We start from the raw sequence: 162363 nt of genomic DNA, 5'->3' as shown, positions 1-162363 counted from the left end.
TGGCGCACCAACCCCGCCACCCAGATCCGCTGGGCCCTGGACTACATGAACTCCCGCTACGGCAGCCCCAACGCCGCCTGGGCCTTCTGGCAGACCCACCACTGGTACTGAGCCACCAGCACCAGCAGCAGGACAGCGGCGCAGCAGCACCAGCAGCCGAACCCGGCTCCGAGGGCCCCGGACACCGTCCGGGGCCCTCGGGGCCGTCCCGCACCCCCGGCTCCGCCCCCGGCCCCAGGCGCGTCCCCGACGGGACGCCGGTGGGGACCGCGCCGCACCGGACCCCGGTACCAGACGGGCCGCCCGTGCCCGCCCCGCGGACCCGGCCGCAGGCCGGTCCGCGCGACCGTCCGGGGCGGAGTGTCGTACCGGTGTGCTCTGCTGTGGGGGCGGCCGGTCACCGTGACGGTGCCGTCGGGCGGACGAGGGGGCGCGGAGATGGACCACGGCGGGTGGCGGCCGTTCCTGGAGCGCTGGAGCGCGGAGTGGATCGCAGGGCACGACCCCGAGCGGGACGGGCCCCTCGACGAGGACGTCCGGGCGGGCGGCTGGCTCGGGTCCGCCCCGGCGACCCCCGGGGCAGTCGCGGCCGCCGAGGCCCGGCTGGGGCGCGGCCTGCCGCCGTCCCTCCGTGCGTTCCTGCTGGTCACGGACGGCTGGCGCGAGGCCGGGCCGTTCATCCACCGGCTTGCGGGGGCCGACGGGCTCGCCTGGCTGGCCGATACGGACGAGAGCCACTGGATCGGGTGCTCCGGCGGCGAAGCCGACGAGGACGGGACCTCCGAGGCCGAGGTCCTCGGCCGGTCGCTGCGGCTCTCGCTCGAGGGTGACGCCGCCGTCATGCTCCTCGACCCGGAGCACGTGGACGACCGGGGCGAGTGGGCCGCGTACTGGCTCTCGTCCTGGTCGGGGCAGGGGCCCGAGCGCCATGTCTCCTTCCGCGACCTGCTGGCCGCCGCGTACGCCTCCTTCCGGAGTCTCCGCGAGCCGTCCGCGGATGCGGAGGACGCCCGGCACGGATCCGCTGCCGTCCCGGACCGACCCGGCCCGGCGCCCTGTCCGCGGGGCGGCCGTCCCCCGTGCCCGGCAGTGGGGGCCCTGCCCGTGTGCCCGTCGTCCGGCACCCCCCGGTGCGCACGACGACGGAGGCCCCGGCCGCTTCCGCGACCGGGGCCTCCGCCTGCTGTGTCCGAGGGGGGACTTGAACCCCCACGCCCGATAAAGGGCACTAGCACCTCAAGCTAGCGCGTCTGCCATTCCGCCACCCGGACAGGGTGTCCGCGGTTCCGTTTCCGTTGCCCGCGGCGACACGGGTAACCATAGCAAAGATCAGGAGGCCCACCCAAAACCGCGCCGGGCCGCGGGGCGTCCGCCCCCGGCCGTGCCCACCGGTTCCACCTGGGACGATCCGCCGGTCCTGCGCGGTCCGCCCTTGGGCGGGAGCGCGCCGGGAGGCAGGATGGTCGGCAGTGTGCCTCCACCCACAGCCCCGGCCCCCGGGGCGGACCCCGGCCCTTCCGGGAGAGCAGGAGAGACCGTGAGCGCGTCGAAGCCCGAGCCGGTGACCGCGGAGTCCGAGGTCACCGGCATCTGCCGCGACCTGATCCGGATCGACACCAGCAACTACGGCGACCACTCGGGGCCGGGCGAGCGCGCCGCCGCCGAGTACGTGGCGGAGCAGCTCGCCGAGTTCGGCCTGGAGCCGAAGATCATCGAGTCTGCTCCGGGCCGGGCCAGCACCGTGGTCCGCATCGAGGGCGAGGACCGCTCCCGCCCCGGGCTGCTGATCCACGGCCACACCGACGTGGTGCCCGCCAACGCCGAGGACTGGACCCACCACCCCTTCTCCGGCGAGATCGCCGACGGCTGCGTCTGGGGCCGCGGCGCGGTCGACATGAAGGACATGGACGCGATGACCCTGGCCGTCGTCCGCGACCGCCTGCGCACGGGCCGCAAGCCCCCGCGCGACCTCGTCCTCGCCTTCGTCGCCGACGAGGAGGCCGGCGGCGTGTACGGGGCCCGGTACCTGGTCGACAAGCACCCCGACCTCTTCGAGGGCGTCACCGAGGGGATCGGCGAGGTCGGCGGCTTCTCCTTCACCGTCAACGAGCAGCTGCGCCTGTACCTGGTCGAGACGGCCGAGAAGGGCATGCACTGGATGCGGCTGACCGTGGACGGCACCGCCGGCCACGGGTCGATGACCAACACCGACAACGCCATCACCGAGCTGTGCGAGGCCGTGGCCCGGCTCGGCCGGCACACCTTCCCGGTGCGGGTCACCAAGACGGTGCGGGCCTTCCTGGACGAGCTGTCCGACGCGCTGGGCGTCGAGCTCGACCCGGAGAACATGGACGAGACGCTGAAGACCCTCGGCGGCATCGCCAAGATGATCGGCACCACCCTGCGCAACACCGCCCAGCCGACCATGCTCGGCGCCGGCTACAAGGTGAACGTCATCCCCGGGCAGGCGACGGCGCACGTCGACGGCCGCTTCCTGCCCGGCTTCGAGGAGGAGTTCCTGGCCGACCTGGACCGGGTGCTGGGCCCGCGCGTCAGGCGGGAGACCGTCCACTCCGACCGGGCGGTGGAGACGAGCTTCGACGGCGCCCTGGTGGAGGCGATGCAGTCCGCGCTGCGGGCGGAGGACCCGATCGCCCGCGCCGTGCCGTACTGCCTCTCGGGCGGCACCGACGCCAAGTCCTTCCAGGACCTCGGCATCCGCTGCTTCGGGTTCGCCCCGCTGCGGCTCCCCCCGGAGCTGGACTTCGCCGGGATGTTCCACGGCGTGGACGAGCGGGTGCCCGTCGAGGGCCTGCAGTTCGGCGTGCGGGTGCTGGACCGGTTCCTCGACGCCTGCTGACCCGTCCGCCTGACGCCTGACGCCTGACACCGGCGGCGCCGCCGCAGGCCCTGCGGGAGGCCCGTTCCCCCGGCTCGGAAGAGCCGGGGGAACGGGCCTCCGCATTTTCGCTCACCGATTCGGAGAATCACCTCCGAGGGTGAACGGCCGCACCGCGGCGTACCCCGTTTGCCGCAGTCTCGTTCACTCATATGCAGCCCACCGAGAGGGTTGTGCTGACAACTAGGAGGAAATCCCATGAAGGTCAACCGGAAGATCGCCGCCGTTGTCGCCGCCACCGGCGGTCTGGTCATGGCCGGTGCCGGTGCCGCGAGTGCCACCACGGGCGGCGGCGCCCTCGCCCAGGGCACCGCGGTGGGCTCGCCCGGTGTGCTGTCCGGCAACGTGATCCAGGTTCCGGTGCACGTGCCCGTCAACGTCTGCGGCAACACCATCAACGTGATCGGCCTGCTCAACCCGGCGTTCGGCAACAGCTGCGCCAACGTCTGAGCGAGGCCGGGCGCGCCCACCGGGAGACGGCCGTCTCCCGGAGGGCGCGCCCCCTTCCGGCCGTTGCTCCGCGGGTGGGGCCTTTCGGCCCGATCCTCACCCGGCCGGGTGAAAAAACTGTGTATGGCCCAACCTGATTGCCGTTCCCTCGTTGACCAGGGGGCGGGTAAAGATTGAGTACACGCCATCACCTACACGAATTGAATGAGGTCAGGGGAACCAATGCGACAGGCAGCCAAGAGGGGTCTCCTCACGGCCATGGCCACCGGCAGCGTGCTGGCGTCGACGGCCGGCTACGCCTTTGCCTCCGCCGACGCGCACGGTGCTGCCGTCGGCTCGCCCGGCGTCGGGTCGGGCAACACGGTGCAGATCCCGGTCGACGTCCCGGTGAACGTCTGCGGCAACACCATCAACGTCATCGGGCTGCTCAACCCTGCCCTCGGCAACACCTGCGCCAACGTCTCTCCCGGGCGCGGTGACCACGACGGCGTCCACGGCGGCGGACGGGGCGAGCACGGCGGCCGCGACGGCCACGGCACCACCCGGGGCGGCGGCGCCGACGCCGAGGGCACCGCCCAGGGCTCGCCCGGCGTGCTCAGCGGCAACACCGTCCAGGTGCCGGTCGACATCCCGGTCAACGCGTGCGGCAACACGGTCACCGGTGTCGGCCTCGGCAACGCGGCCGCCGGCAACTCGTGCTTCAACATCGAGCAGCCGCCGCGCCACGAGTGGCACCCGGGCAAGCCTCCTGTGCACCACCACCCGGGCAAGCCTCCTGTGCACCACCACCCGGGCAAGCCTCCTGTGCACCACCACCCGGGCAAGCCTCCTGTGCACCACCACCCGGGCAAGCCCCCCGTGCACCACGCCGCACCCAGCGGCGGCTCCACGACCGTCGGCCACCACGCCCACGAGGCGCTGGCGTCCACCGGTGCGGGCGGCACGGCGCTCGCCGGCACCCTCGCCGCCGGGATGATCCTGGGCGGTGCCGTGCTCTACCGCCGCGGCCGCGTCGGCGGCCGCTGAGCGCTCGCAGGCCGGACCAGGGCGGCCGGGGCCGACGGCCCCGGCCGCCGCGACGACGACGCGAGCGGGAACCCGGTCCGGGGTTCCCGCTCGCGTCGTCGTGTCCTGCTCCATGCCCCCCGCTCCGGCAGGGGGACCGGCTCACCAGGCGCGGACCTGGCGGATGATCTTCCGCTTCAGCACCACGCTGCGGCTCCCGTCCGGGAACAGCCGCAGCCGGTCCAGCTCCCAGTGGCCGTACTCGGCGTGCTCGGTGAGCAGCCGGCGTGCGGCGTTGCGGGTCGTCCCCCGCGGGAGCCGCAGCGACTGGTACTCGTACTCCGGCTGGCGGACCGTCTTCGATGGGATCAAGCTGTCCTCCCGCTGGTCGTCTCCGGCAAGCCTACTGACGCCCGCCGACAGTCGCCGGACTCCATGGTCCCACGCCGCGCCCGGGGGCGACAGGCGCCCGCATGCCCGGCATGCCCGGTCACTTCTGCCGAAAACACACCCCGACCGGGTAAGGGCGGTGCGACGCACCACCCGGTACGGATAGCGTCTGAGCCATGTCTGATGCAGCGCAGCCCACCGTTGCCGAGGTACGCGCCGCCGCCGAGGCGGTCAAGGAGGCACTCGACCGCCACCTGGAGGCGGTCGAGCGCCGCTCGGGGGAGAACGACCCGGCGGTCTTCGCCGCCTACGAAGCGCTGGCTGCGGCGGCCGACGCCTATGACGAGATCCTGTACGACGCCTACGACGAGGTGACGCCCTTCGAGGTGCCCGGCGACGAGAGCGCCGCCGCCTACCTGGGGCCGGACGAGCCGGAGGCGATCAGCGTGCTGATCCGCCGCGACTACGTCGTCGCCGATCCGGAGCGGCTGCGCGCCCAGGCCGTCCGCCTGGACGGCGGCCCGGACGGCGGCCTGGCCGCGCCGCCCCCGGTGCCCGGCGCCGCACGGCCCGCCGCGGGGAGCCTGAACGCCGCCATCGGCGTGCTCTTCGGCGAGTACGAGCCCGACGAGATCGCCTCGCGCTGCGAGGAGTTCGGCCTGGAGGAGGGCGACTCCACGCTGTGGGTGTCGGCGGCGGAGCCCGCCGAGCCGGGGGAGTGGCTGCCGGAGCCCTTCGACGACGCGGACCCGCAGCTGCTGATCTGCCGCTTCGACGTCAGCGAGGTCTACGACGACGAGCTGGAGGCGCTCGACCCGGAGCACTGACCGGGTACGCCGGCCGGCCAGGGCGGCCCCTCCGCGGTACGCGGGGGAGCCGCCCCGGTGCGTCGTCGGGCGGGGGCGGCCGATCCGTGCCGGACACCGCCGGGCCGGGTGCGACCAGGTCGGACGCGGCCGGGTCGGGAACGGCCGGGTCGGGAACGGGCGGAGTCCGGTCCGGGCGCCGTCAGCGCTGCCTCTCCGTACCGCCCGCCCGCCGTCGGCGGACCTCCGGCCAGCCCGCACCTCCCGCCTGCCCCGGCCTCCGGCCCGGACCGCCTCCGGCCGGCCCCTGCCGCCCGGCCCCTACTGCCCGGCCAGGATGCCGCGCAGCCGGGTCGTGCGGGGCCGGGCCGGCACCGACGCCACGGCCTGCGGCAGCGCCTGTCCCGCCGCGTGCACCACGGACAGGTGGCGCTCCGCACGGCCGAAGGCCGTGTAGACGAGCTGCCGGGTGAGCGCCCCCGCGGCGTCGTCCGGCAGGACCGCGACCACGGCCGGCCAGCGCCGCCCCACGGCCTGGTGGACGGAGAGCACCCACCCGTGCCGCAGCTCGGCGACCCGCTCGCGCGGGACCGTGGTGCGCCGCCCGTCCAGGTCGAGGTGGAGGCCCGCGGCGTCGGCGGAGACCACGGTGCCCGGGACGGAGCTGCCCGGCGCGGGTGAGTGGACGACCCGGTCGCCCGGGTCGAACCCGCCGAACCGGCCGGGGCCCGGGTTCAGCCGCGCCTTGAGGGCGGCGTTCAGCGCCCGGGTGCCCGCGCCGCCGCCGTGCCCGGGGGTCAGCACCGCGACCTCCCCGGCGGGGATGCCGAGCGCGCGGGGGATGGAGTCCACCACCAGCTGCACCGCCCGGTGGGCCGCCTCCCCGCCGTCCTTGGCGGGGACGATCACGACCTCCCGGCCGGGTGCCTCGACCGGCTGGAGCTCGCCGAAGCCGATGCCGGAGACCAGTTCGCCGATCGGTCCGAAGTCGGGCGTCCGGGAGGCCACCGCCGGGCACGCCTTCGCGGCCAGCAGGTCGGCGAAGACCCGCCCGGGCCCGGCCGACCAGAGCTGGCCGGGGTCGCCGCTGAGCACCAGCCTGGTCCCGTCGGCCAGCGACTCCGCGAGGGTCGCGGCCGTCTCCACGTCGAGCAGGGGGGCGTCGCACACCACCAGCAGGTCCAGCGCCAGCGAGCCGTCGGCCTCCCGGCCGGGCCCCTCCGTGCCGGACAGCAGGCCGGCCAGGGTGACGGCCGCCGCGGGGGAGGAGGGCCGCTCCCGGCCCCCGGCCTCCTCGCCGGGCCGACCCTCCCCGGGGTCCGGGGCGCCGACCGGGGCCGCGTCGGCGGCGCCCTCCGCGCTGCCGGCGTCCTGCGCGGCGCCGGGGGCCTCCGCACCGGACCGGCCGCCGCCGGCCCGGTCCGCGAGGGCGCCCAGGGCCGCGGCGCCCTCCGCGGTCCAGGCCGCGGCCCAGGCCCGCAGGCCAAGCCCGCGGGCGGCGGCCACCAGGGCGGCGGGTTCGGCGCGGGCCGCCTCACCGCCGGTGTGCAGGACCAGGCCCGACTCCGCGGCCGCCCGGACCAGCGCCGCCGCGGACGGGGAGGGGGCGGCCGCAGCCGCCGCCTCCCAGGCTCGGGGGCCCGGCCGCGGACCGGCCGGGCCGCCGGCCTCGGCGCCCTCCTCCGCGCCCGGCCCGTCGGCCGTGCCCGCGTCCGCCGTGCCCGCGTCCGCCGTGTCCGCGTCCGCCGTGTCCGCGTCCGCCGTGTCCGTACCGGCCGCGTCCGCGTCCTCCTCCGGGGCCTCCCCGTACGGGTCGAAGGTGGACATCAGCCGCACCAGGCCGTCCGCGAGGCTCTCCTCGGCGAGGGCGAGGCGGTCGAGGGCGAGGAGCATCCGCACGGGAGGGCCCTCGTCCTCCTCGTCGTCCGCCGCCGGGCGCCCGCCGGGGGAGGCCGAGAGGTCCTCGTCCTGGAAGGCCATCACCCGGCCGTCGGTGACGACCGCGCCCAGCGCGGCCTCCGGGTCCGGCACGCCGAGCTTCTCCAGCTCCGCGCGGACCTCGGCCACCTCCAGCGCCGTGTGCCCGTGCAGGGCGGCCCGCTCCAGCAGCCACACGGCCAGCGCCTGGGCGCGCCGCGGGTCGCCCGGACCGGCGGCGGGTCCGAGCAGGCCGCGGGCGAACCCGTCCGCCTGCTCGGGCCGCACGCCGGGCAGCGCCAGCACCGTCCACGGGTCCTCACGGAGCGCCTCGGCGGCGCCGTCGCCCAGTGCGGCCACGGCGGCCGCGGCCAGCTCCGCCGGGGCGCCGCCCGCCGCCAGGACCTCCGAGGCGGCGCGCAGCGCCTCCTCCCGCTGCTCGTCGGCGGGCGCCGCGCGCCCGCCCGCCCCGGCACCGCCCACGGCCGCCGGGCCGGCCCCGGCCTCCGCGCCGGCGCCGGGCCCGGCCGGCCGCTCCCCGGCGGCGGCCGGGGCCTGCCCGCCGCGCCCCATGGCGCGGATGGCCTCGGCGAGCCTCGCCGTGTCCGGCCGCGCCGCGGCCGCCTCCGGAGCCCCGGCGCCGTGCGCCTCCGCCGGGGCTCCGGCCCGCTCCGGCTGCCCGGCCCGCTCCGGCCGCCCCTCCGGGGCGGAGGTCTCCTCGTCGCTCACGGCCCACGCTCCCGTCGTGCTGCTCGGTCCGCGGAGGAGCCGCGGCCGCCCGGCGGCTACAGCTCGCTCCAGTCCTGGTCGGGGTAGCGGTGGACCGGCGCCGAGACGTCGTCCAGCGCACCCCTGATCTCCTCGGGAAGCGTAAGGGCCTCCACCGACAGCGCCGCACGCAGCTGTGCGGACGTGCGGGCGCCGACCAGCGCCGCGGCCACCCCGGGGCGGTCCCGGACCCACGCCAGGGCGACCTTCAGCGGGCTGCTGGCCAGGCCGTCGGCGGCGGTCGCGACCGCGTCGACGATCCGCCGCCCCCGCTCGTCGAGGTAGGGCTGGACGAAGCCGGAGAGGTACGGGGAGGCGCCCCGCGAGTCCTGCGGCACCCCGTGCCGGTACTTGCCGGTGAGCACGCCCCGGCCCAGCGGCGACGAGGCCAGCAGCCCGACCCCGAGGTCGAGGGCGGCGGGCAGCACCTCGCGCTCTATGTTGCGCTGCAGCAGCGAGTACTCCATCTGCGTGGCGGCCACGGGGGTGCGGCCGGGCACGGCCCGCTGCAGGGTGGCGGCCTTGGCGAGCTGCCAGCCGCTGAAGTTGGAGACGCCGACGTAGCGGGCCCGGCCCGAGGAGACGGCCAGGTCGAGGGCGTGCAGGGTCTCCTCGGTGGGCGTGGCGGGGTCGTACGCGTGCACCTGCCACAGGTCGACGTAGTCGGTGCCCAGCCGCTGGAGGGAGGCGTCGAGGGCGGCCAGCAGGTGGCCCCGGGAGGCGTCGAACCGGCGGTCGGCGTGCGGCACGCTGCCCGCCTTGGTGGCGATGACCAGCTCCGACCGGGGGACCAGGTCCTCGACGAGCCGGGAGAGCAGGTACTCGGCGCCGCCGTCGGCGTACACGTCGGCGGTGTCGACCAGGGTGCCGCCGGCGTCCAGGAATTCCTTGAGCTGCTCGGCGGCCTCGTGCTCGTCGGTGTCGCGGCCCCAGGTCATGGTGCCGAGGCCGATCCGGGAGACGCGCAGCCCGGTCCGGCCGAGGTGTCGCTGTTCCATGGCGCGAGCGTAGTGGCCGACCCGCCGCGGGACGTGGAGATCCGCAGGTGGGGTCGTGTCCGTGGCGGCCCCGCGCGGGCCGCCGGTCCGCCTTGCGCCCGTGTGGCGCAGCCCACAGCTACCCGTCGGTAGCATCGTCCGGGGCGCCCGGCTACGCTCGCAGGCGGCGGGGCCGCCCGGCCCGCCGGTGCGTCCGCATCCCGGCACGCGCACCCGCCGCACCACGGAGGCTGGCAGCACATGCGACTCGGCATCAACCTCGGCTACTGGGGCCTCGGCAACGACGCCGACAACATCGCGGTGGCCCAGGAGGCCGACCGCCTCGGCTACGCGGTGTGCTGGGCGGCGGAGGCGTACGGATCGGACGCCGCCACCGTGCTCGCCTACGTGGCCGCGAAGACCGAGCGGATCGACGTCGGCTCGGCGATCTTCCAGATCCCGGCCCGCACCCCCACCATGACCGCGATGACCGCCGCCACCCTGGACACCCTCTCCGGCGGCCGCTTCCGCCTCGGGCTCGGCGTCTCCGGCCCGCAGGTCTCCGAGGGCTGGTACGGCGTCAAGTTCGACAAGCCGCTGGCCCGCACCCGCGAGTACGTGGAGATCATCCGCAAGGCGATGCTGCGCGAGCGCGTCGTCCACGAGGGCGCGAACTGGACGCTGCCGCTGCCCGGCGGACCCGGCAAGCCCCTCAAGCTGACCGTGCACCCCGTCCGCGAGCACATCCCGCTGTACATCGCCGCCATCGGCCCGAAGAACCTGGAGCAGACCGGCGAGATCGCCGACGGCTGGCTCGGCATCTTCTTCGCCCCCGAGCAGGCGGAGGTCTCCCTGGAGCCGCTGCGGGCCGGCCGCGCCAAGGCCGGGAAGACCCTGGAGGGCTTCGACCTCGCCCCGACGCTGCCCGTCGCCGTCTCCGACGACGTCAAGGCCGCCGCCGACGCCTTCCGCCCCTACACCGCGCTGTACGTCGGCGGCATGGGCAGCAAGGAGCAGAACTTCTACAACCGGCTCGCCCGCCGCATGGGCTACGAGCAGGCCGCGGACGAGATCCAGGAGCGCTACCTCGCCAAGGACTACGCCGGCGCCGCCGCGGCCGTCCCGCACGAGCTGATCGACTCCACCGCGCTGATCGGCCCCAAGGAGCGCATCGCCGACCGCATGCAGGCCTACGCGGACGCGGGCGTCACCACGCTCAACCTCTCCCCGGGCGGCCTCACCCTGGACGAGCGGATCTCCACCCTGCGTACCGCCGTGGAGGCCCTGGAGCTGGCCGGCCTCGCCTGACGGCCCCGCACCCCGACGGCCCGGGTCCGGCACCCGGACCCGGCACCCGGACCCTGCACCCCGGGCCGCGCCCCCGCGGGGGCGCGGCCCGAGGCCCGGGGGAGGCCCCCTACCGGCGGCCCGCGGGCACCAGCCGGCCCAGCAGCCGGCCGAAGTCGATCAGCCGGGCGATCTGGCCCGGCCCGCCGTCGTCCAGCGACTTGGAGAACCGGAACGCCTCCGGCCGGAACCGCGCGGTCGCCACGCCCCCGTCCTCGCCCGGCGCCGCCGACAGCTCCTGCAGCGTGCCGGTGGCCACCACGAGGTAGACGCCGCGGTTCGTCCGCACGCCGTTCTCGTCGCGGCCCACCATGGTCCGCATCCCCACGTGGCCGACCGCGCCCAGCGGCAGCACCTGGACCGAGGAGTCCAGCACGGTGCCGCCGGGCGCCTCACCGTCCGTCACCTCCTCGCTGTGCCAGAGGATCAGCCGCCTGCCGTCGCAGACGGCGGCCTCCTGCCACACCGAGGCCCCGTTCTCGGTCAGGTCCACCACCCGCTCCAGGGTGAAGCCGCGCACCCTGCGCCGCCCCAGCACGCCGGAGACCGCGTCGAGCGCCACGTCCGCGTGGAGGAAGTAGGAGCGGGCCGCGTCCTGGAAGCGCCCGTAGGGCGACCAGTCGCTGCCGGCCCGCCCGCCGTGCGGCCCCTCCTCCGGCCTCGGGTCCGTCGTACGCCAGGCACCGCTGATCCGGAACATGCGCACCGCCTCACCGCCCGTCCCCCGCCGGGATCGCCGTCTGGTGGCAGCTACCTACCCAGTCACCCGGCGATCTTCACATATCCGGCGGTGCGCCGCCGCCCGGACGCGGTCACAGCCAGCCGCTGCGCTTGAACACGCGGTACAGGCCCGCGCAGACACCTGCCATGAGCAGCAGCACCGCCGGGTACCCCCACACCTGCCGCAGCTCCGGCATATGGGTGAAGTTCATCCCGTAGATCCCGGCGATCATGGTGGGGACGGCGGCCAGCGCCGCCCAGGCCGAGATCTTGCGCATGTCGTTGTTCTGCTGGACGCTCACCTGCGCCAGGTTGGCGCTCAGGATGTCCGACAGCAGCCGGTCCAGCGCCTCGACCTGCTCGTTGGCCCGGGCCAGGTGGTCGCCCACGTCCCGGAAGAAGGGGCGGGTCCCCTCCGGCACGAACGGCACCCCGCCGCCGGTGAGGCGCGCCACCGGGTCCTGCAGCGGCGCCGTGGCCCGGCGGAACTCCACGATCTGCCGCTTGAAGCCGTAGATCCGCTCGGCGACGGACCCGCTGCCGCGGGCCGAGCGCGACGTCTGCGGGGCGAAGACCGACGCCTCCAGCTCCTCCAGGTCGACCTGGAGCTCCGCCGAGATGTCGAGGTAGGTGTCGACTACCTCGTCGCAGACCGCGTACATCACCGCGCCCGGGCCGTGCCGCATCACGTCGGGCTGCTCCTCCAGGCGTTTGCGCACCTGCGCCAGCGGGCTGCCGGGACCGTGCCGCACGGTCACCACGAAGGCGTCGCCGACGAACATCATCAGCTCACCGGTGTGCACGGTGTCGTGCTCGTCGTCGTAGCCGACGGTCTTCAGCACCAGGAACAGCGAGTCGTCGTACGACTCCAGCTTGGGCCGCTGGTGGGCCCGGACCGCGTCCTCCACGGCCAGCGGGTGCAGGCCGAACTCGTCCGTCACCAGGGCGAACTCGTCCTCCGTGGGCTCGTGCAGCCCGATCCAGACGAAGGTGTCCCCGGCCTTGCGGGCGGCCTCCACGGCGTCGGAGAAGTCCTCCGGGCCCTTGGTCCGGCTGCCGTTGCGGTAGATGGCGCAGTCCACGATCACGTGAGGATTCTCGCCCCCCGGGCGCCCGCGAAACAGCCCGGGGTGCCGCGGACCTCCGAGGGGCGGCTTAGGCTGGGCCGCATGCCGACCCTGCTGCTCGTCCGCCACGGCCGCTCCACCGCGAACTCCTCCGGCGTCCTCGCCGGCTGGAGCCCCGGGGTCGACCTCGACGACGAGGGCCGGGCCCAGGCCGCGGCCCTGGCCGCCCGCCTCGCCGGGGTGCCGCTGGCCCGGGTGGTCTCCAGCCCCCTGGACCGCTGCCGCCAGACCGTGCAGCCGCTGCTCGCCGCCCGCCCCGAGCTGGGCACGGCCGACCTCGACGAGCGCGTCGGGGAGTGCCGGTACGGCGACTGGACGGGCCGCCCGCTCGCGGAGCTGGCGAAGGAGCCCCTGTGGCGCACCGTGCAGGACCACCCCTCCGCCGCGGTCTTCCCCGGACCCGAGGGCGAGTCGCTCGCCGCCATGAGCCGACGGGCGGTGGAGGCCGTGCGCGAGTGGGACGCGCGGGTGGCCGAGGAGCACGGGCCCGACGCGGTCTGGCTCGCCTGCACCCACGGCGACATCATCAAGGCGGTGGTGGCCGACGCGCTCGGCCTGCACCTGGACCTCTTCCAGCGGATCTCCGCCGACCCGGCGTCGGTCACCGCGGTCCGCTACACCCCGCTGCGGCCCTTCCTGCTGCGGCTCGGCGACACCGGCGACCTGTCCTCGCTCGTCCCGCGGACGCCGGCCCCCGGCGGGGACGCCGCGGAGCGGTCGGACGCCGTGGTCGGCGGCGCCACCGGCGCCTGACCGCCGGCCCGCGGGGCCCGCGCCGGGCCTCCGGCGGCCGCCGCCCGGCCGGGCCCGGACCTCCGCTGCGCCCGCCCCCTCGCAGGTGGGTAGGGTGAGAGGCGGACCACGACGTCAGCAGAGGCAGAAGTATCGGAGCAGCGCGTGCCCCGTCAGGTGTTCTTCTACGACCAGCCAGAACGGTTCGTCGCCGGCACGGTCGGCGAGCCCGGCGACCGCACCTTCTTCCTCCAGGCCACGGGGGGCGGCCGCACCACCAGCGTCCTCCTGGAGAAGACGCAGGTCGCGGCCCTGGCCGAGCGCGTCGACGAACTGCTCGACGAGGTGCTGCGGCGCAGCGGCGGCACCGCCCCGGTGCCGGCGGTCGCCCCCTCCGAGCTGGTCGACGTGGCCCCGCTGGACCTGCCGCTGGTCGAGGAGTTCCGGGTCGGCACCATGGCGCTCGCCTGGGACGGCAGCGAGGAGTGCGTGGTCGTCGAGGCCCAGGCGCTGGTGGAGGCGGGCGAGGACGACGAGGACGCGGACGACGACGAGCTGATCGAGGACGAGGAGAACGGCCCGCCGCTGCTGCGGGTCCGGATCAGCGGCGCGATGGCCCGGGTCTTCGCCAAGCGCGCCCTCGACCTGGTCGCCGCCGGGCGCCCGCCGTGCCCGTTCTGCAGCCTGCCGCTGGACCCCGAGGGCCACATCTGCCCGCGCGCGAACGGGTACCGGCGCTGAACCCCGCCGACCCCGCCCCCCGCACGGCCGGCGACGCCGCCCCGGCCGCGGGGCCCGACGCGCCCCGGCCCGCCGGAACCGCCGCGCCCGCCGGGGCCCCGGACGCCCGCGAGGCGGCCCCCGGACCCGGCCACGGGGCCGCGGGGGAGCCCGACGCGGCCCCGGAGGTGCCGGAGGTGCCGGAGGCCGACCCCGCCGCCTCCGCCGCGCTCGCCGCCGACCCGGAGCGCGCCCTGGCGCTGCTCCGCTCCGGCGCCCTCACGGTCCACGGGCAGCTCGGCGACGCCTCCAACACCGTGCTGTACTGCACCGTCGCCCTGGACGGCCTGGAGGCCGTCTGCGTGTACAAGCCGGTGGACGGCGAGCGGCCGCTGTGGGACTTCCCCGACGGCACCCTGGCCGGCCGCGAGGTCGCCGCCCACGAGGTCGCCGCGGCCGCCGGCTGGGCGATGGTCCCGCCGACGGTGCTGCGCGACGGCCCGTTCGGCGAGGGCATGGTCCAGCTGTGGGTGGAGCCCGACCCGCAGGCCCGGCTGCTGGCCCTCCAGGACGCCGAGGAGGCCGAGCCCGGCTGGCTGCCCGTCGGCCGCGCCGACGTCGGCGGCGGCCGCACCGCGCTGCTGGTGCACGCCGACGACCCGCGCCTGCGGCGCCTCGCCGTCCTGGACGCGGTGCTCAACAACGCCGACCGCAAGGGCGGCCACCTGCTGCCCGCCGCCGACGGGCGGCTGTACGGCATCGACCACGGCGTGACCTTCGCCGTCCCCGGCAAGCTGCGCACCCTGCTGTGGGGCTGGGCCGGGGAGCCGCTGCCGGAGGAGGCGCTGGAGGTGCTGCGCAAGCTCGCCGCGGACCTGGCGGGCGCGCTGGGCGAGCGGCTGCGGCCGCTGCTGACCGCCGCCGAGATCGCCGCGGCCCGGCGGCGGACGGCCGCGCTGCTGGACTCCGGCCGCCACCCCGGGCCCTCGGGGGACTGGCCCCCGGTGCCCTGGCCGCCGATCTGACCTGCCGGGCCGTCCCGGACCGGCCGCCCCCCCGGTCCGCCGGGGGCGGGCCGGGGACGACCCGAAGCCCGTTGGCCGCCGAAAAGATGGTCCGGTTAAAGTTTTGGGCATGCATGCCTGGCCCGCCACAGACGTCCCCGCCCTCCCCGGCCGCGGGAACCCCCTGCGCATCCACGACACCGCCGCAGGGCGCACCCGGGAGGTCGTTCCCGAGGGCCCCACGGCCCGCCTCTACGTGTGCGGCATCACCCCCTACGACGCCACCCACCTGGGCCACGCGGCCACCTACACCGCGTTCGACCTGGTCCAGCGGGTGTGGCGGGACGCGGGGCACGACGTGCTCTACGTCCAGAACGTAACCGACGTCGACGACCCGCTGCTGGTGCGGGCCGCCGAGACCGGCGTCGACTGGACCGAGCTCGCCGAGCGCGAGACCGCCCTCTTCCGCGAGGACATGACCGCCCTGCGGATGCTGCCGCCGGCCCACTACGTCGGCGCGGTGGAGTCCATCCCGTGGATCGTGCCGCTGGTGCAGCGGATGCTGGACAGCGGCGCCGCCTACGAGCTCGACGGCGACGTCTACTTCTCCGTCGAGTCCGACCCGCACTTCGGGGAGGTCTCCCGCCTCACCCCCGAGGAGATGCTGCCGCTCTTCGGCGAGCGCGGCGGCGACCCGGACCGCCCCGGCAAGAAGCACCGCCTGGACCCGCTGCTGTGGATGGCCGCCCGCCCGGGCGAGCCCTCCTGGGAGACGGAGCTGGGCCGCGGCCGGCCCGGCTGGCACATCGAGTGCGTGGCCATCGCCCTGCGCCACCTGGGCATGTCCTTCGACGTCCAGGGCGGCGGCAGCGACCTGGCCTTCCCGCACCACGAGATGGGCGCCGCGCACGCCGACGCGGTGACGGGCGAGCACCCCTACGCCCGGGCGTACGTCCACGCCGGGATGGTGGCGCTGGACGGCGAGAAGATGTCCAAGTCCCGCGGGAACCTGGTCTTCGTCTCCCGGCTGCGCGCCGCGGGCGTCGACCCCGCGGCGATCCGCCTCGCGCTCCTCGCCCACCACTACCGCTCGGACTGGGAGTGGACCGACGCGGTGCTGGACGAGGCCGTGCGCCGGCTCGGCCGCTGGCGGGCGGCGGTCTCCCGCCCGGACGGCCCCCCGGCCGAGCGGCTGCTGGCGGAGGTCCGCGCGGCGCTCGCCGAGGACCTGGACGCCCCGCGGGCGCTGGCCGCGGTCGACCGCTGGGCCGCGCTGCAGGAGGCGGAGGGCGGCGAGGACACCGGCGCCCCCGGGCTGGTCTCCCGCACCGTCGACGCGCTGCTCGGCGTGGCGCTCTGACCCCGAAGAGGCCCTCCCCGCACCGTCCGTGACGCGCCGTCAGTCCTGGTGACGCACCGTCGGGCCGCCCTCCGGGGCGGCCCGACGGCTTTCCGGACGCCCTTCCCGGGCGCCCCTCCCGCTGCGCCCCGGCCGGAATCCGGCGGAGGGCGGCCGGGCGGCGACGCCCGGCCTTGACAGGATCATGCTTGGTCTAGTCCACTGGGGGCGGCGGACGACCGGCGGCTGCCCGACGCCGGTCGCCCGCCACCGGGCCGCCGCACGGCCGCTACCGGCCGTCGCCGTCCCGGTCGGCCGGCCCGCCGGGGCCGGACGCGCCGCCGTCCTCCTCCGCGGGGCCGGCGGGGCCGCTCTCCGCGTCCGTACCCGGGGCCGCCTCCCGCTCCCCGGGAGCCCGCCCGCCGTCCGGCAGCTCCGGGCCCGGCCGCCCGCCCGCCGGACCGTCCGGCGGCGCCGGCCTCGCCGGCGAGGGCCGCTCCGGCGCCCGCTGCTCCTGGCCCCGGTGCTCGGGCCCCCTGCGCTCCGGACCCCGGGACTCCTCCCGCCGGAAGGACCCCGCCCGGCCGCCCTCGGCGCCCTCGCCCGGCTCCGCCGGCCCCTGGTCGCCCCGCCGCCGCAGGTACCGCTCGAACTCGCGGGCGATGGCGTCGCCGGACGCCTCCGGCAGCTCCGCGGTGTCCCGCGCCTCCTCCAGCTGCTGCACGTACTCGGCCACCTCGCTGTCCTCGGCGGCCAGCTGGTCCACGCCGATCTGCCAGGCGCGGGAGTCCTCCGGCAGCTCGCCCAGCGGGATCCGCAGGTCCAGCAGGTCCTCGACCTTGTTGAGCAGCGCCAGGGTCGCCTTGGGGTTCGGGGGCTGCGCCACGTAGTGCGGCACCGCCGCCCAGAACGTCACCGCCGGCACCCCGGCGTGCGCGCACGCCTCCTGGAGGACGCCCACGATGCCCGTCGGCCCCTCGTACCGGCTCTCCTCCAGCTCCAGGCTCCGGGCCAGCCCCGGGTCGGAGGTCACGCCGCTGACCGGCACCGGGCGGGTGTGGGGGGTGTCCCCGAGCAGCGCGCCCAGCACCACCACCATCTCCACGCCCAGCTCGTGGGCGAAGCCCAGCAGCTCGTTGCAGAACGACCGCCAGCGCATGCTCGGCTCGATGCCCCGCACCAGCACCAGGTCCCGCGGGCGGGGCTCGGTCACCCGGACCACCGACAGCCGGGTCGTCGGCCAGGTGATGCGGCGCACCGCGCCGTCCATCCACACCGTCGGCCGGTTGACCTGGAAGTCGTAGTAGTCCTCGGCGTCCAGGGCGGCGAACACCTTGCCGCCCCACACCTGGTCCAGGTGCCCCACCGCCGCGGAGGCGGCGTCCCCGGCGTCGTTCCAGCCCTCGAACGCGGCCACCATGACCGGGTCGATCAGCTCGGGCACGTCCTCGAGCTCGATCACCCAGCGCCTCCCTCCGGCCGCTCCGGCGGCCCCGGCCGGTCCCCGCGCGGGGCCCTCCCGGAGCCGGCCCGGACCGGCTGCCGACTTCCGACGCCCGCGCGGCGGCTCGCCCCGCGGACCGTACGTGACCAGCCTACGGGCAAAGGCGGGGCCTGCTCCCTCATCCGGCCGGGCGCCGCACCGCCCAGCCCGCACGGTAGTCCGACCAGTCCCGCGGGGTCGCGGTGAAGTCGACGTACAGCGCCACGCCGAACCGCTCCCGACCGGGCTCGGTGCGCCCCAGCCCCAGCCGCACCCCGCGGACCGCCGCCGCCACCGTCTCGGCGTGCCCCCAGTGCCCGAACTTCTCCTCCCGGTACGCGGGCAGGCCCATGAGCAGGTCCACCCGGCCGGGCACGGCCTCCAGCGCGAGGGCGGTCTGCTGCGCCACGTACCCGCTGTACAGCGACTCCAGGGGGGTCCCGGTGTCGTACGACATCACCGCCACCTGGTCGACCCGCCGCGCGACCTGCCCGAAATATGCCTGCGACCACCACTTGGGGTGGTCGGCCAGCGCCGCGGCCGCGCGGTGCAGGCCGGGCAGCGGGTCGATCTGCGGGGTCGCCGCCGAGAGCACCGCGCCGCGGCGGGCCGTCACCGCGCGGGTGCGGTCCAGGACGTCCAGGAAGCCGGGGTCCCCGGAGCGGACCGGCTCCAGGTCCAGGTGCACCCCGGCGAAGTCCGCGTCCAGGACCTGCCCGGCGGAGGCGGCGACGGCCGCCCGCACCGCGGGCCGGTCCAGGTGCAGCCCCTCCGGGTGCTCGGGCGCCACCACGTCGCCCAGCCAGGCGTGCACCCGCAGCCCCGGCGCGGCCCGGTGCAGCTCGCCGACCAGCCGGCGCGCCCGCGGGTACAGCCGGGGGTCCAGCGTGCCGTCGTGCCCCAGCGGGCCGGCGTGGACGTACAGGTCGCGGATGCCCGTGGTGCGCAGGTCCGCGGCGAGGGCGGCCGTGTCCGCCGGACCCCTGCGGCCGTCCACCCAGGCGTGGCCGAGCCACAGCGCGTCCCGGCCGCGGGTGCGGGCGTCCGCCCGCGGCTCCCCGGCCCCCTCCAGCCGCAGCGCCGCCGCGGCCGCCGCCACCGGCGCCGCCAGGACCGCGAGCACCACCGCCAGCGCCACCGCGGCCCGCCGCGGCCGCGACAGCCCCCGCCACCACCGCCGGGACCGGCCCGGCAGCCCGGCCACCGCCGCGGCACCCGTTCGCAGTACCCCCACCGAAGACCCCGCCCCTCCCCGTCGTCCCCGGTCCGCGCCCGCACCCGGGCCGCCGGGGCCGCCCAGGATACGGAACGCCGCCGACGCTTCCGCGGCCGCCGGATACGCTGGCCGGGTGCGGTCCCGAACCGACGGGGCGCGCATAGCCGACAGCCGTCGCACCCAGGGAGCATCACCATGGCCGTTGCCGTCCCGTCCGCAGCCCACCAGCGCAGGGCCGACGCCCTGCGCGAGGCCCTCGCCACCCGCGTCGTGGTGGCCGACGGGGCGATGGGCACGATGCTCCAGGCGCACGACCCCACGCTGGACGACTTCGAGGGCCACGAGGGCTGCAACGAGATCCTCAACACCTCCCGTCCCGACATCGTCCGCTCCGTCCACGAGGCGTACTTCGAGGTCGGCGTCGACTGCGTGGAGACCAACACCTTCGGGGCCAACCTCGGGGCCCTGGGCGAGTACGGCATCGCGGACCGCATTTTCGAGCTCTCCCGGGCCGGCGCCGCCGTCGCCCGCGAGGCCGCCGACCGCTTCGCCACCGAGGACCGGCCCCGCTGGGTGCTCGGGTCCATCGGCCCGGGCACCAAGCTGCCGACCCTCGGCCACGCCCCGTACGCGGCGCTCCGCGACGCCTTCCAGGAGAACGCCGCCGGACTGGTCGCGGGCGGCGCCGACGCCCTGCTCGTGGAGACCAGCCAGGACCTGCTGCAGACCAAGGCCGCGGTGCTCGGCGCCAAGCGGGCGCTGGCCGAGGCCGGCCTGGACCTGCCGGTCTTCGTCCAGGTCACCGTCGAGACCACCGGCACCATGCTGCTGGGCTCGGAGATCGGCGCGGCGCTCACCGCCCTGGAGCCGCTCGGCGTCGACCTCATCGGCCTGAACTGCGCCACCGGCCCCGCCGAGATGAGCGAGCACCTGCGCCACCTGGCGAAGAACGCCCGCGTCGGCCTGTCCTGCATGCCCAACGCCGGACTGCCCGTCCTCGGCAGGGACGGCGCCCACTACCCGCTCACCCCGGCCGAGCTGGCCGACGCCCACGACGTCTTCACCCGCGAGTACGGGCTCTCCCTGGTCGGCGGCTGCTGCGGCACCACCCCCGAGCACCTGCGGCAGGTCGTCGAGCGGGTGCGCGGCCGCGAGGTGGCCGCCCGCGACCCGCGCCCGGAGCCGGGCGCCTCCTCGCTGTACCAGGCGGTGCCGTTCCGGCAGGACACCTCCTACCTGGCCATCGGCGAGCGCACCAACGCCAACGGGTCCAAGAAGTTCCGCGAGGCCATGCTGGCGGGGGACTGGCAGGCCTGCGTGGAGATCGCCCGCGAGCAGATCCGCGACGGCTCCCACCTGCTGGACCTCTGCGTCGACTACGTCGGCCGCGACGGCACCGCCGACATGCGGGAGATCGCCGGACGCCTGGCCACCGCCTCCACGCTGCCGATCGTGCTCGACTCCACCGAGGTCGACGTGCTGCGGGCCGGCCTGGAGGCGCTGGGCGGCCGCGCGGTGCTCAACTCCGTCAACTACGAGGACGGCGACGGTCCGGACTCCCGCTTCGCCCGCATCGCCTCGCTGGCCCGCGAGCACGGCGCCGGCCTGATCGCGCTGACCATCGACGAGGAGGGCCAGGCCCGCACCGCGGAGCACAAGGTGGCCGTCGCCGAGCGGCTGATCGCCCAGCTCACCGGCGAGTACGGCATCGAGGAGTCCTCGATCCTCGTCGACTGCCTGACCTTCACCCTGGGCACCGGGCAGGAGGAGTCCCGCCGGGACGGCGTCGAGACCATCGAGGCGATCCGCGAGCTCAAGCGCCGCCACCCGGCCGTGCAGACCACCCTCGGCCTGTCCAACATCTCCTTCGGCCTGAGCCCGGCCGCGCGCGTGGTGCTGAACTCGGTCTTCCTGCACGAGTGCGTCGAGGCCGGCCTGGACTCCGCGATCGTGCACGCCTCCAAGATCCTGCCGATGGCGCGGATCCCCGAGGAGCAGCGCGAGGTGGCCCTGGACCTGGTGTACGACCGCCGGCGTGAGGGCTACGACCCGCTGCAGCGGCTGCTCCGGCTCTTTGAGGGCGTCTCCTCGGCGTCGGTGCGGGCGTCCAAGGCCGAGGAGCTGGCCGCGCTGCCGCTGGAGGAGCGCCTGCAGCGCCGCATCGTCGACGGCGAGCGCACCGGCCTGGAGGCCGACCTGGACGAGGCCCTGGCGGCCCGGCCCGCGCTGGAGATCATCAACGAGACGCTGCTGGAGGGCATGAAGACGGTCGGCGAGCTCTTCGGCTCCGGCCAGATGCAGCTGCCGTTCGTGCTCCAGTCGGCCGAGGTGATGAAGACCGCGGTGGCCCACCTGGAGCCGCACATGGAGAGGAGCGGCAGCCAGGGCAAGGGCACCATCGTGCTGGCCACCGTCAAGGGCGACGTCCACGACATCGGCAAGAACCTCGTCGACATCATCCTGTCCAACAACGGCTACAACGTCGTCAACCTGGGCATCAAGCAGCCGGTCTCGGCGATCCTGGACGCCGCGCAGGAGCACGGCGCCGACGTCATCGGCATGTCGGGCCTGCTGGTCAAGTCCACGGTGATCATGAAGGAGAACCTGGAGGAGCTCAACCAGCGCGGCCTGGCCGCCGACTACCCGGTCATCCTCGGCGGGGCCGCCCTCACCCGCGCCTACGTCGAGCAGGACCTCCACGAGGTCTACGACGGCGAGGTCCGCTACGCCCGCGACGCCTTCGAGGGCCTGCGGCTGATGGACGCCCTGATCGCGGTCAAGCGCGGGGTCCCCGGCGCCGCGCTGCCCGAGCTGCGGCAGCGCCGGGTCGCGGCCCGCCCGCGGGCCGAGGAGGCGGAGGAGAACCGGGGCGCCGTCCGCTCCGACGTGGCGGTCGACAACCCCGTCCCCGCCCCGCCCTTCCTGGGCGACCGCATCGTCAAGGGCATCCCGCTCGCCGACTACGCGTCCTGGCTGGACGAGGACGCCCTCTTCAAGGGCCAGTGGGGCCTCAAGGCGTCCCGGTCCGGCGACGGCCCCACCTACGAGGAGCTGGTGGAGACCGAGGGCCGTCCCCGGCTGCGGATGTGGCTGGACCGCCTCCAGACCGACGGCCTGCTGGAGGCCGCCGTGGTGTACGGGTACTACCCGGCCGTCTCCAAGGGCGACGACCTGGTCGTCCTCCACGAGGACGGCACCGAGCGGACCCGGTTCACCTTCCCCCGCCAGCGCCGCGGCCGGCGGCTCTGCCTGGCCGACTTCTTCCGCCCGGAGGAGTCGGGGGAGCGCGACGTGGTGGGCTTCCAGGTCGTCACCATGGGCGGCCGCATCTCCGAGGCGGCCAACGAGCTCTTCGCCGCCGACGCCTACCGCGACTACCTGGAGCTGCACGGCCTCTCCGTGCAGCTCGCCGAGGCGCTGGCGGAGTACTGGCACGCCCGGGTCCGCTCCGAGCTGGGCTTCGCCGGGGAGGACCCGGACGACGTCCGCGACATGTTCGCCCTGAAGTACCGCGGCGCCCGCTTCTCGCTCGGCTACGGCGCCTGCCCCGACCTGGAGGACCGGGCCAAGATCGCGGACCTGCTGCGGCCGGAGCGGATCGGGGTCGAGCTGTCGGAGGAGTTCCAGCTCCACCCCGAGCAGTCCACCGACGCCATCGTGATCCACCACCCGGAGGCGAAGTACTTCAACGCCCGGTGACCCGCCGGCCCCGGCGCGGGGGCCGCGTCCCCGACGTGCCGACGCGGCGCCGCCGGGGCGCCGCGGCCCGGGCGGCCCGCGCGGCCCGGACGTGCGTATCATGGACGGCCCTTCCGGCACCGCCGGAGGGGCCGTCCGCACCCGGACCGGATCCGGCACCGCAACCGCACCGCACCGCACCCGTATCCGCACCGCAGAACCGACCCGAGGGGCCCCGCCCGTGACCACCACCTCCGCCGCCGCCTCCCGAGCCGACTCCGGCAGCTCCGGGCTCCAGGCCGTCCTCCTCGACATGGACGGCACCCTGGTGGACACCGAGGACTTCTGGTGGCAGGCGGAGAGCACCCTGCTGGCCGAGCTCGGCCACCGGCTCGACGAGTCGCACCGCTCCAAGGTCGTCGGCGGCCCCATGTCCCGGGTGGTGGACTACCTCATCGACACCACCGGCGTGCCGCTCACCGCCGCCGAGCTCTCCATGATGATCAACCAGCGGTTCACCGAGCTGCTGGCCGGAGGGGTGCCGCTGATGCCGGGCGCCGACCGGCTGCTCGACGAGCTCGCCGAGCACGGCGTGCCCACCGCCCTGGTCTCCGCCTCCCACCGGCACGACATCGACCTGGTGATGCGCACCCTGGGGGCCCACCGGTTCGCCTTCTCGGTCGCCGGCGACGAGGTCACCCGCACCAAGCCCCACCCCGACCCGTACCTGGTCGCCGCCGCCCGGCTGGGCGCCGAGCCCGCCCGCTGCGTCGTCGTCGAGGACTCTCCCACCGGGGTGCGGTCCGCCGAGGCCGCCGGGTGCACGCTGGTCGCGGTCCCGTCCGTGGCCCGCATCGAGGAGGCGCCGGGGCGCACCGTGGTGCCCTCCCTGGAGCACGTCGACCTGGCGCTGCTGCGCCGCCTGGTGCCCGCCCCGGTGTGACCCTCGTTACCCGCCCCCGTCCCGGCGGCCCGTACAAGGCGGACAATCATCCCCAAGTCGGCCCGCCCCCGGCGGCCCCGCACCGGTGGCCGCTTCCCGGTGCGCACGGACGTTGTGGCACGCTACACACGATCGACACCCCGTGGCGGTCCCGTCGGCCCCCCTCCCCGCAGCCTGACGGACCGCCACCCCAGGCCCGCACACCGCTCCGTGGCGTCCACCCGCGCCCGCCGGCCGGTCCGCGGGCCGCACGGCATGGCCGCTGCGTCGCACCACGCCGCAGCGGGCGCGGCCCGTCCCCACACCCCGGGGGCGGGCGCGGCAACGAGCGGCGCCCTGACCGCCGGTCTGGAGAAGAAGAGAAGAGATGTCAGCAGTCACACGACTGGCGGTGCTCGGCTGCGCCGGCCTGGTCGCCTCGACGGTCGCCGCGTGCGGCTCCTCCACGCCCGGCGGCGCCGGCGGGGGCTCGAAGGCGATAACCATGGGCACCACCGCGGTGACCAGCACCTTCGACCCGGCCGGCGCCTACGACGCCGGCTCCTGGATGGTGCTCGCCAACACCCACCAGACGCTGCTGAGCTTCCCGGCGGGCGCCACCACGCCGCAGCCCGACGCGGCCCAGTCCTGCTCCTTCGCCGGCGGCAGCGCGACCGAGTACACCTGCACCCTGCGCAGCGGGCTGAAGTTCGCCAACGGCCACCCGCTCACGGCCCAGGACGTCGTCTTCTCCTTCACCCGGATGAAGAAGATCCACGACCCGTCCGGCCCGGCGGACGCCCTCTTCAGCACCCTGGCGTCGACCGAGGCCAAGGGCGACGACCAGGTGGTCTTCCACCTCAACGCCCCCGACGCGATCTTCCCCTCCAAGATCGCCACCGCGGCGGGCTCCATCGTCGACCACCAGGTCTACCCGGCGGCCTCCCTGCTGCCCAACAGCCGCATGGTCGGCTCCGGCCCCTACAAGGTCGACGGCATCGACGAGATGTCCGCCGCCGACGGCGGGGCCAAGGTGCCCGGCACCGTGCACATGAGCGCCAACCCGGACTACAAGGGCAGCATCACCAAGCTGGAGAACAGCGCCTTCAACCTGCGCTACTTCAACGAGGCCGCCGAGATGAAGTCCGCGCTGGACAGCGGCGACATCGACCTCACCGACAGCGGGCTCGACCCCAAGGACGCCCTGGCCTACAAGGATGCGTCCCTCAAGGGGACCGGCGGCGTCAAGGTCGTCGAGGGCACCGGGGCCGAGAGCCGCTACATGGTCTTCAACACCAAGGACCCGGTCGTCGGCCGCACCGCCGTGCGCCGCGCCATCGCCCAGCTGCTGGACCGCAAGGCCATCGCCCGCGACTCCCACCAGCGCACCGTGCAGGCCCTCTACTCGGTCGTCCCCGCGGGCATCCTCGGCAGCGACACGGCCTTCTACAGCGAGTACGGCGACCCCAGCGTCGCCGCCGCCCGCCGGATCCTGCGCACCGCCGGCATCAAGGCCCCGGTGGACTTCTCGCTCACCTGGTCCCGCTCCTCGGTCAACCGCGTCGAGGCGGAGCAGATCAAGCAGCAGCTGGAGGCCAGCGGCCTGTTCAGCGTCGAGGTGAAGCAGGAGGCCGACTGGACCACCTTCACCAAGAACTGGCAGCGCGGCGTCTACCAGGCCTACACCGTCTCCTGGGTGCCCGACTACCCCGACGCGGACAACTACATCGTCCCGCTGGTGGTCCACGGCGGCGCGTTCGGCAACAGCTGGGACAGCCCGGAGATCAGCGACCGCCTGGTCCCGCAGACCCGCAAGGTCGCCGACCGCAGCGCCACCCTGGACCAGTTCGCCGCGATGCAGCGGATCGTCGCCCACGGCTCCCCGCTGATCCCCCTCTGGCAGAGCAAGTCGTTCTACGCCTGCAAGGACGACATCAGCGGCCTGGAGTCCACCGTGGACGTCACCGGCATCTTCCGCTTCTGGCAGATCGGCCGCATCGACGGCTGACCGCGCACCGCGGACCGCCGAGGTCCGCGGCCGGACCCGAGGGGCCGGCCGGAGCACCCGCTCCGGCCGGCCCCCGTGCGTGCGGCCCCCGTGCGTGCGGCCCCCGTGCGTGCGGCCCCCCGCGGGGGGCCGCACGGCCGCGCCTACAGGGCGCCCGGGCGGACCAGGCCGCTCTCGTAGGCGTACACGGCCGCCTGCACCCGGTCGCGCAGGCCCAGCTTGGTCAGCACGTGGCCCACGTGGGTCTTCACCGTCGTCTCGCTGACGAACAGCTCGGCGGCGATCTCCGCGTTGGACAGCCCCCGCGCCACCAGCCGCAGCACCTCCACCTCGCGCTCGGTGAGCGTGCCCAGCGAAGCGGGCGGCGCCTCGTCGCCCGAGGGCAGCCGGGTGGCGTACATGTCCAGCAGCCGGCGCGTCACGCTGGGCGCCAGCATCGCGGCGCCGTCCGCCACCACCCGGATCGCCTGCACCAGCTCCTCCGCCGGCACGTCCTTGAGCAGGAAGCCGCTCGCCCCCGCCCGCAGCGCCTCCACGACGTACTCGTCCAGGTCGAAGGTGGTGAGCACCAGCACCTTCGCCGGCCCGTCCCGGCCCGGTCCGGCGATCCGCCGGGTGGCCTCCACGCCGTCCATCCGGGGCATCCGGATGTCCATCAGCACCACGTCCGGCTGCAGTGCCCGCACCTGGTCCAGGGCCTGCTGGCCGTCGCCGGCCTCGCCCACCACGGCCAGGTCGGGCTCGGCCTCCAGGATCATCCGGAAACCGGTGCGCAGCAGCGGCTGGTCGTCGACCAGCAGCACTCGGATCGTCACCACGACTCCTCGGTCGTCCTCGGCTCGGGCAGCACGTCGAGCGGGTAGGGCGGCGGCGTACCGCCGAAACTCGGGCACAGGGCGCGGTGGTCGCACCAGTCGCACAGGCGGCTCGGGCGGGGGAGCCACTCGCCGGTCGCCACGGCCCTCCCGATCGCCTCCCACAGGGCCAGCAGCTTGCGCTCCACGGCCCGCAGGTCCTCCGGCTCCGGGTCGTACGCCACCACGTCTCCGCTGCCCAGGTAGACCAGCTGCAGCCGCTTCGGCACCACGCCCCGCAGCCGCCACAGCACCAGCGCGTAGAACTTCATCTGGAACATGGCCTTGCCCTCGAAGTCCCGCGAGGGAGCCCGGCCGGTCTTGTAGTCGACCAGCCGGACCTCGCCGGTGGGCGCCACGTCGACCCGGTCGACGTAGCCGCGCAGCACCAGGCCCGACTCCAGGGCGGTCTCCACGTACAGCTCCCGCTCGGCGGGCTCCAGCCGGTTCGGGTCCTCCAGCCGGAAGTACCCGTCCAGCAGCCGCTCGGCGTCGGCGAGCCAGCCGGCCAGCACCGAGCCGTCCGCGTCGTCGGGGAAGAGGTCCGCCAGCTCGGGGCGCTCGCCCAGCAGCCGCTCCCACTGGGGGCGCAGCAGCTCCCGGGCCCGCTCGGGGGTGCGCTCGCCCGCGGGGCTGTCGAAGAGCCGCTCCAGGACGGCGTGGACCACCGTGCCCCGGGTCGCGGCGGGGCTCGGCGGCTCGGGGAGCCGGTCGATCACCCGGAACCGGTACAGCAGCGGGCAGTTCATGAAGTCGGCCGCCCGCGACGGGGAGAGGCCGGTGGGCGCGGCGGCCGGGCGCCCCGCGGCGGGGGTGCCCACCGCAGGACGGGCCGAGGTCGGCGGTGCGCCGGGCTCCCCGGGCGTGCCGCTGCTGTCGGTCTGGTGCATGCCCCGACCCTATGCCCCGGCGGTGACACCGCGCCGGGCTCCTCCCGGCACCGGCGGCCCCGCGCCCCTCCGCCCGTCCACCGCCTCCCGCCCGTGCCCCGCCCGCGTCCCGTCCGTGTCCCGCCCGCGTCCCGTCCGCGGTCCTCCGGTCTCCCGGGCCGGATGCGGCTGACCCGCCGCCGGAGCGGGTACCAGACCAGGGGTGCCACACCCGCACCGGCCGCCGCACGGGAGCACGCCCGCGATCGTCCGGCACCCGGCCATCACGTAGCGTGGGCGTACGCGTGCGTCCCGGGCCCGCCCCCGGACGCCGCGCCGGACGCGATCTGAAGGGGCCACGGTGAGCGAGACCAGGGGGCAGTCGACGTCGGACGGGGCCCGCCCCGGACCGGCCGGCCCCGACCGCCCCGACCCCTCCGGCCCGGCCCCCCGTGACCCCGGGCGGCCCGGTCCTGGGCCGTCCGGCCCTGGACGGCCCGACGACCCCGAGCGGCCGCGCGGCGGGATCCTCATGGGGCGCCCCTTCGGCGTCCCGGTCTACGTCACCCCCACCTGGTTCGTCATCGCCGCGCTCATCACCTGGGTCTTCGGCAGCCGGCTCGGGACGGTGCTGCCCGGACTGGGCCGCGAGCGCTACCTGCTGGCGCTCTTCTTCGCCGTCGCCTTCTACGCCTCGGTCCTCGTCCACGAACTCGCCCACACCCTGGTCGCGCTCCGCTACCGCCTCCCCGTGCGCCGCATCCAGCTGCAGTTCCTCGGCGGCGTCTCCGAGATCGAGAAGGAGGCGGAGACCCCCGGCCGGGAGTTCTGGCTCGCCTTCTCCGGCCCGCTGCTCTCCCTCGTGACGGGCGGCGTCTTCTACCTGGGCCTCCGCCTCGTGCGGCCCGACACGGTGCCCGGGGTGCTGCTGGCCGGCCTGATGGCCTCGAACGTCGTCGTGGCCGCCTTCAACCTGCTGCCCGGCCTGCCGCTGGACGGCGGCCGCATGCTCCGCGCCGCCGTGTGGCGCGCCACCGGCCGGCCGCTGGCGGGCACCGCGGCCGCCGCCTGGGCGGGCCGCTGCCTCGCGGTGGCCGTCCTGGTCGGGCTGCCCCTGCTGACCGCCCGGCGCACGGCGCCGGCCGCCTCCGGGGCCGACACCCTCACCGACGCCGTCCTCGCCGCCGTCCTGGCGGCGGTCATCTGGAACGGCGCCGGGCAGAGCCTGCGCACCGCCCGCCTCAAGGAGGCGCTGCCGCGGCTGCGGGTGCGCGCCCTCACCCGCCCGGCCGTGCAGGTCGCCGCGGACACCCCGCTCGCCGAGGCCCTGCGGCAGGCCCGCGAGGCGGGGGCCCGCGGCATCGTGGTGGTCGACGGCCGCGGCGAGCCGCGCGCCCTGGTCCGGGAGGCCGCCGTCCTCGCCGTGCCGGAGCGCCGCCGCCCCTGGACCGCCACCGGCGCCCTCGCCCGCGACCTGCTCCCGGGCATGCGGCTGTCCGCCGACGGCGACGGCGAGGAGCTGCTGGCGGCGCTGCGGCGGGCGCCCGCCAGCGAGTACCTGGTCGTCGAGGCGGACGGCACGGTCCACGGGGTGCTCTCCCTCGCCGACGTGGAGCGGGTCCTCGCCGCCGCGATGGCGGGCCGCTGACCGCCGCGTCCCCGCCCGGCTGCGGCCGCGTCCCCGCTCCCGCCCGCCGGCCGCCGCGTCCCGCCTCCCGGCCGGTGCCCGGCGGGGCCCCGCCCCTCCCGGCCTCCGTCGGGCGGGCGGCCGCCGCGTGGTCGGGGGAGCCCCCGGACTGGCACTAGAATGAACCGCATGTCCGAACCGACCGGTGCCGCCCGCCGTCGCGGGCCCTTCCAGGTCGGGGACCAGGTCCAGCTCACCGACCCCAAGGGACGCCACTACACGTTCACGCTCGAGGCCGGGAAGAACTTCCACACCCACAAGGGTTCCTTCCCCCACGACGAGCTGATCGGTGCCCCCGAGGGCACTGTCGTGCGTACCACGGGGAACGTCGCCTACCTCGCGCTGCGGCCCCTGCTCCCCGACTACGTCCTCTCCATGCCGCGCGGCGCCGCGGTGGTCTACCCCAAGGACGCGGGGCAGATCATCTCGATGGCCGACATCTTCCCCGGCGCCCGCGTCGTCGAGGCCGGTGTCGGGTCCGGGTCGCTCTCCACCTACCTGCTGCGCGCGGTCGGCGACCAGGGCATGCTCTCCTCGTACGAGCGCCGGGCCGACTTCGCGGACATCGCCCGCAAGAACGTCGAGCGGTACTTCGGCGGTCCGCACCCCGCGTGGAGGCTGACCGTCGGCGACCTCCAGGACCACCTGGCCGAGACCGAGGTCGATCGGGTCATCCTGGACATGCTCGCCCCCTGGGAGTGCCTGGACGCCGTCTCCAAGGCGCTGGTCCCCGGCGGCCTGGTCTGCTGCTACGTGGCGACCACCACCCAGATGTCGCGCACCGTCGAGGCGCTGCGCGAGCACGGGACGTTCACCGAGCCGCAGGCCTGGGAGACCATGGTCCGCACCTGGCACCTGGAGGGCCTGGCGGTCCGCCCGGACCACCGGATGATCGGCCACACCGGCTTCCTGCTCACCGCCCGCCGGCTCGCCGACGGCGTGGAGCCCCCGCTGCGCCGCCGCCGCCCCTCCAAGGGCGCCTACGGCGAGGACTACGAGGCGGCGGGCGGCGGCGCGGCCTGACGCGCCCCCGCACCGCCCCCGCACGACGGCGGGGCGGGGCGGACCGGTCCTCCGGCCCGCCCCGCCCCGCCGTCCGTGCTCCCCGGGCCGTCCGCGCCCCTCGCCGCACCCCGGCCGCGCCCCGCCTCCGGACCCCCTCCCGCAGCCGCCTCCCGGGGCCTCCGGCAGCCACCCCGGCGGTCCGCACGGCCGCACCGCCCCGGGGGACGCGATCGCGCCACGGTGTGGCAGGATCTGGGCCACATGACATGCCCACCGTTCCGGCGGCCGGGCACACCCGCGCCGGTGGAGGGGATCACCAGGTGGACGCAGCAGCCGAGGCAGCGGACGCGGAGCCGCGTGCGGACGGGGGACGCGGACGGGACGGCGGTCCCGCGCACGCCCGCTCCGGGCCGTTCCACTGGGCGGCCACGGCGGCCGCGGTCGGCGCGGTGATCACCACGGCCGTCGTCACGGCCCCGGCCGAGGGCGCCGCCCGGACGGCCCGCCCGGCCCCCTCCGGGGCCCCCACCGCGCCCGTGGGCCCCGCCGCGCATCCGGTGCCCTCCGCGGCCCCGGCCGCCGCCCCCGACCCGGCCCGTGTCCGGCTGCCGCTGGACTGCGGCCCGTTCCCCGTGAAGGCGGCGCGCTCCTCCTCCGCCGACCTCGACCGCGACGGCCGCCCCGAGACGGTGGTCGCCGCCCACTGCGACGGCGCGAACGGCACACCGCCCGACGGCGTGTACCTCCTCGCGGCAGGGCCCGCGGGCCCGCGGATCGCGGCCACCCTGGTGCGGCCGGAGGAGAACCTCGACGTGCTGGCGCTGGAGGCGGACCGGGACGGCACCGTCACGGCCCGGGTCCAGGGCTACTCCACCCTGGACGTGCCGCGCTGCTGCCCGGACGTCCACCTGATCCTGAGCTGGGCGCGGGCGGGCACCTCGTGGGTCCGCGCGCAGGTCCCGGACCCGCAGTAGGGCGGCCCCGCCCGCACCGCACCGCCCGCACCACCCTGCCCCCGCCGGCCGCCCGCGGGCGGCCGGCGGGGAAGCGGACCGGCCTCGCGGACCGGTCCCGCGGTCCTACTCGGCGTCCGGCCCGTACACCTCCACGCGGTCGCGGGCGCGGCGGACGTGGATGCAGTCGCCCGGGCACTCCTTCGCCGAGTCCACCACGTCCTGAAGCACCGTCAGCGGCACCGGGACCGACGCGCCCGGCTCCTGCCGCAGCTCGTCGTCCTCGCCCTTCACGTAGGCCAGTCCGTCGATGTCGAGCTCGAAGACCTCGGGCGCGTACTGCGCGCAGATCCCGTCGCCGGTGCAGAGATCCTGGTCGATCCACACCTCGAGGGGCTCTGCTTCCGAAGGCCTGTCGGTCGGGGACATCTCGCCTGCCGTTTCTGTCCTGAGTCGCCCCGTCCGGGGCATTCCCGCCATTCGTACAACGATCGGTCCGGTTGCGGCGGCAGCGATCGCTCATTGACCTGATCGACGATACATCTGGTCGCTTTCCGCAGGTGCCGGGTGGGTATCTCCCTGGCGAGGGGAAGCGCGCAAGGGTGAAGATCGGACACGCCCCTTCCGTCTTTCTGATCTAGGGGTTTACACGCCCCCTGGCACAGGTAGGGTCTGGAAGCGTCCAGCTCCCCCGGAGGAGGTGAGGACCGTGGCAGCCCACGATGACGACTACAACCGCAGCAGCGCCAGGCCGGCTCGGGATTCCGAGGAGGCCGCTCAGGTCTCGTTCCTGGAGCAGGAGATTGCCGTGCTGCGCCGAAAGCTCGCCGACTCGCCGCGCCACTCGAGGATCCTCGAGGAGCGCATTGTCGAGCTGCAGACCAACCTGGCCGGTGTGACGGCCCAGAACGAGCGGCTCGCCGCCACCCTCCGCGAGGCCCGCGACCAGATCGTGGCCCTCAAGGAGGAGGTGGACCGGCTCGCCCAGCCCCCGGCCGGATTCGGCACCTTCCTCAGCACCGTCGAGGACGGGACGGCGGACATCTTCACCGGCGGCCGCAAGCTGCGGGTCAACGTCAGTCCCAACATCGACCTCGACGAGCTCCGGCGCGGCCAGGAGGTCCTGCTCAACGAGGCCATGAACATCGTGGACGCCCTCGAGTTCGAGTCCCTCGGCGAGATCGTCACCCTCAAGGAGGTCCTGGAGGACGGCGAGCGCGCCCTGGTGCTCGGCCACACCGACGAGGAGCGCGTGGTCCGGCTCGCCGAGCCGCTGCGCGACAGCCTCCTGCGGTCCGGTGACGCGCTGCTGCTGGAGCCCCGCTCCGGCTACGTGTACGAGGTGATCCCGAAGTCCGAGGTCGAGGAGCTGGTCCTCGAGGAGGTCCCGGACATCGACTACCGGCAGATCGGCGGCCTGGCCAACCAGATCGAGCAGATCCGCGACGCCGTGGAGCTGCCGTACCTGCACGCCGACCTCTTCCAGGAGTACGAGCTCCGGCCGCCGAAGGGCGTCCTGCTCTACGGCCCGCCCGGCTGCGGCAAGACGCTCATCGCCAAGGCCGTGGCCAACTCCCTTGCCAAGAAGGTCGCCGAGGTCACCGGCCGCCCGCAGGGCAAGAGCTACTTCCTCAACATCAAGGGTCCGGAGCTGCTCAACAAGTACGTGGGCGAGACCGAGCGGCAGATCCGTCTGGTCTTCCAGCGGGCCCGGGAGAAGGCGAGCGAGGGCACGCCCGTCATCGTCTTCTTCGACGAGATGGAGTCGCTCTTCCGCACCCGCGGCTCCGGCGTCAGCTCGGACGTGGAGAACACCATCGTCCCGCAGCTGCTCGCCGAGATCGACGGCGTGGAGGGCCTGGAGAACGTCATCGTCATCGGCGCCTCCAACCGCGAGGACATGATCGACCCGGCGATCCTCCGGCCGGGCCGGCTGGACGTCAAGATCAAGATCGAGCGTCCGGACGCCGAGGCGGCCCGGGACATCTTCTCGAAGTACCTCAAGGCCACCCTGCCGCTGCACCCCGACGACCTCAAGGAGCACGGCTCCTCGGCGGACGCCGCCGTGGACGCCATGATCCAGTCGGTCGTGGAGCGGATGTACTCCGAGACCGAGGAGAACCGCTTCCTGGAGGTCACCTACGCCAACGGTGACAAGGAGGTCCTGTACTTCAAGGACTTCAACTCCGGGGCGATGATCCAGAACATCGTGGACCGGGCGAAGAAGATGGCCATCAAGGACTTCCTCGACCACGGCCAGAAGGGCCTGCGCGTCTCCCACCTGCTCGCCGCCTGCGTGGACGAGTTCAAGGAGAACGAGGACCTGCCCAACACCACCAACCCGGACGACTGGGCCCGCATCTCCGGCAAGAAGGGCGAGCGGATCGTCTTCATCCGCACGCTCGTCACCGGCAAGCAGGGCGCCGAGTCCGGCCGATCCATCGACACCGTGGCCAACACGGGTCAGTACCTGTAGGACCGGTCGCCCGGACGGGCCGCCGCACCACCGCCTCCACCGTCCGGCTGCGGGAGACCGCAATCTCCCGCAGCCGGACGGTGCGCGCGGCGGACGATCCGCCCGACGTCCGCCGGTGGTTCTAGGCTCGAAGGGCAGTGCCGCGCCCGGTCGGGGCGCGGTGCCGGGCAAGGAGGGCCGCATGTCAGTACGGCGCGTGATGGGGATCGAGACCGAGTACGGGATCTCCGTCCCCGGACACCCCAACGCCAACGCCATGCTCACCTCGTCGCAGATCGTCAACGCCTACGCGGCGGCGATGCAGCGGGCGAGGCGGGCCCGGTGGGACTTCGAGGAGGAGAACCCGCTCCGGGACGCCCGGGGTTTCGACCTCGCGCGCGAGGTCGCGGACTCCAGCCAGCTCACCGACGAGGACATCGGCCTGGCGAACGTGATCCTGACCAACGGCGCCCGGTTCTACGTCGACCACGCCCATCCGGAGTACAGCGCCCCGGAGACCACCAACCCGCGCGACGCCGTGCTCTGGGACAAGGCCGGCGAGCGGGTCATGGCCGCCGCCGCGGCGCGCGCCGCGGAGCTGCCCGGCGCCCAGCCGATCCACCTCTACAAGAACAACACCGACAACAAGGGCGCCTCCTACGGCTGCCACGAGAACTACCTGATGAGGCGGTCGACGCCGTTCACGGACATCGTCCGCCACCTCACCCCGTTCTTCGTCTCCCGGCAGGTGGTCTGCGGGGCCGGCCGGGTCGGCATCGGCCAGGACGGCTCGGCGCACGGCTTCCAGATCAGCCAGCGCGCGGACTACTTCGAGGTCGAGGTCGGCCTGGAGACGACCCTCAAACGGCCCATCATCAACACCCGGGACGAGCCGCACGCCGACGCCGAGCGCTACCGCCGGCTCCACGTCATCATCGGCGACGCCAACCTCTCCGAGGTCTCCACCTATCTCAAGCTGGGCACGACCGCCCTGGTCCTCTCCATGATCGAGGACGGCTTCATCTCGGTGGACCTCGCCGTGGACCAGCCGGTGCGCACCCTGCACCAGGTCTCGCACGACCCCACGCTCCAGCAGATCGTCACGCTCCGCAACGGCCGCACCCTCACCGCGGTGCAGCTCCAGATGGAGTACTGCGAGCTCGCCCACAAGTACGTCGAGGACCGCTACGGCGCCGACGCCGACGACCAGACCCGCGACGTGCTCGACCGCTGGGAGGACGTCCTCGGCCGCCTGGAGCGCGACCCGATGAGCCTGAGCCGGGAGCTGGACTGGATCGCCAAGAAGGAGATCCTGGAGGGGTACCGGCAGCGCGACGGCCTGGACTGGGACAACCCCCGGCTCCACCTGGTCGACCTGCAGTACTCCGACGTGCGGGCCGAGAAGGGCCTGTACAACCGCCTGGTGGCCCGTGGGCGCTTCGAGCGGCTGCTGGACGAGGACGCGGTCGCCAGGGCCGCCGTCAAGCCCCCGGAGGACACCCGGGCGTACTTCCGCGGCCGCTGCCTGGAGCAGTACGCGGACCACGTCGCGGCCGCCTCCTGGGACTCGGTGATCTTCGACCTGCCCGGACGGGACTCGCTGCAGCGCGTGCCCACGCTGGAGCCGCTGCGGGGCACCCGCAACCACGTGAAGGAGCTGCTCGACCGCTGCCGCACCGCGGAGGACCTCGTCCGCGTGCTGTCCGGCTCGTGACCCGGCGGTCACCAAGGGTGAAGCCCCCCTCCGGGGGGAACCATGAGGAGGAGCACCGGTCGTCGAGGAAGGTGCGCGTAACCGGAGCGCTTGTCACAGCCCGTAGGTAGGGTCTGACCAGTATCGCAGTCGAAGTGAGCGGGGTGAGGGAGATGGCGACCAAGGACACCGGCGGCGGCCAGCAGCGGGCCAACCGCTCCTCCGAGGAGGTCGAGGAGCAGGCCCCCGAGGCGCAGGGCTCGGACGACCTCAAGGAGCGGCAGGACAAGCTCTCCGACGACGTCGACGCCGTCCTGGACGAGATCGACGAGGTGCTGGAGTCGAACGCCGAGGACTTCGTCCGCGGGTTCGTCCAGAAGGGCGGCGAGTAGCGGCAGGACGGCGCCCGGTCCGGGGGACGGGCGGCACCGCGGAGCACTCTCCGGAGTGCTCCGCGGTCTGCTGACCGCCCGGACCGGACCGGGTGCCCGCCCGCCGCGGACGCGGTGCGTTCCCGCACCGCGGACGCGGTGGAAGACGACCATGGAACGGGTAGGGTCCGTGCCGTACTGGTACGGCGGACCGCCGCCTTCTAGGAAGGGATCGTGTGGAAGCCAACACTCACGGCACCGGGCGTCTGCCGGCTGCCTTCCTGACCCCCGGGTCCTCCTCGTTCATCGACTTCCTGGGGCAGCACTCCCCGGAGCTGCTGCCCGGCCGCCGTCCGGCGGCCGGCGCGGCCGCGCTGGAGGCCCCGCACGGGACGACCATCGTCTCGGCCTCCTTCCGCGGCGGCGTGGTGCTGGCCGGCGACCGCCGCGCCACCATGGGCAACGTCATCGCCCAGCGCGACATCGAGAAGGTCTTCCCCGCCGACGAGTACTCCGCGGTCGGCATCGCCGGCACCGCGGGCCTCGCCGTGGAGATGGTGCGGCTCTTCCAGCTGGAGCTGGAGCACTACGAGAAGATCGAGGGCGCCCAGCTCTCCCTGGAGGGCAAGGCCAACCGCCTCTCCACGATGATCCGCGGCAACCTCGGCATGGCCATGCAGGGCCTCGCGGTGGTCCCGATCTTCGCCGGGTACGACCTCGACGAGGGCCGCGGCCGGATCTTCACCTACGACGTCACCGGCGGCCGCTCCGAGGAGCGCGGCTTCGCGGCCACCGGCTCGGGCTCGGTCTTCGCCCGCGGGTCGATGAAGAAGCTCTACCGCGACGACCTCACCGCCGACCAGGCCGCCACCCTGGCCGTCCAGGCCCTGTACGACGCCGCCGACGACGACTCGGCCACCGGCGGCCCGGACCTCGCCCGGCGGATCTTCCCCATCGTGGCCCTGGTGACCGAGGACGGCTTCCGCAGGCTGTCCGACGACGAGGTCGCCGAGATCGCACGCTCGGTGACCGCCGGGCGGATGGAGCAGCCCGACGGGCCCCAGGCGCCGCTGCTGTAGCCCCGGGGGCCCCGCCCCGTCCGCAACCCACCCCCGGCCCCGTCCGGGCCCACCGACAGAAGGGGACGACAGCCGGTGTCGACGCCGTTCTACGTCTCACCCCAGCAGGCCATGGCGGACCGCGCCGAGTACGCCCGCAAGGGCATCGCGCGCGGCCGCAGCGTGGTCGTGCTCACCTACACCGACGGCATCGTCTTCGTGGCGGAGAACACCTCCCGGGCGCTGCACAAGGTCAGCGAGATCTACGACCGCATCGCCTTCGCCGCCGTCGGCCGCTACAACGAGTTCGAGAACCTGCGCATCGGCGGCGTCCGCTACGCCGACCTGCGCGGCTACTCCTACGACCGGGCCGACGTCACCGCCCGCGGCCTGGCCAACGTCTACGCCCAGACCCTCGGCACCATCTTCTCCTCGGTCGGCGAGAAGCCGTACGAGGTCGAGCTGATCGTCGCCGAGGTCGGCAAGGGCCCCGAGGACGACCAGATCTACCGGCTCACCCCCGACGGCTCGGTCGTGGACGAGCACAACAGCGTCGTCGTGGGCGGCAACGCCGACTCCATCGGCAACTACCTGGGCCAGCGCCACCGGTCCGGGCTCACCCTGGCCGAGGCGCTCCGGCTCGCCGTGGACTCCCTGGCCCGGGACCCCAACGGGGGCACCCCCCGCACCATCACCCCGGAGCAGCTGGAGGTGGCCGTGCTGGACCGCAGCCGCCCCCAGAAGCGCAAGTTCAAGCGGGTCCTCGGCGCCCAGCTGGGCCGCCTGCTGGCCGCCGAGGACGACGCGCCCGTCGCGCCCCCGCTGGAGAGGAAGCCGGCCGGGCCGGAGGACGGCGGCGAGGGTGCCGCCGAGGGCGGCGGGGGCCCGTCCGCGCCCCTGCTCTGAGCCCCGCCCCGGAGCCCCTGCGGGACCGGAGCCCCTGAGGGACCCGCCGGGCCCCCTGCGGGCCCCTCCCGGCCCGCCGGGGCCGGGAGGGCCGCCCGGACTCCGCGCGGGCCGTTCCGGCCCCGCGCCGCCGGGCCGGTGCGCCTCCGCGACGACCAGCGGTCGCGGGGGCCCACCGGCATGCCCGGAGCGCCCCCGCACAGGTCCGCGCCGGCCGGGGCGGCGGCCCGCGCCGCCGACGGGGCCGATCGGCGGAAGTCCCGCCGCACCCGCGGGCCGTGATCGAACCGCCGTCCCCGAAACGGTTTCAGAAGCGGCTCAAAAGCGTAAAGTCCCCTCATGGACCGCCGCATTTTCGGGCTGGAGAACGAGTACGGTGTCACCTGCACGTTCCGGGGGCAGCGGCGCCTGTCCCCGGACGAAGTGGCGCGCTACCTCTTCCGCCGTGTCGTCTCGTGGGGCCGCAGCAGCAACGTCTTCCTGCGCAACGGCGCCCGCCTCTACCTGGACGTCGGATCGCACCCGGAGTACGCCACCCCGGAATGCGACGACGTCACCGAACTGGTCACCCACGACAAGGCCGGGGAACGCATCCTCGAAGGGCTCCTCGTGGACGCCGAGAGGCGCCTGCACGAGGAGGGCATCGCCGGGGACGTCTACCTCTTCAAGAACAACACCGACTCCGCCGGGAACTCCTACGGCTGCCACGAGAACTACCTCGTGGCGCGGCACGGGGAGTTCTCCCGGCTGGCCGACATCCTCATCCCCTTCCTGGTCACCCGCCAGCTGATCTGCGGCGCCGGCAAGGTGCTGCAGACCCCGCGCGGCGCCGTGTACTGCGTCAGCCAGCGGGCCGAGCACATCTGGGAGGGCGTCAGCTCGGCCACCACCCGCTCCCGGCCGATCATCAACACCCGCGACGAGCCGCACGCCGACGCGGAGCGCTACCGCCGCCTGCACGTGATCGTCGGCGACTCCAACATGTCGGAGACCACCACCCTGCTCAAGGTCGGCGCCACCGACCTGGTGCTCCGCATGATCGAGGCCGGCACGGTGATGCGCGACCTCACCCTGGAGAACCCCATCCGGGCCATCCGCGAGGTCAGCCACGACCTCAGCGGCCGCCGCCAGGTCCGCCTGGCCAACGGCCGGGAGGCCTCCGCGCTGGAGATCCAGGAGGAGTACTACGCCAAGGCGGTCGAGTTCGCCGACCGCCGCGGCATCCGCACCGGCACGGTGGAGCGCGTCCTGGACCTGTGGGGCCGCACCCTCGACGCGGTCCGCACCGAGGACCTCGCCAAGGTCGGCACGGAGATCGACTGGGTCATGAAGTACCAGCTGATCGAGCGCTACCGGGAGAAGAACGGGATGAGCATGTCGCATCCCCGGGTGGCCCAGATCGACCTGGCGTACCACGACATCCACCGCCGCCGCGGCCTGTTCTACCTGCTGCAGAACAAGGGGCAGGCGGAGCGGGTGACCACCGACCTCAAGACCTTCCAGGCCAAGTCGGTGCCGCCGCAGACCACCCGGGCCCGCCTCCGCGGCGACTTCATCCGCCGCGCCCAGGAGCAGCGCCGGGACTTCACGGTCGACTGGGTGCACCTCAAGCTCAACGACCAGGCGCAGCGGACGGTCCTGTGCAAGGACCCCTTCCGCTCCGTGGACGAGCGGGTGGACAAGCTCATCGCCGGCATGTGACCGGCCCGCGGAGGGCGGGCGCACGGCCGCCGGGCCGCTGATCGGAAGGGATGACCGATCACCGGTCCGGCGGAGCGTCGGCCGCCGCCTGCCGGGAACGGCGGCACGTCGGGTCCTATGGTGTCCGGAGAGTCCGGACATCAGGGGGCCCGACCCGTGTGTCCGGCCCCCGGCGGGCCGGGGAGCCGGTCCGGGGGCCCGGTCCCGTGCGTCCGGTCCCCGTGCGCCGGCCCATGGGCCGGCCTGAGCGACCGACAGTGAGGAACGCCGTGCGTCCCATCGCCGCGCTGCTCGTCCTGCCCCTCATGCTCCTCACCGGGTGCGGCAGCGACGGCGGCTCCAAGGGCCCGAGCAGCCCCCCGGCCTCCGCCTCCGCCCCGGCCTCGCCGCCGCCGGTGCCGACCCCGGTGGCCTCCGCGTCGCCGATGCCCTCCGTCTCCGGGGCCCCGGGGAGGAGGGCGTCCATCACCCTCCCCTCCGGGCCGCCCACCGGCAGGTTCGTGGTGGCCACGGCCACGCAGGGGACCGGTCCGGTCGTCGGCAAGGGGGACTGGGTGACGATCCAGTACACCGCCACGGACTGGACGACCCGCAAGGCCATCCCCAGCTCCTACGACCGCGGCCAGAAGCCGCAGCTCTACCAGGCGGGCTCCGGCCAGCTGATCCCGGCCTTCGACACCGGGGTGGTGGGCCGCAGGGTCGGCAGCCGGGTGCTGGTGGTGGCGCCGCCCGCGGCCGCCTTCGGCGGCAAGGGCAGCACCGCCCTGGGGGTGGGCCCGGACGACACGCTGGTCTTCGCGGTCGACATCCTGAGCGCCGTGCCCCAGGACACCGTGCTGCGGGGCCGGGCCGTCCCGGCGCCGTCCGGCATGCCGCAGGTGAAGGACAACGGGAAGGCGGCCGCCACCATCACCGTGCCCGCCGGGCAGAAGCCGCCGACCGCGCTGCAGAAGGCGGTGCTGATCAAGGGCGACGGGCCGAAGGTGGCCTCCGGGCAGACGATCGTCGCCCAGTACACGGGTGCGCTGTGGGCGACGGGGAAGAACTTCGACTCCTCCTGGGACCACGGCGGCGCCACCGCGTTCCAGATCGGCACCGGCAACGTCATCAAGGGCTGGGACCAGGGGCTGGTCGGCCAGACCGTGGGCAGCAGGGTGCTGCTGGTCATCCCGCCGTCGCTCGGCTACGGGGCCAAGGCGCAGGGCCCCATCCCCGCCGACTCCACGCTGGTCTTCGTCATCGACATCCTCCAGGCCGTCTGACGTCCTCCCGGCCGGGCGGCCGCGGGGACGGGCACCCGGCCCGGGGGCCCCGCCCGGCCGCCCGGCCGCGGGCGCGTACGGGGCCCCCGGGCCGCCGCTCCGGGCCGCCGCCCGGCCGGACCTGACATACTGCTGCCGCTCTGCGCAGCAGTGACGAGGAACGGCGAATTGGGGAGTCATGTCTGAGAACGCGCCGGGCCCGGGCGACCCCCGCGGGACCAGCGACCCGGCCGCGCTGCGGCCGGGCGGGGCCGTGGGCGGCACGGGCGAGTCCATAGTGGTCCGCAAGGCGGAGGTCGGACGCCGGGTGGCCCGGCCCGCGGAGGAGGAGCAGCCGCAGGTCTTCGCCTCCAACGTGCGGCGCCGCCCGCAGTCCGAGGCCGGGTACGACGAGGAGCCGACCGGCGTCGGCCGGCTCGGCGTGGTGCTCGGCACGGTCCTCGCCGTGCTGCTCGTCGGCAGCGGTGTCACGCTGTACCTGGCCAACCGGGGCGGCGACGACGCGGCCGCGCCGGCCGCCGAGGCCGCGCAGACCCCCACGGCCGCCCCGTCCGCGCCGCCGCAGCCGACCGTGCCGCCGATCAAGGACACCGCCGCGGTGCTCCCGACCGTCACCGGCGCCTTCGGGAAGCCGGCGGTCATCCAGGTGCCCAAGGCCAAGCCCGACGGCACCTTCGTGGTGAAGACCCTCTCCCAGGGCGGCGGCCCGGTGGTGAAGAAGGGCGACTGGGTCACCGTCGACTACACGGGCAAGGACTGGGAGAGCGGGAAGGCCATCCCCGGCTCGTACGACAAGGGCGGCCACCCGCAGTTCTTCCAGGCCGGCGCGGGCGAGCTCATCGCCGCGCTGGACCGGAGCATCGCGGGCCACCGGGTGGGCAGCCGCGTCCTCGTCGTCGCGCCGCCCGCGGCCGCCTTCGGCGCCCAGGGCAACCCGCAGGCGGGGGTGGGCCCCGGGCACACCCTGACCTTCGCCCTGGACATCGTCCGGGCCACCGACCCGGCGGCCGTCGTCCAGGGCGCCCCGGTGCCGGCCCCGGCCGGCCTGCCGCAGGTCCAGGACCACGGCAGGAAGGCGGCGACCATCACGCCGCCCAAGGGCGTCCCCGCGCCCAAGGAGCTGAAGTCCGCCGTGCTGATCCCGGGCAAGGGCCCGAAGGTCACCGCCGGGCAGAAGGTCGTGGTCCAGTACACCGGCCTGCTCTACAGCAACGGCAAGAAGTTCGACTCCTCGCTGGACCGCGGCCAGGCGTTCTCCTTCGCCACCGGCGGCGGCCAGGTCATCGAGGGCTGGGACAAGGGCCTGGTCGGGCAGAAGGTCGGCAGCCGCGTCGAGCTGGTGATCCCGCCGTCCCTCGGCTACAAGGACCAGGCGCAGGGCTCCATCCCCGCGAACTCCACCCTGGTGTTCGTCGTGGACATCCTGGACGCGGGGTAGGAATGACCGGGCGGCCGCCCTCGCGGCGTCCCGCCCTGTACGCGACAGACGTGCCCCGGAACCGCCGGGGCCATGGAAAGAGGCATTGTGAGCATCGAGAAGCCGCTGGTTGACTTCCCGGGCGGCGAGCCGCCGGCCGAGCTGCAGATCCGCGACATCTGGGTGGGCGACGGGGCCGAGGCCAAGCCGGGTCAGACGGTGGAGGTCCACTACGTGGGCGTCGCCTTCAGCACCGGCGAGGAGTTCGACGCCAGCTGGAACCGCAACCAGACGTTCCGCTTCCCGCTGGGCGGCGGCCGGGTCATCAAGGGCTGGGACCAGGGCGTCGTCGGCATGAAGGTCGGAGGCCGCCGCGAGCTGGTCATCCCGGCTCACCTGGCCTACGGCAACCAGAGCCCCACCCCCGCCATCAAGCCCGGCGAGACGCTGATCTTCGTGGTGGACCTGCTGTCGGTCTGACGCCGCCGCCCGACCGGCCCCGCGGCCGGTCCCGCCGGCCGCGACCCGCACGCCGCCCCCCGGTCCGCCGGGGGGCGGCGTGCGTTCCGGGCCGCCCGCACACCCGTGCCCCGACTTCACCCCCGCACCAGGTTTCCCAGGTCGCGCCGGTGACGGTACGGTCGAGGCGCCGGGCACCGCCGCCCGGCGGGTGCCCCGTGCACCGGCAGCACACCGGAAGGGTCAGCGATGGCGATCGCCAAGGCAGAGCGGCTGATGAACCTCGCCCTGTGCCTGATGAACACCCGGCGTCCGCTCTCCAAGCGGGAGCTCCGGGACTCCATCGAGGCCTACCGGGAGGCGTCCGCCTCCGGCAGCGAGGACGCCTTCAACCGGATGTTCGAGCGGGACAAGGACGACCTGCGGGAACTCGGCCTGGTCATCGACATCGACGAGTCCGCGCTCGACGGCGAGGCCGGCTACGTCGCCCGCCGCGACCGCAACCGGCTCCCCGAGATCGCCCTGGACGCGGAGGAGGCCGCCGCGCTCAGCCTGGCCGCCCGGGTCTGGCAGCAGGCGCGGCTCGCGGGCGCCGCCAGCGGCGCCCTGCAGAAGCTCCGCGCGGCCGGCGTGCCCTTCGAGGAGGCCGCCGACCGGGAGCACACCGCCCTGGAGCCGCGCATCCTCGCCCGCGAGGCCGCCTTCGAACCCCTCCTGGCCGCCGCCCGCGACCGCCGCCCGGTGGCCTTCGACTACCGCAAGGCGGGGGCCGTCGACCCCGAGCAGCGCACCGTCGAGCCCTGGGCGCTGGAGTGCTGGCACGGCCACTGGTACGTGGCGGGCTGGGACCGCGACCGCAAGGACGTCCGGGTCTTCCGGCTCAGCCGCATCACCGGCCGGGTCCGCGCCCGCGCCGGCCGGTTCACGGCCGAGGTGCCCGACCACGTGGACGTGCGCGAGACCGTCGCCCGCTTCGCCGGCGAGGGCGCCACCGCCGCCGCCCGCATCCGGCTGCGCCGGGGCGCGGCCTTCCCGCTGCGGGCGAAGGCGCTGTCGGTCGAGCCGGTGGACGCCGACTGGGACGAGCTGGAGGTGCCCCACGGCCACGGCCTGGGCGCCTGGCTCGCCGAGTTCGGCGCCGACGTGGTGGTCCTCGGGCCGGACGACCTGCGCGCCGACGTCGTCGACCGGCTGCGCGCCGTCGCCGGCCTCGCCCCCGCGGGCCCCGCCGCCGGGACCGCCGACGCCCCCGCCGCCGGGACCGCCGACGCCCCCGCCCCCGGGACCGCCCGGGGCGCCTCCGCCCCCGAGACCGCCCCCCAGGGAGCCCAGCGGTGAGCAACGCCATCGACCAGACCCGCCGGATGCTCTCCCTCGTCACCTACCTGCGCGAACGCCCCGGCGCCCGGGTCGGCGAGGTCGCCCGCGCCTTCGGCGTCACCGAGCAGGAGCTCGTCGCCGACCTGAACGTGCTGCCCATGTGCGGCACCAGCTTCCGCGGCGGCGACCTCCTCGACATCGACACCGACGGCGAGCGCATCTGGTGGCACAACGCCGACGACGTGGCCCAGCCGCTGCGCCTGGCCGCCGACGAGGCCACCGCCCTGCTGGTCGCCGCCCGCGCGGTCGCGGCCCTGCCCGGCCTGCGCGAGCGGGACCGGCAGGCGCTCACCCGGGCCGTCGCCAAGATCGAGTTCGCCGCCGGCGAGAGCGCCCAGGGCAGCGCCCGGGTCGGCGTCACCTTCGAGGCCGAGGGCCACGTCTTCGCCGACGTCGACCGGGCCCTCTCGGAGCGCCGCCGGCTCTGGCTCCGCTACTACTCCTACGGCCGCGGCGGCATGACCGAGCGCGAGGTGGACCCCATCCGCCTGGTCACCGAGGGCCACACCTACCTGGAGGCCTGGTGCCGGGTCTCCGAGGGGCGCCGCATGTTCCGGCTCGACCGGGTCGCCGACATCCGCGTCCTGGACACCCCCGCCGACCCGCCGCCGCTGGAGGTGCGCGACCTCTCCGACGGGCTGGTGCACCCCGACGCCGACGACCCCGAGGTCGTCCTGGAGGTCGGACCGGCCGGCCGCTGGGTCACCGAGTACTACACCCACGACGAGGCGGTCGAGCTTCCCGACGGCGGGCTGCGTATCACCCTGCGCACCCCGGAACCCGCCGGGCTGCGCCGCCTGGCCCTGCGGCTCGGACGCGACGGCCGCATCGCCGCCCCCGCGGACCTCGCCGCACAGGCCCGCGCCGCCGCACTGGAGGCGCTGGCCGCCTACGGGGCCGACGGGTCCGTGCAGGGGACGGCGGGGAGCTGACCGGCGCCCCGGGGCGGCGGGACGGGGCCCGGACGGGCCCGGAGAGGAACGGAATGCGGGTGTCCGCGACCACGCGTTTCAAGGCGTTCTGCACGGAGTGCCGCAGCAAGGTGGAGCTGGGGGCGGAGGCACTGCGCCTCGCCGTCGGCCGTACCCGCGAGCGGACCTTCTACAGCTTCACCTGTCCGGAGTGCGGCGCCGCGGTGCGCAGGCCGGCCGGCGAGCGCATCGTCGCCGCGCTGACCGGCGCGGGTGTCAGCACCATGCGGCTGCACCTGGGGCCGTGAGCCCGCGGTCCGTGACGTCGTGGTCCGGGGCGCGGCGGTCCGTGACGTCGTGGTCCGGGGCGCGGCGGTACGTGGCGCCGCCGGCGCCCCCGCCCCCGCGACGCCGCCGTCCGGGTCCGGCGCCCCATGCCCTAGGCTCGGCGGCATGCCTTGGATGACCACCGCCGCCGTCGGACTGGCCACGGCCGGGCTGCTGGTGCTCGGCCTGCTCGCGGTGCGGCTCTGGCGTGACGTGCGCCACCTCGCCCGCGAGGTGGACGCGGCCTCCCGCGCCGTCGCCCACGCCGCCGCGACGCTGGAGGATGCCGCCGCGCCCCTGGCCGACGCCCTCGCCGCGACCGCCCCCGCCGCCGGCCGGTGACCTCCGCACGGTCCTCGGACTCGTCCCCCGCCTCCCGACCGCGTTACGCTCGTGAAGCGGACCCCGGGCAGGCGACGGGGCCCGTCCCCACGGAGACCGGCCGGAGTATCCCGGCCGTTCATCCGCGCAGGCTACGATCGCCGGCAGGAGACCGGTACAGCTGCCCGGACCGTGCCTCCCGCGCCTCGACCCGCAGGCGCACACCTCTGACAAGCCCCTCGGTGGGAAGGTAGTCGCACATGTTCGGCAGGCTCGGAGCACCCGAGATCATCCTCATCCTCGTGGTCGTCGTACTGCTGTTCGGGGCCAAGCGGCTCCCCGACATGGCCCGCTCCCTCGGCCAGTCGCTGCGGATCCTCAAGAGCGAGACGAAGGCCATGAAGGCGGACGGCGCCGCCCAGGACCACCCCGCGGACCCGGCCCCCGTCGCACCGAAGACCATCCAGGCCGCCCCCGGCGACGCCGCCGGCGCCCGTCCGGTCGGCGAGCAGGCCGCCGCGCCGCAGCAGGACGCCCAGCGCTGACCCTCCGGTCCGCGCACCGCCTCCCGCACCACCAGCAGAGCCGCGGGCGGGCCGCCCGGCCCCCTGCACGAGTCGAGGACCAGGGTTGCTGAAGTCCGCCAAGGCTGCCGCCAGGGCGCCGAAGGACCCCGAGGGGCGCATGTCCCTCGGTGACCACTTGAGGGAGCTGCGCAACCGCCTGATGAAGGCCGTGGGCGCCATCCTGGTGGTCACGATCGCCGCCGCCTTCTACTACCGGGACCTGATCGACTTCCTGATCCGGCCCCTCGACGGCTGTACGGCCAAGATGAACGGCACCGGCGGCGAGCAGTGCATCATCGCCGTCACCAACCTGCTGTCGCCGTTCGGCCTGGCCATCAAGGTCTCCCTCACCGCGGGCCTCATCATCGCGAGCCCCGTGTGGCTGTACCAGCTGTGGGCGTTCATCGCGCCGGGCCTGCACCGGCACGAGAAGAAGTACAGCCTGGCCTTCCTCGCCCTCGGCATCCCCCTCTTCCTCGGCGGCGCCTGGTTCGCGTACTCGATCCTGCCGACCACCGTCGCCACGCTGCAGTCGTTCACGCCGCACAACGCGACCAACATCCAGAACGTCGACGACTTCCTCAACATCGCGACCCGCATGGTCATCGTCTTCGGCCTCTCCTTCGAGCTGCCGCTCGTCCTGATCATGCTGAACTTCGGCGGTGTCCTCAGCGCCCGCCGGATGGGCGGCTGGTGGCGGGGCATGGTCATGGGCATCACCCTCTTCACGGCGATCGCCACCCCGACGACCGACCCGGTCAGCATGCTGCTCCTCGCCGGGCCGATCCTGCTGCTCTACGTCCTCGCCTGCGCCGTGGCCTGGCTCAACGACCGGCGCCGCGGCCGGGCACGGGCCGCGGACCCCAACGCCGGACTGGACGACGAGGAGGCCTCCGTCCTGGACCTGGCCCCGGCCCCGCTCGCCCCCGTGGAGCACGTCGGCGGAGCCGCCCCCCTCCTCGGGGAGCCCGGACCGGCCGAGGCGCAGGCGGGGCGCGCCGAGCGCTTCGACGACGTCACCTGACCCCCTGATGGCGGACACCGGCCCCCCGGACACCGGGCCCCTCCACGGCGGGCTCCCGTGCGCCGGACCTCCCGACAGCGGACCCCCCGGCACCGGCCCCTCCGGCACCGGGCTCCCCGACACCGGCCCCCCGGGGCCCGGCGCGCAGCCGCTCCCGCACCGCGAACGGGTCATGGTGCAGGAGCGGCTGCGCGACCAGATCGCCAAGGCCCTGCGCGCCGCACTGGCCTCGGGCGAGCTGGAGCCCGGCGCCCTGTACTCCGCTCCCGTGCTCGCCGCCCGGTACGGCGTCTCGGCGACCCCCGTCCGCGAGGCGATGCTCGACCTGGTCCGGGAGGGCCTGGTGGAACCGGTCCGCAACAAGGGCTTCCGGGTGACCGAGCCGAGCGGGCGCGACCTGGCCGAGTTCGCCGAGGTGCGGGCGCTGGTCGAGGTCCCCACCGCCGGGCTCGTCGCCCGCACCGCCACCCCCGCCCAGCTCGGCGCGCTGCGCCCGCCGGCCGAGGAGGCGGTGGCCGCCGCGGAGCGCGGCGACGCCGCCGGCTGCCGGGAGGCCTCCCGCCGCTTCCACGCGGCGCTGCTGGGCCTGTCCGGGAACCGGCGGCTGGTCGAGGTCGCCGCCGACCTCGGCAGGCGGTCCTCCCCGCCCGGCGCCCCGGGACCGGAGGACCTGGCCGCCGCGGCCCGGGACCACCTGGACCTGCTGGACCTGCTGGCCGCCGGCGACGCGGCCGGCGCCGAGCGCTGCATGCGCCGCCACCTGGACCGCCTCCGGGGGGCCGGCCTCCCGGCCCCCCGGAGGGGCCGGCCGGCCGGCCGGAGCGGGACGCCCGGGGTTCAGAACGTCAGTCGCCAGCTGTCGATGTAGCCGGTGTCCTGCGCGTACCTGTCCTGCACCCGCAGCCTCCAGGTGCCGTTCGCGACCTCCGAGGAGGCGTTCACCGTGTAGGTGGTGCTCACGTTGTCGGCGGAGTCGCTCGTGCTGCTGCTCTTCAGCCGGTACGTGCTGCCGTCCGGCGCCACCAGGTCGACGACCAGGTCGCCGCGGTAGGTGTGCTTGATCTCCACGCCGACCTTCAGGGTGGAGGGGGCGTTGCCGGTGATCCCGCTGACGGTGACGGGCGACTCCACGGCGGCGCCCGCGTCGGGGATCGCGACGTCCGCGGTGTTCTCGAAGACGGTCCCGGGCGGGGGCGGGGTGGCCGTGCCGGTGCCGAGCGTCCAGACGGCGTTGGCGATGGCGTCGGTGTTGTTGTCCAGCGCCGTCGTGCTCAGGTTGGCCGAGGTGTCGCAGGAGGCGTGGTAGCACGCGTCGAACGCCCGGCCCGCGGTGCCGCCCCACTTGGCGGCCTGGGCGGAGGTCTTGATGTAGTCGGCGCCCGAGAACAGGCCGCCGACCCGGATCCCGGCGTTCTTGAACGGCGAGTGGTCCGAGCGGCCGTCGCCCTCGGTCTCGGGCTCGGTCGCGATGCCCTTGGCGGTGAACCAGTCCTTGAAGAGCGACTCCAGCGCCGGGTCGTCGTCGTAGACGAAGTAGCCGGGGTTGGGCGAGCCGATCATGTCGAAGTTGAGGTACGCGTCGATCGAGGACCGCTGGGCGGCGGAGAGGCCGTTCACGTACTGCTTCGACCCGACCATGCCGTACTCCTCGGCGCCCCACCACGCGAACCGCAGGTGCTTGGCGGGCTGCAGTCCGGCCCGGGAGACGGCGAGCGCGACCTCCAGGATGCCGGCCGAGCCGGAGCCGTTGTCGTTGATGCCGGGGCCGGCCGTCACCGAGTCGAGGTGCGCGCCGGACATCACCGTGTGGGCGGTGTCGCCGCCGGGCCAGTCGGCGATCACGTTCCAGCCGGTGGCGCCGTTGTAGGTGAAGGACTGCAGGGTCGTGGTGAACCCGGCCGCGTCCAGCTTGCCCTTGACGAAGTCGACCGAGGCCCGGTACCCGGTCCGGCCGTGGGCCCGGTTGCCGCCGTTGGCGTTGGCGACGGACTGCAGCTGGTCCAGGTCGGCCTTCACGTCGGCGACCGCGATGTCGGGCGCGGCGAGGGCGGGGGTCCCGAGGGCCGGGGCGAGGACGGGGGCGGTGCTCCTCCCGGTGCCCGCGGGTGCCGCGGAGGCGAGGGCCGAGGGGGCGAGCAGGGCGGTGGCGAGCGCGGCGACCGTGCCGGCCGCGGTGGCGCAGCGGCGCAGGCGGGTTGGCCGCACGGGGCGCTGTCCGGCGCTGGGTGTCATGGGGGCTCCGATGTCCGGCGGGGTGAGGCGGAACGAACGGATGCCCCGCGGCGCGGCCGGTGGGGCGTCCGATCGGAGGTGCGAGCCCGATGCTGAAGCCATGGATGTGTTCACGTCAATAGTGCGCCGCCGTGCGGGCCCCGAAAACGGTGCTATCGATGTCGGTGCCGCCGGGTAACCTCTGGCTTGAGATGCTCCTTCACCACACCGACCACACCCGCTGCGCCCCGGCGCCGGCCCAGGCCGACGCGGCCCCGCAGCCGCAGGCGCCGCCGCACGCCCTCCCGTCCAGCCCCAGCGGGCAGCACTCCCACGGGAAGAAGAGGTGACGCCGATGAGCAGCGCCATCCCCGCCGGCCGGCCGGGCGGCGGCCCCGCCGCGCACGAGCCCGCCCGCCGGGAGCCCACGGACCCGCAGGCCCTGCCCGGCCCGTCCGCTGACCATGAAGCCGCAGGCCGCGAAGCCGCAGGCCGCGAGGGCGCGGACCACGCGACCGCGGCCCACGAGGGCGCGGACCACGGGTCCGCCGACGCCGCGCCCGACCCGGAGGACATGTCGCCCGCCGAGCGCTACGCCGCCTCCCGGCGCCGCGCCAAGGAGCAGGCCACGGCCCTGTACGGCTTCCGCGAGCTGTACGACTTCCCGCTCGACCCCTTCCAGATCGAGGCCTGCCAGGCCCTGGAGGCCGGCCAGGGCGTCCTCGTCGCAGCCCCCACCGGCTCCGGCAAGACGATCGTCGGCGAGTTCGCCGTCCACCTCGCGCTGCGCGAGGGCCGCAAGTGCTTCTACACCACGCCCATCAAGGCGCTCTCCAACCAGAAGTTCGCCGACCTGGTGAAACGGTACGGCGCCGACAAGGTCGGCCTGCTCACCGGCGACAACACGGTCAACGGCGACGCCCCCGTGGTCGTGATGACCACCGAGGTGCTGCGCAACATGCTCTACGCGGGCTCGCAGACCCTCGCCGGCCTCGGCTACGTGGTCATGGACGAGGTCCACTACCTCGCCGACCGCTTCCGCGGCGCCGTCTGGGAGGAGGTCATCATCCACCTCCCCGAGTCCGTCACCCTGGTCTCGCTGTCGGCGACCGTCTCCAACGCCGAGGAGTTCGGCGACTGGCTGGACACCGTGCGCGGCGGCACGAAGGTCATCGTCTCCGAGCACCGGCCGGTCCCGCTCTGGCAGCACGTCCTGGCCGGCAACCGGATGTACGACCTCTTCACCACCGGGCGCGACCGGCAGCAGGCGGCCGGCCGGCGCGAGCCGCGGCCCCCGTCCAAGGACGTCAACCCCGAACTGGTCCGCCTCGCCCGCTCCGAGCAGGACCGCCGCGCCGACCGCTTCGCCCGCGGCCGCGGCCGCTCCATGCCCAACGGGCGCCCCGGCCGCGCCTGGACCCCGAGCCGGGTCGACGTCATCGACCGGCTCGACGCCGAGGGGCTGCTCCCCGCCATCACCTTCATCTTCAGCCGGGCCGGCTGCGAGGCCGCCGTCCAGCAGTGCCTGGCCGCCGGGCTGCGCCTCAACAGCGACGCCGACCGGGCCCGGGTGCGCGCCCTGGTGGAGGCGCGCACCGCGGCCATCCCCGACGAGGACCTCCACGTCCTCGGCTACTTCGAGTTCCTCGACGCCCTGGAGCGCGGCGTCGCGGCCCACCACGCCGGCATGCTGCCGACCTTCAAGGAGGTCGTCGAGGAGCTCTTCGTCCAGGGCCTGGTCAAGGCCGTCTTCGCCACCGAGACCCTGGCGCTCGGCATCAACATGCCGGCCCGCTCGGTGGTGCTGGAGAAGCTCGTCAAGTGGAACGGCGAGTCCCACGCCGACATCACCCCCGGCGAGTACACCCAGCTCACCGGCCGCGCCGGCCGCCGGGGCATCGACGTCGAGGGCCACGCCGTCGTCCTGTGGCAGCGCGGCCTGGACCCGGCCGCGCTGGCCGGCCTGGCGGGCACCCGCACGTACCCGCTGAAGTCGTCCTTCAGGCCGTCGTACAACATGGCCGTCAACCTGGTCGGCCAGTTCGGCCGGCACACCTCCCGCGAGCTGCTGGAGACCTCCTTCGCCCAGTTCCAGGCGGACCGTGCGGTGGTCGGCATCGCCCGCCAGGTGCAGCGCAACGAGGAGGGCCTGGAGGGCTACCGCGAGGCGATGACCTGCCACCTCGGCGACTTCGACGAGTACGCCGCGCTCCGCCGCGCCCTGAAGGACCGGGAGAACGAGCTGGCCCGCGAGGGCACCGCCCAGCGCCGCGCCTCCGCCGTCGACGCCATCGAGCGGCTGCGCCCCGGCGACGTCATCCACGTCCCCGCCGGCCGCTTCTCCGGCCTCGCCCTGGTGCTGGACCCGGGCCTCCCGCCGCAGGGCAGGGGCGGGCACCGGCCGGAGTTCCAGGAGGGCCCGCGCCCGGTGGTGCTCACCGCCGAGCGGCAGGTCAAGCGGCTGGCGATGGTGGACTTCCCGGTCCCCGTGGAGCCGGTGGAGCGGATGCGCATCCCCAAGTCCTTCAACCCGCGCAGCCCGCAGTCCCGCCGCGACCTGGCCTCCGCCCTGCGGACCAAGGCCGGCCACATCGAGCCGCAGCGCCACCACCGCAGGGGCCGCTCGGCCGCGGCCGACGACCCGGAGATCGCGCGGCTCCGCGCCGAGCTGCGGCAGCACCCCTGCCACGGCTGCGACCAGCGCGAGGACCACGCCCGCTGGGCCGAGCGCTACCACCGGCTGCAGCGCGACACCGGCCAGCTGGAGCGCCGGATGCGCTCGCGCACCCACACCATCGCCCGCACCTTCGACCGGGTCTGCGGCCTGCTCACCGAACTCGGCTACCTCAGCGGCGACACCGTCACCGAGGACGGCAAGCGCCTGGCCCGCCTCTACGGCGAGCTGGACCTGCTGGCCTCGGAGTGCATCCGCGAGGGCGTCTGGAAGGGCCTGAAGCCCGCCGAGCTGGCCGCCTGCGCCTCCGCGCTGGTCTACGAGGCCCGGCAGACCGACGAGACGGGCACCCCCCGGGTGCCGGAGGGCCCGGCCAAGGAGGCGCTGAACCGGACGGTCCGCCTCTGGGGCCACCTGGACGCCCTGGAGGAGCAGCACCGGCTGGCCGGCACCGAGGGCGTCGGCCAGCGCGAGCCGGACCTGGGCTTCGCCTGGGCCGCCTACCGCTGGGCGTCCGGCCACAGCCTCGACGCGGTGCTGCGGGACGCCGACATGCCCGCCGGCGACTTCGTCCGCTGGACCAAGCAGCTGATCGACGTCCTGGGCCAGATCCAGGACGCCGCGGGCGAGGACCAGGAGCTGCGCGGCGCCGCCCGCAAGGCCGTCGACGCGCTGCGGCGGGGCGTGATCGCCTACTCCTCCGTGGGCTGACCCGCGGGAGGCGGCGGCGTCGTCCCGGAGCGGACGCGCCGTCACCTCCCGCCCGTCGCGGGCCCGCTGCCCCGTCGTGCTCCCGTCCGGGCGGCCGGCGGGCGCCGCGTCCGGCCCGGCCCGGCCCGGCCCGTGAACGGTGGCCCGGCCCGTGACGGAGGATCGGCCCGTGACGGAGGCTCAGCCCGTGACGGAGAGCGCCGTCACCGCGGCGGCGGCCGCCGTGACCGCGAGGACGGTGCTGGTCGCCGTGAAGCGGAGGAGCGGCACCCTCACCCCCTGGGCGTGGCACCGCTCGAACCAGAGCAGCGTCGCCAGGGACGCCCAGGGGGTGACCAGGGCTCCCGCGTTGGTGCCGATCAGCAGCGCCAGCAGCGGGTCGTGCCCGCCGCCGGGCAGGGCGGCCTCCCCGGCCAGGTACGCCGGGAGGTTGTTGACCACGTTCGACAGGCCCGCGCCCACGCCGGCGGTCCGCAGCAGCCCCGCCAGGCCCCCGTCCGCGCCCGTCAGCGACCCCACCAGGCTCCCCAGCCCGTGCACCCGCAGCGTCTCCACCACGAGGAAGAGGCCCGGGACGAACGCCAGCAGCCGCCAGGGCACCAGCCCCGGCCGCAGCACCTCGCGCCGCCGCACCGCGAAGGCGGCCACCGCCACCGCCGCGGCCACCGAGGACGCGGCCCACAGCGGCGCGTCCAGGACGAGCACGGCGGCCAGGAACCCGGCGCAGGTCAGTCCGCAGACCCGGTAGAGCACCGGGTCCGCCGGGCGCTGAGGCTCGGGGACGCGGTAGCCGTCCCCGCCGAGCAGCCCGCGCCGCCAGTGGAAGAGCCACAGGCAGGCCGCGGTGGCCGCGAGCGCGGCCAGCTGCGGCGCCCACATCCGCGCCGCCAGGCCGGTGGGGGAGAGCGCGACCTTCTCCGCGGCCAGCAGGTTGGTGAGGTTGGAGACCGGGAGCAGCAGGCTCGCGGTGTTGGCGAGCCACACGGTCGTCATCGCCAGCGGCAGCGGGGGGAGCCCGATCCGCTGCGCCGTCGCCAGCATGACGGGGGTGAGCAGCACCGCCGTGGTGTCCAGGTTGAGCACCACGGTGGTCAGCGAGGCGAGGCCCACGCAGAGCAGGAAGAGCGCCGTGCGGCTGCCCCGGGCCGCCCGCGCGGTGCGGCCCGCGAGCACGTCGAAGACCTCGGCCTCGGAGGTGAGCTCCGCCAGCACGATGACGGTGCCCAGGAAGGGCAGCAGGGGGGCGATCCGCTCCAGCACGTCGCCCGCCGGACCGGTGGGCAGCAGCCCGGTGGCGACGGAGAGCAGCCCGAGGAGCAGCAGGGCGAGGGCGACCAGGTCCAGGGGGTGCAGGCGTCTGAGGAGGCTCACCGGGCCAAGGGTGCCACGGCGTCCCCGCAGGTCCGCCGCGGGGGCGCCGCCCCCGGTGCCGGGGGCCGGCGCCGTGCCGCCCCGTCCCCGTGCCGCCCCGTCCCTGTGCCGCCCCGCCGTGCGCGCCGCCCCGCGACGCCCGCCGTGCGTCCGCCGGGCCGTCCCCGCCGCGCGCCCGCCGGGACGGTCAGCCCGCGAGGACCGCCAGCAGCCGCTGCAGGGAGCCGCCGAGGCCCCACCGGTCGGACAGCTCCTCCAGCGTCATCGGGTCGCGGGGCTCGCGCGGCAGCACCGGGTCGAAGTCCGGCAGCGCCACGTCGTCGGCGACCCGCACCACCCGGGGCGCCACCGCCAGGTAGCCGGCGCCCTCCCGCAGCCGCCTGCGCTGGGTGGGGGTGAGGCCGGAGGACGGGTCCTCGACCGCGGCCAGGACGCCGTCGAGGCTGCCGTACGCGGCCAGCAGCTTCGCGGCGGTCTTCTCCCCGATCCCGGCGACGCCGGGCAGGCCGTCGCTCGGGTCGCCGCGCAGCACCGCCATGTCGGCGTACCGGGAGCCGTCCACGCCGTACTTCTCCCGCAGCAGCGCGTCGTCGGTGCTCTGCAGCGTGCCCATGCCCTTGACCGGGTAGAGCACCCGCACCTGCCGGGCGTCGTCGACGAGCTGGAAGAGGTCGCGGTCGCCGGTGACCACGTCGACCGGCCCCCGCGCGCGGGCGGTGAGGGTGCCGATGACGTCGTCCGCCTCGTAGCCGGGGGCGCCGACGCGGGCGATCCCGACGGCGTCCAGCACCTGCCCGATCACCGGGATCTGCGGGCCGAGGGTGTCGGGCACCTCCTCCTCGCCCGGCCCGGCGGGCGGCGAGGGGGCGAGGCGGTGGGTCTTGTACGAGGGGATCAGGTCGACCCGCCACTGCGGCCGCCAGTCGGCGTCCGTGCACGCCACCAGGTGGTCGGGGGAGTGGTCGGCGACGAGGCGGGCGGTGAAGTCGAGCAGCCCGCGCACGGCGTTCACGGGGATGCCGTCGGGCGACCGCAGCGAGTCGGGCACGCCGAAGTACGCGCGGAAGTAGAGCGACGCCGTGTCGAGGAGCATGAGGCGGGGAGCGGTCACGCCCCGATCATGCCGTACTGCGGCCCGTGTCGGCCGCGGTGCAGGCGGTATGCACGCTTTCGTCACTTGCGTGGCGATATGGCGGCGGGAGTCCGGTGACGGTGGCCACAAACGCGTTTGTGTACGCACGAGGCCCGGGTAACCGGTCGCGGTAGCAATCCGGGGGTCGCGGATCGCGGCCCCGCACGACCGAGAGGTACCTGTGTCCCTGCTGGAAGCAGATCATCTGTTCAAGGTCTTCGGGAAGCACCCCGACGACGCCGTGGAGAGGCTGCGCTCGGGCGCCGGCCGCGAGGAGCTGCGCGAGGACGGCGCCACCGCCGCCGTCGTCGACGCCTGTTTCGAGGTCGGCGAGGGCGAGATCTTCGTCATCATGGGCCTGTCCGGATCGGGCAAGTCCACCCTGCTGCGCATGCTCAACGGCCTCGCCGAGCCCACCGCCGGACGCGTGCTCTTCGACGGGCAGGAGCTGACCGCCCTGAACGGCAGGGAGCTGCGCTCGGTGCGCTCCCACCGCATCAGCATGGTCTTCCAGCACTTCGCGCTCTTCCCCCACCGCACGGTGCTGGAGAACGCCGGCTACGGCCTCGAGCAGCAGGGCGTGGACCGCGGGGAGCGCGACCGCCGCGCCGCCGAGGCCCTGGAGCTGGTGGGCCTGGGCGAGTGGAAGGACTCCTGGCCGGACGAGCTGTCCGGCGGCATGCAGCAGCGCGTCGGCCTGGCCCGCGCCCTGGCCACCGACGCCGACCTGCTGCTCATGGACGAGTCGTTCAGCGCCCTGGACCCGCTGATCCGCCGCGAGATGCAGGAGCAGCTGCTCCAGCTCCAGCAGCAGCTGCGCAAGTCCATCGTCTTCATCACCCACGACCTCAACGAGGCCATGCGGCTGGGCGACCGGATCGCGGTGATGCGCGACGGCCGCATCGTCCAGCAGGGCACGCCCGCCGAGATCGTGCTCGCGCCCGCCGACGACTACGTCGCCGCCTTCGTCGAGGACGTCGACCGCGACCGGGTCCTCGGGCGCGCCGCCGTCCGGCCCGGCGGGCCGGGCGCGGACCGCGGTGCCGCCGGGGAGGTGCCGCAGCAGGCCCCGAGGGACGCCGCGGCCGGCGGGAAGGCGGTGAACCGTGGCTAGGATCCCCCTCGGCGACTGGGTGGAGACCGGGGTCGACTTCCTCCGCGACCACTTCCAGCCCTTCTTCGACGGCATCACCACCGTCGTCTCCGGCATGTACGACGGTGTCGACGCCGTGCTCGGCGCCCCCCAGCCGCTGCTGCTGGCCGGCATCCTCGCCGTGGTGGCGCTGTGGCTGCGCGGCCCGCTCGCCGCCCTGCTCTCCTTCGCCGGACTCGCCCTGATCGAGGGCGTCGGCCAGTGGGACCAGGCCATGTCCACGCTCTCGCTGGTGCTGGTCGCCAGCGTGATCACCGTGCTGCTCGCCGTGCCGCTGGGCGTCTGGGCCGCCCGGTCCACCAGGGTCGGTGCCGCCCTGCGCCCGGTGCTCGACCTCATGCAGACCATGCCCGCCTTCGTCTACCTCATCCCGGGGATCTTCTTCTTCGGGGTCGGCCAGGTGCCGGGCATCATCGCCACCATCGTCTTCTCCATGCCCCCCGGCGTGCGGATGACCGAACTGGGCATCCGCCAGGTCGACGGCGAACTGGTGGAGGCCGCCGAGGCGTTCGGCACCGCCCCGCGCCGCACCCTGCTGGGCGTCCAGCTCCCCCTCGCGCTGCCGACCATCATGGCCGGCGTCAACCAGGTCATCATGCTGGCGCTCTCCATGGTCGTCATCTCCGGCATGGTCGGCGGCGGCGGCCTCGGCGCCTCCGTCTTCACCGCCATCAGCCAGGTCGACGTCGGCCTCGGCTTCGAGGGCGGCATCGCCGTCGTCATCCTCGCCATGTACCTGGACCGCATGACCGGCGCGCTCGGCCGCCGGGTCTCCCCGCTGGGCCGCCGCGCCCTCGCCCGCGAGCGCTCCGCCGACCGCTCCGCCGTGCTGCGCTACCGGCCGAGCACCGCCGTCGCCGGGGTCGCCGTGGTCGTCCTCGCCCTGGTCGCGGGCGGCCTGCACACCTTCGGCGGCAGCGGCGGCACCCGCGCCGCGCTGCCCGCCGGCCACGACGTCGGCCACGGCCGCACGGTCGACATCGGCACCATCAACTGGGACGAGGGCGTCGCCGCCACCTACCTCTGGAAGGAGGTGCTGGAGCAGCGCGGCTTCCGCCCGCAGGTGCAGAACATGGACGTGGGCGCCCTCTACACCGGCATGTCCACGGGCAGGGTCGACGTCGAGCTCGACTCCTGGCTGCCCGTCACCCACGCCGACTACTGGAGGAAGTACCGCGGCAGCCTCACCGACCTCGGCTCCTGGTACGGCCCCACCTCGCTGGAGGTGAGCGTCCCCTCCTACGTCAAGGACGTGCACTCGCTGGCCGACCTCAAGGGCCGCTCGAAGGAGTTCGGCGGCCGGATCATCGGCGTCGAGCCCGGCGCCGGCGAGATGAAGCTGCTCCGGTCGACCGTGCTCAAGGGCTACGGCCTGGACAAGGAGTACCAGCTGACCACCGGCAGCACCGCCGGGATGCTCGCCCAGCTGGAGCGGTCGGTCAAGGCGAAGGAGCCGGTCGCGGTCGTGCTCTGGTCGCCGCACTGGGCGTACAGCAAGTACCCGCTGACCAAGCTCGCCGACCCCAGGGGGCTCTTCGGCAGGGGCGACCGCATCCACACCCTCGCCCACCGGTCCTTCCCCTCGGAGTTCCCGCAGGTCTCCCGCTGGATGAAGGGCTTCCGGCTCACCGAGGAGCAGCTCGGCGGCCTGGAGCAGGCCATCCACGACGCCGGACAGGGCCACGAGCAGGACGGCGTCCGCACCTGGCTGAGGTCCCAGCCGGGCCTGGTGGACCGCATGGCCCCGCTCGGCGCCGCCTGACCCGGCCGGGTCCGCACCGCACCGCGCCCCGCCGCACCGGAGACCCCGGCGCGGCGGGGCGCCGCCGTGCGCCCGGGCCCGCCCCGGCCCGCCTGCGCCCGTTCGGTCCGCCTGCGCCCGTCCGGTCCGCGCCCGTCCCGTCCCGTCCCGCCGGGGCGGCCTCCTACCGGGACCCGGCCGCCGCCCGCACCAGGGCGTGCACCAGCCGCACGTCCGTGCCCTGCTCGGGGTGCCACTGCACGCCCAGCACGAACCCCGGCCCGTCCCCCTCCAGCGCCTCCACCGTGCCGTCCGCCGCGCGGGCGGCCACCCGCAGGCCCGCGCCGAGCCGGTCCACGGCCTGGTGGTGGTAGGTCGGGACCTCCACGGCCGGCTCCGGCAGCAGCCCGGCCACGGTTGTGCCCGGCACCGGCAGCACCAGGTGGCGGGCGTACGCGCCCGTGGACGGGCAGTGCCCCTCGTGCCCCACCGCCTCCGGCAGGTGCTGCAGCAGGGTGCCGCCGCACACCACGTTGAGCAGCTGCATCCCCCGGCAGATCCCCAGCAGCGGCAGCCCCGCCGCCAGCGCCGCCCGCAGCAGCGCCGCCTCCCACCGGTCGCGCTCGGGCACCGCAGGCCCGGTCCGCGGGTGCCGCCGCGCCCCGTACAGCGCCGGGTCCACGTCGGGCCCGCCGGAGACCACCAGGGCGTCCAGCCGGGCCGCAACGGCGGGGGCGGCCGCCGGCCCGTCGGGCGGCAGCATCACCGCCAGGCCCCCGGCGGCCCGCACCAGCGCGGGGTACGCGGCGGGCAGGAGCACGGCGGGCTCCTCCCACACGCCCCAGCGGGCGGTGGCCAGGTAGGTGGTGACGCCGATCAGCGGGCGGTCCTGCACGGCACGGTCCTCCGGTCCACGGTACGGCTGCCACGGTACGGCCGGACACGCCCGCGGACCCGCGCGGCGGCACGGGCCGGACCGGGAGCCGTCCCCGCGCGCAGGCGCGCCCCCCGTCCGGCCCCGCGCGCCACCTTCCCCGGCCCGGTGCGGGAACCTACCGTGGGACTCCTCGCGGAACCGAGGAGGCAGCCACCGTGCCCGACCGTCCGACGCCGCCCCGCACCGGATCCCCGCCCGTGCCCCCGCTCACCCTCGACGCGCTCCGCGCCCACGTGGAGAGCGGCGAGGTCCACACCGTCGTCCTGGCCTTCACCGACATGCAGGGCCGGCTCCAGGGCAAGCGGTTCGCCGCCCGCTTCTTCCTCGACGAGGTCGCCCGCCACGGCAGCGAGGGCTGCGCCTACCTCCTCGCCGTCGACGTCGACCTCAACACCGTCGACGGCTACCGGATGGCCTCCTGGGACACCGGCTACGGCGACTTCGCCATGCTCCCCGACCTCTCCACCCTGCGCCGCGTCCCCTGGCAGCCCGGCACCGCCCTGGCCACCGCCGACCTGGCCTGGCACGACGGCACGCCCGTCGCCGCCTCCCCGCGCCAGATCCTGCGACGCCAGCTCGACCGCCTCGCCGAACGCGGCTGGCGCGCGTACACCGGCACCGAGCTGGAGTTCCTCGTCTTCCGCGACACCTACGAGGACGCCTGGCGGCGCGGCTACCGCGACCTCACCCCCGCCAACCAGTACAACGTCGACTACTCCCTCCTCGGCACCGCCCGCATCGAGCCGCTGCTCGCCCGCATCCGCAACGAGATGGGCGGCGCGGGCATGACCGTGGAGTCCGCCAAGGGCGAGTGCAACCTGGGCCAGCACGAGGTGGCCTTCCGGTACGACGAGGCCCTCACCACCTGCGACCAGCACAGCGTCTACAAGACCGGCGCCAAGGAGATCGCCGCCCAGGAGGGCTGCGCGCTCACCTTCATGGCCAAGTACGACGAGCGGGAGGGCAACAGCTGCCACGTCCACCTCTCGCTGCGCGACGAGGACGGCGCCCCCGTCTTCGCGGACCCCGACGGCGCCATGGGCGACACCATGCGCCACTTCCTCGCCGGGCAGCTCGCCGCCCTGCGCGAGCTCACCCTGCTGTACGCCCCCAACATCAACTCCTACAAGCGGTTCCGGCCCGGCTCCTTCGCGCCCACCGCCGTCGCGTGGGGCCGCGACAACCGCACCTGCGCCCTGCGCGTCGTCGGGCACGGCCCCTCGCTGCGGCTGGAGAACCGCCTCCCCGGCGGCGACGTCAACCCCTACCTCGCCGTGGCCGGCATGGTCGCCGCCGGACTCCACGGCGTCGAGCGGAAGCTGGAGCTGCCCGAGCCGTGCACGGGCAACGCCTACACCGCCGGCCACGAGCGGGTGCCCGCCACCCTGCGCGAGGCCGCCGGGCTGTGGGAGGGCAGCGCCCTGGCCCGGGAGGCCTTCGGCGAGGAGGTCGTCGCGCACTACCTCACCGCCGCCCGCGTCGAGCAGGACGCCCACGACACCGCCGTCACCGACTGGGAGCGCTACCGCTCCTTCGAGCGGATGTGAGCCTCAGCCCATGACCGGTACCGACACCACCCGCACCGCCGGCACGGCCGGCACCCGCACGGCCGGCACCACCCGCACCGCCGGCACCGCCGCCGCCCGCGACGCCGACCCGGGGTCGCACCTCGTCCTCAACCCCGCCACCGAGGAGGTCCTCGCCACCGTCCCCGCCGCCTCCCCGGCCGAGGTCGACGCCGCCGCCCGGCGCGCCGCCGGGGCCCAGGAGGGCTGGGCGGCCCTCGCCCCCGGCGACCGCGCCCGGCTGCTGCGCCGCTTCGCCGCCACCGTCGACGCCCGCCTGGAGGAGCTGGCCGCCCTGGAGGTCCGCGAGGCCGGGCACACCGTCGGCGGCGCCCGCTGGGAGGCCGGCAACGTCCGCGACCTGCTGGAGTACGCCGCCGGGGGAGTGGAGCGGCTGACCGGTCGTCAGATCCCGGTCGGCGGCGGCGTGGACCTCACCTTCCACGAGCCGATCGGCGTCGTCGGCGTCATCGCCCCGTGGAACTTCCCCATGCCGATCGCCGCCTGGGGCTTCGCCCCCGCCCTCGCCGCGGGCAACGCCGTCCTCCTCAAACCCGCCGAGACCACCCCGCTCACCGCCCTGCAGCTCGCCGAACTCGCCCTGGAGGCGGGCCTCCCCGACGGCCTGCTCCAGGTCCTGCCCGGCGCCGGGCCCGTCACCGGCCGCGCCGTCGTCGACCACCCGCTGGTGCGCAAGGTCGTCTTCACGGGCTCCACCGCCACCGGCAAGGAGGTCATGGCCCGCTGCGCCGCCCAGGTCAAGCGGGTCACCCTGGAACTCGGCGGCAAGTCCCCCAGCATCGTCTTCCGCGACGCCGACCTGGAGCGGGCCGCCGCGGCCACCCCCATGTCCTTCCTCGACAACGCCGGGCAGGACTGCTGCGCCCGCACCCGCATCCTCGTCCAGCGCGAGGTGTACGACGAGTTCCTCGGCCTGCTGGAGCCCGCCGTCACCGCCGTCGCCGTCGGCGACCCCGCCGACCCGGCCACCGACATGGGACCGCTGATCTCGGCGGCCCACCGCGACCGCGTCGCCGCGTACGTCACCCCCGACCTGCCCGTCGCCGCCCGGGGCACCGCCCCCGCCGGACCCGGCTTCTGGTTCCCGCCCACCGTCCTCGCCCCCGCCGACCCCGGCTGCCCCGCCGCCACCGAGGAGGTCTTCGGCCCGGTCGCCGTCGTGCTGCCCTTCGACGACGAGGCCGACGCCCTGCGCCTGGCCAACGCCGGCCGGTACGGCCTCTCCGGCTCGCTGTGGACCCGCGACGTGGGCCGGGCGCTGCGCATGGCGCGCGGTGTGCGGGCGGGCAACCTCTCGGTCAACTCCCACGCCTCCGTGCGCTACTGGACGCCCTTCGGCGGCTTCGGCGAGTCCGGCCTCGGCCGCGAGCTCGGGCCCGACGCCGTCGCGTACTTCACCGAGACCAAGAACGTCTTCATCAGCTCCGAGGAGTGATCCGCCCATGAGCGACACCCCCGCCGCCCCCGCCGCCGGGGCCCCCGCGGAGGCGCCCGTCTGCCGCCGCCTGGTCGGCCGGACCGCGGTCGTCACAGGAGCCGGCAGCGGCATCGGGCTCGCCGCCGTCCGCCGCCTGGCCTCCGAGGGCGCCCGCGTGGTCTGCGCCGACATCGACGAACGGGCCGGCAAGGCCGCCGCCGAGGAGGCCGGCGGCCTCTTCGTGGAGACCGACGTCACCGACGCCGAGCAGGTCGAGGCGCTGTTCCGGGCCGCGCACGACACGTACGGCAGCGTCGACGTCGCCTTCAACAACGCCGGGATCTCGCCGCCCGACGACGACTCCGTCCTCACCACCGGCCTCGACGCCTGGCGCCGCGTCCAGGAGGTCAACCTCACCTCCGTGTACCTGTGCTGCAGGGCCGTACTGCCCTACATGCGGCGGCAGGGGAGGGGCTCGGTCGTCAACACCGCCAGCTTCGTGGCGGTGATGGGCGCCGCCACCTCGCAGATCTCCTACACCGCCTCCAAGGGCGGGGTGCTCGCGATGTCCCGGGAGCTGGGCGTGCAGTTCGCCCGCGAGGGCATCCGCGTCAACGCGCTCTGCCCCGGGCCGGTGGACACCCCCCTGCTGCGCGAACTCTTCGCAAAGGACCCCGAGCGCGCCGCCCGCCGGCTCGTCCACATCCCGCTGGGCCGCTTCGCCCGCGCCGAGGAGGTCGCCGCCGCGGTCGCCTTCCTGGCCAGCGACGACTCCTCCTTCGTCACGGCGAGCGCCTTCATGGTCGACGGCGGCATCTCCGGGGCGTACGTGACGCCGATCTGACGGCTCTTGACCTCGGCCTTATCGGCCGCGCCGTACGGTGCCGACCGTGACTGCGACGATTCCGTCCGGCTGGTACCCGGACCCGAGCGAGAACGGCGCGGCCGCCGGGCGGCGGCTGCGATGGTGGGACGGCAGCGGCTGGACCGGCGACACGCGCCCCCTGCCGCCGGAGGAGGCCGCCGCCGGTCCCGCCGCGGAGCCGGCGGGGGCACCCGTCGGGGCCGGGGCGGAGCCCGGGGCCGGGCCCGGGGCGGATCCTGCTCCCGGGCCGGCCGCGGGGCCCGCCGATCCCGCCCGCCGGTCCGGGCCCGAGGCGGTCCCGCCCGCCTCCGCCGGAGGTGTTCCGCCGGAGGGCAGCACGGACGGCGTCCCGCAGACGCCCGGTGCGCCGGACGGGTGGACGGCCCCGCCCGCCCCCGCCGACCCCGCCCCCGCCGACCCCGCCTCCCCGGTCGCCTGGCCGGTTCCGCCCGCGGGGGCGCCGCAGCCCCTCGGCGCGGTGCAGCCCCCCGGCGCCGCCCACCCCTTCGGCCCGGCCCACCCCTTCGGCCCGGCCCACCCCTCCGGTACGGACCGCCCCCGGCGGTCCGCCCGCGCGGTGGCGGTCGCCGCCGTGGTGGGGGCCCTGGTCGGCGGCGCCGTGGGCGCCGGCGCGACCTACCTGGCGATGCGTGACGACGGCGGCTCCGCGCGCGCCCTCCCCGCGCCCGGGCCCGGCCGGAACGGCGCACCGGACGGCTCCCCGCCCGGCCTCGGCTCCGGCGGCGGTCAGGACGGCCCGAACAGCCAGGGCGGCCCGAACAGCCAGGACGGCCGGGGCGGCGCCCCCGACGGCGGCCCGGGGTCCGGCGGCACCGGCTCCGGGCCCCGCACGGCCGTGGACGCGGTGAACGGCATCGCCCTCCCGGTCCCGTCCGGCTGGACCGGCGGCACCACCCGCGACGGCCACGCCTCCCTCTCCACCGGCTCCTACTCCTGCCCGCAGTCCCCGGCCGGGTGCAGCCTGGCGGGCGTGGTGACCAGCACGCTCAAGGCCGGCACGGGCGACCCGGAGGCCGCCGCGAAGTCCGACATCGCCGCCGCCGCCGAGGAGGCGTACGGCAGGCCCGCCGGACACCGGCAGCTCAAAGCCGAGCCGGTCACGGTCGCCGGGCGGTCCGGCTACCTCGTCCGCTGGAAGGTCGACGCGAGGACGGGCAACGACGGCTACGTGGAGACGGTCGTCTTCCCGAACCGCTCGGGCCGCGCCCTGGTCGCCGTCCACCTCGGCTTCGACGCGGTGGACAAGGCACCCTCCCAGGCCGTCATGGACTCCCTCGTCGCCGGCATCCGCGACCACGCGGGACCCGGCGCCGGCAGCGGCGCCTGACGGGCCGCCGGGAGCGGCCCGACCGCGGCGGGCGGCCGTGCTGCGGCGGGCGGCCGGACCCGCGGGAGCGGGCGGCCGCTCCTTCGGGGGTGACGGCCCGCAGGTGCGACCGGCCCGCCGGGGCGGGGCGTCAGAGGAACGTCCGGCCCTCGCCCCGGTAGGTCGGCACCGAGTCCACCACCCGGCCGCCCTCCACCAGGTGCAGCCGGTCGAACCGCTCGCACAGCTCGCCGGCCTTGGCGTGCCGGAACCACACCCGGTCGCCGACCCGCAGCCCGTCCGCCGCCGCCCCCAGCAGCGGCGTCTGCACCTCGCCCGCCTGCTCCTGCGGGTCGTAGCGCAGCCCCTCCGGCAGGTACGGCTGCGGCAGCCGGTCCCGGCCGGACGGCCCCGAGGCCGGGTAGCCGCCGCCCAGCACCGTCACCGCGCCCGGACCGGGCCGGCGCACCACCGGCTGGGCGAAGAGCGCCGCCGGCCGGGCGCGGAACGCCGCGTAGTCGTCGAAGAGCCGCGGCGCGTACAGCCCCGAACCGGCCGCGACCTCGGTGACCGCCGCCTCCGCCGCCGTCGACTCCAGGCTGCCGGTGCCGCCGCCGTTGACGAACTCCAGGTCGGCCACCCGCCGCAGCTCCCGCACCGCCGCGGCCCGCCGGACGGCCAGTTCGGTCCGCGCCACCCGCTGCATCGCCCTGACCGCCCCCGACCGCAGCGGGCGGCCCGCCACGGAGTCGCCGACGCCCGCGACGTGCCCCTCGTACGCCATCAGCCCCACGACCCGGAAGCCGGGCCGCTTCTGCACCAGTTCGGCGAAGTCGGCGAGCTCCTGGGGGGAGCGCAGCGGCGACCGGCGCGCCCCCACGCGCACCCGGCCGCCCAGCAGGTGCAGGGCGGTGTCCAGCTCCAGGCAGACCCGGATCTCCGCGCCCGTCCCCGGGCCGCCCTCCCGTGCCGCGTCGGCCAGTTCCAGCTGCGCCGGGTCGTCCATCAGCACCGTCACGGCCGCCGCCAGGGCGGGGTCGGCCGCCAGCTCGGCGAAGGCCGACCGGTCGGCCGAGGGGTACGCCAGCAGCACGTCCCGGAAGCCCGACCCGGCCAGCCACAGGCACTCGCGCAGGGTGAAACCCATGACTCCGGCGAAGCCGTCCATGGCCAGGACCCGCTCCAGCAGTGCCCTGCAGCGCACCGACTTGCTGGCCACCCGGACCGGTTTGCCGTGGGCCCGCCGCACGAGGTCCGCCGCGTTGGCGTCGAACGCCGCGAGGTCCACGACCGCCAGCGGCGCCTCCAGGTGGGCGGTGGCCCGGTCGTAGCGGGCCCGGTCGGCGGCGGTGTTCGGCATGGCCGAAGCGTGCCACACCGCCGCCGCCGGACGGGAGGAGTCGGACGGTCCCTGCCGGAACGATTCTGCCGGGCAACGGCGAACACGGCCGCCGCCCACCGCGTAGGGTGGCCGCCGGAGTTGCGGAGGCCGGGCGCCGGGGAGCGCCGCCGACGGCCCGCCGAGGAACGGGGGTGGCCGCAGGTGCGCGAGGTCGAGACGGCACCGCCCCGCCCCGCCGTCCCCGCTCCCCGCCCGCCGCTGCGCCCCCTCCCGGCGGCCGCCGCAGCGCACCCCGCGCCTCCGCCCGCGTCCGCACCCGCGCCCACGCCCCCTGCCCCGGCCGCGTCCGCACCTGTACCCGCGCCCACGTCCCCGGCCCGTCCGCGCGCCGCCCGGCGGCCCCTGCGGACCGGCCTCGCCCTGGCCTGCGCCGCGTCCGGCCTGGGGCTGCTGCTGGGGCCGGGCGTCACGGCCGCCCTCCTCCCGGCCCCGGGGCGTGCGGACGGCACCGCGGAACGCCTCGCCCTGGCCCGCGCCCTCTGGCGCACCGCCCCGGCCGACAGCCTCCTGCCGCCCCGGATCGACCCCGCCGACGGCTCCGCCTGGATCCGCACCGCGCTCGCCCCCGCCGCCGCGTGCACCCCCGCCGGGCTCGGCCGGTACCTGTACGCCGCCCTCGCCCCGCACGGCTGCGGGCCGGTGCTCCGCGCCACCTACACCGACCCGGCCCGCACCCGGCTGGTCACGGTCGGCGTCGTCACCACGTCCGCCCCGACCGCCGTGCCCCCGCCCGCCGCCGCCCGGCCCGCCGGAGCACCGCCGGACGGGGGCGGCGGTGCGGCGGCCCGGCTGCTGGAGGCGCCCGCCACCGGCCCGGCCCCGCCGCCCGCCGTCTGGACCGCCGAGCCCGACCCCGGGCATCCCTGGGTCGTCTGGGCCGCCGCCTCCTTCGCCGACGGCCGGCGTACCGCCGCTCCCGTCCCGGCGGGTCCCGCCTCCGCCGACGACCCCCGCGACCCCCTCGTCGAGTCCGGTGTCCGCCCCGCCGTCCGCGTCCTCGCCGCAGCCGTGCGCGCCGCCCTCGACCGCGCCCTCGACGCCGCCCGGCGGTACCGCCCCCCGGCCGGCGGACCCGCCCGGTGACCCGCCCCGGCGGCACGTCGGACGGCCCCGGCCCGCCGGGCCGCGCGGGCACGCCGGGCCGTGCAGGAACGCGGGGCCGTGCGGGCACGCCGGACGCGCACGGCCGTCCGGGCGGCGGTGCGTCAGGCCCCCTCCCCCCGAGCGGGGACCGCCGTGCGTGACACCCCTGTCCGCCGGACCGCCGCCCGGACCCGCCGCGCCGCCGCGGTGCTCTGCCTCGCCGTCCTGGCCTCCGCCCCGGCGCCGCCCGCCGCCGCCGACAGCGTCCGCGACCACGAGTGGCCGCTGCGGGCCCTGCACGCGGCGGAGGCGTGGCGCACCACCCGCGGCGCCGGGACCGTCGTCGCGGTGCTCGACACCGGCGTCGACCCGGGCCACCCCGACCTCGCGGGGCGCGTGCTGCCCGGCACCGACACCGTCGGCACCGGCGCCCGCCCCGGCGACCCGGCGTGGGCCCGGCACGGGACCGCCATGGCCGCCGTCGTCGCCGGACGCGGCCACGGGCCCGGCGGCGCGGACGGGGTCCTCGGGATCGCGCCGGACGCCCGGATCCTCCCGGTCCGGGTCATCCTGGAGGACACCGACCCGGCGCTTCCCGCCGCCCGCCGCCGCCCCGGCAACGCCCTCGCGGCGGGCATCCGCTGGGCGGTCGACCACGGCGCCGACGTGGTCAACCTCTCCCTCGGGGACGACGCCGAGACCGCCCACGCCGACCCCGACGAGTACGCGGCCGTCCGGTACGCGCTGAGCCGCGGCGTGCCGCTGGTGGCCTCGGCGGGCAACGGCCTCCGCAGCGGCAACCGCTCCTCCTACCCCGCCGCCTACCCCGGGGTCGTCGCCGTGGCCGCCGCCGACGCCGCCGGCCGCCCGGCCGCCTTCTCCACCCGCCGCTGGTACACCTCCGTCGCCGCGCCCGGCGTCGACGTGGTGATCGCCGACCCCGACCGCCACTACTACACCGGCTGGGGCACCAGCGCGGCCGCCGCCTACGTCTCGGGCACCCTCGCGCTGCTCCGCTCCGTCCGCCCCGACCTCGGCCCCGCGCAGCTCCGCGCCGCCCTGGAGGCGACCGCGGACCGGCGGCCGCCCGGCGGCCGCAGCGACGCGCTGGGCGCCGGCCTGGTCGACCCGCCCGCCGCGCTGGCGGCGGCGGCCCGGATGCGGGCGGAGCCCGCCGTGCCCGTGCCCGTCCCCGCGGCCCGGCTGCGTTTCGGACCGGTCCGCGGAGCCGGGCCGGACGGCGGCGGCCCGTCCCCGGCGGCCGCCCCCGCGCCGGGGAGCCCCGCCCGGTCCGGGGCCCTCCCGACGGACCGGCTGCGCGTGCCCGCCGGGCTGCTGCTGCTCCTGCTCGGCGCCCTGCTGCGGCGCGGACGCCGCCCGCCCGCTCTGCCGGTGGGCGCCTCGCCCGGCCCGCCGCCCCCGCCGTCCCCGCCCGGCCCGCCGCCCCCGCCCGGCCCGCCCGGCCCGGCCCGGTTCAGGCCCGGACCTCCGGACCGCCGGTGAGCCCCCCGGCGACCCCGCCGGCGAGTGCACCGGTGAGGGCGTCGGCGGCCGCCACGGCCGCCGACTCGACCAGGGAGATCCCGTCCGCCAGCGCCGGGCTGCCGTCGGAGAGCACGGCGACCAGGAGCGGCCGCCCGTCGTGCCGGACGAGGCCGATGCTGTTCACCACCCACAGGCCGGTCGCGCTCCGGGGCAGCCAGCCGTTCTTCAGCCGGGGCCCGGTGCCCGGGTCGGCCGCGGCGGAGACGCCCCAGTCCTGCCCGGCCTCGACCTGCCCCATCAGGCCGCCCAGGTGGGCGCGGGAGGCGGCGCCCAGCGGCGAGCCGCCGTCGAAGACGGCGCGGAGCAGCGCCAGCTGGTCGGCGGCGGTCGTCGCGGTGAGGCCCCAGCGGCGGTCGCCCCCCGCGGTGGTCGCGGTCAGGCCGAGGGTGCGGTTGGCCCGGTCCAGTCCGTCGGCCAGCCCGACCGCGGTGTACAGGGCGTCGGCGGCGCCGTTGTCGCTGCGGCGGATCATCGCGGCGGCCCGCTCCCGCTCCTCCGCGCTCAGGCCGCGCCCGGCGTCCTCGGTCCGGAGCAGCAGGGCGGCGAGGATGTCCGCCTTGGCGATGCTGGCGGTGACGAAGGTGCGCCCGGTCGCGCCGTACCCGGCGGACACGCCGGTGGACAGGTCGGCGACCGCGACCGACAGGCCGCCCGGGGCCCGGGCGGCGACCGCCCGCACCGCCCGCTCCACGGCCGCCGCGGCGCCGTCCCGGGCACGCGCGGAGGCGGACGCCGCCGGGTCCGGCACCGCGGGGTCCGACGCGGCCGGGTCCTCCACGGCCTGCCGCTCCCGCCACCCCTCCCCGGAGGGGCGCGGGGACGCCTGCGGTGCCGCCGCCCCGGCCGCCGACGGCCGCGCCCCGGTCCGCCCCCCTCGCGCCGTGTCACCTGCCATGCGCGGCACCGCCCCGCGGTTCGCGGCCGCCGCCACGGCGACCGCGGCCGCCGCGACCGCCGCGACCGCCGCGACCGCGCCGAACCGGACCCGCCGCCCCGCCCGCCGTGCCCGTCACCGCCGCCACCCGCGCCTCCGCCGTCCCCGCCGCCCGCCGCCGGTGCGGCCCGTCCCGGCCAGCATCTCCGATTCCCGTGCCCGCATGCACGGGGACGGTACGGAGCGTTCCTGCGCAAATCCCGAGGACCGGGTGAGCACCGCCCGGGAGGGCCGCCGGGCCGTCGCATACCCTCGGGGACGTGGAGCGCAAGAACATCCCGGACCCCGGCTTCGCCGGCGACGGCGGGGCCGCCGACCCGCACCTGGCCGCAGCACTCGCCCGCTGGGCCGACGACCCCGCCGCTGTCGGGCCCGAGGTGCTGGCCGCGCTCCCCGCGGCCCGCCTCATGGTGCCCGTGGTGGCCGTCCTCGGCGAGGTCGAGACCGGACCGGACGGCCTGCGGCGGGAGAAGACCAGCGACATGGCCGTCCCCGTGGTCGAGGCCCCGGACGGCCGCCGGGCCCTGCCCGCCTTCACCTCCCTGGAGTCCCTGGCCCGCTGGCGGGCCGACGCCCGGCCGGTGCCGGTCCACGGCCGCCAGGCGGTCCTCGCGGCCTACTCCGAGCGGGCGGACACCCTCCTGGTGGACCCGGCCGGTCCGGTCGCCTACCAGCTGACGGGCGCGCCCATGAGGGCCGTCGCCGAGGGCCGCGCCCACGTGCCGCCGGCCCGCGACCCGGAGGTGCTGGAGGCGGTGCGCCGGGTGGTCGCCGACGAGCCGGCCGTGCTCCGCGCCTACCTGCGGCCGGCCGAGCAGACGGACGCCGTGGTCGCCCTGGTGCCCGGACCGGACGCGGACGAGGCCGCCGTGCGCGGGGCGGCGCAGCGGATCGCCGCCGCGCTGGCCGCGGACGAGCTGCTGCGGGTGCGCCTGGACCTCGGACTGGACCTCGCCCTGCTGCCCGCCGCCGCCGACGTCCCGGGCGAGCCCCTGTACACGCGCTGAGGGCGGCGCGCACGCCCTCGAGGACGGCGGCCGGGCACACGGGGAGGGGCGGGCCCGCCGGGCCCGCCCCTCCCCGTGTGCCCGGCCGCCGGACGCCCCCGCGGGCGTCAGGCGTAGACCGGACCGGTGAACTTCTCGCCCGGCCCCTGGCCCGGCTCGTCCGGCACCAGCGACGCCTCGCGGAAGGCCAGCTGCAGCGACTTCAGCCCGTCGCGCAGCGGCGCCGCGTGGAAGTTGCTGAGGTCCGGGGCGCTCGCCGTGATCAGGCCGGCCAGGGCGGTGATCAGCTTGCGCGCCTCGTCCAGGTCCTTGTGCTGCTCGCCGTCCTCGGTGAGCCCGCACTTCACGGCCGCCGCGCTCATCAGGTGCACCGCGACCGTGGTGATCACCTCGACGGCGGGCACGTCGGCGATGTCGCGCTCGGCGCCGGACGCGTCGCTCCCGGCCTCCTCCGTCCCGGAGGCGTCGTGCCGGGGGGCGTCGTGCTCGGGGTCCCCGTACCGGGGGGCGTCGTGCTCGGGGGCGCCGTTGCCGGCGGCGGGGTCGGGCTGGGTGCTCATGGTCTCGCTTGTCTCCGCGGGTCAGGACTCTCCCCGCGAGCGTACGCGGCGGGGTGCGGAATAACGCCGGGGCCCCGGACGCTGCTATGATTCGAGACTGACCGGCCAGACACCCGACGAGGTGCCCGGCCTGCAAGTGGAGGCTCCACGTACGAGGGATCCCGACAGGGACCACCCGTCAGTCTCCCACCCGATCGTCCTCCGGGTCGACGGGTCCGGTCCGCGGCCGACGCCCTGCGCGTCCGTGCCGCCTGTCGCCCCGCGCGAGCACGCTCGCGAGGGCACTTCCGGTTGTTGTGGAGCCCCGCCTGTGCATCGTGCGGGGCTTTTTTCGTGTCCGCGGTGCGCGCCCGGTGCGGCGCGCAGCGCAGCGCGGATGAAGTCCCGCCCGGTGAGTCGATTCGACACGTGCGACCGCCGCCCGACGGCCGCATCGGAAAAGGTGCAACCGAGGAGGCCCCATCAGCACCGAGCCCCGCATCAACGACCGGATTCGCGTCCCCGAGGTGCGACTCGTCGGTCCCAGTGGCGAGCAGGTCGGCATCGTGCCGCTTGCCAAGGCGCTGGAGCTTGCCCAGGAGTACGACCTGGACCTCGTCGAGGTCGCGGCGACCGCCAGGCCGCCGGTGTGCAAGCTCATGGACTACGGCAAGTTCAAGTACGAGTCGGCCATGAAGGCCCGTGAGGCGCGCAAGAACCAGGCGCACACGGTCATCAAGGAGATGAAGCTCCGGCCGAAGATCGACCCGCACGACTACGACACCAAGAAGGGTCACGTCGTACGGTTCCTCAAGCAGGGCGACAAGGTCAAGATCACGATCATGTTCCGCGGTCGCGAGCAGTCCCGCCCCGAGCTGGGCTTCCGACTGCTGCAGCGGCTGGCCGACGACGTCCAGGACCTGGGCTTCGTCGAGTCCTCGCCCAAGCAGGACGGCCGTAACATGATCATGGTTCTCGGTCCGCACAAGAAGAAGACCGAGGCCATGGCCGAGGCCCGCGAGGCCGCTGCCGCCCGCAAGGCCGAGCGCCAGGGCCGCACCGAGACTGCCGAGACCCCCGAGGCCCCCCAGGCCGCCGAGGTCGAGCAGCCGGTCGAGGCCCAGGCACCGGCCGAGTAACACCTCGGTACCGGGGCCCCCGCCCCGGCACCCGAAGATCCATCCAGCGCTCCCGCCCGCCCCGACGGTGTGCGGGCGGGGGCGGACCGACGAGGAGAGTACGGCGACATGCCGAAGAACAAGACGCACAGCGGCGCCAGCAAGCGCTTCCGGCTCACTGGCTCCGGCAAGGTGGTGCGCCAGCGCGCCGGCCGCCGTCACCTGCTCGAGCACAAGCCCTCGACTCTGACCCGCCGCCTCGCCGGCACGGTCGAGATGGCCCCGGCCGACGCCAAGAAGATCAAGAAGCTTCTCGGCAAGTGATCGCGCCCCGCACCGCAGCGCCGGTGCGGGAACCAGCCGATCCTTCCCGACCTATTCGATTTGCGGACCGCGTGAAGACGTCCGCGGTCCTACCCAAGGAGTAATGCAGTGGCACGCGTCAAGCGGGCGGTCAACGCCCACAAGAAGCGCCGGGTCATCCTCGAGCGGGCCAGCGGCTACCGCGGCCAGCGGTCGCGCCTGTACCGCAAGGCGAAGGAGCAGGTCACCCACTCCCTCGTCTACAACTACAACGACCGCAAGAAGCGCAAGGGCGACTTCCGCCAGCTGTGGATCCAGCGGATCAACGCCGCCGCGCGTGCGAACGGCATCACCTACAACCGCTTCGTGCAGGGCCTGAAGGCCGCCAACGTCGAGATCGACCGCAAGATGCTCGCCGAGCTCGCGGTCAACGACCCCAACGCCTTCGCCTCCCTCGTCGAGGTGGCCAAGAAGGCGCTGCCGGCCGACGTGAACGCCCCCACGGCCGCCTGATCCAGGCATCCCCGAGCGGTCGGGCCCGAGCCCGCCGCGAGGCAGACCGGACCCGCAGCCACGCTCCGGCGTGCGCCTGCGGGTCCGTTCTTTCTCCGCCCGGAGCCCCCGCCCTCCGCCCGGAGCCCCCGCCCCCGGGCGGACCCGGCCCCCGCCCGCGGGCCCGGCGTCCCGCCCGCACCCGGCACCCCACGCAGAAAGCGCCATGGCTACCACCGACCGCCCCGAGCACGGCCCCCTGCTGACCTCCCTGCGCTCCCCGCGGGTCACCGCCGCCCGGCGCCTCGCCCGGCGCGCCCAGCGCACCAAGGAGCGCCGCTTCATCGCCGAGGGCCCGCAGGCGGTCCGGGAGGCGGTGGCCCACGGTCCGCTGCCCGGCGCCGGCGGGCACGCCGTGGTCGAGGTCTACGCCACCCCGGAGGCCGACGAGCGGTACGCCGGCATCACCGGCGCCGCCCGCGCGGCCGGGGTCCCGGTGCTCACCGCCAGCGCCGAGGTCATCGCCGACGTCTGCCAGACGGTCACCCCGCAGGGCATCGTCGCCGTCTGCCGCTTCGTGGACACCCCCTTCGACGCCGTGCTGGCGGCCCGGCCCCGGCTGGTGGCCGTCCTCGCCCACGTCCGCGACCCCGGCAACGCCGGGACCGTCCTGCGGACCGCCGACGCGGCCGGCGCCGACGCGGTCGTCCTCACCGACGCCTCGGTGGACCTGTACAACCCCAAGGCCGTGCGGGCCTCCGTGGGCAGCCTCTTCCACCTCCCGGTGGCGGTCGGCGTGCCGGTGGAGGCGGCGGTGGCCGGCCTGCGCGCGGCCGGGGTGCGGGTGCTCGCGGCGGACGGCGCCGGCGACCGCGACCTGGACGCCGAGCTCGACGCCGGCGCCCTCGGCGGCCCCACCGCCTGGGTCTTCGGCAACGAGGCCTGGGGCCTGCCGGAGCAGACCCGGGCGCTGGCCGACGCGGTCGTGCGGGTGCCCATCCACGGCCACGCCGAGAGCCTCAACCTGGCCACCGCCGCCGCGGTGTGCCTCTACGCGTCCGCCCGTGCCCAGCGCATGGCGGGAGGGTGCCGCGCGGACGGCTAGGGCGCTACTGTGAGGCGGGTCGGCGCCCGGAGCACAGGACGGGGCGGCCGCCGGCCGGCCAGCACGCGGGGGGAAGCGATTGTCCCAGGACACCGGTGAGGCCCTCGGTGCGGGGGGCGCCCGCCCGGAGTGCGCCGGGCCCCGCCGCGACACCCCGGACCGCGACACCGCCGGCCGTGCCCGCACCGGCTCCGCCGACCCCGTACCCGCCGTACCCGCCCCCGCCGGCCCCGCGCCCGTCCACCCCGGCGCCGGCCCCGGCGGCGTCGACCCCGACGACCTGCCCGACGGCCTGGTGGTCGCCGACGAGCACGGCACGGTCGTCTGCTTCAACAGCGCCGCCGCCCGCATCACCGGCCTGAGCCCCCGCCGCGCCCTCGGCCGCCCCTTCGCCGAGGTGCTGCCCCTGGAGGACCTCGACGGCCGCCGCTGGTGGCAGTGCACCGACCCCTACGGCGGCCTGGCCACCCGCACCCGCCAGCCCGAGCGCAACCTGCTGCTGCCCGGCGGCCGCGAGGTGCTGGTCTCCGCCCGCTACGTGCGCGCCGCCCCCTGCGGGCCGCTGCGGCGCCTGGTGGTGGCGCTGCGCGGCACCGAGGCCCGCCGCCGCACCGAGCGCAGCCACGCCGAGCTGATCGCCACCGTCGCCCACGAGCTGCGCTCGCCGCTGACCAGCGTCAAGGGCTTCACGGCGACGCTGCTCGGCAAGTGGGAGCGCTTCACCGACGACCAGAAGAAGCTCATGCTGGAGACGGTCGACGCCGACGCCGACCGGGTCACCCGCCTGATCGCCGAGCTGCTGGACATCTCCCGCATCGACGCGGGCCGCCTGGAGCTGCGCCGCCAGGTGGTCGACGTCGCCGCGGCCGTGCACCGGCACACAGAGGCGCTGGCGGCGGCCGGCACCGCCCCCGGCCGGTTCCGCGTCCTGGCCGGCGGGCCGCTGCCGCAGCTGTGGGCCGACCCGGACAAGGTCGACCAGGTGCTGTGGAACCTGCTGGAAAACGCGGTGCGCCACGGTGAGGGAACTGTCACCATCGAGGTCGGAGCCGCCCGCGAGGAGGTCGAGGGCCGCGTCGGGGAAGGGGTTGCCGTCACCGTGAGCGACGAGGGCCCCGGCATCCCCGAGGACGCCATCCCGCGCGTGTTCACCCGCTTCTGGCGGGGCAGCCGCCGCGGCGGCACCGGCCTCGGCCTCTACATCGTCAAGGGCATCGTCGAGGCCCACGGCGGCACGATCCGCGTCGGGCGCGCCCCCGGCGGCGGCGCCCGCTTCCGATTCGTGCTGCCCGCCGGGGTCCCCGACTTCATGCTGTAGTCGGCCGCCCCGGCGGGCTTCCCGTCCGGCCCCCCGACCCGGTGCGACTAGACTCGCTGGATGGCGTCGCGCGGCGTCCTGCGCTGCCGCGCGGGAGGTCAGGCGGATCACACCTTCGGACCACACCCTGAGGGAAGGGCCGGGCCGCACCCACCCCGGTACGCCCCCACCCGAGCACGGACGAGCAGGAGCACGGGAAAGATAGAGATGTCGGCACCCAACAAGTCGTACGACCCGGTCGAGGTCGAGGCCCTCAAGCCCGAAGAGGTCGAGCGGATGCGCGACGAGGCCCTGGCGGCCGTCGCGGCCGCCGGCGACCTCGACGCGCTCCACGCGGTCAAGGTCGCGCACACGGGCGACCGCTCCCCGCTGGCCCTGGCCAACCGCGAGATCGGCGCCCTGCCCCCGCACGCCAAGGCCGACGCCGGCAAGCGCGTCGGACAGGCCCGCGGCGCGGTCAACCAGGCCCTGGCCCGCCGCCGCGAGGAGCTGGAGGCGGAGCGGGACGCCCGCGTGCTGGTCGAGGAGGCGGTGGACGTCACGCTGCCGTACGACCGCGCGCCGCTCGGCGCCCGGCACCCGCTGACCACCCTCACCGAGCTGATCCAGGACACCTTCACGGCCATGGGCTACACGGTGGCCGAGGGCCCCGAGGTCGAGGCGGAGTGGCTGAACTTCGACGCTCTCAACCTGGGCCCGGACCACCCGGCGCGCACCATGCAGGACACCTTCTGGGTGGCCGCGCCCGACGGCGGCGCCGACTCCGGGGTCGTGCTGCGCACCCACACCTCGCCGGTGCAGGCCCGCACCATGCTGCACGGCGAGCCGCCGATCTACGTGGTCTGCCCCGGCCGCACCTTCCGCACCGACGAGCTGGACGCCACCCACACCCCGGTGTTCGGCCAGGTCGAGGGCCTCGCGGTCGACGAGGGCATCACCTTCGCCGACCTCAAGGGCACCCTGGAGCACTTCGCCTCCGCGATGTTCGGCGACGACCTGGAGAAGCGCTGGCGCCCCTCCTACTTCCCCTTCACCGAGCCGTCCGCCGAGATCGACCTGCAGTGCTTCGTGTGCCGCGGCGCGAGCGTCGGCAACCCGGACCGCCCCTGCCGCACCTGCTCCTCCGAGGGCTGGATCGAGCTGGGCGGCTGCGGCGTGGTGAACCCGCGGGTGCTGGTCGCCTGCGGCATCGACCCGGACCGGTACAGCGGCTTCGCCTTCGGCCTCGGCCTGGAGCGGATCCTGATGAACCGCAGCGGGGTCGAGGACATGCGAGACATGGTCGAGGGTGACGTGCGCTTCACCCTCCCGTTCGGGATGGAGATCTGATGCGGGTCCCGCTTTCGTGGCTGCGGGAGTACGTCGACCTTCCGGCCGGCGAGACCGGCCGCGACGTCGCCGCCAGGCTGGTCGCCGCCGGCCTGGAGGTCGAGACCGTCGAGCAGCTCGGCGCCGACCTCAAGGGCCCCCTGGTCGTCGGCCGGGTGCTGGCGATCGAGGAGCTGACGGGCTTCAAGAAGCCGATCCGGTACTGCCAGGTCGACGTCGGCGACGCCAACGGCACCGGTGAGCCGCAGAACATCGTCTGCGGCGCGCGGAACTTCGCCGTCGGCGACAAGGTCGTCGTGGTCCTCCCCGGCGCCGTCCTCCCCGGCCCGTTCCCGATCGCCGCCCGGCAGACCTACGGGAAGACCTCCGAGGGCATGATCTGCTCGGCCCGCGAGCTGGGCATGGGCGACGACCACGACGGCATCATCGTGCTGCCGCGGGAGACCGTGCCCGGCACCGACGCGATCGAGCTGCTGGAACTGGTCGACGAGGTCCTCGACATCGCCGTCACCCCCGACCGCGGCTACTGCCTGTCGATGCGCGGCGTCGCCCGCGAGGCCGCCACCGCCTACGGCCTCCCGCTCGCCGACCCGGCGCTGCTGGACGTGCCGCAGGCCAACGCGGACGGGTACCCGGTGCGCGTCGAGGACGCCGCCGGCTGCGACCGCTTCACCGCCCGCACGGTCAGCGGCATCGAGCCGTCGGCCGTCTCGCCGATCTGGATGCAGCGCCGCCTGCAGAAGGCCGGCATGCGGCCGGTGTCGCTCACCGTCGACGTCACCAACTACGTGATGCTGGAGATCGGCCAGCCGCTGCACGCCTACGACCGGTCGCGCCTGGCCGGCACCGTCTCGGTGCGCCGCGCACGGGCCGGCGAGAAGCTGCGGACCCTGGACGGCGCCGAGCGCGCCCTCGACGCCGGCGACCTGCTCATCTGCGACGAGTCGGGCCCCATCGGCCTGGCCGGCGTCATGGGCGGCGCCTCCACCGAGATCGCCGACCACGCCGTGGACGCGGAGAGCGGCCAGGTGCTCGGCACCACCGACGTGGTGATCGAGGCCGCCCACTTCGACCCGGTCTCCGTCGCCCGCACCGCCCGCCGCCACAAGCTGTCCTCCGAGGCGGCCAAGCGGTTCGAGCGCGGCGTCGACCCGCAGGCCGCCCCGGCCGCCGCCCAGCGCGCCGTGGACCTGCTGGTCCTCATCGCCGGCGGCACCGCGGGCGGGGGCGTCACCGACGTCGTCGCCCCGCAGCCGGACCGCACCCTCGCGATCCCCGCCGACCACCCCGACCGGGTCGCCGGCACGGTGTACGGCCGCGAGACCGTCACCCGGCGCCTGCAGGAGGTCGGCTGCTCCGTCTCCGGCACGGACGTCCTCACCGTCGTCCCGCCGAGCTGGCGCCCCGACCTCACCGACCCCAACGACCTCGCCGAGGAGGTCATCCGGCTGGAGGGCTACGACAACGTGCCCTCCCGGATGCCGCAGGTGCCGCCGGGCCGCGGCCTGACCGCCGCCCAGCGCAGGCTGCGCCGCGTCGGCCGGGCACTGGCCGCCGCGGGCCACGTCGAGGTGCAGAACTACCCGTTCCTCGGCGAGGCCGCGTTCGACGCCCTCGGCCTGGACGCGGACGACCCGCGCCGCACCACGGTGAAGCTGGTCAACCCGCTCAACCACGAGGAGCCGGCGCTGCGCACCACGCTGCTGCCGGGCCTCCTCGCCACGCTGCACCGCAACGTCAGCCGGGGCAGCGGCGACGTGGCGCTCTTCGAGACCGGCCTGGTCTTCCGTCCCCGCGACGAGCGCACGACGGCCCCCCGGCCGCCCGTCGACCGCCGCCCCACGGACGAGGAGCTCGCCGCCCTCGACGCCGCGCTGCCGCACCAGCCGCGCCGCGTCGCGGTGGCGCTGGCCGGCGAGCGCGAGCCCGCCGGCTGGTGGGGGCAGGGCCGCCCGGCCCTGTGGGCGGACGCGATCGAGGCGGGCCGCACCGTGGCCCGCGCCGCCGGGGTCGAGCTGATCGTCCGCCAGGACCAGCACGCCCCGTGGCACCCCGGCCGCTGCGCCGCCCTGCTGGTGGCCGGTGCCGACGGCACCGAGCGGCTCGTCGGGCACGCGGGCGAGCTGCACCCGCGCGTGGTCAAGGCGATGCGCCTGCCGGAGCGCACCTGCGCGATGGAGATCGACCTCGACCTGCTCTCCGCCGACGGCGAGAAGCCGGTCACCGCGCCGCACGTGTCGGCCTACCCGGTGGCCACCCAGGACGTCGCCCTCGTGGTCGACGCCTCCGTGCCCGCCGCCGACGTCGAGGCCGCGCTGCGGGCCGGCGCCGGGCCGCTGCTGGAGTCGCTGCGCCTGTTCGACGTCTTCACCGGCGAGCAGCTCGGCGAGGGGCGCAAGTCGCTGGCGTACGCGCTGCGGTTCCGCGCCCCGGACCGCACGCTGACCGCCGAGGAGGCGTCCGCGGCCCGCGACGCCGCCGTGGCGGAGGCCGTCGCCCGCACCGGCGCCGTCCTGCGCGGGGCCTGACCGCCCGAGCCGGCGGAACGTCACGGGAGCCGCCCCGTCCGGGAGTACCGGACGGGGCGGCTCCGTATCCGGACGCGCGTGTGCCGTCCGCACCCTTGAGCGACCCGTGGTCCCTGCTTTACCTTCACATGTCATCCGCCCGGCTGTGGACACCAGGTCCGCGGCCGTCTGCGCGGACGAACTGGAGACCACGCATGGACCTGCGCTCTCTCGCACGGCTGCGCCCGGCCCCCACCCGGTACCGGCGCACCGCCTCCGCGCTGATCGGCCTCACCACGGCCGCGGCCCTCACCGCACTGCCGGCCGGCGCCCGGGCCGCCGAACCGCAGGCCGCCGACGGCCCGCTGCTCAGCTACGTCGTCAACACCGGAACCGGCCACGACGCCGCCCTCACCGCCGAGGCGCAGATCGCCCGCGCCGGCGGCACCGTGGTCCACGCGTACGAGCAGATAGGCGTGGTGGTCGCGCACTCCGCGAACCCCGCGTTCGCCGCCACCCTGCGCGCCACCCACCTCTTCGACTCCGTCGGCGCCACCCGCACCGCCCCGCTCACCCCCGCCCTGGAGACCGACCCGGTCTCCCTCGGCGCCCAGGAGGCCGAGCGGGCCTCCGACGCCGCCCCCGCCGGCGCGGAGCCCCTGGAGCCCCTCCAGTGGGACATCCGCACCATCGGGGCCGACCGGGCCCAGGCCGTGAACCCCGGAAGCCGCAGCGTCCTCGTCGGCGTGGTGGACACCGGTGTCGACGACACCCACCCCGACCTGGCACCCAACTTCGACGCCGCCGACTCCGTCAACTGCGTCTCCGGCGCCCCCGACACCACCGCCGGCGCCTGGCGGCCCACCACCGGCGCCCCCGGCTACTACCACGGCACCCACGTCGCCGGCACCATCGCCGCCGCCCGCAACGGCCTGGGCGTCACCGGTGTCGCGCCCGGCGTCCGGGTCGCGGCCATCAAGGTGTCCGAGCCGACCGGGAGCTTCTTCTACCCGGAGGCCGTGGTCTGCGGCTTCGTCTGGGCCGGCGAGCACCACGTCGACGTGACCAACAACAGCTACTACATCGATCCGTGGTACTTCAACTGCCTGGAGGACCCGGACCAGAAGGCGATCGTGCAGTCGGTGCGCCGCGCCGCCGCGTACGCCACCGGCCGCGGCACCCTCAACGTCGCCGCCGCCGGCAACGAGCGCTGGGACCTCTCCCGGACGATCGACGACGCCACCAGCCCCGACGACGGCACCGCCGTCACCCGCACGGTCAACCCGCACGCCTGCCTGGACCTCCCCGCCGCCCTGCCGGACGTGGTGACGGTGTCGGCCACCGGCGCGAAGAACCTGAAGTCGTCGTACTCCAACTTCGGCCGCAACGTCATCGACGTCACCGCCCCCGGCGGCGACCGCACCGCCTACCAGCCCCCGCAGGCCCCGGCCACCAGCGGCGGCATCCTCTCCACCATGCCGGGCGGCGGCTACGCCTACCTCAACGGCACCTCGATGGCCTCCCCGCACGTGGCCGGCGTCGCGGCGCTGCTGAAGAGCACCCACCCCGGCGCCTCCCCGCACGTCATCGCCGGCCTGCTGGAGCGCGAGGCCGACCCGGTGGCCTGCCCGTCCCCGTACGACATCAACAGCGACGGCACCGCCGACGCCGTCTGCGAGGGGACCGCGTCCTACAACGGCTTCTACGGCCACGGCATGGTCGACGCCTACCGGGCCGTCACCGGCTGACCCCGCGTGAGGCGCCGTCCCGGTGCACACCGGTGCGCCCCGGAGGAGTGAACTCCGGGGCGCACCCGTGCGGCGGATTGCCCCCCGGCCGCCCGCCGACGGACCATGCGACGACGGAGACACCGCCCAGGACCGGGGGAACCATGCCACCGCACTCCACGGGAGCGGACGCCGCAGCCGGAGCGGGAACGGACGCCGCAGCCGCAACGGGAACCGGGGCCGCGCCGGACGCCGGGTCCGGCACGGACGCCAGGTCAGGAACGGGCGTCAGGTCAGGAACGGACGCCGGTCGACGTACCCGTGCACAGGGCCGTGCGCAGGCGGGGACCGGGGACGGGGCGCGGACCGAGGGCGGTGCGCGGCCGGCCGGCCCGACCCGCCGCGGGCTGTTCGCCTCGGGCGCGGCCGCCGCCGTCGGCCTCCTGCTGGCCACCGGGTCCGCCGGGCCCGCCGCCGCGACCGCTGCGACCGCCGCGGCCGCACGCCCCGCACCGCGGCCGGCCCGCCGCCGTCCGCCGCGCCACCGCTCCGACGGTCCGCAGATGCGCGGCCTGTGGGCGGCGAGCGTCGCCAACACGGACTGGCCGTCCAAGTCCGGCCTGAGCGCCGACGCCCAGTACGCCGAGCTCGCCGGCATCCTCGACATGGCCGTCCGCAACCGCCTCAACGCGGTCTTCCTCCAGGTCAGGCCCACCGCCGACGCCTTCTGGCCGTCCCCCTGCGAGCCCTGGTCGAAGTACCTGACGGGCACCCAGGGCCGCGATCCCGGCTGGGACCCGCTGGGCACCGCCGTCGAGGAGGCCCACCGCCGCGGCCTGCAGCTGCACGCCTGGTGCAACCCCTACCGGATCAGCACCGACGACCGCCTCGACGCGCTGCACCCCGCCCACCCGGCCCGCCGCAACCCCGACTGGGTGGTCCGCCACGGGGGGAGGCTCTATTACGACCCGGGCGTGCCCGAGGTGCGGGAGCACGTCGTGGAGTCGGTCCTGGACGCGGTCGATCGCTACCCGTTGGACGGGCTCCACTTCGACGACTACTTCTACCCGTACCCGGTCAAGGGACAGCGCTTCGACGACGACGCCGCCTACGACGCCCACGGCGGCGGGCTGGGCCGCTCCGCCTGGCGCCGCCGCAACGTCGACCTGCTGGTGGAGGAGGTCCACGACCGCGTCCGGCGGACCCGGCCGGAGGCCGTGTTCGGCGTCAGCCCCTTCGGGGTGTGGCGCAACCGCTCCGCCGACCCTGCCGGCTCGGAGACCACCGCCGGGGTGCAGGCCTACGACGACCTGTACGCGGACGTCCGCCGCTGGATCCGCGAGGGCTGGGTCGACTACGTCGCCCCCCAGCTGTACTGGCAGATCGGCTTCGCCGCCGCCGACTACCGGGTGCTGGTCGACTGGTGGGCGCGCCAGGTGGACGGCACCGGCGTGCGGCTGTACGTCGGCGAGGCCGTCTACCGCGCGGGCGACCCGTCGCAGTCCGCCGCCTGGCAGGACCCGGCGGAGCTCTCCCGCCACCTCGACCTCTGCGGCCGCCACCCGCAGGTGGGGGGCAACATCCACTACAACGCGACGGCGGTGCACCGCGACCGGCTCAAGGCGTTCTCCCGCCTGGTCCGGGACCACTACGCCCAGGCCGTGCCCGCCTCCTGAGCCGTACCCGCCCCCGCGCCCGCCCCCGCGCCCCCGGCCGCGCACCTCGCGCGGCGGGGGCGCGGGCGCCGGTTCAGCGCCCGGCGGTGTAGTCGTAGAAGCCGCGGCCGGACTTGCGGCCGAGCAGGCCCGCGTCGACCATGCGCAGCAGCACCGGGGGAGCGGCGTACAGCGGCTCCTTGTACTCGTCGTACATCGACTCCGCGATGGAGACGATGGTGTCCAGGCCGATCAGGTCGCACAGCCGCAGCGGGCCCATCGGGTGGGCGCAGCCGGCCTCCATGCCCTTGTCGATGTCCTCGGCGGTGGCCACCCCGGACTCGAACATCCGCACCGCGGAGAGCAGGTACGGCACCAGCAGGGCGTTGACCACGAAGCCGGCCCGGTCGCGGGCCCGGATCGGCTCCTTGCCGAGCACCTCGACGGCGAACGCCTCGGCGCGGGCCACGGTCTCCGGCGAGGTGGTGAGGGTCGGGATGACCTCGACCAGCTTCTGCACCGGCGCCGGGTTGAAGAAGTGCAGACCCAGGACCTGCTCGGGGCGGCTGGTCGCGGCGGCGAGCTTCACGATCGGGATGGAGGAGGTGTTGGACGCCAGGATCGCGTCCCGCCGCTCCACCACCTGGTCGAGGGTCTGGAAGATCGCGATCTTGACGTCCTCGCGCTCGGCCACGGCCTCGACGACCAGGTCGCGGTCGGCGAAGTCGGCCAGGTCGGTGGTGAACGCGATCCGGGAGAGCGCCGCGTCGCGCTCCTCCTCGGCGAGCTTGCCGCGCCTGACGGCGGTGTCCAGCGAGCCGGTCAGCCGGGTGCGGCCGATCTCCAGCGCCTCACCGCTCGCCTCGGCGACCAGCACGTCCAGGCCCGCGCGGGCGAAGACCTCCGCGATGCCCGAGCCCATGAGGCCGCAGCCGACCACGCCGACGCGTCCGATGCCGCTCACACACTTGCCTTTCGTCGTATCCGGTGGGCGCAGCGCGGTGGCGGGGGTGTGCCGGGCCGTGCTGCCGACCTGACGTTACTCCGCCCGGTGGCACGGGGGGACATCGCCCGTGCCGCCCTCCACGGTACGCACACGATCCGTCACACTGTGCGATGATCGGATCGACCGGGCGCACGACGCGGTGAGGAGAGGTCGATGGACAGGGGTTCGCTGGCGGGGCAGGTCGCCCTGGTCACCGGGGCCGGACGCGGCATCGGACGGGAGGTCGCCGTCGGCCTCGCCGCCGAGGGCATGGCGGTCGGCCTGATGGGACGCTCCCGCGACCGCCTCGTGGACACCCTGAAGGCCTGCGTCCGCGAGGGCGCCCGGGGCGTCGTCGTCTCCGCCGACGTCACCCGGCCCGCCGCCGTCCGCGAGGCCGTCCGCACCGTCGAGCGCGACCTCGGCCCCGTCGACCTGCTGGTCAACAACGCCGGACAGGTCGACGGTGCCGAGGTGCCGCTCTGGGAGACCGACCCGGGCCAGTGGTGGCAGGTGGTGGAGACCAACCTGCGGGGGCCCTACAACCTGCTGCGCACCGTGCTCCCCGGCATGGTCGCGCGGGGTCGCGGCCGGGTGCTCAACCTCAACTCCGGCTTCGCCGTCCGCCCCGACGGGCACTACACCGCCTACGCCACCTCCAAGGCCGCCCTGCTCCGGCTCAGCGACAACATCGCCGACTCGCTGCGGCAGCACGGCGTGGTGATCCTCGACATCAGCCCCGGCGCGGTCGCCACCGACATGACGGCCGGCATTCCGATGTTCGCCGACCGCCAGGAGTGGGGCAGCATCCCGTACACGGTCGGGGTGCTGGCGGACGCCGCCCGCGGCCGCTTCGACCGGCTGACCGGCCGCTTCGTCCACGTCGGGCGGGACAGCGTCGAGGTGCTGCTCTCCCGCGCCGAGCACATCGTGGAGCGGGACGCGCGCACCCTGCGGCTGCGCCCCTACGGCGCCGACGACCCGCTGGCCTGAGCGTGCCGGGGCCGCCCCGGAGCAGGGCCGGACCGGGACGGGCCCGGTCCGGCACCCGCTCAGGACAGGTAGTCCTCCACCTCCGAGGCCGGCCGCGCCCTGGCCTGCCCCGGGTCCTCGTCGAACTCCTCCCGGGCGCGGCGCTGCCGCAGCAGGTCCCAGCACCGGTCCAGCTCGACCTCCAGCGCCGCGAGCCGCTCACGGACGTCGTCGCCCTCCGCCCGGCCCTCCGCGACCTGCTCCCGCAGGTCCTTCTCCGCGGCGACCATGTCCCCGATCCGGTCCAGGATCCTGCGGTCCTCGCCCGCCGGTGTTGCCGATGCCATCGCGCTCCTCCTCGGATGCCGTCGCTGCCTCTCGCGGCTCTCCTGCCCAGAGCGGGGACGCCGACTCCGCCCCCGCCGTGCGCGCGGGCCGGGGGAGTGGACCCGCCGCCGGGGGAGTGCCAGACTGCCGCCGGAACAGCGGCACCGCCGCAGGGGGACCGGCGCGGCGGACCCGCGCCCCACCCGCCCACGGAGAGCGAGAGCCGCCGATGACGACGTCCGCGTCCGCCCCCGCCGATCCCGCCGGCGGTCCCGCCGCCGGCGCGGGGCCCGGCAGGGAGCCCGCCGCCGCGCCCCTGCCCGCCCTCACCGTGGACGAGCTGGCCGCCCGCGCCGGCACCACCGTGCGGACGGTCCGCTTCTACGGCAGCCGGGGCCTGCTGCCCCCGCCCGTCCTCGGCCCGCGCCGCGTCGGCCGGTACGGGCCCGCGCACCTGGCCCGGCTCGCCCTCATCGAGGAGCTCCGGCACCAGGGGCTCACCCTCGCCGCCATCGAGCGCTACCTCGAGCAGCTCCCCGAGGACACCGCACCCGAGGACCTCGCCATCCACCGCGCGCTGGTCGCCTCCTGGACGCCCGCCGCCGCCGAGGACACCACCCGGGACCGGCTGGAGCGGCGGGCCGGCCGCCCGCTCTCCGACGGCGACCTGGACCGGCTGGCCGCCATGGGGGTCCTGGAGCGCACGGACGACCCCGGCACGCTGCGCGTCCTGCCGGGCGTCCTCCACCTCGGGGTGCGGCTGCTGGAGGTGCCGTTCCCCATGGAGACCATCCTCGCCACCCGCGACGTCGTCCAGCGGCACACCCGCGCGGTCGCCCACGAGCTCCAGCAGCTCTTCCGGGACACCGTGTGGCGCCCCTACCGCGAGGAGGACCACAGCCCCGAGGAGGTCGAGCGGATGCGCGCCCTCACCGAGCACATCCAGCCCGTGCTCGTCCAGGCCCTGGTCACGGCCTTCCAGCGCTCCCTCCGGGAGGAGGTCGAGGCCTCCGGGAGGGAGCGGCCCTGAGCGGGGCGCCCGGCCGCCCGTCAGGCGCAGAGGCGCTTGAAGCCGGTCGCCCGCGGCCGGACGCGAAACACGACCCGGTGCCCCGCGTCGTCGGTGAAGACGGCCTCCGCCGCGGACCGCAGGGTCATCGTGCCGTGCTGGACGGGGTTGCCCCACCCGGCGGGCGGGTTGCCGGACCCGTCGGAGAGCGGCTCCTCGGCCTCGAACCAGGCCGACCCGATCCGGGCCTCGTCGATCCCGCAGTGGGTGAAGAGGTCGAAGGCCACGGACCCGCCGGGCGCCACCGTGCCTGCGGGCGCGGCCGCCCCGTCGGCACGGGCGCAGCCCGTGAGCACCCCGCCGGCCAGTGCGAGGGCGAGGACGACCCGCCCGGTTCTCTCCGTCATGCCCCTGCGACGCCCGCACCGGTCCGCCGGTTCCCCGCCCACCCGCGCGCCGGCCCCGCCGACGGCGTGTCAGCCCCGTGCGGGGCCCTGCGCCGGGCGGTCCGGGCCGCCCCCGGCGTCGGCCAGCAGGCCGCCGCGCTCCGCCGTCGCCAGCAGCAGCGGCGGCGGGGCGAAGCGGTCCCCGTACGCCGCCTGCAGCGCGCGGGCGCGCGCCGCGAAGCCGGCCGGGCCGCCCGGGTAGCCGTCGACGTACTGCAGCACCCCGCCGGTCCACGCGGGGAAGCCGATGCCGAGGACCGAGCCGATGTTGGCGTCCGCGACCGAGGTGACGACGCCCTCCTCCAGGCAGCGCACCGCGTCCAGCGCCTCGGCGAAGAGCATCCGCTCCTGCAGGTCCCGGAACGGCACCGCCGCCGCGCCCGGACGGGCGAAGTGCTCCCGCAGCCCCGGCCACAGCCGGGCCCGCCGCCCGCCCTCGTAGTCGTAGAAGCCGGCGCCGCCGCTGCGCCCGGTGCGGCCGAACTCCCCGACCATCCGGTCCACGACGGCGTCCGCCGGGTGCGGCTCCCAGGCGCCCCCGGCCTCCTCCACCGCCCGCCGCGTCTCCTCGCGGATGCGCCGCGGCAGGGTCAGCGTCAGCTCGTCCATCAGGGCCAGCACCTTCGCCGGGTATCCGGCCTGGGCGGCGGCCTGCTCGACCGACGCGGGATCGACGCCCTCGCCGACCATCGCCACGCCCTCGTTGACGAAGTGCCCGATGACCCGCGAGGTGAAGAACCCGCGGGAGTCGTTGACCATGATCGGCGTCTTGCGGATCTGCCGCACCAGGTCGAACGCCCGGGCCATGGCCTCGTCGCCGCTCTCCCGGCCCCGCACGATCTCCACCAGCGGCATCCGGTCCACCGGCGAGAAGAAGTGCAGGCCGACGAAGTCCGCGCGCCGCCGCACCCCCTCCGCCAGGAGGGTGATCGGCAGGGTGGAGGTGTTGGAGCAGAGCAGCGCGTCGGGGGCGACGACCGACTCGGCCTCCCGGAACACCCGGTGCTTCAGCGCCGGGTCCTCGAAGACGGCCTCGATCACCGCGTCGCAGCCCGCCAGGTCGGCGGTGTCGGCGGTCGGCGTGATCCGGGCCAGCAGCGCGTCCCGCTCCTCCCCGGTGGTGCGGCCCCGGGCCACCGCCCTGTCGAGCAGCCCCCGGGAGTACGCCCTGCCCCGCTCGGCGGCCTCGGCGGTGACGTCCTTGAGCACCACCTCGATCCCGGCCCGCGCGCAGGAGTACGCGATCCCGGCGCCCATCATGCCCGCGCCCAGCACCGCCACCCGGCGCACCGCGCGCCGCTCCACGCCGGCGGGCCGGGCCGCGCCGGACTCGACGGCCTGCAGGTCGAAGAAGAACGCCTTGGTCATGCTCTTCGCGTTCTGCCCGCAGGCCAGCTCGGTGAAGTACCGGCCCTCGACCTCCATCGCCGTCCCCAGGTCCACCTGGGCGCCCTCCACGGCCGCCGCCAGGATGCTCCGCGGCGCCGGGTAGGGGGCGCCGTTCAGCTTCGCCCTCAGCAGCGCGGGGAACGCGGGGAGCTGCGCGGCGAGCGACGGCGTGGCCGGGGTGCCGCCGGGGATCCGGTACCCGGGGGCGTCCCACGGCTGGACGGCGTCGGGGTGGGCGTCGACGAAGGCGCGGGCGCGGGCCAGCATCTCCTCCCGGTCGGCGGCGACCGCGTGCACGAGCCCCGCCTCCAGGGCCGCCCGCGGCCGGTACCGCTGCCCCTCCAGCAGGACCTTCAGGAGGGCGTCGGCGATGCCGAGCAGCCGCACGGTGCGCACCACCCCGCCGCCGCCCGGCAGCAGGCCCAGCGTCACCTCGGGCAGGCCGATCCGCGAGCCGGGGGCGTCCAGGGCGATCCGGTGGTGGCAGGCGAGCGCCAGCTCCAGTCCGCCGCCGAGCGCCGCGCCGTTGAGCGCCGCCACCACCGGCCGCCCCAGGGTCTCCAGGCGGCGCAGCTGCCGCTTGAAGCGCATCGAGGAGGCGAACACCTCGCCGGCCCGTTCGGGCGTGGCGGCCATGAGCTCGCGCAGGTCGGCGCCGGCGAGGAAGGTCTTCTTGGCGGAGGTGACGACGACGCCGCGGACGGAGCCGCGCTCGGCCTCCAGGCGGTCGACGGCCGCTTCCAGGGCGTCGGTGAAGGCGGCGCCCACGGTGTTGGCAGACTGTCCCGGGGCGTCCAGGACGAGGGTGACGACGCCGTCGGCGTCCTGCTCCCAGCGGATGGCGCTCTCGGACACGGGGACCTCTCCGGATCTGCGGGGGGACGGGAACGGGGGCGGGCGTGCGGGACCGGGTGCCGGAACGGGCGAGGGACCGGGTGCCGGAACGGGCGAGTGGGCGGGTGCCGGGCGCGTCAGCGCAGGCGCTCGACGACGGTGGCGATGCCCATGCCGCCGCCGGCGCAGAGCGTCACCAGCCCGTAGCGCTGGTCGCGCCGCTCCAGCTCGTCGACGAGTGTGCCGAGGAGCATGGCGCCGGTGGCGCCCAGCGGGTGGCCGAGCGCGATGGCGCCGCCGTTGACGTTGACCTTCTCCAGCGGCAGGCCCAGGTCGCGGGCGAAGCGCAGCACCACGGCGGCGAAGGCCTCGTTCACCTCCACCAGGTCCAGTCGGTCCGCCGTCAGCCCGGCCCTGGCCAGCGCCTTGCGGGCGGCGGGGGCCGGGCCGGTGAGCATGATCGTCGGATCGGCCCCGGACACCGCGGCGGAGAGGATCCGGGCCCGCGGCGCCATGCCGTACCGCTCGCCGGCCTCCCGGGAGCCGACGACGGCCAGGGCGGCGCCGTCGACGATCCCGGAGGAGTTGCCGGCGGTGTGGACGTGGTCGATGCGCTCCACCCAGTGGTACGTCTGGAGCGCGACCGCGTCGAAGCCGCCCAGCTCCCCCGCGTCGGCGAAGGACGGCTTGAGCGCGGCCAGGCCGTCCACGGTGGTGCCGGGCCGCAGGTGCTCGTCGCGGTCGAGCACGGTCAGGCCGTTGCGGTCCCGCACCGGGACCACCGAGCGGGCGAACCGGCCCTCGGCCCAGGCCCGCGCGGCCCGCGCCTGGGACCCGGCGGCGTAGGCGTCCACGTCCGTGCGGGTGAAGCCCTCCAGGGTGGCGATCAGGTCGGCGCCGACGCCCTGCGGCACGAATCCGGTCGTGTGGTTGGTCATCGGGTCCATGGCCCAGGCCCCGCCGTCGGAGCCCATCGGCACCCGGGACATCGACTCCACGCCGCCCGCCAGCACCAGGTCCTCCCAGCCGGAGCGGACCTTCGCGGCGGCCAGGTTGACGGCCTCCAGCCCCGAGGCGCAGAACCGGTTCTCCTGGACGCCCGCCACGGTGTGCGGCAGCCCGGCGGCCAGCGCCGCCGTCCGGGCCAGGTCGGCCCCCTGGTCGCCGACCGGGGTCACCACGCCGAGGACGAGGTCGTCGATCCCCGCCGGGTCCAGCCCGGGGAGGCGGCGCAGCAGCTCGTGGACCAGGCCGGCCACCAGGTCGACGGGCTTGGTGCCGTGCAGCGCGCCGGAGGACCGGCCGCGCCCGCGCGGGGTGCGGACGGCCTCGTACACGAAGGCTTCCGGTGTCAACGTCGCCGCCTTTCGCAGCATCGGTGGTGCGGGGCATCGGTGGTGCGGGGCGTCGGGGCCGGGGGCGCCGGGGGCCTCGGGGACGGGGCGCCGGGGGCGGGGAGGCGTCAGGAGGGGGGCCGGTGCAGGCCGGGCAGCCCCCAGTCGCGGGCCACCTCGGCGCTGTCCGCGCCGGGCAGGGCGGGGGGACGCCGCAGCGACCCCGGGGTGGCGGAGAAGCGCGGGGCCGGCGCCGGCTGGGGGAGTCCGCCGTGCTCGGTGAAGGTGCCCCGGGCGCGCAGGTGCGGGTGGGCCGCGGCCTCGCGCAGCGACAGGACCGGCGCCGTGCAGGCGTCGGTGCCCTCGAAGACCTCCGTCCACTCCGCCCGCGTCCGGGTGGCGAAGCGGGCGGCGATCCGCTCCCGCAGCTCGTCCCAGCGGGCCGGGTCGCCCCGGTCGGGCGCGTCCCCGCCGAGGCCGAGCAGCTTCGCGAACTCCGCGTAGAACCGCTCCTCGAGCGCGCCGACGGCCATCCAGCCGCCGTCGGCGGTCGCGTACACGGCGTAGTACGGGCAGCCGCCGTCCAGCAGGTTCACCCCGCGCCGGTCCTGCCAGGCGCCCGCGCCCAGCAGGCCCCACAGCATCGACCCCAGGTGAGCGGTGCCGTCCACGACGGCGGCGTCCACCACCTGGCCGGCGCCGGTGGCGCGGGCGTGGTGCAGGGCGGCGAGGACGCCGACCACGAGGTAGAGGGAGCCGCCCGCGTAGTCGCCCAGCAGGTTGGCGGGGATCGCGGGCGGGCCGTCGGGCGGCCCGACCAGCCCGAGGGCGCCCGCGGTGGCGATGTAGCCGATGTCGTGCCCGGCGTACGGGGCCAGCGGGCCCTCCTGGCCCCAGCCGGTCATCCGCCCGTACACCAGCCGGGGGTTGCGGGCCAGGCAGGGCCCGGGGCCGACGCCGAGGCGCTCGGCGACACCCGGCCGCCAGCCCTCGACGAGGACGTCGGCGCGTTCGGCGAGGTCCAGCAGCAGGCCCGGGCCGTCAGGAGCCTTGAGGTCGAGCAGCACGGACCGCTTGTTGCGGTTGGTCACGTCCTGCGCCGGCTCGACGCCGAGGGGGGCGGGACCGGGGCGGTCCACCCGGACCACGTCGGCGCCCAGGTCGGCCAGCAGCATCGCGGCGAAGGGGCCCGGGCCGATCCCGGCCAGCTCCACCACGCGCACCCCGGCCAGGGGGCCGGGCGGGGGGCCGGCCGGGGGAGAGGGGGGAGCCGGGGGGTCCTGCGCTCCGGCCGGTCCCCGCGGTCCCGGGGGCCGCTGCGGGTCGGGGGGAGTGCCGGTGCCGTCCATGCCTGCTCCCCTCCGCGACCGCGCGGCCCGGCCGTGGCGTCCGGCGCGTCCCGGCGCCGTGCGCCGTGTCCGGCCGTCCGCGCGCCGTGTGTGACACCAGATGTGTCACACGCGTGATGCTAGGAGTGCGGGGCACCCCGCGCAAGGACTCCGCACCACCGCCTCCGCCGCCCGGCCCCTCCCTCCGGCTCTGCTCCCCGCCCCGCCCGGCGCGGCTTCCTCCCGCCCACCCGGCGCCGGTTCCTCCCGCCCGCCCGCCCTGTCTCCCCTTGCTCGCCGGCCCTGTTTCCCGCCCCCCGCCGGCCCTGTTTCCCGCCCCCCGCCCCGGGTAAGCGACGCCCGCCGCGCGGACGGCACCGTCCGCGCCGTACCCGACCCGCGGGAGGCCGCGATGCCCCACCGGCAGCCGCCCGGCGAACCCGGGGACCGGCTGCGCGCCACCGCCCGGGAGGTCTTCGGCTGGACGGACCTGCGGCCCGGCCAGCTCCCCGCCATGGAGGCCGTCCTCGCCGGCCGCGACACCCTCGTCGTCATGCCCACCGGCGCCGGCAAGTCCGCCGTCTACCAGGTGCCCGCCCTGCTCGTCCCCGGCCCGACCGTGGTGGTCTCCCCGCTCATCTCCCTCCAGCGCGACCAGGTCGCCGGCCTGCTCGGCCGCGGCTCGCCCGACGCCCTCGCCGTCGCCGTCAACTCCGCCCAGAACGCCCGCGAGACCGAGGCCGCCTGGCGGGCCGTGCGCCACGGCGACGCCGAGTTCCTCTTCCTCGCCCCCGAGCAGCTCGCCCGCGACGACGTGGTGGAGCGCCTGGCCCGGCTCGGCCCCCGCCTGCTGGTCGTCGACGAGGCCCAGTGCGTCTCCACCTGGGGCCACGACTTCCGGCCCGAGTACCGCCGCGTCGGCGCCGCCGTCGAGCGCCTCGGCCACCCCGTGGTGCTCGCCCTCACCGCCACCGCCGCGCCGCCCGTCCGCCACGACATCGCCGCCTCCCTCGGCATGCGCGACCCCCTCCAGGTCGTCGCGGGCTTCGACCGGCCCAACCTCTTCCTGGAGGTGCGGCGCTTCCTGGACGACGCGGACAAGCGCCGCGCCGTCGTCGAGAGCGCCGCCGCCGGGCCCAAGCCCGGCCTCGTCTACGCCGCCACCCGCAGGGACACCGAGGCGTACGCGGCGGAGCTGACCGGACTCGGCCTGTCCGCCGCCGCCTACCACGCCGGTCTGCGCGCCGCCGAGCGCCGCCGCGTCCACGACGCCTTCCTCGGTGGCGGCCTCGACGTCGTCGCCGCCACCTCGGCCTTCGGCATGGGCATCGACAAGCCGGACGTCCGCTTCGTCCTGCACGCCTCCGTGCCCGGCTCGCTCGACGAGTACTACCAGGAGATCGGCCGCGCCGGCCGCGACGGGCGGCCCGCCGCGGCGGTGCTGATGTACCGGACCGAGGACCTCGGCCTGCGCCGCTTCTTCGCCTCCGTGACCCCGTACCCGGAGGTGCTGGCCGAGGTGGCCCGCCGGGTGCGGGCCGCCGGCGGGCCGGTCCCGCTCGCCCGGCTGCGCGAGGGGGCCGGGGTCGGCCCGGGCCGCCTCACCGCGGCGGTCAACCTGCTGGAGCAGGCCGGGGAGCTGGAGACCGGGCGTGGCGGGGGCGTGCGGGCCGTCGGCGCCCACGGCCCGGAGGAGGCCGCCGCGCTGGCCGCCGCCGTCGCGGAGGACCGGCGGCGGCTGGAGCGGTCCCGGGTCGAGATGGTGCGCGGCTACGCCGAGACCACCGGCTGCCGGCGCCGCTTCCTGCTCGGCTACTTCGGTGAGGCGGCGCCCGGGCGGTGCACCGCCTGCGACACCTGCGCCGCTTCCGGTTCGGCCTCCGCCGCCGCCTCCGGCCCGGCCGGGGAGGCTCCCGCCGCCGCGCCGGCCGCCCCCTTCCCGCCGGGCGCCCGGGTCGTCCACCGCGCGTGGGGCCCCGGGGCGGTGATGCGGACCGAGGAGGACCGGCTCACGGTCCTCTTCGAGACCGCCGGCTACCGGACCCTCTCCCTCGCCGCCGTCGCCGAGCACGGCCTGCTGCGGCCGGAGGACGCCGATCCCTGACGCTCCGTCACGCGTCGTGCGGGGAGGGCTCCCCGGCGGCGTCCCCCGCCGCGTCCTCCGGGGGCGGTTCCAGCCGCTCCAGCGGCGCGGTCGCCGGACCCTCCAGGACACTGCCGTCCACGCCGAACCGCGACCCGTGGCACGGGCACGCCCAGCAGCGCTCCGCGTCGTCGTACCGCACCAGGCAGCCCAGGTGCGTGCACCGGGCCGACACCGCGTGCAGCCGCCCGGCCCGGTCCCGGTAGACCGCGCACCGCCGTCCGTCCAGGTGGAGCACCGCGCCGCAGTCCGGCGGCAGCTCCGCCACCGCCCGGGCGGAGCGGCCGCGCAGCCGGTCGCCGACGAAGTACCGGGCGGCCTTCGCCTGGTACCCGGCCATGGGCAGCGCCTCACGGCCCAGGTGCAGCCGCCGCGGGTCGTACAGCCCCGTCCACGGCGGCTCCTGCCCGCCCGTGACCAGCGCCGAGAGCAGGCGCCCCGCCATGACCCCGCCGCTCATGCCCCAGCCGCCGAAGCCGGTCGCGACGTACAGGTGGTCGCCGCCGGGGGCACGGCCCACGAAGGGGACGCCGTCGGCGGTGTCGTTGTCCTGGGCCGCCCAGTGGTAGACGATCTGCGGCGAGTCGAACCGCTCCCGGGTCCACTCCGCCAGCCGCTCGAAGCGCCGTACCACGTCGCCCGCGCCCGGCGCGAAGGGCTCCCCGGTGACGATGAGCAGCCGCATGCCGTCCGGGAAGGGCGCGGTCCGCACCGACCGGAGGGGCTTCTCGGCGTTGATGTGGATGCCGCCCGGATCGTGGCCGGCGGGCACCGTCGCCGCGACCACCAGCTCGCGCCGCGGCGACAGGCGGGGGAAGAGCAGCATGCGGTCGAAGACGGGGTAGTGGGTGGCGACCACCACGTCGGAGGCGGTGACCGTCCCGCCGTCGCGCACCGCGACCCGGCACGGGCCGCTCCGGTGCAGCGCGGCCGCCCGGGATTGCTCGAAGACCCGGCCGCCGCGGCGGACCAGGTCCTCCGCCAGCGCCAGCAGGAACCGGCGGGGGTGGAACTGCGCCTGGTCCTCCACCCGCATCGCCGCCGCCACCGGGAACGGCAGACCCGTCTCCAGGGTCACCGACGCCTCCAGCCCCGCCTCGCGGGCCGCCTCGGCCTCCTCCCGGACCCGGTCGACCCCCCGCGCGGACTCCGTCCAGACGAAGGCCGGCACCCGCTCCAGCTCGCAGTCGGCGCCCAGCTCGGCGGCGACCGCCGCGGCGTGCTCCACGGCCTCCTGCTGCGAGCGCGCGTACAGGCGGGCGGCCTCCGGGCCCGCCGAGCGGCGCAGCCGCCCGTAGGCCGTGCCGTGCACCGACGAGAGCTTCGCCGTGGTGGAGCCGCTGGTGCCCGCCGCGATCCGGCCGGCCTCCAGCAGGACCACCCCGAGCCCGGCCCGCACCAGCTCCCAGGCCGTGCACAGGCCGGCGATGCCGCCGCCCACCACGACGACGTCGGTCTCGACGTCCTCGTCCAGGCGGGGGAAGTCGGTGCCGGGGGAGGAGTCCATCCAGTACGACCCGGCGAGGCCCGGCAGCAGCGTCACGGCAGGCTCCTTCGGTGCGGCGGTCCGGGCGGGCGCCCGGTCCGGCGGGGCGCAGGACGCATTCCCGCCGTCGCCCGTCCGACGCACCGCGGCGCCCGGATTCAGGCGGTCGGCCCCGTGCGGCCGTGCCCGGGCCGCCCCCGTGGCGGCCCGCCGCCCGCCTCCGGCCCGCGTCGTCCGCGCTGCCCGTACGGCCCGCGTCGTCCGCGCCGCCCCTACTGCCCGCGCTGCCCGCGCCGCCCCTACTGCCCGCGCTGCCCGTACGGCCCGGACCGGCCGGGCGTCAGCGCGGCCGGTCGCGGTACAGGTCGCGGATCAGGGCGATCTCGGCCCCGTGGTGCAGCAGCTCCTGGTTCACCCACCAGACGACCTCCAGGAACGGGTCCTCCGGGTCGCTGCCGTAGGGGTAGGCGCAGTGCCCGACCGTGTCGAGTGCGGCGTCGTCGGCGCCGAGCAGCGCCTGCCGCCACGCGTCCGCCCCCGCCCGGAAGGCCGCGACCGCCCCGGCGGCGTCCCCGGCGGGCCGCTGGTCGTCCCGGGTCAGGCTGCGGCTGCCGGCGGTGTGGTCGGCGCGGAGGAGCAGCATCCCGGTGAGGTGGCTCAGGCGCCACGCGATCGTGGTGAAGGGCGGCGGCACGGGGTGGGGGGGGGGTGCGGCGTCGTACCCCCACGCGCCCGCGCCGACCAGGAGGGCCGCGCGCGGCCCCGGCCCCTCCGTGTGCCGCCGGACCGACCAGCAGCCGGGCACCGGCTCCCAGAGGTACTCCTCGTCGCTCATGGCGCCGACCTCGACGTCCGTCCCGCTGCCGCTGTCCACGGCCGGGCCCGTCATGCGGTCGGTCAGGCGCCTGCAGGCGAAGTCGAACTGCTCCAGCAGGGGGACCAGGCGGGGCGGTGTCGTCATCGGGCGGCTCCTGCGGAGGCGGGCTGTGCGGGACCGTGAGTGCCGGTCCGCCAGGCTGCCACAGCCGGCCCGGCCCCGCCCCTCCTTTTCCCGGGTGTTCCCGGGCGCTCCCGGGGCGTTCCCCAGGTGTTCCCGGGGCGGCCGCCGCCGCGGGGCCGGCCGCGGAGCCGGGTGCTCGGCCCGTCCGTGCCGGGAGGGGGAACTCCTTGCATGAATTTTCTGCGATGCGTATATTCATGCCCAGTCGGAGAAGGGAAGACCATGGCATTCCGGGCAGCCGTCGCCGGTGCGAGCGGATATGCGGGGGGCGAACTGCTGCGCCTGCTGCTCGGCCACCCCGAGATCGAGATCGGGGCGCTCACCGGCAACTCCAACGCCGGGTCCCCCCTCGGCCCGCTGCAGCCGCACCTGCTGCCGCTGGCCGACCGGGTCCTGCAGCCCACCGCGCCCGAGGTGCTCGCCGGGCACGACGTCGTCTTCCTCGCGCTGCCGCACGGGCAGTCCGCCGCCGTCGCCGAGGCCCTCGGCGACGACGTGCTGGTCGTCGACTGCGGCGCCGACTTCCGGCTCCGCGACGCCGCCGCCTGGGAGCGGTTCTACGGCTCCCCGCACGCGGGCACCTGGCCCTACGGCCTGCCCGAGCTGCCCGGGCACCGCGACGCCCTGAAGGGCGCCCGCCGGATCGCCGTCCCCGGCTGCTACCCCACCGCCGTCTCCCTCGCCCTCTTCCCCGCCTACGCGGCCGGGATCGCCGAGCCCGAGGCCGTCGTCGTCGCCGCCTCCGGGACCTCCGGCGCGGGCAGGGCGCCCAGGGCGCACCTGCTGGGCAGCGAGGTCATGGGCTCCATGAGCCCGTACGGGGTCGGCGGGGTCCACCGCCACACCCCGGAGATGGCGCAGAACCTCGGCGCGGTCGCGGGCGGGCCGGTCACCGTCTCCTTCACCCCCACCCTCGCGCCCATGCCGCGCGGCATCCTCGCCACGTGCAGCGTGAAGGCCCGGCCCGGCACGACCGCGGCCGCCGTCCGCGCCGCCTACGCCGACGCCCTCGGCGGCGAGGAGTTCGTCCACCTGCTGCCCGAGGGGCAGTGGCCCGCCACCGCCGCCGTGTACGGGTCGAACACCGCGCTCGTCCAGGTCGCCCTGGACGAGGCCGCCGGGCGGATCACCGCCGTCAGCGCGATCGACAACCTCACCAAGGGCACCGCCGGCGGCGCGGTGCAGAGCGCGAACCTCGCCCTCGGGCTCCCCGAGGGCCTCGGACTTCCCCGGATCGGAGTCGCCCCGTGACGACCTCTCCCAGCAGCCCCGCCCCCGCCCCCGCGCCCGCCCGGGCCCCGGCCTCCGGCACCGGCGTGACCGCGGCCCGCGGGTTCCGCGCGGCCGGCGTCACCGCGGGCATCAAGGCGTCCGGCACGCCCGACCTCGCCCTGGTGGTCAACGACGGCCCCTCGCTGGCCGCCGCGGGCGTCTTCACCTCCAACCGGGTCAAGGCCGCGCCGGTCCTCTGGTCCGAGCAGGTCCTCAAGGGCGGCCTGGTCTCCGCCGTCGTCCTCAACTCCGGCGGCGCCAACGCGTGCACCGGTCCGCTCGGCTTCCAGGACACCCACGCCACCGCCGAGAAGGCGGCCGGGGTGCTCGGCCTCAACGCCGGCGAGGTCGCCGTCTGCTCCACCGGGCTGATCGGCGAGCGCCTCCCCATGGAGAAGCTGCTCCCCGGGGTCGAGCAGGCCGCGCAGGCCCTGTCCGCGGACGGCGGGGAGGCGGCCGCGATCGCCGTCAAGACCACCGACACCGTCCACAAGACCGCCGCCGTCACGGTCGACGGCTGGACGGTGGGCGGCATGGCCAAGGGCGCCGGCATGCTCGCCCCCGGCCTCGCCACCATGCTGGTCGTCCTCACCACCGACGCCGACGTCGACGCCGCCGGGCTGGACACCGCGCTGCGCGCCGCCACCCGCACCACCTTCGACCGGGTCGACTCCGACGGCTGCATGTCCACCAACGACACCGTCCTGCTGCTCGCCTCGGGCGCCTCCGGCGTTGCGCCCGACCCGGCGGCCTTCGCCGGGGCCGTGCGCACCGTCTGCGCGGACCTCGCCCTGCAGCTCGTCGGCGACGCGGAGGGCGCCTCCAAGGACATCCGCATCGACGTGACCGGGGCCGCCACCGAGGACGAGGCCGTCGACGTGGCCCGCACCGTCGCCCGCAGCAACCTCCTCAAGTGCGCGATCCACGGCGAGGACCCCAACTGGGGCCGCGTGCTCTCCGCCATCGGCACCACGGCCGCCGCCTTCGACCCCGACCGGCTCGACGTCGCCATCAACGGCGTCTGGGTGTGCAGGGGCGGCCAGGCCGGCGACGACCGCAACCTTGTCGACATGTCGTCACGCGAGGTGGTCATCACGGCGGACCTGCACGCCGGCCCCGCGTCCGCCACCGTGTGGACCAACGACCTCACCGCCGACTACGTCCACGAGAACAGCGCCTACAGCACCTGAGCCCCCGTCAGGAACCCCTGTCGTGAACGCCCCCGACCAGCCGCCCGCACCCGACCGGCCGTCCGACCCGGACCGGCCGGCCGCCGCCCCCGACCAGCCGTCCGCCGCGACCCGCGGGAGACCCGTGAACACCGAGCCGGCCGCCACCCAGGCCCGCAACCACACCGCCCTGCCCAAGGCCCGCACCCTCATCGAGGCCCTGCCCTGGCTGGAGCGCTTCCACGGCAGAACGGTCGTCATCAAGTTCGGCGGCAACGCCATGGTCGACGAGGACCTCAAGCGCGCCTTCGCGCAGGACGTCGTCTTCCTCCGCTACGCCGGGATCAAGCCCGTCGTCGTCCACGGCGGCGGCCCGCAGATCAACGCGCACCTCGACCGCCTCGGCCTGGAGTCCTCCTTCACCGCCGGGCTCCGCGTCACCACCGCCGAGACCATGGACGTGGTCCGCATGGTGCTGGCCGGCCAGGTCCAGCGGCAGCTGGTCGGCCTGCTCAACGAGCACGGCCCGTTCGCCGTCGGCATGACCGGCGAGGACGCCCACACCCTCACCGCCGTCAAGCGCTACGCCGAGGTCGACGGCGAGCAGGTCGACATCGGCCTGGTCGGCGACATCGTCCGGGTCGCCCCCGGAGCCGTCCAGGCCCTCCTCGACGACGGCCGCATCCCCGTCGTCTCCTCCATCGCCCGCAGCGAGGACGGCCACGTCTACAACATCAACGCCGACCTCGCCGCCTCCGCCCTCGCCTCCGCGCTGCAGGCCGAGATGCTCGTCGTGCTCACCGACGTCGAGGGCCTGTACGCCGACTGGCCGGCCAGCGACGACGTGATCAGCATGCTCACCGCGAGCGAGCTGGAGAAGCTGCTGCCGACGCTCTCCAGCGGCATGGTCCCCAAGATGGAGGGCTGCCTGCGCGCCGTGCGGGAGGGCGTCGGCACCGCCCGCGTCCTGGACGGGCGCGTCCAGCACGCGCTGCTGCTGGAGATCTTCACCGACGAGGGGATCGGCACCATGGTGGTGCCCGACCCCCCGGCGGACGCCGCCGCGGCCGTCACCGGACCGGCCGCCGCCACCGCCACCACCGAGACCGACGGGGGTTCCTCATGAGCGGCAACACCGACCTGACCCGGCGCTGGCAGCACGCGCTGATGGACAACTACGGCACCCCCCGCGTCCCGCTCGTCAGCGGGGAGGGCGCCCGCTTCACCGACGCCGACGGGAACGTCTACCGCGACTTCGTCGGCGGCATCGCCGTCAACGCCCTCGGCACCGCCCACCCGGCCGTGGTCGAGGCCGTCACCCGGCAGATCGCCACCCTCGGCCACGTCTCCAACCTCTTCGTCGCCGAGCCCCCGGTCCGCCTGGCCGAGCGCCTGCTGGAGCTGTTCGGCCGCCCCGGCCGGGTGTACTTCTCCAACTCCGGCGCCGAGGCCGTCGAGTGCGCCTTCAAGATCGCGCGCCGCACCGGCCGCACGCACATGGTGGCCACCGCCGGCGGCTTCCACGGCCGCACCATGGGCGCCCTGGCGCTCACCGGCCAGCCCGCCAAGCAGGAGCCCTTCCGCCCCCTCCCCGGCGACGTCACCCACGTCCCGTACGGCGACGCCGAGGCGCTGCGGGCCGCCGTGACCACCGCCACCGCCGCCGTCGTCGTGGAGCCGATCCAGGGCGAGAACGGCGTGGTCCCGGCGCCCGACGGCTACCTCGCCGCCGCCCGCGAGATCACCCGCGCCACCGGCACCCTGCTGGTGCTGGACGAGATCCAGACCGGCGTCGGCCGCACCGGCCACTGGTTCGCCCACCAGGCGCTCGGCGTGGAGCCGGACGTCGTGACCCTCGCCAAGGGCCTCGGCGGCGGCCTGCCGATCGGCGCCACCGTCGCCTTCGGCGAGGCCGCCGGCCTGCTCACCCCGGGCCAGCACGGCTCCACCTTCGGCGGGAACCCGGTGGTCTGCGCGGCCGCCCTCGCGGTCCTGGACACCATCGCCGCCGACGGCCTGCTCGACCGCGCCGAGCAGCTCGGCGAGCGGCTGCGGAAGGGGGTCGAGGCGCTCGGCGACCCGCTGGTCTCCCACGTCCGCGGGGCCGGCCTGCTCCTCGGCATCGTGCTGACGCAGCCCGTCGCCGCCCGGGTCCAGGACGCCGCCCAGGAGGCGGGTTTCCTGGTCAACGCCTGCGTCCCCGACACCGTGCGGCTGGCGCCGCCGCTGGTCGTGGGCGAGGAGGACGTGGACGCCCTGGTCGAGGCCCTGCCGCGCATCCTCGACGGTGTGCGGGATGCTGTCAGCAGCGAACGACGACCGTAGAGCACCCCAGGCAGGAGAGCCGTCCCCCATGACCGATGTCCACCGCCCCCAGGCCGGGCAGCCGACGCCGCAGGTCCCGCAGACCCGCACGGCCCGGCACCGGCGGATCGTGGACCTGCTGACCCGCCGGCCCGTGCGCTCCCAGAGCCAGCTCGCCAAGCTGCTCGCCGACGACGGGCTGGTGGTCACCCAGGCCACGCTCTCCCGGGACCTGGACGAGCTGGGCGCGGTCAAGATCCGCAACAAGGACGGCGCGCTCATCTACGCCGTCCCCGCGGAGGGCGGCGACCGCACCCCGCGGGCCCCGATGGGCGAGTCCGCCACCGAGGCCCGGATGGCGCGGCTCGCCGGGGAGCTCATGGTCTCGGCGACCGCGTCCGGCAACCTCGTCGTGCTGCGCACGCCGCCGGGCGCGGCGCAGTTCCTCGCGTCCGCCATCGACCAGGCGGGGGTGTTCGAGATCATCGGCACCATCGCCGGCGACGACACGGTGCTGCTGATCAGCCGCGACCCGCAGGGCGGCCAGGAGCTGGCCGACCACCTCATGCAGCTCGCCCAGTCCAAGAGCGGCTGAGCGGCCCGGGCGCTCCGGCCTCCCCGGGGCGCTCCCGTGCCCCCGCGACGGCCCCGGCGTCACCCGCCCGGGGCCGTCCGCTTTGAATTCCATACGGTCTCATGCATACTTATGCCTAGCACCGCATGGGGTGCCGCCCCGCACGCACTGTGAAGGAGAAAGCCGTGACCGAGCGCGTCGTACTCGCCTACTCGGGCGGTCTGGACACGTCCGTCTGCATCGGCTGGATCGCCGAGGAGACCGGCGCCGAGGTCATCGCCGTCGCCGTCGACGTCGGCCAGGGCGGCGAGGACCTGGAGGTCATCCGCAAGCGGGCGCTGGCCTGCGGCGCGGTGGAGGCCGAGGTGGCCGACGCCCGCGACGAGTTCGCCGACGAGTACTGCCTCCCGGCGGTCAAGGCGAACGCCCTCTACATGGACCGGTACCCGCTGGTCTCCGCGCTCTCCCGGCCGGTGATCGTCAAGCACCTGGTGGCCGCCGCCCACAAGCACGGCGCCTCCGTCGTCGCCCACGGCTGCACCGGCAAGGGCAACGACCAGGTCCGCTTCGAGGCCGGCATCGCCTCCCTCGCACCCGACCTGACGTGCATCGCCCCCGTCCGCGACTACGCGATGACCCGGGACAAGGCGATCGCCTTCGCCGAGGCCAAGAACCTGCCGATCGCCACCTCCAAGAAGTCCCCGTACTCCATCGACCAGAACGTCTTCGGGCGCGCCGTCGAGACCGGCTTCCTCGAGGACATCTGGAACGGCCCCGTCGAGGACATCTACGAGTACACCCAGGACCCCGCGCAGCCGCGCGAGGCCGACGAGGTCGTCATCACCTTCAAGCAGGGCGTCCCGGTCGCGATCGACGGCAAGCCCGTCACCGTCCTCCAGGCGATCGAGCAGCTCAACCAGCGGGCCGGGGCCCAGGGCGTGGGCCGCCTCGACATGGTCGAGGACCGGCTGGTCGGCATCAAGTCCCGCGAGGTGTACGAGGCGCCCGGCGCGATCGCGCTGATCACCGCCCACCAGGAGCTGGAGAACGTCACCGTCGAGCGGGAGCTCGCCCGGTACAAGAAGGGCGTCGACCAGCGCTGGGGCGAGCTCGTCTACGACGGCATGTGGTTCTCGCCGCTCAAGCGGGCCCTGGAGGGCTTCGTCGAGGAGGCCAACCAGCACGTCTCCGGCGACATCCGGATGACCCTGCACGGCGGGCGCGCCGTCGTCACCGGCCGGCGCAGCGAGGAGTCCCTGTACGACTTCAACCTCGCCACCTACGACACCGGCGACACCTTCGACCAGTCGCTCTCGAAGGGCTTCATCGAGATCTTCGGCATGTCGTCGAAGATCGCGGCCAAGCGTGACCTCCGGGCCTGATCCCGCGTTGCCCCAGGGGCCCCGGGGTCCGTCCGGACCCCGGGGCCCCTGCCGTCCCACCCGCCCGTCCAGCCCAGCCCCGCCCCAGCACCGAAGGAGCACCAGGTGTCGCACGACCCGACCCCCGCCCCCGCCGGAGACGTCCGCCTGTGGGGCGGGCGCTTCGCGGACGGCCCGGCGGAGGCGCTGGCCGCGCTCTCCGCCTCCGTGCACTTCGACTGGCGGCTGGCCCCCTACGACATCGCCGGCTCCCGCGCCCACGCCCGGGTGCTGCACAAGGCGGGGCTGCTCACCGCCGACGAGCTGGACCGGATGCTGGACGGGCTGGACCGGCTGCTCGCCGACGTCGAGTCCGGCGCCTTCACCGGCACCGTCGCCGACGAGGACGTCCACACCGCCCTGGAGCGCGGCCTGCTGGAGCGGCTCGGCCCCGACCTCGGCGGCAAGCTCCGCGCCGGCCGGTCCCGCAACGACCAGGTCGCCACGCTCTTCCGGATGTACCTGCGCGACCACGCCCGGATCATCGGCGGCCTGCTGCTGGACCTCCAGCACGCCCTCGTGGGCCTCGCCGAGGCCCACCCGGACACCGCCATGCCCGGCCGCACCCACCTCCAGCACGCCCAGCCCGTGCTCTTCGCCCACCACGTGCTCGCCCACGTCCAGGCGCTCTCCCGGGACGCCGAGCGGCTGCGGCAGTGGGACGCCCGCACCGCCGTCTCCCCGTACGGCTCCGGCGCGCTGGCCGGGTCCTCGCTCGGCCTGGACCCCGAGGCGGTCGCCGCCGACCTCGGCTTCGAGGGCGGCTCGGCGGGCAACTCGATCGACGGCACCGCCTCCCGCGACTTCGTGGCGGAGTTCGCCTTCGTCACCGCGATGACCGGGGTGGACCTCTCCCGCATCGCGGAGGAGGTGATCCTCTGGAACACGAAGGAGTTCGGCTTCATCACGCTCCACGACGCCTTCTCCACCGGCTCCTCGATCATGCCGCAGAAGAAGAACCCCGACATCGCCGAGCTGGCCCGCGGCAAGTCCGGCCGCCTCATCGGCAACCTCACCGGCCTGCTCGCCACCCTCAAGGGCCTGCCGCTCGCCTACAACCGCGACCTGCAGGAGGACAAGGAGCCGGTCTTTGACTCCTGCGACACGCTGGAGGTCCTGCTGCCGGCCTTCACCGGCATGATCGCCACCCTCACCGTGCACCGCGAGCGCCTGGAGGAGCTGGCCCCGGCCGGCTTCTCGCTCGCCACCGACGTCGCCGAGTGGCTGGTGCGGCAGGGGGTGCCCTTCCGGGTCGCGCACGAGGTGGCGGGGGAGTGCGTCAAAGTCTGCGAGGGCCTGGGGATCGACCTGGCCGACCTGACGGACGAGCAGTTCGCCGCCGTCTCGCCGCACCTGACGCCGGAGGTCCGCTCGGTGCTCACCGTCCGCGGCTCGCTGGCCTCCCGCGACGGCCGCGGCGGCACCGCGCCCGCCGCCGTCGCCCGGCAGCTCGCCGAGGTGAAGGCGGACCTCGCGGTCCAGCAGGAGTGGGCCGACGCGAAGAAGTGACGGAGCGCCACCCCTCGGGGGCGGGACGGCCGGGCGGCCGTCCCGCCCCCGTCCCGTGTCCGGGGGGCGCCCCCGCCCCTCCGCGGAGAGGGCCTGCGGGGGCGCCGTCGGCGCGATGAGGGCCGAGCCGCGGGGCGGCGGCCGGCCCGGGCGGTGAGCGCGGCGCCGCCGGCCGGCCCGTCCTCCCGTCCCGCCGCCCGCGGACGGGCGGCGCGGACGGGCGGCGCGGACGGGCCGGCCGGCGAGGACCCGCGCGCACGTCCGGTGGGCAGGGGCGGCCTCCCTGCGGTCCTCACCGTCCGAGCGGGCCCGGCGGGCCGGGCGGTCCTGGCGGGAGCGCAGCCGCGCGGTGGTGCGCCTCCGGACGTCCCCGGCGCGGTGTCCGGCGCGGTGTCCGGCGCGGTTCCGTGTCCGTCCGGTCACGCGGGGCCGCCGTCCGGGCGGTTACGCGCGGTTTCCCCCGCGGTTCGCCCGCAGGACACCGGACGGTTCCGGTCCGGCTCCTACGCTGCGGCGCGGTACCGGCACCCCGGACCGCCCCGCACCCCCGGCGGACCCCCATCCGGGCCACCCCCCGCCCCCGGACCCGAGGAGCACCATGACGCACCCGCAGACCGGCACCCCCGGCGCCCCGCAGAACCCGGCCGTGCAGTCCCCGGCCCCGTACGCCCCCGGCGGCGCCCCCTCCCGGCGCGGCTTCCTGCGCACCGCCGGCGCGGTCGGCCTGGGCGCCGCGGCCGCCGGCGTCCTCGCCGCACCGGACGCCCTCGCGGCGGACGCCCCCGCCGTCCCCGCCCCCGGGGCCCCCGCCCGCACCCGCGGCACCCGCCCGCCGGTGCGCACCGGGACCGCCCTGGACCGCCTCCCGCACCCGCTGGTCATCGGCCACCGCGGCGCCTCCGGCTACCGCCCCGAGCACACCCTCGGCTCGTACGAGCTCGCCCTGGAGCTGGGCGCCGACGTCATCGAGCAGGACCTCGTCCCGACCCGGGACGGCCACCTCGTCGTCCGCCACGAGAACGAGATCGGCGGCACCACCGACGTCGCCGACCACCCCGAGTTCGCCTCCCGCCGCACCACGAAGACGGTCGACGGCACGGTGCTCACCGGCTGGTTCACCGAGGACTTCACCCTCGCCGAGCTGCGCACCCTGCGGGCCAAGGAGCGGCTGCCGCAGCAGCGCCAGCACAACACCCTCTACGACGGCCGCTGGCCGGTGCCGACCTTCGCCGAGGTGATCGAGTTCGCCGACCGCCGCTCCCGCACCCTCGGCCGCGACGTCTGGCTGTACGTCGAGACCAAGCACCCCACGTACTTCCGCTCGATCGGACTGCCCCTGGAGGAGCGCCTCGCCGACCAGCTGCGCCGCAGCGGCTACGCGGGCGGGCACGGCCGCGCCATCCTGCAGTCCTTCGAGCCGAGCAGCCTCCAGCGGCTGGCGCGGCTGGTGGGCAACCCCCGCATCCAGCTGCTGGACGCGGCGGCCTCGCAGCCGTACGACTTCACCGCGGCCGGCGACCGGCGCACCGTCGCCGACCTGGTCACCCCCGAGGGGCTGGCCTGGATCGCCGGGTACGCCCAGGGCATCGGCCCCACCACGCAGCTGATCGTGCCCACCGACAAGGCCACGGGCCGGCTCGGGACGCCCACCACGCTCGTCGCGGACGCCCACGCCGCCGGGCTGCTGCTGCACCCGTACACGGTGCGCAACGAGAACGGCTTCCTGCCCGCGGACTTCCGCCGCGGCACCGACCCGGCCGCCTACGGCGACGCCCTCGCCTGGTCGACCCGGCTCTACGAGCTCGGCGTGGACGGCTTCTTCACCGACAACAGCGACACCGCCGTCCTGGCCCGCGCCGACTTCTGGGCTTCGCACGGTATCGGCTGAACAGTCGAACATGTCACCCCTTCGGGGGGTTTGACCCACTGTTCCGCCCCGGGCCGCATCCCGGGGCGGGGCGGTGGCGTCCCCACGGTCACAGCCGCCCCACCACCCGGAGGCACCCGTGACCACGCAGACCGTCCAGACCACCCGGACCGCACAGGCCGCACAGGCCGCACAGGCCCACCTGGCCGCCCGGCCCGACCGTGCAGACCGGCCCGACCTGGCCGCCCGGCCCGACCGGACCGGGCGGCGCCCGCTGCCCGACCGCGCCCCGGGCCCCGACCGCCGGCCCCTCCTCCCCGGCCTCCCGCGGTCGGACCGCCGTTCGGACGCGGGCCGGCCCCCGCAGCCCGTCCGCCCCGCCCGCCCCCCGCGCCGGCCGGACGCCGACCCGGGCCCGGACCCCGGTCCCGCACCGAACCGCCGCCCGGACCCCGGCCGCCCGGACCCGGCCCGCCGCGACCCCGCCCGCCACGACCTCGGCCGCCCCCCGCGCCCCGGACCGGACCCGTCCCCCCACCACCGCGTCCAGGCCGCCTTCGCCCCGCTCGCGGCCTCCCTCGCCCGCGCCCACGGGCTGGACCCCCGCGACCTGGAGCAGGCCGTCTGGCTGCGCGTGCTGGAGCACGCCGCGCGGGCGCCGCTGCCCGCCCGGCCGGAGGGCTGGCTCCGCTCGCTGACCCTGGAGGAGTTCCGCCGCGCCCTCGCCCCCGCGCGGGCCGAGACCCCGGCCGCGCTCCCGCCCCGCCCGGCGGCCCCGCCCCCGTCCCTCCCGGCGGCCGTGCGCGCCGCCGTGGCCCGGCTGCCCGCCCGCTGCGCCGCCCTGATGACCGCCCTGCTCGACGACCCCGGCATGACGTACACCCGGCTCGCCGCCGAGACCGGCATCCCCCGCGGCAGCATCGGGCCGACCCGTTCCCGCTGCCTCGCCTGCCTGCGCCGCCTCCTCCACGACGTCGCCGCGCCGCGGTGACCCGCGCCGCGGTGACCCCGCCCGCGGTGAGCCCGCGCCGCAGTGACCCCCGGGCGCCGGACCGGCGGGGGCGGCGGCCCGCCCCCGCCCGCCCCGCGTGGCACAGATCACTCCGCCGGGCGGGGGCCGGGAGGTTGCAGGCGGCCGACGGGAGGGTAATGCCAGGGCGAACGTGCCTCTTGACGCGACCGCGACCGCCCGGATACTGAGCGTGAGCGCGGCCGTCCCCCTCCTGTGGGCCGCACACCCCGCGGCCCGCCGGTACCGGGCCGGTACGCTCGCGCACCATCCCCGGCCGGGAGCGATCCCCGGCACGGGTCCACCTCCGGTCAGGGCCGCCCGCGCACACCCTCACCCCGGCGCCGGGCACACACGAAGGGGAGGCATGCGCACATGGGCATGAGCGTGACCATCTCGGTCGCCGACCAGGGCGACGCCGAGCAGATCCTCAAGCTCCAGTACCTCTGCTACCAGAGCGAGGCGGAGCTCTACGGCGACTGGGCCATCGACCCGCTCACGCAGAGCCTCGACAGCCTGCGCGAGGAGCTGGCCGGGCACTGCGTGCTCGTCGCCCGGCTCGGCGGCGAGGTCGTCGGCTCCGTCCGCGGCCGCCTCGGCGACGACGGGGTGGCCCGCGTCGGCCGCCTGGTCGTGCACCCGCGGATGCAGCGCCACGGCCTCGGCAGCCGCCTGCTGCAGGCGGTGGAGGAGCGGCTCGCGGAGTCCGGCCCGGTCACCGCGTACCGGCTCATCACCGGCCACCGCAGCCTGGGCAGCCAGCGGCTGTACCGGCGCCTGGGCTACCGGGAGGCGGGCGTCGAGGAGGTCAGCCGCCGCCTCAGCCTCGTGATCCTGGAGAAGCCCGCCGTGCCCGCGCAGGCGTCCGCCCCGGGGCCCGCCCTGGCCGCCAGCGCCTGACGCCCGCCGTCCGCCGCCGTGTGCGCTCCCCCGCCCGCCGAGGGCGGGGGAGCGCACCGCTGTGGGCGTCCTCACGTCCTCCGGCGCCCTGCCCGGCGGCGGCCCGCCGGTAGGCTCGGGGATCATGGACACCGCCGCAGACGCCCTGCTCTTCGACATGGACGGCACCCTGGTCGACTCCACCCCGGCGGTCGTCCGCTGCTGGCTGGCGTGGGCGGCCGAGTACGGGCTGACCCCGGCGGACTTCGCCCGCATCGCCACCCACGGCCGCCCGGCGGTGGAGATCATCGGCGACCTGCTCCCGCCGGAGCGCCTCGCCGGGGGCGGCCTCGACGCCGCGCTGCGCCGGATCGAGGAGCTGGAGGTGGCGGACACCGAGGGCACCGTGGCGCTGCCGGGCGCGGCGGAGCTGCTGGAGTCGCTGCCGGCCGGCAGCTGGGCCGTGGTCACCTCCGCCACGCGGAGGCTGGCCGAGGTGCGGCTGAAGGCGGCCGGCCTGTCCGCCCCGGTGCTGGTGACCGCCGACGACGTGGTGCGGGGCAAGCCCGACCCGGAGCCCTTCCTGCTCGGCGCCCGCATGCTGGACGCGGACCCTGCCTCCTGCGTGGTGCTGGAGGACGCCCCGGCGGGCCTGGCGGCCGCCCGTGCCGCCGGGATGCGCAGCATCGCCGTCACCACCACCCATCCGGCCTCCGACCTGGCCGCCGACGCCGTGGTGGAGGGCCTGGACCGGGTCCGGGCGGCCGTGGTGCCCGGCGGCCTGCGGGTCCGCGCCGAGGCCGCCTGAGCCGCGCCCCTGTCCGCCATGCGGACATCCGGGGCCGGTATGTGGGCAGCAGATCGCCCGTCTGGTTTACTGGGGCCCATGACCACGACGACACACCGCATTCCCGCCGGCACCGCGCCGGCAGCCGGTCGTGCCCTGTGCCGTCGAATGTGTGCCTGCTGAGGGTCCCCGTACCAGCCTCGCGCCCCGAAGCGAGACCCCCGCGCGCCGCCGCACCGGCCGGCGCCCTGCCCCCTCCTGACATGCACCTGGACCTCACCCCCCTCCGCGCGCCCCGCCTCCGCCCGGCCGCCGTCCTCCGCCGCAGGGCCGCCCGCCGTGCGCAGCCCCCCGGAGCACGCCGCCGCTGAGCCCGCCGCGCCGCGGACGCCCGCGTCCGCACCCCGGCACGGCACGGCAGGGCCGGAGCCCCGCTGCTCCGCCCCTCCCCGGCACCCCCTCCCGGCGCCCCCTTCCCGGCATCAGCACGCCCCGCGCCGCGGCCCCGAGCCGCCGTGCGCCCGACCCGTGGACCAGACCTGATGATCACCACCGCAGACCTGAGGAAGACCTACCGCGTCCGAGGCCGCGACGTCACCGCCCTCGACGGCGTCGACCTGCACGTGCAGGAGGGCGAGGTGTACGGCGTCGTCGGCACCAGCGGCGCCGGCAAGTCCACGCTCGTGCGCTGCGTCAACATGCTGGAGCGGCCCACCTCCGGCACCGTCACCGTCGACGGCCTGGAGCTGACCGCCCTGGCCGGCCGCGGCCCCCGCGCCGGCCGGGGGCTGCGCGCCGCCCGCCGCAGCATCGGCATGGTCTTCCAGCACTTCAACCTGCTCTCCTCGCGCACCGTCCGCGACAACGTCGAGCTGCCGCTGGAGATCATGGGCCTGGACCGCACCGAGCGCCGCCGCAGGGCGGGCGACCTGCTCGACCTGGTCGGGCTCGCCGACAAGGCCGGCGCCTACCCCGCCCAGCTCTCCGGCGGCCAGAAGCAGCGCGTGGGCATCGCCCGCGCCCTGGCCGGGGACCCCAAGGTGCTCCTCTCCGACGAGGCCACCTCCGCCCTCGACCCGGAGACCACCCGGTCGATCCTGGAGCTGCTGCGCGACCTCAACCGCCGCCTCGGCCTCACCGTCCTGCTGATCACGCACGAGATGGACGTCATCACGTCGGTCTGCGACTCGGCGGCGCTGATGCGCGGCGGCCGGATCACCGAGTCCGGCAGGCTCGCCGACCTGCTCGCCACCCCCGGCTCCGAGCTGGCCCGGGCGGTCCTCCCCCTCGGGGACCTCCCGGCGGGCCGCCCGGACGCCACCGTCCTGGACATCACCTTCCCGGGGGAGACCGCCGCCCGGCCCTTCGTATCCCAGCTCGCCCGCACCCACCACGTCGACCTCAGCATCCTGGGCGCCGCCGTGGAGACCGTCGGCGGCCGCCAGATCGGCCGGATGCGGATCGAGCTGCCGGGCCGCCACGACGAGAACGCCGTCCCCATCGGCTACCTGCGCGAGCAGGGACTGCTGGTGGACGTCGTCACCGACCGTACGGAGGACGCCGCATGACCTGGGCCGAGATGCAGCCCCTGCTCCTGACCGCCACCCGCGAGACGCTCTCCATGGTCGGCACCGCCACCCTGGTCGCGCTGCTCGCCGGTCTCCCGGCCGGCGTGCTGCTCGTCCTCACCGACCGGGGAGGGCTGCTGCAGAACCGTCCCGTCAACCGGGTGCTCGGCGCGGTCGTCAACGTCGGCCGCTCGCTGCCGTTCATCGTCCTGATGCTGGCGCTCACCCAGTTCACCAAGTGGGTCGTCGGCACCTCGCTGGGCTGGCAGGCGGCCTCCGTGCCGCTGGCCGTCGGCGCCGTCCCCTTCTTCGCCCGGCTGGTGGAGACCGCCGTGCGGGAGGTCGACGGCGGCCTGGTCGAGGCCGTGCAGGCGATGGGCGGCTCCACCTGGACGGCGGTGCGCAAGGTCCTCGTCCCCGAGGCGCTGCCGTCCCTCGTCGCGGGCCTGACCACCACCGTCATCGCGGTGGTCGGCTACTCCGCGATGGCCGGCGCGGTCGGCGGCGGCGGCCTGGGCAACCTCGCCTACACCTACGGCTACATGCGCTTCGAGACGGACTTCATGACCGTCATCGTGGTCGAGCTGGTCCTCCTGGTGGCCCTCGTCCAGGCGCTCGGCGACCTCGCGGCGCGGGCCCTGGCGCACCGCGGCCGCGGCTCCGGGCCGGTCCGGCTGCTGCGGCGGCGCCCGGCAGCCGTCCGTACCGCCCGGGCCCCGCACGCCGTGCGGACCGCCCCCCGCGGGGGGACGCCCGACCCCGGGCCCGCCGGTCCCTCCGAGGACGGCGGCGCCGTCCCGGAGCCGGCCGCCTCCCACTAGCCCCGGTCCCGGTCCCACCCCCCACCGGTCCCACCCTGCCCACCGGGCCCTCCCGGCCCGGCGGGCACCCGCCACGCCCCGGCACGCGTCCCCGCGCGCCGGTCCATGGAGAAAGGCACTCTTCGTGCGCAACGCCGTCAAGCTCACCGCCACCACCCTCACCGCGGGCGCCCTCGCCCTGGCCACGGCCGCCTGCGGCAGCGACTCCTCGTCGTCCGGCTCCGCCGCCGCTGCCGACCGCGCGCTGGTCGTCGCCGCCAGTCCCACCCCGCACGCCCGCATCCTCGACTACGTCAGGGACCACCTGGCCGCCAAGGCCGGCCTGAAGCTCGAGGTCAAGGAGGTCACCGACTACGTGACCCCCAACACCGCCGTGCAGGACGGCTCGGCCGACGCCAACTTCTTCCAGCACCGGCCCTACCTGGACGACTTCGACAAGCAGCGCGGCACCGACGTCGTCGCCGTGGAGTCCGTCCACCTGGAGCCGCTGGGCCTGTACTCGAAGAAGGTCCGCAAGGTCGCCGACCTGCCCGCCGGGGCCACCGTCGCCGTCCCCAACGACGCCACCAACGAGGGCCGCGCCCTCAGGCTCCTCGCCGACAACGGCGTCATCACCCTCAGGGCCGGCGCCGGCACCACCGCCACCGTCCGCGACGTCACCGGCAACCCGAAGAACCTCAGGTGGAAGGAGCTGGAGGCCGCCCAGCTGCCCCGCTCCCTCGGCGACGTGGACGCCGCCGTCGTCAACGGCAACTACGCCCTCGACGCGGGCCTCCGCCCCGCCACCGACGCCGTCGTCCTGGAGAAGGCCGAGGGCAACCCCTACGCCAACATCCTCGCCGTGAAGAAGGGGAACGAGAACGACCCCCGCGTGCGGAAGCTCGCCGAGCTGCTCCACTCGCCCGAGGTGAGGAAGTACATCCAGGACACCTTCCAGGGCTCCGTCGTCCCGGCCTTCTGAGCCGTCCGGACCTCGTGGCGCTCCGTCAGCCGGTGCGCGGGGACGCCGGGCCCGGGCCCCCGCGCGGGGCTCAGGCCCGGCGGGTCCAGTACACGTCGGTGGTGTAGGGGAGTTCGACGCGGTCGCCGTCGCGGGTCTGCGGGTGCGCCCGCAGCACCGCGTCGACCTCCGCCCGCACCCGCTCCTGCTCCGCGGCGTCCAGCGCCGCGATGATGCTGCTGGACGCCATCCGCTCCAGCACGCCCTCCCGCGTCACCGGGTGCGGGTTGGGCAGGTGCAGCTCCTCCACCGGGGACCAGCCCGGCCGCGCCTCCAGCAGCGTCCGCCACCGGCCGTCCAGGTGGCTCGGCAGGTCCTCGGGGGCGCGGCCGAAGTAGATCCGCTGGAAGTCCCGCACCCAGGGCACCGAGTCGTCGAAGGTGTTCCACACCAGGGCCAGCGACCCGCCGGGCCGCAGCACCCGCTCCACCTCCGCCAGCGCCTCCTCCTGCCGGAACCAGTGCCACGCCTGCGCGGCCACCACCACGTCCGCCGAGGCGTCCGGCAGGCCCGTGGCCTCCGCCGTGCCGCTCCCGACCTCCACGCCGGGCAGCAGCTCCGCCAGCCGCCCGCGCATCGCCGCCACCGGCTCCAGCGCCACCACCCGGGCCCCGGTCAGCGCCAGCAGCCGGGTGAACTTCCCCGTGCCGGCGCCCAGGTCGACCACCGTGCGGCCGGGCTCCAGGCCCACCGCGTCGGCGAGTCCGCGGAGCGCCGGCAGCGGATAGGACGGCCGGGACCGCTCGTACGCGTCCGCCGCCCGCTGGTATCCCGTCCCCGCCGCCTGGTGAACCGTCACGCCCCCTGACGCTATCAGCCGCAGGTGGACGCCACCCGAACGGCGTGCGACGGGCGTCCGGCCCCGCGCCGCGCCCCGCCGGCGGCCGCCCGGCGGGCCCAACCCGCTGCACCGGCCCGGGAGATGCTGCATGCTGCTGTATCCGCGCCGCGTCCGTGGTGACGGCGCCCCGGCCCGTGGAGCATGATCGCCGTGTCGCCGCCGCCCCGCCCACCGGGACGCGGGGCGTACCGTGTGTGCACCACCCGGCGAGGAGAGACGGCCATGGCATCCACCTTCCCCGAGACCGCCATCAGCACCGAAAGGCTGCTGCTGCGCCCCTTCGAGGAGGAGGACGCCCCCGCCCTCGCCGGGACGATGGACGACGAGGCCGTCCGCTGCTGGACCCCCGTCCCCCACCCGTACACCGAGCACCACGCCCGCACCTGGATCCGCACCACCGCCCCCGAGGACCGGGCCCGCGGCCGCGGCATCGCCTTCGCCGTCACCGAGAACCTCACCCAGCGCCTGGTCGGCGTCGTCCGCCTCCAGCAGACCGACTGGCGGCTGCGCACCACGGAGGCGGCCTTCGTCACCTCGCCCTGGGCCCGCGGCGAGGGCTACGCCCCCGAGGCGCTGCTCGGCGTCGCCCAGTGGCTCTTCGAGGACCGCGGCTTCGAGCGCCTGGAACTGCGCACCGCCGCCGGCAACACCGCCGCCCAGCAGGTCGCCCAGAAGACCGGCTGCATCAGCGAGGGCGTCCTGCGCAGCGCCGGGACCGTCCGCGGCGGCGAGCCCGGCGACGGCACCGACGAGGAGGTCCGCACCGACCTCATCGTGTGGAGCCTGCTCCCGGAGGACCTCGAGATCCCCGCCCCCCGCACCCCCGGCCGCCCGGCCGACGACCGCAGGGCGACCAGGATCTGAGGCGGCCGCCGGACCTCCCCGTCCCGGCCTGTACGCTCCTCGCGGGCACGCGCCGCCCGCCCCCCGGGGCGGTCCGCGGGCGTGCCGCCGGCCGCCGGGGGCAGGGGGACCCCGGAGCGCGGACGGATCCCCGCGGACCGGTTCCCCGGGCGCACGTCCCGGGCCGGTCCCCAGGCGCACACGGACAGCGAGGAGAACAGCCGGAATGGCTGACCGGGTCACGGTCATCGGGTGGGACGGCACTCCGCTCACGGAGGCGGCGCGGGCGGCGCTGGGGGCGGCCACCCTGGTCGCGGGGGCGCCCTACCAGCTCGCCGCGCTCGACCTGCCGCAGGGCGCCGAGCGGATGGCGCTCGGCAGCGTCGAACTCGCGGCCCGCCGCATCGCCGACCACCGCGGCGCCGCCGTCGTCGTCGCCGAGGGGGACCCCGGCTTCTTCGGCGTGGTCCGCACCCTGCGCAGGCCCGAGTTCGGCCTGGAGCTGGAGGTCCTGCCCGCCGTCTCCTCCGTCGCCGCGGCCTTCGCCCGCGCCGGCATGCCCTGGGACGACGCCCAGGTCGTCAGCGCCCACGGCCGCCGGCTGCGCCGTGCCGCCAACGTCTGCCGCGCCCACCCCAAGGTCGCCGTCCTCACCGCCCCCGGCGCCGGGCCCACCGAGCTCGCCCTGATGCTCCGCGACGTGCACCGCACCTTCGTGGTGTGCGAGGCCCTCGGCACCCCGGACGAGGAGATCAGCGTGCTGACCTCCGACCGGGTGCCCGACCACGTCTGGCGCGACCCCAACGTGGTGATCGTGGTCGGCGGCGCCACCCGCCCCGCCACCGAGGCCGCCGGCTGGCTCGCCGGCCGCCCGGTCGACTTCCCCGGGACGGTCCGCGGCTGGGCCCTGGACGGGGAGGCGTACGCCGCCGCCGACCGCCCGGTCGGCGTCACCGGCGCCGCCCCCGCCCCCGAAGCCGGCGGGCCCCCCGCGCCGGACACCCCCGCCCTGCCCGCCGAGGCCCGCGCGCTGGTCCTCGCCCGCCTCGGGCCGCGGCCGGGCGACCTGCTCTGGTCCGTCGGCGCCGGCAGCGGCTCCCTCGCCGTGGAGGCCGCCCGCTTCGGCGCCGCCGTGGTCGCCGTGGACGCCGACGCCGACGCCTGCGGCCGGACCGCCGTCAACGCCCGCCGCTACGGCGTCGAGGTCGAGGTGGTCCACGGCGACGCACCCGAGGTGCTGGGCGAACTGCCCGAACCCGACGTCGTCGCCGTCGAGCACGGCGATGCCGCCACGGTCGCCGCCTGCCTCGCCCGCCGCCCCGAGCGCCTGGTGGCCGTGCCCCGGACCCTCGCGGAGGCCGAGGGGTTCCGCCGGGCCTTCGCCGCCGCCGGCTACCGCACCGGGGGCACGCTGCTGCACGCCTCCGCGCTGGAACCGGCCGAGGACCCCGCCCTCGGCGGCGGGCACGCCCCGGCGCCCTCGGCGCCGGTCCTGCTGCTCTGGGGCGAGCGCCCGGCCTGACGGACCGCCGGCCCGTCCGCCCGGCCGGCCCGTCCGTCCGCCCGGCCCTCCGCCCGCCCGGCTGCCTGCAGGCCCGCCCCGGCCGGACCGCCTGACCCGTGGGCTCCGGACGTCCCGGTCCGGTGGGCCCGGGGCCCGGTGCGCGCCACGGACCGGACCGGGGACGGGCAGGGGACGGGCCGGGCGGAGCGGGGAAGGGCGGGGAGGGGAAGGGCCGGACGGGCACGGGGAGGCGGCTGACGGTCCCGGCCCGGTGTGCGCGATCCGGGCGAACGCGGTCACACCGTCCGGGAATGGGCACCACCCCGACCGGGTGTCCGCCCCGGCCGGTAGGGTGACGTGCGGTTGTCTCCGCGGCGGTGCGGCGGCCAGGAACCGGTGATCCCGGATCCCGACCATGACGTGGCGGAGCCCACACCGGGTGATCGCGTCCACGCGTGCCGCCGGGCGGCCCGGGCCGGAAGAATGCCCCGATGTCAGGGGGCGGTCGTGCCGGTTGCCCCCGGTCCGTCGTTGTTGTGGTGGCGGGCCGGCGTCGGCCGGGCCGCCACGGAGCGGAGGACCGGACGGGACCACGGCTGCCGTGCCTGCGCGGCCGCCGGTCACACGCGACGGGGCGGGGCCGACCCGGCCCGGCCCCGCGCGGTCGGACGCCGCGGTCGGCGACCGCGACGCCGAGGACGCCTACGCGGCCCTGGAAGGAGTTTCTGAGATGACCGATACCGGCCACGTCCCGGGCGAGGGACTGCCGGAGCACCCGCTCTCCGAGGCAGGTCACGACCCGGCGTACCAGCCGGTCGGCGGCCCTGCGGAGACGGCGGGCGCCGGTTTCCGTCCCGACCCCTTCGGCCCGGGCCCCGAGGCCGCCGCGCACGACGCCGGGCTGCGGCCCGCCTTCACCTTCCTCGACCAGCCCGACCAGCTGGACGAGGAGGACGACCTCCTCCTCATGCCCGGTCCGCAGGGCTCCTGGAGCGAGGCCGCCCTGCGCGAGCCCACCCCGGCCCACGGCACCCCGATGCCCGCCGACCCGGCCGTGCACGGCATGCCGGCGGAGACCATCCCGCTGCGCACCGTCACCACCGAGGAGGCCGCCGCGCACGCCGCGGGCACCCCCGTCGCCCCGTCCTGGCCGCCGCTGGCGCCGCCGGAGGCCGCGGTCCAGGCGGCGGTCGACGCCGCCGCCGCCCTGCAGGCGGCCCCGGGTCAGGCCCCCGCCGCACCGGCACCGGCCCCGGTCCCCGAGCACGGTCCCTTCACGGTCGCCCCGCCGCAGCCGCAGCCGCAGGCCCCGGTGGTGCCCCAGCCGCCGGTGGCGCCGCAGTCCGCGGCGGCCGCCGCCGCGGCGGTCCGGCGTCCGCTGCACGCCGGACCGCCCATCCCCGACCCGTCCCTGATGACCGGTCAGGTCCCCGTCCGCTCGCTCGCCGACCGGGGACCCTCCGCGGGGGACACCCAGGGCTACGGCGTCCGGCTGGCCCCGCCCCAGCAGCCCGGGGCCCCCGCGGTCGCCGTGCCGGTGCAGCCGGTCCAGCCGGTGCAGGCCCCCGAACCGGTGGCGGCCGAGGCGCCGGCGGCCGAGCCGACGGCGGTTCAGGAGCCCGGGGCCCAGGACGGCCCGGTGCAGGAGGCGGTGCCCGCGCAGGACGTGGCGGCGGAGCAGGCGGCGGTGCAGGCACCCGCCGCCGAGTCCGCGCCCGCGCCCGCACCGGAGCAGTCGGTGCAGCTCGTGGCCCCCGAGGCCTCCGAGGTCCCGGCGGTCGAGCCGGCTGCGGTCCAGGAGGCCCCTGTCCAGGAGGCCCCTGCCGACGAGGCGGCGGCCCCGCAGGCCCCCGTGCAGGAGGCGGTGCCCGCGCAGGACGTGGCGGCGGAGCAGGCGGCGGTGCAGGCACCCGCCGCCGAGTCCGAGCCCGCGCCCGCGCCTGTGACCGCCGAGCCCGTGACCGCCGAGCCCGTCGCGGTGCCCCGGGCAGCCGTCGCCGAGCAGGCCACCGCCGTTCCGGCGGAGGCCGGGCCCGGCCACGCCGCACCCCAGGACACCCCCGCGGCAGCCGTGCCCGCCCCCGCCCCTTCCCCGACGGCGCCGGTGGCGCAGGAGCCCGCGGCCCAGGCGGTCGCAGTGAACACCGCGCCACAGCTCCAGGACGCCTCTGCCACCCCGCCCGCGCAGGCGCTCCCGCCCGAGAACGCCACCGCCGTCTCCGGCCTCCCCGAGGCCACCCTGATCCCGGCTCCCGCCCGGTCCTCGGACGGCCCCCCCAGCAGGATCGCGGCGTTCCTCGCCGTGCCGCCCGCGCCCGGCCTGCCCGAGGAGGCCGCCGACGCCGACCCGGCCGTCCCGGACGCCGGGGCGGGGATGCCGGACGCCTCCGCGGCGGCCGCACCGGAGTCCGCGGCCGGAGGTGCCGCGGACGGAGAGTCCGGTGCCCCCGCCGCCGACGCCCCGGTGCTGCAGGAGGACGCCGCCGTCGAGGGCGCGGCCGCCGGTTCCGCTCTCCCGGAGGCCGCCCCCGAGGCGGCCGCCGCCGAGCCCGGGCCCGAGGTCGTCGCCGGGCCCGAGGCCGTCGTCGGGCCCGAGGCCCCCGAGCAGGCCGCCGCCCCCGTCGTGCCCGGCGGGGCGCCGGCGGAGGAGTCGCCCGCCGCCGGGTCCGCCGAGCCGGTCGGGCCCGCCGAGCCGGTCGGGCCCGCAGGTCCCGGTACGGCGGAGGCCGCCGCGGTACCGCAGGAGGCGGTCGCCGGGCACCCGGAGCCCGTCGAGCAGGCCGCTGTCCCCGGTGCCGTCGCAGCGGACCCCGTCGACGCCCTCGCCGAGGGTGCCGCCCCCGTGCAGCAGGCCGTCCAGGAGGCCCCCGCCGGGGACGCCGCCGACCAGGCCGCCGGAACCGGGCCCGTCGCCGGACAGGCCCCCCAGGCCCTCCCCGAGCCCGAGTCCGAGCCCCGGCCCGAGCCCGCGGCGGCCTCCGCCGAGCAGGCCGTCGACGTGCCCGAGCAGGCGGAACCCCACGGTGCCGAGGCCGTCCCCGAGGCCGTTCCGGCTGCCGAGGTCCTGCCCGAGCCCGCGCCCGAACCCCAGCCCGAACCCCAGCCCGAACCGCAGTCCGTGCCCGAGCCCCGGCCCGAGGCCGCCGCCGAGACCGAGGCCCAACCCGACGTGCAGCCCGAGATCCAGTCCGGCCCCGACCTGCCCCAGGGCCCGGCCGCGCCCGGCTACGAGGAGTCCATGCGCGACGCCGTGCACCGCGTGATGCGCGAGCGCCGCGACGTCCGCAACGGCTTCCGCCCGGACCCCATCCCGCACGAGGTGCTGATCCGGGTCCTGGAGGCCGCCCACACCGCCCCCAGCGTCGGCCACTCGCAGCCGTGGGACTTCGTCGTGATCCGCTCGGCCAAGACCCGCCGGCGGATGCACGAGCTCGCCGAGCGCCAGCGCGACGCCTACGCCGCCTCGCTGCCCAAGGGCCGCGCCAAGCAGTTCAAGTCGATCAAGATCGAGGCGATCCTCGAGACCCCGGTCAACATCGTCGTCACCGCCGACCGCACCCGCGGCGGCCGCCACACCCTGGGCCGCCACACCCAGCCCCAGATGGCGCCGTACTCGGCCGCCCTCGCCGTGGAGAACCTGTGGCTCGCCGCCCGCGCCGAGGGCCTGGGCGTCGGCTGGGTGTCCTTCTTCGATGAGCGCGAGATGGTCCGCGAGCTCGGCCTGCCCGACCACCTCGACGTGGTGGCCTACCTCTGCGTCGGCTACGTCGACTCCTTCCCGGACGAGCCGGAGCTCCAGCAGGCCGGCTGGGCCAGGAAGCGCCCGCTGTCCTGGGTCGTGCACGAGGAGCAGTACGGCAACCGGGCCCTGCCCGGCGAGGACCCGCACAGCGTGCTCGACGAGACCCTGCGCGGCATCCGCCCGCTCGACGCCAAGGCGCTCGGCGAGGCGTGGGACCGCCAGAAGCGGATGACCAAGCCCGCCGGCTCCCTCGGGATGCTGGAGATAATCTCCGCCCAGCTGTGCGGCCTCTCCCGCAAGTGCCCGCCGCCGATCCCGGAGCCCGCCTGTGTGGCGGTCTTCGCCGGCGACCACGGCGTGCACGCCCAGGGGGTCACCCCCTGGCCGCAGGAGGTCACCGCGCAGATGGTGGGCAACTTCCTCGCCGGGGGAGCGGTGGTCAACGCCTTCGCCGCCCAGGTCGGCGCCGAGGTGTGCGTGGTCGACGTCGGCGTCGCCTCCGAGCTGCCCGCGCCGGTCCAGGAGGGCCGCACCACCGGCCTGCTGCCGCGCAAGGTCCGCCCCGGCACCGCCGACATGACCACCGGACCCGCGATGAGCCGCGAGGAGGCCCTGCGGGCGGTCGAGGTCGGCATCGAGACCGCCCGCGACCTGGTCGCGGCGGGCAACAAGGCGATCGTCACCGGCGACATGGGCATCGCCAACACCACGGCCGCAGCCGCCCTGATCTCGGTCTTCACCGGCACCGACCCGGCCGAGGTCACCGGTCGCGGCACCGGCATCGACGACGAGACGCACGCCCGCAAGGTCGACGTCGTCCGCCGGGCGCTGGAGCTGCACCGGCCCGACCCGGGCGACCCGGTGGGCGTCCTCGCCGCCGTCGGCGGCCTGGAGCACGCCGCCCTCGCCGGCCTCCTCCTCGGCGCCGCCTCGCTGCGCACCCCGGTCATCCTGGACGGGATCAACGCGGGCGCCGCGGCCCTGGCGGCCAAGGCGATCGCCCCGGAGGTCCTCGCGGCCTGCATCGCCGGCCACCGCTCGGCCGAGCCCGGCCACAAGGCGGCGCTCGCCAAGCTCGGCCTGCGCCCGCTGGTCGACCTCGACCTGCGGCTCGGCGAGGGCACCGGCGCACTGCTCGCGCTGCCGCTGGTGCAGTCCGCGGCCCGGGCGATGCACGATGTAGCCACGTTCGACTCCGCCGGGGTCACCGAGAAGCACTGACCGGGACACCGGCCGGGGCCTGACCGGGACACCGGCCGGGCCCCGGCCGGCACCCCGGTCGGTACCCCGGCCGGGGCACCGCCCCGGTCGCCGCACCACCGCACCACCCGCTCCGCAGCCGGTCCGAGGGCGCACCGGCTGCGGAGCCGCATCCCCGCACCCCTCCGCACCCCCCGCATCCCACCCCGTCCGTACGAGCCCCGCACAGGAGCACGCCATGGCCGCGCCCGCACCCCGCCCCGACGTGACCCCCTACCCGGTCGGCCTCCGCCTGGAGGGCCGCCGCACCGTCGTCGTCGGCGGCGGCCAGGTCGCCCAGCGGCGGCTGCCCGCCCTCATCGCGGCCGGCGCCGACGTGCACCTCATATCGCCCGCGACCACGCCCGCCGTGCAGGCCATGGCCGACGCGGGGGAGGTCGTCTGGCACGACCGCGGCTACGCCCCCGGCGACCTCGACGGCGCCTGGTACGCCCTGGTCGCCACCGACGACCCCGCCGTCAACGCCGCCGTCAGTGCCGAGGCCGAGGAGCGCCGCGTCTTCTGCGCCCGCGCCGACGACGCGTCCGCCGCCACCGCCTGGACCCCCGCCACCGGCCGGGACGGCTCGGTCACCGTCGCCGTCCTCTCCGGCGACCCCCGCCGCTCCGCCGCCCTGCGCAACGCCGTCGTCGAGGGCCTGCGCGACGGCTCGCTGAGCGCTCGCCACCACCGCGAGCGCGCCGTCGGCGTCGCCCTGGTCGGCGGCGGCCCCGGCGACCCCGACCTGATCACCGTCCGCGGCCGCCGCCTGCTGGCCGACGCCGACGTGGTCGTCGCCGACCGCCTCGCCCCCCGGGAGCTGATTGCCGAGCTGCCGCCGCACGTCGAGGTGATCGACGCCTCCAAGATCCCCTACGGCCGCGCGATGGCCCAGGAGGCCATCAACCGCACCCTGCTGGAGCACGCGAAGGCCGGCCGGTTCGTCGTCCGCCTCAAGGGCGGCGACCCGTACGTCTTCGGCCGCGGCATGGAGGAGGTCATCGCCTGCGCCGAGGCCGGCGTGCCGGTCACCGTCGTCCCCGGCATCTCCAGCTCCATCAGCGTCCCCGCCGCCGCCGGCATCCCGGTCACCCACCGCGGGATCACCCACGAGTTCACCGTCGTCTCCGGCCACGTCGCCCCGGACGACCCGCGCTCCCTCGTGGACTGGGAGGCCGCCGCCCGGATGCGCGGCACCCTGGTCCTGCTGATGGCCGTGGAGCGGATCGGGGCGATCGCCGACACCCTGATGGCCCACGGGCGGGCGGCCGACACCCCCGTCGCCGTCGTCCAGGAGGGCACCACGGCGGCCCAGCGCCGCGTCGACGCCACCCTCGCCACCGTCGCCGCCGTCGTCGCGGCCGAGGACGTCCGCCCGCCCGCGGTGGTCGTCGTCGGCGACGTCGTCTCCGTCCACGCGGGCTGACCCGCGGGAACCGGGCAGGCGGCCGGGAGGGCCTTCGTGCCAGACTCCCGCCATGCCGATCCGATACCCGCGCCCCCTGCGTCCCGGCGACCGCATCGCCGTCACCTCCCCGTCGAGCGGGGTCGGCGACGAGCTGCACGAGCGCCTGCGGCTGGCGGTCCGCGCGGTGGAGGCCCGCGGCTACGAGGTGGTCGTCGGCCGCTGCATGGACGGCTCCGGACACGTCAGCGCCCCCGCGGCGGACCGTGCGGCCGAGCTGACGGAGCTGCTGGCCGACCCCGGGATCGCCGCGGTGGTCCCCCCGTGGGGAGGGGAGACCGCGATCGACCTGCTGCCCCTGCTCGACTGGGACCGGCTGCGTGCGGCCGAGCCCACCTGGCTCGTCGGGTTCTCGGACATGTCGACCCTGCTCACCCCGCTGACGCTCCTCACCGGGGCCGCCACCCTGCACGGCAACAACCTCATGGACACCCCCTACCGCGTGCCCGACGGGCTGCTGTCGTGGCTGGACATCGCGGCCCTGCCGGCGGGAAGCCGGTTCGCCCAGACCCCGCCGGGCCGCCACCCGTCCTCGGGCTGGGCCGACTACCGGCTCTTCCCGCAGGTGGACGAGTACACGCTGGACACCCCCGGCACGTGGACCAGGCTGGACGGCGACGGCGACGTGGAGGTCCGGGGGCGCCTCATCGGCGGCTGCATCGAGACACTGTGCAACGTGGCGGGCACGCCCTACGGGGACGTCACCGCGTTCGCCCGCGCCCACGCGCCCGAGGGGCTGATCGTCTACGTGGAGGCGTTCGGCGACGACGCCTTCACGATCTGCCGCAATCTCCACGGGATGCGCCTCGCCGGGTTCTTCGACGCCGCCAACGCCGTCCTCGTCGGTCGCACCCGGGCGCCCGACCAGGACTCGCTCACCCAGCACGAAGCCGTGCTGGACGCCCTCGGACCGCTGGGGGTGCCGATCGTCGCCGACGTCGAGTGCGGCCATGTCCCGCCGCACCTGCCCCTCGTCAACGGGGCCCGGGGCCGTCTCGTCCACACCGCGACCCGCCGTGAACTGGTGCAGACGCTGGACTGACGCCCTGGGGACGGAGGGCGGCCCCGGGGCTGCCGGCACGCCGGACCGCGGACCGGCCCTGCCCGCGTCCGCCGCAGGCGGCAGGGGCGCCCTGCCGAACCTGCGCGCTGCCCGTGCCCGGACCGGGTGACCGCCCCGACCGTCGTCGCCCGCTCCGGCGCCCACGGGGACCGGGCACGCGGGGGAGCCGTCCGCGGGTCCCCTCCCCGGGCCGGTTTGGGCCCGCGGCGCCGCAGCAGGCAGGATCGTTCCCGTGGCTGAGATCATCACCGTCGAGGACCCGGCGGACCCGCGCCTGGGCGACTACACCTCCCTCACCGACGTCGAGCTGCGGCGCCGCCGCGAGCCCGCCGAGGGCCTCTTCATCGCCGAGGGGGAGAAGGTCGTCCGCCGGGCGCTGGCCGCCGGCTACCGCATGCGGTCCATGATGCTCACCCCCAAGTGGACCGCGGTGATGCGCGACGTCATCGACGCCGCCGACGCCCCCGTGTACGAGGTCGCCCCCGCCGTCGCCGAGGCCGTCACCGGGTACCACGTGCACCGCGGCGCCCTCGCCTCCATGCAGCGCCGCGCCCTGCCCGACGCGGCCGCCCTGCTCGCGGGCACCGCCGGCGCCGCCGCACCCGTCCCGGACGGGCAGCCGGCCGCCGCCCCGCGCCGCGTCGCCGTCTTCGAGGACATCGTCGACCACGCCAACATCGGCGCCGCCTTCCGCAACGCCGCCGCCCTCGGCGTCGACGCGGTCCTCCTCACCCCCCGCTGCGCCGACCCGCTCTACCGCCGGGCGGTCAAGGTCTCCATGGGGACCGTCTTCCAGGTGCCGTGGACCCGTATCGACCCCTGGCCCGAGGGCATGCGGACCCTGCGCGACGCCGGCTACACCACGGCCGCGCTCACCCTCGACGAGGACGCGGTCGGCCTCGACGAGCTCGCCGCCCGCCGCTGCCCCCGGCTCGCCCTGGTCTTCGGCACCGAGGGCGACGGCCTGCGGCGGGCGACGGTCGCGGCCGCCGACCTCTCCGTGACCATCCCGATGGGCGGGGGAGTGGACTCCCTCAACGTCGCGGCGGCCTCGGCCGTGGCCTTCTACGCCCTGGCCCCGGAGCGCCGGGCCCGGTAGCGGCCGGTCCGCCCGCACCGGCCTGCACATGCCCGTACCTGCCCGTACCGGCCTGCACCTGCCCGTACCGGCGCGCACCTGCCCGCACCGGCCGGGCGGGGCGACGCCCGCCCCGGCCCCGACCCGCCCCGGCCCCGACCCGCCGTGCGCCCCGGCTCCCACGGACGGCCCCCGCCCGCGTGGGCCGACGGGGCGGCGGTGCGGCGCCCCCCGCGTGGCGCGGCGGCGGTGCGGGGACGCTCCCCTTCCCGGAGCGGGGAGCGGACCCCGCCGACCGCGCGGACGGAGCCGCCCTGACCACCGCACCCCGCCCAGCCGCCCGCCGCCCCGCCCAGGGCCGGGCGTCCCGGCCGTCACCGGGCCGCGGCGTCCCCGTCCCCACGGTCGGGGTCGAGGAGGAGTTCCTGCTGGTCGTCCCCGGCGCCGGGCGCGCGGTCCCCTACGGCCCGGAGGTCATCGGCCGGGCGGCCGGCCGCTTCGCGCCGGGCCGGATCCAGGCGGAGCTGTTCCCCACCCAGGTGGAGACCGCGAGCGTGCCGTGCACCGCCCTGCCCGACCTCCGCGCCGACCTCGCGCGCCTGCGCCGCGGCATCGCGGCCGCGGCCCGGGAGGAGGGCTGCCTGCCGGTGGCCTGCGGCACCGCCGTTCTGGCCGCCGCGGCGGAGGTGGACGTCACCGACGACCCCCGCTACCGCCGGATGGTGCACCGGTTCGGGCCGATCGCCCGGGGCCAGGCCGAGGGGGTCTGCGGGCTCCACGTGCACGTCGGCATCGAGGACCGCGACGAGGCCGTGCAGGTCGGCAACGGGCTGCGGCCCTGGCTGCCGGTCCTGGAGGCGCTGGCCGCCAACTCCCCGTTCCGCCACGGCCTGGACGCGGGCTACGCCAGCACCCGGGCCCTGGTCTGGGGCCGCTGGCCCGGCACGGGCCCGGCGCCCCTGTTCGCCTCCGCGAAGGCCTACGACGACCTGGTCGACGCCCTCGTGGACTCGGGGATGCTGCTCGACCGCAGGATGGTCTACTGGCACGCCCGCCTCTCCGAGCGGTACCCGACGGTCGAGGTCCGCGTCGCGGACGCCAACGACGACCTGGACACGGTGGTCCTCGTCGCAGCCCTCGTCCGGAGCCTGTGCGCGACGCTGCTGGCCGAGGTCCGCGCCGGGCGGACCGCGCCCGCCGTCCCCGGCGAACTGCTCCGCGCCGCCCACTGGCGCGCCGCCCGCGACGGGCTGGCGGGCCTCGGCCTGGACCCGCTGGCGTGCCGCCTGCGCCCGGCCGTGGACCTGCTGGAGGGCCTGGTCCGCCGCGCCCGCCCCGGCCTGGAGGCGGCGGGGGACCACCGTGCCGTCGCCGCCCTGCTGGCGGGCGTCCTCCGGCGCGGCGGCGGGGCCGTCCGGCAGCGCGCCGCCTTCGACCGCCGCGGCGACCTCCGCGACGTGGTGCGCGCCCTGGCGGAGTCGACGGACGCCACGGAGCCCGCGGACGGTACGGAGGCCGCGGCGGGCGGGTGACGCGGCGGGCGGTGACGAGGCCTCCGCACCGCCCCCCCGGGACACGGCGCCCGGCGCGGAGGCCGCTTCGTCTGCGCCCGCAGGCCCGGCCGCCGCCCGCGCACCCGCCCTCAGGTCCGCCGGAGGAGCTGCCCGCGCATCCGCCCGCCGCGCATCCGCCCGCGGACCCGCCCGCCGGGAGCCCGTCCCCCGGGGTTCAGTCCCCCGGGGTTCAGTCCCCGCCGCCCGTGCCCACGCCCCCCGCGCCGGGCCAGGACTCCTCCAGGGTGCCGTCGCCCCGCACGGTGTAGCGGGTGGCCGTACTGCCCTGCGCGCCCGGGACCCGCTCCTCGCGGATCAGCGCCCCGCCCGTGATCCGCCAGACGGCGGCCGCCCGCGGGTCCGCCGCGGAGGACCGGGCGGCCAGCAGCACCGGGGAGCCTCCGGAGAAGCCGAAGAGCTCGACCAGGTCCACCGGCACGGACCCCTCGGTGCGGTTGAGCACGACCACCGCGGCCGGGGCGCCCCGGTAGCGGGCGGACAGCACGGTGGTCAGCGTGACCCGGGCGCCGCCGGGCGCGGCCCGCCCGTCGCGCAGCCGGATGGCCGGGCCCTCGCCCGGGTCCGGGTAGCTGCGGTTGGCCCAGTCCACCCCGGGCGGGGCGTCCGCGGACGCCGCCAGCGCGCCGTCGGCGGCCGCACCGGCCGCCGGCCGGGAGGCGGCGGGGGCCGGTGCCACGGCCGCCGCGCCGCCCGCCGCGCCGCCCGCCCGGTCGACCGACTGGTGGAAGCCCGTGCGGACGTCCTGCGGCCTGGGCATGCCCAGGCCGTTGCGGTCGCGGCAGCCCTGGGCCGCCGCGATGGCGAGGGCCACCCCCGCCGTCACCGTGACGAAGACGACCAGCCGCTGGCGCAGCAGCCGGCGCCGCTCGGGCGCGGTCCGGCCCGGCCCGGTCCGGCCCGGTGCGGTCCGTCCCGGCGCCGGGGTGCGCTGGCGGTCGGCGGACGGCCGGGGCCGCCCGCCGGTGCGGGCGCCGCCGGGCGGGGCGGAGTGGTGCCCTCCGGCCCCGGAGCCGTGCTGGGCCGGGCCGTGCTGGCCAGCGCCGTGCGGCATCGGGGCGGTCGGCGGCTGGCCGGCGGGCCGCCGCTGCGGGGCGGGGCGCGCCGCCCCGGACGGCCGGCGCGGCGGCCGCCGCTCCCCGGCGGGGGCCCGTCCGTCGGCCGCGGCCGCGCCGTCCCCGGCCGCGGCGCGGCCCGCGGCGCCGCGGGCCGCCAGCTCCCGCAGCCGCTCGTACAGCTGGACCGTCCCCGGGCGGTCGGCCGGCTCCTTGGCCAGGCAGGCCCGGATCAGCGGCGCCAGCGGTCCGGGCACCCCCGACAGGTCCGGCTCCTCGTGCACCACCCGGTAGAGCATCACCTCGGAGGTGCCGGCGCCGAAGGGCGAGTCGCCGCAGGCCGCGTACGCCAGCGTCGCGCCGAGGGCGAAGACGTCGGTCGCCGGGGTCACCGGCGCACCGCGCACCTGCTCGGGGGCGAGGAAGCCGGGTGAGCCGACGGCGGTGCCCACGTGCGTGAGCGTGCTGGCGCCCAGCGACCACGCGATGCCGAAGTCGATGATCCGCGGGCCCTTCGGCGAGAGCAGGATGTTGGAGGGCTTCAGGTCGCGGTGGACCACCCCGGCCTCGTGCACGTGGACCAGGCCCTCGGCGAGCGCCGAGCCGACGGACGCCACCTCGTGCCACGGCAGCGGCCCCTCGTCGCCGACCCGCTTGTACAGCGACGGGCCGGGCACGTACGCGGTCGCCAGCCACGGCCGCTCCGCGTCGATGTCGGCGGCGACGAGCCGGACGGTGCAGCCGCCCCGGATCCGGGAGGCGGCGGCGACCTCGCGCGCGAAGCGGGTGCGGAACTCCGGGTCGCCGGCCAGCTCGGCGCGGATCAGCTTGAGGGCGACGCGCTGCCCGCGCCGGTCGGAGCCGAGGTACACGACCCCCATGCCGCCGGTGCCCAGCCTCCGGTGCAGCCGGTAGGAGCCGACGACGCGCGGATCCTCTCGCCGGAGCCGCATCAACGCCATTCGCTTCCCGCCGCCTCAATCCCCCGCACCGGGGCCTCGCCTGACCTCTTCCGGGACAGCTTACGGACTGCCCGCAGCGGTGTGCCGACACGCAACGCACGTACGGGCGCCGGGATCCCGCGCCGGGGGCCCCGCCGGGCGGCCGCTCCCGGGCCCGGCGGCCGACCGCTCCCGGGCCCGGAGGCCGGCCGCTCCCGGGACCGGAGGCGCGCCGCGGAAAACCGGGAGACAACGGGCGTGCGGCCCTCCACCATGGTGTCGCCGCGGCCGTCGGGGGCAGGGACCTCCCGACGGGGCGTCAGTCATGCTCACGGGGTGGGGAGTTCGCAGGTGGGAGCCGTGACGGAGGGGCGGCGCGCAGCCGTCTCGGGGTCGTTCTCGGGGTTGTCCCGGGGTGGCGGAGGCGCGGCCTCCGCCTCTGGTAGTACGCCTTCAGCCCCGGCGTCATCCTCCGGGATGCCGCAAGGACGGTACGCGGGCATGAGGACCGGGCGCCCCCGCCGCGCCTACGGTGGTGACCAGCGGTGGACGGGACGCTCGTCCCCCGAGGTGCACCGTCCACCGCGCCGGACCGGACGCCCCGGGCAGCGGCACGCCGACCCGTGCCGCTGCCCGCGGGAGCACTCCCCGCAGCACCATCACCACCCGCAGGAAAGACGACAGGGCAGACGAGGAGCCAGGGCCATGGCCGTGCAGTTCGGAGGGCCGGTGCGGCGCCGCTGGACGCCGGTCCACGCCCGCCCCGCGGGCGAGACCCGCCACCCGCTGGTGGCGGTCGCGATCGCGGCGCCCGTCGCCGCCCTGCTGGCCGTGGCCTTCGGCGGCTGGCACCAGGTGGTGGTCCAGGCCCAGTCCGTCGCCGCCATGATCGGGCGCTGATCCCCGGGGCAGGGGAGCGGCGCCGGCCGGAGCGCGGTGCGCGTTCGCGTGGGACACGCGGACGGGCGGGCGACGCGCACCGCACCGGCCGTACGGTGGCCCCGCGTCCGGACGCCGGTGAGGGCGTCCGGACGCGGCGGCCACCCTCCGCCGCGGACGTGCTTGACTCGTCCGCCATGGACCTGCCCGCCCCGGACCCGCCCGCCGCGGACCCCCCTCCCGGCGCCCGCCCCCGTGCGGACGCCCCGCACCCCTCGCGGGCCGACGCCCTCCTGCGGTCGGCCGGCCGCGCCCTGCTGCCGCCCGCCGACCGGGACGCCGTCCCGCAGGTGCTCGCGGACCGCCCCGACGGCACCGTGCTGCGCTTCGGCGCGACCGTCCTCAAGGCCCACGCCCCCGGCACCGTCCGGGCGGCCCTGGAGGCCCGGCTGGACGCCGCGGCCGGGCCCGCCCTGCGCACCGTGCTGCTCCCGCCGCTCCCCGTACCGGTCTCCGGCCGGTTCCTGGCGGAGGCCGGCGGCCTCCTGGTCACCGCCTGGCCCGCGGGCCGGCCGGTGGCACCGGACGCCCCGGAGCTGGCCCCCTGGGAGCAGGCCGGCGCCCTGGCCGCCCGCCTCCACGCGGTCCCGCCCCCGCCCGGCCTGCCGCCCATGGGCGGCCCCGCGAAGGTGGCCGCCGCCCTGCGCCGGCTGGACGCCGCCGCCGGTACCCACCCGGCCGGCGCCGCCGCCGTCCGGGCGGCCTGCGCCACGCTGCCCGCCTGGGCCCGGGGGGCCGCCGAGCCCCCGGCGCACCCCGCGCCCCGGCTGGTCCACGGCGACCTGCACCTGGGCCAGCTGGTCCGCCTGCCGGGCGCGCCGCCCGGCGACCCGCACCGGGGCTGGCGGCTCATCGACGTCGACGACCTGGGCCGGGGCGACCCCGCCTGGGACCTCGCCCGCCCCGCGGCCTGGTACGCCGCCGGCCTGCTGCCCCCCGGCCCCTGGCAGCGCTTCCTCGCCGCCTACCGCGGCGCCGGCGGGCCCGCGCTGCCGGACGGCCCCGCCGACCCCGGGGAGGTGCTGGAGGTCCCGGCGAGGGCGCTGGTCGTGCAGCTCGCCGCGCTCGCACTGGTCCGCGCGGCCCGCGAGGGCCGGGAGCCCGACGAGGTCGAGCGGCTCGTGCTCGACGCCTGCGCCCGGATCGCCGGGACCGCCCCGGCGCCCGGTCAGTAGGGTGGCTTCCGCCGCCGTGCGCCGCGTGCGCCGGCGGCCGCCCGCGAGACGGGGGCCCGCCGGACGCGGGCCCCGGAGATGAGGGGATGAGCGAGATGTACCAGTGTCCCAAGTGCCGTGGCACCATGCGCACCTACGACCGCCACGGGGTGCACATCGAGCAGTGCGACAACTGCCGGGGCGTCTTCCTCGACTACGGGGAGCTGGAGTCGCTGACCGCGATGGAGGCCCGCTGGTCCCAGCAGGCGCCGCCGCCCCCGGCCGCGCCGATGCCGCCCGCCCCGCCGGCCGGCTACGGCCACGCCGCCCCCGCCTGGGGAGCCCCGCACCACGGCGGGCACCACGGCGGCCACGGGTACGGCCACCACGGGCACAAGGGCTTCGCCCACATGCTCTTCTCGTCGTGACGCGCCGTCCCTGACGGCCCGCCACCCGGTTGCCGCCCGGCTGCCGCCGGGCCTCCCGCCCGGCGGCACCGGCCGGCCGCCGCCGGACCGCGGGGCCCGGAGCGTCGGGGAGCGCCGGGGACGTCCGGACACGACGAAGGCCGCCGTCCCGTGGGACGGCGGCCTCGAAGTCTGCCGTGGGTGGGCGATACTGGGATCGAACCAGTGACCCCTACCGTGTCAAGGTAGTGCTCTCCCGCTGAGCTAATCGCCCGTGACGCCCGCCGGAGCGGCCGTACGGTTGGTGCAGAGTGGACGATACTGGGATTGAACCAGTGACCCCTACCGTGTCAAGGTAGTGCTCTCCCGCTGAGCTAATCGTCCTGGCGGCCGGCGTGCCGGTCGTCGGGGTGGTGCGCGCCGGGGCGCGACCGTCGGACCCGGAGGTCCGGTGGGCGATACTGGGATCGAACCAGTGACCCCTACCGTGTCAAGGTAGTGCTCTCCCGCTGAGCTAATCGCCCTTGAGGTCCCCGGAGAACCGGGTGCCCCATGGAGGTGGAGACGGGATTTGAACCCGTGTAGACGGCTTTGCAGGCCGTTGCCTCGCCTCTCGGCCACTCCACCGAGCGAAGGACCCGGAGGTCCTTCTCCGAGCGGACGACGAGATTCGAACTCGCGACCCTCACCTTGGCAAGGTGATGCTCTACCAACTGAGCCACGTCCGCATGATCTCCGGTGGGCTTCCCCGCTTCCTGCGGCTCCGCTCCCCGGCGACGTCATGAACTTTAGCGGATTCCTTCGCCAGCTCAAATTCCGTATCCGCAGCGTGGCGCCCTGCCGCGGCGGTACCCATGCGTCACAGCCGCCGCAGGAGCCACAGCAGCCCCGCCCGCAACGGCTCCCGGTCCCCGCCGCGACCTACACTTCCGCAGACCCGGCCCGTTCCGGCGCGCCCCGCGCGGCGCGTCCCGGGCCGCGCCGCGCGACCCGTCGCCGGCACCCGCAGTCCCGTCCCGCCACCGCTTCGGGCCCCGTCCCGCAGTCCCGTCCCACCGCGTCCAGCCCCGTCCCCAGCAGGAGCACCCACCGTGTCCGGCACCACCCCCCGCCGCCCCGCCGCCCCCGGCCTGCCGCCCCTGGCGCGCTTCGGCGACCGGGTCGCCACCGGCCTGCGCGACGTGACGCACGACCCGGCGGCCCTGGACTCGGCCGGCTTCTGGGCCGTCGTGGCGGACTTCGAGGGCCGCACCACCTGCGCCCGCTTCGACGAGGTGCGCCCCGCCCCCGCCCCGCCGCCGACCGCCGGCTGGCGCGGCCCGGCCCGCACCGCCTGGCGCAGCTCCCTCGACCGTGCCGCCTACACCGCGGGCGTCCGCCGCATCCGCGAGCACATCGCGGCCGGTGAGGTGTACCAGGCCAACCTCTGCCGAGTCCTCTCCGCCCCGCTGCCCGACCCCGCCCGGACCGACGTCGACGCCCTCACCGGCCTCCTCGCCCGCGGCAACCCCGCCCCCTACGCGGGCACGGTCCGGCTCCCGGCCCACGGCGTCGAGGTCGCCACCGCCTCGCCCGAGCTGTACCTGCGCCGCAGCGGCGCCACCGTGCTCTCCGGCCCGATCAAGGGGACCGGCCGCACCGAGGCGGACCTGCTGGAGAAGGACCACGCCGAGAACGTGATGATCGTCGACCTGGTCCGCAACGACATCGGACGCGTCTGCGCCACCGGCAGCGTCACCGTCCCCGACCTGTGCGCGGTGGAGAAGCACCCCGGCCTCGTCCACCTCGTCTCCACCGTGCAGGGCACCCTGCGCCCGGGGGCCGGCTGGTCCGACCTGCTGGCCGCGACCTTTCCGCCCGGCTCCGTCACCGGCGCGCCCAAGTCCAGCGCGCTGCGGATCATCGAGGCCCTGGAGACCGCCCCCCGCGGCCCGTACTGCGGCGCCGTCGGCTGGGTCGACGCCGACCGCGGCGAGGCGGTGCTCGCCGTCGGCATCCGCACCTTCTGGCTCGACCGCGCCGACCCGGCCGCCCCCGTCGTCCGCTTCGGCACCGGCGCGGGCATCACCTGGGGCTCCGACCCCGACCGCGAGTGGGACGAGACCGAGCTCAAGGCCGCCCGGCTGCTGGCTGTAGCGTCGGAGCCGGAGCAGCCGGCGTGACCACGCGCCCGCACCCGGGCACCGGCCCCACCGCGCCCGACCGGGTCCGACCGGGCCCCACCGAGAAGCCGCGCCCCACCGAGAAGCCCGCCCCACCGAGAAGGAGTGCATGCCGATGATCTGGGTCAACGGTTCCCTGGCGGACCCCGCGGAGGCCGCCGTCTCCGTACTGGACCACGGCCTCACCGTGGGCGACGGCGTCTTCGAGACCCTCAAGGCCGTCGACGGGCGCGCCTTCGCCGTCACCCGCCACCTGGACCGGCTCGCCCGCTCCGCCGCCGGACTCGGCCTGCCCGAGCCCGACCAGGACCTGGTCCGCCGCGCCTGCGACGAGGTGCTCCGGGCGCAGCCGATGCCGCTGGGCCGCCTGCGGATCACCTACACCGGCGGCCTCTCCCCGCTCGGCTCCGACCGCGGCGACGCGCCCCCCACCCTGGTCGTCGCCCTCGGCCCCGCCTCGCCCCGACCCGCCACCACCGCCGCGGTCACGGTGGAGTGGACCCGCAACGAGCACAGCGCCGTCGCCGGCCTGAAGACCACCTCGTACGCGGAGAACGTCGTCGCCCTCGCCCACGCCCACCGGCGCGGCGCCTCCGAGGCCCTGTTCGCGAACACCGCCGGCATGCTCTGCGAGGGCACCGGCTCCAACGTCTTCGTGGTCCTCGGGGGCCGCCTGCTCACGCCGCCGCTCACCTCCGGCTGCCTGGCGGGCGTCACCCGCGCCCTGGTCGCCGAGTGGCTCGGCGCGGAGGAGGCCGACCTGCCGCTGTCGGTGCTGCAGGAGGCCGACGAGATCCTCCTGACCTCGACCCTGCGGGACGTCCAGGCCGTGCACCGCGTCGACGGCCGCGACCTGCCGGGCGCGCCCGGCCCGGTCGCCGCCAAGGCCATGGCCGTCTTCGCCGAGCGCAGCGCGGACGACGTCGACCCGTGACGGGCCCCGGGACGGGCCCGTGACCGGTACCGGGCACCGGCACCCGGAACCGGTACCCGCGCCGCCCGCCCGGCGGTAGCCTCGGCCGCGTCCGCCGCCCACCCGCACCACCTGCGGGCACGGCGGCGGCGGCAGCCGATCCGGAGAGGCGGGAGGACCCACCCCATGACGACGACGCTGCGCCCCGACGGCCCCGAGGAGCCCCTGCCCGGCGGCGGCCGCACCCGCCGCTACGCCGTGTGCGTCAACGGCAGGCCGGTCGGCTCCCTGCGCGCCGCAGCCCACGCCGGACCGGGCGGGCCCCTCGGGGAGATCGCCGGCCTGGAGGTCGCCGAGGGCCGCCGGCGGGGGCGCGGCACGGTCGCCGCACTGGCCGCCGAGGAGGTGCTGCGCGGTTGGGGCTGCACCCGCGTCGACGTGGCCGTCCCCGAGGAGTGCGGGGGCGCCCTGCGCCTGGCGGAGGCCCTGGGCTACCGCGAGCGCTCCCGCACCATGGCCAAGCACCTCGCCGGGCCGCCCCCGCCGATGCCGGAGGGCCTCACCGCGCGGCCCGTCGCCGCGGACGCCTTCCCGGCGTGGCTGGCCGCCCAGCAGGAGGGCTACGCCGCGTCGCTGGCCGGCTCCGGCCTCAGCGAGGCGCAGGCCCGCCACAAGGCCGCCGCGGACTGCCGGGCGCTGCTGCCGGACGGGCCGGACACGCCGGGCACGGTCCTGCGCCACCTGGTGCCGGAGGACGCGCCGCCCGGCGCCGAACCGCTCGGCGGCCTCTGGCTGCGGCTGGGCGGCCTGCCGGGACATCCGGGCGGGCCCGCCTGGGTCCTGGACGTCGAGGTCGCCGCACACGCCCGCGGCCGCGGGTACGGGCGCGCCCTCATGCTGCTCGCCGAGCGCTGCTGCGCGGAGGCGGGCGTCCACGACCTGGAGCTCAACGTCTTCGCGGGGAACGCGGCTGCCCTCGGCCTGTACACCTCCCTCGGCTACCGGACCACCCGCCGCACTCTCGGCAAGCCGCTGGCCTGACGCCGCGGGCCCCGGGGCGGGGTGCCCCGGGGCCCGCGGCGCGGGGGTGCGGCGGCTCAGCCCGCGCGGTGCCGGTCCAGGACGGCGGCGATCCGCTCGCGCAGCCCCTCCTGGCTCTTCCCGCCGTCCATCCGCTCACCCGCGAGCACGTAGGTCGGGGTGCCGGTCACGCCGATCGCCCTGCCCTCCGCGTGGTCCGCGTCGACGGTCAGGATGTGGCGGCCGTCGACGAGGGCGGTGTCCATCTCCTCGGCGTCCAGGCCCAGCTCCCGGGCGACGTCGAGCAGCAGCTCCTCGCCGCGCCGGTCGAGCTCCTCCACCCGGGCCAGCACCGCCTCCACGAAGGACCACCCGCGCCCCTGGGCGAACGCCTCCTCGGCCGCCTGGGCGGCGGCGAACGCGTGCTTGTGCTTCTCCAGCGGGAAGTGGCGCAGCTCCACGGTGAGCGCGTCGCCGTAGGCGGCCCGCAGGGCGCGGACGTCGTCCAGGGCGGTGCGGCAGTCCGGGCACTGCAGCTCGCACCAGAACTCGAGGCGGGGGAGGGTTCCGTCGGTCATGGGGACCAGTCTCCCACCGGCGGGGAGGGCCGCCGCCCGCAGGCGGGCCGCGCCCCCGGCGCCCGCGCCCCCGCGCCCCCGCGCGACCGTCCGGCGGCACGGGTCCGGCAGTGCGGGCCCGGTGGCACAGGTCCCGCTCGCGGGTCCCGCGTCACAGGTCCCACGTCACAGGTCCGGGATCCCGGGTCCGGGACCCCCGGGCCGTGGTTGCCGCGGCGCGGGGCGGGCACGATGAGGACGTGACGACCGAGGTGCTCTGCTACGCCCTCTCCGCCGCCGGGCTGGCGGTGGCGCTGCTGTGCGCCGTGCGGCGGCGGTTCGCCGCCGCCGTCCGCTGGCTCGCCGTGGCCCTGCTGCCGGCCGGCCTGTACCTCTCCGGCCTGGTGCCCGTCGCCCGGCGCGTCGGCCGGGCGCTCGGGGACTGGGCGGCCGCCCTGGTGCTCGGCCCGCGCGTCTGGACCGGCCTGGGCATGATCGCGCTGTCGCTGCTGCTCCTCGCCGCCGCCCGCGCGGTGTCCCGCCGGCGCGCGGCCCGCGGACCGGCCGCCGAGTCCGCCGTGCCCGCCGCGGCACCGCGTGCCGCCGCCCCGCCGTCCTCGTCGGCCCCGGCCCTCGGCGCCGGTCCGGCGAAGCCCGGACGGCCGGCGAAGCCCGCCCGGTCCGCGGAGGCGGGGAAGGCGCCGGGGTCCCGCCCGGCGGGCTCCGGCGGCACGGACGACCTCGGGGACTTCTCGGAGATCGAGGAGATCCTCCGCCGCCGCGGCATCTGAGCCCCCCGTCCGCCGTCCCGTCCCCGCGGGACGCGGCGGCCCGCACCGCCACGGCGCCCGGGAACGGGCGGGCGACCGGACGGGTCCGCCCTGCCGGGGTCCCGGCGCCGCGCGCGGGGACCTGCAGGTCAGCGGGCGGGCGCGGCCAGGGCGTCCGGCGCCTCGGCGGCGGAGCGCTGGCGGGCCCGGTACGCCGCGACGTGCAGCCGGTTGCCGCAGGTGCGGCTGTCGCAGTAGCGGCGGGAGCGGTTGCGGGAGAGGTCGACGAAGACCCGGGCGCAGTCCGGCGCCTCGCAGCGGCGCAGCCGCTCGCGCTCCCCGGCGACCAGGATGAACGCCAGCGCCATGCCCCCCTCGGCGCCGAGGTGGTCGGCCAGGGCGGCGCCCGGGGCGAAGTAGTGCATGTGCCAGTCGTGGCCGTCGTGGTCGGTCAGCCGGGGCGTGGTGCCGGCCTGGGCCACCAGCCGGTTCACGAGGTCGGAGGCCTCGCGGGTCGAGGAGGCCGCGAACACCGCCCGGAGGCGTTCCCGCAGGGCGCGCACCGCCTCCAGGTCCGCCTGGCCCAGCGGGCCGACGTCGCTGATCTCCCGCCGCACCACGAAGTCGCGCAGCGCCGCCAGGTCGGGCAGGTCCTCGCGCCCGCACGCCTCGGGGGACGTGTTGAGGAGTTCCACGAGCATGCCCAGGGCGCACTCGGTGTCATGGGTGATCAGCACGTCGAGACTCCTCGCTCGGCGTCCGGGCCCGGTGCGGGCCGGGGTTGCGGCGGGCGCGGTCGCCCCCCGTCCGTGGCCGCGACTCTACCCGTACGACGCCGGCCGGCGGGTGGCCCGGCGCGCCCGGGCGGCAGGTCCGCCGCCGTGCGGGGAGCACGGTGGCGGGCCTGCCGCCGGACGGTCTTCGGTTGTCCGCCGGGCCCGGCCGCCCCGGCTCTGCGAGGCGCCGGAGCGGCCGTACCCCCGAGTAGGACGGCCGCCGCGGCGCCGGACTGCGATGGACCCCGGTCCGGCGGTCAGCTCTCCGCCAGGATGTGGGACAGCTCCCGGTCCAGGTCGAAGTGGCGGTGCTCGGTGCCGGGCGGCACGGCGGCGTCGGTGCGCTTGAGGAAGGACTCCAGCGCCCGTGCGGGGGCCTCCAGGAGGGCCTCGCCCTCCGGGGAGCTCAGGGCGATGCAGACGACGCCCTGGCCGTGGCTCCGGGAGGGCCAGACACGGACGTCGCCGGTACCCGTCGGCCGGTGCAGCCCTTCTGCCAGGAGGTCGCGGGCGAACACCCACTCCACGGTCTCGTCGGCACCGGTATGGAAGGTGGCGTGCACGGCGTAGGGGTCGGCCGTGTCGTAGCGCAGGCCCGCGGGGACGGGCAGGGAGGAGTCGCTCGACACGATGAGGCGCAGGTGCAGCTCGCAGCTGACCGTGGTGTTCATAAGCGCCAGGGCCTTTCGCTCAGTGTGCGCTCGGGGAATCGCACGTCGGCGAACGGACCATCCCACCCAGGCGACCGGTGTAAACCCCTCTGTCCCGATTAGGGAGCGGTTCGTACCCCTTCCGGCGCATCCCGGAAACGCCGGTGCGGCCGTTCCGGTGAGCGAGTCGGCACACAGTGCCGCGAAACGCTCGGGTAGGTTTTCGAGTATGGCGCCGCAGAGAGACCACGAGGGCACCGGCGCGGCCCGGGGCACCCGGTCGCAGTCCCCTCCCGGACCGGAGTCCCGGACCGGCCCGCAGCCAGGCCCCGACGACAGCCGTGACCGGGTCCCCGGCCGGGAGGCCGCTGCGGGCCGCGACCACGGCGGACGGGTCCACGAGGGGCACGTCCCCGAGGGGCACGTCCACGAGGGACGGGGCGGCGAGGGGCGGGACGGTGAGCGGCCCCGCCCCCGGTACGGGTCCAGGGCCCCCGCGTTCATCCGCCGCTCCCGGTCGCTGCACCTCACCTGGCGGATCGGGATCCTGGTCGTCGGCGTCGCGGTGATCGCCGGCGGCGTGCTGCTGCTCCCCCTGCCCGGCCCCGGCTGGGCCGTGATCTTCGGCGGCCTGGCGATCCTCGCCACCGAGTTCGCCTGGGCCCAGCGCCTGCTGCACTGGACGAAGGCCAAGCTCACCGAGTACGCGAGGAAGGCCGTCGACCCGCGGGTGCGCCGGCGGAACCTGCTGATCCTCGCGGCCGTCCTGGTGCTGCTCGCCGCCGGCGCCGCCCTGTACGTGAGCCGGTACGGGTGGGCGCTCCCCCGGTGGTGACCCGGGGGGCGCCGGTCACGACCACCCTGCGACATGCGGTAATGTTTTCCCTGCGCCCGGGCGATTAGCTCAGCGGGAGAGCACTTCGTTCACACCGAAGGGGTCACTGGTTCGATCCCAGTATCGCCCACCGGGAATGGACCCCGGCCGGAATTCCGGCCGGGGTTTCCGCATTGTCGCAGGAATGCTCCGTCCGGTGGTTCCGCGCGCGGGGCGGGACCGGTTCCGGGCCGCTTCCCCGAGTGGTCCGGCGTCGGCTCCGGCACCCCGGCCGCCTCCTGACGGCCGGTCACCGGGAAGCGCGTTGCGGGGCGCCCCCGGGAGGGTGGTAACGTTCTTCCTGTGCCCGGGCGATTAGCTCAGCGGGAGAGCACTTCGTTCACACCGAAGGGGTCACTGGTTCGATCCCAGTATCGCCCACCGGGAAGAAGGCCCCGACCGGATCATCCGGTCGGGGCCTTCGCCGTGCGTGCGCCGGGGTTCCGCGGGTCCGGGCCGCTGGCGCGGGTGGGCCTCCCGGGCCGGCCCGGGAGGCCCGGGACGCTCAGGCCGCCGCCTCGCAGCTGTGCACGCGCCCCGGCTGCAGCCGCCGCCCGCACCCGCACCGCCGGGGCCGCAGCGGCCAGGCGGTGTCCACCCGCTCCGGCGTCCCCGACCGCTCGAACCACGCCTGCAGCCCCCTGGCCTGCGCCGCGTGCCACACGGCCTGCCGCGGGTGCAGCTCGCCGGGGGAGAGGGAGCCGAGCGTCCCCGGGTGGCGGCGGCCGATCTCCCGCACGACCTGCAGCGACGCGAGCGCGTCCGCCGCCGCGTCGTGCGCCGCCCCGAGGACCACCCCGTAGTGGACGCACAGGTCGGTCAGCGTCCGCCGGCCCTTGCGGTAGCGGTCCACGTGCTTGTCGAGCACCCGCGGGTCCAGGACGAGCAGCGGCGCGTCGTCCCCCAGGTGGTCGGCCAGCGACCGCCCCCGGTGCCGCTCCAGCTCCCGGTCGAGCAGGGTCAGGTCGTACGGCGCGTTCATCACCACCAGCGGCACCCCGGCGCCGGCCAGGTCGGCCAGCGCCCGGGCCACCTCGTCCACGACCGCGTGCGGCGGCCGGCCGTGCGCGCGCACCTCGGCGTCGCTGATCCCGTGCACCGCCCGGGCGGCCTCGGGGATGGGGACGCCGGGGTCGGCGAGCCAGTGGAGGGTCCGGGCGGGCTCCGCCGGGCCGGGCTGCAGGACGAGCGCCGCGGAGACGATGCGGTCGGTCTCGACGTCCACGCCGGTGGTCTCGGTGTCGAAGGCGGCGAGGGGCCCCTCGTACCAGTGCGCCATGACGGGACCTCACTTCCTCTCGCGGCACGTCCTCCTGGCGGTGTGATACCCGCTCCGCCGCCGGGCAACCCGTCCCGACCTGCGCGTTTCGCCCTCCCCGCGGCGGGGGATCACCCCGGGTGACGGCCTGTCCGCTCCCCAGGACGCCGGGGCCGCCACGGGGACACGGGGACGGCACGGCCATGGCGCTGACACAGCCCGAGCCGGGGGCCTCGCCCACGGTGTGGGCCGCACCGCTGCGAGGGGACCTGGCGACCACCGCCTGCATGGAGACGCTGCAGGTGGCGTACCTGCACGCCGTCGCCGCCGCCGCGGGCTGCTCGCTCTCCCAGCCGTTCCCCGACAACGGCATCGACTGGCACGTCAGCCACGGCTCGCCGCTCCACGCGGTCGACGACGAGGTCACCGTCAAGATCCAGCTCAAGGCGACGCAGCAGACGGCCGCCTGTCCGCCCGGCCCGTTCTTCAGCTTCACCCTCGACAACGACCACCTGCGCACCCTCGCCCGGTCCCGGGTGGCGGTCCACCGCATCCTGGTGGTGATGCTGCTGCCCAGCGCCGTCGACGACTGGCTGCTGGCCCGGCCCGACCGCCTGGAGCTGCGGCACTGCTGCTACTGGGTCAACCTCGCGGGACACCCGGTCACCGGGAAGCGCCGCACCAACGTGCGCGTCCCGACGGCGCGGATCTTCGACGACCGCGCGCTCTGCGACATCATGGCCCGCGTCGGCGCGGGCGGCAGCCCATGACGGGAGGCGCGCGTGACTGCGACACCGCGTGAGGACGGGCCCGGCGGCGACGGGCGGCCGGACGGCGGCGGACAGGGACGGCCGGTCAGCGGCCGGGCGGACGCGGGACGGCCGGACACCGGACGCGCCGCCACCGGACGCGCCGCCACCGGACGCGCCGACGCGGCCGCCGGCCCGTGGCCCGGACCGCCCCGCGTCGACCCCGGCCGTGTCGACCCCGGGGTGCTGGGCGCCCTGCTCGCCCGCCACGGCTGGGTGCGCCGCGGCGGCCCGGCCGACCGCTACGGCCGCTGGACGCCGCCCGGCGGCGAGGCGTCCGGCCTCAGCCTGCTGGTCCCGGCCGGACGGGCCTTCGACGACGCCGACGAGCTGCTCGCCGAGGCCCTCGCCGCACTGGTCCGCTCCCCGCTGCCGTCCGCCCGGTCCGTGCTGCTGGCCCTCGACGTGCCCGGCGACGAGGTCCGCTGGGAGCGGGAGGCGCCCGGCGCGGACGGCGCGGTGCCCTGGGAGGCCGAGGACGCGCTGCGCGCCGCCGCCGCGGCCATGCTGCGGGCCGCGGCCAAGGCGGCGCACACCCGGGCGGCCTTCTTCGGCGCCCGGCTCGACGGGCACGCCGCCGCCTTCCTGCGGCAGGTGCTGGTGGCGGGGCCCGGCAGCGGCGCCGGCCGGCTCACCGCCCACGTGCCCGCGCCGGAGGGCCGCGGTGCCACCACCGTGCTGGTCCGCTCCCTGGAGGCGCTGCGCGACGCGGTCGACTACCGCCGGGCCACCGGGCGGCCCGAGGCCTTCGACGGGTCGGTGGGCGCCGGGGTGAGCCGGGAGCTGGCGGCCTCGGTGGCGCAGCTGGTCCGGGGGAGCGAGGGGGCTCAGGTCGCCCTCGCCTGGTCCCCGGCGGCCGGTACGCCGCGCGGGTTCACCGACCGGCGGCCGCCCGTGGAGTTCTCGCCCGGCGACCTGCCGGCCCTGGAGGAGGCGGTGGAGCGGCTGGAGCGGGCCGAGCTCGCGGTCGAGGTCCGGATCACCGGCGCGGTGGTGCGGCTGGGGCGGCCGCGGCCGGACGGCGCCGGGGCGGTGCGGCTGCGGGTGCTGGCCGGGGCGGACGTCGCGGAGGTCCGCGTCCGGCTGGAGGAGGAGGAGTACCGCACCGCCGTGCGGGCGCACCTGGCGGGCGTCCCGCTGCGGCTCGGCGGCCGTCTGGAGCCCGGCAGCGGGTTCCGGCGGCTGGTCCGCCCCCGCGGCGTCGAACCCTGCGAGCTCGACGACGCCGAGCGCGACCGCCTCCTCAAGGCGCTGCGGGACCGCCCCGAGGAGGACGCTCCGTAATTCTCGGTACCATCGACACCGCAGCCGTAGGCTGCTCCGAAAGCATTCCGCGAGTTCCGCGAGTCAGGAGAGACCGGTGTCGGACGTCCGTGTGACCATCAACCGCGAACCCGATCGGGAAGAGCGCGTGGTGACCACGGGCACTACCGCCGCCGAGCTGTTCGCCGGCGACCGCGCCGTCGTCGCCGCCCGCGTGAACGGCGCCCTGCGCGACCTCGCCCACGTGCTCGCCGACGGCGACGAGGTGGAGCCCGTCGCCGTCACCAGCGAGGACGGCCTGGCGATCCTGCGCCACTCCACCGCCCACGTCATGGCCCAGGCCGTGCAGGAGCTCTTCCCCGAGGCCAAGCTCGGCATCGGCCCGCCGATCAAGGACGGCTTCTACTACGACTTCGACGTCGAGAAGCCCTTCCACCCCGACGACCTCAAGGCCGTCGAGAAGAAGATGCAGGAGATCGTCAAGCGCGGCCAGCGCTTCTCCCGCCGCGCGGTGACCGACGAGGCCGCTCGCGAGGAGCTGGCCGCCGAGCCGTACAAGCTGGAGCTGATCGGCCTCAAGGGCTCCGCCGCCGAGGCCGCCGACGGCGCCTCCGCCGAGGTCGGCGCGGGCGAGCTGACCATCTACGACAACCTGGACGCGAAGACCGGGGAGCTGTGCTGGAAGGACCTCTGCCGCGGTCCCCACCTGCCCACCACCCGCCTCATCCCCGCGTTCAAGCTGATGCGCAGCGCCGCCGCCTACTGGCGCGGCAGCGAGAAGAACAAGCAGCTCCAGCGGATCTACGGCACCGCCTGGCCGTCGAAGGACGAGCTCAAGGCCCACCTGGACTTCCTCGCCGAGGCGGAGAAGCGCGACCACCGCAAGCTCGGCGCCGAGCTGGACCTGTTCTCCTTCCCCGACGAGCTCGGCCCCGGCCTGGCGGTCTTCCACCCCAAGGGCGGTGTGATCCGCAAGGCCATGGAGGACTACTCGCGCAGGCAGCACGAGACCGCGGGCTACGAGTTCGTCAACACCCCGCACCTCTCCAAGGAGCACCTCTTCGAGATCTCCGGGCACCTGCCGCACTACGCGGACGGCATGTTCCCGGCCATCCGGTTCGACGAGCAGAACTACCGCCTCAAGGCGATGAACTGCCCGATGCACAACCTGATCTTCAAGTCGCGCGGACGCTCCTACCGCGAACTGCCGCTGCGGCTGTTCGAGTTCGGGACGGTCTACCGGTACGAGAAGTCGGGCGTGGTGCACGGCCTGACCCGCTCCCGCGGCTTCACCCAGGACGACTCGCACATCTACTGCACCAAGGAGCAGATGCCGCAGGAGCTCGACACGCTCCTGACCTTCGTGCTCGACCTGCTGCGCGACTACGGCCTGACCGAGTTCGAGCTGGAGCTGTCCACCCGCGACGACTCCGACAAGTTCATCGGCACGGACGAGGACTGGGAGGAGGCCACCGAGGCCCTGCGCCAGGCCGCGGAGAAGCAGGGCCTGCCGCTCACCCCCGACCCGGGCGGCGCGGCGTACTACGGTCCGAAGATCTCCGTGCAGGTCAAGGACGCCATCGGCCGCTCCTGGCAGATGTCGACCATCCAGGTCGACTTCAACCAGCCCAAGCGCTTCGACCTGGAGTACACCGCGGCGGACGGGTCCCGTCAGCAGCCCGTCATGATCCACCGGGCGCTCTTCGGCTCGATCGAGCGCTTCTTCGGCGTGCTGCTGGAGCACTACGCCGGCGCCATGCCGCCGTGGCTCGCCCCCGTCGCCGTGGTCGGCATCCCGATCACCGACGAGCACGTCCCGTACCTCCAGGAGGTCGCGGCGAAGCTGCGCGCCGAGGGCGTCCGCGTCGAGGTGGACGCCTCCGACGACCGCATGCAGAAGAAGATCCGCAACGCGCAGAAGGCCAAGGCGCCCTTCATGCTGCTGGCCGGCAACGACGACGTCGAGGCCGGGGCCGTCTCCTTCCGCTACCGCAGCGGCGAGCAGAAGAACGGCGTCCCGGTGGACGAGGCCGTCGCCGAGATCGTGAAGGCCGTCCGGGACCGCGTCCAGGTCTGAGCCGGCGGTCGCAGCGCCCGCGGGGCGGCTCCCTTCGGGGAGCCGCCCCGCGGCGCCTATGCTGATCCGCATGACGAGCGAGCCGGAGCTGCAGGACGGGGTCGGGGAGCCGGACGGCTTCCAGCGTCTGTGGACCCCCCACCGAATGGCGTACATCAAGGGCGAGAACAAGCCCACCGGCCCCGGCCAGGACGAGGGCTGCCCGTTCTGCGGCATCCCCGCCCTGAGCGACGAGGACGGGCTGGTCGTCGCCCGCGGCGAGCGCGTGTACGCGGTGCTCAACCTGTACCCGTACAACGGCGGCCACCTCATGGTCGTCCCGTACCGGCACGTCGCCGACTACACCGGCCTCGACGACGCCGAGACCGCCGAGCTGGGCGCCCTCACCAAGCAGGCGATGACCGCGCTGCGCGCCGCCTCCGGCGCCCACGGCTTCAACATCGGCATGAACCAGGGCGCGGCCGCCGGGGCCGGCATCGCCGCCCACCTGCACCAGCACGTGGTGCCGCGCTGGGGCGGCGACACCAACTTCATGCCCATCGTCGGCCACACCAGGGTGCTGCCGCAGCTGCTGGCCGACACCCGCAAGATGCTGGCGGAGGCCTGGCCGGCGGCCTGATCCGCCTCCCGCGCACGGTGGGGGCCGGGACCCTGCAGGGTCCCGGCCCCCACCGTGCGCGCCCCGTGCGCGGGGCGGCCCGCCTCAGGCGTCGTAGACGTCGGCCTTGAAGGGCCGCACGCCCTCCGCCTCGGCCCCCGGCAGCAGCGAGTGCGCCTTGGCGAACTTCTCCACATCCACGTCGTGCTCGGCCAGGAACTCGTCGATCACGGTGCGCACCGTCCGCACGATCGGGGTCGCGGCCCGGATCGCGTCGTCCGCCATGAAGCGGTGCGTCCACATCCGGTCCACCCACGCCGAGCGCAGGCCGAACGGCTCCGGCAGCACCAGCCGGCCCCCGAGCCAGTCCCGGACCACCGGCGTCCACATCAGCGGCGCCCGCACGGCCAGGCGCACCACCTCGTCGCCGTCCACCACCGGCAGGTGGCGCTTCTCCTCCTTCCACGGCCGGCCGGGCCGGGTGAAGGTGACCTCCTTGGGCGAGGGCTTGGTGGTGAACAGGCCGGCGATCGGGCCCAGCGCGTGCCCGGTGACCTCCACCCGCAGGTAGTCGTGGAGCACGGTGACGGTCAGCATCAGCGACACCACCAGCTGGCCCTTCCAGAGCACGAAGTGGGTGCCCTGGTAGTGCCGGGGCTCGGCGCCGAACTTCTGCGCGTTGCAGAGGTTCTGCACCGCGAAGTCCCGCATCCGCTGCCCGTCCATGGTCTCGACGTCCCCGGGCCGGGCGATCTCGTCCGCGCCCTCGCCGACCGGCCGCACCGCCCACTGCTCCAGCCGCGGCGCCGGCATGCCGCCCGCCGCGACCTCGCTGCGCTCCAGCGCGCCCAGCCGCTCGTTGATCCTGCGGACCAGGTCCCACGGCCGGAAGGAGTGGATGTCGGCGGCGCCCTCCCGCGGCGCCAGCGGGCCGGTGAGGTGCCAGGCGCCCCAGCGCCCGCCGAGGCCGAGGATCCCCTTGGTGCCCGCGTAGTGCAGCACGTTGGTCTCCTGCTCGGCGGCCAGCCTGTCCAGCTGGTCCCGCAGGTCCACGGCCTTCGCGTCCTTGTCGTCCCGGGGGACGATCTTCGGCAGCATGGGGCCCATCGCGCTGCCCTCGACCAGCGCCGTCCACTGCGCCCGCATCTGCTCCGCGCTGCGCAGGCAGATCCGCTTCGCGGCGTACCAGCCGACGACCGGCGCCACCATCATCACCCGCAGGTACAGGGCGGCCATGCCGCTCGCGGGCGGCTTCAGCACGAAGAGGACGCCCAGCACCGTCAGGGCGGCGAAGACCACGCTGCCGTACAGGCCCGCGCGGTCCGGCGCCGCCTTCCGCAGCACCGCCCGCAGCTGGAAGGCGAGCAGCCACAGCAGCGCCCCCGGCAGGAACAGCACGCCCGTGAGCAGCGTGACCAGGGACAGCTGCCGGTCGCGCCGGTTGCGCAGCTCCTGCGCCTCCAGGCAGTGCTCCACGACCATCCGGGCGTCGGTGCCGAAGGACGGCACCAGCGGTTTGCGGCCGCTGCCCAGCGTCCGGGCGATGACCGCCTCGGTGAAGGCCTCGCCGAGGTTGGCCCGGAAGAGCGCGAAGCGCGGCGGCTTCGGCTTCACGTCCGGCCGCAGCCTCACGAGGTCGTCGAGCGGCCCGTCGCGGTACGCGGCCGAGGCCAGCGCCTGGGTGACCGCGGTCTGGGGGCCCGTGTCGAACCGGGGTATCTGTGCCCCGGGGGTCATGTCGAGCGTGGTCACGCGGCCTCCCCCTCCTCCCCTGTCAGCGGCAGGCTACCGCGCCCCGCTCCGCTGCGGCGATGGTCTTCTGACCAGGCGTCACCGGCCCGGCGCGCGGTTCACCGGTCCGGATGGTTCTGCCCCTCCGCGCCCCCCGCCATGCGCCCCGTCCCCCCTCGGTGGGATCCGTCGGCGCGCGGCGGGGGCGCACGGTCGGGCCCGTGGGGCAGGATCGGGCCATGGCCACACGACCGGTTCTCGTCTACGACGGCGACTGCGCCTTCTGCTCCCGCTGCGTCGGGCTCGCGGCGCGGCTTCCCGCGGACCCCGCCGCCCGGGGCTGGGACGCCGTCCCCTTCCGCACCGCCGACCTGGCGGGACTGGACGCCCGCTGCGGCGGCCTGGGGCTGGTCACCGCCCGGCGCGCCGGGCGCGAGGTGCTCTGGGTGACCCCCGGCGGGCAGGTGTACGGCGGCGCGCAGGCCGTCGCCCGGCTGCTGATGCGTGCCGGGGGCGTGTGGACCGTGCCGGGCGCCCTGGTCACGCTCCCTCCGGTGCGCTGGGCCGCGGCGGGCGTGTACCGGCTGGTCGCCCGCCACCGCCACCGGATGCCCGGCGGCACGGCCGCCTGCGCCCTGCCGCCCCGCACGACCTGAGGCCCCGCCCGGCCCCGGCAGGACCGGGGCCCCGCACGGCCCGGGGCCCGAACGGCCCGGGGCCCGAACGGCCCGGGACCTCGAACGGCCGGTTGCCCGGCCCGGCCTGGTCCGCGGCCCGTCCGCCCGCCCGTCCGCCCATCCGGCCCCTGCGCCCTGCCGTCCCACGGCAGGCCGCACGCCCCGGGCCGGCACCCCGGCGGGGGAGCCGGCCCGGGGCGGCGGGCGGCCTCAGCGCCCGGCCGGCTGCGCCTCCCGCTCCTGCTCCCGCATCCGTGCCGCCACCTGCGGCGGCATGGGCTCGTGGCGGGCGTACTCCCGGGAGAACCGCCCGGTGCCGTGCGAGAGCGACCGCAGGTCCACCGCGTACCGGCTGATCTCCACCTCCGGCACCTCCGCCCGGACCAGGGTCAGCCGGCCCGACGGCACCGGCTCGGTGCCCAGCACCCGGCCGCGCCGCGCCGACAGGTCGCTCATGACCGTGCCCACGTAGTCGTCCGGCACCAGCACCCGCACCTCGGAGACCGGCTCCAGCAGGTGGATCACGGCCTGCGCGGCCGCCTCCCGCAGGGCCAGCGCGCCCGCGGTCTGGAAGGCGGCGTCGGAGGAGTCCACCGAGTGCGCCTTGCCGTCCACCAGCGTCACCCGGACGTCCACCACGGGGTGGCCGGAGGCGACGCCCTTCGCCAGCTGCGTACGGATCCCCTTCTCCACGGAGGGGATGAACTGCCGGGGCACCGCCCCGCCCACCACCCGGTCGACGAACTCGAAGCCGCCCCCGGTGGGCAGCGGCTCCACCTCGATCTCGCAGATCGCGAACTGGCCGTGCCCGCCGGACTGCTTGACGTGCCGCCCGCGCGCCGAGGCGGCCGAGCCGAACGTCTCCCGCAGCGGCACCCGGTACGGCACCGGGTCCACCTGCACCCCGTAGCGGGTGCGCAGCCGCTCCAGCAGCACGTCGGCGTGGGCCTCGCCCATGCACCACAGCACCAGCTGCCGCGTGTCGGGGTTCTGCTCCAGCCGCAGCGTCGGGTCCTCGGCGACCAGCCGGGCCAGGCCCTGCGAGAGCTTGTCCTCGTCGGCCTTGCTGTGGGCCTCCACCGCGACCGGCAGCAGCGGGTCGGGCATCTCCCACGCCTCCATGAGCAGCGGCTGCTCCTTCGCCGAGAGGGTGTCGCCCGTCTCGGCCCGGCCCAGCCGCGCGACGCAGACGATGTCCCCGGCGATGCCCTTGGGCGCCGGGTGCTGGTGCTTGCCGAACGGCGTGGACAGCGCGCCGACCCGCTCGTCCACGTCGTGGTCCTCGTGGCCGCGGTCGGCGAGGCCGTGTCCGGAGACGTGGACGGCCGCGTCCGGCCGCAGCGTCCCGGAGAAGACCCGGACCAGGCTCAGCCGGCCCACGTACGGGTCGCCGCTGGTCTTGACCACCTCGGCCGCGAGGGGCCCCTCGGGGTCGCAGGCCAGGGCGGGCCGCGGCCGGCCGTCGGGCGTGGTGACCGGCGGCGCCTCGCGCTCGGCGGGGGAGGGGAAGCCGGCCGTGACCAGCTCCAGCAGCTCCACCGTGCCGATGCCCTGCTTCGAGCCCTCGACGGGCGGCGCCGCCGCCAGCACCGGGTGGAAGGAGCCGCGGGCGACGGCCCGCTCCAGGTCCTCCACGAGGGTCTTCACGTCGATCGCCTCGCCGCCGAGGTAGCGGTCCATGAGGGTCTCGTCCTCGCTCTCGGCGATGATCCCCTCGATGAGCCGGCCGCGCGCCTCCTCCAGGGCGGGCCGCAGCACCGGGTCCGGCGCGCGCTCCTCGCGGACGCCCGAGGAGTAGTCGAGGACGCGCTCGGTCAGCAGGCCGACCAGGCCGCAGACCGGCGGCTCCCCGTCGTGGCCCGGGGCGCCGCCGTGCAGCGGCAGGTACAGGGGGAGGACCGCGTCGGGGTCCTCGCCGCCGAAGGCCTCCCGGCACGCCTCCACCACCTGGTCGAAGTCGGCGCGGGCGGTGTCCAGCTTGGTCACCACCACGGCGCGCGGCATCGACACCGCGGCGCACTCGTCCCACAGCATCCGGGTGGCGCCGTCCACGCCGTCGGCGGCGGAGACGACGAACAGGGCCGCGTCGGCGGCCCGCAGGCCCGCCCGCAGCTCGCCGACGAAGTCCGCGTAGCCGGGCGTGTCCAGCAGGTTGACCTTGACGCCGTCCCACTCCAGGGGGATCAGCGAGAGCTGCACCGACCGCTGCTGGCGGTGCTCGATGTCGTCGTGGTCCGAGACGGTGGTGCCGTCCTGCACCCGTCCGGCCCGGTTGACCGCGCCGGCGGCCAGCGCCAGCGACTCGGCCAGGGTGGTCTTGCCCGCACCGCTGTGGCCGACCAGCACCACGTTCCGCAGCTGTGTGGGGCGGTCGGCCGCCGGCGCCCTTCCGGCGGCTCCTGATGGGTGGGATCCCTTGTCGGCCATGTGCCTGCTCCTCCCACTGCGCGTCCTTCGAGCTTTCCACCGTGTTCGCCCCCGGTCCATACGGGAGCGGCCGCCGCTGCTCCGACGGGGGGTGCCCGGGCCGCGTGCGCGCCCCGCGCGGCTACCATGGGCCAGCCGCAGAACCGAACGAGATCGGAGCCGTCGGAAAGGCCATGCTCAACAAATACGCGCGTGCCTTCTTCACGCGCGTCCTCACGCCGTTCGCGTCGATGCTGCTGCGCGCCGGGATCAGCCCCGACGCGGTCACCCTCATCGGCACCGCGGGCTCCGTGGCGGGCGCGTTGGCCTTCTTCCCCAGGGGCGAGTTCTTCTGGGGCACCATCGTGATCACGCTCTTCATCTTCAGCGACCTGGTGGACGGCAACATGGCCCGCCAGGCCGGCCGGTCCAGCCGGTGGGGCGCCTTCCTCGACTCCACCCTCGACCGGGTCGCCGACTCGGCGATCTTCGGCGGCATCGCCCTGTGGTACGCGGGCAAGGGCGACAACCTGCTGCTCTGCGCGGTGGCGGTCTTCTGCCTGGCCTGCGGCCAGGTGGTCTCGTACACCAAGGCGCGGGCGGAGTCCCTGGGCCTGCCGTGCGACGTCTCCGGACTGGTCGAGCGGGCCGAGCGGCTGGTGGTCACCCTGGTCGCCGCCGGCCTGGCCGGGCTCCACGGCTTCGGCGTGCCGTACGTCGAGTGGCTGCTGCCGGTCGCCCTCTGGCTGATCGCCGCGGGCAGCCTCGTCACCGTCCTCCAGCGGATGCTCACCGTGCGCCGCGAGGCCGCCGAGGCGGAGGCCGGGGCCGCCGCCGGCGGTACCGAGGCCCGGGAGGCGGGGGTATGAGGGAGCGGCTCGCCGACTCGGCGTACGCGCTCGGCTGGTCCGCCGTGCGGCGCCTGCCCGAACCCGCCGCGACGGCGCTCTTCCGGCGGATCGCCGACACGGCGTGGCGGCAGCGCGGCAAGGGCGTGCAGCGGCTGGAGGCCAACCTGCGCCGGGTCCGCCCGGACGCGGGCGAGGCGGAGATCCGCGACCTGTCGCGCGCCGGGATGCGCTCCTACCTGCGGTACTGGCAGGAGTCCTTCCGGCTGCCGGCGTGGGACGCCGACCGGATCGCCCGCTCCTTCGCCCCGGAGGGCCACGAGCGGATCGGCCACCACCTCGCCGAGGGGCGCGGCGTGGTCCTCGCCCTGCCGCACATGGGCAACTGGGACCTGGCCGGCGCATGGCTCGTCTCCCACCTGGGCCACCGCTTCACCACCGTCGCCGAGCGGCTGAGGCCCGAGTCGCTCTTCGACCGCTTCGTCGCCTACCGCGAGGGCCTCGGCATGGAGGTGCTGCCGCTGACCGGCGGCTCCGTCTCCGTCGTCGGCACCCTCGCCAAGCGGCTGCGCGCCGGCGGGCTGGTCTGCCTGGTCGGGGACCGGGACCTCTCCGCCAACGGCGTCGAGGTCGACTTCCTCGGCGAGCGGGCCCGGGTGCCCGCCGGTCCGGCCGCGCTGGCCGTGCAGACCGGTGCGGCGCTGCTGCCGGTCACCCTCTGGTACGACGGGACGCCCGTGATGAAGGGGATTGTGCACCCCGAGGTCCCGGTGCCGGCCGAGGGCTCGCGCCGCGAGAGGTCGGCCGCCATGACCCGGGCCCTCGCCGCGGTGTGGGCCGAGGGCGTCCGCAGCCACCCCGAGGACTGGCACATGCTCCAGCGCTTCTGGCTCGCCGACCTGCCGGCCGCCCGCGCCTTTGCGCAGGACCCCGTCGGGGAGCCCTCCGGGGCCCCCGCCGAGACCCCCGCCGGGGCCTCCGCCGGGCAGGACCCCTCCGCGCAGGACTCCTCCGCGCAGGACACCTCCGCGCAGGACACCTCCGGACCGGCCGCCGCCGGCCGGGGCGAGGCGGCCGCCCGGTGAGGATCGGCATCGTCTGCCCCTACTCCTGGGACGTCCCCGGCGGCGTCCAGTTCCACGTCAGGGACCTCGCCGACCACCTGCTGCGGCTCGGCCACGACGTCTCCGTACTGGCCCCCGCCGACGACGACACCCCCCTGCCGCCGTACGTCGTCTCCGCGGGCCGTGCCGTGCCGGTGCCCTACAACGGCTCGGTGGCGCGGCTCAACTTCGGCTTCCTCTCCGCCGCCCGGGTGCGGCGCTGGCTGCACGAGGGCCGCTTCGACGTGCTCCACATCCACGAGCCGGCCTCGCCGAGCCTCTCCCTGCTGGCCTGCTGGTCCGCCAACGGGCCCATCGTCGCGACCTTCCACACCTCAAACCCCCGCTCCCGCGCCATGACCGCGGCGTACCCGATCCTGCAGCCGGCCCTGGAGAAGATCCGGGCCCGGATCGCGGTCAGCGAGTACGCCCGCCGCACCCTCGTGGAGCACCTGGGCGGCGACGCGGTCGTGATCCCCAACGGCGTGGACGTCTCCTTCTTCGCCGACGCCGAGCCGGACCCCCGCTGGACCGGCGGCGCCGCGGACGGCGGGCCGGCCGTCATCGGCTTCATCGGCCGCATCAACGAGTCCCGCAAGGGCCTGCCGACGCTCCTCGCGGCCATGCCCGCGATCCTCGCCGCCCGCCCCGGGACGCGCCTGCTGGTGGCCGGGCGCGGCGACGAGGAGGAGGCGCTGGAGGGCGTGTCCGAGGAGGTCCGCCGCCAGGTGGAGTTCCTGGGCATGGTCAGCGACGAGGAGAAGGCCCGGCTGCTGCGCAGCGTCGACCTGTACGTCGCGCCCAACACCGGCGGCGAGTCGTTCGGCATCATCCTGGTCGAGGCCATGTCGGCGGGTGCACCCGTGCTGGCCAGCGACCTCGACGCGTTCCGCCAGGTGCTCGACGGCGGCGGCGCGGGCGAGCTGTTCCCGGTGGAGGACGCGGAGGCGCTCGCCGCCGCCGCCGTCCGGCTGCTGGGCGACCCCGCGCGGCTGGCCGCCCTGCGCGAGGCGGCCTCCCGCCACGTGCGGCGCTTCGACTGGGAGACGGTCGGCGCCGACGTCCTCGCCGTGTACGAGACGGTGGCGGCGGGCGCCGCGGCCGTCGAGGAGGACGAGCGGACCGGCTGGCTCGGCCGCCTCGGCCTGGCCCGCGACTGAGCGGACCCCGGCCGGGGCCCGTCCCGCACGGGCCCCGGCCGGGGGAGGCCCCGCCGGCCGGTACCCTGATCCGCCGTGACCACATGGATCTGGGCCCTCGCCGCCGTCGTCGCCGTCGGCCTCTACCTCAGCTGGACGGCGGGCCGGCTGGACCGGCTGCACGCCCGGATCGACGCCGCCCGCGCGGCCCTGGACGCGCAGCTGCTGCGCCGCGCCTCGGTCTCCCAGGAGCTCGCCACCTCGACGCTGCTGGACCCGGCGGCCTCCATCGTCCTCCACCAGGCCGCGCACGCCGCCCTCCAGGCGGACGAGGACCACCGCGAGGTGGCCGAGAGCGAGCTGAGCCAGGCGCTGCGGGCGGTCTTCGCCGAGCCCGAGCAGGCGCTGGCGCTGCGCGCGGCGCCGGGCGGCGACGAGGCGCTCCACGACCTCACCGCGGCGGTCCGCCGGGTGCCGATGGCCCGCCGATTCCACAACGACGCGGTGCGGGCGGCGCGGGCGGTGCGCCGGCACCGCATCGTCCGCTACCTGCGGCTGGCGGGGCACGCGCCGTTCCCGATGGCGTTCGAGATGGACGACGAGGCACCGGCCTCGCTCACCCCCGAGGGCGCCCCGCAGTAGGCCCCCAGCAGGCCCCGCAGCAGGTCCCGCAGCAGGTCCAGCAGCAGGTCCCCCACAGGCCCGGCGGGTGCCGCGGGGGACCGGCGGGCGGTAGCGGATGGGTAGCGGCTGCGCGCCGGACTGTCGCAACGGCGGCCGGAAGCTGGCCCCGGTGGCACATCGACGGGGGGCGGGCCCGGCCTACGATGGGCCCGTCGCACCGATTCGTCTCCCAGTGAGGTCCTCCGTGTCCACCACCTCTCCCGCCACCCCCTCCCACGGCGAGGGCGACCAGCCCCAGGTCGGCACGGCCCGCGTCAAGCGCGGCATGGCCGAGCAGCTCAAGGGCGGCGTGATCATGGACGTCGTCACGCCCGAGCAGGCGAGGATCGCCGAGGACGCCGGCGCCGTGGCCGTCATGGCCCTGGAGCGCGTCCCCGCCGACATCCGCAAGGACGGCGGCGTGGCCCGCATGTCCGACCCGGACATGATCGACGGCATCATCAACGCCGTCTCCATCCCGGTCATGGCCAAGTCCCGGATCGGCCACTTCGTCGAGGCCCAGGTCCTCCAGGCGCTCGGCGTCGACTACATCGACGAGTCCGAGGTCCTCACCCCGGCCGACGAGGTCAACCACAGCGACAAGTGGGCCTTCACCACCCCCTTCGTCTGCGGTGCCACCAACCTGGGCGAGGCCCTGCGCCGCATCGCCGAGGGCGCGGCCATGATCCGCTCCAAGGGCGAGGCCGGCACCGGCAACGTCGTCGAGGCCGTCCGCCACATGCGGCAGATCCGCGCCGACATCCGCCGCCTGACCACCCTCGACGAGAACGAGCTCTTCGTCGCCGCCAAGAACCTCCAGGCCCCGTACGAGCTGGTCAAGGAGGTCGCGACCCTGGGCAAGCTCCCGGTCGTCCTCTTCAGCGCGGGCGGCGTGGCCACCCCCGCCGACGCCGCGCTCATGATGCAGCTCGGCGCCGAGGGCGTCTTCGTCGGCTCCGGCATCTTCAAGTCCGGCGACCCGGCCAAGCGCGCCGCCGCCGTCGTCAAGGCCACCACCTTCTTCGACGACCCGGACGTCATCGCCAAGGTCTCCCGCGGCCTGGGCGAGGCCATGGTCGGCATCAACTGCGACACCCTGCCCGAGACCGAGCGCTACGCCAACCGCGGCTGGTAGTCCCGGCAGGCCGGGCCCGCCGGACCGTCCGCACCCGTGCGGCCGGTCCGGGCCGGGCCGCCGGGCCCGCCCACGCAGCGGTCCGCCGCACCGGGCCCGGCCCGGCGCGGCGGACCGTCCGCGTTCCCGCCCCGTCCGCGTCCCCCCTCCCGCCCCGCCCGCGTCCCCCCTCCCGCCCCGCCCGTGTTCCCGCACCCCCCGCCTCCTGCCCCGAAGGGGAACCCCGTGTCCAGCACCCCCACCGTCGGAGTCCTCGCCCTCCAGGGCGACGTCCGCGAGCACGCCGTGGCGCTCGCCGAGGCCGACGCGCTCGCCCGGCCGGTCCGCCGCCCCGAGGAGCTGGCCGACCTCGACGGCCTGGTGATACCCGGCGGCGAGTCCACCACCATGTCCAACCTGGCGCTGGCCTTCGGCCTGATGGAGCCGCTGCGCGCCCGTGTCGCCGAGGGCCTGCCGGTGTACGGCTCCTGCGCCGGCATGATCATGCTGGCCGACAAGATCCTCGACGGCCGCGACGACCAGCAGTCCGTCGGCGGCATCGACATGACCGTGCGCCGCAACGCCTTCGGCCGGCAGAACGAGTCCTTCGAGTCCCCGGTCGACTTCGCCGGCCTGGAGGGCGGCCCGCTGCACGGCGTCTTCATCCGCGCCCCCTGGGTGGAGTCGGTCGGCGCCGGCGTCGAGGTCCTCGCCGAGCTGCCCGCGGGCCCCGCGGCCGGCCGGACCGTCGCCGTCCGGCAGGGGAACCTGCTGGCCACCTCCTTCCACCCGGAGCTCACCGGCGACCACCGCGTGCACGCCTTCTTCGTGGACCTGGTGCGCGCCGCCGCGCGCTGACCTCCGCCGGTTCCGGCCGGGGCCCCGTGTCTCGGTAGGATCGCACTGTTCTTTTCCGTTGGATGACGTTGTAAGGAGCCAGGCGATGTCCGGCCACTCCAAATGGGCCACCACCAAGCACAAGAAGGCCGTGATCGACGCCAAGCGCGGCAAGCTCTTCGCGAAGATGATCAAGAACATCGAGGTGGCGGCCCGCACCGGTGGCGGCGACCCGGCGGGCAACCCCACCCTCTACGACGCCATCCAGAAGGCGAAGAAGAGCTCGGTCCCGAACGACAACATCGACCGCGCCGTCAAGCGCGGCTCCGGTGCCGAGGCCGGCGGTGCCGACTACTCCACGATCATGTACGAGGGCTACGGTCCCAACGGCGTCGCCGTGCTGATCGAGTGCCTCACCGACAACCGCAACCGCGCCGCCTCCGACGTGCGCGTGGCCATGACCCGCAACGGCGGCTCCATGGCCGACCCGGGCTCGGTGTCGTACATGTTCACCCGCAAGGGCGTCATCATCGTGCCCAAGGCCGGCGAGCTCACCGAGGACGACGTCCTCACCGCCGTCCTGGAGGCCGGCGCCGAGGAGGTCAACGACCTCGGCGAGGCCTTCGAGGTGATCTGCGAGGCCTCCGACCTGGTCGCGGTCCGCACCGCGCTCCAGGAGGCCGGGATCGACTACGACTCGGCCGACGCCAACTTCGTCCCGAGCGTGCAGGTGTCGCTGGACGCCGACGGCGCCCGGAAGATCTTCAAGCTGATCGACGCCCTGGAGGACAGCGACGACGTGCAGAACGTCTTCGCCAACTTCGACGTCGCCGACGAGGTCATGGCCGAGATCGACGCCTGACCCGCCGCACCCCGCGCCGGCCCGGCCGCCCCTCCCGGGGGCTGCCGGGCCGGTCCGCTTCGGGGGCCGCCCCGGCGCGGCCCGGCGGGGCGCGGCACCCGGTTGTCGGACCCTCCCGATAGCCTCTGACCTCGAACAGCCATCGACCGAGAGGCGGCCCCCGCGTGCGGGTACTGGGTGTGGACCCCGGACTGACCAGGTGCGGCGTCGGCGTGGTCGACGGCGGCCCCGGCCGCCCGCTGCGCATGGCCGGCGTGGGCGTGGTCCGCACCCCCGCCGACGCCGAGATCGGCGCCCGGCTGCTGCTGATCGAGCAGGGGCTGGAGGAGTGGCTGGACACCCACCGCCCCGACGTGGTGGCCGTCGAGCGGGTCTTCGCCCAGCACAACGTCCGCACCGTCATGGGCACCGCCCAGGCCAGCGCCGTCGCCATGCTCTGCGCCACCCGGCGCGGCCTGCCCGTCGTCCTGCACACCCCCAGCGAGGTCAAGGCCGCCGTCACCGGCAGCGGCCGCGCCGACAAGGCGCAGGTCGGGGCCATGGTCACCCGCCTGCTCCGCCTCGACGCGCCCCCGAAGCCGGCCGACGCCGCCGACGCGCTCGCCCTCGCCATCTGCCACATCTGGCGCGGCGCCGCCGGCGACCGGATCGCCGCGGCCGTCGCCCGGACCGCCGCCCGGCCGCCGGCGCGTCCCGCCGCCGGCCCGCCGTCCGCCGCCGGCGCCCCGTCCGCCCCGGCCCGCACGGCCGCCGGCGCGGCCCGTCCGGCCCGCACCCCCCGCTCCGGCACGTCCGAGGAGAACCGCCCGTGATCGCCTTCGTCAGCGGCCCCGTCGCCGCCGTCTCCCCCACGGGCACCGCCGTCGTGGAGGTCTCCGGGGTCGGCCTCGCCCTGCAGTGCACCCCCGCCACCGCCGCCGGCCTGCGGGTCGGCGAGCACGCCCGCCTCGCCACCTCCCTGGTCGTCCGGGAGGACTCCCTCACCCTGTACGGCTTCGCCGACGACGACGAGCGCCGCACCTTCGAGCTGCTCCAGACCGCCAGCGGCGTCGGCCCCCGCCTCGCCCAGGCCATGCTCGCCGTCCACAGCCCCGACGCGCTGCGCCTGGCCGTCGCCCAGGGGGACGAGAAGGCCCTCACCGCCGTCCCCGGCATCGGCAAGCGCGGCGCGCAGAAGCTGCTGCTGGAGCTCAAGGACAAGCTCGGCGCCCCCACCGGCTCCGTCCCGGCCCAGCCCCTCGCCGCCGGCCCGGCCCCCTGGCGCGACCAGCTGCACTCCGCCCTGGTCGGCCTCGGCTACGCCCCGCGCGAGGCGGAGGACGCGGTCGCCGCCGTCGCCCCCGACGCCGAGGCCCAGGAGCGGCCCGACATCGCCGTCCTGCTGCGCACCGCCCTGCGCACCCTCAACCGCACCCGCTGACCCGGCCCGCCCGACCCCGTACCCTCGGCCCCGTACCCCTCCGCCGCCCGGTCCCCCCGGCCGCAGACCCGCCCGCCCGCACCCCTCCCGCACCCCCTCCGGAGAGCGCCCCCCATGACGCCGTACGACCCCACCGACTCCGAGGCCGGCGACCGCCTGGTCACCGCGGCCGCCGACGGCGAGGACCGGGCGGTCGAGGCGGCGCTGCGGCCCAGGGACCTGGGCGAGTTCATCGGCCAGGAGCGGGTGCGCGAGCAGCTCTCGCTGGTGCTCCAGGCCGCCCGGCGGCGCGGCGCCACCCCGGACCACGTGCTGCTCAGCGGTCCGCCCGGCCTGGGCAAGACCACCCTTTCCATGATCATCGCCGCGGAGATGAACGCCCCCATCCGGATCACCTCCGGGCCCGCCATCCAGCACGCGGGCGACCTCGCCGCGATCCTCTCCTCGCTCACCGAGGGCGAGGTGCTCTTCCTCGACGAGATCCACCGCATGTCCCGGCCCGCCGAGGAGATGCTGTACATGGCGATGGAGGACTTCCGGGTCGACGTCATCGTCGGCAAGGGCCCCGGCGCCACGGCCATCCCGCTGGAGCTGCCGCCCTTCACCCTGGTCGGCGCCACCACCCGGGCCGGCCTGCTGCCGCCCCCGCTGCGCGACCGCTTCGGCTTCACCGGGCACATGGAGTTCTACGCCCCCGCCGAGCTGGAGCGCGTCATCCACCGCTCGGCCGGGCTCCTCGACGTGGAGATCGACGCCGCGGGGGCCGCCGAGATCGCCGGCCGCTCCCGCGGCACCCCCCGCATCGCCAACCGGCTGCTGCGCCGCGTCCGCGACTACGCCGAGGTCCGGCACGGCGGGCTGATCACCCCGGGGATCGCGGCGCAGGCCCTGGACGTGTACGAGGTCGACGGCCGCGGCCTGGACCGCCTGGACCGCTCCGTGCTCGACGTGCTGCTCCGGCTCTTCGGCGGCGGCCCGGTGGGCCTGTCCACACTGGCGGTCGCGGTGGGGGAGGAGAGCGAGACGGTGGAGGAGGTCGCCGAGCCGTTCCTGGTCCGCGAGGGCCTGCTCGCCCGCACCCCGCGCGGCCGGATCGCCACCGCCGCCGCCTGGCAGCACATGGGCATGACACCCCCCGCGGCCTCGCCGGGGCCCCGCGCCCCGCTCGCCGCCCAGCAGGGCCTCTTCGACCGCTCCGAGCCCCCCGCGCCGGAGGACTGAGCCCTCCGCGCCCGAGGACCGAGCCCCCCCGCGCCGGAGGACCGTGCCCTCCGGGCCGTGGGGGCGGACCCTCAGGTCCGGGGGAGCGGGCCCGCCCGCACCCCCGGGGGAGCGGGCCTCCCGGCCCCGCCGCCGGGTCCCCCGCACCGGTGGTCCGCGGCGGTGCACCCGGCCGGGGGCTCGCCACTTGCGGAACCCGGATGCAATGCTTGACGTTGTCCGACCAAGGCGGGTCACCCTAGACTCCGCCGAGCCGCCCCTGCCGGGCGGCCAGACCTCCCCCCACACCGGTCGCCCCGCGCGGCCCCGCAAAGGACCTGTCAAGCCGTGCTTACCACCCTTCTCCCCCTGCTCCTCCTGGTGGGCGTCATGGTCCTCATGACGCGCAACGCCAAGAAGAAGCAGCAGCAGGCTCTCGAGATGCGCAACACCATGGGGCCCGGCTCCGGGGTGCGCACCATCGGCGGCATGTACGCCACGGTCAAGTCGGTCAACGACGACACCGTCGAGCTCGAGGCCGCCCCGGGCGTCTTCCTGCACTTCACCAAGAGCGCCATCGCCGCGGTGCTGGAGCCCGAGGAGTACGCGGCGATCATCCACGGGGTCCCGGCGTCCGACGACGTCCCGCCCTTCGTCGAGGACGACGCCGCGGCCGTCACCGCGGACCTGACCAAGCCCGCCGCCGCGGACCTCTCGAAGCCCGCCGCCGCCCCGGCCGCCGACGCCCCCGAGGGCACCGCCGACGCCCCGAAGAGCGGCCCGGCCGCCGAGGGCGAAGGCCCGGCCGCCGCGAAGTAGCGGTCGCAGGCGCGCTTCGCCGACCGGGCGGCACCTCCGCCGACCGGTCCTCAGGACCAGCGGACCGCCGCGCCCGCCGCCCCCGGCCGTACAGCGGTCCGGGGCGGCCCGCCGCAGCCGGCCGCACGGACAGGGAGAAACGAGAAGGTGGCAACACCCAAGTCGCGTCCTCGCGACGGGCACCCGGGGAAGGCGTTGGCCTTCATCCTGGTCGTCATGGTCGGGCTCGTCGGCCTGATGTTCGCGCAGAACCTCACCACGCCCCGCCTGGGCATCGACCTCGCGGGCGGCACCAGCGTCACGCTGACCGCCTCGTCCAAGGACCCCAAGGCGGTCAACGAGACCAACATGGCCACCGCGGCGAGCATCATGCTCAAGCGCGTCAACGGCATGGGTGTGTCCGAGGCCGAGACGCAGGTCCAGGGCAGCAAGAACATCATCGTCAACATCCCGAAGGGCAGCGGGAAGGACGACACCCGCAACGCGGTCGCCCAGATCGGCACCACCGCCAAGCTGTACTTCCGCCCCGTGCTCGCCACGGGCGTCTCCGTGCCGAAGGGCGCCGCCAAGCCGGCCCCCGCGCCGAGCGGCTCCGCCTCCGGGACCAAGCCCTCCGCCGGCTCCTCGGCGAAGCCCTCCGCCCCGGCCGCGTCCCCCGCGCCGAGCAGCACCACGGCCGGCCGTGCCGTGAGCCGCGCCCTGCAGGCAGGCTCCACCGCCACGCCGTCCACCGCCCCCTCGGCGAAGGGCGCGGCCGCGAAGGGCGCCGCGGCGAAGGGTGCCGCCAAGGCGTCGCCCGCGCCGAGCGCGAGCGCCCCCGCCTCCACGGACACCCCGACCTCGATCACCACCGGCGGCGCCGTCCCGGCCGACCTGGCGAAGCAGTTCGCGGCCCTGGACTGCACCGACCAGGCGCAGCGCAGCCGCAACTACCAGACGTCGACGACCGCCAACGCGGTCGCCTGCGACGAGAAGGAGTCGACCCAGCCGGGCGTCCCGAAGGGCACCTACGAGAAGTACGCCCTGGGCCCGGTCGCGGTGAACGGCGTCAACGTCACCGACGCCAGCGCGGTCTTCGACACCCAGCGCTCCATGTGGATCGTCCAGCTGAAGTTCGACGGCACGGGCGCCAAGGGGTTCACGGCCACCACCACGCAGCTGGCCGCCAAGCAGTCGCCGCAGAACCAGTTCGCCATCGTCCTGGACGGCCAGAACGTCTCCGCCCCCCAGGTCACCGCCCCCATCCCCGGCAACAGCGCCGAGATCACCGGCTCCTTCACGCAGAAGGAGGCCGACGACCTCGCCAACGTGCTGAAGTTCGGCGCCCTGCCGCTGGACTTCACCACCCAGTCGGTGAGCACCGTCTCCCCGCAGCTCGGCGGTGAGCAGCTGCACGCCGGCCTGATCGCGGGCGCCATCGGCCTCGGCCTGGTGGTCCTGTACTCGCTGGTCTACTACCGCGGCCTCGGCCTGGTCAGCATCGCCGGCCTCGTCGTCTCCGCCGTGCTGACCTACTCGATCATGTGCCTGCTGGGCAAGGCCATCGGCTTCGCCCTCAACCTGCCGGCCGTCTGCGGCGCCATCGTCGCGATCGGCATCACGGCGGACTCCTTCATCGTGTACTTCGAGCGCATCCGCGACGAGGTCCGCGAGGGCGCCCAGCTGCGCACCGCCGTGCAGCGCGCCTGGCCGCGGGCGCGGCGCACCATCCTGGTGTCGGACTTCGTGTCCTTCCTCGCCGCCGCGGTGCTGTACATCGTCTCGGTGGGCAAGGTCCAGGGCTTCGCGTTCACGCTGGGCCTGACCACCCTGCTCGACGTCGTGGTGATCTTCCTCTTCACCAAGCCGCTGATCACCCTGCTCGCCCGGACGAAGTTCTTCGGCGGGGGCCACCCCTGGTCCGGGCTCGACCCCAAGCGGCTCGGAGCCCGTCCGCCCATCCGCGGCGGACGCCGCCGTACCGGCCGACCCAGCGTCGCCAAGGAGGCCTGATGTCCAAGCTCGGCAGTCTCGGCCATCGCCTCTACCAGGGCGAGGTCAGCTTCGACTTCGTCGGCCGGCGCATGCTCTGGTACTCCCTGTCCGCGCTGATCCTGCTCGCCGCCCTCGTGGGCCTGGGCGTCAACGGGCTCAAGCTCGGCATCGAGTTCACCGGCGGCTCCGTCTACACGGTGACCAAGCCCGGCATCACCACCACCGAGGCCCGGACGGCCGCGGACCGGATCGTGGAGCACTCCAACCCGATCGTCCAGGCGGTGGGCAGCGACAAGGTCACCATCCAGATCAGCAAGGACGAGACCAAGACCACCGCCCAGGTCACCGACGAGCTCTCGAAGGACCTCGGCGTCAAGGCCGACACCATCAACGCCGACCTCATCGGCCCGAGCTGGGGCAAGGAGATCTCCAAGCAGGCGCTCACCGGCCTGATCATCTTCATGATCCTGGTGACGGCCTACCTGGCGATCGCCTTCGAGTGGCGGATGGCGGTCTCGGCCCTGGTCGCCCTGCTCCACGACCTCGTGATCACCGTCGGCGTGTACGCCCTGGTGGGCTTCGAGGTCACCCCGGGCACCGTGATCGGCTTCCTCACCATCCTCGGCTACTCGCTCTACGACACCGTCGTCGTCTTCGACACGGTGAAGGAGAACGCCCGCGGCATCACCAAGCAGAACCGCCTCACCTACAGCGAGGCCGCCAACCACGCCCTCAACCAGACCCTGGTGCGCTCCATCAACACCACGGTCCTGGCGCTGCTGCCGGTCGCCGCGCTGCTCTTCATCGGCGGCGGCATCCTCGGCGCCGGCACGCTCAACGACATCTCGCTGGCGCTCTTCATCGGCCTCGCGGCCGGCGCCTACTCCTCGATCTGCGTCGCCACCCCGCTGCTGGCGCAGCTCAAGGAGGAGCAGCCCGAGATGAAGGCCCTGGCCAGGCGGGTCGCGCAGCGCCGCGCCGCCGACGCGAAGGCCGCCGCCGAGAAGGGCGGGCCGACCCCCGGCGAGGACGGGGAGGGTCCGGAGGACGCCGTCCCGGCCGGCGTCGTCGGCCAGCGGAACCAGCCCGTCGGCCGCCGCGGCAGGGGCCGCCCCTCGGGCAAGCGGAACTGACCCCCGTTCCCGCGCGCACGACCGCCGCCGCCCGGCGGGAGGAGACTCCCGCCGGGCGGCGGCGCTTTCCGGGACCCGGGCGCGGTCCCGCGGCGGCACCCGCCGGTCCGCCCGGCGCACGGACGGCGGTAGGGTCGATGACCGGCATCCATCCGGCCACCGAGAAGAGGACCACGTTGACCGCCGCCCACACGGCCACCCCCGACGCCGGACTGGCGGAGCTGCTGCTCTCCAGGATCCGGGACGTCCCCGACTACCCCCAGCCGGGCGTGGTGTTCAAGGACATCGCCCCGCTCCTCGCCGACGCCGCCGCCTTCGGGGCGCTCGTCGAGGCGCTGGCGGAGCGCGCCAGGGCGCTCGGGGCGACCAAGGTGGCGGGCCTGGAGGCGCGCGGCTTCGTCCTCGCGGCCCCGGCCGCCCACGCGGCCGGCCTCGGCTTCGTGCCGATCCGCAAGCAGGGCAAGCTGCCCGGCCCGGTCCACAGCCGCGCCTACGACCTGGAGTACGGCTCCGCCGTCATCGAGGTCCAGCAGGACGCCTTCGCGCCCGGCGAGCGGGTGCTGGTGGTGGACGACGTCCTCGCCACCGGCGGCACCGTCTCCGCCGCCCTGGACCTGCTGCGCCAGGCCGGCGCCGACCTGGCCGGCGTGGTCGTCCTCATGGAGCTGGGCTTCCTCGACGGCCGCGGCGTCCTCGCCGAGCACCTCGGCGACGCCCCCCTGGAGGCCCTGCTCGCGGTCTGAGGCGCGCCCGGGGCGGGCCGGGAGCGCCCGGGGCACCCCGCAGGGCGGGCCGGGAATCCCCGGCCCGCCCCGCGGCGTTCCCGGGGGACCGCGGGGAACACGGCGGCCCCCGCATCGGTACCATGGAAGTTCCACCTGCGCTCCGCCGCCGGAGCCCAGGAGCCCGCACCGCCCGAGGAGCGCCCTTGCCCGAAGAGGTTGTGCCCAAGGCCGCGGCCGTCCAGGACACCGCCCCCGCCGCAGGCGGCACCCCCGGACCGGCCACGCCCCCCGCCGGCGGGTCCGGCGGGCAGTCCGCGCCCACGGCGGCCGGATCGGGCACCTCGCGCGCCGTCGCGCCCGCGGCGGGCGCCGCACGGCAGTCCGCCTCCGCCTCCAGCGGCCGCGTGCGGGCGCGGCTCGCCCGTCTCGGCGGCCAGCGCACCAGCACCTTCAACCCGGTGCTGGAGCCCCTCTTCCGGATCGTCCGCGGCAACGACCCCAAGGCCGACCTGCGGGACATCGAGCGGGCCTACACCGTCGCCGACCGCTGGCACCGCGGCCAGAAGCGCAAGAGCGGCGACCCGTACATCACCCACCCGCTCGCGGTGACCACCATCCTCGCCGAGCTGGGCATGGACGCCCCCACCCTGATGGCGGGCCTGCTCCACGACACCGTCGAGGACACCGACTACGGCCTGGACACCCTGCGCCGCGACTTCGGCGACACCGTCGCGATGCTGGTGGACGGCGTCACCAAGCTGGACAAGGTGAAGTTCGGCGAGGCGGCCCAGGCG

134 protein-coding genes, 8 tRNA genes and 3 pseudogenes (1 of these 145 running past the window's edge) are annotated in these 162363 nt (G+C 76.2%); 106 read left to right on the top strand and 39 right to left on the bottom strand.

Features of this window, described 5'->3' with window-relative positions; all coding sequences use genetic code 11:
* Positions 1-111: pseudogene (locus tag LO771_RS02770) on the top strand (lytic transglycosylase domain-containing protein); the annotation flags it as partial.
* Positions 112-1186: 1075 nt separating this feature from the next.
* On the opposite strand, the gene LO771_RS02765 reads toward LO771_RS02770, so the two are convergent.
* A tRNA-Leu gene (locus tag LO771_RS02765) sits at positions 1187-1271 on the bottom strand.
* A 266-nt stretch (positions 1272-1537) separates the two neighbouring features.
* Between LO771_RS02765 and LO771_RS02760 the strand changes: the two genes are divergently transcribed.
* From LO771_RS02760 to LO771_RS30960, 3 genes are all read left to right on the top strand, one after another.
* Entirely contained in the window at positions 1538-2860 is a 1323-nt protein-coding gene (locus LO771_RS02760) for a M20/M25/M40 family metallo-hydrolase (RefSeq protein ID WP_230647899.1), read from the top strand.
* A 237-nt stretch (positions 2861-3097) separates the two neighbouring features.
* Complete coding sequence (locus LO771_RS02755) at positions 3098-3349, top strand: chaplin (protein WP_230647898.1); 252 nt, start codon at positions 3098-3100, stop codon at positions 3347-3349.
* Positions 3350-3571: 222 nt separating this feature from the next.
* Positions 3572-4375 carry a chaplin family protein gene (locus LO771_RS30960; protein ID WP_230647897.1) on the top strand — a complete coding sequence of 268 codons (804 nt, stop codon included), beginning with the start codon at positions 3572-3574 and terminating at the stop codon, positions 4373-4375.
* Positions 4376-4516: 141 nt separating this feature from the next.
* Here LO771_RS30960 and LO771_RS02745 read toward each other — a convergent pair whose 3' ends face one another.
* Positions 4517-4723 (bottom strand): DUF5703 family protein, encoded by a 207-nt coding sequence (locus LO771_RS02745; protein WP_230647959.1) that lies wholly within the window; start codon positions 4721-4723, stop codon positions 4517-4519.
* A gap of 197 nt (positions 4724-4920) precedes the next feature.
* Here LO771_RS02745 and LO771_RS02740 point away from each other — a divergent pair, with 197 nt between their 5' ends.
* Entirely contained in the window at positions 4921-5571 is a 651-nt protein-coding gene (locus tag LO771_RS02740) for a hypothetical protein (RefSeq protein WP_230647896.1), read from the top strand.
* A gap of 300 nt (positions 5572-5871) precedes the next feature.
* On the opposite strand, the gene LO771_RS02735 is transcribed toward LO771_RS02740, so the two are convergent.
* Positions 5872-8196, bottom strand: a complete 2325-nt coding sequence (locus tag LO771_RS02735) for a helix-hairpin-helix domain-containing protein (RefSeq protein ID WP_308188817.1) — start codon at positions 8194-8196, stop codon at positions 5872-5874.
* Between the two features lie 56 nt (positions 8197-8252).
* On the bottom strand, positions 8253-9233 hold the full coding sequence (locus tag LO771_RS02730) for an aldo/keto reductase (RefSeq protein ID WP_230647895.1): 981 nt from the start codon (positions 9231-9233) through the stop codon (positions 8253-8255).
* Between the two features lie 240 nt (positions 9234-9473).
* On the opposite strand from LO771_RS02730, the gene LO771_RS02725 reads away from it, so the two are divergent.
* Positions 9474-10520, top strand: a complete 1047-nt coding sequence (locus LO771_RS02725; RefSeq protein ID WP_230647894.1) for an LLM class F420-dependent oxidoreductase — start codon at positions 9474-9476, stop codon at positions 10518-10520.
* A gap of 109 nt (positions 10521-10629) precedes the next feature.
* On the opposite strand, the gene LO771_RS02720 is transcribed toward LO771_RS02725, so the two are convergent.
* Together LO771_RS02720 and corA are read right to left on the bottom strand one after the other, a co-directional pair.
* Positions 10630-11259, bottom strand: a complete 630-nt coding sequence (locus LO771_RS02720) for a hypothetical protein (protein WP_230647893.1) — start codon at positions 11257-11259, stop codon at positions 10630-10632.
* Positions 11260-11371: 112 nt separating this feature from the next.
* Positions 11372-12367, bottom strand: a complete 996-nt coding sequence (gene corA / locus LO771_RS02715) for a magnesium/cobalt transporter CorA (RefSeq protein WP_230647892.1) — start codon at positions 12365-12367, stop codon at positions 11372-11374.
* Positions 12368-12448: 81 nt separating this feature from the next.
* Between corA and LO771_RS02710 the strand changes: the two genes are divergently transcribed.
* The 4 genes from LO771_RS02710 to mshC all read left to right on the top strand — a co-directional run bounded on the left by LO771_RS02710 (position 12449) and on the right by mshC (position 16222).
* Positions 12449-13159 (top strand): histidine phosphatase family protein, encoded by a 711-nt coding sequence (locus tag LO771_RS02710; RefSeq protein ID WP_230647891.1) that lies wholly within the window; start codon positions 12449-12451, stop codon positions 13157-13159.
* A 144-nt stretch (positions 13160-13303) separates the two neighbouring features.
* Positions 13304-13879, top strand: a complete 576-nt coding sequence (locus LO771_RS02705) for a DUF3090 domain-containing protein (protein WP_230647890.1) — start codon at positions 13304-13306, stop codon at positions 13877-13879.
* Between the two features lie 176 nt (positions 13880-14055).
* On the top strand, positions 14056-14883 hold the full coding sequence (locus tag LO771_RS02700; protein ID WP_374228041.1) for an SCO1664 family protein: 828 nt from the start codon (positions 14056-14058) through the stop codon (positions 14881-14883).
* Between the two features lie 109 nt (positions 14884-14992).
* On the top strand, positions 14993-16222 hold the full coding sequence (gene mshC / locus LO771_RS02695; protein WP_230647889.1) for a cysteine--1-D-myo-inosityl 2-amino-2-deoxy-alpha-D-glucopyranoside ligase: 1230 nt from the start codon (positions 14993-14995) through the stop codon (positions 16220-16222).
* A 268-nt stretch (positions 16223-16490) separates the two neighbouring features.
* Here mshC and LO771_RS02690 read toward each other — a convergent pair whose 3' ends face one another.
* Both LO771_RS02690 and LO771_RS02685 read right to left on the bottom strand, forming a co-directional pair.
* Entirely contained in the window at positions 16491-17663 is a 1173-nt protein-coding gene (locus LO771_RS02690; protein ID WP_230647888.1) for a PAC2 family protein, read from the bottom strand.
* A 160-nt stretch (positions 17664-17823) separates the two neighbouring features.
* Positions 17824-18918 (bottom strand): hypothetical protein, encoded by a 1095-nt coding sequence (locus LO771_RS02685; protein WP_308188816.1) that lies wholly within the window; start codon positions 18916-18918, stop codon positions 17824-17826.
* A gap of 177 nt (positions 18919-19095) precedes the next feature.
* On the opposite strand from LO771_RS02685, the gene metH reads away from it, so the two are divergent.
* The 3 genes from metH to LO771_RS02670 all read left to right on the top strand — a co-directional run bounded on the left by metH (position 19096) and on the right by LO771_RS02670 (position 25508).
* On the top strand, positions 19096-22599 hold the full coding sequence (metH, locus tag LO771_RS02680) for a methionine synthase (RefSeq protein WP_230647886.1): 3504 nt from the start codon (positions 19096-19098) through the stop codon (positions 22597-22599).
* Positions 22600-22819: 220 nt separating this feature from the next.
* Entirely contained in the window at positions 22820-23521 is a 702-nt protein-coding gene (locus LO771_RS02675; RefSeq protein ID WP_230647885.1) for an HAD family phosphatase, read from the top strand.
* A 367-nt stretch (positions 23522-23888) separates the two neighbouring features.
* Positions 23889-25508, top strand: coding sequence for an ABC transporter substrate-binding protein (locus LO771_RS02670; protein WP_230647884.1), 1620 nt, complete (start codon positions 23889-23891; stop codon positions 25506-25508).
* Between the two features lie 143 nt (positions 25509-25651).
* Here LO771_RS02670 and LO771_RS02665 read toward each other — a convergent pair whose 3' ends face one another.
* Positions 25652-26323 (bottom strand): response regulator transcription factor, encoded by a 672-nt coding sequence (locus tag LO771_RS02665; protein WP_230647883.1) that lies wholly within the window; start codon positions 26321-26323, stop codon positions 25652-25654.
* On the bottom strand, positions 26320-27252 hold the full coding sequence (locus LO771_RS02660) for a RecB family exonuclease (RefSeq protein WP_255743602.1): 933 nt from the start codon (positions 27250-27252) through the stop codon (positions 26320-26322). The genes LO771_RS02665 and LO771_RS02660 overlap by 4 nt, the downstream gene beginning before the upstream one ends.
* 340 nt (positions 27253-27592) lie before the next feature.
* On the opposite strand from LO771_RS02660, the gene LO771_RS02655 reads away from it, so the two are divergent.
* The 3 genes from LO771_RS02655 to LO771_RS02645 all read left to right on the top strand — a co-directional run bounded on the left by LO771_RS02655 (position 27593) and on the right by LO771_RS02645 (position 30897).
* Positions 27593-28879, top strand: coding sequence for a site-2 protease family protein (locus LO771_RS02655; RefSeq protein WP_230647882.1), 1287 nt, complete (start codon positions 27593-27595; stop codon positions 28877-28879).
* A gap of 168 nt (positions 28880-29047) precedes the next feature.
* Positions 29048-29941 carry a tRNA (adenine-N1)-methyltransferase gene (locus LO771_RS02650; RefSeq protein ID WP_230647881.1) on the top strand — a complete coding sequence of 298 codons (894 nt, stop codon included), beginning with the start codon at positions 29048-29050 and terminating at the stop codon, positions 29939-29941.
* Positions 29942-30243: 302 nt separating this feature from the next.
* Positions 30244-30897 carry a hypothetical protein gene (locus tag LO771_RS02645; RefSeq protein WP_230647880.1) on the top strand — a complete coding sequence of 218 codons (654 nt, stop codon included), beginning with the start codon at positions 30244-30246 and terminating at the stop codon, positions 30895-30897.
* 105 nt (positions 30898-31002) lie between these two features.
* Here the strand turns inward: LO771_RS02645 and LO771_RS02640 are convergent, their stop codons facing one another.
* Positions 31003-31305 carry a ferredoxin gene (locus LO771_RS02640; RefSeq protein WP_230647879.1) on the bottom strand — a complete coding sequence of 101 codons (303 nt, stop codon included), beginning with the start codon at positions 31303-31305 and terminating at the stop codon, positions 31003-31005.
* A 280-nt stretch (positions 31306-31585) separates the two neighbouring features.
* On the opposite strand from LO771_RS02640, the gene arc reads away from it, so the two are divergent.
* The 16 genes and pseudogenes from arc to LO771_RS02560 all read left to right on the top strand — a co-directional run bounded on the left by arc (position 31586) and on the right by LO771_RS02560 (position 47595).
* Complete coding sequence (gene arc / locus LO771_RS02635; RefSeq protein ID WP_230647878.1) at positions 31586-33352, top strand: proteasome ATPase; 1767 nt, start codon at positions 31586-31588, stop codon at positions 33350-33352.
* A gap of 181 nt (positions 33353-33533) precedes the next feature.
* Positions 33534-35045: a depupylase/deamidase Dop gene (dop, locus tag LO771_RS02630; RefSeq protein ID WP_374228039.1), complete on the top strand. Its 1512-nt coding sequence runs from the start codon at positions 33534-33536 to the stop codon at positions 35043-35045.
* Between the two features lie 152 nt (positions 35046-35197).
* Complete coding sequence (locus LO771_RS02625; protein ID WP_230647877.1) at positions 35198-35416, top strand: ubiquitin-like protein Pup; 219 nt, start codon at positions 35198-35200, stop codon at positions 35414-35416.
* Between the two features lie 215 nt (positions 35417-35631).
* The gene (gene prcB / locus LO771_RS02620) at positions 35632-36474 is read left to right on the top strand and encodes a proteasome subunit beta (RefSeq protein ID WP_230647876.1); all 843 of its coding nucleotides are present in this window, start codon (positions 35632-35634) and stop codon (positions 36472-36474) included.
* Positions 36475-36549: 75 nt separating this feature from the next.
* Entirely contained in the window at positions 36550-37359 is an 810-nt protein-coding gene (gene prcA / locus LO771_RS02615; protein ID WP_230647875.1) for a proteasome subunit alpha, read from the top strand.
* Positions 37360-37698: 339 nt separating this feature from the next.
* The gene (gene pafA, locus LO771_RS02610; protein ID WP_230647874.1) at positions 37699-39060 is read left to right on the top strand and encodes a Pup--protein ligase; all 1362 of its coding nucleotides are present in this window, start codon (positions 37699-37701) and stop codon (positions 39058-39060) included.
* 269 nt (positions 39061-39329) lie between these two features.
* Entirely contained in the window at positions 39330-40322 is a 993-nt protein-coding gene (locus LO771_RS02605) for an FKBP-type peptidyl-prolyl cis-trans isomerase (RefSeq protein ID WP_230647873.1), read from the top strand.
* Between the two features lie 178 nt (positions 40323-40500).
* Complete coding sequence (locus LO771_RS02600) at positions 40501-41760, top strand: FKBP-type peptidyl-prolyl cis-trans isomerase (RefSeq protein ID WP_230647872.1); 1260 nt, start codon at positions 40501-40503, stop codon at positions 41758-41760.
* Positions 41761-41847: 87 nt separating this feature from the next.
* Positions 41848-42219, top strand: a complete 372-nt coding sequence (locus LO771_RS02595; RefSeq protein ID WP_230647871.1) for an FKBP-type peptidyl-prolyl cis-trans isomerase — start codon at positions 41848-41850, stop codon at positions 42217-42219.
* A 228-nt stretch (positions 42220-42447) separates the two neighbouring features.
* Positions 42448-43404, top strand: a pseudogene (locus LO771_RS02590) (helix-turn-helix transcriptional regulator); the annotation flags it as partial.
* A gap of 158 nt (positions 43405-43562) precedes the next feature.
* Positions 43563-44510 (top strand): YafY family protein, encoded by a 948-nt coding sequence (locus tag LO771_RS02585; protein ID WP_230647954.1) that lies wholly within the window; start codon positions 43563-43565, stop codon positions 44508-44510.
* Between the two features lie 53 nt (positions 44511-44563).
* Positions 44564-44797, top strand: a complete 234-nt coding sequence (locus LO771_RS02580; protein WP_230647870.1) for a hypothetical protein — start codon at positions 44564-44566, stop codon at positions 44795-44797.
* 145 nt (positions 44798-44942) lie between these two features.
* A complete protein-coding gene (locus LO771_RS02575) occupies positions 44943-45158 on the top strand; it encodes a hypothetical protein (protein ID WP_230647869.1) in 216 nt (71 codons plus the stop codon).
* Positions 45159-45397: 239 nt separating this feature from the next.
* Entirely contained in the window at positions 45398-45682 is a 285-nt protein-coding gene (gene tatA, locus LO771_RS02570) for a Sec-independent protein translocase subunit TatA (RefSeq protein ID WP_230647868.1), read from the top strand.
* A 139-nt stretch (positions 45683-45821) separates the two neighbouring features.
* Entirely contained in the window at positions 45822-46727 is a 906-nt protein-coding gene (gene tatC / locus LO771_RS02565) for a twin-arginine translocase subunit TatC (protein WP_230647867.1), read from the top strand.
* Positions 46728-46899: 172 nt separating this feature from the next.
* Positions 46900-47595: a GntR family transcriptional regulator gene (locus LO771_RS02560; protein ID WP_230647866.1), complete on the top strand. Its 696-nt coding sequence runs from the start codon at positions 46900-46902 to the stop codon at positions 47593-47595.
* On the opposite strand, the gene LO771_RS02555 is transcribed toward LO771_RS02560, so the two are convergent.
* Positions 47565-48959: a M28 family metallopeptidase gene (locus LO771_RS02555; protein WP_230647865.1), complete on the bottom strand. Its 1395-nt coding sequence runs from the start codon at positions 48957-48959 to the stop codon at positions 47565-47567. The two genes, LO771_RS02560 and LO771_RS02555, sit on opposite strands and share 31 nt — an antisense overlap.
* A gap of 191 nt (positions 48960-49150) precedes the next feature.
* Here LO771_RS02555 and LO771_RS02550 point away from each other — a divergent pair, with 191 nt between their 5' ends.
* A complete protein-coding gene (locus tag LO771_RS02550) occupies positions 49151-49288 on the top strand; it encodes a hypothetical protein (RefSeq protein WP_230647863.1) in 138 nt (45 codons plus the stop codon).
* A gap of 224 nt (positions 49289-49512) precedes the next feature.
* Complete coding sequence (locus LO771_RS02545) at positions 49513-52323, top strand: RNA helicase (protein ID WP_230647953.1); 2811 nt, start codon at positions 49513-49515, stop codon at positions 52321-52323.
* Between the two features lie 180 nt (positions 52324-52503).
* Here LO771_RS02545 and LO771_RS02540 read toward each other — a convergent pair whose 3' ends face one another.
* A complete protein-coding gene (locus LO771_RS02540; protein WP_230647860.1) occupies positions 52504-53694 on the bottom strand; it encodes an SLC13 family permease in 1191 nt (396 codons plus the stop codon).
* Between the two features lie 187 nt (positions 53695-53881).
* Complete coding sequence (locus LO771_RS02535; protein WP_230647952.1) at positions 53882-54787, bottom strand: 5'-3' exonuclease; 906 nt, start codon at positions 54785-54787, stop codon at positions 53882-53884.
* Between the two features lie 220 nt (positions 54788-55007).
* Here LO771_RS02535 and LO771_RS02530 point away from each other — a divergent pair, with 220 nt between their 5' ends.
* A complete protein-coding gene (locus LO771_RS02530) occupies positions 55008-55940 on the top strand; it encodes a glycine betaine/L-proline ABC transporter ATP-binding protein (protein ID WP_230647858.1) in 933 nt (310 codons plus the stop codon).
* Positions 55933-57741, top strand: a complete 1809-nt coding sequence (locus tag LO771_RS02525) for an ABC transporter permease/substrate binding protein (RefSeq protein ID WP_230647856.1) — start codon at positions 55933-55935, stop codon at positions 57739-57741. Before LO771_RS02530 ends, LO771_RS02525 begins: the two co-directional genes overlap by 8 nt.
* A 163-nt stretch (positions 57742-57904) precedes the next feature.
* Here the strand turns inward: LO771_RS02525 and LO771_RS02520 are convergent, their stop codons facing one another.
* Positions 57905-58615, bottom strand: a complete 711-nt coding sequence (locus tag LO771_RS02520) for a gamma-glutamyl-gamma-aminobutyrate hydrolase family protein (protein WP_230647855.1) — start codon at positions 58613-58615, stop codon at positions 57905-57907.
* A gap of 239 nt (positions 58616-58854) precedes the next feature.
* On the opposite strand from LO771_RS02520, the gene LO771_RS02515 reads away from it, so the two are divergent.
* Genes LO771_RS02515 through LO771_RS02500 form a run of 4 tightly spaced genes read left to right on the top strand, consistent with a single transcriptional unit; the run spans position 58855 to position 63873 of the window.
* The gene (locus tag LO771_RS02515; protein WP_230647951.1) at positions 58855-60204 is read left to right on the top strand and encodes a glutamine synthetase family protein; all 1350 of its coding nucleotides are present in this window, start codon (positions 58855-58857) and stop codon (positions 60202-60204) included.
* 10 nt (positions 60205-60214) lie between these two features.
* Entirely contained in the window at positions 60215-61678 is a 1464-nt protein-coding gene (locus LO771_RS02510) for an aldehyde dehydrogenase (RefSeq protein ID WP_230647854.1), read from the top strand.
* A gap of 7 nt (positions 61679-61685) precedes the next feature.
* Complete coding sequence (locus tag LO771_RS02505) at positions 61686-62504, top strand: 3-oxoacyl-ACP reductase (protein ID WP_230647853.1); 819 nt, start codon at positions 61686-61688, stop codon at positions 62502-62504.
* Between the two features lie 46 nt (positions 62505-62550).
* Entirely contained in the window at positions 62551-63873 is a 1323-nt protein-coding gene (locus LO771_RS02500) for a DUF2510 domain-containing protein (protein ID WP_230647852.1), read from the top strand.
* Positions 63874-64003: 130 nt separating this feature from the next.
* On the opposite strand, the gene LO771_RS02495 is transcribed toward LO771_RS02500, so the two are convergent.
* Positions 64004-65212: an amino acid deaminase/aldolase gene (locus LO771_RS02495; protein WP_230647850.1), complete on the bottom strand. Its 1209-nt coding sequence runs from the start codon at positions 65210-65212 to the stop codon at positions 64004-64006.
* 183 nt (positions 65213-65395) lie between these two features.
* On the opposite strand from LO771_RS02495, the gene LO771_RS02490 reads away from it, so the two are divergent.
* Positions 65396-66337, top strand: coding sequence for a hypothetical protein (locus tag LO771_RS02490; protein ID WP_230647848.1), 942 nt, complete (start codon positions 65396-65398; stop codon positions 66335-66337).
* A gap of 153 nt (positions 66338-66490) precedes the next feature.
* A complete protein-coding gene (gene mycP, locus LO771_RS02485; RefSeq protein WP_374228036.1) occupies positions 66491-67840 on the top strand; it encodes a type VII secretion-associated serine protease mycosin in 1350 nt (449 codons plus the stop codon).
* Here mycP and LO771_RS31215 read toward each other — a convergent pair.
* Positions 67812-68660 carry a serine hydrolase gene (locus LO771_RS31215; protein WP_230647846.1) on the bottom strand — a complete coding sequence of 283 codons (849 nt, stop codon included), beginning with the start codon at positions 68658-68660 and terminating at the stop codon, positions 67812-67814. The genes mycP and LO771_RS31215 overlap by 29 nt on opposite strands.
* 416 nt (positions 68661-69076) lie before the next feature.
* Between LO771_RS31215 and LO771_RS02475 the strand changes: the two genes are divergently transcribed.
* On the top strand, positions 69077-69823 hold the full coding sequence (locus LO771_RS02475) for an SseB family protein (RefSeq protein WP_230647844.1): 747 nt from the start codon (positions 69077-69079) through the stop codon (positions 69821-69823).
* Between the two features lie 107 nt (positions 69824-69930).
* On the opposite strand, the gene LO771_RS02470 is transcribed toward LO771_RS02475, so the two are convergent.
* The gene (locus tag LO771_RS02470; RefSeq protein ID WP_230647842.1) at positions 69931-70383 is read right to left on the bottom strand and encodes a DUF1844 domain-containing protein; all 453 of its coding nucleotides are present in this window, start codon (positions 70381-70383) and stop codon (positions 69931-69933) included.
* 461 nt (positions 70384-70844) lie between these two features.
* On the opposite strand from LO771_RS02470, the gene infC reads away from it, so the two are divergent.
* The 9 genes from infC (at position 70845) to LO771_RS02425 (ending at position 81937) form a co-directional block, all read left to right on the top strand.
* Positions 70845-71501: a translation initiation factor IF-3 gene (infC, locus tag LO771_RS02465; protein ID WP_230647949.1), complete on the top strand. Its 657-nt coding sequence runs from the start codon at positions 70845-70847 to the stop codon at positions 71499-71501.
* 108 nt (positions 71502-71609) lie between these two features.
* Positions 71610-71804: a 50S ribosomal protein L35 gene (gene rpmI / locus LO771_RS02460; protein WP_230647840.1), complete on the top strand. Its 195-nt coding sequence runs from the start codon at positions 71610-71612 to the stop codon at positions 71802-71804.
* A 108-nt stretch (positions 71805-71912) separates the two neighbouring features.
* Positions 71913-72296 carry a 50S ribosomal protein L20 gene (gene rplT / locus LO771_RS02455; RefSeq protein ID WP_230647838.1) on the top strand — a complete coding sequence of 128 codons (384 nt, stop codon included), beginning with the start codon at positions 71913-71915 and terminating at the stop codon, positions 72294-72296.
* 205 nt (positions 72297-72501) lie between these two features.
* Positions 72502-73380, top strand: a complete 879-nt coding sequence (locus LO771_RS02450) for an RNA methyltransferase (RefSeq protein ID WP_230647836.1) — start codon at positions 72502-72504, stop codon at positions 73378-73380.
* Between the two features lie 280 nt (positions 73381-73660).
* Positions 73661-74698: an ATP-binding protein gene (locus LO771_RS02445; RefSeq protein ID WP_374228046.1), complete on the top strand. Its 1038-nt coding sequence runs from the start codon at positions 73661-73663 to the stop codon at positions 74696-74698.
* A gap of 207 nt (positions 74699-74905) precedes the next feature.
* Entirely contained in the window at positions 74906-76027 is a 1122-nt protein-coding gene (gene pheS / locus LO771_RS02440; protein ID WP_230647832.1) for a phenylalanine--tRNA ligase subunit alpha, read from the top strand.
* Positions 76027-78555: a phenylalanine--tRNA ligase subunit beta gene (gene pheT / locus LO771_RS02435; RefSeq protein ID WP_230647830.1), complete on the top strand. Its 2529-nt coding sequence runs from the start codon at positions 76027-76029 to the stop codon at positions 78553-78555. The genes pheS and pheT overlap by 1 nt, the downstream gene beginning before the upstream one ends.
* 194 nt (positions 78556-78749) lie before the next feature.
* On the top strand, positions 78750-80282 hold the full coding sequence (locus LO771_RS02430; RefSeq protein ID WP_230647828.1) for a S8 family serine peptidase: 1533 nt from the start codon (positions 78750-78752) through the stop codon (positions 80280-80282).
* A 542-nt stretch (positions 80283-80824) separates the two neighbouring features.
* Complete coding sequence (locus tag LO771_RS02425) at positions 80825-81937, top strand: glycoside hydrolase family 10 protein (RefSeq protein WP_374228035.1); 1113 nt, start codon at positions 80825-80827, stop codon at positions 81935-81937.
* 73 nt (positions 81938-82010) lie between these two features.
* Here LO771_RS02425 and LO771_RS02420 read toward each other — a convergent pair whose 3' ends face one another.
* Complete coding sequence (locus LO771_RS02420) at positions 82011-82880, bottom strand: 3-hydroxybutyryl-CoA dehydrogenase (protein ID WP_308188815.1); 870 nt, start codon at positions 82878-82880, stop codon at positions 82011-82013.
* Between the two features lie 195 nt (positions 82881-83075).
* Here LO771_RS02420 and LO771_RS02415 point away from each other — a divergent pair, with 195 nt between their 5' ends.
* Positions 83076-83894: an SDR family NAD(P)-dependent oxidoreductase gene (locus LO771_RS02415; protein ID WP_230647826.1), complete on the top strand. Its 819-nt coding sequence runs from the start codon at positions 83076-83078 to the stop codon at positions 83892-83894.
* Positions 83895-83953: 59 nt separating this feature from the next.
* On the opposite strand, the gene LO771_RS02410 is transcribed toward LO771_RS02415, so the two are convergent.
* Complete coding sequence (locus LO771_RS02410) at positions 83954-84220, bottom strand: DUF2630 family protein (protein WP_230647824.1); 267 nt, start codon at positions 84218-84220, stop codon at positions 83954-83956.
* A gap of 209 nt (positions 84221-84429) precedes the next feature.
* On the opposite strand from LO771_RS02410, the gene LO771_RS02405 reads away from it, so the two are divergent.
* Positions 84430-85230 (top strand): MerR family transcriptional regulator, encoded by an 801-nt coding sequence (locus LO771_RS02405; protein WP_230647822.1) that lies wholly within the window; start codon positions 84430-84432, stop codon positions 85228-85230.
* A 20-nt stretch (positions 85231-85250) separates the two neighbouring features.
* On the opposite strand, the gene LO771_RS02400 is transcribed toward LO771_RS02405, so the two are convergent.
* The 4 genes from LO771_RS02400 to LO771_RS02380 all read right to left on the bottom strand — a co-directional run bounded on the left by LO771_RS02400 (position 85251) and on the right by LO771_RS02380 (position 90435).
* Positions 85251-85616, bottom strand: coding sequence for a hypothetical protein (locus LO771_RS02400; protein ID WP_230647819.1), 366 nt, complete (start codon positions 85614-85616; stop codon positions 85251-85253).
* A gap of 69 nt (positions 85617-85685) precedes the next feature.
* A complete protein-coding gene (locus LO771_RS02395; RefSeq protein WP_230647817.1) occupies positions 85686-87899 on the bottom strand; it encodes a 3-hydroxyacyl-CoA dehydrogenase NAD-binding domain-containing protein in 2214 nt (737 codons plus the stop codon).
* Between the two features lie 116 nt (positions 87900-88015).
* Positions 88016-89233: an acetyl-CoA C-acetyltransferase gene (locus tag LO771_RS02385; RefSeq protein ID WP_230647815.1), complete on the bottom strand. Its 1218-nt coding sequence runs from the start codon at positions 89231-89233 to the stop codon at positions 88016-88018.
* Between the two features lie 107 nt (positions 89234-89340).
* The gene (locus tag LO771_RS02380; protein ID WP_308188814.1) at positions 89341-90435 is read right to left on the bottom strand and encodes a CaiB/BaiF CoA-transferase family protein; all 1095 of its coding nucleotides are present in this window, start codon (positions 90433-90435) and stop codon (positions 89341-89343) included.
* 517 nt (positions 90436-90952) lie between these two features.
* Here LO771_RS02380 and LO771_RS02375 point away from each other — a divergent pair.
* On the top strand, positions 90953-92644 hold the full coding sequence (locus LO771_RS02375; RefSeq protein ID WP_230647813.1) for an ATP-dependent DNA helicase RecQ: 1692 nt from the start codon (positions 90953-90955) through the stop codon (positions 92642-92644).
* Between the two features lie 7 nt (positions 92645-92651).
* Here LO771_RS02375 and LO771_RS02370 read toward each other — a convergent pair whose 3' ends face one another.
* Together LO771_RS02370 and LO771_RS02365 are read right to left on the bottom strand one after the other, a co-directional pair.
* A complete protein-coding gene (locus LO771_RS02370; protein WP_374228033.1) occupies positions 92652-94226 on the bottom strand; it encodes an FAD-dependent oxidoreductase in 1575 nt (524 codons plus the stop codon).
* A gap of 283 nt (positions 94227-94509) precedes the next feature.
* The gene (locus LO771_RS02365) at positions 94510-95130 is read right to left on the bottom strand and encodes a DinB family protein (RefSeq protein WP_230647811.1); all 621 of its coding nucleotides are present in this window, start codon (positions 95128-95130) and stop codon (positions 94510-94512) included.
* Between the two features lie 261 nt (positions 95131-95391).
* Here LO771_RS02365 and argC point away from each other — a divergent pair, with 261 nt between their 5' ends.
* The 14 genes from argC (at position 95392) to LO771_RS02295 (ending at position 111310) form a co-directional block, all read left to right on the top strand.
* On the top strand, positions 95392-96420 hold the full coding sequence (gene argC, locus LO771_RS02360) for an N-acetyl-gamma-glutamyl-phosphate reductase (protein ID WP_230647809.1): 1029 nt from the start codon (positions 95392-95394) through the stop codon (positions 96418-96420).
* Between the two features lie 65 nt (positions 96421-96485).
* Positions 96486-97631 (top strand): bifunctional glutamate N-acetyltransferase/amino-acid acetyltransferase ArgJ, encoded by a 1146-nt coding sequence (argJ, locus tag LO771_RS02355; protein ID WP_230647944.1) that lies wholly within the window; start codon positions 96486-96488, stop codon positions 97629-97631.
* A 124-nt stretch (positions 97632-97755) separates the two neighbouring features.
* Positions 97756-98736 (top strand): acetylglutamate kinase, encoded by a 981-nt coding sequence (gene argB / locus LO771_RS02350; RefSeq protein WP_230647943.1) that lies wholly within the window; start codon positions 97756-97758, stop codon positions 98734-98736.
* Positions 98733-99935: an acetylornithine transaminase gene (locus LO771_RS02345; RefSeq protein WP_230647807.1), complete on the top strand. Its 1203-nt coding sequence runs from the start codon at positions 98733-98735 to the stop codon at positions 99933-99935. The genes argB and LO771_RS02345 overlap by 4 nt, the downstream gene beginning before the upstream one ends.
* A 28-nt stretch (positions 99936-99963) precedes the next feature.
* On the top strand, positions 99964-100509 hold the full coding sequence (locus LO771_RS02340; protein ID WP_230647805.1) for an arginine repressor: 546 nt from the start codon (positions 99964-99966) through the stop codon (positions 100507-100509).
* 164 nt (positions 100510-100673) lie between these two features.
* Complete coding sequence (locus LO771_RS02335) at positions 100674-101870, top strand: argininosuccinate synthase (RefSeq protein ID WP_230647804.1); 1197 nt, start codon at positions 100674-100676, stop codon at positions 101868-101870.
* 105 nt (positions 101871-101975) lie between these two features.
* On the top strand, positions 101976-103418 hold the full coding sequence (gene argH, locus LO771_RS02330; RefSeq protein ID WP_230647802.1) for an argininosuccinate lyase: 1443 nt from the start codon (positions 101976-101978) through the stop codon (positions 103416-103418).
* 598 nt (positions 103419-104016) lie between these two features.
* Positions 104017-105306 carry a glycerophosphodiester phosphodiesterase gene (locus LO771_RS02325; protein ID WP_230647800.1) on the top strand — a complete coding sequence of 430 codons (1290 nt, stop codon included), beginning with the start codon at positions 104017-104019 and terminating at the stop codon, positions 105304-105306.
* Between the two features lie 118 nt (positions 105307-105424).
* Positions 105425-106276 carry a hypothetical protein gene (locus tag LO771_RS30955; protein ID WP_304944748.1) on the top strand — a complete coding sequence of 284 codons (852 nt, stop codon included), beginning with the start codon at positions 105425-105427 and terminating at the stop codon, positions 106274-106276.
* 393 nt (positions 106277-106669) lie between these two features.
* Entirely contained in the window at positions 106670-107194 is a 525-nt protein-coding gene (locus LO771_RS02315) for a GNAT family N-acetyltransferase (protein WP_230647798.1), read from the top strand.
* A 124-nt stretch (positions 107195-107318) separates the two neighbouring features.
* Positions 107319-107981 (top strand): HAD-IA family hydrolase, encoded by a 663-nt coding sequence (locus LO771_RS02310; protein WP_230647796.1) that lies wholly within the window; start codon positions 107319-107321, stop codon positions 107979-107981.
* 521 nt (positions 107982-108502) lie between these two features.
* On the top strand, positions 108503-109528 hold the full coding sequence (locus tag LO771_RS02305; protein WP_230647794.1) for a methionine ABC transporter ATP-binding protein: 1026 nt from the start codon (positions 108503-108505) through the stop codon (positions 109526-109528).
* Positions 109525-110349, top strand: coding sequence for a methionine ABC transporter permease (locus LO771_RS02300; protein WP_230647793.1), 825 nt, complete (start codon positions 109525-109527; stop codon positions 110347-110349). Before LO771_RS02305 ends, LO771_RS02300 begins: the two co-directional genes overlap by 4 nt.
* A 124-nt stretch (positions 110350-110473) precedes the next feature.
* Positions 110474-111310: a MetQ/NlpA family ABC transporter substrate-binding protein gene (locus tag LO771_RS02295; RefSeq protein ID WP_230647791.1), complete on the top strand. Its 837-nt coding sequence runs from the start codon at positions 110474-110476 to the stop codon at positions 111308-111310.
* A gap of 70 nt (positions 111311-111380) precedes the next feature.
* Here LO771_RS02295 and LO771_RS02290 read toward each other — a convergent pair whose 3' ends face one another.
* Positions 111381-112148, bottom strand: a complete 768-nt coding sequence (locus LO771_RS02290) for a class I SAM-dependent methyltransferase (RefSeq protein ID WP_230647789.1) — start codon at positions 112146-112148, stop codon at positions 111381-111383.
* Positions 112149-112412: 264 nt separating this feature from the next.
* Between LO771_RS02290 and LO771_RS02285 the strand changes: the two genes are divergently transcribed.
* From LO771_RS02285 to LO771_RS02255, 7 genes are all read left to right on the top strand, one after another.
* Positions 112413-113054 carry a GNAT family N-acetyltransferase gene (locus LO771_RS02285; RefSeq protein ID WP_230647787.1) on the top strand — a complete coding sequence of 214 codons (642 nt, stop codon included), beginning with the start codon at positions 112413-112415 and terminating at the stop codon, positions 113052-113054.
* 205 nt (positions 113055-113259) lie between these two features.
* Positions 113260-114555, top strand: coding sequence for a precorrin-6y C5,15-methyltransferase (decarboxylating) subunit CbiE (cbiE, locus tag LO771_RS02280; protein ID WP_230647785.1), 1296 nt, complete (start codon positions 113260-113262; stop codon positions 114553-114555).
* A gap of 712 nt (positions 114556-115267) precedes the next feature.
* Complete coding sequence (cobT, locus tag LO771_RS02275) at positions 115268-119500, top strand: nicotinate-nucleotide--dimethylbenzimidazole phosphoribosyltransferase (protein ID WP_230647783.1); 4233 nt, start codon at positions 115268-115270, stop codon at positions 119498-119500.
* Positions 119501-119717: 217 nt separating this feature from the next.
* Positions 119718-120944: a uroporphyrinogen-III C-methyltransferase gene (gene cobA / locus LO771_RS02270; protein ID WP_230647781.1), complete on the top strand. Its 1227-nt coding sequence runs from the start codon at positions 119718-119720 to the stop codon at positions 120942-120944.
* A gap of 52 nt (positions 120945-120996) precedes the next feature.
* Entirely contained in the window at positions 120997-122025 is a 1029-nt protein-coding gene (locus LO771_RS02265; protein ID WP_230647779.1) for a S66 peptidase family protein, read from the top strand.
* 253 nt (positions 122026-122278) lie between these two features.
* On the top strand, positions 122279-123145 hold the full coding sequence (locus LO771_RS02260) for an RNA methyltransferase (protein ID WP_230647777.1): 867 nt from the start codon (positions 122279-122281) through the stop codon (positions 123143-123145).
* 179 nt (positions 123146-123324) lie between these two features.
* Positions 123325-124656: a glutamate--cysteine ligase gene (locus LO771_RS02255; protein ID WP_230647775.1), complete on the top strand. Its 1332-nt coding sequence runs from the start codon at positions 123325-123327 to the stop codon at positions 124654-124656.
* Positions 124657-125473: 817 nt separating this feature from the next.
* Here LO771_RS02255 and LO771_RS02250 read toward each other — a convergent pair.
* Positions 125474-126712: pseudogene (locus LO771_RS02250) on the bottom strand (protein kinase); the annotation flags it as partial.
* A gap of 684 nt (positions 126713-127396) precedes the next feature.
* On the opposite strand from LO771_RS02250, the gene LO771_RS02245 reads away from it, so the two are divergent.
* From LO771_RS02245 to LO771_RS02235, 3 genes are all read left to right on the top strand, one after another.
* Positions 127397-127591 carry a hypothetical protein gene (locus LO771_RS02245; protein WP_230647769.1) on the top strand — a complete coding sequence of 65 codons (195 nt, stop codon included), beginning with the start codon at positions 127397-127399 and terminating at the stop codon, positions 127589-127591.
* A 176-nt stretch (positions 127592-127767) separates the two neighbouring features.
* Positions 127768-128805 (top strand): phosphotransferase, encoded by a 1038-nt coding sequence (locus LO771_RS02240; RefSeq protein ID WP_230647767.1) that lies wholly within the window; start codon positions 127768-127770, stop codon positions 128803-128805.
* Between the two features lie 95 nt (positions 128806-128900).
* Positions 128901-129212, top strand: a complete 312-nt coding sequence (locus tag LO771_RS02235; RefSeq protein ID WP_230647942.1) for a zf-TFIIB domain-containing protein — start codon at positions 128901-128903, stop codon at positions 129210-129212.
* Between the two features lie 181 nt (positions 129213-129393).
* Here the strand turns inward: LO771_RS02235 and LO771_RS02230 are convergent.
* The 5 genes from LO771_RS02230 to LO771_RS02210 form a co-directional block, all read right to left on the bottom strand.
* Positions 129394-129465 (bottom strand) — tRNA-Val (locus tag LO771_RS02230).
* A gap of 38 nt (positions 129466-129503) precedes the next feature.
* Positions 129504-129575: transfer RNA gene (locus LO771_RS02225), tRNA-Val, on the bottom strand.
* 68 nt (positions 129576-129643) lie between these two features.
* A tRNA-Val gene (locus tag LO771_RS02220) sits at positions 129644-129715 on the bottom strand.
* A 29-nt stretch (positions 129716-129744) separates the two neighbouring features.
* Positions 129745-129818: transfer RNA gene (locus LO771_RS02215), tRNA-Cys, on the bottom strand.
* A 28-nt stretch (positions 129819-129846) separates the two neighbouring features.
* Positions 129847-129919 (bottom strand) — tRNA-Gly (locus LO771_RS02210).
* 363 nt (positions 129920-130282) lie between these two features.
* Here LO771_RS02210 and LO771_RS02205 point away from each other — a divergent pair.
* The 3 genes from LO771_RS02205 (at position 130283) to LO771_RS02195 (ending at position 133307) form a co-directional block, all read left to right on the top strand.
* The gene (locus LO771_RS02205; RefSeq protein WP_230647764.1) at positions 130283-131353 is read left to right on the top strand and encodes a chorismate-binding protein; all 1071 of its coding nucleotides are present in this window, start codon (positions 130283-130285) and stop codon (positions 131351-131353) included.
* A 109-nt stretch (positions 131354-131462) separates the two neighbouring features.
* A complete protein-coding gene (locus LO771_RS02200) occupies positions 131463-132287 on the top strand; it encodes an aminotransferase class IV (protein WP_230647758.1) in 825 nt (274 codons plus the stop codon).
* 165 nt (positions 132288-132452) lie between these two features.
* Positions 132453-133307, top strand: a complete 855-nt coding sequence (locus LO771_RS02195) for a GNAT family N-acetyltransferase (protein WP_230647756.1) — start codon at positions 132453-132455, stop codon at positions 133305-133307.
* Between the two features lie 56 nt (positions 133308-133363).
* Here the strand turns inward: LO771_RS02195 and LO771_RS02190 are convergent, their stop codons facing one another.
* Positions 133364-133864, bottom strand: coding sequence for a DsbA family protein (locus LO771_RS02190; RefSeq protein ID WP_230647753.1), 501 nt, complete (start codon positions 133862-133864; stop codon positions 133364-133366).
* Between the two features lie 239 nt (positions 133865-134103).
* Here LO771_RS02190 and LO771_RS02185 point away from each other — a divergent pair, with 239 nt between their 5' ends.
* The gene (locus LO771_RS02185; RefSeq protein ID WP_230647750.1) at positions 134104-134634 is read left to right on the top strand and encodes a hypothetical protein; all 531 of its coding nucleotides are present in this window, start codon (positions 134104-134106) and stop codon (positions 134632-134634) included.
* Positions 134635-134762: 128 nt separating this feature from the next.
* Here the strand turns inward: LO771_RS02185 and LO771_RS02180 are convergent, their stop codons facing one another.
* Complete coding sequence (locus LO771_RS02180; RefSeq protein ID WP_230647748.1) at positions 134763-135350, bottom strand: CGNR zinc finger domain-containing protein; 588 nt, start codon at positions 135348-135350, stop codon at positions 134763-134765.
* A gap of 296 nt (positions 135351-135646) precedes the next feature.
* A complete protein-coding gene (locus LO771_RS02175) occupies positions 135647-136060 on the bottom strand; it encodes an SsgA family sporulation/cell division regulator (protein WP_055586074.1) in 414 nt (137 codons plus the stop codon).
* Between the two features lie 208 nt (positions 136061-136268).
* Between LO771_RS02175 and LO771_RS31210 the strand changes: the two genes are divergently transcribed.
* The 3 genes from LO771_RS31210 to LO771_RS02160 all read left to right on the top strand — a co-directional run bounded on the left by LO771_RS31210 (position 136269) and on the right by LO771_RS02160 (position 137294).
* Positions 136269-136874 (top strand): TIGR02611 family protein, encoded by a 606-nt coding sequence (locus tag LO771_RS31210; RefSeq protein WP_308188813.1) that lies wholly within the window; start codon positions 136269-136271, stop codon positions 136872-136874.
* Positions 136875-136932: 58 nt separating this feature from the next.
* Positions 136933-137004 (top strand) — tRNA-Val (locus LO771_RS02165).
* Between the two features lie 218 nt (positions 137005-137222).
* Positions 137223-137294 (top strand) — tRNA-Val (locus LO771_RS02160).
* Positions 137295-137418: 124 nt separating this feature from the next.
* Here the strand turns inward: LO771_RS02160 and LO771_RS02155 are convergent.
* Entirely contained in the window at positions 137419-138192 is a 774-nt protein-coding gene (locus LO771_RS02155; protein ID WP_230647743.1) for an exonuclease domain-containing protein, read from the bottom strand.
* Positions 138193-138374: 182 nt separating this feature from the next.
* Between LO771_RS02155 and LO771_RS02150 the strand changes: the two genes are divergently transcribed.
* The 4 genes from LO771_RS02150 (at position 138375) to LO771_RS02135 (ending at position 142939) form a co-directional block, all read left to right on the top strand.
* A complete protein-coding gene (locus LO771_RS02150; protein WP_230647741.1) occupies positions 138375-138941 on the top strand; it encodes a DUF4365 domain-containing protein in 567 nt (188 codons plus the stop codon).
* Between the two features lie 12 nt (positions 138942-138953).
* The gene (locus LO771_RS02145; RefSeq protein WP_230647739.1) at positions 138954-140264 is read left to right on the top strand and encodes a hypothetical protein; all 1311 of its coding nucleotides are present in this window, start codon (positions 138954-138956) and stop codon (positions 140262-140264) included.
* A gap of 76 nt (positions 140265-140340) precedes the next feature.
* On the top strand, positions 140341-142320 hold the full coding sequence (gene thrS / locus LO771_RS02140) for a threonine--tRNA ligase (RefSeq protein WP_230647737.1): 1980 nt from the start codon (positions 140341-140343) through the stop codon (positions 142318-142320).
* Positions 142321-142378: 58 nt separating this feature from the next.
* Complete coding sequence (locus LO771_RS02135) at positions 142379-142939, top strand: HIT domain-containing protein (protein WP_230647735.1); 561 nt, start codon at positions 142379-142381, stop codon at positions 142937-142939.
* Between the two features lie 84 nt (positions 142940-143023).
* On the opposite strand, the gene LO771_RS02130 is transcribed toward LO771_RS02135, so the two are convergent.
* The gene (locus LO771_RS02130; RefSeq protein ID WP_230647733.1) at positions 143024-144670 is read right to left on the bottom strand and encodes a hypothetical protein; all 1647 of its coding nucleotides are present in this window, start codon (positions 144668-144670) and stop codon (positions 143024-143026) included.
* 218 nt (positions 144671-144888) lie between these two features.
* Between LO771_RS02130 and LO771_RS02125 the strand changes: the two genes are divergently transcribed.
* Entirely contained in the window at positions 144889-145305 is a 417-nt protein-coding gene (locus LO771_RS02125; protein WP_230647731.1) for a thiol-disulfide oxidoreductase DCC family protein, read from the top strand.
* Positions 145306-145536: 231 nt separating this feature from the next.
* Here the strand turns inward: LO771_RS02125 and LO771_RS02120 are convergent, their stop codons facing one another.
* On the bottom strand, positions 145537-147753 hold the full coding sequence (locus LO771_RS02120; protein WP_230647729.1) for an elongation factor G-like protein EF-G2: 2217 nt from the start codon (positions 147751-147753) through the stop codon (positions 145537-145539).
* A 173-nt stretch (positions 147754-147926) separates the two neighbouring features.
* Here LO771_RS02120 and pgsA point away from each other — a divergent pair, with 173 nt between their 5' ends.
* The 15 genes from pgsA to LO771_RS02045 all read left to right on the top strand — a co-directional run.
* A complete protein-coding gene (gene pgsA / locus LO771_RS02115; protein WP_230647727.1) occupies positions 147927-148601 on the top strand; it encodes a phosphatidylinositol phosphate synthase in 675 nt (224 codons plus the stop codon).
* On the top strand, positions 148598-149665 hold the full coding sequence (locus LO771_RS02110; protein ID WP_230647725.1) for a phosphatidylinositol mannoside acyltransferase: 1068 nt from the start codon (positions 148598-148600) through the stop codon (positions 149663-149665). Before pgsA ends, LO771_RS02110 begins: the two co-directional genes overlap by 4 nt.
* Positions 149662-150843: a glycosyltransferase family 4 protein gene (locus LO771_RS02105; protein WP_230647723.1), complete on the top strand. Its 1182-nt coding sequence runs from the start codon at positions 149662-149664 to the stop codon at positions 150841-150843. The genes LO771_RS02110 and LO771_RS02105 overlap by 4 nt, the downstream gene beginning before the upstream one ends.
* Before the next feature lie 75 nt (positions 150844-150918).
* Positions 150919-151464, top strand: coding sequence for a hypothetical protein (locus LO771_RS02100; RefSeq protein ID WP_230647718.1), 546 nt, complete (start codon positions 150919-150921; stop codon positions 151462-151464).
* 226 nt (positions 151465-151690) lie between these two features.
* The gene (gene pdxS / locus LO771_RS02095) at positions 151691-152620 is read left to right on the top strand and encodes a pyridoxal 5'-phosphate synthase lyase subunit PdxS (RefSeq protein ID WP_308188812.1); all 930 of its coding nucleotides are present in this window, start codon (positions 151691-151693) and stop codon (positions 152618-152620) included.
* Positions 152621-152845: 225 nt separating this feature from the next.
* A complete protein-coding gene (pdxT, locus tag LO771_RS02090; RefSeq protein WP_230647716.1) occupies positions 152846-153457 on the top strand; it encodes a pyridoxal 5'-phosphate synthase glutaminase subunit PdxT in 612 nt (203 codons plus the stop codon).
* 85 nt (positions 153458-153542) lie between these two features.
* Positions 153543-154298, top strand: a complete 756-nt coding sequence (locus tag LO771_RS02085) for a YebC/PmpR family DNA-binding transcriptional regulator (RefSeq protein WP_230647714.1) — start codon at positions 153543-153545, stop codon at positions 154296-154298.
* Between the two features lie 164 nt (positions 154299-154462).
* Complete coding sequence (gene ruvC / locus LO771_RS02080) at positions 154463-155110, top strand: crossover junction endodeoxyribonuclease RuvC (protein WP_230647712.1); 648 nt, start codon at positions 154463-154465, stop codon at positions 155108-155110.
* Positions 155107-155718, top strand: a complete 612-nt coding sequence (ruvA, locus tag LO771_RS02075; protein ID WP_230647710.1) for a Holliday junction branch migration protein RuvA — start codon at positions 155107-155109, stop codon at positions 155716-155718. Before ruvC ends, ruvA begins: the two co-directional genes overlap by 4 nt.
* A gap of 114 nt (positions 155719-155832) precedes the next feature.
* A complete protein-coding gene (ruvB, locus tag LO771_RS02070) occupies positions 155833-156939 on the top strand; it encodes a Holliday junction branch migration DNA helicase RuvB (RefSeq protein ID WP_230647708.1) in 1107 nt (368 codons plus the stop codon).
* 327 nt (positions 156940-157266) lie between these two features.
* The gene (yajC, locus tag LO771_RS02065) at positions 157267-157737 is read left to right on the top strand and encodes a preprotein translocase subunit YajC (RefSeq protein ID WP_308188811.1); all 471 of its coding nucleotides are present in this window, start codon (positions 157267-157269) and stop codon (positions 157735-157737) included.
* A 147-nt stretch (positions 157738-157884) separates the two neighbouring features.
* Positions 157885-159729 carry a protein translocase subunit SecD gene (secD, locus tag LO771_RS02060; RefSeq protein ID WP_374228032.1) on the top strand — a complete coding sequence of 615 codons (1845 nt, stop codon included), beginning with the start codon at positions 157885-157887 and terminating at the stop codon, positions 159727-159729.
* A complete protein-coding gene (secF, locus tag LO771_RS02055; protein WP_230647707.1) occupies positions 159729-160844 on the top strand; it encodes a protein translocase subunit SecF in 1116 nt (371 codons plus the stop codon). The genes secD and secF overlap by 1 nt, the downstream gene beginning before the upstream one ends.
* Before the next feature lie 176 nt (positions 160845-161020).
* The gene (locus LO771_RS02050) at positions 161021-161587 is read left to right on the top strand and encodes an adenine phosphoribosyltransferase (RefSeq protein WP_230647704.1); all 567 of its coding nucleotides are present in this window, start codon (positions 161021-161023) and stop codon (positions 161585-161587) included.
* A 122-nt stretch (positions 161588-161709) separates the two neighbouring features.
* Positions 161710-162363: the beginning of a bifunctional (p)ppGpp synthetase/guanosine-3',5'-bis(diphosphate) 3'-pyrophosphohydrolase gene (locus LO771_RS02045; RefSeq protein ID WP_230647700.1), read on the top strand. Its footprint extends 1893 nt past the window's final position; 654 of the gene's 2547 nt are visible here — the first part of the coding sequence; the start codon lies at positions 161710-161712; its stop codon lies off the right edge, out of view.

Source organism: Streptacidiphilus sp. ASG 303, assembly GCF_020991365.1.
GTDB lineage: Bacteria > Actinomycetota > Actinomycetes > Streptomycetales > Streptomycetaceae > Peterkaempfera.
This window is presented reverse-complemented; position numbering and strand designations above follow the sequence as displayed.

Coding starts and splice junctions, on each gene's coding strand:
- LO771_RS02755 (WP_230647898.1), top strand. CDS start 3,098: ATGAAGGTCAACCGGAAGATCGCCGCCGTTGTCGCCGCCACCGGCGGT.
- LO771_RS30960 (WP_230647897.1), top strand. CDS start 3,572: ATGCGACAGGCAGCCAAGAGGGGTCTCCTCACGGCCATGGCCACCGGC.
- LO771_RS02740 (WP_230647896.1), top strand. CDS start 4,921: ATGTCTGATGCAGCGCAGCCCACCGTTGCCGAGGTACGCGCCGCCGCC.
- LO771_RS02730 (WP_230647895.1), bottom strand. CDS start 9,233: ATGGAACAGCGACACCTCGGCCGGACCGGGCTGCGCGTCTCCCGGATC.
- LO771_RS02725 (WP_230647894.1), top strand. CDS start 9,474: ATGCGACTCGGCATCAACCTCGGCTACTGGGGCCTCGGCAACGACGCC.
- LO771_RS02720 (WP_230647893.1), bottom strand. CDS start 11,259: ATGTTCCGGATCAGCGGTGCCTGGCGTACGACGGACCCGAGGCCGGAG.
- LO771_RS02710 (WP_230647891.1), top strand. CDS start 12,449: ATGCCGACCCTGCTGCTCGTCCGCCACGGCCGCTCCACCGCGAACTCC.
- mshC (WP_230647889.1), top strand. CDS start 14,993: ATGCATGCCTGGCCCGCCACAGACGTCCCCGCCCTCCCCGGCCGCGGG.
- metH (WP_230647886.1), top strand. CDS start 19,096: ATGGCCGTTGCCGTCCCGTCCGCAGCCCACCAGCGCAGGGCCGACGCC.
- LO771_RS02670 (WP_230647884.1), top strand. CDS start 23,889: ATGTCAGCAGTCACACGACTGGCGGTGCTCGGCTGCGCCGGCCTGGTC.
- LO771_RS02660 (WP_255743602.1), bottom strand. CDS start 27,252: ATGCACCAGACCGACAGCAGCGGCACGCCCGGGGAGCCCGGCGCACCG.
- LO771_RS02650 (WP_230647881.1), top strand. CDS start 29,048: ATGTCCGAACCGACCGGTGCCGCCCGCCGTCGCGGGCCCTTCCAGGTC.
- LO771_RS02640 (WP_230647879.1), bottom strand. CDS start 31,305: ATGTCCCCGACCGACAGGCCTTCGGAAGCAGAGCCCCTCGAGGTGTGG.
- dop (WP_374228039.1), top strand. CDS start 33,534: ATGTCAGTACGGCGCGTGATGGGGATCGAGACCGAGTACGGGATCTCC.
- LO771_RS02625 (WP_230647877.1), top strand. CDS start 35,198: ATGGCGACCAAGGACACCGGCGGCGGCCAGCAGCGGGCCAACCGCTCC.
- pafA (WP_230647874.1), top strand. CDS start 37,699: ATGGACCGCCGCATTTTCGGGCTGGAGAACGAGTACGGTGTCACCTGC.
- LO771_RS02600 (WP_230647872.1), top strand. CDS start 40,501: ATGTCTGAGAACGCGCCGGGCCCGGGCGACCCCCGCGGGACCAGCGAC.
- LO771_RS02585 (WP_230647954.1), top strand. CDS start 43,563: ATGCTCTCCCTCGTCACCTACCTGCGCGAACGCCCCGGCGCCCGGGTC.
- LO771_RS02580 (WP_230647870.1), top strand. CDS start 44,564: ATGCGGGTGTCCGCGACCACGCGTTTCAAGGCGTTCTGCACGGAGTGC.
- LO771_RS02575 (WP_230647869.1), top strand. CDS start 44,943: ATGCCTTGGATGACCACCGCCGCCGTCGGACTGGCCACGGCCGGGCTG.
- tatA (WP_230647868.1), top strand. CDS start 45,398: ATGTTCGGCAGGCTCGGAGCACCCGAGATCATCCTCATCCTCGTGGTC.
- tatC (WP_230647867.1), top strand. CDS start 45,822: ATGTCCCTCGGTGACCACTTGAGGGAGCTGCGCAACCGCCTGATGAAG.
- LO771_RS02560 (WP_230647866.1), top strand. CDS start 46,900: ATGGTGCAGGAGCGGCTGCGCGACCAGATCGCCAAGGCCCTGCGCGCC.
- LO771_RS02555 (WP_230647865.1), bottom strand. CDS start 48,959: ATGACACCCAGCGCCGGACAGCGCCCCGTGCGGCCAACCCGCCTGCGC.
- LO771_RS02550 (WP_230647863.1), top strand. CDS start 49,151: ATGCTCCTTCACCACACCGACCACACCCGCTGCGCCCCGGCGCCGGCC.
- LO771_RS02545 (WP_230647953.1), top strand. CDS start 49,513: ATGTCGCCCGCCGAGCGCTACGCCGCCTCCCGGCGCCGCGCCAAGGAG.
- LO771_RS02535 (WP_230647952.1), bottom strand. CDS start 54,787: ATGCTCCTCGACACGGCGTCGCTCTACTTCCGCGCGTACTTCGGCGTG.
- LO771_RS02510 (WP_230647854.1), top strand. CDS start 60,215: ATGACCGGTACCGACACCACCCGCACCGCCGGCACGGCCGGCACCCGC.
- LO771_RS02505 (WP_230647853.1), top strand. CDS start 61,686: ATGAGCGACACCCCCGCCGCCCCCGCCGCCGGGGCCCCCGCGGAGGCG.
- LO771_RS02495 (WP_230647850.1), bottom strand. CDS start 65,212: ATGCCGAACACCGCCGCCGACCGGGCCCGCTACGACCGGGCCACCGCC.
- LO771_RS02470 (WP_230647842.1), bottom strand. CDS start 70,383: ATGAGCACCCAGCCCGACCCCGCCGCCGGCAACGGCGCCCCCGAGCAC.
- rpmI (WP_230647840.1), top strand. CDS start 71,610: ATGCCGAAGAACAAGACGCACAGCGGCGCCAGCAAGCGCTTCCGGCTC.
- LO771_RS02450 (WP_230647836.1), top strand. CDS start 72,502: ATGGCTACCACCGACCGCCCCGAGCACGGCCCCCTGCTGACCTCCCTG.
- pheS (WP_230647832.1), top strand. CDS start 74,906: ATGTCGGCACCCAACAAGTCGTACGACCCGGTCGAGGTCGAGGCCCTC.
- pheT (WP_230647830.1), top strand. CDS start 76,027: ATGCGGGTCCCGCTTTCGTGGCTGCGGGAGTACGTCGACCTTCCGGCC.
- LO771_RS02430 (WP_230647828.1), top strand. CDS start 78,750: ATGGACCTGCGCTCTCTCGCACGGCTGCGCCCGGCCCCCACCCGGTAC.
- LO771_RS02425 (WP_374228035.1), top strand. CDS start 80,825: ATGCGCGGCCTGTGGGCGGCGAGCGTCGCCAACACGGACTGGCCGTCC.
- LO771_RS02415 (WP_230647826.1), top strand. CDS start 83,076: ATGGACAGGGGTTCGCTGGCGGGGCAGGTCGCCCTGGTCACCGGGGCC.
- LO771_RS02410 (WP_230647824.1), bottom strand. CDS start 84,220: ATGGCATCGGCAACACCGGCGGGCGAGGACCGCAGGATCCTGGACCGG.
- LO771_RS02405 (WP_230647822.1), top strand. CDS start 84,430: ATGACGACGTCCGCGTCCGCCCCCGCCGATCCCGCCGGCGGTCCCGCC.
- LO771_RS02400 (WP_230647819.1), bottom strand. CDS start 85,616: ATGACGGAGAGAACCGGGCGGGTCGTCCTCGCCCTCGCACTGGCCGGC.
- LO771_RS02375 (WP_230647813.1), top strand. CDS start 90,953: ATGCCCCACCGGCAGCCGCCCGGCGAACCCGGGGACCGGCTGCGCGCC.
- LO771_RS02365 (WP_230647811.1), bottom strand. CDS start 95,130: ATGACGACACCGCCCCGCCTGGTCCCCCTGCTGGAGCAGTTCGACTTC.
- argC (WP_230647809.1), top strand. CDS start 95,392: ATGGCATTCCGGGCAGCCGTCGCCGGTGCGAGCGGATATGCGGGGGGC.
- LO771_RS02345 (WP_230647807.1), top strand. CDS start 98,733: ATGAGCGGCAACACCGACCTGACCCGGCGCTGGCAGCACGCGCTGATG.
- LO771_RS02340 (WP_230647805.1), top strand. CDS start 99,964: ATGACCGATGTCCACCGCCCCCAGGCCGGGCAGCCGACGCCGCAGGTC.
- LO771_RS02325 (WP_230647800.1), top strand. CDS start 104,017: ATGACGCACCCGCAGACCGGCACCCCCGGCGCCCCGCAGAACCCGGCC.
- LO771_RS02315 (WP_230647798.1), top strand. CDS start 106,670: ATGGGCATGAGCGTGACCATCTCGGTCGCCGACCAGGGCGACGCCGAG.
- LO771_RS02310 (WP_230647796.1), top strand. CDS start 107,319: ATGGACACCGCCGCAGACGCCCTGCTCTTCGACATGGACGGCACCCTG.
- LO771_RS02305 (WP_230647794.1), top strand. CDS start 108,503: ATGATCACCACCGCAGACCTGAGGAAGACCTACCGCGTCCGAGGCCGC.
- LO771_RS02300 (WP_230647793.1), top strand. CDS start 109,525: ATGACCTGGGCCGAGATGCAGCCCCTGCTCCTGACCGCCACCCGCGAG.
- LO771_RS02285 (WP_230647787.1), top strand. CDS start 112,413: ATGGCATCCACCTTCCCCGAGACCGCCATCAGCACCGAAAGGCTGCTG.
- cbiE (WP_230647785.1), top strand. CDS start 113,260: ATGGCTGACCGGGTCACGGTCATCGGGTGGGACGGCACTCCGCTCACG.
- cobT (WP_230647783.1), top strand. CDS start 115,268: ATGACCGATACCGGCCACGTCCCGGGCGAGGGACTGCCGGAGCACCCG.
- cobA (WP_230647781.1), top strand. CDS start 119,718: ATGGCCGCGCCCGCACCCCGCCCCGACGTGACCCCCTACCCGGTCGGC.
- LO771_RS02265 (WP_230647779.1), top strand. CDS start 120,997: ATGCCGATCCGATACCCGCGCCCCCTGCGTCCCGGCGACCGCATCGCC.
- LO771_RS02245 (WP_230647769.1), top strand. CDS start 127,397: ATGGCCGTGCAGTTCGGAGGGCCGGTGCGGCGCCGCTGGACGCCGGTC.
- LO771_RS02240 (WP_230647767.1), top strand. CDS start 127,768: ATGGACCTGCCCGCCCCGGACCCGCCCGCCGCGGACCCCCCTCCCGGC.
- LO771_RS02235 (WP_230647942.1), top strand. CDS start 128,901: ATGTACCAGTGTCCCAAGTGCCGTGGCACCATGCGCACCTACGACCGC.
- LO771_RS02200 (WP_230647758.1), top strand. CDS start 131,463: ATGCCGATGATCTGGGTCAACGGTTCCCTGGCGGACCCCGCGGAGGCC.
- LO771_RS02195 (WP_230647756.1), top strand. CDS start 132,453: ATGACGACGACGCTGCGCCCCGACGGCCCCGAGGAGCCCCTGCCCGGC.
- LO771_RS02190 (WP_230647753.1), bottom strand. CDS start 133,864: ATGACCGACGGAACCCTCCCCCGCCTCGAGTTCTGGTGCGAGCTGCAG.
- LO771_RS02175 (WP_055586074.1), bottom strand. CDS start 136,060: ATGAACACCACGGTCAGCTGCGAGCTGCACCTGCGCCTCATCGTGTCG.
- LO771_RS31210 (WP_308188813.1), top strand. CDS start 136,269: ATGGCGCCGCAGAGAGACCACGAGGGCACCGGCGCGGCCCGGGGCACC.
- LO771_RS02155 (WP_230647743.1), bottom strand. CDS start 138,192: ATGGCGCACTGGTACGAGGGGCCCCTCGCCGCCTTCGACACCGAGACC.
- LO771_RS02150 (WP_230647741.1), top strand. CDS start 138,375: ATGGCGCTGACACAGCCCGAGCCGGGGGCCTCGCCCACGGTGTGGGCC.
- LO771_RS02135 (WP_230647735.1), top strand. CDS start 142,379: ATGCTGATCCGCATGACGAGCGAGCCGGAGCTGCAGGACGGGGTCGGG.
- LO771_RS02125 (WP_230647731.1), top strand. CDS start 144,889: ATGGCCACACGACCGGTTCTCGTCTACGACGGCGACTGCGCCTTCTGC.
- LO771_RS02120 (WP_230647729.1), bottom strand. CDS start 147,753: ATGGCCGACAAGGGATCCCACCCATCAGGAGCCGCCGGAAGGGCGCCG.
- pgsA (WP_230647727.1), top strand. CDS start 147,927: ATGCTCAACAAATACGCGCGTGCCTTCTTCACGCGCGTCCTCACGCCG.
- LO771_RS02110 (WP_230647725.1), top strand. CDS start 148,598: ATGAGGGAGCGGCTCGCCGACTCGGCGTACGCGCTCGGCTGGTCCGCC.
- LO771_RS02085 (WP_230647714.1), top strand. CDS start 153,543: ATGTCCGGCCACTCCAAATGGGCCACCACCAAGCACAAGAAGGCCGTG.
- ruvB (WP_230647708.1), top strand. CDS start 155,833: ATGACGCCGTACGACCCCACCGACTCCGAGGCCGGCGACCGCCTGGTC.
- secF (WP_230647707.1), top strand. CDS start 159,729: ATGTCCAAGCTCGGCAGTCTCGGCCATCGCCTCTACCAGGGCGAGGTC.